The sequence below is a fragment of the Fenollaria sp. C0166D3 genome, from assembly GCF_056590255.1.
Genome location: NZ_JBWPVU010000003.1, coordinates 1 through 203027, shown reverse-complemented (window position 1 = coordinate 203027; position 203027 = coordinate 1). Strand labels below are relative to the sequence as shown.

General features: G+C 36.2%; 200 protein-coding genes, 20 tRNA genes, 1 rRNA gene, 1 other RNA gene, 2 pseudogenes, 1 riboswitch and 1 other annotated feature. Of the genes and pseudogenes, 208 read left to right on the top strand and 16 right to left on the bottom strand.

What is annotated here, in order from left to right; translation table 11 throughout:
* The 18 genes from rrf to AC1EJ0_RS03390 form a co-directional block, all read left to right on the top strand.
* Window positions 1-76 (top strand): 5S ribosomal RNA (gene rrf, locus AC1EJ0_RS03475); the annotation flags it as partial.
* Between the two features lie 6 nt (window positions 77-82).
* A tRNA-Asn gene (locus AC1EJ0_RS03470) sits at window positions 83-157 on the top strand.
* A 5-nt stretch (window positions 158-162) separates the two neighbouring features.
* A tRNA-Leu gene (locus AC1EJ0_RS03465) sits at window positions 163-251 on the top strand.
* Between the two features lie 9 nt (window positions 252-260).
* Window positions 261-336: transfer RNA gene (locus AC1EJ0_RS03460), tRNA-Met, on the top strand.
* Window positions 337-354: 18 nt separating this feature from the next.
* The gene (locus AC1EJ0_RS03455; RefSeq protein ID WP_480023105.1) at window positions 355-492 is read left to right on the top strand and encodes a hypothetical protein; all 138 of its coding nucleotides are present in this window, start codon (window positions 355-357) and stop codon (window positions 490-492) included.
* Between the two features lie 87 nt (window positions 493-579).
* A tRNA-Glu gene (locus tag AC1EJ0_RS03450) sits at window positions 580-655 on the top strand.
* Window positions 656-683: 28 nt separating this feature from the next.
* Window positions 684-759 (top strand) — tRNA-Val (locus AC1EJ0_RS03445).
* 5 nt (window positions 760-764) lie between these two features.
* A tRNA-Asp gene (locus AC1EJ0_RS03440) sits at window positions 765-842 on the top strand.
* A 32-nt stretch (window positions 843-874) separates the two neighbouring features.
* Window positions 875-950: transfer RNA gene (locus tag AC1EJ0_RS03435), tRNA-Thr, on the top strand.
* 24 nt (window positions 951-974) lie between these two features.
* Window positions 975-1059: transfer RNA gene (locus AC1EJ0_RS03430), tRNA-Tyr, on the top strand.
* A gap of 3 nt (window positions 1060-1062) precedes the next feature.
* A tRNA-Gly gene (locus AC1EJ0_RS03425) sits at window positions 1063-1137 on the top strand.
* Window positions 1138-1163: 26 nt separating this feature from the next.
* Window positions 1164-1237 (top strand) — tRNA-Gly (locus tag AC1EJ0_RS03420).
* A 10-nt stretch (window positions 1238-1247) separates the two neighbouring features.
* Window positions 1248-1324 (top strand) — tRNA-Arg (locus tag AC1EJ0_RS03415).
* A 36-nt stretch (window positions 1325-1360) separates the two neighbouring features.
* A tRNA-Arg gene (locus AC1EJ0_RS03410) sits at window positions 1361-1437 on the top strand.
* A gap of 73 nt (window positions 1438-1510) precedes the next feature.
* Window positions 1511-2287, top strand: a complete 777-nt coding sequence (locus AC1EJ0_RS03405; protein ID WP_480023106.1) for an ADP-ribosylglycohydrolase family protein — start codon at window positions 1511-1513, stop codon at window positions 2285-2287.
* Between the two features lie 154 nt (window positions 2288-2441).
* A complete protein-coding gene (locus AC1EJ0_RS03400; RefSeq protein ID WP_294794947.1) occupies window positions 2442-2681 on the top strand; it encodes an ArsR/SmtB family transcription factor in 240 nt (79 codons plus the stop codon).
* Window positions 2682-2716: 35 nt separating this feature from the next.
* A complete protein-coding gene (locus AC1EJ0_RS03395; RefSeq protein WP_480023107.1) occupies window positions 2717-3232 on the top strand; it encodes a hypothetical protein in 516 nt (171 codons plus the stop codon).
* Between the two features lie 13 nt (window positions 3233-3245).
* Window positions 3246-3728 (top strand): NUDIX hydrolase, encoded by a 483-nt coding sequence (locus AC1EJ0_RS03390; protein ID WP_480023108.1) that lies wholly within the window; start codon window positions 3246-3248, stop codon window positions 3726-3728.
* Window positions 3729-4021: 293 nt separating this feature from the next.
* Here the strand turns inward: AC1EJ0_RS03390 and AC1EJ0_RS03385 are convergent, their stop codons facing one another.
* Genes AC1EJ0_RS03385 through AC1EJ0_RS03370 form a run of 4 tightly spaced genes read right to left on the bottom strand, consistent with a single transcriptional unit; the run spans window position 4022 to window position 7046 of the window.
* Window positions 4022-4282 carry a putative Se/S carrier protein gene (locus tag AC1EJ0_RS03385; RefSeq protein ID WP_058260662.1) on the bottom strand — a complete coding sequence of 87 codons (261 nt, stop codon included), beginning with the start codon at window positions 4280-4282 and terminating at the stop codon, window positions 4022-4024.
* 4 nt (window positions 4283-4286) lie between these two features.
* Complete coding sequence (locus AC1EJ0_RS03380; RefSeq protein ID WP_058260661.1) at window positions 4287-5564, bottom strand: double-cubane-cluster-containing anaerobic reductase; 1278 nt, start codon at window positions 5562-5564, stop codon at window positions 4287-4289.
* Window positions 5557-6291, bottom strand: coding sequence for a hypothetical protein (locus tag AC1EJ0_RS03375; RefSeq protein ID WP_480023109.1), 735 nt, complete (start codon window positions 6289-6291; stop codon window positions 5557-5559). The genes AC1EJ0_RS03380 and AC1EJ0_RS03375 overlap by 8 nt, the downstream gene beginning before the upstream one ends.
* Window positions 6291-7046 carry an acyl-CoA dehydratase activase gene (locus tag AC1EJ0_RS03370; protein WP_480023110.1) on the bottom strand — a complete coding sequence of 252 codons (756 nt, stop codon included), beginning with the start codon at window positions 7044-7046 and terminating at the stop codon, window positions 6291-6293. Before AC1EJ0_RS03370 ends, AC1EJ0_RS03375 begins: the two co-directional genes overlap by 1 nt.
* A 262-nt stretch (window positions 7047-7308) precedes the next feature.
* Between AC1EJ0_RS03370 and yedE the strand changes: the two genes are divergently transcribed.
* From yedE to AC1EJ0_RS03230, 28 genes are all read left to right on the top strand, one after another.
* Complete coding sequence (gene yedE / locus AC1EJ0_RS03365; protein WP_480023111.1) at window positions 7309-8385, top strand: YedE family putative selenium transporter; 1077 nt, start codon at window positions 7309-7311, stop codon at window positions 8383-8385.
* Window positions 8375-8587 carry a sulfurtransferase TusA family protein gene (locus tag AC1EJ0_RS03360; RefSeq protein ID WP_058260657.1) on the top strand — a complete coding sequence of 71 codons (213 nt, stop codon included), beginning with the start codon at window positions 8375-8377 and terminating at the stop codon, window positions 8585-8587. The genes yedE and AC1EJ0_RS03360 overlap by 11 nt, the downstream gene beginning before the upstream one ends.
* Complete coding sequence (locus AC1EJ0_RS03355; protein WP_480023112.1) at window positions 8565-8837, top strand: putative Se/S carrier protein; 273 nt, start codon at window positions 8565-8567, stop codon at window positions 8835-8837. The genes AC1EJ0_RS03360 and AC1EJ0_RS03355 overlap by 23 nt, the downstream gene beginning before the upstream one ends.
* A gap of 86 nt (window positions 8838-8923) precedes the next feature.
* Window positions 8924-10243, top strand: a complete 1320-nt coding sequence (locus AC1EJ0_RS03350) for a CCA tRNA nucleotidyltransferase (protein ID WP_480023113.1) — start codon at window positions 8924-8926, stop codon at window positions 10241-10243.
* The gene (glmM, locus tag AC1EJ0_RS03345; RefSeq protein WP_480023114.1) at window positions 10243-11571 is read left to right on the top strand and encodes a phosphoglucosamine mutase; all 1329 of its coding nucleotides are present in this window, start codon (window positions 10243-10245) and stop codon (window positions 11569-11571) included. The genes AC1EJ0_RS03350 and glmM overlap by 1 nt, the downstream gene beginning before the upstream one ends.
* A 1-nt stretch (window position 11572) precedes the next feature.
* Window positions 11573-12619 carry a tRNA 2-thiouridine(34) synthase MnmA gene (mnmA, locus tag AC1EJ0_RS03340; RefSeq protein WP_480023115.1) on the top strand — a complete coding sequence of 349 codons (1047 nt, stop codon included), beginning with the start codon at window positions 11573-11575 and terminating at the stop codon, window positions 12617-12619.
* A gap of 2 nt (window positions 12620-12621) precedes the next feature.
* On the top strand, window positions 12622-13611 hold the full coding sequence (locus AC1EJ0_RS03335; RefSeq protein WP_480023116.1) for a GNAT family N-acetyltransferase: 990 nt from the start codon (window positions 12622-12624) through the stop codon (window positions 13609-13611).
* The gene (locus tag AC1EJ0_RS03330) at window positions 13604-14728 is read left to right on the top strand and encodes a hypothetical protein (RefSeq protein ID WP_480023117.1); all 1125 of its coding nucleotides are present in this window, start codon (window positions 13604-13606) and stop codon (window positions 14726-14728) included. The genes AC1EJ0_RS03335 and AC1EJ0_RS03330 overlap by 8 nt, the downstream gene beginning before the upstream one ends.
* A gap of 75 nt (window positions 14729-14803) precedes the next feature.
* Window positions 14804-15153: a transfer-messenger RNA gene (ssrA, locus tag AC1EJ0_RS03325) on the top strand.
* A gap of 110 nt (window positions 15154-15263) precedes the next feature.
* The gene (locus tag AC1EJ0_RS03320; protein WP_480023118.1) at window positions 15264-15992 is read left to right on the top strand and encodes a DUF4190 domain-containing protein; all 729 of its coding nucleotides are present in this window, start codon (window positions 15264-15266) and stop codon (window positions 15990-15992) included.
* Between the two features lie 181 nt (window positions 15993-16173).
* Window positions 16174-16785 carry a helix-hairpin-helix domain-containing protein gene (locus tag AC1EJ0_RS03315; protein ID WP_480023119.1) on the top strand — a complete coding sequence of 204 codons (612 nt, stop codon included), beginning with the start codon at window positions 16174-16176 and terminating at the stop codon, window positions 16783-16785.
* A 4-nt stretch (window positions 16786-16789) separates the two neighbouring features.
* Window positions 16790-17833: a selenide, water dikinase SelD gene (gene selD, locus AC1EJ0_RS03310; RefSeq protein ID WP_480023120.1), complete on the top strand. Its 1044-nt coding sequence runs from the start codon at window positions 16790-16792 to the stop codon at window positions 17831-17833.
* Between the two features lie 7 nt (window positions 17834-17840).
* Entirely contained in the window at window positions 17841-19223 is a 1383-nt protein-coding gene (selA, locus tag AC1EJ0_RS03305) for an L-seryl-tRNA(Sec) selenium transferase (RefSeq protein ID WP_480023121.1), read from the top strand.
* Window positions 19223-21136: a selenocysteine-specific translation elongation factor gene (selB, locus tag AC1EJ0_RS03300; protein ID WP_480023122.1), complete on the top strand. Its 1914-nt coding sequence runs from the start codon at window positions 19223-19225 to the stop codon at window positions 21134-21136. The genes selA and selB overlap by 1 nt, the downstream gene beginning before the upstream one ends.
* An 8-nt stretch (window positions 21137-21144) precedes the next feature.
* Complete coding sequence (locus tag AC1EJ0_RS03295; protein ID WP_058260646.1) at window positions 21145-21828, top strand: response regulator transcription factor; 684 nt, start codon at window positions 21145-21147, stop codon at window positions 21826-21828.
* A 3-nt stretch (window positions 21829-21831) separates the two neighbouring features.
* Entirely contained in the window at window positions 21832-23400 is a 1569-nt protein-coding gene (locus AC1EJ0_RS03290; protein WP_480023123.1) for a putative polysaccharide biosynthesis protein, read from the top strand.
* Window positions 23401-23537: 137 nt separating this feature from the next.
* Entirely contained in the window at window positions 23538-23831 is a 294-nt protein-coding gene (locus AC1EJ0_RS03285) for an HU family DNA-binding protein (protein ID WP_294794892.1), read from the top strand.
* 88 nt (window positions 23832-23919) lie between these two features.
* The gene (locus AC1EJ0_RS03280; protein WP_320604655.1) at window positions 23920-24159 is read left to right on the top strand and encodes an RNA-binding S4 domain-containing protein; all 240 of its coding nucleotides are present in this window, start codon (window positions 23920-23922) and stop codon (window positions 24157-24159) included.
* Between the two features lie 19 nt (window positions 24160-24178).
* The gene (locus tag AC1EJ0_RS03275) at window positions 24179-24487 is read left to right on the top strand and encodes an FtsB family cell division protein (protein WP_294794887.1); all 309 of its coding nucleotides are present in this window, start codon (window positions 24179-24181) and stop codon (window positions 24485-24487) included.
* 24 nt (window positions 24488-24511) lie between these two features.
* Window positions 24512-24994 carry a S1 RNA-binding domain-containing protein gene (locus AC1EJ0_RS03270; RefSeq protein ID WP_058260641.1) on the top strand — a complete coding sequence of 161 codons (483 nt, stop codon included), beginning with the start codon at window positions 24512-24514 and terminating at the stop codon, window positions 24992-24994.
* A gap of 89 nt (window positions 24995-25083) precedes the next feature.
* Complete coding sequence (tilS, locus tag AC1EJ0_RS03265; RefSeq protein ID WP_480023124.1) at window positions 25084-26439, top strand: tRNA lysidine(34) synthetase TilS; 1356 nt, start codon at window positions 25084-25086, stop codon at window positions 26437-26439.
* Window positions 26429-26977 carry a hypoxanthine phosphoribosyltransferase gene (hpt, locus tag AC1EJ0_RS03260; protein ID WP_480023125.1) on the top strand — a complete coding sequence of 183 codons (549 nt, stop codon included), beginning with the start codon at window positions 26429-26431 and terminating at the stop codon, window positions 26975-26977. Before tilS ends, hpt begins: the two co-directional genes overlap by 11 nt.
* Before the next feature lies 1 nt (window position 26978).
* Entirely contained in the window at window positions 26979-28790 is a 1812-nt protein-coding gene (gene ftsH, locus AC1EJ0_RS03255) for an ATP-dependent zinc metalloprotease FtsH (RefSeq protein WP_480023126.1), read from the top strand.
* Between the two features lie 386 nt (window positions 28791-29176).
* On the top strand, window positions 29177-30391 hold the full coding sequence (locus AC1EJ0_RS03250) for a DUF819 family protein (protein ID WP_480023127.1): 1215 nt from the start codon (window positions 29177-29179) through the stop codon (window positions 30389-30391).
* A gap of 154 nt (window positions 30392-30545) precedes the next feature.
* On the top strand, window positions 30546-31298 hold the full coding sequence (locus AC1EJ0_RS03245) for an ECF transporter S component (protein WP_480023128.1): 753 nt from the start codon (window positions 30546-30548) through the stop codon (window positions 31296-31298).
* Window positions 31299-31300: 2 nt separating this feature from the next.
* Window positions 31301-32077, top strand: coding sequence for a type III pantothenate kinase (locus tag AC1EJ0_RS03240; RefSeq protein WP_058260636.1), 777 nt, complete (start codon window positions 31301-31303; stop codon window positions 32075-32077).
* Window positions 32070-33050, top strand: a complete 981-nt coding sequence (dusB, locus tag AC1EJ0_RS03235) for a tRNA dihydrouridine synthase DusB (protein WP_480023129.1) — start codon at window positions 32070-32072, stop codon at window positions 33048-33050. The genes AC1EJ0_RS03240 and dusB overlap by 8 nt, the downstream gene beginning before the upstream one ends.
* 88 nt (window positions 33051-33138) lie before the next feature.
* Window positions 33139-34266, top strand: coding sequence for a phosphodiester glycosidase family protein (locus tag AC1EJ0_RS03230; RefSeq protein WP_480023130.1), 1128 nt, complete (start codon window positions 33139-33141; stop codon window positions 34264-34266).
* Window positions 34267-34364: 98 nt separating this feature from the next.
* Here AC1EJ0_RS03230 and AC1EJ0_RS03225 read toward each other — a convergent pair whose 3' ends face one another.
* Genes AC1EJ0_RS03225 through AC1EJ0_RS03215 form a run of 3 tightly spaced genes read right to left on the bottom strand, consistent with a single transcriptional unit; the run spans window position 34365 to window position 38878 of the window.
* Window positions 34365-35768 (bottom strand): ABC transporter permease, encoded by a 1404-nt coding sequence (locus tag AC1EJ0_RS03225; RefSeq protein WP_480023131.1) that lies wholly within the window; start codon window positions 35766-35768, stop codon window positions 34365-34367.
* A complete protein-coding gene (locus tag AC1EJ0_RS03220) occupies window positions 35758-38169 on the bottom strand; it encodes a COG1361 S-layer family protein (RefSeq protein ID WP_480023132.1) in 2412 nt (803 codons plus the stop codon). The genes AC1EJ0_RS03225 and AC1EJ0_RS03220 overlap by 11 nt, the downstream gene beginning before the upstream one ends.
* Window positions 38153-38878, bottom strand: a complete 726-nt coding sequence (locus tag AC1EJ0_RS03215; RefSeq protein ID WP_058260629.1) for an ABC transporter ATP-binding protein — start codon at window positions 38876-38878, stop codon at window positions 38153-38155. Before AC1EJ0_RS03215 ends, AC1EJ0_RS03220 begins: the two co-directional genes overlap by 17 nt.
* A 213-nt stretch (window positions 38879-39091) precedes the next feature.
* Here AC1EJ0_RS03215 and AC1EJ0_RS03210 point away from each other — a divergent pair, with 213 nt between their 5' ends.
* From AC1EJ0_RS03210 to AC1EJ0_RS03020, 39 genes are all read left to right on the top strand, one after another.
* Complete coding sequence (locus tag AC1EJ0_RS03210; protein ID WP_480023133.1) at window positions 39092-41110, top strand: heavy metal translocating P-type ATPase; 2019 nt, start codon at window positions 39092-39094, stop codon at window positions 41108-41110.
* Between the two features lie 121 nt (window positions 41111-41231).
* Window positions 41232-41990 carry a type I methionyl aminopeptidase gene (gene map, locus AC1EJ0_RS03205; protein ID WP_480023134.1) on the top strand — a complete coding sequence of 253 codons (759 nt, stop codon included), beginning with the start codon at window positions 41232-41234 and terminating at the stop codon, window positions 41988-41990.
* Entirely contained in the window at window positions 41991-43343 is a 1353-nt protein-coding gene (locus AC1EJ0_RS03200) for an MATE family efflux transporter (protein ID WP_480023135.1), read from the top strand.
* Entirely contained in the window at window positions 43340-43678 is a 339-nt protein-coding gene (locus AC1EJ0_RS03195) for a DUF1667 domain-containing protein (RefSeq protein ID WP_480023136.1), read from the top strand. The genes AC1EJ0_RS03200 and AC1EJ0_RS03195 overlap by 4 nt, the downstream gene beginning before the upstream one ends.
* Before the next feature lie 8 nt (window positions 43679-43686).
* The gene (locus tag AC1EJ0_RS03190) at window positions 43687-44427 is read left to right on the top strand and encodes a peptidylprolyl isomerase (protein WP_480023137.1); all 741 of its coding nucleotides are present in this window, start codon (window positions 43687-43689) and stop codon (window positions 44425-44427) included.
* Between the two features lie 10 nt (window positions 44428-44437).
* A complete protein-coding gene (gene asnS / locus AC1EJ0_RS03185; RefSeq protein ID WP_480023138.1) occupies window positions 44438-45820 on the top strand; it encodes an asparagine--tRNA ligase in 1383 nt (460 codons plus the stop codon).
* A gap of 9 nt (window positions 45821-45829) precedes the next feature.
* Window positions 45830-48241 (top strand): leucine--tRNA ligase, encoded by a 2412-nt coding sequence (leuS, locus tag AC1EJ0_RS03180; protein WP_480023139.1) that lies wholly within the window; start codon window positions 45830-45832, stop codon window positions 48239-48241.
* A gap of 89 nt (window positions 48242-48330) precedes the next feature.
* A complete protein-coding gene (locus tag AC1EJ0_RS03175) occupies window positions 48331-49359 on the top strand; it encodes a hypothetical protein (protein ID WP_480023140.1) in 1029 nt (342 codons plus the stop codon).
* A gap of 117 nt (window positions 49360-49476) precedes the next feature.
* Complete coding sequence (locus tag AC1EJ0_RS03170) at window positions 49477-49761, top strand: glutaredoxin domain-containing protein (protein WP_480023141.1); 285 nt, start codon at window positions 49477-49479, stop codon at window positions 49759-49761.
* 89 nt (window positions 49762-49850) lie between these two features.
* Window positions 49851-50528, top strand: a complete 678-nt coding sequence (locus AC1EJ0_RS03165) for a response regulator transcription factor (RefSeq protein ID WP_480023142.1) — start codon at window positions 49851-49853, stop codon at window positions 50526-50528.
* Window positions 50518-51867, top strand: a complete 1350-nt coding sequence (locus AC1EJ0_RS03160; protein WP_480023143.1) for a sensor histidine kinase — start codon at window positions 50518-50520, stop codon at window positions 51865-51867. Before AC1EJ0_RS03165 ends, AC1EJ0_RS03160 begins: the two co-directional genes overlap by 11 nt.
* A gap of 2 nt (window positions 51868-51869) precedes the next feature.
* The gene (locus AC1EJ0_RS03155; RefSeq protein ID WP_480023144.1) at window positions 51870-52277 is read left to right on the top strand and encodes a hypothetical protein; all 408 of its coding nucleotides are present in this window, start codon (window positions 51870-51872) and stop codon (window positions 52275-52277) included.
* On the top strand, window positions 52278-53117 hold the full coding sequence (locus tag AC1EJ0_RS03150; RefSeq protein WP_480023145.1) for a cobyric acid synthase: 840 nt from the start codon (window positions 52278-52280) through the stop codon (window positions 53115-53117).
* Window positions 53098-54057 (top strand): adenosylcobinamide-phosphate synthase CbiB, encoded by a 960-nt coding sequence (gene cbiB, locus AC1EJ0_RS03145; protein ID WP_480023146.1) that lies wholly within the window; start codon window positions 53098-53100, stop codon window positions 54055-54057. Before AC1EJ0_RS03150 ends, cbiB begins: the two co-directional genes overlap by 20 nt.
* Window positions 54058-54247: 190 nt before the next feature.
* A riboswitch (cobalamin riboswitch) is annotated at window positions 54248-54421 on the top strand.
* A 156-nt stretch (window positions 54422-54577) separates the two neighbouring features.
* A complete protein-coding gene (locus tag AC1EJ0_RS03140; protein WP_480023147.1) occupies window positions 54578-55954 on the top strand; it encodes a sirohydrochlorin cobaltochelatase in 1377 nt (458 codons plus the stop codon).
* Window positions 55955-55957: 3 nt separating this feature from the next.
* Window positions 55958-56974, top strand: a complete 1017-nt coding sequence (locus AC1EJ0_RS03135; RefSeq protein WP_480023148.1) for a pyridoxal phosphate-dependent aminotransferase — start codon at window positions 55958-55960, stop codon at window positions 56972-56974.
* Window positions 56971-58272 carry a cobyrinic acid a,c-diamide synthase CobB gene (locus AC1EJ0_RS03130; RefSeq protein ID WP_480023149.1) on the top strand — a complete coding sequence of 434 codons (1302 nt, stop codon included), beginning with the start codon at window positions 56971-56973 and terminating at the stop codon, window positions 58270-58272. Before AC1EJ0_RS03135 ends, AC1EJ0_RS03130 begins: the two co-directional genes overlap by 4 nt.
* Window positions 58262-58891 carry a precorrin-8X methylmutase gene (locus AC1EJ0_RS03125; RefSeq protein WP_019214611.1) on the top strand — a complete coding sequence of 210 codons (630 nt, stop codon included), beginning with the start codon at window positions 58262-58264 and terminating at the stop codon, window positions 58889-58891. The genes AC1EJ0_RS03130 and AC1EJ0_RS03125 overlap by 11 nt, the downstream gene beginning before the upstream one ends.
* Window positions 58888-59955: a cobalt-precorrin-5B (C(1))-methyltransferase CbiD gene (gene cbiD, locus AC1EJ0_RS03120; RefSeq protein ID WP_480023150.1), complete on the top strand. Its 1068-nt coding sequence runs from the start codon at window positions 58888-58890 to the stop codon at window positions 59953-59955. Before AC1EJ0_RS03125 ends, cbiD begins: the two co-directional genes overlap by 4 nt.
* Entirely contained in the window at window positions 59949-60539 is a 591-nt protein-coding gene (gene cbiE, locus AC1EJ0_RS03115; RefSeq protein ID WP_480023151.1) for a precorrin-6y C5,15-methyltransferase (decarboxylating) subunit CbiE, read from the top strand. Before cbiD ends, cbiE begins: the two co-directional genes overlap by 7 nt.
* A complete protein-coding gene (locus AC1EJ0_RS03110) occupies window positions 60526-61074 on the top strand; it encodes a bifunctional cobalt-precorrin-7 (C(5))-methyltransferase/cobalt-precorrin-6B (C(15))-methyltransferase (protein WP_480023152.1) in 549 nt (182 codons plus the stop codon). Before cbiE ends, AC1EJ0_RS03110 begins: the two co-directional genes overlap by 14 nt.
* Window positions 61067-61822, top strand: coding sequence for a precorrin-4 C(11)-methyltransferase (gene cobM, locus AC1EJ0_RS03105; RefSeq protein ID WP_480023153.1), 756 nt, complete (start codon window positions 61067-61069; stop codon window positions 61820-61822). Before AC1EJ0_RS03110 ends, cobM begins: the two co-directional genes overlap by 8 nt.
* Window positions 61815-62774, top strand: a complete 960-nt coding sequence (locus tag AC1EJ0_RS03100) for a cobalt-precorrin 5A hydrolase (protein ID WP_480023154.1) — start codon at window positions 61815-61817, stop codon at window positions 62772-62774. Before cobM ends, AC1EJ0_RS03100 begins: the two co-directional genes overlap by 8 nt.
* Window position 62775: 1 nt before the next feature.
* Complete coding sequence (gene cobJ, locus AC1EJ0_RS03095; protein WP_480023155.1) at window positions 62776-63495, top strand: precorrin-3B C(17)-methyltransferase; 720 nt, start codon at window positions 62776-62778, stop codon at window positions 63493-63495.
* Window positions 63492-64250 carry a precorrin-6A reductase gene (gene cobK / locus AC1EJ0_RS03090; RefSeq protein WP_480023156.1) on the top strand — a complete coding sequence of 253 codons (759 nt, stop codon included), beginning with the start codon at window positions 63492-63494 and terminating at the stop codon, window positions 64248-64250. The genes cobJ and cobK overlap by 4 nt, the downstream gene beginning before the upstream one ends.
* Complete coding sequence (locus AC1EJ0_RS03085) at window positions 64234-64530, top strand: cysteine-rich small domain-containing protein (protein ID WP_294795847.1); 297 nt, start codon at window positions 64234-64236, stop codon at window positions 64528-64530. Before cobK ends, AC1EJ0_RS03085 begins: the two co-directional genes overlap by 17 nt.
* Complete coding sequence (gene cobU / locus AC1EJ0_RS03080; protein ID WP_480023157.1) at window positions 64523-65056, top strand: bifunctional adenosylcobinamide kinase/adenosylcobinamide-phosphate guanylyltransferase; 534 nt, start codon at window positions 64523-64525, stop codon at window positions 65054-65056. The genes AC1EJ0_RS03085 and cobU overlap by 8 nt, the downstream gene beginning before the upstream one ends.
* Window positions 65053-65772, top strand: coding sequence for an adenosylcobinamide-GDP ribazoletransferase (gene cobS, locus AC1EJ0_RS03075; RefSeq protein ID WP_480023158.1), 720 nt, complete (start codon window positions 65053-65055; stop codon window positions 65770-65772). The genes cobU and cobS overlap by 4 nt, the downstream gene beginning before the upstream one ends.
* 8 nt (window positions 65773-65780) lie before the next feature.
* Window positions 65781-66353, top strand: coding sequence for a histidine phosphatase family protein (locus tag AC1EJ0_RS03070; RefSeq protein ID WP_480023159.1), 573 nt, complete (start codon window positions 65781-65783; stop codon window positions 66351-66353).
* Between the two features lies 1 nt (window position 66354).
* Window positions 66355-67134, top strand: a complete 780-nt coding sequence (locus AC1EJ0_RS03065) for a TraX family protein (RefSeq protein WP_480023160.1) — start codon at window positions 66355-66357, stop codon at window positions 67132-67134.
* Window positions 67134-68012, top strand: coding sequence for an S-layer homology domain-containing protein (locus AC1EJ0_RS03060; RefSeq protein WP_480023161.1), 879 nt, complete (start codon window positions 67134-67136; stop codon window positions 68010-68012). The genes AC1EJ0_RS03065 and AC1EJ0_RS03060 overlap by 1 nt, the downstream gene beginning before the upstream one ends.
* Window positions 68013-68136: 124 nt before the next feature.
* Window positions 68137-68718: a hypothetical protein gene (locus AC1EJ0_RS03055; RefSeq protein ID WP_480023162.1), complete on the top strand. Its 582-nt coding sequence runs from the start codon at window positions 68137-68139 to the stop codon at window positions 68716-68718.
* On the top strand, window positions 68718-69596 hold the full coding sequence (locus AC1EJ0_RS03050; RefSeq protein WP_480023163.1) for a DMT family transporter: 879 nt from the start codon (window positions 68718-68720) through the stop codon (window positions 69594-69596). Before AC1EJ0_RS03055 ends, AC1EJ0_RS03050 begins: the two co-directional genes overlap by 1 nt.
* A 232-nt stretch (window positions 69597-69828) precedes the next feature.
* Window positions 69829-69905, top strand: a tRNA-His gene (locus AC1EJ0_RS03045).
* A gap of 18 nt (window positions 69906-69923) precedes the next feature.
* A tRNA-Lys gene (locus AC1EJ0_RS03040) sits at window positions 69924-70000 on the top strand.
* Window positions 70001-70004: 4 nt separating this feature from the next.
* Window positions 70005-70088 (top strand) — tRNA-Leu (locus AC1EJ0_RS03035).
* A 121-nt stretch (window positions 70089-70209) separates the two neighbouring features.
* Window positions 70210-70285: transfer RNA gene (locus tag AC1EJ0_RS03030), tRNA-Arg, on the top strand.
* 292 nt (window positions 70286-70577) lie between these two features.
* The gene (thrS, locus tag AC1EJ0_RS03025) at window positions 70578-72509 is read left to right on the top strand and encodes a threonine--tRNA ligase (protein ID WP_480023164.1); all 1932 of its coding nucleotides are present in this window, start codon (window positions 70578-70580) and stop codon (window positions 72507-72509) included.
* Window positions 72510-72640: 131 nt separating this feature from the next.
* Window positions 72641-73666 (top strand): C40 family peptidase, encoded by a 1026-nt coding sequence (locus tag AC1EJ0_RS03020; protein WP_480023165.1) that lies wholly within the window; start codon window positions 72641-72643, stop codon window positions 73664-73666.
* Window positions 73667-73783: 117 nt separating this feature from the next.
* On the opposite strand, the gene AC1EJ0_RS03015 is transcribed toward AC1EJ0_RS03020, so the two are convergent.
* Complete coding sequence (locus tag AC1EJ0_RS03015) at window positions 73784-74779, bottom strand: helix-turn-helix domain-containing protein (RefSeq protein WP_480023974.1); 996 nt, start codon at window positions 74777-74779, stop codon at window positions 73784-73786.
* A 159-nt stretch (window positions 74780-74938) separates the two neighbouring features.
* On the opposite strand from AC1EJ0_RS03015, the gene AC1EJ0_RS03010 reads away from it, so the two are divergent.
* The 25 genes and pseudogenes from AC1EJ0_RS03010 (at window position 74939) to AC1EJ0_RS02890 (ending at window position 100783) form a co-directional block, all read left to right on the top strand.
* A complete protein-coding gene (locus tag AC1EJ0_RS03010) occupies window positions 74939-76693 on the top strand; it encodes an ABC transporter ATP-binding protein (protein ID WP_480023167.1) in 1755 nt (584 codons plus the stop codon).
* Entirely contained in the window at window positions 76677-78398 is a 1722-nt protein-coding gene (locus tag AC1EJ0_RS03005; RefSeq protein ID WP_480023168.1) for an ABC transporter ATP-binding protein, read from the top strand. Before AC1EJ0_RS03010 ends, AC1EJ0_RS03005 begins: the two co-directional genes overlap by 17 nt.
* 11 nt (window positions 78399-78409) lie before the next feature.
* A pseudogene (locus tag AC1EJ0_RS03000) lies at window positions 78410-78903 on the top strand (MATE family efflux transporter); the annotation flags it as partial.
* A complete protein-coding gene (locus AC1EJ0_RS02995) occupies window positions 78877-79752 on the top strand; it encodes an MATE family efflux transporter (RefSeq protein WP_480023975.1) in 876 nt (291 codons plus the stop codon). The pseudogene AC1EJ0_RS03000 and the gene AC1EJ0_RS02995, both read left to right, overlap by 27 nt.
* 60 nt (window positions 79753-79812) lie before the next feature.
* Window positions 79813-80394, top strand: a complete 582-nt coding sequence (locus tag AC1EJ0_RS02990) for an MptD family putative ECF transporter S component (protein ID WP_480023169.1) — start codon at window positions 79813-79815, stop codon at window positions 80392-80394.
* Window positions 80394-81083: an energy-coupling factor transporter transmembrane component T family protein gene (locus AC1EJ0_RS02985; protein ID WP_480023170.1), complete on the top strand. Its 690-nt coding sequence runs from the start codon at window positions 80394-80396 to the stop codon at window positions 81081-81083. Before AC1EJ0_RS02990 ends, AC1EJ0_RS02985 begins: the two co-directional genes overlap by 1 nt.
* Window positions 81077-82441 carry an ABC transporter ATP-binding protein gene (locus AC1EJ0_RS02980; RefSeq protein WP_480023171.1) on the top strand — a complete coding sequence of 455 codons (1365 nt, stop codon included), beginning with the start codon at window positions 81077-81079 and terminating at the stop codon, window positions 82439-82441. The genes AC1EJ0_RS02985 and AC1EJ0_RS02980 overlap by 7 nt, the downstream gene beginning before the upstream one ends.
* A gap of 227 nt (window positions 82442-82668) precedes the next feature.
* Window positions 82669-84420 carry a single-stranded-DNA-specific exonuclease RecJ gene (gene recJ / locus AC1EJ0_RS02975; protein ID WP_480023172.1) on the top strand — a complete coding sequence of 584 codons (1752 nt, stop codon included), beginning with the start codon at window positions 82669-82671 and terminating at the stop codon, window positions 84418-84420.
* A gap of 4 nt (window positions 84421-84424) precedes the next feature.
* On the top strand, window positions 84425-86569 hold the full coding sequence (locus AC1EJ0_RS02970; RefSeq protein WP_480023173.1) for a RelA/SpoT family protein: 2145 nt from the start codon (window positions 84425-84427) through the stop codon (window positions 86567-86569).
* 2 nt (window positions 86570-86571) lie between these two features.
* Window positions 86572-87021, top strand: coding sequence for a D-aminoacyl-tRNA deacylase (gene dtd / locus AC1EJ0_RS02965; protein WP_480023174.1), 450 nt, complete (start codon window positions 86572-86574; stop codon window positions 87019-87021).
* A complete protein-coding gene (locus AC1EJ0_RS02960; RefSeq protein WP_480023175.1) occupies window positions 87022-87651 on the top strand; it encodes an MBL fold metallo-hydrolase in 630 nt (209 codons plus the stop codon).
* A complete protein-coding gene (gene hemZ, locus AC1EJ0_RS02955) occupies window positions 87635-88897 on the top strand; it encodes a coproporphyrinogen dehydrogenase HemZ (RefSeq protein ID WP_480023176.1) in 1263 nt (420 codons plus the stop codon). The genes AC1EJ0_RS02960 and hemZ overlap by 17 nt, the downstream gene beginning before the upstream one ends.
* Before the next feature lie 19 nt (window positions 88898-88916).
* Complete coding sequence (gene aspS, locus AC1EJ0_RS02950; RefSeq protein WP_480023177.1) at window positions 88917-90710, top strand: aspartate--tRNA ligase; 1794 nt, start codon at window positions 88917-88919, stop codon at window positions 90708-90710.
* Entirely contained in the window at window positions 90688-91395 is a 708-nt protein-coding gene (locus AC1EJ0_RS02945; protein ID WP_480023178.1) for a tRNA threonylcarbamoyladenosine dehydratase, read from the top strand. The genes aspS and AC1EJ0_RS02945 overlap by 23 nt, the downstream gene beginning before the upstream one ends.
* Window positions 91382-91810, top strand: a complete 429-nt coding sequence (locus AC1EJ0_RS02940) for a SoxR reducing system RseC family protein (protein ID WP_480023179.1) — start codon at window positions 91382-91384, stop codon at window positions 91808-91810. Before AC1EJ0_RS02945 ends, AC1EJ0_RS02940 begins: the two co-directional genes overlap by 14 nt.
* 24 nt (window positions 91811-91834) lie before the next feature.
* Window positions 91835-93076 (top strand): serine hydroxymethyltransferase, encoded by a 1242-nt coding sequence (gene glyA, locus AC1EJ0_RS02935; protein ID WP_294985285.1) that lies wholly within the window; start codon window positions 91835-91837, stop codon window positions 93074-93076.
* A gap of 266 nt (window positions 93077-93342) precedes the next feature.
* Window positions 93343-94656, top strand: coding sequence for a ribosome biogenesis GTPase Der (gene der, locus AC1EJ0_RS02930; RefSeq protein WP_480023180.1), 1314 nt, complete (start codon window positions 93343-93345; stop codon window positions 94654-94656).
* Entirely contained in the window at window positions 94656-95249 is a 594-nt protein-coding gene (gene plsY / locus AC1EJ0_RS02925; RefSeq protein WP_480023181.1) for a glycerol-3-phosphate 1-O-acyltransferase PlsY, read from the top strand. The genes der and plsY overlap by 1 nt, the downstream gene beginning before the upstream one ends.
* A 9-nt stretch (window positions 95250-95258) precedes the next feature.
* The gene (locus AC1EJ0_RS02920; protein WP_480023182.1) at window positions 95259-96266 is read left to right on the top strand and encodes an NAD(P)H-dependent glycerol-3-phosphate dehydrogenase; all 1008 of its coding nucleotides are present in this window, start codon (window positions 95259-95261) and stop codon (window positions 96264-96266) included.
* On the top strand, window positions 96253-97479 hold the full coding sequence (locus tag AC1EJ0_RS02915) for a biotin/lipoyl attachment domain-containing protein (protein WP_480023183.1): 1227 nt from the start codon (window positions 96253-96255) through the stop codon (window positions 97477-97479). Before AC1EJ0_RS02920 ends, AC1EJ0_RS02915 begins: the two co-directional genes overlap by 14 nt.
* On the top strand, window positions 97479-98168 hold the full coding sequence (locus tag AC1EJ0_RS02910; protein WP_480023184.1) for a YggS family pyridoxal phosphate-dependent enzyme: 690 nt from the start codon (window positions 97479-97481) through the stop codon (window positions 98166-98168). The genes AC1EJ0_RS02915 and AC1EJ0_RS02910 overlap by 1 nt, the downstream gene beginning before the upstream one ends.
* A 10-nt stretch (window positions 98169-98178) precedes the next feature.
* Window positions 98179-98631 carry a cell division protein SepF gene (locus AC1EJ0_RS02905; RefSeq protein ID WP_294797005.1) on the top strand — a complete coding sequence of 151 codons (453 nt, stop codon included), beginning with the start codon at window positions 98179-98181 and terminating at the stop codon, window positions 98629-98631.
* Window positions 98631-99404 (top strand): YlmH family RNA-binding protein, encoded by a 774-nt coding sequence (locus tag AC1EJ0_RS02900; RefSeq protein ID WP_480023185.1) that lies wholly within the window; start codon window positions 98631-98633, stop codon window positions 99402-99404. The genes AC1EJ0_RS02905 and AC1EJ0_RS02900 overlap by 1 nt, the downstream gene beginning before the upstream one ends.
* 7 nt (window positions 99405-99411) lie before the next feature.
* The gene (lspA, locus tag AC1EJ0_RS02895) at window positions 99412-99888 is read left to right on the top strand and encodes a signal peptidase II (RefSeq protein ID WP_480023186.1); all 477 of its coding nucleotides are present in this window, start codon (window positions 99412-99414) and stop codon (window positions 99886-99888) included.
* The gene (locus tag AC1EJ0_RS02890; protein WP_480023187.1) at window positions 99869-100783 is read left to right on the top strand and encodes an RluA family pseudouridine synthase; all 915 of its coding nucleotides are present in this window, start codon (window positions 99869-99871) and stop codon (window positions 100781-100783) included. The genes lspA and AC1EJ0_RS02890 overlap by 20 nt, the downstream gene beginning before the upstream one ends.
* Here AC1EJ0_RS02890 and AC1EJ0_RS02885 read toward each other — a convergent pair.
* Window positions 100767-102479 (bottom strand): Rqc2 family fibronectin-binding protein, encoded by a 1713-nt coding sequence (locus tag AC1EJ0_RS02885; protein ID WP_480023188.1) that lies wholly within the window; start codon window positions 102477-102479, stop codon window positions 100767-100769. The two genes, AC1EJ0_RS02890 and AC1EJ0_RS02885, sit on opposite strands and share 17 nt — an antisense overlap.
* A gap of 119 nt (window positions 102480-102598) precedes the next feature.
* Here AC1EJ0_RS02885 and AC1EJ0_RS02880 point away from each other — a divergent pair, with 119 nt between their 5' ends.
* Genes AC1EJ0_RS02880 through AC1EJ0_RS02805 form a run of 16 tightly spaced genes read left to right on the top strand, consistent with a single transcriptional unit; the run spans window position 102599 to window position 117468 of the window.
* Window positions 102599-103480, top strand: coding sequence for a YicC/YloC family endoribonuclease (locus AC1EJ0_RS02880; RefSeq protein WP_480023189.1), 882 nt, complete (start codon window positions 102599-102601; stop codon window positions 103478-103480).
* 7 nt (window positions 103481-103487) lie between these two features.
* Window positions 103488-103727 (top strand): extracellular matrix/biofilm biosynthesis regulator RemA family protein, encoded by a 240-nt coding sequence (locus AC1EJ0_RS02875; RefSeq protein ID WP_480023190.1) that lies wholly within the window; start codon window positions 103488-103490, stop codon window positions 103725-103727.
* Window positions 103728-104339 carry a guanylate kinase gene (gene gmk / locus AC1EJ0_RS02870; RefSeq protein WP_294795661.1) on the top strand — a complete coding sequence of 204 codons (612 nt, stop codon included), beginning with the start codon at window positions 103728-103730 and terminating at the stop codon, window positions 104337-104339.
* The gene (rpoZ, locus tag AC1EJ0_RS02865) at window positions 104336-104521 is read left to right on the top strand and encodes a DNA-directed RNA polymerase subunit omega (RefSeq protein ID WP_058260563.1); all 186 of its coding nucleotides are present in this window, start codon (window positions 104336-104338) and stop codon (window positions 104519-104521) included. The genes gmk and rpoZ overlap by 4 nt, the downstream gene beginning before the upstream one ends.
* Window position 104522: 1 nt before the next feature.
* On the top strand, window positions 104523-105716 hold the full coding sequence (gene coaBC, locus AC1EJ0_RS02860) for a bifunctional phosphopantothenoylcysteine decarboxylase/phosphopantothenate--cysteine ligase CoaBC (RefSeq protein ID WP_480023191.1): 1194 nt from the start codon (window positions 104523-104525) through the stop codon (window positions 105714-105716).
* On the top strand, window positions 105716-108070 hold the full coding sequence (gene priA / locus AC1EJ0_RS02855; protein ID WP_480023192.1) for a replication restart helicase PriA: 2355 nt from the start codon (window positions 105716-105718) through the stop codon (window positions 108068-108070). Before coaBC ends, priA begins: the two co-directional genes overlap by 1 nt.
* 9 nt (window positions 108071-108079) lie before the next feature.
* A complete protein-coding gene (def, locus tag AC1EJ0_RS02850; RefSeq protein WP_480023193.1) occupies window positions 108080-108583 on the top strand; it encodes a peptide deformylase in 504 nt (167 codons plus the stop codon).
* A complete protein-coding gene (fmt, locus tag AC1EJ0_RS02845) occupies window positions 108583-109515 on the top strand; it encodes a methionyl-tRNA formyltransferase (RefSeq protein ID WP_480023194.1) in 933 nt (310 codons plus the stop codon). The genes def and fmt overlap by 1 nt, the downstream gene beginning before the upstream one ends.
* Window positions 109515-110228, top strand: a complete 714-nt coding sequence (locus AC1EJ0_RS02840) for a zinc metallopeptidase (RefSeq protein ID WP_480023195.1) — start codon at window positions 109515-109517, stop codon at window positions 110226-110228. The genes fmt and AC1EJ0_RS02840 overlap by 1 nt, the downstream gene beginning before the upstream one ends.
* A complete protein-coding gene (rsmB, locus tag AC1EJ0_RS02835) occupies window positions 110221-111507 on the top strand; it encodes a 16S rRNA (cytosine(967)-C(5))-methyltransferase RsmB (protein ID WP_480023196.1) in 1287 nt (428 codons plus the stop codon). The genes AC1EJ0_RS02840 and rsmB overlap by 8 nt, the downstream gene beginning before the upstream one ends.
* A 1-nt stretch (window position 111508) precedes the next feature.
* Complete coding sequence (gene rlmN, locus AC1EJ0_RS02830; protein ID WP_480023197.1) at window positions 111509-112540, top strand: dual-specificity RNA methyltransferase RlmN; 1032 nt, start codon at window positions 111509-111511, stop codon at window positions 112538-112540.
* 12 nt (window positions 112541-112552) lie between these two features.
* Window positions 112553-113284 carry a Stp1/IreP family PP2C-type Ser/Thr phosphatase gene (locus AC1EJ0_RS02825; RefSeq protein ID WP_480023198.1) on the top strand — a complete coding sequence of 244 codons (732 nt, stop codon included), beginning with the start codon at window positions 112553-112555 and terminating at the stop codon, window positions 113282-113284.
* Between the two features lie 10 nt (window positions 113285-113294).
* Complete coding sequence (pknB, locus tag AC1EJ0_RS02820; RefSeq protein ID WP_480023199.1) at window positions 113295-115322, top strand: Stk1 family PASTA domain-containing Ser/Thr kinase; 2028 nt, start codon at window positions 113295-113297, stop codon at window positions 115320-115322.
* The gene (gene rsgA / locus AC1EJ0_RS02815) at window positions 115322-116182 is read left to right on the top strand and encodes a ribosome small subunit-dependent GTPase A (RefSeq protein ID WP_480023200.1); all 861 of its coding nucleotides are present in this window, start codon (window positions 115322-115324) and stop codon (window positions 116180-116182) included. Before pknB ends, rsgA begins: the two co-directional genes overlap by 1 nt.
* A 1-nt stretch (window position 116183) precedes the next feature.
* Window positions 116184-116834: a ribulose-phosphate 3-epimerase gene (gene rpe, locus AC1EJ0_RS02810; RefSeq protein WP_294986041.1), complete on the top strand. Its 651-nt coding sequence runs from the start codon at window positions 116184-116186 to the stop codon at window positions 116832-116834.
* Window positions 116824-117468 carry a thiamine diphosphokinase gene (locus AC1EJ0_RS02805; RefSeq protein ID WP_480023201.1) on the top strand — a complete coding sequence of 215 codons (645 nt, stop codon included), beginning with the start codon at window positions 116824-116826 and terminating at the stop codon, window positions 117466-117468. The genes rpe and AC1EJ0_RS02805 overlap by 11 nt, the downstream gene beginning before the upstream one ends.
* Before the next feature lie 134 nt (window positions 117469-117602).
* Here the strand turns inward: AC1EJ0_RS02805 and rpmB are convergent, their stop codons facing one another.
* Window positions 117603-117794, bottom strand: coding sequence for a 50S ribosomal protein L28 (gene rpmB / locus AC1EJ0_RS02800; protein WP_019214672.1), 192 nt, complete (start codon window positions 117792-117794; stop codon window positions 117603-117605).
* Window positions 117795-118025: 231 nt separating this feature from the next.
* On the opposite strand from rpmB, the gene AC1EJ0_RS02795 reads away from it, so the two are divergent.
* The 6 genes from AC1EJ0_RS02795 to AC1EJ0_RS02770 are packed head-to-tail and all read left to right on the top strand — an operon-like array spanning window position 118026 to window position 123608.
* Window positions 118026-118388 (top strand): Asp23/Gls24 family envelope stress response protein, encoded by a 363-nt coding sequence (locus tag AC1EJ0_RS02795; RefSeq protein WP_058260552.1) that lies wholly within the window; start codon window positions 118026-118028, stop codon window positions 118386-118388.
* Window positions 118389-118397: 9 nt separating this feature from the next.
* Window positions 118398-120041, top strand: coding sequence for a DAK2 domain-containing protein (locus tag AC1EJ0_RS02790; protein ID WP_480023202.1), 1644 nt, complete (start codon window positions 118398-118400; stop codon window positions 120039-120041).
* Window positions 120041-122065 (top strand): ATP-dependent DNA helicase RecG, encoded by a 2025-nt coding sequence (recG, locus tag AC1EJ0_RS02785; RefSeq protein WP_480023203.1) that lies wholly within the window; start codon window positions 120041-120043, stop codon window positions 122063-122065. Before AC1EJ0_RS02790 ends, recG begins: the two co-directional genes overlap by 1 nt.
* A 10-nt stretch (window positions 122066-122075) precedes the next feature.
* Window positions 122076-122630, top strand: coding sequence for a 16S rRNA (guanine(966)-N(2))-methyltransferase RsmD (rsmD, locus tag AC1EJ0_RS02780; RefSeq protein ID WP_480023204.1), 555 nt, complete (start codon window positions 122076-122078; stop codon window positions 122628-122630).
* The gene (coaD, locus tag AC1EJ0_RS02775; protein WP_294986104.1) at window positions 122631-123110 is read left to right on the top strand and encodes a pantetheine-phosphate adenylyltransferase; all 480 of its coding nucleotides are present in this window, start codon (window positions 122631-122633) and stop codon (window positions 123108-123110) included.
* 3 nt (window positions 123111-123113) lie between these two features.
* The gene (locus AC1EJ0_RS02770) at window positions 123114-123608 is read left to right on the top strand and encodes a hypothetical protein (RefSeq protein ID WP_058260547.1); all 495 of its coding nucleotides are present in this window, start codon (window positions 123114-123116) and stop codon (window positions 123606-123608) included.
* A gap of 60 nt (window positions 123609-123668) precedes the next feature.
* On the opposite strand, the gene lpdA is transcribed toward AC1EJ0_RS02770, so the two are convergent.
* Together lpdA and AC1EJ0_RS02760 are read right to left on the bottom strand one after the other, a co-directional pair.
* Window positions 123669-125063 (bottom strand): dihydrolipoyl dehydrogenase, encoded by a 1395-nt coding sequence (gene lpdA, locus AC1EJ0_RS02765; protein ID WP_480023205.1) that lies wholly within the window; start codon window positions 125061-125063, stop codon window positions 123669-123671.
* Window positions 125064-125131: 68 nt separating this feature from the next.
* Window positions 125132-126295, bottom strand: coding sequence for a tRNA(Met) cytidine acetate ligase (locus AC1EJ0_RS02760; protein WP_480023206.1), 1164 nt, complete (start codon window positions 126293-126295; stop codon window positions 125132-125134).
* 94 nt (window positions 126296-126389) lie between these two features.
* On the opposite strand from AC1EJ0_RS02760, the gene AC1EJ0_RS02755 reads away from it, so the two are divergent.
* The 57 genes from AC1EJ0_RS02755 (at window position 126390) to AC1EJ0_RS02475 (ending at window position 177186) form a co-directional block, all read left to right on the top strand.
* Entirely contained in the window at window positions 126390-127589 is a 1200-nt protein-coding gene (locus tag AC1EJ0_RS02755) for an acetate kinase (protein WP_294986196.1), read from the top strand.
* A 116-nt stretch (window positions 127590-127705) separates the two neighbouring features.
* The gene (gene rpmF, locus AC1EJ0_RS02750; protein ID WP_019214681.1) at window positions 127706-127885 is read left to right on the top strand and encodes a 50S ribosomal protein L32; all 180 of its coding nucleotides are present in this window, start codon (window positions 127706-127708) and stop codon (window positions 127883-127885) included.
* Window positions 127886-128392: 507 nt separating this feature from the next.
* The gene (locus AC1EJ0_RS02745) at window positions 128393-128587 is read left to right on the top strand and encodes a hypothetical protein (RefSeq protein ID WP_106017934.1); all 195 of its coding nucleotides are present in this window, start codon (window positions 128393-128395) and stop codon (window positions 128585-128587) included.
* 555 nt (window positions 128588-129142) lie between these two features.
* Window positions 129143-129598: a Csac_0668 family 2Fe-2S cluster-binding (seleno)protein gene (locus tag AC1EJ0_RS02740; protein WP_480023254.1), complete on the top strand. Its 456-nt coding sequence runs from the start codon at window positions 129143-129145 to the stop codon at window positions 129596-129598.
* Window positions 129599-129742: 144 nt separating this feature from the next.
* Complete coding sequence (locus tag AC1EJ0_RS02735; RefSeq protein WP_019214686.1) at window positions 129743-130000, top strand: hypothetical protein; 258 nt, start codon at window positions 129743-129745, stop codon at window positions 129998-130000.
* Window positions 130001-130557: 557 nt separating this feature from the next.
* Window positions 130558-131532: a phosphate acyltransferase PlsX gene (gene plsX / locus AC1EJ0_RS02730; RefSeq protein WP_480023207.1), complete on the top strand. Its 975-nt coding sequence runs from the start codon at window positions 130558-130560 to the stop codon at window positions 131530-131532.
* Between the two features lie 8 nt (window positions 131533-131540).
* Window positions 131541-131771 carry an acyl carrier protein gene (locus AC1EJ0_RS02725; RefSeq protein WP_480023208.1) on the top strand — a complete coding sequence of 77 codons (231 nt, stop codon included), beginning with the start codon at window positions 131541-131543 and terminating at the stop codon, window positions 131769-131771.
* Entirely contained in the window at window positions 131771-132484 is a 714-nt protein-coding gene (locus tag AC1EJ0_RS02720) for a ribonuclease III family protein (protein WP_480023209.1), read from the top strand. The genes AC1EJ0_RS02725 and AC1EJ0_RS02720 overlap by 1 nt, the downstream gene beginning before the upstream one ends.
* Window positions 132481-133560 (top strand): elongator complex protein 3, encoded by a 1080-nt coding sequence (locus AC1EJ0_RS02715; RefSeq protein ID WP_480023210.1) that lies wholly within the window; start codon window positions 132481-132483, stop codon window positions 133558-133560. Before AC1EJ0_RS02720 ends, AC1EJ0_RS02715 begins: the two co-directional genes overlap by 4 nt.
* Complete coding sequence (gene smc, locus AC1EJ0_RS02710) at window positions 133547-137050, top strand: chromosome segregation protein SMC (RefSeq protein WP_480023211.1); 3504 nt, start codon at window positions 133547-133549, stop codon at window positions 137048-137050. The genes AC1EJ0_RS02715 and smc overlap by 14 nt, the downstream gene beginning before the upstream one ends.
* 310 nt (window positions 137051-137360) lie before the next feature.
* On the top strand, window positions 137361-138251 hold the full coding sequence (gene ftsY, locus AC1EJ0_RS02705; protein WP_480023255.1) for a signal recognition particle-docking protein FtsY: 891 nt from the start codon (window positions 137361-137363) through the stop codon (window positions 138249-138251).
* 139 nt (window positions 138252-138390) lie between these two features.
* Window positions 138391-138744 (top strand): sigma factor-like helix-turn-helix DNA-binding protein, encoded by a 354-nt coding sequence (locus tag AC1EJ0_RS02700; RefSeq protein ID WP_480023212.1) that lies wholly within the window; start codon window positions 138391-138393, stop codon window positions 138742-138744.
* 11 nt (window positions 138745-138755) lie between these two features.
* Window positions 138756-140096: a signal recognition particle protein gene (ffh, locus tag AC1EJ0_RS02695; RefSeq protein ID WP_304018019.1), complete on the top strand. Its 1341-nt coding sequence runs from the start codon at window positions 138756-138758 to the stop codon at window positions 140094-140096.
* Between the two features lie 16 nt (window positions 140097-140112).
* Window positions 140113-140415, top strand: coding sequence for a 30S ribosomal protein S16 (rpsP, locus tag AC1EJ0_RS02690; RefSeq protein WP_026880687.1), 303 nt, complete (start codon window positions 140113-140115; stop codon window positions 140413-140415).
* 15 nt (window positions 140416-140430) lie between these two features.
* A complete protein-coding gene (locus tag AC1EJ0_RS02685; RefSeq protein WP_480023213.1) occupies window positions 140431-140658 on the top strand; it encodes a KH domain-containing protein in 228 nt (75 codons plus the stop codon).
* Window positions 140659-140661: 3 nt separating this feature from the next.
* Window positions 140662-141150: a ribosome maturation factor RimM gene (gene rimM, locus AC1EJ0_RS02680; RefSeq protein ID WP_480023214.1), complete on the top strand. Its 489-nt coding sequence runs from the start codon at window positions 140662-140664 to the stop codon at window positions 141148-141150.
* The gene (gene trmD, locus AC1EJ0_RS02675; RefSeq protein ID WP_480023256.1) at window positions 141150-141878 is read left to right on the top strand and encodes a tRNA (guanosine(37)-N1)-methyltransferase TrmD; all 729 of its coding nucleotides are present in this window, start codon (window positions 141150-141152) and stop codon (window positions 141876-141878) included. Before rimM ends, trmD begins: the two co-directional genes overlap by 1 nt.
* A gap of 1 nt (window position 141879) precedes the next feature.
* Window positions 141880-142227 (top strand): 50S ribosomal protein L19, encoded by a 348-nt coding sequence (rplS, locus tag AC1EJ0_RS02670; RefSeq protein ID WP_058260531.1) that lies wholly within the window; start codon window positions 141880-141882, stop codon window positions 142225-142227.
* Window positions 142228-142334: 107 nt separating this feature from the next.
* Window positions 142335-143174 (top strand): ribosome biogenesis GTPase YlqF, encoded by an 840-nt coding sequence (ylqF, locus tag AC1EJ0_RS02665; RefSeq protein WP_480023215.1) that lies wholly within the window; start codon window positions 142335-142337, stop codon window positions 143172-143174.
* Complete coding sequence (locus tag AC1EJ0_RS02660; RefSeq protein ID WP_480023216.1) at window positions 143167-143793, top strand: ribonuclease HII; 627 nt, start codon at window positions 143167-143169, stop codon at window positions 143791-143793. Before ylqF ends, AC1EJ0_RS02660 begins: the two co-directional genes overlap by 8 nt.
* The gene (locus AC1EJ0_RS02655) at window positions 143783-144160 is read left to right on the top strand and encodes a YraN family protein (RefSeq protein ID WP_480023217.1); all 378 of its coding nucleotides are present in this window, start codon (window positions 143783-143785) and stop codon (window positions 144158-144160) included. The genes AC1EJ0_RS02660 and AC1EJ0_RS02655 overlap by 11 nt, the downstream gene beginning before the upstream one ends.
* Before the next feature lie 2 nt (window positions 144161-144162).
* Entirely contained in the window at window positions 144163-145689 is a 1527-nt protein-coding gene (locus AC1EJ0_RS02650) for a YifB family Mg chelatase-like AAA ATPase (protein ID WP_480023218.1), read from the top strand.
* Window position 145690: 1 nt separating this feature from the next.
* Window positions 145691-146773, top strand: coding sequence for a DNA-processing protein DprA (gene dprA, locus AC1EJ0_RS02645; protein ID WP_480023219.1), 1083 nt, complete (start codon window positions 145691-145693; stop codon window positions 146771-146773).
* Window positions 146774-146779: 6 nt separating this feature from the next.
* The gene (gene topA / locus AC1EJ0_RS02640; protein WP_480023220.1) at window positions 146780-148855 is read left to right on the top strand and encodes a type I DNA topoisomerase; all 2076 of its coding nucleotides are present in this window, start codon (window positions 146780-146782) and stop codon (window positions 148853-148855) included.
* 54 nt (window positions 148856-148909) lie between these two features.
* Window positions 148910-148975 (top strand) — a sequence feature (ribosomal protein L21 leader region).
* 11 nt (window positions 148976-148986) lie between these two features.
* Window positions 148987-149298, top strand: coding sequence for a 50S ribosomal protein L21 (gene rplU, locus AC1EJ0_RS02635; protein WP_058260524.1), 312 nt, complete (start codon window positions 148987-148989; stop codon window positions 149296-149298).
* A gap of 2 nt (window positions 149299-149300) precedes the next feature.
* The gene (locus AC1EJ0_RS02630; protein ID WP_480023221.1) at window positions 149301-149663 is read left to right on the top strand and encodes a ribosomal-processing cysteine protease Prp; all 363 of its coding nucleotides are present in this window, start codon (window positions 149301-149303) and stop codon (window positions 149661-149663) included.
* Window positions 149657-149947, top strand: a complete 291-nt coding sequence (gene rpmA / locus AC1EJ0_RS02625; protein ID WP_019214708.1) for a 50S ribosomal protein L27 — start codon at window positions 149657-149659, stop codon at window positions 149945-149947. Before AC1EJ0_RS02630 ends, rpmA begins: the two co-directional genes overlap by 7 nt.
* Window positions 149948-150004: 57 nt before the next feature.
* The gene (obgE, locus tag AC1EJ0_RS02620; RefSeq protein WP_480023257.1) at window positions 150005-151264 is read left to right on the top strand and encodes a GTPase ObgE; all 1260 of its coding nucleotides are present in this window, start codon (window positions 150005-150007) and stop codon (window positions 151262-151264) included.
* A gap of 8 nt (window positions 151265-151272) precedes the next feature.
* Window positions 151273-151566: a YhbY family RNA-binding protein gene (locus tag AC1EJ0_RS02615; RefSeq protein WP_480023222.1), complete on the top strand. Its 294-nt coding sequence runs from the start codon at window positions 151273-151275 to the stop codon at window positions 151564-151566.
* Window positions 151556-152146, top strand: a complete 591-nt coding sequence (gene nadD, locus AC1EJ0_RS02610) for a nicotinate (nicotinamide) nucleotide adenylyltransferase (protein WP_480023223.1) — start codon at window positions 151556-151558, stop codon at window positions 152144-152146. The genes AC1EJ0_RS02615 and nadD overlap by 11 nt, the downstream gene beginning before the upstream one ends.
* Entirely contained in the window at window positions 152139-152714 is a 576-nt protein-coding gene (gene yqeK / locus AC1EJ0_RS02605; RefSeq protein ID WP_480023224.1) for a bis(5'-nucleosyl)-tetraphosphatase (symmetrical) YqeK, read from the top strand. Before nadD ends, yqeK begins: the two co-directional genes overlap by 8 nt.
* 3 nt (window positions 152715-152717) lie before the next feature.
* On the top strand, window positions 152718-153059 hold the full coding sequence (rsfS, locus tag AC1EJ0_RS02600; RefSeq protein WP_480023225.1) for a ribosome silencing factor: 342 nt from the start codon (window positions 152718-152720) through the stop codon (window positions 153057-153059).
* A gap of 2 nt (window positions 153060-153061) precedes the next feature.
* Window positions 153062-153442: a RidA family protein gene (locus tag AC1EJ0_RS02595; RefSeq protein WP_019214714.1), complete on the top strand. Its 381-nt coding sequence runs from the start codon at window positions 153062-153064 to the stop codon at window positions 153440-153442.
* A 9-nt stretch (window positions 153443-153451) separates the two neighbouring features.
* Window positions 153452-154405 (top strand): L-threonine 3-dehydrogenase, encoded by a 954-nt coding sequence (locus tag AC1EJ0_RS02590; protein ID WP_294796422.1) that lies wholly within the window; start codon window positions 153452-153454, stop codon window positions 154403-154405.
* A gap of 387 nt (window positions 154406-154792) precedes the next feature.
* Complete coding sequence (gene nifS, locus AC1EJ0_RS02585; protein WP_480023258.1) at window positions 154793-155980, top strand: cysteine desulfurase NifS; 1188 nt, start codon at window positions 154793-154795, stop codon at window positions 155978-155980.
* The gene (gene nifU / locus AC1EJ0_RS02580; protein ID WP_480023226.1) at window positions 155980-156429 is read left to right on the top strand and encodes a Fe-S cluster assembly scaffold protein NifU; all 450 of its coding nucleotides are present in this window, start codon (window positions 155980-155982) and stop codon (window positions 156427-156429) included. Before nifS ends, nifU begins: the two co-directional genes overlap by 1 nt.
* Window positions 156430-156433: 4 nt before the next feature.
* The gene (locus AC1EJ0_RS02575) at window positions 156434-157642 is read left to right on the top strand and encodes an AI-2E family transporter (RefSeq protein WP_480023227.1); all 1209 of its coding nucleotides are present in this window, start codon (window positions 156434-156436) and stop codon (window positions 157640-157642) included.
* A gap of 10 nt (window positions 157643-157652) precedes the next feature.
* Entirely contained in the window at window positions 157653-160286 is a 2634-nt protein-coding gene (alaS, locus tag AC1EJ0_RS02570) for an alanine--tRNA ligase (RefSeq protein WP_480023228.1), read from the top strand.
* A 70-nt stretch (window positions 160287-160356) separates the two neighbouring features.
* Window positions 160357-160608, top strand: a complete 252-nt coding sequence (locus AC1EJ0_RS02565; RefSeq protein ID WP_019214720.1) for an IreB family regulatory phosphoprotein — start codon at window positions 160357-160359, stop codon at window positions 160606-160608.
* A 41-nt stretch (window positions 160609-160649) separates the two neighbouring features.
* On the top strand, window positions 160650-161081 hold the full coding sequence (gene ruvX, locus AC1EJ0_RS02560; protein ID WP_320605666.1) for a Holliday junction resolvase RuvX: 432 nt from the start codon (window positions 160650-160652) through the stop codon (window positions 161079-161081).
* The gene (locus AC1EJ0_RS02555) at window positions 161071-161313 is read left to right on the top strand and encodes a DUF1292 domain-containing protein (RefSeq protein WP_294985592.1); all 243 of its coding nucleotides are present in this window, start codon (window positions 161071-161073) and stop codon (window positions 161311-161313) included. Before ruvX ends, AC1EJ0_RS02555 begins: the two co-directional genes overlap by 11 nt.
* A gap of 12 nt (window positions 161314-161325) precedes the next feature.
* Complete coding sequence (locus tag AC1EJ0_RS02550) at window positions 161326-162987, top strand: ribonuclease J (RefSeq protein WP_480023229.1); 1662 nt, start codon at window positions 161326-161328, stop codon at window positions 162985-162987.
* 24 nt (window positions 162988-163011) lie between these two features.
* Window positions 163012-165636, top strand: coding sequence for a valine--tRNA ligase (locus tag AC1EJ0_RS02545; RefSeq protein ID WP_480023230.1), 2625 nt, complete (start codon window positions 163012-163014; stop codon window positions 165634-165636).
* Between the two features lie 7 nt (window positions 165637-165643).
* Entirely contained in the window at window positions 165644-166615 is a 972-nt protein-coding gene (locus tag AC1EJ0_RS02540) for a CPBP family intramembrane glutamic endopeptidase (RefSeq protein ID WP_480023231.1), read from the top strand.
* A 92-nt stretch (window positions 166616-166707) separates the two neighbouring features.
* Window positions 166708-166783: transfer RNA gene (locus AC1EJ0_RS02535), tRNA-Phe, on the top strand.
* A gap of 3 nt (window positions 166784-166786) precedes the next feature.
* Window positions 166787-166861, top strand: a tRNA-Gly gene (locus AC1EJ0_RS02530).
* Between the two features lie 7 nt (window positions 166862-166868).
* Window positions 166869-166942: transfer RNA gene (locus AC1EJ0_RS02525), tRNA-Cys, on the top strand.
* Between the two features lie 81 nt (window positions 166943-167023).
* A complete protein-coding gene (locus AC1EJ0_RS02520; protein ID WP_480023232.1) occupies window positions 167024-167722 on the top strand; it encodes a DUF6873 family GME fold protein in 699 nt (232 codons plus the stop codon).
* Window position 167723: 1 nt separating this feature from the next.
* Window positions 167724-169025: a histidine--tRNA ligase gene (hisS, locus tag AC1EJ0_RS02515; protein ID WP_480023233.1), complete on the top strand. Its 1302-nt coding sequence runs from the start codon at window positions 167724-167726 to the stop codon at window positions 169023-169025.
* Between the two features lie 101 nt (window positions 169026-169126).
* The gene (locus AC1EJ0_RS02510) at window positions 169127-170131 is read left to right on the top strand and encodes a stalk domain-containing protein (protein ID WP_294795504.1); all 1005 of its coding nucleotides are present in this window, start codon (window positions 169127-169129) and stop codon (window positions 170129-170131) included.
* A 14-nt stretch (window positions 170132-170145) separates the two neighbouring features.
* Window positions 170146-170625 carry a 5-(carboxyamino)imidazole ribonucleotide mutase gene (gene purE / locus AC1EJ0_RS02505; protein WP_294795502.1) on the top strand — a complete coding sequence of 160 codons (480 nt, stop codon included), beginning with the start codon at window positions 170146-170148 and terminating at the stop codon, window positions 170623-170625.
* A gap of 8 nt (window positions 170626-170633) precedes the next feature.
* The gene (gene purM, locus AC1EJ0_RS02500) at window positions 170634-171674 is read left to right on the top strand and encodes a phosphoribosylformylglycinamidine cyclo-ligase (RefSeq protein ID WP_480023234.1); all 1041 of its coding nucleotides are present in this window, start codon (window positions 170634-170636) and stop codon (window positions 171672-171674) included.
* Window positions 171656-172270 (top strand): phosphoribosylglycinamide formyltransferase, encoded by a 615-nt coding sequence (gene purN / locus AC1EJ0_RS02495; RefSeq protein WP_480023235.1) that lies wholly within the window; start codon window positions 171656-171658, stop codon window positions 172268-172270. The genes purM and purN overlap by 19 nt, the downstream gene beginning before the upstream one ends.
* Window positions 172251-173786 carry a bifunctional phosphoribosylaminoimidazolecarboxamide formyltransferase/IMP cyclohydrolase gene (purH, locus tag AC1EJ0_RS02490; protein WP_480023236.1) on the top strand — a complete coding sequence of 512 codons (1536 nt, stop codon included), beginning with the start codon at window positions 172251-172253 and terminating at the stop codon, window positions 173784-173786. Before purN ends, purH begins: the two co-directional genes overlap by 20 nt.
* Window positions 173787-173798: 12 nt before the next feature.
* On the top strand, window positions 173799-175097 hold the full coding sequence (locus AC1EJ0_RS02485) for an NCS2 family permease (RefSeq protein ID WP_480023237.1): 1299 nt from the start codon (window positions 173799-173801) through the stop codon (window positions 175095-175097).
* 92 nt (window positions 175098-175189) lie between these two features.
* Window positions 175190-176860, top strand: a complete 1671-nt coding sequence (locus tag AC1EJ0_RS02480) for a formate--tetrahydrofolate ligase (RefSeq protein ID WP_480023238.1) — start codon at window positions 175190-175192, stop codon at window positions 176858-176860.
* 26 nt (window positions 176861-176886) lie between these two features.
* Entirely contained in the window at window positions 176887-177186 is a 300-nt protein-coding gene (locus AC1EJ0_RS02475) for a YerC/YecD family TrpR-related protein (RefSeq protein WP_058260498.1), read from the top strand.
* Window positions 177187-177281: 95 nt separating this feature from the next.
* On the opposite strand, the gene AC1EJ0_RS02470 is transcribed toward AC1EJ0_RS02475, so the two are convergent.
* The 4 genes from AC1EJ0_RS02470 to AC1EJ0_RS02455 all read right to left on the bottom strand — a co-directional run bounded on the left by AC1EJ0_RS02470 (window position 177282) and on the right by AC1EJ0_RS02455 (window position 181010).
* A tRNA-Leu gene (locus AC1EJ0_RS02470) sits at window positions 177282-177368 on the bottom strand.
* Between the two features lie 145 nt (window positions 177369-177513).
* A complete protein-coding gene (gene sdaAA, locus AC1EJ0_RS02465; protein ID WP_304017575.1) occupies window positions 177514-178386 on the bottom strand; it encodes an L-serine ammonia-lyase, iron-sulfur-dependent, subunit alpha in 873 nt (290 codons plus the stop codon).
* Window position 178387: 1 nt separating this feature from the next.
* Window positions 178388-179062: an L-serine ammonia-lyase, iron-sulfur-dependent subunit beta gene (sdaAB, locus tag AC1EJ0_RS02460; protein WP_294795483.1), complete on the bottom strand. Its 675-nt coding sequence runs from the start codon at window positions 179060-179062 to the stop codon at window positions 178388-178390.
* Window positions 179049-181010: a hypothetical protein gene (locus tag AC1EJ0_RS02455; protein ID WP_480023239.1), complete on the bottom strand. Its 1962-nt coding sequence runs from the start codon at window positions 181008-181010 to the stop codon at window positions 179049-179051. The genes sdaAB and AC1EJ0_RS02455 overlap by 14 nt, the downstream gene beginning before the upstream one ends.
* A gap of 119 nt (window positions 181011-181129) precedes the next feature.
* Between AC1EJ0_RS02455 and AC1EJ0_RS02450 the strand changes: the two genes are divergently transcribed.
* The 19 genes and pseudogenes from AC1EJ0_RS02450 (at window position 181130) to AC1EJ0_RS02360 (ending at window position 202764) form a co-directional block, all read left to right on the top strand.
* The gene (locus AC1EJ0_RS02450) at window positions 181130-182050 is read left to right on the top strand and encodes a hypothetical protein (protein ID WP_480023240.1); all 921 of its coding nucleotides are present in this window, start codon (window positions 181130-181132) and stop codon (window positions 182048-182050) included.
* Window positions 182040-183077, top strand: a complete 1038-nt coding sequence (locus AC1EJ0_RS02445) for a metallophosphoesterase family protein (RefSeq protein ID WP_480023241.1) — start codon at window positions 182040-182042, stop codon at window positions 183075-183077. The genes AC1EJ0_RS02450 and AC1EJ0_RS02445 overlap by 11 nt, the downstream gene beginning before the upstream one ends.
* Window positions 183067-185001 carry an ATP-binding protein gene (locus AC1EJ0_RS02440; protein ID WP_480023242.1) on the top strand — a complete coding sequence of 645 codons (1935 nt, stop codon included), beginning with the start codon at window positions 183067-183069 and terminating at the stop codon, window positions 184999-185001. The genes AC1EJ0_RS02445 and AC1EJ0_RS02440 overlap by 11 nt, the downstream gene beginning before the upstream one ends.
* 10 nt (window positions 185002-185011) lie before the next feature.
* Window positions 185012-185701: a metallophosphoesterase gene (locus tag AC1EJ0_RS02435; RefSeq protein WP_058260491.1), complete on the top strand. Its 690-nt coding sequence runs from the start codon at window positions 185012-185014 to the stop codon at window positions 185699-185701.
* A 1-nt stretch (window position 185702) separates the two neighbouring features.
* The gene (nagB, locus tag AC1EJ0_RS02430; protein ID WP_480023243.1) at window positions 185703-186434 is read left to right on the top strand and encodes a glucosamine-6-phosphate deaminase; all 732 of its coding nucleotides are present in this window, start codon (window positions 185703-185705) and stop codon (window positions 186432-186434) included.
* Window positions 186434-186973, top strand: coding sequence for a CYTH domain-containing protein (locus tag AC1EJ0_RS02425; RefSeq protein WP_480023244.1), 540 nt, complete (start codon window positions 186434-186436; stop codon window positions 186971-186973). Before nagB ends, AC1EJ0_RS02425 begins: the two co-directional genes overlap by 1 nt.
* Window positions 186970-187488, top strand: a complete 519-nt coding sequence (locus AC1EJ0_RS02420) for a hypothetical protein (RefSeq protein ID WP_480023245.1) — start codon at window positions 186970-186972, stop codon at window positions 187486-187488. Before AC1EJ0_RS02425 ends, AC1EJ0_RS02420 begins: the two co-directional genes overlap by 4 nt.
* Window positions 187489-187497: 9 nt before the next feature.
* A complete protein-coding gene (locus AC1EJ0_RS02415) occupies window positions 187498-188757 on the top strand; it encodes an amidohydrolase (protein ID WP_480023246.1) in 1260 nt (419 codons plus the stop codon).
* Window positions 188758-188768: 11 nt separating this feature from the next.
* Window positions 188769-189629 carry a KPN_02809 family neutral zinc metallopeptidase gene (gene ypfJ / locus AC1EJ0_RS02410; protein WP_480023247.1) on the top strand — a complete coding sequence of 287 codons (861 nt, stop codon included), beginning with the start codon at window positions 188769-188771 and terminating at the stop codon, window positions 189627-189629.
* 22 nt (window positions 189630-189651) lie between these two features.
* Window positions 189652-190644, top strand: a complete 993-nt coding sequence (gene trpS, locus AC1EJ0_RS02405; protein ID WP_480023248.1) for a tryptophan--tRNA ligase — start codon at window positions 189652-189654, stop codon at window positions 190642-190644.
* Window positions 190645-190654: 10 nt separating this feature from the next.
* Window positions 190655-191893, top strand: a pseudogene (gene purD / locus AC1EJ0_RS02400) (phosphoribosylamine--glycine ligase); the annotation flags it as partial.
* Window positions 191882-195589: a phosphoribosylformylglycinamidine synthase gene (locus AC1EJ0_RS02395; protein WP_480023259.1), complete on the top strand. Its 3708-nt coding sequence runs from the start codon at window positions 191882-191884 to the stop codon at window positions 195587-195589. The pseudogene purD and the gene AC1EJ0_RS02395, both read left to right, overlap by 12 nt.
* 72 nt (window positions 195590-195661) lie before the next feature.
* Window positions 195662-196108 carry a kinase/pyrophosphorylase gene (locus tag AC1EJ0_RS02390; protein ID WP_058260483.1) on the top strand — a complete coding sequence of 149 codons (447 nt, stop codon included), beginning with the start codon at window positions 195662-195664 and terminating at the stop codon, window positions 196106-196108.
* A 15-nt stretch (window positions 196109-196123) separates the two neighbouring features.
* On the top strand, window positions 196124-198757 hold the full coding sequence (ppdK, locus tag AC1EJ0_RS02385; protein ID WP_480023260.1) for a pyruvate, phosphate dikinase: 2634 nt from the start codon (window positions 196124-196126) through the stop codon (window positions 198755-198757).
* A 200-nt stretch (window positions 198758-198957) separates the two neighbouring features.
* Window positions 198958-199455 carry a methylated-DNA--[protein]-cysteine S-methyltransferase gene (locus AC1EJ0_RS02380; RefSeq protein WP_480023249.1) on the top strand — a complete coding sequence of 166 codons (498 nt, stop codon included), beginning with the start codon at window positions 198958-198960 and terminating at the stop codon, window positions 199453-199455.
* Between the two features lie 82 nt (window positions 199456-199537).
* Window positions 199538-200755 carry a peptidase T gene (pepT, locus tag AC1EJ0_RS02375; protein WP_480023250.1) on the top strand — a complete coding sequence of 406 codons (1218 nt, stop codon included), beginning with the start codon at window positions 199538-199540 and terminating at the stop codon, window positions 200753-200755.
* Window positions 200752-201267, top strand: coding sequence for a macro domain-containing protein (locus AC1EJ0_RS02370; RefSeq protein WP_480023251.1), 516 nt, complete (start codon window positions 200752-200754; stop codon window positions 201265-201267). Before pepT ends, AC1EJ0_RS02370 begins: the two co-directional genes overlap by 4 nt.
* Window positions 201268-201409: 142 nt before the next feature.
* Complete coding sequence (locus tag AC1EJ0_RS02365; RefSeq protein ID WP_480023252.1) at window positions 201410-202129, top strand: hypothetical protein; 720 nt, start codon at window positions 201410-201412, stop codon at window positions 202127-202129.
* Between the two features lie 11 nt (window positions 202130-202140).
* On the top strand, window positions 202141-202764 hold the full coding sequence (locus tag AC1EJ0_RS02360) for a CBS domain-containing protein (protein WP_320604460.1): 624 nt from the start codon (window positions 202141-202143) through the stop codon (window positions 202762-202764).
* Window positions 202765-203027: the final 263 nt, after the last annotated feature.

The following is a 203027-nucleotide window of genomic DNA, read 5'->3' as shown; positions in this document are numbered from 1 at the left end:
GAACACGGAAGTTAAGGCTCTTAACGCTGAAGGTACTTGGTTGGAGACGACCTGGGATAATAGGTAGCCGCCACTTAAATAAGCTTGTGTAGCTCAATGGCAGAGCAACCGGCTGTTAACCGGTAGGTTGTAAGTTCGAGTCTTACCACAAGCGCCAAATGAGCCGGGGTGGCGGAACAGGCAGACGCACAGGACTTAAAATCCTGCGACCCTTAAAGGTCGTATCGGTTCGATTCCGATCCTCGGCACCAAAAAGACATCGCGGGATGGAGCAGCTGGCAGCTCGTCGGGCTCATAACCCGAAGGTCGCAGGTTCAAATCCTGCTCCCGCAACCATAACGATTACGGGGATAGATGAGATCCTTAAATAGATATCAAAAAGACGGTTCAGCAGACTGTTTCAAGCCAAACGAACTTCACTTTGTTCGTTCATTTGGGAAACAGGTTGCACTTGACCTACTAGAGTTCGCCCTAGCGTGCTCACTAAGTTAGGTCAATGAAATCCTGCTCCCGCAACCATAATTATTTATATAATTTAGTTGCCTTAAAAATTAATATATGCTATAATACATACAATATGGCCCTATGGTCAAGCGGTTCAAGACACCGCCCTTTCACGGCGGTTACCCGGGTTCGAATCCCGGTAGGGTCACCATTTTTATTTAATAAAAAACATTATGCATGGACGATTAGCTCAGCTGGGAGAGCATCTGCCTTACAAGCAGGGGGTCATAGGTTCGAGCCCTATATCGTCCACCATGCATGGCCCGGTAGTTCAGTTGGTTTAGAATGCTAGCCTGTCACGCTAGAGGTCGTGGGTTCGAGCCCCATCCGGGTCGCCAGTAAAAGATTAGGCGATAAATATTGCCTAAGTGCCGGCATAGCTCAATTGGTAGAGCAACTGACTTGTAATCAGTAGGTTAGGGGTTCAAGTCCTCCTGCCGGCTCCAAATCTTTTATTAATATTGCCTTATGGAAGAGTACCCAAGTGGCTAAAGGGGGCGGACTGTAAATCCGTTAGCTAAGCTTTCAGTGGTTCAAATCCACTCTCTTCCACCATATGCGGAAATGGCTCAGTGGTAGAGCATCGCCTTGCCAAGGCGAGGGTCGCGAGTTCGAATCTCGTTTTCCGCTCCATATTCTTTTTTAATACCGCAAAATTTGCGGGTGTAGCTCAGTGGTAGAGCCCCAGCCTTCCAAGCTGGTTGCGAGGGTCCGATTCCCTTCACCCGCTCCATACGTTACATGCGACTATAGCTCAGCTGGATAGAGCAACGGACTTCTAATCCGTGTGCCGGGGGTTCGACTCCTCCTAGTCGCGCCATAGCAGCAAAAATTAATATTCTTTTGCTGCTTTTTTGCATCATTAGCTCAGCTGGATAGAGTGTCTGGCTACGAACCAGAAGGTCGGGGGTTCGACTCCCTCATGATGCGCCAGCCTAGGACTAAGTATTTTCAATTACTTGGTCCTTTTTCGTATACAAATCACTATGAATATGGAGGGAGATTCATGTCAAAATTAAAATCAGCTATATTTGGTTTTGCGATTGGAGATGCTTTAGGCGTGCCATACGAGTTCAAAGAAAGACACACATATAATTGCACAGATATGATTGGCCACGGCACATGGAATCAAGAGGCAGGCACATGGTCTGACGATACATCGCTAACACTAGCCACAGCAAAGTCAATTAAGGACAGGGGATTCATTGATTTAAAAGAGATACGTAAGAATTTTGAAGCGTGGTTATATGAAGACAAATTCACTGCAAATGGTGAAGTATTTGATGTAGGAGGCACAACGCGCGGAGCTATTGAGCTTGGACATGGTTTGGACGGCTTTCATGACAATGGTAATGGATCAATTATGAGGATACTTCCACTAGCATTTACAGATGCATCAGATGAAGATATTGCCAATGTTTCAGCTATAACACACGCCCATGAGATATCAAAAAATGCTTGCATAGAATATATTCATATAGCAAGAAAATTAATAAATGGCAAAAAATATATTGATGATAGCATAAAATATGTTGATGAAAGCGAGATTAAATCAGGTGGTTTTGTACTTGACACTCTAAAAGCGTCACTATGGTGTATATTAAATACAGATAATTATAAGGATGCAGTTTTAAAAGCAGTTAATCTTGGAAGCGATACAGATACGACAGCTGCAGTCACAGGAGGCCTTGCTGGAATTATTTATGGCATTGAAGCCATTCCAAAAAAGTGGTTAGAAAAGCTTAAGAATAAAGAATTAATTGAAGAATGTTTGTTTGAATAAATTAGATTATGCTACTAAGTATTATACTTAGTAGCTTTTTTATTTTCCAAGGATAATTATAGATAAAATAAATATAACTTAACGTTAAAAAATACTTGACTGTTGAATTAATTTATGCTATTTTATATCTAAAGATGGTAAGTATGATGTGAAAATGAAAGAGGTTCACATATTAAGCACACTAAAAGAGATTAATTTAGTAAGTAATCCTGCAAGATTGAAAATAATTATAATGCTTGGCATTACAGCAAAGACGGCACAAGATCTGTTAGATGCTTTAGGAGTTAGCGGCTTAAAAATACATTATCATTTAAGGCTTTTTGAAGAGAATGGAATTATTGAGTTTGTTTATACTGACTTAATAAATGGAATAACGCAAAAATACTATAACTAACAGAAGAAATTAAAATTATGATAGGAGGCAATAAAATGGGATTGTTTAATTTATTTGGTGGGGAAAAAACAGTTGAGTTAGATAATGTAAAAAGCAATGAAAACAAAAATCGCATGAGAGAAATTTTTGATAAGCAAGTAGATAATGGTTCGGAATATAAAATAGTTTATGCTTATTCAGAAGATATTAGTGGTGCGAATTTCGTAGTGCTTCGTACCGTTTCCTATAAATACAGAAGTTTTATACTTGGCTATAAGGAAGATGATTTAAGTTTAGTTTTTCTTGAAGTAAGCCCTGATTTAAATCAGGTCGGAGAAGCACTTTTGTATAAACCACAAGATGTAAAGAAAACCAATTTTACAAAGATGGTAGGTGCATATTATTTACAGTATGGAAGTTCGTTCAAGAAAGAATTTTTCAACTTTTTTGTTCCTGAGACTATTGACGATATAGTTAACCATGATTGGTATGATGAAGATACTTTTATTTACATTGACCAAAGAGAAGTACATGGCAGCTGGGTAGATTTTTGGAATAAATTTTGTAAATAAACGATAATTTATTATGAAATTAAAACAAGCTTACACTGTTATATATATCAAGGACAAGATTACTAATAAGTTTTTGTTCTTATACAGAAATAAAAAGAAGAACGATATTAATCATGGCAAGTACATTGGCGTGGGTGGAAAGATTGAGTCGGGCGAGTCAAAGGATGAGTGCATTGTGCGCGAGGTCTATGAAGAGACAAATCTTAGTCTTAATACATTCTATTACATGGGCGAGGTTCGCTACATTGACATAGGTTCTGGCACTTATGAAACTATGTATGTATATTACAGCGATGATTATGCTGGTGTGGTTAAAGAATGTTCTGAAGGCACTCTTAAGTTTATGAGCGAGGAGGAATTCTACGAAAGTCCACATTGGGAAGTGGAAAAGATATTTCTTGATTACGCTCTAAAAAATAAACCATTCAAATCTGTTGACTATTATTACTTAAATGGTATAAATTTTAAAACGATATTACTGAATAAAGAGGTATAGCTTATATTAAGGGGTGGAGAAACTTATGTTGATTTTGAAAATATTATTATTTATCTTAGGTACAGTCTTTTCTACATTCGGATATCTTATTTATTTTAGAAAGAAATATTCTTTGATAAATTCTTTTAACTTAGATGTTGTATATAAAAGAAAAGATTCTTCTTATGCTAAAAAACTAGGCCTGATAGAATTTGTTCTTGGTTTAGGCTTAATAATGCTCGCTATAATTTTAACAATTATTAGATAGGTATAACAAAAATCAAGGGATAGACCACTGGTCTATCCCTTTGATATTAGCAAAATCTCATTCTATTTGGATCATCTCTTACGATGTCTTCCCAGAATCTATCTATCTTTATAGAATTTTTCTCAGCGAGCATCGCTATCTTTTCTCTATCTTTAGCTTCGTATATAATGCATAAACCACAGCAATGGTCTGCATTTCTCGGTGTTGGTGCTATGGTTACTTCAAAGCCATTATCTTTAAGTAGATAGTATAATTTTGTAGCCGAAGCTGAATCGCCTAAAAGAATGTAGTTTCTTAGCTCTTTCATTAAATTAGTCAAGCATTTCTAAGAAAGCGCCGATTCTTGTCTTTAATTGTTCTGCGTCTTCGTCTGTGTAGTCTGTTTCTATACCCATAACTGGTATACCTAGCTTGTTAAGTTCTTTTTCTACGAAGTAGCCTTCTGTGTCATATAGGTTACAGAACTTAAGGTTAAGGTCGATAACGCCATCTGCCTTGTATTCTTTAGCAAGTCTTACTATGTCGTCGATTCTTGCTGTGTTTGGTGTGAAGCAAGCGCAGTTTATGCTGCCAAGGTATCTTTGTGCAAGATTATGAACCATAGTATCCATATCTGCACCCGCATCTTCTTCAACAAGTTTGTAGCTGTAACGAATTCCTGTACACATTTCTTCGCAGACAACAGCTGCTCCAAGTGATTCGATGATTTGGTGCATCTTCCAGTTTGGAATAGAAAGTGGAGTACCTGTAAGAAGTATTCTCTTTGCACCTGGTTTGTAAACTGAAACTTTGTTCTTAACTCTTTCTTCAAGTTCGTCACAAAGCTTGTTAATCATTTCTGTAGTTCTTTCTGGATCGTCATAGAAAGCAACTTGTGTGATTACTAGAACATCTCTACCACTTATTGGAATTAGATCGTTCTTTCTAAATTCGTTAAGTCTCTTCAAAGCTCTTCTCTTGTTGTTAACAATATGTATAGCTTTTCTTAGTCCTTCTTCAGTAATTTCATTGCCTGTAAGCTCTTCGATTCTCTTCATGTAGCGTTTAATTTCAGCTTCCCATTTTTCGAAGTCTTCGTCTCTCTTCATTTGAGGTATGTCCATGATAAACATTGGTGCATCTTCAGCAAGTATTTCCCAAGCTTTTTTCTTGCCGTCACAAGTAGTTTCACCAACGAATAGGTCAGCTATTCTGAAGAATGGGCAAGTTCTGTCAAATCTTGCTCCTAGTGAAGCTTTGATTAGTGGGCAAGTTGCTGTAGGAAGCTTCTTTTCTCCGCCTGGCACCCAGAATTGAGATCCACTGCAAAGACCTGTAACTATTGCTCCAGCAGCTATAGGCACTTCGTCTGGTACGTGTATACAGAAAGTACCAACTACCTTGCCACCATTCTTTTGGTGTTCGATTAATTCAGCTGGTCTAATACCGTGGATATCGCCAACTACCATGTTCCAGTAGTCCATACCCTTTGGTCTGTTTTCTTGGCTTAGGAATACGTCTCCAAAAGCTCCTGGTAAAACTTCACATAGCATATCGTGTTTTTCAACGTCCATGCCTAGATTAGTCCACATTTCATGATTCTTATCCATTTTTTCCTCCTTTTAATATGCAGCCCCTTGGAGCTAGGTCAATGTTTTTGTAGCTCTCAGATATAGGGCCTTTGAGTTCATCCAGAATTATTTCTGGACAGGCGACATTAATACATTTATTCATTTTAATATTAATGTTGTTTTGATTATCTTCTAAAACCCTTTCGAGAATTTTTACTCTTTTCTCAGGTTCAGCCACATAACGAATGTAGTATTTAACAATATTATACTCATATGGCTCAAGCTTTTTTTCTATTGCCAATAGTAGCTCATCGATTTTAGAAAATATTTTTTTCATTTGCTTGTATTTTTTCTCATCAAAATTAAAGCCGTAGACAGACTTTATTACGCCGTCAATATCAGTTCCTGCAATATCCCCACTATATTCATAGATATATTTGTCGCAACTAGCACTAAAGACTTCAGTGAATTTTTTGCAAATATCCTCAATCAAAAAGATTTTGGAAGAATAGATTAGTGGGCACTTCTTTGTTGTCATGTAAATGGTCGTCGCGCTGATCATATCGCAAGTGTTGTACTCACCATAAGCTAAAATCTCTGTGTCAGTCGATTCGATTGGGTAGGGAACTAATCCATAGCTCATTAAAAATGCCTCGTCGATGTCTTTAGCAAAGTAGCCTATGACGTTATTCTCACTCATTTTAAATGTGACAGCATCGACATAAGCCTTACGCCTTAATTCTTTAAAGAATTCTACGTCTATCATTATTTTGCAAGCAGTGCAGCACCTATGGCTCCAGCAAATCTTGCATCTGGATGTGTTTTTACAGGTGCACCAAGTTTTTCGCTTAAAAGTTCAACTGTAAATTCTGAGTCGCAGAAACCACCAGTTAAGAAGTAATTATCTGATGCATTTTTTCTTGTTGCTAGTGCAGCGACTTTCTTAACTATCGAGTCAACAACACCTCTTGCGATGTCTTCACGAGGAGTGCCTTTACCCATAAGCGAGATTACTTCTGATTCAGCAAATACTGTACATACAGATGATATGTTTACAGATTGGCCTCTCTTAGCGTACTCAAACATTTCTTCTAATGAAAGTCCAAGCCTATTGGCCATAACTTCCAAGAACTTTCCAGTACCTGCAGAGCACTTGTCATTCATAATAAAGTCCATTACATTTGAGTTTTGCACAAGCATAACCTTAGTATCTTGTCCACCTATGTCAACAACAGTCATGTCTTCAGGATTTAAAAAGTGAGCGCCTTTAGCATGACAAGTGATTTCAGTAACAGTTTTGTCCGCATAAGGCACACTGATTCTTCCGTAGCCAGTCGCGGTGATCTTCACATCATCTTCGCCGTAGCCTAGTGATTTGATCCAATTTTTAATCTCTTCACCAGTTTCTTTACTGTTCCAGCCACTTGGCATGATCTTTTCGTGCAATACTTTTTCCTTGTTTTCATCTAGGATAACAGCCTTTGAAGCAGTTGATCCTATATCAATTCCTATGTAATGCATAATCCACCTCTCTTAAATTTTACCATAGTATTAGTATTAATTAAATTATATATCATAAAGAATTCACATTCAATAAGTATAGAATAATTTTATATATATGGGCCTCATTATAAATATTTTAAATAGTAGCTAGACCATAATCATGCTCATATAGAAAAATCTTAATAATTATATCTTATAATAAAGGCTGGAACTATAAAATTTTTTAATACATCGAAAAATAGCCTTTTCTTGTGATATACTCATATAAAGGAGGGATATTATGAAGAAAAAACAAAATTTGACTATCTTCATAGGAGGCGCTATTATTGGTATAATTGGAGCTTTACTTATGCACTTTGGCAACCCAGCTAACATGGGTATCTGTGTTGCATGCTTTTTTAGAGACATAGCAGGCGCACTGGGACTACACTCTGCAGGAGTTGTTCAATATATAAGACCTGAAATCATCGGTTTTATTTTAGGTGCTTTCATCATTTCTATGGCTAAGGGCGAATTCAGAGCCAAGGGCGGATCAAACCCAGCACTTCGCTTCGTTTACGGCTTCGTGATGATGATAGGCGCTTTAGTATTCTTAGGCTGCCCACTTAGAATGCTTCTAAGAATCGGCGCTGGAGACATGAACGCTGTAGTAGGTTTATTAGGCTTTATCGCAGGTATTGGAGTTGGTATTGTATTTATTAAGAAAGGTTACTCTTTAGGCAGAAACCATGATCAATCAAAATTATCTGGACTTATTATGCCAATATTTGCAGTTGTATTACTTATCTTAGCACTAGCAAAACCAGCATTCATCCACTTCTCAACAGAAGGACCTGGATCAATGCATGCGCCATTCATAATTTCATTAGTAGCAGGTTTAATCGTTGGTGGCATTTTACAAAGAACAAGACTTTGTACAGCAGCAGGATTTAGAGATGCAATACTAATCAAGGACTATCACTTCCTATATGGTATACTTGGTATAGTACTAGCAAACTTAGTTCTAAACCTTTGCCTAGGTCAATTTAATTTTGGCTTCGAAGCTCAACCAGTAGCTCACTCAGAACACTTATGGAACTTCTTATCCATGGGCTTAGTTGGTTTAACAGCTGTATTACTTGGTGGCTGCCCAATCAGACAAACAATACTTGCTTCACAAGGCGATACAGACGCATTCATGACAGTTATCGGTCTTATATGCGGAGCAGCTGCATCACACAACTTTGGCTTAGCTTCATCAGGTAAGGGAACAACTGCTAATGGTAGAGTTGCAGTTATCATCGGATTTGTATTCGTTATAATCGCAGCATACTTCATCATAGCTGAAAGAAAGAAAGGAGCTCACAATGGCAAATAATATTATTGATGCAAGAGGACTTTCTTGTCCAGAACCAGTTATTTTAGCTAAAAACGAAGCAGACAAAGGCACAAAGGACTTTACAGTTCTAGTTGACATAGAAGTTGCTAAAGAAAATGTTACAAGATATCTTGAAAATGCTGGCTACACTGTAGCAGTTAAAGAAGACGGAGAAGACTTTGAGCTTAAAGCAACAAAATAACGTTGTCATAGTAACATTCTATTCGATATCGTCGTGCCTTATGCTAAATAATAAACTCAAAGAGCTCGGCATCGAATCACTCATCATACCGACACCAAGAGATCTTTCTTCATCCTGTGGCAATAGCTTAGCCACTTCGATCAAGAACAGAGAAGTACTTGACAAGGTCATCGATGACTTTGATTATGAGGTCGATAGAGTAGAGGATTATTATTTATACGAAAGCGATAAGTTAAAAGAAATATTATAATGGATTAACAGCTACATCATGTGGCTGTTTTTCTTTTAGATATTTTTGATTTTTTCTTGTGAATGTGATATAATCTATTGTATATTATGAAAAATTTAGATTACGCGATTGATATCTTGAAAAGATTAGGTGGTTCCTCATACATTGTTGGAGGTGCTGTGAGGGACTATTTGCTATGCAAGGATGTCTACGACATAGATATATGCACGGCGAAGAGGCCTGATGAGATAATAAATCTTTTAAGTGATTATGAGCTAGATACTAAATTTATGAAATATGGCTCTGTCAAGATTAAGGGCGAGAATGCAATCGAGATAACTACATTTAGGCGTGAGGATGACTACGCTGATGGCAGGCACCCGAGCACTTTAAGTTTTACGAGCGATGTCAAAGAAGACCTTATTAGGCGCGACTTCACCATAAACACTATGTTAATGGATGAGAGTAAAAATATTTATGATTTTCTGGACGCAAAAAAAGATCTTGATGCGAAAATTTTAAGAACTGTTATTGATCCGTATGAAAGTTTTGCAAAGGACTACTTAAGAATACTGCGTTTAGTGCGCTTTGCGTCGAAGCTTGGCTTTGAGATAGAAGATGAGACTTTTAAGGCTGCGAAAAAATATGCACCTTATGTAAAAACTCTTTCAAAGGACAAATTTCGTGAAGAGTTCAACAAGATTTTGCTCCTTGACAATGCACATTACGCTTTTATACTTATGCACGAGCTGGGCATTTTGAAGGCAGTCCTTCCTGAGCTTGACAATGAATTTGACTACGACCAGAACAATCCTTATCATAGCTATGATTTATTTACTCATACGATGAAGGCGGTTGAAGCGACTGAAAAAGATTTGCCAACGCGTCTTGCAGCTTTATTTCATGACGTGGCAAAACCATTAACCCGTTCTGAAGATAGGAATGTCTCGCACTATTACGATCACGACAAAGTCGGCGCCGAGATGGCAGTAGATATTTTAAAAGTCTTTAATTATGACAAGAAGACCATAAACCTAGTTCATGACCTCATTTTAAAGCACATGAAGCAGGACCCGAACTTTGGGATAAAAGCTGTGAGAAGGCTTTATAATTACTATGGCAAGGAGAACATTTATCGCTACCTTGATTTAATTAGGGCAGATAGTATTGCTACGAGACCGGGCCGCGAGCTTGATAATATCACAAAATTTGAGACTTACATAAAAGAGATAGAAGACAGTCTTGACAAAAGCGGCGAGCTGAAACTTGCTGTTAGCGGCGACGATTTGATTGCCATGGGCTATGCGCCAGGCAAAAAATTTGCGCACGCACTTGGAAAAATTAAAGAAATGGTGAGTTTGGGCGAGCTTGAGAACGACAGAGAAACTTTGCTCCCGCTTCTTAAGGAATATATGGAGGAAGAATAATGAAGAAATTATTTGGCACAGACGGCGTCAGGGGCGTCGCTGGCGAGTTTTTAACTAGTGAATTTTCATACAAATTAGGCAAATATATAGCGGACTACTTTATTGGCGGTGAGGGCAAAAAAGTTTTTATAGCGAGCGACACAAGAGAGTCTAAGGACATGATAAAGCTATCACTTGCAGCAGCCATCACATCTATGGGACTTGATGTATATGATTTAAACGTAACATCGACGCCAGAAGCAAGCTACATAATTAGCAAGAATGATTCTTTATTCGGCATCGTTGTCTCAGCATCGCATAACCCTTATGAATACAACGGCATAAAGGTTTTTAACAAGGACGGCTACAAGCTAGCAGATGAAGTAGAAGAAGCGATTGAAACGAATATGCTAAATGACAAAGATCTAAAAAAGCCAGAGCGCTTCGGCAATTACATCACTGATGAGATTGATAAAACTGAGTATATAAGCTATTTACGCTCACTTATGAAGGACTACAGCGGCCTTAAAATTGTTTGCGACATGTCTAATGGAGCAAATTACGTGACTGCAAAAGAAGTTTTAAATGAATCAGGCGCTGAAATGATATACATTCATGACGAGCCAAATGGCAGAAACATAAATTTAAACTGCGGTTCAACTCACCTGGAATCGCTTATAGAAACTGTTAAAGACAGTAAGGCAGATATAGGCATAGCCTTTGACGGCGATGCAGATAGATTATTAGTAGTTGATAACGAAGGCAAGATTATGGACGGAGACCATATATTAGCAGCGCTTGTGACATATTTGAAAAAGCATGATAAGCTTAAGAAGAATAAACTTGTTGCGACTATCATGTCAAACATTGGCCTTAAGAAGTACCTTGATACTATTGGCGTAGAGCTTGATGTGACTAGCGTTGGCGATAGATATGTTCTAGCTGAACTAATCAAGGACGATTTATCGCTTGGCGGCGAACAATCGGGCCACATAATACTAAAGGATTATCAAAATACTGGCGATGGCCTTTTAAGCGCGATATTTTTAATCAATGCCATGACCGAGCTTAAAAAGACAGCTGCTGAATTAAACGGACTTATGAAGACATATCCACAAGTACTTTTAAACGCAAAAGTTACTAACGAGATAAAAAATAAAGTTTTAGATATAAAAAGCGTTAAAAACGCTATAGATGATTTAACTAAGAACAACCCCGACATGAGGGTAGTCATCAGACCATCAGGCACTGAGCCGCTTCTAAGGGTCATGCTTGAGGGCGAAGATGAAGATGAATTAAAAAAATTAGCAAAAGATTTAGTTGATTTGATAGAAAGAGAGACGAAATAGTTTGAAGAGAGTTTTAATAGCTTTATCGGGCGGGGTAGATAGCTCCGTCAGCGCATATTTACTAAAAGAGGCTGGTTACGATGTAGTAGCCATCACATTTAATTTATGCGACGATATTATTAAAGACAATTACACAAAGATGATAGAGGATGCAAAGAGAGTATCTGACTACCTTGGCATAGAGCATCACGTGGTTGATTACAAGGAAGACTTCAAAGAGAAGGTAATTGAGCCATTCATCCGTGAGTACGAGCTTGGCCACACGCCAAACCCTTGCATCTTCTGCAATAAAAACATCAAGTTCAAAAGATTTCACGATGAGATGAAGAACTTCGATGCTGACTTTATTGCGACTGGTCACTATGTTGAAAAATATGAGGCAAATGGCATTCACTATCTTCAAAAATCTACAAACATTAGAAAAGATCAAAGCTATTTCCTATACAATATTAAGCAAGAACAGCTGAGAGACGCGATATTCCCAGTTGGAGCTATGGATAAGGATAAAACTAGGGCCATAGCGAAGGAAGCGGGCATACCTGTATACAATAAAAAGGATTCGCAAGAGATTTGCTTTATTGCAAATGATGATTATAAGGCTTTTTTAAATAAATATTCTAAAAATATTAGCAAGAAGGGCCTAATTAAAGATAAGAACGGCAAAGTTTTAGGCGAGCACGATGGCATTAGAAACTACACTATAGGCCAAAGACGCGGACTAAATGTTGCCTTAGGTCAAAGAGCTTTTGTGACTAAGATAGATCCAGTTAATAACGAAATCATTCTTGGACCAGAAGAGGATTTATTTAAAAAGACTGCTGTAATTAAAGATGTGAACTGGATTTCAATTGATGAAATCGCTGAAGACAAGGTATATACAGCAAAAGTTAGATATAGATCAAATGATGAAAAAGCAAAAGTAAAGAAGAATGACGGCGGTACTTACACAGTTACTTTTGAAGAGCCGCAAAGAGCGATAACTCTTTCACAGAGCCTCGTTGTATACGATGGCAGAACTGTAGTAGGCGGCGGCGTTATAGTGGATTAATCATGTTTTATGTAGATAAAATAATTAAGGGCTCATCAAGTGAAAAGACCCTTAAAGAATTTTTATTAGAAAAAGAAGTTATCTATGAAGATCTTGATGCGAGCTACATTATAAGAGATGCAGGAGAAATAATCGCGACAGTATCAGTAAAGAAAAATTTAATTAAATTCTTCTACATCGATGATAAATATCAAGGCGAGGGACTAGCGATAGAGCTTATTAATAGTGCGCTTGAAGAAATCATTGCCAAAGGATATAGAAGTTACTTTGTCTTTACTAAGGCAAAGAATGAAAATATTTTCACTTCACTATCTATGGATGTTATTGAAAAGACTGATGATGTTGTTCTCTTAGAAGGCGGTTTCTTCAAGTACAAGGACTGGATAGAGACTATCAAGAAAGATCTTGATAAAGATGAGTACAATGCCATAGTCATGAATGCAAATCCACTCACACTTGGTCATGAGTACCTAGTAGATAAAGCCTTGGAAGAAGATAGGGACTTAATCATCTTCGTTTTGGAAGAGGATGCCTCATACTTTAGTACTAGGGATAGATATGAGATAGTTAAAAAGCATTATCAAGATAATGATAGGGTTCATGTCTATAAATCAGGCCCCTACATCATATCTAGAGCGACCTTCCCAACATATTTTTTGAAGAAGGATACAGATAAGCTTAAGGTGTATACAGAGCTTGATGCAAAGATATTCGCAAAGCGCATTGCAAAGGATTTGAATATCAAAAAGAGGTACTTCGGCACAGAGCCTATTGACAAAGTTACTGAAAAATACAATGAAATGATGAAGAAAATACTTTCTGAATATGGTATTGAATGTGAATTTATAGAGAGAAAGACTATAGATGGCGAAGTTATTAGCGCATCGAAGGTCAGAGAGTGCTACGAAAATGATTTTTCGGCTTGTAAAAAATATTTAAGCTCGGATGTCTATGAGCTTTTAGAAATAAAAAGGAGTGGTAACAATGATTAGCGTAAAAGAAGTTACTGACAAAAAAACATTAAAGGAATTTGCATATTTTATCTATGACTTATATGAAGGGGACAAAAACTTTGTTCCACCAATTAGAAAAGAATATTTAAAATATTTACAAGGAGTGGATAACGACCTAAACAACGCAGGACCAAATACAAAGTTTATCTGCTATGATGGGGATAAAGTAGTTGGAAGACTTTTGGTCGGAATCAACGAAATTGTCAACGATTACCACGGTTTTAAAGAAGGTTACATCTCACAATTTGAGTGTGAAAATAATTATGAATACGCTGAGAAACTTCTTGATGCAGCAGTAGAATACCTTAGGGCGCACGGCATGAATAAGGTAAAAGGACCAGTTTCACTACCAGGCGGCGAGGACAACAGAGGCTTTATAGTCGATAACTTCGAGGATCAACCATACATAATGAACACATACAACAAGAGCTACTACAATGATTTCTTCGTGAAATATGGCTTCGAAAAGTACTTTGATTGCTACGCATATAAAGACAAAATTAAAAATGCTAATATTGAAAGATTCGAAAAACTTGTTCCATATGCAATGAAGAAGTTCAATTTTAGAGTGGACAATATTGATTTTAGTAGACTTGACAGCGATGCAGCAGATATTATGCATGTAATTGAAAAAGCTATGCCTAAAGAATGGGATGACTTCGCTCCACTTGATGAAGAAGAGATCAGAAAGGTAGTTAAGCAGCTAAAACCATATGCCGATCCAGAGCTTATATTTATCGCAAGAGACAACGAAACAAACGAGCCTATCGGTTTTAACATAACTCTACCAGACTACAACCAAGCCATCAAAAAGATGAAAGGAAGACTACTTCCATTTGGCTTTATAAAGTTTTTGTATCACAAGAGAAAGATTGATAGAATTAGATTTTTCGTTTTATTCGTAGTGCCTGAGTATCAAAAGAAGGGTGTTACAAGCGTTATGTACCTAAAGACATACATCAACGCAATCAAGAAAGGCTATACAGAGCTTGAAGGATCAACAATTTGGGAATACAACAAAGATATGATGAACGACGTTGAAAGCTTTGGTGCAAAGATCAACATAACTTATAGAATTTATCAAATGGATATATAGTTTAGGGTGCCTTGCGCACCTTAAATTATTATCAAAGTTATATTTAGAGAGATTTTGGGTAAAAATTAATAGTACGGGGATGAATTTTGGTTTCGACGGGGATTTGGAATTTAGAATAGCGAGCCGGGTCGATGGATACGTCACATCTGTCAAAAAAATATAAACGCAGAAAACAATAATTTTGCATACGCTGCCTAGTTAGGCGGCTCTCAATATAGAGTTTTCTCGTTCGGCTTTATATTGGGTCAACTTAGACGAGAAAATCTTTTAGCCAAGCTTAAAAGCTAAAAGATTATTTCAAAGCTAGCTAAGACTTTATTTTGCTTTTTAAATTGGTCTTAGTGAAGTTTGATAAAAAGCTGCGCTCGGAGAAGTTCTTTAGGAAGGGTTTTCGGACAGGGGTTCGACTCCCCTCATCTCCACCACATTGCTTATAGACTTAGTCTATAGGCTTTTTTTATGTGGTTTTTATAAAATAGTATTGATTTTTTTTTATGTTATGATTTAATAAAGTAATAAAAAAGGAGTGAATGTAGTGGCAATTGCATCTTTGATTTTAGGCATAATATGCTTATTAGTATCTTTTTCAATTTTTAAAGATATGTCGTTAATTTGTGGGGTTATAGGAATAGTATTAGGTATTATTGCTATTGTAAAGAAGAAAGGTAAAGTGCTAGCTATTATAGCTATTGTTTTATCCATAATTGGACTAATTGTTTTATTTTCAGATGGAGGAAAAGACAATTCCGGCACAATTACAAAAGTAGAAAATCAGTCAGAAAGCAGTTCTACATCGTCAGAAAATGAAACATCAAGCTCTGATAACAATACAGAGTCTGATGCAGAGACAGTTATGGGCATTGGTGATACTTGGACTGTAGAAAATCAATGGAAATTAACTATTAATTCTGTAAAAAGTACAGATGAAAGAAATGAATTTTCAGACAAAAAACCTGAACAAGTTGTAATAGTAACATATAGTTATGAGAACTTAGGATATAAGAGTGATTTTTCTGATGGACTATTCTTTGGTTTAGATCCTGGTTTAGATGTAACAGTAGTTGATGAAAAAGGAGAAGTAGCTGAAAGTTACCCAGGGGATGTAGCTAAGTATCCACAAGAAACTCCTGAAGGAGCTAAATGTAGCGAAGCACAATCAATTATAGGACTAGCTAATAAGAGTGAATATATAACAATGACAATAAACAAATACGATGGAGATGGCAATTCTCAATCAGTTAAATGTAAATTAAAAGTGGATTAGTTATTAAGAGATAAAGTATATTTATAAAGTCTAATTTGTTCATACAAGTTAGACTTTTATTTTATTTAAACAATTTACTATAAGAATAAGCAATTGCAAGCATCATAAAGCTTTATGAATAAAAGTTCATAAAGTTGTTTCATTTTTATCAAATTTATGGTATAATATATCTGGTGATTCTATGGACATCGATAAAATCAAAAAGGGACTAAAGATATTTCTTATAGTCATACTGATAATAGTATTTATAAATATAATGAATAAAGACTTCTTTAATCAAAGCGATGGCGAGGTCAAGGTCGATAGAGCTTTTGACACTGGGTCCAAGGACTCTTTGAGCGAGGCTGATGCTGAAGAGGGCTACATCTACACTCACATCACTGGCGAGATTAAAAAGCCTGGTGTATACAAGATGAAGGCTGGCACTCGTATGGACGACCTTGTTAAAGAGGCGGGCGGTCTTACTGAGGACGCTGACATCGACTTAATCAATCTATCTGAAAAGCTAGTTGATGAGGAAAGAATCATTGTTCCTGCTAAGGGTGCATCTAATAATACAGACGAAACAAGTCATGCGGCAAGCGCTGTTCAAACGAAAAAGATCAATATCAACACGGCTGATCTAAATGAGCTCACATCAATACCGAGCGTTGGTGAAAAGACTGCGCAAAAGATTATTGATTATAGAGAGAAAAAGAAGTTTAAAAAGATTGAAGATATCATGAACATAGAAGGAATCGGAGAGAATAAGTTTAAGAATATGAAAGATTACATAAGCGTAAACGGAAGGTGATTGTATGAGTAATGATATAAATGTAAAATTAACAAGTTTCGCTAAAACATCGGGTTGAGCGGCTAAGGTTAAACCGGAGGTTTTAGATCAAATATTAAAAGGACTAGAAAAAAATTCGCCAGATCCAGACCTATTAGTAGGCTTGGAAACAAGCGATGACGCAGCTGTTTACAAGGTTAGCGAGGACAGAGCCATCATAGAAACTTTGGACTTTTTTACGCCAATAGTTGACGATCCATATACATTTGGGCAAATAGCAGCAGCAAACTCACTTTCAGACGTCTATGCCATGGGCGGAGAGCCGATACTTGCGATGAATATCTCGTGCTTCCCAAACTGTTTGTCACCAAATGTATTAAAGCTAATATTAAAGGGCGGCTTTGACAAGGTTAAGGAGGCAGGTGCCTTGCTAATAGGCGGACACACTGTTCAAGACGATGAGCTTAAGTACGGCATGAGCGTTACTGGTTTTGTTCATCCTGACAAAGTTTTGAGAAATACTGGCGTTAAAGAGGGCGACGTCCTAATATTAACTAAGCCACTTGGACTAGGCATCATAAACACAGCTGTTAAGGGCGATATATGCGATAAGGACTCCTTAGATGAAGCAGTTTTAGTAATGAAAACGCTTAATAAGAAGGCGAAGGACGCTATGGAAGGCCTTGATGTACACGCATGTACTGATATAACAGGCTTTGGACTTATGGGTCACGTATACGAAATGCTTAGAAATACTGATGTTACAGTTGAACTATATACAGAGAAATTACCTGTACTAAAGGGAGCACTTGATTATGCGATGATGGGCCTTGTGCCAGCAGGTGCTTACGATAACAGAGTTTTTGTTGGTGATAACTTTAGGATAGATACTGATATCAAAAGAGAGATGGAAGACCTATTATTTGACCCACAAACTTCTGGAGGACTGTTGATATCGCTATCAGAAGAGGATGCGAAGACTTATATGGAAAGGATAGACCTTCCATTTGATGTAAATATTATTGCAAAGGCAAAAAAATTTGACGATAAATATATTTTAATTAAGTAGGTGTGATATGAATTTATTTAGAATGATTCCAGGCGTTGATCAAGTTATGGAAAATGAAGAGATTAAGAAATTATTTGAGCTTCACGATGCAAAACTGATCAACGATACTATAAGAACTATCTTAGATGAGATGAGAGACGAAATTAAGAATGGTCTTGATGAGGACGGACTTAGAGAGAGACTTAAAAATATTGACAAGGCTGTCGCACAAAGGCTAGCTGATGAGCTTAATTATAGCCTTAGACCAGTTATAAATGCGACAGGTGTCATCATCCATACTAATCTTGGCAGATCAAAACTGCCAAAATCGGCTCAAGAAAATATTATGAGGCTATTATCAAGCTACTCAAACCTTGAGTATGACTTAGACAGAGGCGAAAGAGGACTAAGATACACTCATATAGAAGAAAAGCTTAAAAAGATTACTGGAGCAGAGGCGGCTCTTGTCGTAAATAACAATGCTGCAGCTGTTATGCTTGTACTTGATACACTTAGTAAGAACAAGGAAGTAATCACTTCAAGAGGCGAACTTATCGAGATAGGCGGATCATTTAGAATACCTGACGTTTGCGAGAGAAGTTTGGCGACGCTTAGGGAGGTCGGAACAACAAATAAGACTCACCTAAGAGATTATGAAAACGCTATAAATGAAGAGACAGGCGCAATACTAAAGGTTCACACATCAAATTACAAAATTTTAGGCTTTACTGAAAGCGTTAGCGCAAGTGAAATTGCGACTATAAAAGGCGATTTGCCTCTAATTGAGGACCTTGGCTCAGGTGTTTTAATCAATCTTGAGGACTATGGTCTTGAGCACGAACCAACTGTTATGGAATCAGTTGCAAGTGGTGTCGATGTAGTTACTTTTAGTGGTGACAAGCTTTTAGGCGGACCACAAGCGGGCATTATAGTAGGCAAGGAAAAATACATCAGCCAAATCAAAAAGAATCAATTACTTAGAGCGCTACGTGTGGACAAGATGACTATAGCAGCTCTTGAAACAATACTAAACTATTATATTGACAAGAACAAAACATTTGAGATACCGACTATAAAGATGATTACTGAGTCTTTCGAATCAATTGAGAAGAGAGCAGAAAAACTATTCTCAATTCTTGAAGGTATGGCTGGAGCTGAACTAAATATAGTTGAAACAGCCTCCGAAGTAGGCGGCGGCTCACTTCCAAACCAATTTATCAAGTCAAAGGCAATTGAAATTGATCCAAAAAATATATCAGCTGCAAAGCTTGAAGAAGGGCTTAGAAAGCTTGAAGTACCGATCATTACTAGGATATACAAGGACAAGATCTTGCTTGATTTAAGGACTATTGACGAAGAAGAATACGAAATTATTGCGAATGAACTTAAGGGGATTTTAGGAGAGAGATAGTGAAACATTTAATACTTGGAACTGCGGGTCACGTTGACCACGGGAAAACTTCTTTAATACGCGCCCTGACTGGCAGACAAACTGACAGGTTAAAGGAAGAGCAAAAGAGGGGGATATCGATAGAGCTTGGCTTTACTTACTTTGATCTAGAAAAGGATTTAAGAGTAGGTATCGTTGACGTGCCTGGTCATGAGAAATTTATTAAAAACATGGTTCAAGGCGTTAGCGGTATGGACCTTGTTATGCTTGTCATTGCGGCCGATGAAGGCGTTATGCCTCAAACCATCGAGCACTTAAACATACTTACTATGCTTGGCGTTGAGCACGGCTTTGTTGCTTTAACTAAGACTGATTTAGTCGATGAAGAGTGGATAGAGCTTGTCACATCAGACATAAGAGACAGTCTTAAAGGCACTTTTCTTGAAAATTCTGAAATAGTTAGGGTTTCTAACAAGACTTTAGAAGGCATTGATGATATTAAAAATATATTGAGGAAGCACGCCGATAGCTTTGAAAAAGAAGAAAAGAACGATACACCAAGGCTGCCTATTGACAGGGTCTTCGTTATATCAGGCTTTGGTACCATAGTTACAGGCACGCTTATGGACGGGAAACTATCTTTACAAGATGAGATTGAGATATATCCAGAGAGAATAAAGACTAAGATCAGATCCATTCAAGTGCACCAAGAGTCACAAGATGTGGCTTACGCTTCACAAAGATGCGCTCTAAACATCCCTGGCGTTAAGAAAGAAGATATACATAGGGGCAGCGTTATAAGTCTTCCTGATGCACTTAAGAACACTAATCTAATTGACGTAAAAATCGAGTGCATTAAGGATCAAGAGAGAGCTATAAAGAATGGATCAAGAGTCTTCTTATACTTAGGCACTGAAGAGATACTTGCAAGGGTCGTGCTATTAGATAGAGACGTACTTAATCCGGGCGAAGAAGGCTATGCGCAATTGATTCTTGAGAGCGAAACAGTTTGCAAGAGGATGGATAGATTCATTTTAAGATTCTACTCACCTATGTCAACTATAGCGGGCGGCGTGATACTTGAAACTAATCCAAAGAAGAAAAAGCGTTTCGACGAAGAAGCCGTTGAAGAGTTTAAGATAAATGAAAAGGGCTCAGATACTGATGTTCTAAACAATCTTATCTACACAAGACAAGATGATTTCTTAAATAAAAAAGAAATCGCTAAATTATTAAGTAAGTCTGAGGACTTAGTTGACAAAGAGCTAAAGGAACTTGTAGATGATGGAGCCATCGCTATATATGAATTAAAGAACGGCATCTATCCTGTATCATTAAGATATATACACAATGTGAATGAAGAACTAATAGTTCACTTAAATAAATACTACGAAAAATATCCACTTAGGAGAGGAATTTTCAAAGAAGAGATTAAAAATAGATTCTTTAAGAAGCTTAATAACAATCAAAAGCTATATGAAAGCCTTCTTAAGCTAATACTTGACGAAGGAAGTTTAGAGCTAAATGGCGAGTTAGTCTCAATCAAGGGCTACGCACCAAGCTTGTCGGATGAAGACAAAAAGTCCATGAATATGGTTTTGAATATGATAGAAGAAGCAAAATACGACGGTATTACAAAAGATGCAATACAAGATAAACTCAAGATCAATTCAGAATTTTTAAATGAAGCACTACAAGATTTACAAGCTAGCAAGAGCATCTACAGACTTCAAGATGACTTTATAAGTTACAAAGCCTTCTTAAATGCAAGAGAAGAGCTAATTAAGTATTTAAATAAGAATCAAGAGATAAGTCTAGCAGAGTACAGGGACCTTATCTCGTCAAATAGAAAGATATCGCTTGCTTTGCTTGAAGATTTTGACAAGGCCAATTTAACTAAGAGGCTTGGCGATAAGAGAGTATTAAAAAGGTAGGAGTATATATGCAAAAGATTTTATTAATAGATAGTGATGAAACCTTTGTTCAGGGTCTCAAATACAGTCTAGAACAAGATGAGTATCTTATAGATACAGCATATAGCGCTGAAGAGGCACAAAAGCTTCTTAAGCCAAATGAGTACAATTTAATAATTATGGAGATAGACTTGCCAGACAAGAGCGGTCTCAATCTATGCCAAGACATCAGAAGGGACTCAAACGTCGCCATAATCATATCGACAAATAATAAGGAAGAGATTAAAAAGATACTTGCGCTTGAATATGGTGCAGACGACTTTTTAGTTAAGCCTTACAATATTCTTGAGCTTAAAGCGAGGATGAAGTCCTTGTTTAGAAGAGTTCAAGGCGCAAATGACGATTCGAAGAACAATATACTTGAGTTTAATCACTTCACCATAAACACCATTGGCAGAAAACTTTTTAAAGATGGAGTAGAAATTTCACTAACAGGCAAGGAATTTGATTTACTCTATATACTTGCTTCAAATAAAGAAGTTGTTTTCTCGAGAAAGGACCTATTGGAAAAGGTTTGGGGCTATCAATTCTACGGCGATGAAAGGACTGTTGACGTTCACATAAGAAGGCTTAGAAACAAGATAGAAGAAAGCAGCAAGAGACCAAAATTTTTAAAGACTAAATGGGGGGTAGGCTACTACTTCGTAGATTAATATATGGAAAAGAAAAAAACAAATAAATTTTTTAAGAATACCTTTATTCTTGTTATAGCGGGCATCTTAGTTAAGATCATAGGCGCTGTATATAGAATACCTATAACAAACATCATCATGGATACAGGGATTGGCTACTATCAAGCGGCTTATCCTGTGTATCAAATACTCTTAACTATATCAACAGCGGGCCTACCGATAGCGGTCGCCAAGCTTGTTTCAGAGAATTATGCCCTAGGAAGAGTAAAGGCAGCACATAAAGTATTCAGAGAGTCGACAAAGCTTATGTTCATACTGGGCATAGCGAGTGCGCTCTTTGTTTACGTTTTCAGCCACCAAATAGTTGGCTTTTTGCAAAATGAAAACAGCTGGTACTCCTTAGTCGCACTTATACCAGCCCTTATATTTGCACCTTTAATGTCATCATTTAGAGGCTTTTATCAAGGCAAAGACAATATGGTGCCAACAGCCATTTCACAAGTTATAGAGCAGCTGTTTAAACTAATCTTTGGGCTAATGCTTACAAAGTACGCCCTAAAGATGTATGGCGTAGCCGTTGCAGCAGGTGCAGCACAATCAGGCGGTTCAATCGGAGCCTTCTTTGGCTTTTTATTTTTGCTTATAGTATTTTTATTTAATTATAAATCATATAAGGGAGAAGAAAGACTTGATGAGAGCGGCTTTATCTATGACGATAAAGAAGTAATAAGAGACATCTTAACCATAGCAGTTCCCATCACCATAGGCGCGTCGATCAATCCACTTATGGACTTTATCGATACAAAGCTAGTCTTTATGAGATTAACAGACATAGGCTACACTATGGCAGAGGCGAACGATATGTTTGGCTGGCTAAAGGGTATGGCGACAACACTTATTAACATGCCTCAAGCTATATCCATAGCCTTGTCAATGAGTATAGTACCACTAGTTTCTGCTTACATGGTTAAAAATGACCATGAAAAAATGCATCAAACGATATATAGTGGACTTAAGTTCACTTGCCTTTTTGCCTTTCCATGTGCGTTAGGCTTTATTGCACTAAGTAAACCAATCATATCCTTAATATACTACAATAACTCGCCTGAGGCCATAAACGGCACAGCTGAGCTACTTAGCATACTATCAATAAGCCTTATCTGCTTATGCATGATACAGATACTTACGGCCATACTTCAAGCGGTAGGAAGCCCAGAAAAGCCAGTTAAGAACCTTGTAATCGGTTCACTCGTTAAAATTGTTTTAACATATATACTAACAGGTATCAGCTACTTTAATGTAAAAGGTGCAGCAATAAGTACAGACGTCGCATTTTTAGTAGCTATGGTGTTAAACTACATCGATCTAGAAAAGATAGTTGATAAAAAATATAATTTATTATCATACGCGATAAAAGTTTTAGCTATAAGCATAATTATGGCTGTCTCGGTTAAGATAGTATATGAACTTTTAAGCATGAGATTTTCACTTTTGATATCGACATCGCTATCGATTTCGTTTGGAATTATAGTTTATGCAGGTCTTGCACTTTTGTTAAAATTGGTAAAAATAGAAGATTTTATCACAAAATAGCAAAAAAATCGCTATTTTTTCAATAAAATTAGAAAAAAATGCAAAAAAACCTTGATTTTTAGCGAAAATAGGTTATAATATAAGTATAGAAGAGCCGCAAATGGCTTTTCAAAGCACTTTTAAAAGGAGGATTTATTATGAACAAATCTCAATTAGTTGCAGCTATGGCTGAAAAAACTGAAATGACTAAAAAGGACGTTGAAGCTTGTCTAAACGCTTTTACAGGTGTTGTTACTGAAACACTTAAAAAGGGTGAAAAGGTTCAACTAGTAGGCTTTGGTACTTTCGAAGTAAAGGACAGAAAAGCTAGAGAAGGAAGAAACCCTAGAGATCCTAAGCAAAAAATTAAGATTCCTGCATCAAAAGCACCTGTTTTCAAAGCTGGTAAGACTTTAAAAGAAACAGTTAACACTAAAGGAAAAAGAAAATAAGCTAGACCCTAAGGGAAGTTTATTTTAGCAGAATAAGTAAAAAGTCAGGCTATGCCTGACTTTCTACGATGTACATAAGGGTGATTTCATGAGACTTGATAAGTTTTTAAAACTATCGAGAATTATTAAGAGAAGAACAGTAGCTAATGATGCTGCGAAGAGCGGCAAGATACTTATAAATTCAAAAGTAGCTAAGCCTGGCGACGAATTAAAAGTAGGCGACGTTATAACGACAACGTTTAACGATGATCACAGAAGCTATGAGGTTTTATCCTTGATGGAGAGTCCAAACAAGGATCAAGCTAAGCTGATGTATAAAGAGCTATGATTTGTAAGGAGTGATGATTATGAAAAAAACTAAAAAAGGTGGTATTACAGCATTTAAGTTAGGCGTTATATCCTTATTATTAATTGTGTCAATCCACTTATATAATCAAGTAGTAACTTACAATAAATTAGTGAAAGAAGATAAGGCAAAGCAAGAGGAGATTGCAGAACTTAAGGACGAAATATCAGACGTAAAGGTATTGCTTTCTAAGTCTAAAACTCAAGAATTTATTGAACTAATAGCTAGAGATGAATTAGGCATGATTAAGCCTAAAGAAATAAAAGTTGTTGACAAAGTCGACACAGATATATTTAAGGAAAACAAATAATAATTAAGGAGGATTTTGTTTTTTATGACGCTTTCAGTTGGAGACATCGTGAGTGGAAAAGTTGTTAATATTACTAATTTCGGTGCTTTTATCGAAATAGAAGGTGGGCAAAATGGTCTTGTACATATCTCGGAGATATCAAATGATTACGTGGAAAACGTTTCAGATGTTTTAGAGAAGGGACAAGAGGTTAAAGCCAAAGTTTTGTCAAATGAGAACGGAAAGCTAAGTTTGTCAATTAAGCAAACTCTTCCAAAAAAAGAATTTGTTAAGCAAAGAGATTTTAATAATAAAAAAGATTTCTCAAAGCCAAGAAAAGATTTTTCTAAGCCACAAGCTAGAAAGGTCTACACTTGGGAAGGAGAAAAGACAGAGTCTCAAGATTTAAGCTTCGAAGATAAGATTTCAAGATTTTTAAAAGAAAGTACTGAGAAGATGGATCAAATGAAGTTTAAAGAAAACAGAAGGAGCAGCTATCACTCAAAGAAGGGTAATTACGATAGATAGCTTCTTAAGCAATATGAATTTAGCAAGGTTGAACAATTTGTTCAGCCTTTAATTTTACTTTATATATTTTTTCTAAGGGCGAGGTTATTATGAATAGTTTAGAAAAGTTCAAAAATTTCATCGAAGAAAATAATTTAATCGATAAGGGCGATACCATAGTCAGCGCTGTATCAGGCGGCTCTGACTCTGTTTTTATGCTTGAAATGCTTTTAGCAATCAAAAGTGATTACGAGCTGAATATCATTGTCTGTCACGTTAATCATGGCCTTAGAGGCGCTGAAGCACAAAGAGACGAAGACTTTGTAAAGAATCTCGCTAAGAAGCATGACCTTATATATGAAGTAGAGCACATCGACATGGCAGGCTATGCCAAGGAGCACTCACTTACTTGTGAAGAGGCGGGCCGCAAGCTAAGATACCTTTTCTTCGAAGAGGTCAAAGAAAAGCACAAGGCAGATAAGGTTGCCATAGCTCACAATGAAAACGATGTAGCCGAGACCATATTCCTGAATATATTTAGAGGGACTGGTCTTGATGGACTTGAATCGATTCCATTAAGAAGGGACTTTTACGTAAGGCCAATACTTTGCTTTGAAAAGACAGAGATACTTGATTTTTTAAAGGAAAATAATATCCAATATGTCGATGACTCGACGAACTTCACTAACGATTACAAAAGGAACATGATTCGTAACGAGATTATTCCATTTATCAAGAAGAATTTTAATGAGAATATCGTTTCGTCTATGTCGAGGCTCGCGTCCATTGCAAAAGAGAATAATATTTATCTCGAAGATATTATTAACGATAAGTACATTAACATTGTTAAGTCTAATACCATTGATAGAGAGAGCTTTAATGAGCTTGGTCACTACGAAAAGACTCTTGTCTTAAGAAAATTTTTAAGAGAGAATTTAAATTATTTAAACAATATTAGCAAAGACAATATCGAGGACATGATTAATTTAATTAATCTCGATTCGGGTAAAAAATATGATATAGATGGCAAGCATTATCTTGTGAATGATTTTGACAAAACTATATTCAAAAAGCTTGATATTAATGAGCTTTCAGAAGAAATATCGCTTGACTTTAAATTGGATAAAGTATACAATATTTATGGCAGTAAATTTAAATTTGTATTAAGTGATAAAATACTTAGCAAAAAGTACCTAGATTACGATTTATTGACGGGTAAGCTTAGTCTTAGAAATAGACGCAGTGGCGATAGGTTTAACCCCTTCGGCATGAAGGGTTCTAAGAAGATTAAGGACTACTTTGTTGATAAAAAAGTGTCTTCGGACGATAGAAGTAAAGTTTTGTTTCTGATGAATGGTGACGAGATAGCCTACGTTGTGGGCTACGACATCGCTGATAAATATAGAGCAAGTAGCAAAACTAAAAACTATCTTAACGTTATAATGGAGGGTAATGATGGCTTATAGAATTAAAGAAATAATGTTCACAGAAGAAGAAATTCAAGCAAAAGTTTTAGAACTAGCAAAACAATTGACTGAGAATTACAAAGGCAAGAGCCCAATCTTCGTTGGTATACTAAAGGGATCCTTTGTATTTATGGGCGATTTAATAAAAAACGTTGATAATCACGAGCTTAGAGTAGACTTTATGAGAGCGTCAAGCTACGGAAACAAGACTAAATCAGATGGCAAGGTAAACATAAAGCTAGATATGGAGTTTGATCCAAAAGGCGAAGACATACTGATTATCGAAGATATCATCGACTCAGGATTTACTCTAAAGTGTCTTCACGAGTACCTTTTAAATAAGGGAGCAAAATCAGTTAAGATAGTTACACTACTTAACAAGAGCGAAAGAAGAGTCGTAGATATAAAAGTTGACTACGTTGGCTTTGAAATACCTGATAAGTTCATAATCGGCTACGGCCTTGATTATAACGAGCACTTAAGGAATCTGCCATATATTGGAGTTTTAGACGAAACTTGTTTAGATGAGGAGGAATAAATTGAGAAGATCTTCAATGAGAAATATAATTGTTTATGCATTTATATTGATACTTGTCTTCGTGTCACTGAGATTTTTCTCGGGCAGCTTTTTTGAAGAGGACAGGGCTAATGTCAATACCTTCATAAACGATATTAAAGATGGAAAAGTAAAGAGAATTAGCCAAGAAGGCTACGGATTTAAATATACAAAGAACGATGGCAAGAGCGATTACGTAGAGGTAGACCCGAATGTATGGAAGTCTATCTACGATGATTATGTAAAAGACAGAGTTATATCTGACAAGCTTCAATACGACGTTACTATGCCTAAGGATAACTCGATGATGATAAACATACTAATGATGCTTGGATCAATGATATTCTTCATCTTTATCATGAGAGCCTTGGTCTCACCAAGAGGTCAAGATGGAACGAGCCCTCAAAACTTTGGCAGATCCAGAGCAAGAGAGTCCAAAACTGTCAATGGTAAAGTCGTTAAATTTGCGGACGTTGCAGGCCTTGTCGAAGAAAAAGAAGAGCTATTTGAAATAGTTGACTTCTTAAAAAATCCTATGAAGTATATTAAACTTGGCGCGAGAATACCAAAAGGCGTTTTGCTAGTTGGTGAGCCAGGTACAGGTAAAACATATCTATCTAAGGCCGTTGCTGGCGAAGCAGGCGTGCCATTCTACACTATAAGTGGTTCAGACTTTGTGGAAATGTTTGTCGGCGTTGGTGCTTCAAGAGTTAGAGATTTATTCCAAACAGCGAAGAAGAATGCTCCATGCATAGTCTTTATCGATGAAATCGATGCTGTTGGTAGACAAAGAGGCGCAGGCCTTGGCGGCGGTAACGACGAAAGAGAGCAAACACTTAATCAACTCCTTGTAGAGATGGACGGCTTCTCGCAAAACGAAGGCATCATCGTTATGGCGGCAACTAATAGACCTGACATACTTGATAAAGCCTTATTAAGACCAGGTAGATTCGATAGAAATATCTACGTTTCACTTCCTGACGTAAAGGCGAGAAAGGCAATACTTGAAGTTCACGCAAAGAACAAAAAGATAGATGAAGATGTCGATTTAGAAAATATTGCTAAGAAAACAGTAGGCTTCTCACCAGCAGATTTAGAGAATCTTCTAAATGAAGCGGCTCTATTAACAGCTAGAGAAAATCTTGATAAGATACCTATGAGACTTGTTCAAGAGGCGTCAATCAAGGTAGTCGCAGGACCAGAAAAGAAATCACAAACAGTCATAGAAAAAGAAAGACAGATAGTTGCCTACCACGAAGCAGGCCACGCAATAGTTAGTCACTACACAGACGAGCTATATCCAGTTAACATGATAACTATAGTTCCTAGAGGCAGGGCAGGCGGCTTCACAGAATATCTTCCAAAAGAAGACTTTAATTACACAACTAAGTCCATGATGGAGAATATGCTTAAGTCCTTACTTGGTGGTAGAATTGCCGAAGAGATTATCTTTAAAGATATATCTACAGGCGCATCAAACGACATCGAAAGAGCTACAGATCTTGCGAAAAACATGGTTACTGTCTACGGTATGAGCGAAAAGCTTGGACCAGTTTGCTATGACAATGAAGGCGAAAACGTTTTCATCGGCAGGGACTATGGCAGAACAAAAGTTTATTCAGAAGAAGTTCAATACGCCATAGATCAAGAGATCAAAGACTTTATCTTAAAAGCAAAAGAAGAAGCGACTCAAATACTTTTAGAGCATAAAGATAAGCTTGAAAAATTAGCACAAACACTTCTTGAAAAAGAAACAATCAATAGACAAGAATTTTTAGCAGTTCTTGGTGAATAGTATATAGAGCACTTGCTTAGGCAGGTGCTTTTTTATATTGCCAATAGCTTTGCTAAGCAAGTTTCTAGCAGATGGTATATGACGAGCAGATGGCATACGACGGGCAGATGGCATATGACGAGCGGGTGACATATGACGAGCAGATGGCATATGACGAGCGGGTGACATATGACGAGCAGATGGCATACGACGGGCTAATGACATCTGTCGCGCGAATGCACTATGGTGTGCAAAAGCATTAGTATGGGCTACTCACTATTGATTAATTTACAAAATACTCAATAAAGAATAAGAAAAATTTATACAAATGAGCATTTATACTTGAAAAAATATTTATCTAGTGATATAATTATTATTGTAATAGTTTACTATAAAGGAGTGATTTTATGTTTTTAGCAAGTTTTATTTCGCCTGAGAATACTTGGGCTCTATGGACAGTTTTAGCCTGCTCAGCAGCTCTAGCTATATTCCTAGAACAAAAGTACAAATGGGCAAACAAGGTAACAGGTTGTATCCTAGCGTTAACTATCACTATGATACTATCAAACGTGAACCTAATCCCAGCTGGTGCACCAGTTTATGATGCGGTATGGGACTATGTAGTACCTCTAGCAGTACCTATGCTATTATTCAAAGCAAATATCAAGAAGATTGCTAAAGAATCAGGAAGAGTATTCATTATTTACCTACTAAGTTCATTAGGAACTATACTTGGTTCTTTCGCAGCATTTTATATTTTAAGAGGGGCTATATCAGATATTGGCAATATTATCCCTATGTTCACAGGAACATACACAGGCGGTAGCGTTAACTTCGTAGCTATGGCTGACAACTATGCAGTTGATCAATCAATTACAAGTGCGGCACTAGTTGCAGATAACCTACTTATGGCTTTATACTTCTTCGTGCTTATAGCTCTACCAGGTATGACATTCATACAAAAAGCTTACAAACATCCATACATCGATGAACTTGAAAAGAACTCTGATCTTAAAGACAGCAGCAAGACTATGGCAGCTCAATATTGGGGAGCAAAGGATATATCGTTACTTGATATAGCAACAGTAGTTGCAAGTGCCTTCCTAATTGTTACTGTATCTGACTTTATTGCTTCATTCTTAAGATCAGTTATACCTACAAGCAACTTTGTATTGCAATTATTTAACGGTCTATTAGGTAACAAATACCTAATCATGACAACTATCACTATGATACTTGCATCAGTATTTAGCGGCTTCTTCGAAAAGATTAACGGCAGCCAAGAAATCGGTACTTTCTTAATCTATTTATTCTTCGCTGTAATCGGAGCACCAGCTTCATTAAAGTTAATCATCGAACAATCTCCACTACTATTAGCACTAGCAGCTATCATAGTATTCACAAACTTAATCATATCACTACTATTTGGCAAGATATTCAAATTCTCAATCGAAGAAGTTATCATTGCTTCAAACGCAAACGTTGGTGGACCAACAACAGCAGCAGCTATGGCTGTATCTAAGGGCTGGCAAGCACTTATCGTTCCAGCACTATTAGTTGGTACACTTGGTTACGTATTAGGTAACTGGTACGGTATTTTAGTAGGAACAATACTACAATAAAAAGAATTAATTAGTAAACTATATTATTACAGAGTAAGCAGTCATTATATTGGCTGCTTATTTTTTTAATCATTGCAATGGCGATGGCTTTTGTGCTATAATATTTATCGTAAAACAAACGGTATCCTTAGCGAACCGGAATGGAGGTAATTTTATGAACATGAGCAAGAACTCAAAAAGAGTTGCGTACACAGCTATATACATAGCTATCGTACTACTATTCGCATTTACGCCGATAGGCTTCGTGCCAGTTGGCCTAACTAATGCAACGACACTACATATACCAGTCATCTTGGCGGGTATACTAGAAGGTCCACTTATTGGGGCCATAGTCGGATTTGTTTTTGGCATAACAAGCATAATCAATGCTATCATCAAGCCAAATCCTATATCCCTAGTATTTTTAAACCCGATTATAGCGGTTGTGCCAAGAGTTTTGATAGGACTACTATCGGGTCTTGTATTTAAATTTATGAGTAAAAGAGATGAAAAAACTAACAAAGCAATCACTCTAACAGTCTTTACACTGATCTTCATCTACTACTTAAGATGGGTCATCCTATATGTCGGAAGTCCCGAGATCAAGACCATAATCAAAGTTGTTAACGCAGTATTTTTGCTGCTTACACTTATGATACTTGCCTTTATTATCAAAGGCTCGAAAAAGTACAGACTTGACATAGTCGTGCCGACTTTCGTTGGAACGCTTGTAAACACTGGACTTGTACTTTCATTTATGTATTTAATCTATGGCACGTTTATAGAGGGAGCGCTGGGACTAGATTCTGGTGCTTCGAAGGGCTATATACTAGCGATTGCAACAACAAACGCAATTCCTGAACTCATTATAGCCATAGTAGCGGTGACTGTTATTGCTTCAAGAGTACTAACAATTGAGAGGAGATAATTATGCTATTAGCAATGGATGTCGGCAATACTAACATAGTTTTAGGCTTGTTCGACGATAATAATATGAAAGAAAGCTTTAGGCTATCGACTGATAAGGATAAAACTTTGGATGAATACGGTATCATCTTTCATGACTTTTTAGATTTTGCAAAAGTTGACGCGAAAGATATAAATGCTGCCATCATCTCATCGGTGGTGCCGCCTGTGACAGGACCACTGATTGATGCAATCAAAAAATATTTTGGGGTCGACGCAGAGCTTGTCGGCAAAAACCTTAAGACAAAGATCAACATCGTTATGGACAATCCAAAGGAGGTTGGCTCGGACAATATAGTAAACTCAGTAGCCGTTAGAGCCATCACAAATAAGCCCGCTATAGTTATAGACTTAGGTACAGCAAACACTTATCACTACTTAAATGAAAAAGGTGATTACTTAGGCGGCATAATTACGCCAGGCTTTAAGATATCGATGGACGCTCTATCTGAGAGAACATCAAAGCTTCCACGCGTTGAGCTTGAAATGCCAGAGCACGTTCTTGGCAAAAACACTGTTGAGAGCATCAAAAGCGGCATTATGAACTCAAAGATTGGGGAGATGGACTATATCATAAAGAAGATTTTACAAGAGATAGGAAAGACTAAAGACGAGGTCCTAATCGTTGCAACAGGCGGACTTGCTGAAAAAGTCGCAGTTCATAGCGAATATGTTAATCTTATCGAGCCAAATCTAACATTATTAGGCCTTTACGAAATATACAAGATGAATCATGCTTAAAATATCGAATTTTGAGATAAAAAATTCACTAGTCTTGGCGCCGATGGCAGGCTTTACTGACTATGCTTTTAGGCACATAGCCTGTGAGCTAGGCGCTGGTATGACAGTCTCCGAGATGGTTAACGTCAAGGGCCTTGTTCATGACGACAAAAAGACCTTGGATCTAACAAAGAGGATAAAGGACGAAGCCATCTACGCGGTTCAAATCTTTGGAAGCGATGAGGATGACTATAAAAGAGCGATTGAAGATCACTTAAACGCTATGGACATCGATATCATAGACATTAACATGGGTTGTCCTATGCCGAAGATTACGAAGAATGGCGATGGCAGTGCGCTTTTAAAAGATACAGAAAAAGTATATAGCGTAGTAAAAGCTGCGAAGAGCGTTTCAGAGAGGCCCATCACCGTAAAGATACGCATCGGCTGGGACGATGAGCACCTAAATGGAGTCGAAAACGCTAAGGCGATAGAAGAGGCGGGAGCGGATGCAATCACTGTTCACGGAAGGACTAGAGAGGCCTTCTACACAGGTAAGGCAAATTGGGACTACATCAAAAAGATTGTAGATGCAGTCGATATACCCGTCATTGCTAATGGTGATGTGGCGAGCCTTGATGATTATAAAAAAATACTTGAAGTGACAGGGGCAGAGGGCGTTGCTATAGGCAGAGGGGCGCTTGCAAATCCATTCTTATTTAAAGAGATAGCTAGCTACTTAAAAGGCGAAGAGTATATTTCGGAAGAATACCAAAAGATAGACGTTGCACTAAGGCACATGGACCTAGATCTAGAACTATATCCAAAGGAGCTATTAAAAAACAATATGAAGAAGCAGCTCTTACAGTACATCAAAGGCTTAAGAAACGCAGCTAAGGTGAAGAATGCCATCTGTGAGAGCAAAGACTTTGATGAGATATATGAAATTTTGCTAAAGTATAGGGAAAATTTAAAGAATAATAATGAATATTAGATATGCCAAGAGAAATCTTGGCTTTTCTCTTGCAATTTTTTTGCCTTTCTTATATAATAGAATAAAGTAAACGAAGAGAGGTAATATTATGAAGAAGAAAATATTGGCGCTAGTCATGGCCATAATGATGTTTGCAAGTCAAGTAAATCTACTAGCTAAAACTGAAGTAAAGCAAGTGAAGCTTAGAAACAGAAGCTGCAATGTAATTACTGTTACAGCTGATGATACTACTGCTTTTAAGGTGGTTAAGCCAAATATGAAGCAAGTTGGCGTAACGAATTTTAAAAACTTTATTGCGTCATACAAGCCAAGAGCTGCGATAAACGCAAACTATTTTGAAGCGTACAAGGGCGGCTATTACCCATATGGCACGCAAATGACTGAGGGCAAGATGATCAACATGTCTGGTGATCACGCGTCTCTACTTGTTTTTGACAAGAATAAATTCAAGATAGTACAAGGCTTTCTTCGTTACAATGGATATCTTGACGGACTTAGGGAGAATGATTGGACTATACCAAATAAGGCAAATACTTTTGAAATTTGGAATGTCAATGGCAATCTAACAAGCGAAAAAGGCGCTTACGTATATAATTCATACAGAAATGTAGCTACTAAGTTTGGCGGCGGCACTGTTATAGAAGTTGTTGATAATAAAGTAAGTAAAGTATATAAATCATCTGAAAACATGGTTTTACCAAAGAATGGCTACATAATTTACTATGGCAAAGAGGCTTGTGACGATAAATATATTTCTGATAGATTTCAAGAGGGAAGAACTGTTGAACTTGAATTAGTTTTGTCAAAGAAGACTAAAGACGGCTTTGTGACTGAAACTGATTTTGATTACAATGGCGAAAAGATTCCATATACAAAGGTAAGTGAGATAATATCGGCAGGACCTTTACTAATAGAAAACTCAAAGAGCGTATACGAAACTTATGTTAAGGGCATGGAAGCAAAGATGACGACTGGCGCAGGCGCAAGAACTTTGATAGGCATAAATAAGTCAAATCAATTAGTCATGGTGACTACTTCGGGCACCATGGCACAAGTCACAGGTATAATGCAAGACCTTGGCTGCACTGACGCCTTTAACCTTGATGGCGGCGCATCGAGCGCTATGTATGCGAATGGCAAGTACTATAGAAATGCAGGCAGAGCGCTTAACACAGTATTTTTAGTACAAGATGTTAAGGCAGAGAAGAAGAAATAGATTATAAAGATAAATATTGGCGATGGATGAGTCCATCGCCATTTTGTGCGAAAAAGAGTGGGCAGATTTAATTTGCTCACTCTTTTGCCTTTATCTATTTAGTTTTGTCTCATCGCTTCAAGTGCACTTAGCTTAGTTGCTTTCTTAGCAGGGAAGTAACCTGACACTATACCTATAAGTGCTGAGAACACTAAGGACGCTAGTGCTAGCCAAGCTGGTATGATTGACATCTTTAGCTGAGTCGGATCAAAGTCTGGCGAGTAGCCGCCTCCAGACATATTGGCAGCGAAGCCATATTTCACGCCCAAGTAGTTAATGAGGGCGCTTATCGCGAAGCTGAGGACTATACCGATGAGGCCGCCAAGTAGACCGATGAAAGCTGATTCAGTAAGGAACATCTTTTTAATATCGGAGACGCTCGCGCCTATAACTTTCATAACGCCAATCTCTTTAGTTCTTTCATATATACTCATGACCATGGTATTCGAGATACCGATGGCTGCAACAAGTAAGGATACGGCGCCGATACCGCCAAGTATCAGTCTTTGTGTTTTAGATGAGTTATTGATTTCGACTAGGATATCGTTTAGCGAGTGCGGCTTAAGGCCCATAGCTTCGATTTGCTCTTGAACCTTTTGAACATTGTCAACGCTATCGACTTTTACCTTGATGTTATTGTATTTGTTTTCCTTATCTTCACGTCCGCCAAACATATAGTCATTGTAGCCGTTTTGCCTATTACCAGCTTGTAATTTTTTGGCATCCTTTTTCATCTTTCTAAGATAATCTATCGGCATAACGATATAATAATTATTTTCGTAGTCGTCATCTCTAAATACGCCGACTGCTTCAATTTGATATTTTTGCTTAGGCTTGTTAGCCTCATTGCTATTACCTTCTGGGTCGTATCCACCAGCTTGATTAAGCGTTAAAAACATCTTCGTTGTAAGAGGGTCTCTTTCTTCTTGCTGCGAGGCTCCCATACGAGGCCTTTGCGGGTTGCTTAGCCATCTAAGCACGTCTCGGCCCATGACTACTTGATTCACATCGCCTTCTTGAAGCATTCTACCGCTGTCAAGCTTTATATCTAACTTCGCGTATTCAACTGGGTCAACGCCCACGATGCTCGCGTAGCCTTGTAGGTTCTTGACGTTGATCTGTGCTTCGAACTGCTCAGTGGCAAGAACTGCTTCTACATGCGGAATCTTTTTTAGCTTTTCAACAGTTGCGTCGTCAAGCTTAGCCACCTTGTCAGTTTTTTTCTTCTTGCCATCTTCCTCATCCATGCCACCATATCTATTGGCAGGGTAGATGTCGATCTGCGTCAAGGAGCCGGCTGATGCAAGCTGCTTCTTAGTCGAGTCCGTCATACCGAAGCCTAAGGATATCATCATGATGATGGATATGGAGCCAATAACTACACCTAATACTGTTAAGAATGTTCTTAATTTACGACGATTAAGATTTCTCAAACTCATCAATATTAGATCTTTAGTCTTCATCTATCTTCAAATCCTTTTCTTTATTTTTATTTTTAATCTTTTTAAATATTACAAAGCCGATTGCTCCTAATAAGACTAGAGCAGTTGGTATATAAAATAGCGGATTCTTATACCATGGCACGTCTACAGCCATATTGCCGTCTGGCATCGGCATGCCATCTGGTCCAAGCTCTGGGTCCATAGGTGGAGCTTCATCAACAGTGATGTTTATGTCTTCAATTTGTTCTTTGACTTCACCAGTTGAGTCCTCATATGTGAATTTTAATTGAGCTTTTACTTCACCTGGTTCGTTCGGCATGATTGAGCCTTCGTAAATGTCTTGTCCACCGGAGTTGAAGTTACCAATATAGTATGTGCCGTTATTAATAGTGGCGTTATCAGCTGTTAAAGTCACCTTGAAGTTATATAGAGTAACTTTACCTGTGTTGTAGAAGTTTGCTGTGATAGGGATATTGTCACCAACAAAGGCATTTGTTTGATAATTTATTGGGTCTATGTCAAGTTTTGATTCTTGATAAACTGGCACGCCAATATTTTCACTTGATTTGTACTCGTTATTTTCGTCGTCTTCATATTCAAAATTAGCTGTGATAGTATATGTCTTTGCTGTAGCGTCTGGCACAACAAACATTTTGATAGTTTTTTCAACTTTGCCATTTGGAGCTATCCTACCAATGTAGAAGGTATTTGAGCTATCAACTGGAGTGAAGACTGATGAGCCTGATGTGTTTGAGTTACTATCTGTAGTGTCTTGACTAGTTAGATCTATCTTAATGTTTTTTACTGCTTTTTTCGCGTTTGTATTATAGAATGATAGATTCATTTCGAACTCATTTCCAGCAAGTGGAAGCTTTGGAGTGAATTCGTATCTGTCTATAATTAATTTAGGTGTTGATTTTTTCGCGTCTTTACCATCGCCAATGCTTTCTGGATTGTTTAGGAAGACGCCGACGATTTGTTCAACAGTTTTTGGTTCTTTATTTTCAGTAAAATCATCAAGATATTCTATCTTAATATTGATAGGGTAGTTCTTAGTCGAGCCGCCCTTTGTTGTAAAGAACTTGTAGCTAACTGTTTCTTCTTCGCCAGGAGCTAGGTCTCTTACAAGTATGTCGGAGACTGTTCTTGATACAACGCCTGATGGATCGTCGCTCTTAGCGCTTGCTCTAATCCTCTTAGCAACTGATTGACCTTGATTTCTTATCTTAAAGCTTACATCGAATGTTTTGTTAACGCCAAGTGTTGCTGCTGGGAATTTTAGGTCTTGTATAATTAATTGTGAGTCTTGAGAAGCATCTCCACCTATATTAATAAAGGCAGATGTTTCTTCTTTGATTGGCTCTTTATTAAATTCACTTTCATAGCTTAGTGAAGTTTTTATTTCATAGGAACCAAATTTAGCAGTCTTGCCTACGTTCATCTCATAGTAAACGTATGTTTTTTTACCTGGTTCGATTGCTTTAACTTTTTGAGTAGTAGTGCCGCCTCTAACAGATAGACCTGCTTCAGCAAGGCCAAAGATGTTTAATTCAACGTTCTTTGCTAAAACATCGGAAATATTTTCGATTTCATAGCCAAAGGCTACATATGAGCCTGGTACAATATTTGCTTCAGGAAGAACGTCAACTCTGTTTATTTTTAGTTGAGCCTTGTTTTGACTGCCGCCGTTTACTCTTACATAAGCTTCTCCATATACTTTTACTGTTTCACCATCAATTCTTGCTTTTCCTGTGACAGACACTTTATAAGTGCCTGCTTCAGCGCTTTGAGGTATTCTAACTCTAAGTTCTACGTCGCTACGGCCACCATAAGTGTTTGTGATGTAGCAGTTATTAGGGCTGTCACTTGTTGCTCTTAGTCCATAAAAGCTAAGTCCAAAGAATGGTCTTTCAGTTTCAAAGTAAATAGATGCTTCTTCGCCAGGATTTAATTCAGTTGTTGATCTTGAAATTAGATTAATTTCTTCATCTTTGCCTGGAGTATCTCTCTTAACAACATTGACTCTAACATTTGTTGAGCCACTTACATATTTTTCTTCGGTACCACTTTTATATTTACCTCTAACAGAAAGTTTATAAGTACCTTGTTCAGCAGCAGTTGGTATTTTTATAGTTACAGTTACATAACCTTTTCCACCTATAGTATTAACAACGTAGCAGTTGTTAGGACTGTCAGTACTAGCGGAAATATCGGTTATTGTATTTTTATCATTTCCCGGTAATCTGAATGTAATATCTTCTTCATCACCTTGTCTAAGCTCCTTTGCTCCACCAGTAACTAAAGTTTCATCCTCGATTGGTTTAACTGTTTCTTTTTCTTCAGGTTTACCAGCATAAATATTCACACTCAAGCTGCTTATCATCATTACAGCTATTAATAATATGCTAAATATCTTCTTCACTTAATTCTGCCTCCTTTTTATTTCTGTTCACTTCGTCCTTCTCGATTAGACCGTCACGCACGTGAACGATTCTGTCTGAGTAGACGGCTGTTTCTAAGTCATGAGTTACTATGATAAGCGTCTGTTTATCCTTCTTCGTCATAGTAGTCATCAGTTCCATAATCTCGACACTAGTCTTAGTATCAAGGTTACCTGTTGGTTCGTCCGCAAAGACTATCTTCGGTTTATTTACAAAAGCTCTCGCTATACTTACTCTTTGCTGCTGACCACCACTCATCTCACTTGGTTTGTGCTTCATTCTATCCTTCAAACCAACCTTCTCTAGTAGATACGCGCTACGCTCATCTCTTTCTTTCTTAGGTATGCCTTTAAATATCAAACCCAATCCAACATTTTCAAGTGCTGTTAGGGTAGGGATGAGGTTATACGATTGAAACACGAAGCCTACATTGAGTTGCCTAAACTTAGTTAGGTCATCCTCGTTAAGATTCTCTATGTGTATACCGCCGACAACTATCTCCCCAGACGTTGGCTTTTCAAGTCCAGCCATCATATTTAAAAGAGTAGATTTACCTGAACCAGATGGTCCAACAATGCATATCGCTTGCTCCTTATATAGAGTTAGGTCAATGCCTTTAAGTACAAGAAGACTTTCTTTACCGATCTTAAATGCTTTCTTTAAATTTTTCAGTTCGATAATTTCTTGCATGTTTCCTCCTTTACTACATATCTTGATTATAACATATAGCGCGTCTTAAATGTATACAAAACTGTTAAAAGAATTAAAAAATTTTAAAAAAACTCTTGCATTTTGAATATATATGTGCTATATTAGTATTGATATATAAATATATGTTTATGTGTATATACATATGAACGTAGCATTTATATAAATTTAAAAGACATAGATTAGGAGGCAGCAATGGAAAAATTATTTTTAAATGGACTTACTTGCGCTAATTGCGCACAAAAGATAGAGCGCTTTGCAAATGATCATGCATCGGTCGAAAGCGCAAGTCTAGACTTTATAAATACTACTCTTAGTATTGAAATGAAAGACGGAGCAGATAGCGAGGCAGCTTTAAGAGAGATTACTAAATACATTAATGACTTAGAGCCAGACGTCTTAGTTACACGCGGTGAAGAAGAGAGCGAAGAAGAAGAGGAAGAGGGCTTTTCAAAAGTCTTTTTACTAAGGATAGCAGTATCGCTACTTGCCTTAGCAGCGTTTTTATTCATAGACAGCCCATACAAGATGGTCTTCTTCGCCATAGCATACATCGTCATCTCATACGACATCATCATCAACGGCGTTAAAGGCGCTTTTCATGGTGTACTTGCTGAAGAGTTTTTAATGAGTGTCGCTACCATAGGCGCCATATTCATAGGCGAGTATCTAGAAGCAGTTTTGGTATCACTTTTATATCAAATCGGAGAAATAATTAGTGACATAGCAGTTGATAAGTCAAAAGACAAGATTAAGGAGCTTATAGTTAAGTCACCAGTTTTTGCAACAGTTTTGGATAATGGCAAAGAAATTCAATCTGAACCAGCAGACGTTGCTATTGGCTCTAAGATAATAGTTCGTGAAGGCGAGTCCATCGCCATAGACGGCACTGTTATTGAAGGAAGCGCAAAGGTTGATAACGCTCACATAAGCGGCGAGTCAGAACCAGTTTATGTTGATATCAATAGTGAGGTTTACTCAGGCGCTATAGTTAAGGAAGGCTACTTAATTATTGAGACTACTAAACTTGCGAAGAACTCAACAGCAGCTAGAATACAAGAGCTTGTTAGAAGCTCACAAAGTGACAAGGCTAATCTTGAGACAGGCGTTTCGAGATTTGCTAGGATCTATACACCTATCGTCGTTGTTATCGCGGCAATGATTGCATTATTAGCACCATTACTAAATATAATGCCGCTTAAGGAAGCTCTTCACACATGCTTCGCCTTTCTTATAGTATCGTGCCCATGCGCAATCATTATTTCAGTGCCATTAGCATATTTCTCTGGTATAGGCAAGATGAGCAAGAACGGTATTCTTTTCAAAGGAACAAAATTCTTAGATCAATTTAGAAATATAAAGACATTCTGTTTTGACAAGACTGGTACACTAACTAGCGGCAAGTTTAAGCTAGTTCGCGTCGAAGCCATTGGCATGGATGAGAAAGAGGCTCTGCACTTAGCAAGACTTGCTGAGTATCATTCAAAGCATCCTATAGCAAGCGCTATACTTGACGATAGAGAGGCTATAAATAAAGAAGAGATAATTTCTTACACAAGCCTTAAGAATGGCGTTGCAGCTGAAACAAAATTTGGCAGCGTTAAGGTTATTACGAGCGAAAAAGAAAGTGAATACAAAGTTCTTGACACTTATCTTGATGATAAGCTAATCGCGCATCTATATATAGAAGATGAGATAAAGGACGAGACAAAGAATCTTGTTCGCGAATTAAAAGAAAGAAATGTTAAGCCAGTTATGCTTACAGGCGATACGAAGATATATGCTGAGAAGGTCGCTCGCGATTTAGGCATTGATTCATTTGAGGCAGAACTGCTTCCTGAAGACAAGATAAAATTCTTCGAGAAAGAGCAAAATAAGGACGGCCTCGTAGCCTTTGTTGGTGACGGTATCAATGACTCACCAGTTATTAAGAGGGCGGACATTGGCCTAAGCATGGGCGCACTTGGCTCTGATGCAGCCATCGAAGCGTCGGACATAGTTATCATGGATGATAAGATTGAAAAGATAGTAAACATCTTTGACACATCGCAGTTCGTTAACAAGATTATAATTGAAAACTTAATCTTCACTGGCTTTGTCAAGGCGGCCATCATCATACTAGCTTTATTCATACAATTACCTCTATGGGTAGCGGTCTTTGGTGATGTAGGCGTAACACTATTATCAGTAATAAACACTTTAAGAATCAGATAATTTAATAAGAGCTTTACAAGAAGTTCACAGTTAATAGATATATTGTCTATATGCTGTGAACTTCTTGACATATTGGGATAAAATATATATAATAATAGAATAGACTTAAAAGGAGTATTATATGATATATTTAAAGACAAAAGATCAAATTAATAAGATGATTGACGCTGGCAAGATACTTATTAGCGTTCATCATGCACTAAGAGATAAGGTTAAAGAGGGCGTTACGACTATGGAGTTAAACGACTTTGTTGATGACTTCATAGTGAGTCAAGGCGCTTACCCTGAGCAAAAAGGTTATCAAGGCTTTCCTTACGCTATATGCGCATCAGTTAATGACGAGATATGCCACGGCTTTCCAAGTAAGGATGTAATTCTTAAAGATGGTGACATCATCTCCATCGACATGGTTGTCAATTACAAAGGCTGGATGGCGGACTCTTGCTGGTCATACGCTGTAGGAAAACTTTCTGATGAGGATCAAAAGCTATTTGACCATACAAGAGAGGCTATGTACAAAGCTATAAGCATTGTTGATGAAAATGTCAGGATTGGCGAGATAGGTAAGTGCATCGAAGCATTTACAAGACCTAAGGGATATTCTATAGTAAAAGAATTTATTGGCCACGGCATCGGCAAGAACATGCACGAAGATCCACAAGTTTTTCACTACAATGCTGGCGTAAAAGGACCAAGAATTGTTAAGGGCATGGCCTTTACGATAGAGCCAATGATTTGCATGGGCTCAGCAGCGATGAAGCTTGATAAGAATGGCTGGACTGCTAGAACAAAGGACGGCAGCAAATGCGTTCAATTCGAGCACACCTTAGCATTGACTGATAACGGCGTGATTATAACGACCGATCAAGGAGATGTGTAGATGACAGAGACTAGAGACTTAACACAAGGAGAGATATCGCCGATACTGTTTAAGCTAGCGATTCCCTTGATGGGGACATCTTTACTACAGATGTCATACCAAATCACGGATATGTTTTGGCTCGGCAAAGTCGGTACACAAGCTGTTGCAGCTGTCGGCATAGTCGGTCAGTACCTTTGGCTAATAAGTTCACTGATCATACTTTGCCAGGTAGGTCTATCCGTCGGCGTTTCACAAAGCTTTGGTAAATCGGATTTAGAAAATACAAAGAATTATATTGGTGGTGGCTTTAGACTAGGATTTTTAATCGCCATGACAATCACAGCCATATTTATAATATTTCATAATGAGCTAATCGGCCTATACTCATTCAAAGAAGGCGATGCGGCGGTTCAACAATTAGCAAGTGAATACATGGTGGCGATTGCTTTTGGACTAGTATTTATGTTCTTAAACCCATTATTTGCTTCGACATTCAATAGCATGGGTAACAGCAAGACTCCATTTATAATTAGCTCCATAGGTTTACTTATAAACATGGTCTTGGACCCAGTTTTCATCTTCGTTTTTCACATGGGAGCGATGGGTACAGCGATTGCATCTGTTATAGCGACTTTAGTAATCTTCCTTATATATATCTACATAGGCTTTAAGAATGATCTGATCTATGTAAGAGTAAATTATCTAAAGAAAGTGCCATCAGAAATAACTATGCATATACTTAAACTTGGCGTACCAATGACGCTTATGGAAGCGTGTCATGCATCAGTATCTATGGTCTTAACAGGCTACTTAACAAAGCTTGGCGCCTATGCAGTTTCAGCCATGTCGATAGGCTCGCAAATTGAGTCAATATCTTGGATGACGGCAAACGGTTTTTCTGTTGCTAACACTGCTTTTACTGGACAAAACTATGGCAAAGGCACTTATGATAGGATAGTTCTTGGCTTTAAAAAGTCCATGCGAATCATGGCGACACTAGGAACGGCTACATCACTATTACTTATAGTATTTGCTCAGCCGATATTTGCAGCGTTCTTACCAGACGACCCAGTTGCGATGCAGGCAGGAGCCGACTACTTAAGAATACTTGGATATTCACAATTATTCATGGTTATAGAGATAGGTGTAACAGGATTTTTCAATGGCATAGGCAGAACGAAGGAGCCATCTTATTCAGGCGTAGTTCTAAATTTAATGCGTATACCATTTGCAATGGTATTTATGAAATTCTATGGCCTGAATGGCGTATGGATAGCTATATCACTATCGTCAATATTAAAAGGTGTAGTTGCTTATGTTTGGTTTAAGATTATACTTAAAAAAGAGATAGAACCGAAGGTGATAGCATGATAGTACAATGCGTCTGCTGCCCAGTTTGCTGCAGAATAAAAATCAATGGTGAAGAAATTTCTGGCAATCGTTGCGGAAGAGGATATAATTACGCAAAAAGCCTTCTTGAAGAAGAGGATGACTACGTTTATGGCAAGATTAGGATAGATAGTCAGATGGTTTCGGGTTTACCTGTAAAGACTGATAAGAAGGTCAAGAAAATTTATCATCAAGCAATATTAAAAGAAATATTTGACTTGCGCGCGAAAGCACCTATAAACGTAGGCGACATAATTAAGGAAAATATTTTAGACTTGGATGTAAATATAGTGAGTCAAAAAAGAATACTTAAGTAGGAGGAATTATGAAAAAGATAATTTTATTATTACTAACGATGGCTATGTGCCTGAGCTTAACAGCATGTAGCAAAAATAATGACAATGGCGGTGAGAGTGAAATGAAAAAAGAAAGAAGCGAAAGCGAAGTAACTACAGACGATGCAGAACTTGTTCAACTACAAAACCCAAAAGCAGGAGACAAGCTTGCGACTATCAAGACTAATAAGGGCGATATCAAGGTAAAACTATTCCCTGAAGTAGCTCCAAAGGCAGTTGAGAACTTTACTAAACATGCTGAAGATAAATACTATGACAATTTAATTTTCCATAGAGTTATAAATGGCTTTATGATACAAGGCGGCGACCCAAATGGTAACGGCACTGGCGGAGAAAGTATCTGGGGCGATGCATTTGAAGATGAATTTGATATAAACACAAGAAACTTCAGAGGCGCTCTATGCATGGCAAACGCTGGTCCTAATACTAACGGATCACAATTCTTCATAGTACAAGGCCAAGCTGTTCAAGATGACATCATTAAGCAAATGGAAGAAGCTGGCGAAGAAAAGGGATATCCAAAGGCTGTTGTTGACGCTTATAAAAAGATAGGCGGCGCATTCTGGCTTGATTACAAGCACACAGTTTTTGGCGAAGTTTATGAGGGCATGGACGTTGTTGACGAGATTGCAAAATCACAAGTTAATGAAAACGACAAACCTCTTGAAGACGTTGTAATTGAAACGATTACAGTAGAAGATTATAAATAGGAGTGAGAGTATGGATATTAGAGAACTTTATAAGAGCTACAAGGAGCTTGACGGCAAGACTGTTGAGGTTCAAGCTTGGATAAAAAATTTAAGAGCACAAAAAGAATTCGGCTTCATTGAAATTAATGACGGATCCTTCTTTAATAGTGTTCAAGTCGTTTATGATAACACACTAGAAAACTTTGAAAGAGTATCAAAGCTATATCTAAGTGCGTCAATCAGAGTAAAGGGCAAGCTAGTTCTTACACCAAACAATAAACAAGCGTTTGAGATCAAGGCAGAAGAGATTGAAGTCTTAGGCGACTCGACAGCTGATTATCCACTACAAAATAAGCGTCACTCAATGGAATTCTTAAGAAGCATAGCTCATTTAAGACCAAGAGCTAACCTTTTTAGAGCAGCTTATAGAATTAGATCACTAGCAGCCTTTGCTATACACAAATTTTTCAACGAACAAGACTTCGTTTACGTACACACACCAATACTTACAGCATCAGACGCTGAAGGCGCAGGCGAAATGTTCCAAGTAACTACACTTGACATTGACAATCCACCAAGAACAGAAGATGGCTCTGTTGACTACAGCCAAGACTTCTTTGACAAGCCAACTCACCTAACAGTATCAGGTCAACTTGAGGGCGAAACATTTGCCATGGCTTTCTCAAAAATATATACATTTGGACCAACATTTAGAGCAGAAAACTCCAATACAACTAGACACGCAGCAGAATTTTGGATGATAGAGCCTGAAATGGCGTTCATGGATAACAATCAAAACATGGATGTAGCTGAAGCGATGCTTAAGTACGTAATTAACTATGTTATGGAAAATGCTAAGGAAGAAATAGAATTCTGTAATCAATTCGTTGACAAGGGTCTAATCGATAGATTAAATCACGTTAGAAACTCAGATTTCGAAAGAGTTACTTATACTAGAGCTATAGAAATACTAAAAGAACATGAAGAAAAATTTGATGTTAAAGTAGAGTGGGGCATGGACCTACAAACAGAACACGAAAGATATTTAACTGAACAAATATTCAAAAAACCAATCTTCGTAACTGATTATCCAAAGGACATCAAGGCCTTCTACATGAAGCTCAACCCAGACAATAAGACAGTTGCTGCTATGGACTGCTTAGTTCCTGGCATTGGCGAAATTGTCGGCGGTTCACAAAGGGAAGAAGACTACGATAAGCTTGAAAAGAGAATTAATGAATTAGGTCTTGATATGGATTCATATACTTGGTATATGGACCTTAGAAAATATGGCTCAGTAGTTCACTCTGGCTATGGTCTTGGCTTTGAAAGACTTATCATGTATATAACAGGTATTGAAAATATCAGAGACGTCCTACCATTCCCAAGAACAGTTCATCACTGTGAATTTTAGGAGGGCGCTATGAAAGAATATAATCATAAAGATGTCGAAGGCAAATGGCAAAAGATTTGGGCAGACAATAAAGCGTTTCACGCAGAAAATGATTCGGACAAGCCAAAATACTTTTTGATGGTAGAGTTCCCATACCCATCAGGAGAGGGCCTACACGTTGGTCACCCAAGGAGTTACACAGCGCTTGATATAGTTGCTAGAAAGAGAAGACTTGAAGGATACAACGTTTTGTATCCAATGGGCTGGGACGCATTTGGCCTACCAACAGAAAATTATGCCATCAAGCACAAAATGAATCCAAAGGATGTTACTAAGAGAAATGTTGCTCACTTCAAACATCAATTGACATCACTAGGTCTTTCATTTGACTGGGACAGAGAGATTAATACAACTGATCCAGAATATTATAAGTGGACTCAATGGATATTTATACAATTATTCAAAAAGGGTCTTGCTTATAAAAAGGAAATGAACATTAACTGGTGCCCAAGCTGTAAGATTGGTCTTGCAAACGAAGAAGTTATTCAAGGCCACTGCGAAAGATGCGGACATACAGTTGAACACAGAGTTAAAACACAATGGATGCTTGCTATAACTAAGTATGCTGACAGACTTATCGATGACCTTGACACAGTTGATTTCATCGATAGAGTTAAGACGCAACAAGTTAACTGGATAGGCAGAAGCCACGGTATGGAGCTTGATTTTGATATAGATGAAGTGGATGACAAGCTAAAAGTTTATACAACTAGACCAGATACCATCTTTGGTGTATCATACATGGTTATCTCACCAGAGCATCCGCTTATAGAAAAGTATAAAGACAAGATCAAAAATATTGACGAAGTTCATGAATATCAAAATAAGGCAAAATTAAAATCTGATTTTGAAAGAACAGAGCTTGTTAAAGAAAAGACAGGCGTTAGAATTGATGGTCTAACAGCCATTAACCCTGCTAATGGAGAAAAAATTTCCATCTACGTATCGGACTATGTTTTAATGACTTATGGCACAGGCGCCATCATGGCAGTACCTGGTCATGACCAAAGGGATTATGACTTTGCAAAAGCCTTTGGCGAAGAGATAAAAGAAGTTATCTCTGGTGGCGACATTAGTAAAGAAGCTTATACTGATACACAAAAAGGCACTTTAGTTAACTCAGACTTTTTAAATGGTCTATCAGTTGACGAAGCAAAGAAAAAGATTATTAAATATTTTGAAGATAAAAAAGTAGGCGTTGTTAAGACAAACTACAAGCTAAGAGACTGGGTATTCTCAAGACAAAGATATTGGGGAGAACCTATACCTATGGTATACTGCGAAAAATGCGGTTGGGTGCCACTTAATGAAGAGGATCTACCACTTACACTTCCAGACGTTGAAGCCTATGAACCAACTGATACAGGTGAGTCGCCTCTAGCTAAGATCGATAGCTTTGTTAACACAACTTGCCCTCATTGCGGCGGACCTGCTAAGAGAGAGACAGACACTATGCCTAACTGGGCAGGATCAAGCTGGTACTTCTTAAGATATACTGATCCAAAGTGCAGCACTGCACCAGCATCCATGGACGCGCTTAAGTACTGGATGCCAGTTGATTGGTACAATGGAGGTATGGAGCACACTACACTTCACTTACTTTACTCAAGATTTTGGAATAAATTCTTATATGATATAGGCGTAGTGCCAACAAGCGAACCATATCAAAAGAGAACATCACATGGCATGCTACTTGCTCAAGACGGAGAAAAGATGAGTAAGTCAAGAGGCAACGTAATAAATACAGATGACATAGTTGAACAATATGGCGCAGACACACTAAGAGTTTTTGAAATGTTTATGGGCGACTACGAAAAAGTTGCTATGTGGTCAGAGACAGGTATACAAGGCTCAAGAAAGTTCCTTGAAAGAGTTTATCGCTTGATGGAAATAGTGAACGACGACGAAAACTATTCTAAAGACTTAGAACAAGATTTTCACATCACTATTAAGAAAGTTTCAGAAGACTTCGAAAACTTAAAATTCAATACAGCAGTTGCTAAACTTATGGAGCTACTTAACAAAATTACTTCAAAGGGCAGCATCACAAGAAAAGAGCTTAAGACATATATCACACTTCTTTATCCAATCGCGCCACACATCACTGAAGAAATCAATGAGATGGTTGGCTTTGATACAGAGCTTTATAAATCAACTTGGCCAAGCTTTGATGAAGAAAAAACTATAATCAAAACTATAGAGATACCAGTTCAATTCAACGGCAAGGTTAGATACACTGTTGAGATTGATAGAGATGCCTCTGAAGACGAAGTAAAAGAAAAAGTTTATGCGCACGAACTTTTTGAAAAGTCAAAGCAAGGCAAGAACATCGTTAAAGAAATTTACGTTAAGAACAAAATATTTACAGTAGTAATAAAATAGTTTATAAAGAAAGATCTATATGGTCTTTCTTTTTTTGCGCAAATATTTCTAAATGTGATATAATTATCTTAAGTAAGGAGGCGTTCAATATGAAAAAGAAAACAATAATACTTATAATCATATTGGCAGTAATCTTTTTTATTAGATTTGGAGTACTTAGCTTTCCCTATACGCGTGATGTGAAAGCCTTTGTTTATAGAGATGGCAAGTGGAGCGAATCAACTTTGCATATGGATTTATATTATAATCACAAATTCTTTGCCGCTGATGAATTCACTGGAAGCATTTACCTTGATGACGTCGATATAATGAAGTATTGGAAGGATTATTCAAGAATTAGCTCATCAGCTAAGAGTGGCGCCTGGAATGTTAAAGATCTTGTATACAATGTCAAGAACAGCTTTGTTGATGGTGAGTATCAAAACTCAGTCTTTAGCAAAAACTATGTAAATAGCATAGGAAAAATTTATTATAAAGACTTCCTTAAGTCCATAGTGATAACTGTTAATGATTATAAGCTTGAAAGGGAAGATGGCATTAACTATGTCGATACAAGTGAGATGAAGCCTATCATAATTACAGCGGGCAATGTGAGCTTGGATGACATTAAGAAGATTAAAGAGAACGATATAGTTTTGGATAACGTGGATAGAGATGCGATTGATGATATTAGCATAGAAAATAATATTGAGATGCCTATATTTAAAATTGAATTGACAAGGTGGAATGAAGGCAAAGAATATGCACTTGAAAAGGAATATAAAGACTTTGATTGGAAAGCACCAAGCTCATTCGTCTCTGATGAAGCCTTTAATAAAACTTTTGATGAAGTAGCTGATGAAGAGTACATCAAAGAAAAGATTGCAGAGCTTGAAAACTTTAAATCTGGCTTTATTAATGAAGTTAAACTTAATAAAAAGTCTGCGCACAAAGAAGATGATATGATACTTACTGATGTCACTTATGATATTGAAGATGGCAAATTATATTCTGCACTTCTTATGAATAGAGGAGATAGTGACAAGGGCTATGGTGTTCAAAGCGTTTACACCATAAAGATAGATGGAGACGGCAAGCAAGAATTTATTTCAGATAAGCTCGGTATATTTAGTAATTAATATTGATATGAAGAAAGATCTATTAACTTAGCTCTTTCTTTTTTCTTGACAAAAACTGCCATTACCATTACAATTAAGATAAGACGAAGAGAAAAATTAAAGTAAAGGAGAAATGAAATGAGTAAAGTACAAAAGAAGATAGTTTTCGGTAGCTCTATGTGTCCAGACTGCGGACCGTTTAAAGAAGTGATGGACGAGTCGGGCGTACGCTTCTTGTACCTTGACATAACAGAAAATCTTGCGAGCATGAAAAAATTCTTAAAGGCAAGAGACACAATGAGTGAATTTGACGAAGCAAAGAGCGCTGGCAATATCGGCATACCAGCTCTTATACTTGGTGACAACGAAAGAGCCATCTTGGATATAGATGAGCTTAAGGAATACCTAGACAGTTTAAAATAATTATATGGGCCTTGTTAATGCAAGGCTCTACTTGCATATAAAGCGTTTAAAAAGATTATTATCGGGTAAAAATTGATAGAGGTGATGATATGGGTGCTATACTTATAGCTGATGATGATGAAAATATAAGAAACGTACTTAAGGAGTACTCCGTCATTAATGGCTATGACGTGATCGAGGCGGTTGACGGCATCGACGCTCTTAACAAAGTTAATAATAATGATATAGACCTTATCATCTTAGATATAATGATGCCAAAGCTAGATGGTTTCTCAGCTTACAAGAGAATTAAGGAAGTAAAGGACGTACCAGTTCTTGTTCTTAGCGCAAAAGGCGAGGAGTATGACAAGCTTTATGGCTTCGAGATAGGTATTGATGATTACGTTGTTAAGCCATTTAGCCCACGTGAAGTTATGGCGAGGGTCAAGGCGATACTTGCAAGACACGTGAGCAATGTAAAGACAAATGTTTATCACAATGGCAGCTTGAAAATAGATTTTGATGCGAGAGAAGCTTTTATCAATGACAAAAAAATTGATTTAACACCAAAGGAGTATGAGCTACTTGCTTATCTAGCTCAAAACGAAGGCATAGCTCTATCGCGTGAGACTATACTTGAAAATGTTTGGGGCTACGATTTCTTCGGGGACAATAGAACTGTCGACACTCACATCAAGATGCTTAGAAACTCTCTTGACTCTGAGAAGGAGATAATCAGTACGGTTCGCGGCTATGGATACAAGCTGGAGAAAAAGGATGAAGAATAAATCATTATTCACAAAGTTAATCAGCTACTTTTTGATATTCACAATACTGATACTATCAACAATGTGGCTATTTAACATAGTTTTCTTCAAAGAGATATACACGCAAAAGAAGAGGGAGCTCATTCAAAACACTGAAAAAGAAATTTCTTCTTATTCAGGAACTGATCTCGTCTCGTATTTAAATAGCGTTGCGGCTAAAACTAGACTCGGCATAATTATTTTTGATGAGCATGGCTTAGTTTTGTACCCAAATTATCTAATTGAGCTTGATAAGGAAGACCTTGATTTTGTTAAAAGCAATGAAGATAGCGTTGACTATATCAAAAAGCATGACGATAGAGAGTATCTTGTATTTTTAAAGAGATACGAAACAGTTAATGCAAAACTATATATGAAGCTCATTGATAATCTCGATGAAGATGGCTCGGTAAAGAAGATGCTAAAGGAAGAACTTTTATACATAAGTCTCGTTGCAATAGTTTTAGCTCTTGCTCTTTCGTATTTTTTGGCAAAGAAACTTACTAAGCCAATCAAGAATCTTTCGGAAGCGTCCAAATTTTTGGGAACAAAGAGCTTTTCCTTAGATGAAGAGGGCGGCTACGAAGAGATTGAAGAGCTAAAGAAGAGCCTTGAGAGCGCAAATGCAGATTTAAAGAGGACCATGGACTTTCGCGAGAATATCATTGCTAACGTATCGCATGACTTCAAGACGCCTCTAAGCGTGATTAAGTCATATGCTGAGATGATTAAGGACATAACTGGTGACAATAAAGAAAAGCGTGAAGATAATCTTGACACCATCATCACAGAGGCAGATAGATTAAACAGCATGATTAACGAGATGCTTGAAGCGTCAAAGAACGCGAGCGCCCTTGGCGAATTAAACTTAGAAAGACTTTCGCTCGAAGCAATTTCCAAAGAGATTATAGATAAATTAAATACTGCTGAAAATAGAGAGAGAATTAAATTAGACGTAAGTGGCTCTACCATGGTCATGGCCGATGAGAAGAAGATTAGGAGCGTTATATACAATTACTTATCGAATGCAATAAATTACTCGCCAGATGATGAAGATGTTCTTGTAAGAATCACTGAGGAGGCAAATGGCGTTAGATACGAGGTTATTGACCATGGCACGGGCATAAAGGAAGAGGACATCAAGAGGGTTTGGGACCGCTACTACATCTCGAGCGCGAACCATGAGCTCAAAAAGTATGCGACAGGACTCGGCCTATACATCGCGCGCGAAGTGCTTTTGCTTCATAAGGCAGAGTTTGGCGTAGAGAGCAGTTACGGAAAAGGATCAAATTTTTATTTTGTATTAAAAAAGGGAGTGTAAATATGAATTTTGATTTTTTAAAAGACATGAACATTGGTAATTTCAATAAGGATGAAGCCATGAACAAGATTGGTGACATCGGTGAAGCCATCAAAACAAATACTGATTTGGCAAAGTATCAAGACCTAATCAATGACTTTTTGGACCTTGTTAAAGATTATTACAATGGTCATTATAAAGGCATTGAAAAGAAAAATATGCTATTTATCATCTCAGGACTACTAATAGTTTTGTATCCAAATTCATACAAGCAAAATGCATTTTTCATTATAGCGTCTAAAATATTTGGCGTGTCAATACTAATTAAGTCTATAAGCGAAGAAGTGGCTAAATATAGAGAGTGGAAGAAGAATTTAATTGCAATAGAAACTGATTTAGGCACTATCGAATACAATGATGAGGAATTTTAAATGGCAAAGATAATGATATATGGAACGACATCGTCTGCAGGCAAGTCGACGATAGCGACTGCTATGTGCCGCTACTACAGAGACAAGGGCTACAAGGTATGTCCGTTTAAATCACAAAACATGTCGAGAAACTCATTTAAGCTACAAGACGGAAAGCTGATTAGTAACGCACAAGCAATACAAGCCTACGCTGCTGGCATAGAGGCGGACGAGTACATGAACCCGATACTTCTAGTGCCATCGTCAGATACAGGTAGCGACGTCTATGTGCTTGGCAAATTATATAAGCACATGAATACAAAGGAGTACTACTCGATTAAGAAAGAACTAAAAGCTAAGGTTAAAGAAGTTTTTGAAGAGCTTGAAAAAAAATATGATGTCATGATTATAGAAGGAGCCGGCTCACCAGCTGAGATAAATTTACTTGAGGATGATTTCGTTAATACTGGCATGGCTGAACTTGCTGATAGTAACGCAATTATAGTCGCAGATATAGATAAGGGCGGCGTCTTTGCTTCAATCTACGGCACATACATGATACTTGACGAAAAAGATAGATCAAGAATAAAGGGCTACATCATCAACAAGTTTAGGGGCGATGCGAGCCTACTTGATGAAGGCATAAAAAAACTTCACGAGCTAACAGGTCTTGACTGTCTTGGCATAGTGCCATATACAAAGCTTGAGATAGCGGACGAGGACTCGCTTCACGATTATGAAAAGGCCGTCAACGCTCACATGGCAGAGCACGACGCGATGAATAATGAGATCGATAGACTAGCTGATGTCTTCGCAAAATCCATCGATATAGATAAGTTAAATGCAATACTTGGCTTATAAACTCATCGCCATACTAATAGGTGTGGCGCTTGATTTGATCTTAGGGGACCCATATAACTTTTTTCATCCAGTTAAAGTCATGGGTAATGTCATTAGCTTTGAAGAAAAATTAATTCGAAGGACAGGGGCAAGAGGCGGCTTTTTGAAAGTACTTGGCTTAGTAGCAGTACTCTTCAACATGAGCCTTGCCTTTTTATTCGGATACTTGGCAATAATATTATTTAAGATCAATAAATATTTGTATCTAATCTACACTTCATACATGGTCTACGTCTGCCTAGCCGCACGCTCACTTCACTTCGAGGCAGATATGGTCGTAAAAGAGCTAGGCCATTCGCTAGAGAGAGGCCGTAAGAGGCTCTCCTACATAGTTGGCCGTGACACAAGCGAATTAAGTGAAGAAGAGATACTTAAAGCGACTATTGAAACAGTCGCTGAAAATACTTCAGATGGCGTTATCGCGCCGCTTATCTATATCGCGATATATACACCACTTGGACTGGTTTATAAATTCATTAATACCATGGACTCGATGTGGGGCTACAAGAATGAAAAATATGGTGATCTTGGTTTTTTCGCAGCAAAGATAGATGACCTGGTCAATCTAGTGCCAGCAAGATTAAGCGCGATTCTAATACTAATCACGAACATCTTTAATAAAAACATTGCCTACGCGTGTCGAACGTTTTTTAAGTATAGATATGCACACGCAAGTCCAAATAGCGCCTTCCTTGAAGCTCCTATAGCGGGCCTCTTAAAAATTCGTTTAGGCGGACCACATAAATATTTTTCTAAGATAGTCGATAAACCATATATTGGCGACTTAGATGGCGAAGTGAATACAAATGGCGTCTACTTCACCATAAGGGCGATGTATAAGGCACTAGCCTTATTAGTCATAGTAATCGCAGCTATATATTTAAAATTAATATTAAAATAAAAAAATGCACTTATGTCAAAACAATCGTTTTACATCTGTGCATTTTTTTGTAAGCTAAATTTTTAGGAAATTATTTTTTGAAAAGTATGTTGATATTATATAGCACTCAAATGCCTTTGTCCGTGTTTTGAATCACGAAAAAGAAAATTAATAAATATTTTTTAATTCACTTGAAAAATATTTACATATATGATATCATATAGATGTAATTTTTGAATGTTTGATAAGGGAACTTGGTGTAAGTCCAAGACAGCCCCCGCTACTGTAAATAGTGACGAGTCTAAGTATGCCACTGGGAAACTGGGAAGGTTTAGACAAGGTTGAGCTATAAGTCAGGATATCTTAAGAACGTTCGTATAAAGTTACTTCTTCGGTGGGAAGGAAAAACTTACTCAATATGTATGTTTTATATCCTTGAAACCCCTATTCAAGGATTTTTTTATTCCAAAAACCGGCGAGAGAAAAGGGCGCGCTTCTCCTATTTTTCCTTTTCTCTCGAGTACATATTATGGAGGGTCATATGAAAAAGGCAATATTATTAAGTTTCTTTGGCACAACAAGGCTTAGGGAACACGAAAGAGTTATTGACAAATTTGTTAATGGCTTTAAAAATGAATTTAAGGACTGCGATGTAAAAGTATGCTTCACTTCAAGGATAGTTAAGAGGATACTTGAAAAGAAGGGCATGTCTTTTGATGATGAGTGCGAAGCTATTAAGAAGCTTAAAGAGGCTGGATACAAGGACATAAGAGTCGTTTCGACAAACATCATTCCAGGAAAAGAGTATAAGAAGCTTAAAGATGTTTCTAACAGGCTTACTACTCCATTTATCAGCAATAGCAAGGATATAGCTAAGCTTATTGATGGCATGACAGCCCAAAAATTAAATGAAGGCGAAGAATTTATCTATGTTGGTCATGGCACTTATCATGTTGCCGATAGGATATATGAAGACATTGACGAAGCATTCAGAGCGCACAATGATAAGTATCACATGATGAGCATTGAGGGCGAGCTTGATCTTGAAAGCGTAATTAAAAATTTAGCTAAAGATACAAAAACTTTATATCTAAGGCCATTCATGTTAGTTTCAGGCGTTCACATGCTTGAAGATATTGCTCCTGACGATGAAGACTCAATCAAGACAAGACTAGAAAAGCTTGGTTATGAAGTAAAACTTATTGATAAAGGTCTTGGCGAAGAGGAGTATATATTAAATGACTGTATAGAAAAAGTTAAGGCGATGGAAGAGCCGCTACTAAACATAGTTGGCGTAGGACCTGGCGATGAAGACTTATTAACTGTCAAGGCTATACTTACTTTAAAGAATACCAATGCTGTCTTTGTTCTTGATAACAGAGGCCGTAATCTTGCTCTTGACACAGTTATGAGCTACATTGGTGACAAGCCAATCATCAAGATGCCTTTTGATATGAAAAGTGCTAACGAAGCTTTATATAATGATTTAAAAGTTAAACTAGAAGAGGCTTTAGCTGAGTATAGAGACGTAAGTTTCGTAACTATAGGCGATGCGGCAGTTTTTTCGACACCTATGAATCTAACAAAGATACTTGATAAGAAGATAAATATAAATTTAGTAAATGGCATGCCATCCTTTGTTGCACTGACTGCCATGAACCTTGAGCCGCTTATTGAAAAGGGCGAGAGCCTTGTGATAAGCGACAATACAGAGCTTGTTGAAGCGGCAAAACCAGACAGAGCTGTTATACTTAAGGGAACACTTAATAAAGAAGCCGTTTTAAAGCTTAAAGATACTTACGAAGCAGAATATTTTAAGAGAATATCGATGCCAAACGAAATGTATCTAACAGATGAGGAAGAAATACGCAAGGATAACGACTATATCTCGTTATTTTACTTAAAGAAAAGGAAGTAAATTATGCACGGAGCCAATTTTTATGATTATGACAAAAAACTCATAGATTTCAGCTCTAACATTAACGTATTTAATATGAACGAAAGACTTTTCTCCTTTATCAGAGATGACTTTGACCATGTTAATGTTTATCCCGACATTAAGGCAAGAGAAGCGATAGATAATGTAGCCACTTACTTGGCTTGTGATGCGTCTAATATTATCCTGGGCAATGGGTCTATAGAGATAATTGACAAGGCGATACACAGGGCAGGTCGAGTGGTTATTTTTGACCCATCGTTCTATGAGTACGAGCTTAGAGCTAGTGTTTACAAAAAAGAATTGATTAGAATAAATTATAAGGATTTTAAAATTGATTTTGACGAATTAAACGTCTTGAAGAAGGGCGACCTACTAATCCTCACTAACCCAAATAATCCTAATGGCAGATTGCTTAAGAAGGAAGAGCTAATTAAGGCACAAGAAATTTGTAAAGAGTATGGAGCGACACTTTTACTTGACGAGGCCTTTATTGAGTTTACTCTGCATGATTATGACAGCATAAAATTATTTAAGGGTGAGGACGTGATTATTGTAAGAGCTATGACTAAAACCTTTGCTTTGCCAGGGGTGCGCTTTGGCTTTGCCTATGCGCCAAAGGATTTTAAGGACTACTACGATGAATTGAGCCTTGCTTGGTCAACAGGCTTTATACAAAATGAAGCAGCAAAACTATTAGCAGATAGTGAAGAATATTTAAGCGAAACAAAAAAATATTATCATGATGAACGAGCTAGATTAAAAAATTTATACAAAGCTTTTGATAATTTTGAGATGATAAATAGCGATGCCAATTTCTATTTACTTAAATTAAAAAAATATAGTGGCGAAGAAATGTATAAGATTATGCTAGAAAAGGGTATACTTCTAAGAAGGATGCAAGGCTACAAGAACATTGAAAATAATTATGTGCGCCTTGCAATAAGGACTCGCGAAGAGAATGATTATTTACTTGAAAAATTAAGGGAGATAGAGAAGTGAAAGGCATATGTATAGCCGCAATGAACTCAAATAGCGGCAAGACAACTATAAGTTTAGCTTTGGCAAGACTGCTTGCGAATAAAAATAATAAGGTAAAGTACCTTAAGAGTGGACCAGATTTTATCGATTCAAGGCTCGGCTCTTTTGCATCTAAAGGGGACTATGGTAATGTCGACATCTTTATGCAAAAGAGTGGCGCGACTGAAGTAGGAGCAAGTGATGCAGACTACTGCGTACTAGAAGGCGTTATGGGTTACCTTGACGGCATATATAATACGATGGAGGCATCTACTTATGCCAATGCAAAGGCTTTGGGACTTAAAACAATTTTAGTACTTACTCCAAAGGGAGAGATGTTTTCACTTATTGCAAAGCTAAAAGGTTTTATGGACTACGCTGATAATATTGTTGGCGTCATATTTAATAAAACGCACGCAAAATTATATGCTATATATAAGGAGCTAGTAGAAAAAGAACTTGGCTTGGAAGTATTTGGCAATATCGAAATGGACGAGGACTTTGTTATAGAGGACAAGGACCTTGGACTAGAACTGCCAAGCGATATCAAGGCCTTTGATGAGAAGCTCGATAGGATAGCCGCAAAATTGGAAAAGTCAATTGATTTTGAAAAACTTCTTTCATATTTCGAAGTGGCAAAGACAGAAGCAAAAAAAGATTTTCCAAAGTCAATGGCTACTGTAGCGATAGCCTATGACAAGGCATTTAATTTCTACTACAAAGAGAATATTGATTTTCTTGAAAAATATTTTACTGTGAAGTACTTTTCGGTACTAGAGGAGGAAGAAGTGCCTGAGGCTGATTTACTCTACATTGGCGGCGGCAACTTAAAAGATTATTTAGAGATAATCGAAAAATCAAAATCATTAGAAAGCATAAAGAAATATTATGAAGACGGAGGAAAAATATTTACTGAAGGAGAAGCGACATATTTCTTGGCAGAAAGCTTTAACGAGCACAAGATGCTTAGTCTAATAAAAGGTAAGGCCGTGAGCGAAAAAAGGCTTCATAACTTTGGCTACGCTTATTTAAAAGCGCTTAGAAAGAATTTTTTATTTGATCAAGACAAAATTTTTCATTCACAAGAATTTCATAAGAGCAGCCTAAGTGATAACGAATTTAATTTATTTAAGGTAGAAAAACCATATAGAGAGGACACTTGGACTAGCTCTTTTGCGGGCGATAACATCGTTGCGATTGAGCAAAACATTTCCTTTGTTCAAGATGAAGAATATTTTTATAAAAAGATAGATAGTTTAAGAGGTGAAAATGATGTATAATTACGACAACAACCCCATGAATATTGAAAACACAAGTATGGACATAATCGATAAGGAGCTTGAAGGTACTAAGTTTACTGATACAGAAAAGCTTATAGTGAAGAGAATGATTCACTCGACAGGCGATTTTGATTACAAAAACATAATTGATATAAGAAATAATTTTCTTGATGAAGCGCTTGATGCACTGAAGAATGGTGCCAAGATTTATACTGATACGAGGATGACTATGGCTGGCGTGAATGAAACTAGCTTAAAGAAGCTTAATTGCGAGATCATCAATCACATAAAGGATGACGACGTAAGGGAGCTTGCTAAAGAAAAAGGCACAACAAGAAGCTACCAAGCGATAGAGAAGACTATAGGAGAAGACATCGCCATATACTCAGTAGGAAACGCGCCAACCGCTCTATATAGAATTATAGAACTGATTAAAGAAGAAAAAATTCATCCAAAGGCAGTTATTGGTGTGCCAGTAGGCTTTGTAGGTGCGGCTGAATCAAAGGAAGCGCTTAGAGAAGTAGGCATAGCACAAATCTCGACAGTTGGCAACAAAGGCGGATCAAACGTAGCAGCATCAATAATTAACGCGCTTTTATATATTTTATACAGAAAATGAATAAATACGATATAGTTGATGGCAAAAGCCTTAGATATGGCTACACAACAGGCACATGCGCGGCTGTTGCAACACATGCAGCTCTTATAAATTTACTTGACGCACCAGTAAGTGAATACGATATTGATTTGCCTTGCAATGAAACAATAAACGTCGCTATTAACTCTAATGAAAAGGAGGGTGGCTACGCCATAAGCTCAGTTGTAAAGGATGCTGGTGACGACCCAGACCAAACCAATGGCATAGAGATCTTTTCAAAAGTTTCTTTAAGGGACGATGGCAAGGTCATTATCAAAGGCGGCGAAGGCGTTGGCATTTACACAAATGATTCAATCTTCGGCAAGAAGGGCGAGTACGCCATAAACAAGGTGCCAAGAGAGATGATTACTAAAGAGGTCGAGCTCTTAACTGACAAAGGCGCTGACGTTACTATATTTACGCCCATGGGTGTTGAAATCGGTAAGAAGACCTTCAATCCAAACATTGGTATAGAGGGCGGCATCTCAATAATCGGCTCGACTGGACTAGTTAAGCCTATGAGCGAAGATGCTCTTCTTAAAACTATAAATTTAGAGATAAAAACGCTTTATCTTGATAAAGGTTCGAGAGAAATCGTTCTTACGCCAGGTAGTCACGGACTTAAAGAGGCGAATAGCATTGGTATAAAAGAAAATGTTGTTTTAACGAGCAACTACATCGGTGACTCGCTTAAGATGGCGTATGAAATTGGTTTTAGAAAGATTACGCTCGTGGGTCACATAGGTAAATTTGCAAAGCTTTCAATCGGTGTATTTAACACGCACTCAAAGAACGCCGACACACGTATGGAGGCCTTTGTATATTACCTTGCGATGCTAAATAAGCCTTATGAAGTGATTAAGGAAGTGGATGCCTTTATTACAGCAGAAAAGTGCTACAATTACCTTTATGACGCTGGATACAAGGACGTTTTATGCGCTATGGAAGAGGGATGTGCGAAACGTGTAAAAACTTATCTAAAAGATGATTCGCTTGAAGCCAGCGTAAAAGTGTATTCGTTTGAAAAAGGAGTATTAGATTGTTAATAGTTGTTGGAGTAGGACCAGGTAAAAGTGAATATATGAGCGTTAGAGCCTATAAAGCTATAAAAAATGCTAATAAGGTCTATGCGTTTAAAAGGGTCAAGGAAGAGCTTGAAGATGAATTCAGTCATATAAATGAAATTTCTGTAAAAGACTTAAAAGATATTAAAGAAGGCGTTTTATTATTATCAGGCGACCCATCATTTTATGGCGCGGTTGATTACTTGAAGCGAGAGGGCATTGCCATTGACGAGGTGATCCCGTCTATAACAGCTTTTCAGTACTTAATGAGCAAGGTGCAAGTGAATTGGAACGAGGCAAAAACTTATTCATTACACGGCAGAGAGCTTGACGAAGGCTTCAAGACCATTGTCATGAATAATGACAAGGTAGTGGTTCTTTGTGATAAGGATAATAATCCAAAGGCTATAAAAAAATACTTGGACGAAAAAAATATTAAGAGAAAATACATCGTCGGCACAAATTTATCGCAAAGTGGCGAAATAATTAAGACTTATGATGCGGACGATGAGATTGATATAGAAAATAGTTTATCGGTGGTGATTATTATAAATGAAGTGGTTTAAGGACGAGGACTTCATCAGAGGCGAGGTGCCAATGACGAAGTTCATAAAGAGAAACGCAATAGTGAGCTTACTAGACGTGAGCGAAGACGACAAAGTTTTAGAGATAGGTACGGGCACGGGCAGCGTGACTTGTCAAATGGCCACGATTTGTAAAGAGGTCATTACTATAGAAAGAGATGACGAGGCCATAAGCGTAGCGAAGAAAAATTTTGAAAAATTTGGCCTTGATAATATTAAGCTCATCAAGGGAAAGGCGCCTGAGGGCATGGATGGAGCTGACTTTAACAAGGTTTACATCGGCGGCTCAGGAAAAAATTTAGAGAGCATTATGGATAAGCTTGATGAAAAAAATAATTTTACTGTCATCGCGAGCTTCATTATTTTTGACAATGCTTATGAGTTTAAAGATTTACTAAAAAAGAAAAATTATAAAAACATTGATACATACATGATAAATGTGTCTAAGGCGGAGAAGCTTGAGATGATGATAGCTGAAAATCCGGTGATTATTGTGAGAGGTGAAAAGAATGATTAGTTTTGTAGGCGCAGGTCCTGGGGACAGTGACTTAATTACAGTTAAGGGACTAAAATTATTAAATGCAGCGGACGTAATTATATATGCTGGCTCTTTAGTATCGAAGGATATACTATCTGGTATAAAAGAGGGAGCAAAGGTATTTGACTCAGCTAAAATGACTTTAGAAGAGGTTATAGAAGAGTTTATCAAGGCAGAGGAAGCTGGCTTAAACACTGTTAGACTACATACTGGCGACCCAAGCATATATGGCGCGATAAAGGAGCAAATAGATACGCTTGACTTACTTGGCTACAAATACGAAGTAATTCCGGGCGTTACAAGCGCAACAGCTGCTTGCGCAAGGATAGCTAAGGAATTTACTTTACCTGAAGTTAGTCAAACTCTCATCATCACTCGTATGGAGGGAAGGACTAAGGTGCCTGAGACTGAAAAGCTAGCTGAGCTTGCTAAGCACAAGACATCTATGGCAATTTATCTTTCGGCTTCACTTACAGAAAAGGTTCAAGAGGCTCTACTAGAAGGCTACGAAGATCCAAATACGCCAGTAGTCATCGCTTATAAGGCGACTTGGGCTGATGAAAAAATTATTTATACCAATATTGCAAATCTTGTTAAAGATGCTAAAGAAAACAATATTACAAAGCATGCTTTAATACTTGTTGGCAAATTTATTAACGCGCGTTACGAAAGAAGCAAGCTTTATGACCCAAGCTTCTCGACTGAGTATAGAAAAGCAAATGAATAAGATCATCATCACCTACACTGAAGCTGGCCTTGCTATAGCTAAGACTATAGCAGCTGGCTTTGATGTAGAAATTTTTTATAAGGATAAAAACGTCGACAAGGTCTTGGAGGATAGATGGTCTTCGCTTGATACAATCATATTCATAAGTGCAACGGGCATAGCGGTTCGTAAGATTGCTCCTTTAATCAAAGATAAGTACACAGACCCAGCAGTACTTGTGATTGACGACAAGGCAAAGCACGTTATATCGCTTCTTTCTGGTCACATAGGCGGGGCAAATGAACTTGCTATTGATATTGCTAAGACCATAAACGCCGAGCCAGTCATTACTACAGCCTCAGACAATAGAGGCTTAGAAGCGCTTGATATTTATTTAAGAGATAATGATTTTGCTTATAACTCAAGAGAGGCGCTTACCATAATTATGGGGGCCATAGTTAATAATAAAAAGATTTATCTAAAGTCAGATGAATTTAACTTTAAATATGATAATTTCACAAATAATAAAAGTGAAGCAGACTACGCCATAATCCAAGGTGAAGGCTATATTATAAATGACGAGGAAAATACTCTTTCCATAATAAAGAAAAAATACAATATGGGCATAGGCCTAAGACGAGGAACGGCCACTGACGTTTTGGAGAAAGCGTTTCATGAAGTACTTAAGGAGATGGACATAAATCCAAAGGCGATTAAGCGCTTTGGCTCAATCGATATAAAGAAGGACGAAGAGGCTCTTCTTGAGCTTTGCAAAAAATACGATAGAGAGCTAATTTTTTATACTGCAGATGAACTTAACGAGGTAGATGTCACAGAAAAATCAGACTTCGTCAAGAAGATCACAGGCGCTTACTCAGTTAGCGAGGCAGCGGCGAAACTGCTTGGCGGCAAAATTATTTTATCAAAAAAGATTATCGATTCAATAACATTTTCAATTACAGAGGAGATATAAAATGAATAAATTATATGTTGTGGGCATAGGACCCGGATCAAAAGAGAATATGACTTTTAAGGCGGTAGACGCGATTAAAGAAGCGGATACAATTGTTGCTTATACAAAGTATCTTGCTTATGTAGAAGACTTTATAGATGGCAAGGAGATCATCAAAACTGGCATGACAGGCGAAAAAGAAAGATGTCAGCTCGCTATCGATGAGTACAATAAGGGCAAGACTGTTGCCATCATCTCAACAGGGGACTCAGGTCTATATGGCATGGCGGGCCTTGTTTATGAAATAGATCCAAGTATAAGCATCGAGGTAGTTCCTGGTGTGAGCGCTGCTTTTTCGTCAGCGAGCGTTGTTGGCGCGCCACTAATGCATGACACAGCTCTAATTAGTTTATCGGACCTACTTACTGATTGGGATCTTATTCTTAAGAGGGTAAGGAACTGCGCCGATGCGGATATGGTCATCGCTCTATACAATCCAAAGAGCAAGAAGAGAGTGGACCACTTAAAAGAAGCACTCGATATAATTAGGGAGTATAGAGACGGCTCTACACCTATTGCCATGGTTAAAAATGCTCTAAGAGAAGGCATGGACTATAGGATAAGTACTCTTGATGATGTTGATTATGATTTTTGCGAGATGAACACAACTGTCATCATTGGCAATAGCCAAAGCTACATTAAGAATGGCAAGTTCATTACGCCTAGAGGATACAAGCTATGATACTGATCATAGGCGGCACAAGCGAAGGCGAAGAGATATACGAAAGACTTAAAGGTAAGTACGATTTATTTCTTTCGGTCGCGACTGAGAGCGGAAAAAAACTTTATGCGTCAAAGGATTTAATCATGGGCAGGATGAATAAGGATGGCTTTAAAGATTTTATTCAAAAAAACGATATCGACATGATTATAGACGCTTCACATCCATTTGCAGTTGAAGTAACTAAGAACGCTTCAGAGGCAGCTAAGGAGATGAATATAAGTTATCTTCGTTATGCGAGAAGCGTTTTGGACTACGAAGAAAAAGATAATATAGTTAGAGTGCCATCGTATGAGGCGGCTTTTAAGTATATTGACTCGCTCAAGGATAGAGAGGAGAACTTTTTATTCACAACTGGTTCGAACAGGATAAAAGATTTTGAAAAAGTAAGGGGCAAGAATAGATTTATCTATAGAGTACTACCAAGCGCTGAGAGCATAAAGGTTTGCGACGATAATCATATAGAGATGAAAAACATCGTTGCTCAGATGGGTCCATTCACCCTTGAAGAGAACATTGCTTTGATTAAGAGATACGATATAAAATATTTGGTGAGCAAAGAAAGCGGCAAGGTCGGCGGAACTGACGCTAAACTCGATGCTTGTTTACAAACAAATATTATTTGTGTTATAATTACAAGGGAAGAAGAAAATGCTTTACATAGCATTGATGAAGTAATTAATTATGTGGAGGCTAATTATGGAAGATTCTTATAGATTTTTTAATAACAAGAAATGCGCTTACATGCCATGTCATAAAGTTGATAACACTGAGGATTTCAACTGCTTGTTCTGTTACTGCCCTCTTTATCTAATGGAAGAGTGCGGAGGCAATTACAAGATGACAGCAGGCATTAAGGACTGCTCAAACTGCTTGATACCTCATAGACCAAAGGGTTATGACTACATCGTAAATAAGTTTAGAGAGTACAATCAAAAAAAGGCAGACGAATACATTAAAAATCTTGAAAAAGAAATGAACAAGGACAATGATTAAGCTTGTACTAGGCGGAGCGAGAAGCGGCAAGAGTGAGTTTGCTGAAGATATCTACAAGGGTATAGACGATGTAACTTACATAGCTACTGCTAAAGCCATTGACAAAGAATTTGCAAATAGAATTGCTCTTCACAAGGCAAGACGCAATGCTAAGTGGACTACTATAGAAGCTTATAAGGATTTTGCTAGCATAGAGATGAAGACTAAGTACTATTTTCTTGATGACGTGACAAATATGCTTACGAATATACTTTTTGATCACTTAGGAGCTAGGGATATAGATGATGAAGATGTATCTTTAGTAGAAAAGCTTGTGATAGACGAAGTGGCTACGCTATTTACAAGGGTAAAAGAGATGGATGCCGATATCGTCATAGTCTCATCAGAACTAGGCGCTGGTCTTGTGCCTGAAGCAAAACTATCGAGGCTATTTAGAGATATGCATGGCAAAGTCAATCAATACATCGCGAAGAATGCGGACGAGGTTTACTACGTCATCGCGTCGATTGGAGTGAAGATAAAGTGAAGGGACTAATACTAGCACTGCAATTCATGACGAGGGTGCCGATCAATATAGGCGTTGACTTTAATAAGAAAAATATAGGAGCAATGCTTTGCTTTTTTCCTTTTATTGGCCTGATTATAGGACTATTTACCTTTGTTCCGACAATATTCTTACGCGATAAAATATCCATGGACCTAGTGGCTCTCTTAAACATCATTTTTTATCTACTCATAACAGGCGCTTTGCACATGGACGGCCTATCTGACACGGCTGACGCATTTTTATCAAACAGAAGCAAGGACAGGATGAAGGCCATAATGAAGGATTCTACAGTTGGTACCTTTGGTGTAATTAGCATAGTCATTATACTTGCGGCAAAATTTTTTGCTTTTAAAGATATTGCAGTTCAAGGTTTTAAATGGGACTACATATTTATATATATTTACTCAAAGACCATTGCGATGAATGCGTTTATCTACTTTAGGAGCGCGGACAGCAGCACTTTGTTCAAGACATTTAAGGAGAGCAGAAATACGTATCTTATCAACTTCATGAACTTAGTTGTGATATGCGCAAGCATCATATTTGATTATCAAGTCTTAGTGTATTTACTTATCGAAGCAACAGTATTTGTGCTTTTGTATTTAATTTCACTTAAGAAGATAGATGGCGCGACAGGAGATACTATAGGCGCATCAGTAGAATTAGCAGAAACAATAAGTTTATTTGTAAAATAGGGGGCAAAATGAAATTTTATTTAATAAGGCATGGGGAGTCTGAAGACAATTTAAATATGATAACGTCAAGCGTCGATACGAAGCTATCGGCTAATGGCAAGGCTCAAGTAAAGACTTTAAGAGACGAGTACGCTGACATTAGTGACAAAAAAGTCATTGTATCAAACTTACTTAGAGCGCAAGAGACGGCTGAGCTACTTGGCGTTAAGTCATATGAAGTAGATGAGAGAGTTAGGGAGATAGATTTAGGCGACTTTCAAGGACATTCTTTCGAAGAGCTCGAAAGAATATATCCAGAAGAGACAAAGAAGCGCTTTGAAGAGCCATTCACATTTAAATTCCCTGGCGGCGAATCATTTACTGATTTAAGGGAGCGCACGAAAGAGTTTTACGAGGAAAAGGTCGAACTTGGTGAGGACATAGTTGTCATCTCACACGAAGGCTTTATCAGAACTATGCTTTCGATAGCGGTTGACAAAGTAGAAGCTTATTACAATTTTAAGATAGAAAACGCTAGGATATGTGAAATTGAAGTTATAGATGGCTTTCCTATCATCAATAAAATAAATTTTGGAGTATAAAATGGATATACAATCAAATCTATTAGAAAAGAAAAAACCTTGGGGACTTAATCAAACACAGCTTAAGTTTATCGCAATACTGTCAATGCTTGTTGACCACTTAGTTTACGGCATATTTGAAGTAGGCTTGTATCAAAATATAATTAGCGCATCAAACATCACCATTGGCGGCTCTTACGTAACAAGCGCGATGATGGAAAAATTAGAGTTTTTTGGCAGGATAGTCATCGGCAGGATTGCCTTTCCATTATTCTGTTTCTTTATAGTACAGGGCTTTATGCATACAAGAAACAGAATGAAGTACGCGCTAAGACTACTCATCTTTGCATTTATATCAGAAGTGCCATTTGACCTAGTGAGTTCAAACACAGTCTTTGATCCAAACTATCAAAACGTATTCTATACTTTATTTTTAGGCTTGGCAGCACTTATCATCATAGAAAAGTTTGCCAATCAGCCGCTAATAAGAATAATTGGCACTATCGCTTGTATATTCGCAGCGAAGTACTTAAGGACTGACTATGACATGTTTGGCGTTATGCTAATTATACTTATGTACTTTGTGAGATTTAATAAGTTCCAAAACTTAATGGTCGGCATGTCAACACGCTACTTCTATGGCTTTTACTATCAAATGACAGCCTTCGCACTAATGTACTTATACAACGGAGAAAGGGGGAAGGGTCTTAAATACTTCTTCTATGCATTCTATCCAGTTCACTTACTATTGATTTACTTCTTGAGAATGTATATAGCAAGTAACCCTATAGCAATATTTTAATGAGAAAGACGATACTTATAATTCTAGCAGCCATGCTAATTTCTTTAGTTTCACCTAAGTTAATGGCAGAGGATGCTAGCAAAACTATAAACATAAAAGCAGCAAAATTTGAAGATAATAAAATCGAGATCGAAGTCGATAGCACTGAGCCTTATCTAAGTTTAGAGCTTGACTACAAGAAAGACAAAGGCAAATGGCTTAGCGAAGACTTTGACAATCTCATCACTCTAAATTATAACGAAAAAACTCGCAAGTACGAGCACAAATTTAAAGATGATATAAAGTTTTCAGAAAGCTTTGAGATTAGGCTTAGACCTATAGTAAACGCGGTTAAGGGAGATTTTTCAAATGTGATTGTATTCAAGCACACGCTTAACGCAAAGAACTATGATGCATGGGCGGTTGACTTCATACACAAGGCAGATAGTCTTGGACTAGTAACTGAGTCCATGAGAGAGGACATGAAGGCGGCTACTAGCAGACTAGAATTTGTTGAGGCGCTAATCAAGGCCATAGAGTATAAGAAGACCATCAAAGACTATGAGAATGAAGTAGTGAGCGATACGTCGTCCATTGCCGTGAAGAAGGCATATAAATTAAAGCTACTGACATACAACGAGGCGAAAACATTTGGTCCAGACAGAAAGATTACGAGGGAAGAAGTAGCCGTGATTTTGGATAAGCTTACGAACGTGATTAAGTTTGAGGATAAGTTTGAGAATAAACTTACTTATAATGACGCGAGCGAATGGGCTCTTGCTTCAATCGATAGCGTTGTTAAGAAGGGTCTGCTTCTTGGCGATAACAAGCAAAGATTTAATCCAAAGAAGAACATGACTAGACAAGAAGTACTAGTAACAGTACTTAGATTAATTTAACTATATAGCGACTGCTGAGCAATGGCTCGGCAGTTTTTTATAGCAGCTATAGCTTATATCACGTGTTGACAATTGCAATCATCAAGTGTATAATATTTATTGATATCAATTTATGGAGGTTATTATGAAAAAGATACTAATTGCACTACTACTAGCACTTTCACTATTAAGCGTGGCTTGCTCAGCACCTGCTAACAAAGATGCTGAAAAGAAAACTGAAACTGCTAGCACAGAAAAAACTGAAGAAAAAGATACGGCTGACGATAAGAAAGCTGAAGAAGAAACACCAGAAGAAAGTGGCGATATGAAGGATAAAGTTAATATCAAGTACTTTGATGACTTTAAAGATGGCGAGCTACTTGCTATAGCAAACATCACTAATAACAACGATAAAGAAGATTTATTCGCTGCATACAATGTAAAAGAACTACTTCTTAGTGAAAATGACGATGCAAAAGAATATTTAATCATACCTAAGGAAGACAAGACTGATTTAATAATCAAGGAAAAGGACTCTGAGGGAGATGGCGAATCATTTACATTAGGTAAGAAGTTTGGACTTAAGCTAGCTATATCAGATGCGGATCTTGAAAAATTTGTTTTCACTATTAAGAATGGTGACAATACTAAGGACTTCAGCATGAAGCTTAAAGAAGACGGCAGCCTAGACTTAGATAAAGAAATAATGGAGGTTGTATTTAAATAATGAAAGATAAAACCAAGGGTATATTATGTATGATAGCTTCTGCATTAGCATTTTCACTAATGCAGATAGCTGTTAAACTTACATCAGAAGGTGTAAGCATATTTTTACAAGTTGTTTTTAGAAATTTCTTATTGTCAATATTTAGCATTGTAATGCTTAAAAAACATGGAGAAAGTCTAGTTCCTGTAAAAGAACATAGAGTTGCTCTATTTTTTAGAGGCTTTTTAGGTTTATTCGGTGCAGTTATGTATTTTTATGCGACAAAGAATTTGCCAACAGCAAATGCAGCTATTTTACAAAAGAGTTCACCTTTCTTTGTAATGATATTTGCGGCGATATTCTTAAATGAAAAATTAACAAGATTTCATATCATGTCTCTAGTCGTTGCTTTTATTGGAGCCTACTTAGTAACAAATCCATCGGGTAATTACAATCTAATTCCAGCACTATCAGGCATATTCTCAGCAATTTTCGCAGCAGGAGCATATACTATAATAGGCTCGCTTGGAAAAACTGAGAACCCATATAGAATTATGCTTGCTTTTGGTGCAGTTACATGTGCTTGCTTAATTGTACCACTAGTACTAACATATAAGAACCCACTTCCAATTGATTGGTTATGGTTAGTTCTAATAGGCGTGTTTGGAGGCTTAGGTCAATATTTATTAACAATTGCATATCTATATGCACCAGCGGGCGAGGTAAGTATATATAACTACACATCAGTTATTTTCTCAGCGATACTTGGCTTTATAATTTTTAGAGACAAGATTGAACCTATAGAATATATAGGCATAGTTTTAATTTTAATGTCAGCGCTAATACTATTCTTATATAATCAAAAAAACCTAGGACGTTTTGAAATTAAAAAAAAGTAAAGAATTTTTAAAAAAACTATTGACAAAGAGACGTAATAGATGTATAATTAACGAGTGCTTGATGAGATTAGGCACTTACTAAGACCTAAATAAAAGAAATTAAAGAAAAGTTAAGAAAATTTTAAAAAAGTCTTGACAAGCTTTCTTTTATTTGTTATAATGGCAAAGTAGTTGTTAAGAGAGCTAACTACTTTGGCCGAAGATAGTAAGTGATCTTAATTCCAGAGATATGGTGGGTATAGCCTAGTTGGTTAGGGCGCCAGATTGTGGCTCTGGAGGTCATGAGTTCGAATCTCATTATCCACCCCATAATTTTTTTAAAAATTTGGTCCATTAGCTCAGCCGGCCAGAGCACCTGACTTTTAATCAGGGTGTCCCGCGTTCGAGTCGCGGATGGATCACCAATATGCGGGAGTGGCGGAATTGGCAGACGCGCTAGACTTAGGATCTAGTGTCAACGACGTGGGGGTTCAAGTCCTCTTTCCCGCACCAAAAGAAGTGTTCGCACTTCTTTTTTTTATACATAAATTCTTTTACTAATCCATTGAAATAATCATCGCAAAACCATTACTATAAACAAGGCTATTAACATAAAGATGATTAATAACTATTTGCATCTATAGCTCAGTGGATAGAGCGGCCGACTCCGGATCGGCAGGCCAAAGGTTCGACTCCTTTTAGATGCGCCAAAAAATTCTTGACAAAGCAAAGTCTTTGTGATAGTATATAATAAATTAATATTTAAAGATAATGAGAGGAAGAGTAGTATACTTAAGCTTATCAAGAGAGGGAATGCTGGCTGTGATTTTCCTATAAGCACTTATATGAAGACTAACCTTGAATCGGATCCGAAAGGAATCACGGAGTGGAGCACGTTATAGCTCTAGAAAGAAGTAATTAGGGTGGAACCACGGTCTCATCGTCCCTTGAGGGATGGTGGGCTTTTTTTATTTCACCATGAAGATATTATAGGAGGTAAAAATGTCAAAGATTATTGTAACACTACCTGATGGCTCAAGTAGAGAGTATGAAAAAGGAATAAAGCTTTATGATGTGTGTAAGGACATATCAGAAGTATTATTAAGAGATGTTTTAGGAGCAGTTGTCAATGGTACAACTATGGGTCTACAAGAGATACTTGAAGAAGATAGTAAAGTAAAATTCGTTAAGTTTGAAGACAAGGAAGGCAAGGCTATATTCTGGCATACATCAGCCCATCTTATGGCTTACGCAATACAAAGATTATATAAGGACGTTAAGTTCGCTATAGGTCCATCAATTGATGATGGTTTCTACTATGACTTCGATACAGAACATAGATTTGTTCCTGAAGATTTTGAAAAGATAGAAAAAGAAATGTCTAGCATAGTTAAAGAAGGCGGCGTTCTTGAAAGATATGAAATGCCTAGAAATGAAGCGATTGAGCACTTCAAGAAACTTGGCGAAAAATATAAGGTTGAATTAATCGAAGACCTTCCAGAGGATGCTCACATATCATTTTATAAATTAGGTGACTTCGTTGACCTATGCAAAGGACCTCACCTTTATGACATCTCAAAGATTAAAGCTTTTAAACTACTTTCAATTGCAGGCGCTTATTGGAGAGGCGACGAGCACAATGAAATGCTTCAAAGAATTTATGCTGTATCCTTCCCTAAGAAGAAGATGCTTGATGAGCATTTAGCAAGACTTGAAGAAGCAAAGCTTAGAGACCACAGAAAGATTGGCAAAGAGATGGATCTATTCAGCATGCATGACGAAGGACCAGGATTCCCATTCTTCCATCCAAACGGAATGGTTGTTAGAAACGAGCTTTTATCATGGTGGAGAGACGTTTTAGCTAAGAATGGTTATGGCGAAATTTTAACACCTATCATCTTAAATGAAGACCTATGGCACAGAAGCGGTCACTGGGATCACTATAAAGAAAATATGTATTTTACTAAGATAGATGATCAAGATTATGCAATCAAGCCAATGAACTGCCCAGGCTCAACTATAGTTTACGCAAACAGCCAACACTCATACAAAGAGCTTCCAATAAGACTTTCTGAGTTTGGTCAAGTACACAGACACGAACTTTCTGGTACATTACATGGACTATTCAGAGTAAGAACATTTACTCAAGACGATGCTCACGTATATTGCTTGCCATCACAAGTTGAAGACGAAGTATTTAAGATGATAGACCTAGCTGACTACTTATACAGCACTTTCGATTTTAAATACACAGTTGAGCTATCAACAAGACCAGATGACTTCATGGGCGAGATAGAAACTTGGGATATAGCTGAAGCGGCGCTTAAGTCAGCACTTGAAAAGAGAGGCATTGAATACACTATCAACGAAGGTGACGGCGCTTTCTATGGACCAAAGATTGACTTCCACTTAGAGGACGCTATCGGCAGAACTTGGCAATGCGGAACTATACAACTAGATTTCCAAATGCCAATTAACTTCGATTTAACATATATCGATGAAAACGGCGAAAAGAAGAGACCAGTTATGCTTCACAGAGCTTTATTTGGCTCATTAGAAAGATTCTTAGGAGCGCTTATCGAAAAATTTATCGGCAAGTTCCCACTATGGCTTGCGCCAGTTCAAGTGAAGATATTATCAATATCAGAAAAGTTCAATGACTACGCAAAATCAGTTTACGACGAGCTAAAAGCAAATGGATATAGAGCCGTTCTTGACGACAGAAATGAAAAGATTGGCAAGAAGATAAGAGAAGCACAAGTAGAAAAAGTTGAGTACATGCTAATAATAGGTGAAGAAGAAGCAAGTACAAAGACAGTTACTATTAGACATAGGGATCTGGGCGACCAAGGGAAAGTGTCACTAGAAGACTTTATGGCTAGAATCAGAAAAGAAATTGATAATAAAGAAATAATTAAGAAAGAAGAAAAATAACATACTACTAAAGTATGAAAATTAAGAAAAAATAGAATAATTTATTTAAGAATCAAGGGAATTTTTATAAAACCCTTGATTTTTTTTCTGATTTAGTATAAAATAACTATTACCTAAGGGAGGTAATGCAAATGAAGAATTCAAATCACAGATCATGCGTCTTGCTAGTTTCTTTATTCCTAATATCACTGATCGGATTTAAAGACTACGGCGTTATGGTTAAACCTTTCGTTAGCAAAGACAATGTAAAATTTGACGATAAAGAAATTGTTAACATAATAAATGAAGATAAAGACTCATATACAGTTAGTAAAAGCGGCAAGGCTGTTAAGCTTGCGAAGGATGCACTTATTGTGACACAAAAAGATACTAATAAGTATAGAGTAGTTTCATTCACAGGCATATCAGCTTCACAAGGCGTAGCTCCTTTTGATTACTTAATGCCTGGAGAAATTGTCGAGCTTCTACATACTGGTACAGATGGATCTATATTTTCAGATTCAAAGATGAGAGTTGGTTTTGTAGAAATTAAAGACTTGGAAAATATTAAAGAAACGACTACTACAGAAGCATACTCAAAGGTAAACAAGACACTTAAGTCTGGAGATAAAACACTTGCACTAAAGAAGAATGATAAGGTTAATATACTTAGCTATGATGGTAAGACATACACATTAAGTGATGGCACTAACACATTCCTAGCACATAAGAATGACATTTCCTTAAGTGAAATAAAAGAAGAAGCAGAAAGCGTAGATAGATCAGCTTACGCTGGACGCAAAGATGTTATGGGCCTTGTAGAATTTGCCAAAGCGCAAATAGGCAAGCCATACGTATACGCAACAGCTGGTCCAGACAGCTTTGACTGTTCGGGCTTAGTTTACTATTGCTATAAGAACGTTTTAAACATAAATGTTTCAAGATCATCATCAGCACTTGTTTCATGTGGAGTGCCTGTTGAAAAAGAAAACCTATTACCAGGCGATATACTTTTATTCAACACTTACGGCAAAGGCATATCACACGCAGGTCTATATATAGGCGACGGTAAGATGGTTCACGCATCAAGCGGAAAGATGATGAGCGTTGTAATATCCGATATTAATTTTGGATACTACTTAGATAAGTTTGTTGCAGCAAGAAGAGTAATTAAATAGTTTATATTGAGCTCCTATTTTGGAGCTCTTTTTCATGTCAATGACGCAATGTCTTTGCAAGTATTTCATTTAAAAGGCCTAGATTTAATCTAGGCCTTTTCTCTTTTATAAAATACTTTATTTGTCACAGTGATCACATCTTAAACTATCATGATTATAACTTGTATTTCGCACCTCACTAGGAAGTTTTCCCTTATATCTTTTGTAATAAATTGAAAATTTGCTTGCAGATGTGTATCCAACAGATTCTGCTATCTCTTTTATAGGCAGCCCTGTGTTTAGTAGAAGTGTTTCAGCCACATTCATTCTTTTTCTCTGAGTATACTCTGTAATACTTTGACCATATTTCTCTTTGAATAGATTTTTTAGTTTAGTTCCACTCATTTTAGATATTTTTTCAAGAGTACCTTGATTTACATTCGTTGCGAAATGATCTTCTAAAAATCTAGCGACATCTTCAAGCGCTTTATCATCATCAATTTCAATTTTATACTTTTTTCTATTTAGGTAGGTATCTATTACAATGCTTACCCATTCATTTGCTTTAGCTTTAAAGAAAAAATCAGCGGCGGGGGCATCCATCTTACAATTTAATATTTCCATCGCTACTTTTTCTAAGGATTTTGTAAGAATTATTTGATTCGGTTGAAGTAAAGCTGAATAAAATAATTCTGGATTAATGTTAATAGATGCTAGATGTTTTTCTATTAGCTCTTTTTTAAAACCAATGGAAACAGCAAGATAACAACAATTCTCATGCAATAAAAAAACAAAATCATCTCGTATATTATCAAAATCAAAAGTACATAATGAGTTTGCTGTAAGTGTTTGATATGGATTAAATTTTTCTCCATTTGCGCTAACTATGTAGCTTGTGTAAATTGATATATAGTCTGCCATGCTATAGGTACTATTTTGAATTACTTCTTCTTTAATATAAAAATCATGTATATCGATAATGAAGCCTTCTCCTTCATAAAACCAATACAGGCCTTCTGCATAAGTTAAGTTATCTTTATTCCAACAAAAAGTGTGGCCTGCACTTGAGTACTTCTTATTGTTTTTACATTCATCCACTTTCATATAATCTTTTACAAAATCATAATATCTCATAATACACCTATCCTTTTTAGACAATATTCCTAATAGACTTAGTTAGCCGCGGCTATTGCATTACTAATTATACCTGATGTATAATAAAAAAGCAAGGATAATATTTGCTAGCAAAGAAAATTTTATCTAAAAGGAATATCAAAGAAGGGAGATAATATTATGAAGATTTACAAAAAACTATTTGCTTATGTACAGGATAAAAAATATCTTGGGGCTTTGGCTATAGTTTTTTCTGCTATATCTGCTGTGCTTACGGTATATGGATTTTATTTAATCTACAAATTTCTGGATAATTTAATAATTAATTCAGATTTATCTGGTGCAGAGAGCATAGCGTTAAAATCTGTCATCACACTAACAAGTGGGGCAATATTTTATTTTGTTTCAGGAACGTTTTCACACATCTTGGGATTTAGGCTTGAAACAAATTTAAGAAAAAGAGGGATAGACGGCTTAGAGAAAGCAAGTTTTAGGTTCTTTGACTTAAATCCATCTGGTCAAATAAGAAAGATCATAGATGACAACGCCGCGCAAACTCATGCAGTTGTAGCTCACATGATACCCGATAGCTCTCAGGCAATAGTTACACCTATACTAGTACTAGCACTCGGCTTTATAGTAAGTATAAGAGTTGGTATCACTTTACTTGCTCTTACAATAATCGGAGGCTTAATTTTGGGGGCAATGATGGGCGAGCAAAAATTTATGCAGATATACCAAGAAGCCTTATCTAAACTAAGCGCTGAAACTGTTGAATACGTAAGAGGAATGCAAGTTGTAAAGATATTTAGAGCAAATGTTGAGTCATTTAAAAGTTTTTATAAGGCTATAAAAGATTACTCAAAATACGCTTATGATTATTCACTATCTTGTAAAAAGCCGTATGTTTGGTATCAGTGGTTATTTTTTGGACTGATTGCAATTTTAATTATTCCTATAGTTTATTTTATGACTAGCTTAGGCAGCGCCAAGGTGATTTTACTTGAGCTAATCATGATTTTATTTTTATCAGGAGTTCTCTTTGTTTCATTTATGAGGATGATGTGGTACGCTATGTATATTTCTCAAGGCAATTATGCAGTAGATACTTTAGAGGCACTTTACAATGATATGCAAAAAGACAAATTAGTGCATGGCAATGTCAATAATTTTAAAAACTATAATATTGAATTTGACAATGTAAGCTTTGCTTATAACGATAAAGCCGTCATTGAAAATTTATCCTTTAAATTAGAAGAAGGAAAGTCCTATGCATTAGTCGGTTCATCTGGATCAGGTAAATCAACAGTAGCAAAACTTATATCAGGCTTTTACAATGTTAATAAAGGATTGATAAAGATAGGCGGCATAGCAATAAGTGAATACTCTGACGAAGCCTTAATTAAAGCCATTTCCTTTGTTTTTCAAGATTCAAAATTATTCAAGAAAAGTATTTATGATAACGTCGCTTTGGCTAATAAAGAAGCGACGAGAGATGACGTTATGAAAGCTTTAAAATTAGCAGGATGCGATTTGATACTAGACAAATTCCCAGAAAGAGAAAATACTATCATAGGTTCAAAAGGAGTTTATTTATCTGGTGGAGAAAAACAGAGAATTGCAATTGCTAGAGCAATTTTAAAGGATTCCAAAATTATTATTATGGATGAAGCATCGGCGTCTATTGACCCAGATAACGAGTTTGAATTGCAAAAAGCTTTTAAAAATCTGATGAAGGATAAAACAGTTATCATGATTGCACACAGACTATCTACAATTAAAGACCTTGATGAAGTTATTGTAATGGATAGTGGAAAAATTATAGAAAGAGGTTCTGACAAAGAATTAATGTCAAGTGATACAAAATATAAGAGATTGCAAGAAATGTTTAACAGTGCGAATGAATGGAGGGTTTCAAATGAAGGAGTTTTATAAAAAAAGATTTGCTCTTACAGATAAAGGAGCGAGAAATTTAAGTAAAGCAACACTGGCTTCATTTTTCGTTTATTGTATAAACATGCTTCCTGCTATATTACTAATGATTTTTGCACAAGAAGTTTTGGAAAATATTGGTGAAAGCAAGGGCTTTTATATAGTATTCTCAGTTTTGACCTTGATAGCAATGTATATTTTGCTTTCTATCGAATACGATAAATTATATAGCACAACATATCAAGAAAGTGCAGACTTAAGAATTAGAACAGCGGAAAATTTATCAAAACTACCTCTATCATACTTTTCTAAACATGATATTTCAGACCTAGCGCAAACAATCATGGCTGACATTGAAGGAATAGAGCATGCAATGAGCCACTCAATACCAAAAGTCGGCGGCATGGTACTTTTCTTCCCACTAATATCCATCATGATGCTAGTGAGCAATGTCAAGATGGGTTTAGCTGTAATTATACCAACGGTTCTAAGCTTTATATTTATACCGCTATCTAAAAAACATTCAGTTAAGGGAGAGAAAGAATATTATAAGGTCTTAAGAGAAAACTCAGAAAGCTTTCAAGAAAATATTGAGATGCAAATGGAGATCAAAGCCTATGGCTTATCAGAGGAAATGAAAGATAAGCTATATGAAAAAATGGATAAAAGTGAAAAAGTACACTTAAAAGCAGAAATTGCAAACATCTTAATAATGTCCATATCTTCAATATTTAGCTTTATTTCCCTTGCTGTTGTAATATTCGTTGGCGTAAATCTAATTATTAATAAAGAAATAAGCTCTCTCTACCTTGTAGGTTATTTACTAGCGGCTATGAAGATAAAGGATGCTCTTGATGCATCTAAAAAGGGCATGATGGAGATATTTTATTTATCGCCTAAAATTGAAAGATTAAAAGAAATTCAAAATCAAGAATTACAAGAGGGCGAAGACTATAATTTAAAAAAATTTGATATTGATCTAAAAGATGTTGAATTTGCTTATAACAAAGACGCAAAAGTTTTAAATGGAGTAAGCTTTAAAGCTAAGCAGGGAGAGGTCACTGCCTTAGTAGGCGCAAGCGGCTGCGGTAAAACAACCATCTTGAAACTTATATCAAGACTTTATGATTACGACGAGGGACAAATCTTAATCGATGGCAAAGATATAAAAGAAATATCAACAGAATCACTTTTTGACAAGGTATCAATAGTTTTCCAAGATGTGGTTCTCTTTAATCAAAGCGTCATGGAAAATATTAGGCTTGGAAAGCAAGAAGCAAGCGACGAAGAAGTTAAAAGAGCAGCAAAACTTGCGAATTGCACAGATTTTATAGAAAAAATGGATAAGGGTTTCGATACAGTTATCGGTGAGAACGGAGCTGAGCTATCAGGGGGAGAAAGACAAAGGCTATCAATAGCCAGAGCCTTCTTAAAAGATGCACCTATACTAATATTAGATGAGATAGCAGCAAGTCTTGATGTTGACAACGAGAAAAAAATTCAAGAGTCTTTAAATAATTTAATTAAAGATAAAACTGTTGTCATCATTTCACACAGAATGAAATCCGTAGAAAATGCGGATAAGATAGTAGTTCTTGAAAACGGAAGAGTAGAGAGTGAAGGCAAACATGATGAGCTTTTACAAAAATCAAAAGTTTACAAGAATTTAATAGAAAAAACAAAAATGGCAGAAGAATTTATTTATTGAGGCGATTAAAAATGAAACAAAACATGAAAAAACAGTTGTTAACCAAGAAGCCATTGTCTTTAATGTTTCAATTATCTATACCAGCAGTAATTGGGATGGTAGTTATAGGCCTATATCCACTTATGGATGGAATATTTGCTGGACAAATAATTGGTGAGAATGCTATGGCGGCTTGCTCAATAGCTATGCCACTTACATTTTTTAATAATGGGATTGCAACGCTTATAGGGATAGGTTCGGCATCCATTTTATCAAGAGCCATGGGAAAAGGTGATAATGATACTATAGACAAACTTATGGGAAATCTTATCTATTGGGTTATCTTTTTTCAACGATTATAACAATAGGAGGAATACTTCTAGGACCATATTTTTTAGATTTAGTTGGAGCAACAGGAGAAATAAAGGCATTAGGAATAAGATATTTAAGAGTAATATTTATAGGTTCAATATTTGTAAACTTTACCCAGTCAGCTAATATGGTAATGCGTGGTGAAGGTCTTATGAAAAGAGCAATGACTATTATGGGACTTGGTGCCTTTATCAATATAGCTCTTGATCCAATACTAATGAAATTAATGGGTGATTATGCCATTGAGGGAGCAGCTATAGCCACTGTAACAGCACAAATAATTCAAGCTGTCATTACTCTTTATTATTTTAAGAATAAAAGTGAAAATGTAAAAATAGGGAAAATAAAAAAAGAAAAAGATATATCAAAGGAAATGTTTGGAGTAGGAGTATCAGCTATGATCATGCAAGTATTTTTCATGGTTCAACAAACATTACTTTATAAACAAGCTTTTAAATATGGTGGAGATCCAAACGCAATATTAATGTCAGCAACTTTGAGATTTTATGGGTTTTCATTTATACCAATTTGGGGAATGAGTCAGGGGTTACAGCCGATTATTGGCACAAACTTTGGAGCAAAACAATACGATAGAGTAAAGGAAACTATGAAGATATTTTCTATAGGAGGAACAGTACTTGCAGCAATTTTTTGGTTACCAGCACAAGTATTTTCAAAACAGTTACTTGGTTTATTTAAAGTAAGTCAGGATATAATTTCAAGCGGAGTTAATAATTTCAGAATATTCTATTCAGTATTTATTCTTTATGGAATTATGATTATGACAATAACTTTTTTCCAAGCGATTGGGGATGGGAAAAAAGCTGGAATGATTGTAATGCTAAGGCAGTTAATACTACTTGTTCCAGCCTTACTTATATTGCCAAGAATATTTGGAGCAGGGGCTGTTTGGTGGGCAGAACCAGTTGTGGATTTTACTATGATAATGGTAGGTTTAGCAATGCAAGCCAAGGCTCTTTCAAATATGAATGTAAAAAATTAAAAATAAAATAAAGAGAAAAAACAAAAATGGCAGAAGAATTTATTTATTAGGAGGTTTAAAATGGATAATAAAAAATTAAAAGTAAAAGATTTAGTAAGTATCGGTGTTTTTGCCGTAATTTACTACGTGTTGATGTTTGTCACTGGCATGATGGGTATGATTCCAATATTGTTTTTAATAATTCCAACAGTATTGGGCATAATTGCAGGAACTGTAGTTATGTTATTTATGGCTAAAGTTCAAAAACCATGGGCATTATTTATATTCGGCATGATATCACCACTTGTGCAGTTCGCTTTTGGAGCTACTTATGTATTGCCATTGTTTTCATTGATTGTAATGATAATAGCTGAGTTAATTAGAAAGATTGGTAATTATAATTCATTTAAATACAATATGCTTTCTTATGCAGTATTTAGCACATGGATTTGTGGAGACTTAATGCAAATGCTTTTAGCTAAAGAAAAATATATTGAAATGTGTAAGATGTATGGGGATGATTATGCAGCAACCTTAGAAAAACTAATAACTTATCCTCACATGGCTTTAGTAGCCTTAGGTGCTTTCCTAGGAGGAATAATTGGAGCATATATAGGAAAGGCTATATTGAAAAAACACTTTGAAAAAGCAGGCATTGTATAATGCCTAACTTTTCTTCAAATGCTCCCTTTAATCCAAACCCCATTAGTAAGATATTAGTTGTATTCATCACGGGTCTAACTGTTCTGAATAGCATAAATATCCGTTTTGAGTTAGCGATTGTTTTTCTTATTGGCATTTTATTTTATTTAAATGGATACAAAAAAACACTATTTAAATGGCTAATTTTATGCACAGTGCTATATTCTTTACCTAACATTGCGCTGCTATCTAAATTAAATCCCATACTTAAAATGTTTTTAAGTCTACCTCTAGCGATTAGAATGTTCTTTTTACCATTTATGGCGGCAAGCTTCATGATAAAGACCTCTGATGTAGGTGCAATAATTTCATCGATGGATAAGCTTAAAATTTCAAAAAATCTATCCATACCTATTGCGGTTATGTTTAGGTTCTTTCCATCTTTTAAAGAAGAGAAGAAAAACATTAAGATGGCTATGAAGGTAAGAGGTATAAATTTTAAAAATCCAATCAAATATCTTGAATACGTTTCAGTGCCGCTACTAATTATATCTTCAAACATTGCAGATGACATTGCTAAAGCGGCAGAAACAAAGGCAATAGAAAATCCAATTGCCAAGACCAGATATATCAGTGTAAAGATACAGTTAATTGACTTTGTCTATGTTTTAGTAATTGCTGGACTTATTGTGGGAGGCTTAATATGGTAGAAATAAAAAATTTAAGCCTTGATTATGGCAAAGAACATATAATAGATGATATATCACTATCCATAGCCGAGGGAGAGTGTGTGTTATTTACAGGAAAAAGCGGAAGCGGTAAGTCATCTTTAATAAATTCTATCAACGGACTAGCTGTAAGGTATGACAACGCAAAGACAAAGGGCGAAATAATTATTGATGGCAAAAATATAAAAGATTTGGAACTTTATCAAATCTCAATGCTTGTCTCAACTGTTTTTCAAAATCCTAAGACATATTTCTTTAATGTTAATACGACATTAGAATTATTATTTTATTTGGAAAATATTGGTCTTGCAAGGGAAGAGATGGACAAGCGTTTAAGTGATATGCTTGAAATATTTCAGATAAAAAATCTTTTGAACAGAAATATATTTAATCTATCCGGCGGTGAAAAACAAATACTTTGCATTGCCGCTTCTTATATAGCAGGCACAAAGATAATAGTTATGGATGAGCCATCATCAAATTTGGATATTAAAAGCATAGATGTTTTGACAAAGATGCTAAAGATACTAAAAGAAAAGGGCATAAGCATAATTGTAGCTGAGCATAGAATTTATTATTTGATGGACATAGTTGACCGTGTATTTTTAATAGATAAAGGCAAAATTAAAAAAACTTATACTAGAAGTGAATTTTTAAAGCTAGACAAAAATGATTTGAATGCTTTAAGCTTAAGAGATAAAGAATTAAGTAAATTAGAAGTTCCGTATTTAAAAGGCGGTGGAGAGTATCAGATAAAAAATCTTAGCTATAAATTTACTGATGATGAATGTTTAAGCTTAAAAGATATTTCGTTCAAGCTTGGTAAAATATATGGCATAATAGGATCTAATGGACAAGGAAAGTCAACTCTCTTAAGATGTTTAATTGGTCTTGAGAAAAAATCAAAAGAAGAAATTTATTTTAAAGGCGAGAAATTATCTAAAAAAGAAAGACTGAAAAACTCTTCACTTGTTATGCAAGACGTAAATCATCAATTATTTACAGATGAAGTATTCAAAGAGCTTAGTTTAGGTGTAAAGATTTTTGATGAAGAAAAGGCAAAAATCATTTTAAAAGATTTAGGCCTGGACGAATTTATTGAAAGACACCCAATGAGTTTATCAGGAGGACAAAAGCAAAGACTTGCAATCGCATCTGTTATGTGCAAAGACTCAACTTTCGTTTATTATGACGAACCAACTAGTGGCATGGATTATTCCAATATGATAAAAATATCTGAACTGATTAAAAAATATAAATCTATGGATAAAATAATTTTTATCGTTTCACATGACATAGAATTTTTAAATGAAGTAGCTGATGAAGTTTATGAATTATAAAAAAGTCAATATAAAAATTTAACACTGCAATCTTTTTAGAATGGTCTAGATTATATCTAGGCCTTTTCTTTTTATCACAGAATTGAGTACTTATTTATCACGGACTAATATTCAAAACTTTAAGATTTTGTATATTACTTTTTTATATTGATTTACTTTATAAAAAATGCTTTTAATATTAAGCAATTTATGATATAATAACTTAATATAGATAATGGGGTTATTGTATGCAAAAATGGTTTTTGAAAAACAGAAATGCTGAGAATTATTCAGCGGTTAAGAGCATAGTAAAGGATGATCTACTAGCAAAAGTTCTTTGTAATAGAGGCGTTGTCGATGCTGATGAAGTCATTGACTACTTAAACGATGATTACACAAAGATTTACAGAACTGATGGCCTTCCAGATATGGATGTGGCGCGCGAAATTATTAAGGACGCTATAGATAATCACAAGAAGATTAGAGTCGTTGGTGACTATGATTCGGACGGCATCATGTCTACTACGCTTTTACTTAGAAGTCTTAAGTCCTTCGGGGCAGAGGCTAGTTTTGAAGTGCCTGACAGAAAGGCGGATGGCTACGGCATCAATAAGCGTATAGTTGATGGCTGCATTAAAGATGATGTAGCAGTCATAATCACTTGTGACAATGGTGTATCAGCCTTTGAAGCAGTGAAATATGCTAAGGATAATGGCATCAAAGTCATTGTTACCGACCACCATTTACCTAAAATTGAAGATGGCAAAGAGATTTCTGTTGAAGCAGATGCAATAATTGACCCAAAAGTTGAAAAATCATCCTATCCATTCAAGGAGATATGCGGTGCCTTTGTCGCTTTTAAATTAATTACATATATTAGCAAAGACTACGACTTTAATCCTGATTTAATTGATGAAATTATTCAGTATGCAGCTTTTGCGACTATAACAGACATCATGCCGCTACTTGATGAAAACCGTGACCTTGTAAAGAGAGGTCTAGAGCTAATGAACTCAAGACCAGCCAAGGTATTCTATCACTTGAAGAACGAGTTAAAAGTTGATAAAGAGATAAATGTTTTTCATATTGGCTTTATTTTGGGACCATCTGTCAACGCAATAGGCAGGTTAAGTAATGCAAACCATGCAATTGCGGCCTTTGAGTCTTGTGATGACGATAGTATAATTGCCATTTGCAAGGAATTATACGCTCTTAATCAAGAGAGAAAAGATTTGACAGAGCTTGGCTACGATGTGGCAATAAAAGAGATAGAAGCGGATGAGGCTTTTGAGGACAAGGACATAATCATAGTTAAATCCAAAGATATAGAAAGAAGCGTCGCGGGTATTGTCGCTGGAAGGCTTAAGGAAAGGTACTACAAACCAGCCATAGCCTTATACGAAGAAGATGGCGTCCTATATGGCTCGGCAAGATCAATCGAAGAATACAATATCTTCGATGAGCTAAACAAGGCGAAGGAGCTTTTAAATAGCTTTGGCGGACATAAACTGGCGGCGGGCTTAGAGCTTAAGCTTGATAATTATGACGATTTTGTCAGATTTTTAAATGAAAATTCGACTCTGACAGACGAAGATAAGATAGAAAAGATATATATCGATGCCTTTTATCCAATTGATTTTCAAAAATTTTCGACTTATGACACAATTGAAAAGTTAAAACCATTTGGAGAGAAGAACCCTGCTGTACTATTTGCAGATAAAGATCTTGTTTTAAAGGACATAAGCGTTTTTGGACAGAATCGCAGCGTAATAAAGCTAAAATTCAGAACTAAGCTTGATAATATAATGATGGCTATACTATTCTACAAGGAAGATGAACTTAAAAAAGACTACGAAGATCAGTTTAACTCTGATATATACAAGGATTTAGCAAGTGGCAAGGAGATAATTATGGACATTTGCTACAATCTTAGGATTAATGAGTACATGAATAATAAGAATCTTGAAATAAATATTAAGCACTTTAGATTTAGGAGGTGAGCTTATGATAGAAGATTTAATTAAAATTATTGAAAAATACATGACCGAAGATGAAGTTGCCTTTGTTATGAAGGCTTATGAATACGCTAAGGCGATGCATAAGGATCAAAAGAGAAAGTCTGGCGAGCCTTATATAATGCACCCTGTCAATGTCGCTATCATACTCGCTGACCTAGATATGGACGTCGAGACCATCATAGCGGCGCTTCTTCATGACGTGGTTGAGGATACGCCTGCGACTTATGATGATGTAAAGAACATGTTCTCAGAGGACATTGCAAATATTGTCGATGGCGTAACTAAATTAAATAAATTAAATTACAAGAGCTCTGAAGATTTTCAAGCGGAAAACCTTAGAAAGATGATTCTTGCTATGAATAATGATATCAGAGTCATAATTGTAAAACTTGCAGATAGACTACATAATCTTCGTACGCTTGAGTATATGAACGAAGAAAAGCAAAAGCAAAAGGCTAAGGAAACTATAGAGATATATGCGCCACTTGCTGGCAGGCTCGGAATTTTCAAGATTAAGTGGGAGCTTGAAGATTTATCTTTAAGGTATCTTGATCCAGAAGGCTACTACGACTTGGTTGAAAAGATCAACAAGAAGAGGAGCGAGCGCGAGAAAGAGATCAATGAGATTATAAAGGCTATATCAACTGAGCTTGATAAGCAAGAGCTTCACTACGATATAAGCGGTAGACCGAAGAATTTCTACAGCATATACAAGAAGATGAATGGCAAGAACAAGAGCTTTGAGAGTATATATGATTTAATTGCCGTGAGGATACTTGTCGACACGGTTAAGGACTGCTACGCTGTTTTAGGTATAGTGCACTCCATGTGGAAGCCACTTCCAGGCAGATTCAAAGACTACATAGCTATGCCTAAGCCAAACATGTATCAATCCTTGCACACAACTGTTATTTCTGACACTGGTGAGATATTCGAGATACAGATTAGGACTTATGAAATGCATGAAGTGGCTGAATACGGTATTGCTGCGCATTGGAAATATAAGGGCGGCAAGGCTCAAGGCAAGGACGTTGATAACAAGCTTGACTGGTTAAGGCAATTACTTGAGTGGCAAAAAGACTTAAAGGATCCAAAAGAGTTTATTGATACGTTAAAGATAGACTTTTTCGATGACGAGGTCTTTGTTTTTACGCCTAATGGTGATGTTGTCGACCTTCCAGAAGGTTCGACTCCGGTCGACTTTGCCTATAGGGTACACACAGGCGTTGGTAACACTTGTGTTGGAGCCAAAGTTGACTCAAGGATAGTCCCACTAAACTATAAGCTTAAGAATGGTAATATAGTTGAGATTATCACGCAAAAATCAGCTTCTGGTCCAAGTAGAGACTGGTTAAAATTTGTAAAGAGCCCAAGAGCTAAACAAAAGATTAAACAATGGTTCAAGTCTAAAGAAAAAGACATCAGCATAGAGAAGGGCAAGGAGCTATTTGACAGAGAGGCGAAAAAGCTTGGTCTTGATACAAATATTCTTGATAATGAAAAGATTTATAATAAATTAGCAAAAGAGCTTTCACTTAACTCTATTAGTGATTTGTTTGCATCAATTGGCTATGGCAATTTTAAAGAAAAACTAGTTATTAATAAGATTTTAAATATTAAAAATGCTATAGAAAATATTGGTCTTACAAAGAACGAGGACGATTACCTAAAGAGCTCTTCATCGAAGAAAGATGCTACAGGCGTTAAGATCGATGGCCTTGAAGGCATGAAGATAAAGTTTGCCAAGTGCTGTAACCCAGTGCCTGGCGATGAAATCATCGGTTTTGTTACTAGAGGCTATGGTGTTTCTATACACAGGAAGGACTGCACAAACATTGCCAATTTCTTAGACTCAGACAGATGCCTTGAGGCAGAATGGGATGCCGCATCGAGTGAAAAGTTCCTTGCAAACGTTACAATTAGAGCGGTTGACAGGACAGGAATACTTTCAGAGATAACTGCTATGGCGAAAGAAGCAAATGTTGGTATACAATCACTTAGCGCGAAGAGCAATACCATCAGCGATATATTCATATACTTAACATTTGAAGTATTGGGAAAGGATGAGCTTGACAAGATGATACAAAAGCTTAAGACTATAAACGGCGTTTTGGATGTGTACAGGTCATAGATATGAGAGCAGTTGTACAAAGAGTAGAAGCAACTCGTTTAGAAGTTGATGAAAAATTAATTAGCAAGATTAATGGCGGCCTTTTGGTCTACATCGCTGTTGAGGACGACGATACAGAGGCAGATCTTGATTATATCTTCAAAAAGGTGACTAATCTAAGGATATTTTCTGACGAAGATGACAAGATGAATCTATCTGTTCAAGACATAGGCGGCGAGATACTTCTTGTTTCGCAGTTCACCTTATATGGTGACGCGAGAAAGGGCAATAGACCAAACTTTATGAAGAGCGCCAAGGCTGAAAAGGCTGAGAGCTATTACGAAATATTTAAAGAAAAGCTAAAGGCGAGTGGAATAAAATATCAATCGGGCGTTTTTGGAGCGGATATGCATATACACGCACATCTATCTGGACCGGTTACTATATTATTAGATTCAAAGAAGGAGTTTTAGATGAATATTTTTAAGAAAAATGTTGGGGTTTATGGATCAAATTCATATATCATCAGTAACGATGCTGGCGACGCTATTATCATAGACGTTGGCGGCAGTGCAGATGATTTATATGCTTACATCAAAGAGCATAATTTAAATCTAAAGGCAATACTATTGACACATGGTCACTTTGATCACGTTCTGGGCGTAAACGCTTTAAGAAAATTAACGGGGGCACCATCTTATATATCTAAAGATGATTTAGAGATGACGCAAAAAACTGATTTTATGCTAAATGACAAGATGAGGAATTATATCGACGAGCCCATCAACATAGATCATACTATTGATGAAGAAGGCACTTTGAAATTTGGCGATATCGAAGTTAATGTGATTAAGACACCAGGCCATACAAAGGGCGGCCTGACATATCAAATTGAGGACGGCTTATTTGTTGGCGACACTATATTCTTCCACTCTGTTGGTAGAAGCGACCTTTATGGTGGCAATGAAGCTGAACTAATTGACTCTGTTAATAGAGTTTTGGCTTTAGAAGGTAATTACACAATATATCCAGGTCACAGCATGAACACATCATCTGATGAAGAAAGGGCAAATAATCCTTACGTAAATGCTAAGAGAAGCTAGTATAAAGAGGATAAAGGAGCTCTTTTGGGAGTTTCAAAACATCAAGTCAGGTGTTGCTTATGAGATTTTGGATGATGGTGTGAAATTCTCTATAGATGGCAAAGAGAGGACGCTGACGGGTTTTAATGCACTTACAAATAACGAGATGAAATCTCTTATATATAAGGAGTTCTTAAAGGAAGGCCTAAGTCTTCCTTGGGGTATACTTACTGGGATTAAGCCCTTGAAGCTATATGCCAAGGCAGATGATAAAGAGGCCTTTAAAGAAAAATTTTTTATCTCAGATGAAAAGTTTGAGCTAATGGAGAGAACTTTTATAAATCAGCATCTTAACTTTGAGCCAAAATACAGCTTGTATATACACATACCATTCTGTAAGGGGATTTGTTCCTACTGTTCATTTTACACAAACGATATTACAAAGAAGGCTTATGATTTTAATAAGTACATTGACGCCGTGATAGATGAGATGAAATTTGAGAGTAAAAGAAGAGATATATCGGAGCCGGACAGCATATACATAGGTGGCGGGACGCCATCTGCAATTGATAAGGCTAATACCCAAAGGCTTTTAAAATACATTAATGAGAATTATAAATTTAAAGAGCTGACCTTTGAATGCGGCAGAGCCGATACTATGGATAAGGAGCTACTTGATATACTTGATAAATATGGTGTAAGTAGGATCTGCATCAATCCGCAAACTATGAATGAAGAGACGCTCAAAAGAGTTCACAGAAATGCTGGCCTTGATGAGCTTTATAAGGTTTATGAACTTGCTAGAGAATATGATTTTGATATCAATATGGATCTTATCATTGGTCTTGAAGGTGAAAGCAAAGATGATTACATTAACTCGGTTAAAAAGCTTATAGCTATGAGGCCTGAGTCGATTACCATACACAATTTAGCTCTAAAAAGAAGGGCAGTTCTAGCTCAAAATGACTTTAAGCTCGAAAATATTGATTTATCTAAAGAAATTTATGCCAGGCTTTATGAGGCGGGCTACGAGCCTTACTACATGTACAGGCAGAAGATGACTAACTCAAATCTTGAAAACGTTGCTTTTTCATTAAGGGGCAAGGCGTCTATTTACAATGTGATTTCGATGAATGATTTGACAAGCATATACGCTTTTGGCGCTGGAGCCGTATCAAAATACATTGACAAGGACAATTTAGAGCGCAAATTTAATTACAAAGACATTGATTTGTATATAAAAAACGTTTATAATAAAGATATATAGTATTATTGGGAGGATATTTATGGAAACAATGGGAAACTTACGCAGGAGTGACTACTGCGGGGAACTAAGGATGAAGGACATAGAAAGGGAAGTTGTACTAATGGGTTGGGTGCAAACTCAAAGAAACTTAGGACAACTTATCTTTGTTGATATAAGAGACATCAGTGGTATATCACAAGTTGTTTTTGATGAGACCATAACTAAGGATGTCTTCGAAAAGGCCAAGGGACTTAAAGGCGAATACGTTATAGCCGTTAGAGGCAAAGTTAGAGAGAGATCTCAAAAGAACCCTCATATCCCAACTGGCGATATCGAAATTTTAGCCGAAGAGCTTAAAATACTTGATACAGCTCAAACTCCACCTATTTACGTAAAAGACGATGACAATGTAGGTGAGCAAATGAGACTAAAATACAGATTCTTAGACCTAAGAAAGCCATTCATGCAAAAGACTCTTATGACAAGAGCAAAAATTTATAAAGCTTTCAGAGACTTTTTAAATGACAACAGATTTATAGAGATAGAAACACCTATACTTGGCAAATCAACTCCAGAAGGAGCTAGAGACTATATCGTTCCAAGTAGAGTTAACCCTGGAAAGTTCTTTGCCTTACCACAATCTCCGCAATTGTTTAAGCAATTACTAATGGTTTCAGGCATGGATAGATACTACCAAATCACTAAGTGCTTCAGAGACGAAGACCTTAGAGCCAATAGACAACCAGAGTTTACTCAAGTCGATATTGAAATGAGCTTTGTTGATGAAGACGACGTTATGTCAATCAATGAAAAGCTTATAGCACATATATTTAAAGAAATTCTTGACATAGATATCAAGCTTCCTTTAAGAAGAATGCCATTTGATGAAGCGATGGATAAGTATGGCGTGGATAAACCGGACTTAAGATTTGGCTTCTTGATTCATGACGTGAGCAGCATATTTAAAAACAGCGGATTTAAGGTATTTAAAGATACTGTTGACGCTGGTAATATGGTTAACGCAATCAATGTTGATGGCTACCAAGATAAATTCACTAGAAAAGATATTACTAAGCTAGAAGACTTCGCAAAGACATTCGGAGCAAAGGGACTTGCTTGGGTTAAGTATGTAGATAATGAATTTACTGGTCCTATAGCAAAATTCTTTACTGATGAAGAAAAAGAAGCTCTTATTAAAGAGATGGATATAAAGAACAACGACCTAATTTTATTCGTAGCAGATAAAAAATCCATTGTTAAGAAGACACTTGGTAACTTAAGAAATGAAATAGCAAAAGAATTAAATTTAAATGATCCAGATAAGTTTGAACTACTTTGGATCACAGACTTCCCATTATTTGAATACAGTGAAGAAGAAGGCAGATACATGGCTATGCACCATCCATTCACACATCCTAAGATTGAGGACATACCATATATCGAAGAAAGAAAAGATACTGTTAAGGCAAAAGCATATGACATCGTTATCAACGGCGAAGAAATTGGCGGAGGAAGTATAAGAATTAATAACTCTGATCTACAAGAAAAGATGTTCAAGGCACTTGGCTTTACTAAGGAAAGAGCTGAAGAACAATTTGGTTTCTTCATCGAGGCCTTCAAGTACGGTGCTCCACCTCATGGAGGCATTGCTTATGGCCTAGATAGATTCGTTCAATTACTTACAAAGCATGACAATATCAAAGACGTTATCGCCTTCCCTAAGACGCAATCAGCAACAGACTTATTAACAGGCGCGCCAAGTGAAGTTGATGACAAGCAATTGCATGAAGTATCAATAAAGGTTGATATAAATGAAGCCCAAAAGAACGATTAGGACGAGAGTTGTATTAGGAGACGAAGTTTACAATAGCTTTAAAGATGTAAATGTCTTAATAGTGGGCATAGGCGGCGTTGGCTCTTTTACTTTAGAATCCTTAGTTCGCTTTGGTATAGAGCATATAACTATAGTTGATTACGATACGGTAAGTGAATCCAATATCAATAGGCAGATATTAGCCCTTGAAGATACCATTGGCAAGAAAAAAGTCGATGTCATGAGAGAAAGACTTCTTAAGATAAATGACGAACTCGATATAAGATGCATTGACAAGATTTATTCGAAAGAGATAAATGATGAGATTTTCGATAGAGACTACGATTATGTAGTTGACGCCATTGACATGCTGAAAAATAAAATTGAGCTGATCGAAACTTGTATAGAAAAAGACATAAAGATTATCAGCGCCATGGGCTGCGGCAACAAGCTCGATCCGACTAAGCTTGAGATATCAACACTTGATAAGACGAGCGTCTGCCCATTAGCAAGAAAGTTAAGACAAAAGATAGATAAAAAAGCACAGAAGAAGATAAATGTAGTTTATTCAAAAGAACTACCCATAGAGAAAAAATTAAAGGATGATGATAAGGTGGTGACAGGGTCGATATCCTTTGTAACAGCTACAGGCGGCTTATTAATCGCGTCTAAGCTTGTTAACGACCTATTAGATGGAAGAAAATGAAAGCATAGGTAGAATTATTAAGATAGAGGCTGGCGAAATGCTAATCTCTATGAAGAGGGACTCAGCTTGCGGCTCATGCGAATCGTGTGCTGCTGGATGTGAAGCAAAAGAGCACATAATTAAAGCAAAGCCAAGAGCAAATTACAATGTAGGCGATTTAGTATCTATAAAAGTCGATTCAAGAAAGATGTTAAGAGGGGTAATGATGGTTTATTTAGTGCCACTACTAGCATTTTTGATAGGAATTTTTGCTTCAAACTATATTTTTAATAAATTAAGCTTTAAAGTTCCTGATTTTTATAGTATAATAATAGGTGTAGTCCTACTATTAATATCTTTAGTCATAGTTAAGTCATATGACAAAAGATATTCTAACGAGGACAATGATTTATTAATCATAAATAAGCTAAATTAATTTAATTAAAGGGAGGAAATTAACATGGATTTTGACAATCTAAAAAAGACAGACAAAGAGATTTTTGATGTCATCGAAAAGGAACACGATAGACAACAAGATCACTTTGAAATGATAGCATCTGAAAACTATGTTTCAAAAGCTGTTATGGAAGCAATGGGAAGTGAATTAACTAACAAATACGCTGAAGGATATCCAGGAAAAAGATACTACGGCGGATGCGAAGTAGTTGACATCGCTGAAAACATTGCTAGAGATAGACTATGTAAGTTATTTAACGCAGAACACGCAAACGTTCAACCACACTCAGGAGCTAATGCCAATATCGGTGTTTACTTCTCAATATTAAAACCTGGCGACAAAGTATTAGGTATGAACCTTAACGAAGGTGGTCACTTAACACACGGTTCACCAGTTAACATCTCAGGATCATTCTTTGACTTTGCTGCTTATGGCGTTGACTCAAAGACAGAAGTTATCAATTATGATACAGTTAGAGAAATAGCTCTAAAAGAAAAACCAAAGCTAATAGTAGCTGGTGCAAGTGCTTATCCAAGAATCATCGATTTCAAGAAATTCAGAGAAATAGCTGATGAAGTAGGCGCTATGCTAATGGTAGACATGGCACACATCGCTGGTCTAGTAGCTACAGGCTTCCATCCATCTCCAGTACCTTATGCAGATTTCGTTACAACAACAACTCATAAGACACTAAGAGGACCTAGAGGAGGAGCTATACTTTGTAGAGAAGAAAACGCTAAGAAGCTTGACAAAGCTATCTTCCCAGGAATCCAAGGTGGACCACTAATGCACGTTATAGCTGCAAAAGCAGTTGCATTTGGTGAAGCACTAAAACCAGAATTTAAAGATTATTGCAAGCAAATCTGTGACAACGCTCAAGTACTTGCTAAAGAACTTGATAAATATGGATTCAGATTAATTTCAGGCGGTACAGATAACCACCTAATCCTAATCGATATCAAGAAGAAAGGCTTCACTGGTAAAGAAGCTGAAGCAATGCTTGGTGAAATAGGTATTGCAGTTAACAAAAACACTATACCTAACGAAACTGAATCTCCATTCGTTACAAGCGGTATCAGAATTGGTACTCCAGCTTTAACAACTAGAGGATTCAAAGAAGACGAAATGAGAGAAGTTGCTGAAATCTTCAGAGATACATTTGATACATCAATCGACAGAAAACAAATCAGACAAAGAGTATCAGACATCTGCAAGAGATTCCCAATGTACGAAGGTATATTCTAAAAAACGAATAAAGATTATATTAGAAGCGAAAGATATCTTTCGCTTCTTTTTTATGCGCGATAATGGCATAGGAAGCATATTGATCTAAGCATAAATCATAAAATAGAAAAGTCGTTTTACGCTTAAAACGATATAGCTAAATCGATATTAATCTAAATTGTATAAGCAATTCTATATTAATGAGAAAATATATCTCTTAATAGATATTAAAGTGTTGAAAACTGCCTGCCTTTGTGTTATAATAATTAAGATAAGGAGGTGTCTGTATGAATAGAGCTGTAGTTAGTATAGTCGGCAAACCAAACGTTGGTAAATCAACTTTATTTAATAAGATTGTGGGTAGAAGAATATCTATCACTGAAGACACACCTGGTGTAACGAGAGACAGGATATACGCTGAAGCAAGCTGGCAACAACACGTTTTTGATATCATCGACACTGGTGGGCTTGATCCCTTTGATGATGATAAGATCATGTCAAACATTCGTAAGCAAGCGAACATCGCCATCGAAGCGTCTGATGTGATACTCTTTGTAGTTGATGGAAAAAATCCTGCCACTGCACTTGACCATGAGATTGCAAATATATTAAGAAAATCAAATAAAAAGGTTATTTTAGTCGCAAACAAGACTGAGGGCAAGATAAAAGATGAGTTTTACAGTGTTTATGAACTTGCTTTAGGCGAACCGATATCAATATCTGCTGAGCAAGGCCTCGGTATAGGGGACCTTCTTGATGAGATTGTAAAGAACTTCCCTGAAGACAGAGACTTTGAAGAGAAAGAAAATTTATTAAAGGTCGCTTTTATCGGAAAGCCAAATGTTGGCAAATCATCCTTAACAAATAGAATCTTAGGCGAAGAGAGAGTTATAGTAACTGATATCGCTGGAACTACAAGGGATGCGATTGACTCATACATCAATATAAAAGGACAAGAATTCATGTTCATTGACACAGCAGGGCTTAGAAAGAAGTCTAGAGTTGATTCTTCTGTTGAAGCGTACTCGCAAGTTAGAACGCTTTCAAGTGTTGATAGAGCTGATGTCTGCGTATTTTTAATAGACGGGATTGAAGGCTTTACTGAGCAGGACTCAAAAGTAGTTGGCTACGCTCACAATCAAGGCAAGGCCATAATCATCTGCGTAAATAAATGGGATATAGTAGAAAAAGATTCGAAGACTATGAAAACATTTACTGACAGCCTTAGAAATAATCTGCCGTTCTTATCATATGCGCCAATATTATTTATTTCGGCACTAACTGGTAAGAGGGTAGATGAGCTTATTGACAAGATTATGGAAATAAATGAATCATATAGCCATAGGCTTTCAACTGGTTTATTAAATGACATAATCGCAAACGCGACACTAATCAATCAGCCGCCATCAGACAAAGGTAAGAGGCTTAAGATACTTTACGCAACACAGTCAGGCACTAGGCCACCAGAGTTTACCATATTTGTCAATGATAAGGAGCTAACACATTTTTCATATACAAGATTTTTGGAAAATCAAATAAGAAATGTTTATCCTTTCGAGGGAACATCCATAATCATAAACTATAAGAACAGGAGCGAGTAATGAAGGTCGTAATATTATTTCTTCTTTCTTACTTGATCGGCTCGGTCTCAAACTCTTATATCTTAGGCAAAGTATTTAAGATGAAGGACATTAGAGACTATGGAAGCAACAATGCTGGCGCTACTAACGCGTTTAGAGTCTTAGGAGCAAAGCTTGGTATAATCACGCTGCTCTTAGACGTATTAAAGGGCGTTTTAGCTGTGTATCTAGCTAGATACTTTGAAGTGGATTATGCTCAGTACATCGCTTTACTAGGCGCGGTCCTTGGCCACGATTTCCCATTCTACTTGAATTTTAACGCAGGCAAAGGCGTTTCAACAACTGTAGGCGGAATAATTGCCATAGACTATAAGCTCGGAGCAGCGATTATAGTTTTAATGTTTATTATAGTTTTGATCACAAAATACGTTTCATTAGCGTCTTTACTTATGTTCATAGGCTTCTTTGTATGCACATGGCTTAAGTTTAAAGAGATAAATTTAGCTGTAATTCTTAGCTTTGCAATTGCCGCTCTTGGCATAATAAGGCATGCTAAGAACATTCAAAGACTAGCAAAAGGAGAAGAAAATAAATTTTATATATTTAAAAAGTGAGGCAGAGTTTTGAAAATTTCAATTATAGGTGGAGGTAGCTTTGGTTCAGCCTTAGCTATACATCTAGCAAAGAGTCAAGAAGAATTAAGTCTATACATTAGAAATAAGGATTCTTACAACTTAATAAAAGAAACTCGTATGAATAAAAAATATTTGAAGGAAGTCAAAATTCCTGAGAATATAGTTTTGCTTAACGATATAGAAGAAGCGGTTAAAGACGCTGATATCGTTGTGCTTGCGGTACCAAGTCAGGAGCTTAGAAATGTTTTAAAGACTATTGAAGCTTATATTAATGAGGATAAGATCTTTGTTAATGTTAGTAAAGGTATTGAGATAGCTACACTTAAGACTATGAGCGAAGTCTTCTATGAATTCAATCCAAAGGGAAGATTTGTTTCATTATCTGGTCCATCACATGCAGAGGAAGTTGCTGTCGGCATACCGACAACCATAGTCAGCGCTTCAAAATCTGTATCTGATGCAGAATTAATTCAAGATGTATTTTCAAGCGATAATTTAAGAGTATACGTTAACGATGACCTTTTAGGCGTTGAACTTGCTGGAGCAACTAAAAACATTATTGCTTTAGGAAGTGGTATATGTGAGGGAAGAGGCTACGGTGACAACACTAAGGCGGCACTTATCACAAGAGGTATACATGAAATAACTAAGCTTGGACTTGCGCTTGGCGCTAAGGCATCGACTTTCTATGGACTTGCTGGTATTGGTGACTTGGTCGTTACTTGCACTAGTAAGCACTCGAGGAACAAAACTTGTGGCGTATATATTGGCGAGGGCCAATCTGTAGAAGGTGCCATTGACAAAGTTGGTATGGTTGTAGAAGGCATAAAGACTACTAAATCGACTTACATGCTTAAAGAAAAATACTCTGTTGAGATGCCTATAGTTGATATGATGTATAAACTTTTATACGAAGACTATCCTCTAGACAGCGTTGTAGCTGAACTTATGGGTAGACCGCTTAAGCACGAGATGGAAAAGTATGAAGATAGATAAGAAGAACGGCAAAGGCTTCTCAAGTTTTTTAGGAGCGCTAGTTGCTTTTATATTTATAATCATAGCTTTTAACACCATAATCACATCCTTCTTTAAAAAGGATATCAAGACTGAGACGCCTGTTGAAGAAGTTTTTTATAATTCGGTTGCGATGAACTCAGCACTTATTAAGACTGAAGAAGTTTATCAAGCGGGTAGAAATTCTTATTTCACGACACAAGCTAAAGAAGGCGAAAAGGTAAAAAGAGGTCTTGAAAACTTAAGTGTAACAAAGAGCGCTAACGATCTTATCGATAAAAAGATTGATGCAATAAATAAAAGGCTAAAGGATCTTGATTATGACACTTCTGGCGAAGAGAGCTTTGACCAAAAGGCTATGAATAAAAAGATTAAGGCTTTACAGATAAGCATAAATCAAAAGAGATACGAAGATCTTTCTCAAATTTTAAATAGCAGTGAAGATGAAGAGGATAAATACTACGAAAGTATTAAAAACTACTCCATTGACAAGCTTTTAGAGATGAAGGACGAGCTAAACGAAAGCAAGAGAAGCGAGGCTCCAGCCGTAAAAGTGTCGATGTCGGGTATAGTTAGCTACTTTATCGATGGACTTGAAGATAAGTATACAAATGAAAATTTTGATGCCTTATTCGAGAAGGATTTGATTGAAGATAGCAAGAGCTACAGCCTAAACCAAGGCAAGAGCAATGACAATTTCAAGATACTTGATAATTTCTCTATGAATATACTTGCTTTTTCAGATGATAAAAAGCTTGAAGATGTCAATGTGAACGACGTAGTACTGATTGAGTGGGACTTAACAGGAACAAAGACTTATGCGAGGGTACTTAAGAAAGAAAAAACTGGAGATACTTATAAATTTCTATTAAACATAAGAGAGAGAATATCCGAGCTTTATAAAGATAGATTCTCAAAGATGGAAATCATTTTTGATGAGTATAAGACATTTAAACTACCAAAGAGCGCTTTAGTTGATAAAGGAAGCGAAAAAGGGGTATATATAAAGGACATAGATAATACTATAAGATACAAAAGAGTGCTCTTAGTTGGCAGCGACCGTGACAATATCTACGTTATGAGGACTGACGATAACGGTCTTATGAAGTATAAGAAGCTAAAGTTTAAGAGCATAAAATATTATGACGAAGTTGTGGTATTTCCATCTACTGTAAAGGAGGGCGACATACTATAATGAGTGTAGGAGAAAATTTAATAGATCTTTTAGAATCTATTGACAAAGAGATTGATCTTGCAGGTAGAAAGAAAGATGAAGTAAAGCTCTTGGCAGTAACAAAAACTGTCGATGTAGAGAGGATCAAAGAGATAAAAGAATTTGGCCTAAAAGAGATTGGAGAGAACAAAGTTCAAGAGATAGAAGAAAAGTATGACGCTTTAAAGGACGACTTCGACTTTCATATGATAGGTAGCCTTCAAAAGAACAAGATTAACAAGCTTCTAGGCAAGATAAAGCTGATTCATTCACTTGATAGCTTGAGTCTTATCGAAGCGCTTGACAAAAGGCTAGCAAATAATAATATGGAGCTAGATGGCTTATTGCAAGTAAATATCTCGAAGGAAGAGTCAAAGAGCGGCTTTTACAAGGATGAAGTAGAACAGGCCCTAGAACAGATGCACGAGTACAAGAACTTACATATCGTGGGCTTCATGACGATGGCGCCATTCACAGAGGATGAGGCTGTTGTTAGAAACACATTCAGAGGCCTTTACGAGCTAAAGGAAAAGCTGGCGGCAAAGAATTTTGACAATGTTGACTTAAAGTATCTATCCATGGGTATGACACATGATTATAAAATAGCAATACAAGAAGGATCAAATATATTGAGGATTGGCTCAAAGATATTTGGCGAAAGAAATTATTAGGAGGTTTATTATGGCTTTTATGGACAAAGTAAAGTATTTCTTAGGCTTTGGCGATGACGACGAATACGATGAGGAATACTATGACGAAGAAGAGGATGAAGTAGTGGAAGAAGAACCACAAAGAGAATCATCTTTCTTCTCAAAGAAGAAGGAAAAGGAAAATATTGTTCCTATTCAAAGAAAGACTGGAGCAATGATTATCACAGTACAAGAACCACTTGGCTATGACGAAGCACCACTTATTATCGATGACTTAAGATTAGGTAAGGCAGTTGTTGTAAACTTCGAACAACTTGAAGCAAGTGTAAAGAGACAAATTTTTGACTTCATCAATGGCGGTATCTATGCTATTGACGGAAGCATTCAAAAAGTGACAAGAGACATCTTTGTTTTAGCACCAAAGAACATCGCTATAGACGGTATTAAAGACGAACTTAAAAACAGAGGCATGTTTCCATTTTAATGAATAAGTCAAAGAATTTAGATCATATAAGTACTGAGAACAAAGAGATTGCAAGAAGGGTTATAGATCTTTGTGAGATAGTGTCAAGGACTAAGTCCACTGAGTGCACAGACTTCTACAACCCTTTTGAAGTGAAAGAACTCACTTCGCTTATCAATACTTATGATACTATAAGATTTAGCCTTATTGGGAATGAAGATTCTGAAAGTAAGGCTATTTTAATTTATCCTGAATACATGGACGAGGTAAATCCGGCTGACTATGTAAGTCTAGTTAAGATAGATAAAAAAGATTATGACATCGCTCACAAAGCCGTTTTAGGTTCACTTCTTTCGCTAGGCATCAAGAGGGAAAAGCTCGGCGACATCATAATAAATGACGAAGCTATATACTTTTACATCAGAAACGAGATTTTGGATTACGTTTTACTTAATCTTGAGAAGATAAAAAACTATGGCGTCGAGCTTGAAGTAATAGATTTAGCTACGCCTATATCAAGAGATGTGAATTATGAAGAAAAGCTCGTTACATGCGCATCAGCAAGACTTGATTTAGTTTTATCAAACGTATATAATCTATCTCGTAATGACGCGAAAAACGCCATCGAGGCAGGCCTTGTTAAAGTAAATTACAAAGTCACATACAAGATTAGCGAGACGCTTGAAGTTGGCGACATGGTATCGATGCGCAGACGCGGAAGATTCATAGTCGGTGACTACTTAGGTCTAAGCAAAAAGGATAAACTCAAACTTATTATAAAAATTATAAAGTAGGTGTTACATGATTTATTTTTTAATAGTCGTACTAGCAGTAGCCTTGGATCAAGTCACTAAGTACTTTGCCAAGCTTCACTTAGAGGGCGAAGCTGCATACGAAATAATTCCAAACTTTTTTTCTTTTGATTACGTTGAGAATAGAGGAGCCGCCTTTGGCATTATGCAAGGCAGACACATTTTCTTCTTCATCGTAACTTTCATTGCAATAGCGATAATTTTATACATCTTCATAACAGAGTACGATACGCTTATGGGATATGAAAAAGTATTTTTGTCATTTTTCTTAGCAGGCATCTTAGGTAATTTCATCGATAGAGCCTTTAGAGGCTACGTTATTGACTTTATTTCATTTAAGTTTGGCTCGTATCAATACCCTTGCTTTAACCTTGCTGATAGCTACATGTGCGTTATCATTGTTCTATTTATCGGCTACTACATCTATAGAAAGATTAAAGATAAAAATGCAAGCAAAAGAAATTAAGCTTAATAGCGAAGATGCTGGTCAAAGATTAGATGTATTTTTGGCAAACTTTGATAATAGCAAAACGAGATCTATGTATAAAAAGCTTATTGAAGAGGGATACGTATCTGTCAATGGTAGCGCTGTAAAAGCGTCTTACAAGTTAAATGCAGGTGACATCATAGAGATAAGAGAGAAAGAGTCGAAACGCTTTGAAAAAATCGATATGGACATAAATGTCTTATATGAAGATAATGACATAGCTGTTATCGACAAACCAAGGGGACTTATAGTTCATCCTACAAATGATGAGGAGATAAGTCTTGTAAATTTCTTGCTATATAGATTTGCTTCACTAAGCGATATTGACGAGACAAGGCCGGGCATCATCCACAGGCTCGACAAAGACACGAGCGGTCTTCTTATAATAGCGAAGAATAATGAAGCGCATGAAAAGATGAAGGATCTCTTCAAGTCGAGAGAGATATACAAAGAGTACATCACCATCTGCGTGGGTAATTTTGATGATGAAGTGACTCTAGTTGATAAGGGCATAATGCGCGACCCGATTAAGAAGATCAAGATGTGTGCTTCAGATGAAGGCAAAAGGGCAATCTCCGAAATCCATTTACTTAAACAAAATGATGATTATGCTTATTTAAAGGTAGTTATCAAGACGGGAAGAACGCATCAGATAAGAGTGCATCTTGCTTATCTAAACCATCCTGTTCTTGGTGATAGGACTTATGGCTATCGTGGCAAAATAAAAATGGACGGACAAGTCTTACATTGCAGAAAAGTAAGTTTCATCCATCCAATTACAAATAATTTAATAGAAATAGAAAGTGAAGTGCCAGCTTATTTTAAAGAGGCACTAATCAAAACGAATTTATATAAAGCTAAAGATCTACAGTGATGGTTTTAAAGTTCACATAGTTAACGAGGCCGGTCTTGCCACTTGGATGTTTCTTAACATTCTTCCTCGTAGTGAAGTCAACATCAACCTTGTTAGAGTCTTTGGCTTTTGAGTTTTTTGCGGCAATTTCAGCTGCGAAGAGCAAGAGCTCGTCACTTGGGTAGCCATCTGACTTGATTACAACGTGCGAGCCAGGAAAGCCCTTGACGTGCATCCACACATCGTTTTTGTCAGCGACCTTGAAAGTGATGTACTCGTTTTGCAGATTGTTCTTGCCATAATACACTTTACTCGTATCGTCATAATCAATAGAATGTATGGCGATTTTTTTTGGCTTATTTTTTATTTTTTTATCCTTTTTAATGTATTTATTCTTAATAAGCTCAAAGTATATCTCGTCAAGGTTCTTTACATCGTCAGTTCTATCGATAGCGTCCATCACAAGCTCAAGATAATTTATCTCGTCCTCAGTATTTTCGATTTGCTTTTCTAAAACTATCTCTCTTTGCTTCATCTTTTGATATCTCTTGTAATATCTTTGCGCATTTTGCACAGCAGATAGCTTTTGATCAAGAGGTACTGTGATCTCATTCATATTGTCATAGAAGTTCTCAAGCTTTATCTCTTTAAGTCCCTTATTTATTTTGTGTATATTTGAAGAGATAAGGTCGGCGTAGACCTTGTAAGCCTCTCTATTGGCACTTTCAAGCATCTCTTCTTTTTGCTTTTGTAATTTATTTCTCGCTCTCTTAAGGTTAGCGCTTACAGTGCGCCTCATGTTTTGCGAACGCTGCGATATTCTGTCCTTTTGGTCCTTTTCATAATAGTACTTATCAAGAAGCTCACTTATACTTTCAAAATTTTCTTTCTCGAGCGAGGCATATTGATTTAGGCTAATGGCGTTGTAGGCGCTCTTTCTTTCGCTTAGCTTATAAATATTGAAGCTATAATTATTTTCTCTCACTTCATCAAATGTGGATATGAATGATGAGACAAGCCTATTCGCAGCGCTATCATCAAGATTTTTTACTAAGTTCTTCTCGTCAATAGCTGCATCAAAAAGTATTTTGTTTGCAATTTCAGTACTTAAACCAAGGAAGGATCTCATAAGAAAGTCTCTAATCTCAAGCTCTGCATTATCCATCATCATCACTTTAAGCCTTTCTTCATCAACGCTAATAGGTGAGACTCTATCAAAGACAGGCGGCCTTTCATATATAAGACCTGGTTCTATCTCTCTCTTGCTTGACATTATAGTCGAAACTCTTTTTATTGCATCAATAATCTTGTGATCTTCGTTACAAAGAATTATGTTTGAGTACTTGCCCATGATTTCAACAACAAGATAGTAAAGAGCTTCTTCGTGAAATTCGTTGTAGCCTTTAAAGACGAACTGAGCAGCTCTATCGAAGCCAAATTGCTCGACTTTAACAAGCTTCGAGCCAGATAGATTCTTTCTTAGTATCATTGAGAAGAGTGGCGCTTCAGTTGGATTTTCTTTACTGACCTTGCTCACATAGAAGCGCGGGTTATTGCTCGAGGCACTTACTAAGACCTTGAAAGAAGTATCTTTGCTCCTCATATTGATCATTATCTCATCTTTTTCAGTTTGATATATCTTATCGACCCTCGATCCGATGTAATTACTATTGAACTCATCAGCCAAGGCTCTTGTTACTATTCCGTCAAATGACATCTAATCACTCCTTACTTATATTATATACAAAGATAGTCTATTTAAATATGAAGAATTTGTCATATTCTATATATATTTTTATAAATAAATGGTATAATATAAACATAAGGAGTGAGACTATGTTAAAGAGTATGACCTCATATGGTTCTAGTGAATACGTTTGTGAAAAGTATAAGATAAAATTTGAACTAAAGTCTGTGAACAACAGATACTTTGATTTAAACCTAAGAAGCCCACGCTCGCTTATCGAGTACGAGGACAAGATTAGGCTTGCGATTAAAAAGAGAATATCAAGGGCAAAGATAGATTGCTTCCTAACAGTGGTATTCTTAGAGGATGACCCTAACGATGTGGAAGTGGATTTAGTATTTTTAAGAAAGTATATGAAGGCTCTTAGCTTAATTAAGGAAGAGCTTGGCCTTGATGACGAGATTAAACTTGAAGACATTATTAATCAGCAAGAGATAATAAGCGTAGTGAAGAACAATTATGAAAATGATGAGTTTTTAGATATAATGCTTGAAACGCTTGAGAAGGCGCTTGATAACTTTGACGATATGAGAATAAGAGAAGGAGAAAACCTTAAACGCGACATATTAAACAATCTCACTGCAATTGAAGAGAATGTAGATAAAATCAAGGAAATATATATCAATTACACTGATGAATACAAAGAAGACTTTATGAAGAAGTACAATGAACTTATTGAAGACAAGAGCATCATTGATGAAAAGAGGCTTGAGTTTGAACTTGCACTATTAATTGACAAATACGCCATCGACGAAGAGATAGTTAGGATGTATAGCCACATATCTCAATTCAAGTCCATGCTTAATTCTGATGAGGCCATTGGCAAGAAGATGGATTTTTTAATTCAAGAGATGAACAGAGAGTCAAATACTATATTAAGTAAGACTAAAAACATTGATATCTCTAAAATAGGTGTCGAACAAAAGAACCTTATCGAAAAGATTAGAGAGCAAATACAAAATATAGAGTAGGTGAAGTATGGAGTACATTAACGTAGGATTTGGTAATTTAATCAATAAACATAGGGTCATAGCTGTTGTAGGACCAGAGTCAGCTCCTATAAAGAGACTAATTATGGAAAATCGTGATACAATCAGACTCGTAGACGCGACTTGCGGCAAGAAGACTAGAAGCGTTATCATTATGGATAACGGGTCCATAGTTCTTTCAACGCTAGCGACTTCAACTATTAGCGAAAGATTGAATGGAGGTAATTAAATGAAAAGAGGGTTTTTGATAGTTCTTTCTGGGCCTTCTGGTTGCGGCAAAGGTACTGTTGCTGACGAACTGTTTAGACGCAACGACGATATAGTCTTTTCAGTCTCGGCGACAACTAGAGAAGCTCGTCCAGGCGAAGTAGATGGCAAGAGCTACTTCTTCTTAAGCGAAGAAGAGTTTCTAAAGAAAGTCGAAAACGATGAGTTCTTGGAATACGCTAGTGTTCACGGCCATTACTATGGTACGCCAAAAGATTTTATCACTAAAAAGATAGAAGAGGGCGAGATAGTACTGCTTGACATTGATGTTCAAGGCGCGCTTCAAATCAAAAAGAAGATGAAGGAAGTAGTTTTCATATTTCTAGTACCGCCATCGATGTCGGAGCTAAAGAGAAGGCTGGTTGGCAGAGCAACTGAGAGCGAAAAGGACTTAGAGCTAAGAATTGCTAACGGCTTTAAGGAGATAAACTTCGTTGAAGAATATGATTTCTTCGTAGTGAACGATTACTTAGAGGATGCCGTTAGAGATATCGAGGCCATAATCAAAGCGGAACAACATAGAGCGAAGAGATTCAAATATATAAAAGATAGAGTATTGGGGGAAAACAAATGATTTATATTAAAAATAAAGAAGATTTAGAAACATTATCGAGATATGCCTTAGTTATGATACTTTCAAAGAGAGCTAGGCAAATAGTTGATGGAGCAGAAGCAAAGGTTGACACTGAGTCACACAATCCAGTATCCATCGCTATGGATGAATATCTTGAAGACAAGATAGAATACGATATATAAAATGAAGAAAAACATTGTAGTATGTGTCACTGGCGGCATAGCAGCTTACAAAGCGGCAGATCTTGTATCGAGGCTTTCAAAAGTACACAATGTAAGAGTACTTATGACGAGGGATGCGCTTCAATTTGTTGGCAGCGAAACGTTTAAGATACTTTCAAAAAATGAAGTTTATACAGATGTCTTTACTGACGAAGATAAGCCTATGCACATAGAGATAGCTAAGTGGGCAGACATCTTTGTTGTGGCGCCTGCATCAGCAAATACTATAGCTAAGCTTGCTCATGGCATATGTGATGATATGGTGAGTCTAGCAATTTTAGCTAGCAAGGCAAAAAAACTTGTGGTGCCAGCCATGAACACAGTTATGCTTGAAAATGAAGCTACACAAGAAAATATTAAAACGCTTAAAGATAGGGGCGTAGACATACTTGAGTCAGATTGCGGTCTACTTGCTTGTGGCGACATAGGTAAGGGTAAGATGCCAGACCCAGAAAGAATAATTGATCGCATCGATTATTTACTTGCTAATAAAGACCTTAAGAAGTACAAGATACTTGTCACAGCTGGTCATACAGTTGAAGCGATAGACCCTGTTAGATACATCTCAAATCGTTCGACTGGTAAGATGGGCTATCACATTGCAAAAAAGGCTTACAATAGAGGAGCCAATGTCACTTTAATCATAGGACCAAATGACCTTGATATAAAAGATCCATTCAATATAGTTAATGTTGTCTCATCAAAGGATATGTATGAAGCGGTTAATAAGGAGTTTGTGGACGCAGATGCTTTGATTATGGCGGCTGCACCAGCTGACTTTACTCCAGCGAATTACAGTCCTGAAAAGATAAAAAAAGAAGTGGACGATAGTCATGATATTAAGATAAAAAAGACGGATGATATAATTAAGTCGCTTAAGGATAAAAAGGAGGGTAAAGTCGTTATTGGCTTTGCGGCTGAATCAGAAAACGTTATTGAGAACGCAAAGAAAAAGCTAGTTTCTAAAGGAGCTGACATGATAGTTGCCAACGACATAACACTAAAGGGCTCAGGCTTTAAGAGCGACGAGAACAAAGTAAGTTTTGTCTATAAAAATAAAAATGCTACATCATTCGATTTAATGAAGAAGAGTGAATTAGCAGATATCATTCTTGATAATCTAGCTGAATTACTTAAAGATAGAAAGAAAAATTAATGTTTGTTCAAGTTGTTATTGATACAAAATCGAGAGTTTTAGATAGAGTTTTTACTTATAAGACAGATGAAGCCATTAGCGTTGGTACAAGAGTTTTAGTTCCCTTTGGTAGGTCGAATAAGCCTAGCATCGCTGTGGTTTTAAACACTTGTGATGAAGTAGACATTGACGAAGCAAAGATCAAGTCCATAATCAAAGTGCTTGATGACAAAGCCATCATCGACGAGAAGATGATTGAACTAGCTCTATGGCTTAGAAACAGATACATCTCGACTTATAACGACGCGCTTAGACTTGTATTTCCGCCAGGGGGCATCAAGGAGCTAGAGCTTTTTTACTATGCCAATGACGATGTCTATGGTCTTGAAAAAGATAAGGCTTATACAAAGGATGATTTGCTTAAAATTATGACGCTTAATGATTTTACTAAGCTTATTAAAGACAATATCATTAGTGAAAAGTATAAGATTAAGCAAAAAGTTAAGGAGCACTACGAAAAATACATTAGCCTCGTGACTTACGACGAGGGCGTTAGTGAAAAGCAAAGAGCCGTACTTGATTATCTAAGGGACAACGATGGCAGCGCTTTGGAGAAAAATATAATCACTAGCCTTAATATATCGTCTTCACCAATCAAAACCCTTTTGAAAAAGGGTTTAGTGAGAGAAGATTTTATTCAAGAGTCGAGGAAGAGGGCTTACGATGTAGATTCTTATGAAAAGATCAAGCTAAATAAAGAGCAAGAAAAGGTTTATAAGCGCATGGAGCGCTCGCTCGAACATGATTTAGGTGAAAAGTTTTTACTAAGAGGCGTGACTGGCTCGGGCAAGACAGAAATTTACTTACATCTTGTTGAAAAATGTCTTCAAATGGGTAAAGATGCTATAGTACTAGTACCCGAAATAAGTCTTACACCACAAACGATTAGGCGCTTTATTGGACGCTTTCAAAGAAAGGTTCACGTGCTTCACTCAAAGCTTAGTCTATCCGAGCGCTTTGACGAGTATAACGATATAAAATCGACTTCACCAAGCATAGTCATAGGAGCGAGGTCAGCAATATTTGCTCCGTGCAGAAACTTAGGACTCATAATCATTGACGAAGAGCACGATCAAAGCTACATATCAGATATGAATCCAAAGTACCAAACAGATGAAGTAGCTTATTATAGAAGCATGAGCGAGGGGGCAACGCTACTCTTAGCAAGCGCTACACCATCGATATCGTCTTATTATAATGCTAAGCATGGCATATATGAGCTCTTAGAGCTTGATAAGAAAGCAAAGGGACAAAAGGAAGCTGATATAGAGCTAGTCAATATGATAGATGAGATTCAAAGAGGAAACATAAGTCAGATATCATCGAGATTTTTCGAAGTTATTGATGAAAATCTTAAGGCTAAGAAGCAAAGCATAGTCTTTTTAAATAGACGCGGCTACAACAAGGAGATATTTTGTAAGAGCTGCGGATACACCTTTACTTGCGATAACTGCGACGTGAGCATGACCTATCATAAGGGTATAAACAAGCTTAAGTGTCACTACTGCGGTCTTGTGAAGAACATTCCAAAGACATGTCCAAGATGCGGCGCTGAGGCCCTAAGCTTCGCCGGCTATGGTATAGAGAAGGTTGAGGAGCTATTAAGAAAGACTTTTCCAGAAGCAAAAATACTTAGAGCAGACAGCGACACGATCAAAACTGAGGATGACTACATCAATTTATACAAGAAAATGAATTCGGGAGCAGTCGATATACTCATTGGCACTCAGATGATTAGTAAGGGACTTGACTTTAAGAATGTTGATGCGGCGATCATTGTATCAATCGATGCTAATCTAAACTTCCCGAGCTATTCTGCGAGCGAAGACACATATAATTTAATCACTCAAGTGGCTGGTAGAGCTGGCCGTGATGAAAAAGGCAGAGTGCTTCTACAAAGCTACGCTGTTGACAATGAGACCATTAGCTATGCGATGAAGGGCAATTATGAGGCTTTCTATAGAAATGAAATTGCTTTAAGACAAGAGTTTCTCTATCCGCCATTCATCAATATGATATACATCGTCGGCACTAGCCTTGACAAAAATATTGTCCAAGCTGAGATGGAATACTTAAGAAGAGATATCGAGAGCTATTTAAATAAAAATGATATCAGATGCAATGTATCAAAGCTAATGCAATGCGCGATTGAAAAGATCAACGCAAGCTACAGATATCAAATTATATTGAAGTACACAAACACTTATTCGAAAGAGATAAAAGATTATATTCGCTTCATTTTATACAGAAGCAAATTTGCAAAGAACAAAAAAGTAAATTATAACATTTATATAAATCCAAGAAATTTTTTATAGGAGGTAAAGATGGCACTTAGAAATATTAGACACGACGAAGATGAAATTCTTAGAAAACAATCTAAGCTAGTTAAAGTTTTTGACGATAGACTAAAAGAGCTAGCAGATGACATGATAGAGACTATGAATCACGCGGAAGGCGTTGGTCTTGCTGCAGTACAAGTAGGTATACTTAAGCAAATGATAGTCATAGACATAGGCGAAGGACCTATGGTTTTTGTAAATCCAGATATAATTGAAACAGAAGGCAGCTGCGACGATTACGAAGGCTGTCTATCGGTTCCGGGCTACTCTGGTGTGGTTGAAAGACCTGAAAAGCTTAAGATGAAGTACCAAGACCTTGAAGGCAAGGAACATGAACTTGAAACTGAAGGCTTTTTGACTAGAGTAATATGCCACGAGACAGATCATTTGAAAGGCATTTTATACACTGACAAAGCTAAAGAAATGTATACAAATGATGAGCTTAAGGCAAAATTAGATAAAGAACAAAAGATGAAAGAGGCTAAGTAATGAAAGTCATTTACATGGGAACGCCATTATTCAGTTTGGCTCCCTTAAAGGCTTTAAAAGACCATGGCTTTGAGATAGCTATGCTTATTACGCAGCCGGATAGAAGACGCGGTAGAAAGATGCAAATCACTTACTCAGAGCTAAAGACTTATGCGCTTGAAAATGACATAGAAGTCTTTCAGCCAGAGGATGTCAATAGCAGTGAATCCATTGCCAAGATTAAAGATACTGAGGCTGATGTCATAGTCGTAGCCTCATATGGACAAATAATCAAAGAAGAGATACTTTATATGAAGAAATATCATGCGATAAATATACACGCATCACTCTTACCAAAATACAGAGGAGCGGCGCCTGTTCAAGCTGCCATCATTAATGAAGACGAAGTAACAGGCATAACTCTTATGAAGATGGCAAAGGGACTTGACACAGGAAACATACTAATGACAAGAGAGATAGCTATAGCTGATGATGACACGGCAGATACACTTACTATGAAGCTATCTAATTTAGGTGCTGAGATGATAGTGGAGTACTTAAGTGGTCTTGATGCACTTGACGAAGGCACTCCTCAAGATGATGCAAAGAGCTCTTATGTAAAGATGATTAAAAAGGAAGACGCTTTTATTGATTTTAGTGAAAGCGCTTCTAAGATTGAACACATAATTAGGGCGATGCAGCCGTGGCCAGTTGCCTTCACTACTTATAAGGGCAATAATATGAAGATATTTAAGGCTGACATTGTCAAAGCTAGTAGTGATGCTGATGCAGGTACTATATTAAATGTCAATGAAGAAGGCATCTTAGTTAAGTGCAAGGACGATGCTATAATCATAAGTGAAGTGCAAATGCCAAATAAGAAGAGAATGAAGGTTTCTGATTATATAAGAGGAAACAAAATTGAAATAGGTGAAAGGTTAGGGGATAAATAATGATAAACTTTTTAATATTTGCGGGAAGATATCATAATTATGTAAGTTCATACTTCATCTATATAATTCCAGCGATGCTCTTAAGCTTATACGCTCAATTCAAGATACAAGCAGTATATAGAGAATACATGGGTAGACTTAGCTCACTTGGTAGAAGCGGGGCTGAAGTAGCTAGAGCCATACTTGATAAGAATGGCTTAAGAAATGTAAATATCAAGGAAGTGCCGGGCACTTTAAGTGACTTTTACGATCCAAGAGACAAGAGTCTTTCTTTGTCAAGAGATATATCAGATGGCACATCCATCGCTTCAGTTGCTGTTGCTGCCCACGAGGTAGGACACGCTATTCAAGATAAGGAAAGCTATCCAATGCTAAACTTAAGAAGCCTTATGGCACCAGCTGTAAGCATTTCAAGTAATTTAGCAATGTACTTGATACTTGGAGGTTTATTTTTTAACTTTATGAAGCTATTCGATATAGGTATAATATTATATGGCATCATAGTTTTATTCACACTAGTAACTCTACCAGTTGAGTTTAACGCATCTAGAAGGGCTTTGAACGAAATTAGTGCTATGCCGGGCGTTAACGAAGAAACTATATATGGTTCGAAGAAAGTTTTAAAGGCAGCAGCTCTAACATATGTTGCAGCAGCCTTTGCAGCTATAAGTGAAATATTAAGACTACTTTCTATGAGGAGAAGAGATGATTAAAAATAACGACAGATACACAAGCTTTTTGATTTTGAAAGATATATTCGCAAGCGGTGCCTACTCAAACATTAGTCTAAGAACTGAACTTAATAAGCTTGATAAAGATATTTCAAAGTCTTTCGTAACAAAGCTTGTTTATGGCGTTGTAGAGAGAAAGAAATACCTTGATTATATCATCTCAAAGCTATCTTCAACAAAGCTAGAGAAGATTGACATAGAGATACTCATAATTATGGAGATGGCTCTATATCAAATCATATACATGGACAAGGTGCCTGATAGCGCTGCGGTTAATGAGGCAGTAAATCTAACAAAGAAAGTTAATAAGAGACTTTCAGGCTTTGTCAATGCAAATCTAAGAAACTTTTTAAGAAATAAAGATGATTTAATTAAAATCGATATAGCTGACGAAGATAAGATGCTGGCTGTAAAATATTCACTTAATGAAGAGTTTTTGGATTTACTTAATAGTGATTACGATAAAGAGACTGTAATTGATTTTTTAGATAGATCCATGGACGAAAGACTACTTAACCTAAGAGTGAATACAAAGAAGACCAGCAAAAAATCTATCGGAGCTGTTCTTGAGAAATTTGATATTAAATACGAAGAAAGCGATATATCTATTGACAGCCTCATCGTATATGACAAGGTAAATGATGTGATAAAAAGCTTATATAAACAAGGCTATGTTTCATTTCAAGACGCGACAAGCGCGAGCCTTCAAGATTATATTGAGCTTAATAAGGGAGACAAGGTCCTTGACCTATGCGCAGCGCCTGGTGGCAAGTCCATGCATATGGCAGAGAAGCTTGAAAGCAGCACAATAACGAGCTGCGATATATATGAGCACAAGATAAAACTCTTAGAGAGCGAGGCCCATAGACTTGGACTTGACAATATTGATTTTCAAATCAATGATGCTATGAAATTAAATAAAGAATTTCTTAACAAATTTGATAAGGTTTTGATAGACGTACCATGCTCAGGAAGTGGTATAATATCTAGGAAGCCTGAAATAAAATATCAAATCAATATAAAGGAGCTTAAGGAGCTTAATGATAAGCAGTGTAAGATACTAAGTATATCCAAAGACTACGTTAAGCGTGGCGGCTTGCTTATCTACAGCACATGCAGTATACTTAAGCTAGAAAACGAAATGATGCTAAAGAGATTTTTAGAAGAAAATAACGATTTTACTTTGGAAAAATATATTAAGCACATGCCAAGTGAAAAGATTAACGACGGCTTTTTCATTTCATATCTAAGGAAGGATTAATTTGACGAAGATTATTAACAATATGTATATATCAGAGCTTGAAGAGTATTTCTTAGAGCTTGGTGAGAAAAAGTTTAGAGCGAAACAGCTCTTCGAGGCTATTCACAAGCAAAAGATAAAGAATATCGAAGATATAAGTACATTCTCACAGGATTTAAAAGAAAAACTTATTACTAGCTCTGAGATATATGGCGTAAAAAAAGTTTTGGAATTAAAATCAAAACTTGATGATACAAAGAAATACCTTTTTGAGCTACACGATGGCAATGTAATTGAAAGCGTCTTAATGAAGTACAAGTATGGCTACACTGTCTGTATATCAACACAGGTCGGCTGCAAGATGGGCTGCGCCTTTTGTGCATCGACTAAGAAAGGCTTTATAAGAAATCTTTATGCTTGTGAAATGCTTGATGAGATATATGAAATAGAGAGACTAAATGATATAAATGTATCAAACGTGGTACTAATGGGTAGCGGCGAGGCGCTTGATAATTTTGATGAGCTTATAAGATTTATTGAGCTAATAAGTGCCAAGGAAGGTAAGAATCTATCGAAGAGGAACATCACCGTTTCAACTTGCGGTCTTGCTGATAAGATACTAAAGCTCGCTGAATATGATTATCCAATCACACTAACTATATCATTACATAATGCGGACGAAGAAGAGAGAAAGAAGATTATGCCGATTACAAAGAGCTATCCCTTTGATAAGCTTGTACCTGCGCTTAAAGAGTATCAGGCCAAGATCAATAAGAGGATATCCTTTGAATACGTTTTAATCGACGGACTTAATGACTCTTATCAATCTGCTTTAGATATAAAAAATTTATTAAAAGATATTAAGTCACACATCAATTTAATTCCGCTTAATAAGATTAAAGAGTACGACGAAGAGCCAAGCACTTCAGAAAACATAATGAAGTTTAAAAAATATTTAGAAGATTTTGGCTTTAATGTAACCGTTAGGCGCGAGTTAGGAGCGGATATAAACGCTTCGTGTGGACAGCTTAGAAATAATTATCTTGAACAATAGGAGGTGGTCAATGTGAATATTGGTTATGTATCAGATAAGGGTAAAACGAGAACAAATAATGAAGATAACTTTTTTATATATGATGATAATCCATTCCCTTTCTTTGTAATCGCTGATGGGGTTGGTGGACATAAGGCAGGTGAACTAGCTAGTAAGATGGCTGTTGACACCATTGCCGATGTCTTAAAGAACAAAAATGATGTGGTCTGTATAGACGATGTCGAAGACGCTATAAGAACAAGTATAGTTAGCGCGAACAATTCCATTTACAAATATTCAAAGTTTAATAAAGAGTGTGAGGGCATGGGCACGACGATATTGGTCTGCGCCTATTACAAAAACACTTGCCTCATAGCTCATGTAGGTGACTCAAGAGCCTACCTAATCAGAGAGCATGAGATAGCCCAGTTAACAGAGGACCACACCTTTGGCAACGAGCTAATTAAAAGGGCAGGAAGCAAAATTTTTAATGTTAAAAATATAGATAACAAAAACGCTTTGACCAGAGCTTTGGGAACAGAGAAAACTGTTGTCATTGACACATATAAGTTCATTCACAGGAAGGACGACATAGTACTTTTATGTACAGATGGACTTAACAAAGAGGTCGAAGATAACTCGATACTTGCAATAGTAGAGAAGAACAAGAGTATCTCAATGCAAAAGGTAGCTGAAGAGCTTAAGGATAGAGCTATACTTATGGGCGGAAGAGATAATGTTACTATAATAACTATAAAGGCTTAGAGGTGATAAAATGGATAAGATGATAGGAAAACTTTTATCGGATAGATATGAAATCTTAGAAAAAATTGGCGATGGAGGCATGGCAACTGTCTACAAAGCCAGATGTAGAGTTTTAGATAGATATGTTGCTATAAAAATTTTAAGACCTGAATATGCTAATGACGAAGAATTTATAAAGAAGTTTAATAGAGAGTCAAAGGCGGCTGCATCATTATCGAGCCAAAACATAGTGGGCATATATGATGTAGGCACGGACACTATTGAGGACGAGACTATCTATTACATCGTTATGGAGTATATAGATGGAACTACATTAAAGGATATAATTGATAGCAAGGGCAAACTTTCTGAAGATGATGCGATTGATTACTCAATTCAAATCCTTAGGGCTTTGAAAGACGCCCATGATCATAATGTTGTTCACAGAGACATAAAGCCACATAACATAATGATTACAAAGCAAGGCGCAGTCAAGGTAACAGACTTTGGTATAGCAAGAGCATCGACATCAACTACAGTTACTACAACATCTGATGTACTCGGCTCGGTCCATTATATATCACCTGAACAAGCTAGAGGCGGCTACACTGATAATAAGACGGATATATATTCATTTGGTATAGTTTTATACGAGATGCTAACAGGTAAAAAACCTTATGACGGGGACAATCCTATATCAGTAGCTATGAAGCAAATACAAGATGACATCGTTCCGCCGTCTGAGTATCTGCCAAATATGAACAAGAATCTTGAAAAGATCATACTTAAGTGTACAAGAAAGAAGCAAAGTGAAAGGTATCAAAGCGTTGATGACATCTTGGCGGACTTTTTATACTTAGATGATGATGTAAGCTTTAATTATGACAAGCAAAATGACAATTGGAATGATGAAACTGTTGTTTTAAAACAAGAGGATATAATTCGTGAAGAAAGAAACGAAAAGACTAAGAGAAATAGGGAGGAAAATATTTCTGAAATGAGACAATCAAACAGAAATCGCCGTAAAAAGAAAAAAGAAAATGGTTTAGCTGGCGTTTTCTTAGGAATAATAACAGCTCTACTACTTGTAGCTGGACTATTCTTTGGATACAATTACTTAAAAGGCGCACTTAGCGGTGGCGGCTCAGACGAAGTAGCAGTACCAAATCTTGTAGGCGAAGACTTAGATACAGCAAAATCAAAACTTGAAGCCTTAGGACTTACTTATGAAGTAGTAGCTAAAGAAAAAACTGATGGCAAGGCAAATATTGTAACAAAACAAGATCCAGAAGCAGATTTTAAAGTTAAAAAAGATTTTAAAGTGTCTCTAACTATATCTGAATCAGAAGATAGCGTTGAAGTACCAAATATAGTTGGCGAAACAATACTAGATGCAGAAAGCATTCTGTATCAATATGGCTTAAAGCTAGCCGAACCAAGCTATGAAGAAGACAAAGAGCATGAAGAAGGCATCATAATTAGGCAAGAACCGGGGGAAGGTTCTCAAGCTGAAAAGAATAGTCTAATAAAGGTTGTTGTAAGCAAGGGTAACTCTGATGAAGTTGAAGTTCCTGACTTTATAGGAAGAAACAAAGATGAAGTTATAAAAGAGCTTACAGATTTAGGACTTAAATACAAAATAACAAGCAAAGACAGTGAAGACTTTGATAAAGACATCGTTACAGATCAATCAATAACATCAGGCTCAACTGTTCAAAAAGATGAGGTTATCGACCTTGTAGTATCTAAAGGCAAGATTGAAAAGCCGGCAGAAGAAGAAACACCTGAAAATAATGAAACAAATGAAAAACCAAAAGAAGAAGACAAGCCAAAAGAAAAGGCCGCAGTCGTTATAGACATCGTTCTTCAAGCGGATCCAGACCTTGATCAAACACACTTCACTATAATTAAAAACTCTAACGGAGTAAAAGAAACTGTTTACGATCAAATGGTTAGCAAGGAAGATGGCCAAGTGAGATTCAAGTACAATGCTAAAGAAGGAGACACATTCGATATTTACAAGAACGACACTTATATAACTACAAAGCAAGCGAACTAATGAAGGGTAAAATAATTAAATCCATTTCCGGCGTTTTCTATATAGAGAGCATGGGCGAGGTCTATGAAGCAAAGCAGCTTGGAAGCTTTAAGAAGCTTAAGATGAAGCCACTTGTTGGTGACATTGCAAACTTTGTAGAAAAAGATGGCTCCTGCCTTATAGAGAGCATTGAGGAGAGAAAAAATGAGCTAATAAGGCCAAACGTAGCTAACGTAGATAATTTACTCATAGTCATGACTATAAGTACTCCAAGCATAAATTTACTTTTGCTTGACAAATTCTTAGTCATGGCTGAGTACAATCATATTAGGCCTATAATCATAATAAACAAAAAAGATATCAAGCTTGATGAACTTATATATAATATGTATAAGAGCATCGGCTACGATGTCTTCGAGACGAGTATATATGATGATGAATCCATTCACATGGTATTAGACGAGATAAAGGGTCAAACCTCGGTTCTATCAGGTCCATCTGGTGTGGGCAAGTCGTCAATAATGAACTATCTCAATAAAAACAAGCTAATTAAGACCCAAGAGATATCGACGAAGCTCAATAAGGGCAAGCAAACAACAAGGTCAGTGCAGCTCTACTCAATAGATGAAGATACGAACATCATTGATACGCCTGGCTTTACATCGCTTGAGCTTGACTTTTTGCAAGAGGAAGATGAGCTAAAAAATTATATAAAAGAATTTAATAAGTATAAGAACAAATGCAGGTTTGCGTCGTGCGCGCACATCAATGAACCTGATTGTGAGATAAAAAGACAAGTAGAAGAAGAAAATATATCGCGCATTAGGTATAAAAACTATCTACTAATGTATGAAGAGATAAAAGCAAAGAGGAGGTATTGACTTGAGAGAGATAGCACCATCATTATTGTCGGCAAACTTTTATAATTTGCAAGACGATTTAGAAAGACTAAAGAAGGCAGATATTAAGTACTTGCATCTTGATGTTATGGATGGAAATTTTGTTCCGAACATATCCTTTGGTCTGCCAATCATTAAATCAGTTAGAAAGAACACAGATTTCATTCTTGACTGCCACTTAATGATAGAAAAGCCTGAAAGATATTTGGAAGACTTTAAAAATGCCGGAGCAGACATATTAACCGTGCATCAAGAGGCGACTATACACTTACAAAGAACGCTTGCCGAAATCAGAAGACTTGGCATGAAGGCCGGTGTGTCGCTAAACCCATCGACAAGTGAAGAAACGCTTAAGTACATCATGGACGATATTGATCTAATATTAATTATGTCAGTTAATCCAGGTTTTGGTGGCCAATCATACATCGAAGCAGTTAATGAGAAGATCAAAAGAGTGAGAAAGATGATTGACGAAAGCGGCAGAGACATTATATTAGAGGTCGATGGCGGCGTCAACAAAGATAATATTAAGAGCTTAGAAGCTTTAGGAGTAGATTTATTTGTTGCGGGATCAGCAGCATTTAAAAATTCAGAGATAGAAAAGAATTTAGGAGAGTTGAGAGATGAAAAATAAAGTAGCAATAGTATTAAACGGACCAATTGATAGTTTTTTAACAGGAGATATTAAGAATTACGCCATGGTCATAGCAGTCGATGGCGGCTTAAATCACTTAGTTAAGTATAATATGGAAGCAGACCTATTCATAGGTGATTGTGATAGTGTTAATGAAGATGCACTAATCTACATGGAGACAAGTGATATCGATAGGATAGAATATGACGTAGAAAAGGACAAGACAGACTTCGAACTTGCCTTGGAATATGTAAAAGAAAAGTGCAAGATAAAGAAGATTGATGTTTTCTGTGCTTTAGGCGGAAAAGCGGATCACACTATGACGGTACTAAATAATGTCTTAGCGTATAGCAAGGACCTTGACATAACTGTCTTCGGTGGCCAACAAGCAGCAAAAGTACTTAACGAAGGCGATAAGCTTAGAGTATTGAATAGATATGATGTAGTATCCTTCTCAATGGTACCTGTTGATGAAGATGTAACTGTTTCAATCGAGTCAGCAAAGTGGGAGCTTGATCATAAAACAGTTAAGAAAGAAAGTTCATTACTAATGAGCAACAAGGCAATGGGCGAGTATGCACTAGTTACTGCACATAAGAACAGAGCCTTTGTCTTCACAACATTGTTTTTATAAAATCGATTTAGCTTAAATACAAAGAAGGCCTGTGCATTATGCATAGGCCTTTATATATACATGTGAAAGAAGCAGAGGACATCCTCTGCTTCTTCTATGTATGAGCAAAAAAAATTGCAGTTAGTCTGCAATTTTTATTCGGCTCTTTGTACCTTACCTGATCTAAGGCATCTAGTACAAACATTTATTCTTTTTACAGTTCCGTTAACGTTTGCTCTAACTCTTCTTAAGTTTGGCTTCCAAGTTCTTCTTGAGTGTCTTAAAGAGTGAGATACTTTATTACCGGCAATCTTTCCTTTACCACATATATCGCAAACTTTTCCCATTTTCTTACCTCCTCTCAAGCTTTAACTACTTAATTATAGCAAAGTTAATCATAAAAATCAAGCTTTTTTTATAAAAAATAGATTTTTTTTAAAGAAAATGTCAAAAAAACATAAAATTTCCATATATATCTTTCAAAATAAGCAATTTAATGGTATAATATAAGTAATTATGGATACAAATAAGCAAAGCAGAAGAGAAAATAAATTTATTAAGTGAATGGAGGGAGATTTATGCCTTGTCAATATACTAATGATTTAGGAACTATTAACATTGCTGACAATGTTATCGCCAAGATAGCAGGTCTATCTGCTATGGAAAGCTATGGCATAGTAGGTATGAGTGCAATCGATGCAAAAGATGGTTTTTACAAATTACTTAACATGGAGAATCTAGCTAAGGGAGTAAAGGTAGTAACAGACGGAAGCCACTTAGACATATCTTTATATGTAGTGTTGGAGTTTGGAGTTAAAATTTCAGTTGTTTGCGATAACATTATAGAAAAAGTAAAATACAATGTTGAAAGACAAACAGCTATGTCTGTTAAAAATGTCAACGTTTTTGTCCAAGGACTAAGAATGAATGACAAAAAGTAGGAGGTAAATGTGAGTACTAATAAAATTGACGCAATTGTTTTAAAGAAAGCATTGATTGGAGCTCTAAACTCACTTGGTGAAAACAAGGAAGTGGTTGACGCTCTAAATGTATTTCCTGTTCCAGATGGAGATACAGGTACTAACATGCTTCTAACAATGAAGTCAGCAGTTACAAATGCAGTTAAAGAAGAAAATAAAACTGTAAAAGAAATATCAAGTGCTTTGAGCAAGGGCGCTCTTCTTGGAGCAAGAGGAAACTCTGGTGTAATCTTATCTCAACTTCTTAGAGGTTTCAAAGAAGCTGTAGAAGATAAGGAATACATTGACATCGAAGCATTGATGGAAGCCTTTGTTAAAGCAAGTGAAGTTGCTTATAAGGCTGTTATGAGACCAACAGAAGGAACTATACTAACAGTATCAAAGGATTTAGCAAGTTTTGCAAGTAAAAACTATAGAAATTACACAGAACTTTCTAAATTTGCAGATGATTCACTTATTGCTTTAGAAGAATCATTAAACAGAACTCCAGAGCTTTTAAGCGTATTAAAAGAAGCTGGTGTAGTTGATGCTGGAGGTAAGGGTCTTTACTGTATTTTAAAAGGCGCAATAGAAGGCGCTAGAACTGAAAATCTAGAAATTACAGTTCAAGATATAAATAAGACTAAACAAACAGCTAATAGAAAAGAAATATCTACAGACAATATCAAATATGGTTATTGTACTGAATTTATTATTACTGGAGATACAAGCAAGGCCGAAGAGTTTAAGAAGACTATCTCAAAGATAGGTGACTCAATGGTTGTTGTTGCTCTTGATGATATAATCAAGTGCCATATACACTCAAACAACCCAGGTCAAGTTATTGAAGAAGCGTTAAAACTTGGTTACTTAAAGGACATCAAGATTGACAATATGCGTCTTCAACACAATGAGATACTATTTAGCGAAGAAGAGTATAAAAATACTAAAAAAGAAGACGATAAGCCAAAAGAACACAAGAAATATGGTTTTATAGCCGTAAGTTCAGGAGAAGGCTTTACAAAGATATTTAAAGATCTAAAAGTTGATGAAGTTGTTACTGGTGGCCAAACTATGAACCCATCTACAGAAGATTTTATGGAAGCCATTGATAAGATCAATGCAGACGATATATTTATCTTCCCTAACAACAAAAACATCATCATGGCAGCTAAGCAAACTATTGATCTTAGCGATAAGAATATCCATGTAGTTGAGACTAGAAATATGCCAGAAGCTATCACAGCTATGATTACATTTGATGAAGATATGAGTGCAGATGAAATTCTTGACAATATGAACGAAGCCATCAGCGAAGTAAAAACTGGTGAAGTTACTTTTGCCGTAAGAGACACTACTATCGATGGTAAAGAGATAAAGAAGGGTAACTATCTTGCTATTAGCTCATCAAAGATACTTGCAAGCTCAGCTGATCTAAATGAAACAACTATGGCTATGATAGATGAACTTATTGATGAGGACACATCTTTAGTTACTCTATATCTAGGCGAAGATGCTGAAAAAGCTCTAGCTGATGACTTAATTGAAAAACTTGAAGAGAAATATCCGGATGTCGACTTTGAAGCAATCGAGTCTAAACAAGCTTTATACTACTATATAATTTCATTGGAATAATGAAGCTAAGAGAGGTCAAGGGAGTAGGAAGCAAAACTGAAGAGTATCTAAATAGGCTTGGTTTATACACTGCAGAAGATGCACTGTTTAACAGGCCTAGAAGGTATGAGGACAGAAAGAATCTTAGGACTATCTCTGATGATAGTCTAACCGAAGCGGCTCTGTTTAAGGTAAAAGTCATTTCTTCGCCTATAATGAGGCAGAGAAATATGATGATGTTTGACGTTTGTGACGAGAAGAATAACGCAAAAGTTTTCTTCTTTGGCATGAATTTTTACAGAAATATCTTTAAGCCGGGCAAAACATTCTACTTCTTTGGCAAATTAAGTAAAAATAAATTTGGATACAGCTTTTCTAATCCTGAATTTTACAATAGTTTAAAGACAGACAGACTTGGCTACATCGGCCCAATATACAATCTTGTAAAAGGTTTATATAATTCAAAACTGGTCTCAATAGTAAGCGAGCTACTAAATACAAAAGGCTTAGTAAAAGAGATAATTCCAGAAGTTTTGATACGTGATTATAATCTATATGGTATAGATGAAGCACTTAAAGAACTGCATTTTCCAACGTCTCATGAGACTTTGGAGAAGGCGAGAAGGACTTTAGCTTTTAGAGAGATATTTACCGTTGAATATGGTTTTAAGGTCTTAAGAAAAGAAGTTCAGGATGAAAACTATGTAAAGTTCGAGCACTTTGATGAAGAAGATGACTTTATTAATGGACTTGGCTTTGAGCTAACGCCTGATCAAAAGACTGTCATAGACGAGATCAATGCTGATATGCAAGCTAATAAGAGGATGAATAGACTAGTTCAAGGAGATGTTGGTAGCGGTAAGACCATAGTCGCTGTATATGCTATGTATAAGGCGCATCTCAATGGTTACCAAGCTGCAATGATGGCACCAACTGAGATACTTGCTAAGCAGCACTACGAGAGCCTTATAGATATTTTTAAGGATGAAGATATAAATGTGGCGCTGCTATCGTCATCAATATCAAATAAAGAAAAGAATGAGATTTATGAGGGACTAGAGAGCGGAGAAATAGACATAGTTGTCGGTACTCACTCCATAATCCAAGATAAAGTCAATTTTAATAAGCTTGGACTCGTTATCACAGACGAACAGCACAGATTTGGCGTTAAGCAAAGGGCGAATTTAACGAATAAATCGATATATGCAGACACTCTTGTAATGAGTGCAACGCCGATACCAAGGACCATGTCATTAATTTTCTACGGCGACCTTGATATATCAACTATCAAGACCATGCCGCCAGGAAGGAAAAAAGTCGAGACATACGCTGTGCCTTACTCTTACAAGGAAAGAATTTTTAATTTTATAGAAAAAGAACTAAAAAAATCAAAGCAGGTCTATGTGGTTACGCCTCTGATTGAGGAGAGCGACTCGCTTGACTTGGCAAACGCAAATGATGTATATTTAGAATTGAAGGAGCATTTCAAAGATTATAATGTGGCTCTCCTTCATGGAAAGACATCAAACGAAGAGAAGAACAAGATTATGTCAGCTTATGAAGATAACGAAGTGCAGATACTTGTTTCAACTACTGTCATAGAGGTCGGCGTAAACGTTCCTAATGCTAATCTAATGATTATACTAAACGCAGAAAGGTTCGGCTTATCTACGCTTCACCAATTAAGAGGCAGGGTAGGAAGAAGCTCAGATCAAGCGTATTGCGTCCTTGTTTATGACAAGCTAAACGATATTAGCTATGAGAGATTAAAATTGATGCAAGAGACAGGCGACGGCTTTGAAATATCGAAGAAAGACTTGATACTAAGAGGACCAGGAGACTTTTTCGGAACAAAGCAGCACGGCTCTATTGATTTTAAATTCTTTGATTTTGATAAAGATACCGAGATGATTAATGATATTAACAAAGAGGTTTTATCAATACTCAGAGGCGACATTGATTACGAAAAAGACAGATACGAAGCCTTATTAAATAATATGGACTCTGTTTTTTATGATAGCAAACAAGATATCATCTTAAATTAAGAGGCAAGCTATGAGAGTTATATCAGGCGAATTCAAATCAAGAAAATTAATAGCACCAAAAGGCCTCAAGACGAGACCTACTTTGGATAATATAAAAGAAACAATATTTAATATCATATCGCCAATAAGGCTTAACGCATCCGTCTTAGACCTATTTAGCGGCACAGGACAGATAGGCATTGAGTTTTATTCAAGAGGCGCGAAGGACGTCTACTTAGTAGATTCATCGCGCGAGGCCATAAGCGTTATAAATAAAAATTTAGAAAGCTTAAAGCTTAATGACGAGATAAAGCTTATGAAGATGGATGCCATAAGAGCCTTAAAAGGGCCTCTTAAGGAGAAAAAATTTGATTATATCTTCTTAGATCCGCCATATAAGAGTCATGAGCTTCTAAATGAAGTACTTAAGCTAATTATCTCTCTTGATTTACTTGATGAGAAGGGCAGTATAATCATAGAAGAAAACAAAGACTATGATTTATCTGAGGCCATTAGCACGGATGATTTTGATATTGATACAAGAACAATTGGCGATAAGAAAATATTTTTTATAAAGAGGTGTTAAATGAAAGCTATATATCCCGGTAGTTTTGATCCTATAACCAATGGGCACATTGATATCATCAACAGATCTAAGGATATGTTCGATGAGTTAATCATAGGCATAACTACTAATGTACAGAAAAAACACTTATTTACTATAGATGAGAGAAAAAAGATGATAGAGGAAATCTTCAAAGACGAAAAGAAGATTAAGGTAAAGACTTTTGATGGTCTTCTTACTTCATTTTGTGAAGAAGAGGGTACCAACTACGTAATAAGAGGTTTAAGAGCCGTTTCTGACTATGAATACGAACTTCAAATGGCGATGGCGAATAAATCACTTAATAGCGACTTAGAAACTATATTCTTAGTTGCGTCACATAAGTTCAACTTCCTTAGCTCTTCAATTGTGAAAGAGATTGCCTACTATCATGGAGATATATCGGCCTTAGTGCCAGAAAATGTTGAAATAGCATTGAAAAAGAAATACGAAAGGGGTTAAAAAATGGATGTATTAGGTCTTATTGATGAGATTGAGGACATTGTTGAAACAGCGGGTTCTCTTCCTCTAACAAGTAAGGTTTTAGTTCAAAAAGAAGAATTACTAGACATTATAAGCGAGTTAAGAATAAAACTTCCAGATGAAATAAAACAAGCTGCATGGATCAAAGAAGAAAGAGAAAGAATTATAAGCGAAGCAAATAAAGATGCAGAACAAATTATTAAAGAAACAAGATTAAAACTTGAAGAACTTGTAAGCAAAGAAGAAGTTTTAAAAGAAGCTAATGAAAGAGCAAAAGACATTATGAATAAAGCACAAATTGCTTCAACAAACCTAAAGCGCTCTTCGCTTGAATACTCAGACAAGCTTCTAATGAACGCACAAGAAAACTTAAAAGACATGATTACTACTTTGAATGAAAACAGAACAGAGCTTAGAAAGATGTCAGCTTCTGTTAGCCAAGAAAATCACGTAGCACAAGAAAAAGAAGAAAAGTAAAAAAATAAATGCGAAAGTACATAATTACCTTCGCATTTATTTTTTTTATTTGTTTTATAATTATTTTGCCATTGGCGAGTTTGTTGACTTGCCTTCAAGCGATTCAATTGCGTCCTTAAATACTTCGGCAATAGTTGGGTGAGCATATATCATATTTGATAAGTCTTCAACACTTAGACCATTGGCCATAGCTATAACAGCGTAGTGGATTAATAGGTCAGCGTCCTTACCGATGATGTGGCAGCCTAAAATCTTCTTGTGATCCTTTGTTGATAGTATCTTTATAAAGCCTTTAGTTCCACCAACTGCAAGTGCCTTGCCATTTGCTTGGTACATGGACTTTGCTTTATCATACTCAATGCCTTCTTTTTCAAGTTCTTGTTCAGTCTTACCAACTTGAGCAAGTTCTGGAACTGTGTATAATACAGCTGGAACTATTGATAGATCAGTTTTTGGCTCAAGTCCAGATAATTGTTCAACTACGTGGAAGCCTTGAGCTGTAGCAAAGTGAGCTAATTGAGTGTTTTTGTATATAACGTCCCCTATAGCGTAGATATTGTCGTTTGATGTCTTTAAGTTTTCATCAACTAAAACGCCGCCGTCCTTTGTTTCAACTTTAGCTGCTTCAGTGTTAAGACCATCAGTATTGCTTGCTCTTCCTAAAGCAACTAATACATATTCAGCTTCATACTCTTTAGTAGTTTCTTTGCCTACCATTTGCGTAGTTACTTTAAGCATATCGCCAGCTTGCTCTATCTTTTTAGAGTGTTGTTTTGTAGCGAACTTTAGATTTGGATTTTTTAATATTGATTGTAATCTCTTTTGTATTTCAATATCTGCTGTCTTAAACATATTGTTACCGATAACAGTTACTTCAGTACCAAAGCTTGCGTAGATAGTAGCAAATTCAAGGCCTATAACGCCTGTACCTATAACTATCATTGACTTTGGTATCTCTTTTAAACTTAGTAGAGTAGTTGAGTTTAAAACCTTTGGCAAATCACAGCCTTCAAGTGGCTTGATGTCCTTTGATCCAGTAGCTATGATGCACTTATCAAAAGTAACGTTTTCTTCACCGCCATCATTTAAAACTACTTTTACTTCATTTTCGCTAACGAAGGAAGCAGTACCTTTTAAAAGCTTGATATTGTCATATGTTGAGATTAAATATTCGATTCCATCTCTAAGTTTACCCATTACATCTTGTTTTCTTTGGTAAATCTTTTCAGTATCAAGACCATATCCATCAACTTTCACGCCAAATTCTTCAGCGTTTTGAACTTCGCTATAGAAATCAGCTATCTTAACCATAGTCTTAGTAGGTATGCAGCCAATGTTTAAGCAAGTACCACCAAGTAAGTTCTTTTCAACAAGAACAACATCATTTCCTAGTTGAGCAGCTCTGAAAGCGGCTTCGTATCCGCCAGGACCTGCGCCGATAATTAGTAATTTCATATATGTCCTCCTTTATATTATTTATTTTATTCCTAACATTTTAATTATATCATATAATTTGCTATTTCTTAAGAGTTTTTTTCTATACTTTGTAAATTAATCTTGTAAGCATCTTTTACATCCATGCCCTTCATCAGATAATAAATTTTATCATTGTTTACCAAGATCTCAAGGTCTAGCTTGCTTTCTTTACTTAAATTATCAAGATCTTTGTACTTGCTAATGATATTTACATCGCTATGTTTTTTTATCTCTTTTAAAACTTTTTTTCCTATATCATTAGCGCATAAAGGAATTATAAAATCATATTCATTATCTCTTGAAACACTATCTTTATAAATGTTTAATAGCATTACTAATAAAAATCTATTGATCTTGCTCTTTGAAAAGTTTTTTCTTGAGACCATATCCATAAATTCATTATAGCTCTTCGCCTCATAGATGTATTTTTTAATATAGTTTACAGCATCTTCATCATATTCAAAATACATTTTAAAATTATTTTCTCTTATAAATGTGGCCTTGATATAGGAAAAATATTTTTCTAAGTCAATAATTTTTTCTTGTGGCAGTGCTGGGACTAAATCACTCACATCTTCACCCTTATATATAAGAGAGCGTATATGGCTCGCACTTGCCATGCCACCCTCATCGCACTCATCATTATAGCCGGGGCCATGTCTTTGCACGGCGAATGGCTTCATCGCGCTCTTCGTTTCGTCAAGAGCACTTATATACTTATAAGCAAGTATATTGTTTGATTTATTCATTATATCCGTCTTAGTAAGCTCATTAAAGCTTAAAGCGTAAGCCCTTGAGAATGAAAGACCACTCGTCAAATGCTTTTTAATTAGCTCATCAAATTGCTTTTCATTTGCCTTCATCGTTTCATGTGCCTTTCTAAAAGCCTCTATACCATCTTCGCTGCCAAAGCTTAGGTAGTCAATTACGTTTAGCTTATTTAGTATGTTCACAGCATTTTTTGCAAATATATCTGCAGGTGCTATAGAAGAGAAGACAGGCAGCTCAAGGACGAGGTCACAGCCATATTCACAGGCAATCTTAGCTCTTTCATATTTAGTAAAAGCGCTAGGAAGACCTCTTTGAACAAAATTGCCACTCATCAAAGCTACCACTGCATCGGCGCCTAGAGCTTCTTTTGTTTTATGAATATGGTAGATGTGGCCATTGTGAAATGGATTGTACTCAGAAATGATTCCGACTATTTTCAACTTTTTCCCTTCTTTCTTAAAAAACACTTGAAATTTTCTACAATTTATTATATCATATATGTGTATGATTTGTTAAATATTTAGGGAGGTAAAAATGAAAATATTAGTAATTAATTGCGGATCATCATCATTAAAGTATCAATTAATGAACATGGATGACGAAAGCGTAATCTGTAAAGGTTTAGTAGAAAGAATCGGTATTGAAGGCTCTAAGCTAACTCACAAGGTTGAAGGAAGAGAAAACTTTGTAGTTGAAGAAGCTATGAAGGACCACAAGGCAGCTATGAAGCACGTATTTGACGCACTTGTTGACAAAGAACACGGCGTTGTTGCTTCACTTGATGAAATCGACGGTATCGGTCACAGAGTACTACATGGTGGAGACAAATTAACTGACTCAACACTTGTTACTGAAGACGTTAAGAAGACTATCGAAAAGTTCATCTGCTTCGGACCACTTCATAACCCAGCAAACCTTATGGGTATAGAAGCTTGCGAAGAGCTTGTAAAGGGTAAACCAAACGTTGTTGTTATGGATACGGCCTTCCATCAAACAATGCCAGCTAAGAACTTCATGTACGCTATTGACTATGATCTATATGAAAAGTATAGACTTAGAAAATACGGTTTCCACGGAACTTCTCATAAATATATAGCACATAGAATGGCTGAAATACTTAATAAAGATTTATCAGAACTAAACATAATCAACTGCCACTTAGGCAATGGATCAAGTTTAGCTTGCATTAAGAATGGTAAAGTTTACGATACATCCATGGGTGTTACACCGCTTGAAGGCCTTGTAATGGGTACAAGATCAGGCGATATCGACCCAACTGTTGTTACATTCCTATGTGAAAATGAAAATATTACTCCACATGAAGCTAATCAATGGTTAAATAAAAAATCGGGTGTACTAGGAGTTTCTAAGCTAAGCTCGGACTTTAGAGACCTTGAAGAAGCAAGAGACAAGGGTAACGAAAAAGCAGGACTTGCACTTGATATGTTCACAAACAGAGTTAAGAAGTACATCGGTGCTTACATGGCTCAAATGCCAGAGCTTGACGCCATCGTTATGACTGGTGGTATTGGTGAAAACTCTGACACAATGAGAAGAGAAATTCTTCACGGACTAGAACACCTAGGCATTGAACTAGATGACAAGAAGAACGACGGCACTAGAGGAAAAGAAGTAGACATCGCTAAAGATGGCGCTAAGATTAAGATCTACATCTGCCCAACAAACGAAGAATTAATGATAGCAAGAGACACAAAGGAAATTATTTCAAAATAATTTAAAATAAGATAGAAAAAGTCTTGACAAAAGAGATAAAAAACAGTATAATTGTAATGTTATAAATGCGAATTAGTAAAGAAATACATTTACTGTAAGTTAAGGAGGTGTTTTTAATGGCAGTACCTAAAGGACGTACATCAAAACAAAGACGTAACAAGAGAAGAGCTTCATCTTATACATTAAGAAAAGCAACTTTCGTTGAATGTCCTCAATGTCATGAAATGAAAAGACCACACAGAGTATGCATGAGCTGTGGTTATTACAATGGTGAAAAGGTTTTAGATGTTGAATAAAAAATACTCAGGTTAATTCCTGAGTTTTTTTATTTTTTATTGTACCTACTAGGTTCAAAGGAGCTTGGAGCAGTTTCAAGTGGGACAATGAAAAAACTAGGACTATCTCAATAAATACTAACGCAAGCACAAGTATTAAATTGACTTTTAAACTGATGTATGCTATAATTTAAGGCAAGATTTAATGCAAGTTGATGGTTGATCATTTTTGATAGGATGTGCAGTTGTCGCTTGTATTGCACTTTTTGGTCTAGGAGTATATAATGGATATAAAGATACTAAGGATCAAAAAAATAAACCGTTATAGATTGGAGGTGACTTTTTTATGAAATTTTTAGGAAAATCAATGGATTCTTATCCTAGATATTATAAAATAGTAGGTATTCTTATACTCATGTTTCTTTTATATAAGTTTGGGTATTTAATTGGCAAGTTTGTTGCAAATATCAATTTATAAACTGTGTACTGATTATTTTTAAAGCTCAGCATATTTGTAAAGGAGAATAAATGAAAACAGAAATACTTAGAGTTTTTAAAATTGTATTGCTATTTATTTCATTATTTGTGATTAATATTATATTCTTTAAAATTATTTCACTTTTAGGGTTTAGTATTATTATGACAGATTTAAGCTATTTGGTGCCTCCGTTATTTGCAACAATTGTATTGTTATTAATTAATAAATATAAAAAAACTAAGTAATTATTTAATTTGTATTGTTTTTTAGATTAATTATATATAAATACTGAAAATACAAATAACTACATGCATTTAACGGAAATTATTATAAATAATTAAATTTTTAATTTTAATAATTTATGGAGTTATCTAATCAAATAAATAGTCTGACTCAGGCTAATGCCTGAGTTTTTTTATTTTTATGGTGTTCCTACTAGGTTCAAAGGAGCTTGGAGCAGTTTCAAGTGGGACAATGAAAAAACTAGGACTATCTCAATAAATACTAACGCAAGCACAAGTATAAAATAGGATAAATTGACTTATCAGCCTATTTATGATATAATATATCTTAACAATAAAACGGATAAGGGGTAATAATATGGCAATTTCTTATAAACCATTATGGCACTTATTGGTAGAAAGAGAAATGAACAAAGAAGACTTAAAAAGAGCTGCAAGCTGTAGTTCCATTGAAAGAGGTATTAGATATCCTGATTAACTATAGAAATAATATTTATTTAGACAGGAGGAAATAAAGTGAGTCAAGAAAATAAGATAAATCAATCTTGCTGAGGTTCAATACAAAAAACCACTGGTACAGTGGAAGAAAAAGCAAATTGCCCCAAATGTCACAAAATAGGAGAAAAGGTTAAGAATATAACTGTAAAGCATATGGTATCAGAAAACCTTATGGGAAAGGTTGTAGATGAAGAAACTTACTATTTATGTATGAATGAAGATTGTGATGTCGTGTATTATAACTTAAACAATGAAAGAGTTTTTTATAAGGAAGATGTAAAAGTTCCTATATGGTTTAAAAAGGATGCAAATCCCAAATATATATGCTATTGCAACCAAGTTACAGAGCAACAAATTATAAACGCTGTTTTAGATGATGGTGCAAAGAATATTAAAGATATTATTAGACTTACAGGGGCAATGAAAAATGCAAAGTGCGAAATTAACAATCCTTTGGGTAAATGCTGTAGTCCTTTTATTCAAGAAACCATCAATAAGGCATTAAAAAGCAAATAATAGTTTGCGACACATAATTTATAAAGTACGTCACAACAGTAATAAAATTAAAAATAATAAAAAACTATAGAATTAAAATTTTAACGGTTCAGATGCAAAAGTCTGGGCCGCTTTTTTATTTTTCCCGGAAAGGAGGTCGCCTATATGGTAAATGATGAAGTTAATAATAAGGCTATAAATATTGAGATAAAAGTGGCTCAGTATTCAGCAAAGGCTATTTTAAAAGCTATGAAAAAGATTATAGAAGATGCCAATGAAAAAAGTCAACAACTTGCAGATTATATTAGTGAAAAAAGAAAAACCAATTCAAGGAAACTTAAGGATATGGTAAAGAAAGGTCATCTGGAAAATATTGATAAGCAAATCGAAAATAAATTCAATGCTTTTAAGGATTACGCATAAAGGCGTAAAATAAATTGGGGGTTTGTTAGAGATAAAGATACAAGACTTTATATTAACAATACAAACTACACAAAAGAAATGAATAATGAAAATTGGAAAAGGTTGGAAGATTTACTTTAATGCGTTGTTAGATGACAAGAAATTTAATAATGAAACTTTTAAAGAGATAGCATAAATGTTATCTCTTTTTTATTACAAGAAATAAGGTATATATAGGAGATAGAAATTAAAAACGCTATCGTCTTTTTTATATTAAATACGGGTAAAAATATTAACAAGAAATTTGTAACGTTTTGATTTTTCAATCGTCTAACTATTAGAAAGCAAGAAAGGGTGTGATTTTATGGACTATGATTACGAAATAATATATAAAGAATATTTTTCTAAAGTATATTTATATGTTTTGACCATTAGTCATGATGAACATATAGCTGAAGAAATCACACAAGAAACTTTTTTTAAAGTAAAATAACTACGTATCTCATCTCATTCATAAAAAACTTGATTTAATAGGCAAAATAATGTATAATAATTATGGATTTAGAACGGAGGAAATTATGAAGTTATTAATTGATACACAAGGCGGCGACAATGCACCTAAAGCTATGCTCATGGCTGTGCAAAAAGCAAAGGCAGAGGACAGCTCTTTAGATTTTGTTTTGTTCGGCGATAGAAAAGAGATTGAAGAGCATCTTGGAGCTGATGCAGCGAATTATGAGATAGTTCAAACTGAAGACATTATAACAAATGAGGACGAGGCGGCTCTATCCATAAGAAAGAAAAATAAAGCATCCATAGTCCTAGCATCAAAGTACTTAGTTGAAAATGATGATGCAGATGCCTTTATATCATCTGGATCAACTGGCGCGCTTCTTGCGGCAGCTATGCTTATAGTAAAGAGGATAGACGGCTTTAAAAGAGCGAGCATACCAACATTCTTACCGGGAATAAAGGGACCAACACTACTTTTGGATTCAGGGGCCAATGTTGACTGCGAGCCAGAATTTATTTATGAATTTGCAAAACTTGGATCAAAGTACGTTGAAAAGCTACTTGGCATAGAAAGACCGAAGATTGCTTTGGTATCTAACGGCGCTGAAGCTAAAAAGGGTAATGAGCTAACTAAGAAGGCTCATGAAATACTTAAAAATTCAGAACTTAATTTTATTGGCAATATCGAAGCCAATGAAGTGCTTACAACTGATGCAGACATCATCGTTCAAGACGGTTTCGTAGGCAATGTAATACTAAAGGAGCTTGAAGGAGCTAGCAAAGTCTTTGTGGGAAGCATAAAGAACTTTATTATGAAGGATGAGAAATATTTTTCCTCTGATGAAATGAAGATGTCATTTTTAAAGGATGTCATGTCTCTTATGGGACTTACTAAGTACGGCGGATCACCTGTCTTAGGTGTAAATAAAGCAATAATCAAAGCACATGGCAATAGTGATGAGAAGGCATTTTACCTAGCTATAAGAAATACTGTTGACTTTGTGAATTCAGGAGTTATAGAATATTTAAAGGAAAATTAGGAGGAGCTATGTTAGAAGAAAAAATTAAAGAAATAATTGCTAAGCAATTTAAAGTAGATCTTAAAGATTTAAAGGACGAAACAAGATTTAAAGAAGATTTAAAGGCAGATTCCATCGCCATAGTTGAATTAATTATGAATTTAGAAGACGAATTAAATGTAAGCCTTGATGATGACAAGGTTACAAGTGTTAAAACAGTTGGAGAGGCAATCGCACTAGCCATAGAAGCTGCAAAATAATGAAGAATTCTGATATATCCGATGCTCGCGAAAAGCTCAAAAGCTTGCAGGCGATTATCGGATATAATTTTAATGATGAAAATTTGCTCTTCACTAGCTTAGTTCATAGGAGTGCTAGGGAAGCAGAACTTTTAACTGTGCCATATGATGCTCAGAGTCTTGAGTTTTTAGGCGACAAAGTACTTTCATATGTTTTGGCAAAGTATTTATTCACTAAGTACATAGACAAGGACGAAGGCGCTCTATCAGAGCTTATTGCTATGCTTGGCAAAGCTTCATACCAAAATATGGTTGCTAAAAATCTTCATTTGGATGAGTACATCTATATGGAAGCAAATTTAAGATTAAATCTTGATAAGACTTCGATACTCTCTGATCACTTAGAAGCCTTGATAGCTGCCATATACTTAGATTCAGACATCGATGCAGCTGAAAAGTTTATACTGGATAAATATTTAAAAGATGCACATCTTGTTCTAGATACGAAGAATGACTTTATAAATTATAAGAGCATTTTAATTGAATATGCTCAAAAACACGATTTAGAATTAGTGTATACACTTTTGAATGAATATGGTCCAGATAATGAAAAAAGTTTTGAGTATGCTGTCGAACTTGATGGTTATAGGGCGATTGCTATAGCTAAGAGAAAGAAGGCTGCTCAGCAATTAGCATCTAAAGAACTTGCGATTGAATTGAAATTGATAAAATGAAAAAAAACTATATAATACCAATTTTTATACCGCATCTAGGCTGCCCAAACGATTGCATTTTCTGCAATCAAAAGAAGATAGCAAAGGATTACGATGCGCAAAAAGAAGAAAATATAAAAAAGGATATAGAAAAGTATTTGGCGCTATATGAAGGAAAAAGTGATATAGAGCTTGCTTTTTATGGAGGCAGCTTCACTGCGCTTGATTACCCACTTATGCTTAGCTACTTAAAGCTTGCAAATACATACATAGAGCGTGGCCTCATTGACAGCATAAGGATATCGACAAGGCCGGACGCTATAAGCGAAGAAATTCTTGACGAGCTGGAAAAGTATAATGTAAAAACCATTGAGCTAGGCGCGCAGTCAATGAATGACGCTGTTTTAGATGCACTTAGGAGAGGTCATAAGGCTGCTGACACCATTCGCAGCGCTAAAATGATTAAGAAGAGAGGCTTTACTCTTGGCTTTCAAATGATGACGGGCCTATATAAGTCAAGTAAAGAGATGGATATAGCTACAACTGAAGCGATAGCTGCGCTTGAGCCGGACTTTGTAAGGATATATCCAACTCTTGTAATAAAGGACACAGAGCTTGTAGATAGACTTAAAGACGGCTCGTATAAGCCCTTAGATGTAGACGAGGCAGTTGATACGCTTAAGAGCTTAGTTATCATTTTTGAAGCAAAAGACATTGAGATAATTAGGATAGGTCTTCAAACTACTGATAATATTCAGCTAGGTAAGGACGTAGTGGCAGGGCCATTCCACCCGGCGATACGCTCATTAACATACGAGGCAATCTATCTAGAGATCATAGAAGAATTTATTGAGCTTAATAAAATCACAAATGATTTTACCATAGCTTCTTCAAAAAAAGTCGCTTCATACTTGAGTGGCTCTAGAAAAACAAATAGAAAGAAAATTTATCAAAAATATAAAATAAATTACGAGATAAAAGGCATCTTTGATGAGGACGATAGGCTTATGTTTTACAATGGAAGCCCGCAAAGTTACTCATTTAAGATTCTTTTAAAGAATAAGTACGAAAGGGGCAAATATTTTGCGTTTAAATAAATTAATATTGAAGGGCTTTAAATCCTTCGCAAATAAAACTGAGATAGTCTTTACCCCTGGAGTTACAACGATTGTAGGGCCTAATGGCAGCGGTAAGAGTAATATATCTGACGCTGTTAGATGGGTTTTAGGCGAGCAAAGCAATAAATCACTTAGAGCAAATAAGGCAAGTGACGTTATCTTCCAAGGAACTGAGGAGAAAAAAGCACTTGGCTACGCTCAAGTAAGTATAGTGTTTTCAAACGACGATAACGCTCTACCTGTTGAATACCAAGAGGTTGAAGTCACAAGACGCATGTATCGCTCAGGCGAGAGCGAATTTTTTATAAACAATAAAAAGGCCAGAATGAAGGACGTTAGAGAGCTTTTCCTAGACACAGGCGTTGGCAAGGACGGCTACTCCATCATTGGCCAAGGAAGGATAGACGAGATACTATCAAACAAGCCAGAGGACAGAAGAGCCATCTTTGAAGAGGCATCAGGCGTTAGTAAGTATAGATACAAAAAGGAAGAATCTTTAAGGAAGCTTGATAAGACTGAGGCGAATTTACTTAGAATAAAAGATATTCTTTATGAAATAGAACAAAATGAAGCGAGACTTAAGGGCGAATCGGAAAAAGCCAGAGAGTATAAGGGCCTTATGGAAGAGTACAAAAAGGTAGACGTATCTATTTCATACAATGCTTATGAAAAGATAGAGAAGAATTTACTCAAATTTACAGCGGATAAAGAAAGGCTCATCGATGATTTAAAATTAAGTGAAATAAAGAATAAAGAAGTTGAAGAGAGCGCTGCGCCACTACAAGCTGAACTTAAGAAGTATGAAGCACTTATCGATGAGATTAAAGAGCAAAGAAATAAAGACCTTAGGGACTTTGATATCAATAGGCAAAAGCTTGAGATAAACAAAGAAAAACTTAAATCAATAGAAGATAAAGTTCTTGATAACAAATTAAAAGAGAAAGAGCACGAAAATAAATTACTAGAATCAGAAGAAAAGATAAAAACATTATCTCTTGTGAAAAAATCAAGCGAAGAAACTTTATTAAAGATAGCTAAGGACCTTGAAGCACTTAAAAATGAAAATGCATCTTATGATAGAACTAGCTACGATGACGCTATGAATATGGGCCTAGCGCTTGATAAAGAACTTGAGGCGCTAAGACTAAGTATAGAAAACAAGAATAATAATAAAGCTACTCAAAACGAAAAGCTTAAGGATATAGAAAAAAAGATAAGCGATAAAGAAAATGAATTAAATAAGCAAAATGATGAATTCGATAAAGCAAATAGCAATCTTAATGATTTAAATAAGACGTTTAGTGAAAAGGAAGAGCTTTATAAGAAAGCAAAAGATGAGATCACAGCAAAAGTTGATGAATTAGCAAAGTCAAAGGACGCTTACTTTGCTTTAGAAAATGACATTAGAGTTTTAGAAAAAAGTTATGAGATGCACAAGAATCTCGAGGAAAACCTCGATGGCTACTACAGAAGCGTTAAAGAGATAGCTAAGGCTGCGAAGAAAAATTATTTCAAATCTGAATCGAGACTAGTGGTCGACATCTTTAACTGCGATGAAAAGCACTCACTTGCTATAGAATCAGCACTGCAATCGAATTTACAAGCCATAGTCATAGATAGAGACGACTATGCCAAAGAGTACATCGACTTTTTGAAGAAGAATAACTATGGTAGAGCGACTTTCTATCCACTTAATAGATATATTTCTAGATCAAACGAAAACTATAATATTAATGACAAAGATGCCATTGGTTTTGCGAGTGAGCTAATTACTTATGATAAAAAATATGACAATCTATTCAAGAGCCTGCTTCAAAGAACAGTTGTAACGACTACTTTTGATGCTGCACTTAGAATATCTAAAGTCCACAAGCAATATAGATACGTTAGTTTAGATGGACAAATAATAAATTCATCTGGATCAATAGTGGGCGGTAGCCAAGTAAAATCATCATTTATCTCGCGTAAACACATGCTTACTAAGCTAATGGAAGAGATAAATGAGAAGAGAAAATCATTAGAAGCAGCTAAAGCGGCGCTTATAAATAAGGAAGAAGAGATTAAGAATGAAAAGACATCTTATGACAAACTAAATGAAGAAATCATTGCAATAAACGAAAAGATAAATGCGGCTAAAAAAGAAATCAATTCACTTGAGATAAACATAGCTTTTGCACAAAGAGATATAAGTGAGGCAAAAACTCAAAGAGAAGAGCTTACGAAATCACTTGAAGCACTTGAAGAAGAGATAGCTCAAGGCACTAAGGACTTAGAAGAGCTTAAGAATAAAAAGCTTGAGCATGAGAAGACGATAGAAGCTGAAAAAGAACTTATCAAAGGCTTTGAAGAAGAAAAAGATAGACGAAACGAAAAGCTTCTTCAAATAAGCGTTGAAAAATCTACTTTAGAAGCAAAGCTTGAAAGAACTGAGGAAGACATTGCTATATCACAAGAGTATATAGCTAAGTCACAAGAGATTAAAGATGGCCTTGCAAGCGATTTTAAGGAGCTTAGCCAAAATAAAGAAGCACTTGAAAATGAAAATGCTAGCATCATGGACTTCTTAAAGAAAAATGAAGAGCTTGAACAAGAATACATTGATAAGATCAATCAAAAGACAGATGAAAAGGAAAAAGTTTTATCTAAGATCTTTGATTTGCAAAATGAGATAAAGACTTGTCAAGAAGGCATAATAGCCATCAAGGACGAGATTAATAAGAATGAGGTCCTACTTGCTCGTAACGAAGTAATGAAAGATAATATAAAAGAAAAGTTATCGAACGATTACTTCATTAACGTTGAAAATATTGACAAGGATAGTCTTGTTAAGGCAAGCTCAAAAGACTTAAAAGAGCTACAAGAAAAGATTGATGCCCTTGGCGATGTATCACTATCATCTATAAAAGAGTATGAAGACACATTGACAAGATTAGAGTTCTTAAGAAAGCAATATGACGATATGCAAGAGTCTAAAGAGGACTTACTAAATATAATCGACGATATCGACGAAACTATCAAGATAAAGTTTAAAGATAACTTCAATATTATTCAAGGGTATTTCTCAGAGATATTCCAAAACTTATTTGGTGGCGGCGAAGCGAAGATATATATAAGCGACGAAAGCGATATACTTAACTCAGGTATTGAGATAGAGGCGCGTCCACCAGGAAAGAGCATGCAATCACTAAGTCTACTATCAGGAGGAGAGAAGACTTTAACAGCGATAGCTTTATTATTTGCGGTACTAAAGTCAAAACCATCGCCATTCTGTATACTTGATGAGATAGACGCGGCTCTTGATGATGCCAACATCAGTAAGTACACAGCTTACCTTGATAGGATTAAGGACGAAACACAATTTATACTTATCACACATAGAAAGGTAACTATGGAGATATCGGACGCTATATACGGCATTACTATGAAAGAAAAGGGCATAAGCTCGATACTTTCGATGAAATTAACTTAAGAGGTGAAATATGTTTAATTGGTTTAAAAAGAAAAATAAAGATGAAGAGCAAAAAGAAGTTCAAGAACAAAAAGTAGATTTAGCAGCAGAAGAGCCAGATCAAAGGCCTTTGAATGAAGAAGTAAATTTAGATGAAGAAGCAAAAACAAATGCAGAAGCAAAAACGAATGACGAAGCAAAATCAAATGCAGAAGCAAAAACGATTGACGAAGTAAAATCAAATGCAGAAGTAAAAACGAATGACGAAGCAAAAGTGAATGAAGAAGCGCCAAAAGAAGCCAAAGAAGAAAAATCATCTTTCTTCAAGAGAATGTTCTCAGGCCTTGAAAAGACAAGACAAAATCTAAATTATAAGCTTCAAACAGTCTTTAAAGGCACAGACATTGACGATGACTTTTACGACGAGCTAGAAGAAGTTCTAGTCACATCAGACATTGGCGTTGAAACTGTTATGAACATTATCGACAATCTAAAAGAAAGACTTGTTAGAGAAAATATTTTAGAGAGAAAAGATGCTCTTCCTATATTAAAGGATGAGATCAAGAACATAATGAATGACAATATTACATCGAGAGATTTGAAGCTTGAGCCATCTCCAGCCATACTTCTAGTTGTTGGTGTCAATGGCGTTGGCAAGACGACTACCATAGGCAAACTTAGCTACCAATTCAGACAAGAGGGCAAAAGCGTTTTGATTGCCGCTGCCGATACATTTAGAGCGGCTGCCATTGAACAGCTTAAAGAATGGGCCAATAGAGCAAACGTTGACATCATCGCTCATGAAGAATCAGCTGACCCAGCAAGCGTTGTCTTTGATGCGATCATGGCGGCTAAAGCAAGAAAGACTGATATACTTATCTGCGACACAGCAGGTAGACTTCATAACAAACAAAACTTAATGAATGAGCTTAACAAGATTAAAAGAGTTATCGATAGAGAATTTCCTAACGCAGTTAAAGAAAATTTATTGGTTCTCGATGCGACTACTGGTCAAAACGCCATCATACAAGCGAAGTCCTTTAAGGAGACGAGCGACATAACAGGTGTTTGCGTTACTAAACTAGACGGCACTGCTAAGGGCGGCGTCATCATTGCACTTGAGAGCGAATTACATTTACCAGTTAAGATTATAGGTGTCGGTGAAAAGATAGAGGACCTTCAAGCCTTTAACGTCGATGACTTCGTTGAAGCATTATTTTAAAAATATTTAAATAATTTTAAAAAAAGTATTGACAAAAGTCAATCTATATAGTATTATATTAACTGTCAAGTAAATAGCTTGACAGTTTTTTATGTGATAACACTAAGAACGACACGAGTTTTATAAGGAAAAAGATAAAATGAAAGTACTAGATGATTATATATATATCGGAAGACTCTTAGACTTCTACGGAAGCCTATTAACAGAGAGCGAGTCGAAGTCGGTTGATTACTATTACAACGAAGACTACTCACTTACTGAGATAGCTGAGCTTCTTTCAATATCAAGACAAGCGGTGAGCCTTAACATTAAAAGAGCTATAGACAAGTTAAAGTCTTACGAGGCAGCACTTAAGCTTATAGAGAAGTTTGATAATAGAAAAGAGGCCAAGGATAGATTAGAAATTATCTTCAATGGCATTAACAGCTGTGACGATATAGATGAAATTAAAGGAAGAATTAAAGAAGCTGAAGAGATTATAAACGAGATCTAAAAGGAGCAATAATGATATTTGAGAGCTTATCAGAAAAACTACAAAAAACATTAGACGGCTTAAGAGGCAAGGGCAGACTTAGTGAAAAGGATGTCGATGCGGCACTTAGAGAAGTAAAGCTAGCTCTTCTTGAAGCGGATGTTAATTATAAGGTAGTTAAGAATTTTATAAATACATTAAAAGAAAGAGCCATAGGCACTGAAGTTATGGAGAGTTTAACTCCTGGTCAACAAGTTATTAAGATTGTTAATGAAGAATTAATTAATCTTATGGGCAAGACTAAAGAGGGCCTAAACCTTAGCAAGAACCCAAGCATCATCTTGATGTGCGGTCTTCAAGGTGCAGGTAAGACAACTACTACAGGTAAACTTGCTGTAAACCTAAGAAAGAAAGGCAGAAGACCACTATTAGTTGCCTGCGACGTCTATAGACCAGCAGCGATTAAACAGCTAGAAGTTGTTGGAAAGTCAATTGACGTGCCAGTATTTTCAATGGGCGACAAGATAAAGCCTATTGACATAGCTAAGAGCGCTATAGAGCACGCTAAGAAGAATGGTAACGACGTAGTTATTGTCGATACAGCGGGACGTCTACACATAGACGAAGTACTGATGGATGAGCTAAAAGGTTTAAAAGAAAACTTGGAGCCATCAGAAATACTTCTTGTACTTGACTCAATGACTGGACAAGACGCAGTAAACGTGGCAAAAGCCTTTGATGATGCACTTGGCATAACAGGAGTAATATTAACAAAGCTAGACGGTGACGCTAGAGGCGGTGCGGCACTTTCAATTAGAGCCGTAACTGACAAACCAATCAAATACGTTGGTATGGGCGAAAAGATGGATGAGCTTGAAGAGTTTCATCCAGACAGAATAGTTTCTAAGATACTTGGTATGGGCGACGTGCTTACTCTTATTGAGAAGGCGCAAAGCAATATTGACCAAAAGAAAGCTATGGAGCTTGAGAAAAAATTAAGGGAAGAAACATTTACCCTTGATGATTTCTTAGATCAAATCGCTCAGATGAGAAACTTAGGACCTATAGAAAATCTAATGCAGATGATACCAGGAATGAATTCAAAAGCCTTAAAGGGCATAAATATAAGTGACAAAGATATAGGCAGAGTTGAAGCCATCATCAGAAGTATGACTATGAAAGAGAGAGTAAGTCCAAACATAATCAATGCTTCAAGAAAGAAGAGAATTGCAGAAGGAAGCGGAACAACAACAAATGATGTTAACAAGCTTTTAAAGCAATTTGAAGACACTAAGAAGATGATGAAGCGCTTCGGCAAGATGGAGAAGTCTATGAAAAGAAAAGGAAATTTCAATTTTCCATTTAATATATAAATTTTAAGGAGGTGAGATTGTGGTAAAAATTCGTTTAAAAAGAATGGGATCAAAAAAGAATCCATTTTACAGAATTGTTGTAGCTGATTCAAGAAGAGCTAGAGATGGCAAGTTTATTGAACAACTTGGTTATTATGACCCATTAACTGAGCCAAAGACAATAAAATTCGATCAAGAAAAGGCTGAACAATGGATAGCAAACGGAGCTAAGGCAAGTGAAACAGTTCAAAGATTATTCAAATCTCAAGGATATGATATAACAGCAAAGACTGCTAAGAAAGCTGAAGCAACAGAAGAAACAGAAGCTGTAGAAGCTTAGGATGTGGGGGTTAATATGAAAGAATTAGTTGAATTTTTAGCAAAATCTATTGTTGATAACAAAGATGATGTTAAAGTTACAGTTAATGAATCAGCAAATGAGATCAACATTGATCTATACGTAAATTCAGACGATATAGGCAGAGTTATCGGTAAAGGCGGTAAGGTTGTTAAAGCAATCAGACTTATAGCCGGAGCTACTCTTAAAGATTCAAGAAGAATTAATTTAGAAATAAAGGAATAAATCTTGGACCTTATAAAGATAGCAAAGATTGTCTCAGCGCATGGCTTAAATGGAGAGGTAAAAATCTTTCCGTACACAGATGATTTAAATGGTTTCAAAGAATATAAGCAAATCTATATCGATGGTGAAGAGCTTGAGATTGTAAGTCAAAAGATAGCTTCAAAATTTATTGTACTTAAGTTAAAAGGCTTTGATTATATAGACGATGTCAAAAGGCTTATTGATAAGGATGTTTTTATTGACAAGGCTCAGATGCCTTCGCTAGATGAGGGTGAGTACTATATACATGAGCTTATAGCCATGGAAGTTTATAGCGAAGCTGACGAGCTTATTGGCACTGTTAAAGATGTCATGGAAACGAGCGCAAATCACGTGCTTGTTGTGGATCATGACGGCAAGGAAGCACTTATTCCTTTTGTTAAAGCCTTTATCAAAGAACTTGACTTGAAGCATAGAAAGATAAAAGTCAAACTCATAGAAGGTATCTTATGATAAAGTTTAACGTCTTAACGCTGTTCCCCGAGATGTTTACAGCACTTACTGATTTTAGTATAATCAAAAGGGCTATAGATAATGAGCTTATAGAGATCAATCTTATTAATTTTAGAGACTACTCTAAGGACAAGCACAATAAAGTTGATGACTACCCCTATGGTGGCGGAAGCGGTATGCTTTTAAGAGCGGATGTTCTTAAGGACTGCTTAGAAGATATTAAGCCAAAAAAGCTTATCTATCTTTCACCGAAGGGCAAATTATTTAATCAAGACTTGGCTAAAGAGTATGCAAAACTTGACGAGATAACAATTCTTTGTGGGCATTATGAAGGTTTAGATGAGAGAATCATCCAAAACTATGTCGATGAAGAGCTTTCTATCGGGGATTATGTATTGACCGGTGGAGAACTACCCGCTATGGTAATCATAGATACCGTATCGAGGTTAGTTGATTCAGTAATAAAAGAAGATTCGTATTCAGACGAAACTCACATGTCAAATTTTTTAGAGTATCCTCAGTACACCAGACCATATGATCTGGATGGGGATAAGGTTCCAGATGTACTGCTTAGTGGAAACCATCAAGATGTCGATGACTTTAGACTCATTGAGTCATTTAAGGCAACTGTTAAAAACAGGATAGACTTACTTGATTTTGCTAAGCTAGATAAAAAGGAAATGAAAAATTTGAGAGAAATATTAAATAAACTAAAGAAGGAGGACTAAGATGGACTATATTAAGATGCTTGAAGCACAACAATTAAAAGACAACATTCCTCAATTTCATGTAGGTGACACTGTTCAAGTTCACTATAAAGTTGTAGAAGGTACACGTGAAAGGATCCAAGTGTACGAAGGTACTGTAATTAAGAGACAAAACGGCGGAGCTAAAGAAACATTTACAGTAAGAAGATTGTCATATGGTATTGGTGTTGAAAGAACATTCTTACTTCACTCTCCAAGAATCGACAAGATCGTTCTTGTTAGAAAAGGTAGAGTTAGAAGAGCTAAACTTTACTACTTAAGAGACAGAGTAGGTAAAGCTGCTAAAGTTAGAGAAAAACAATCGTTTTAATTGATGTAAAGACATTCTATTAAGAGAGTGTCTTTTTTCTTTGCGATATTTATTTACATTGACTGTCTTTTGTGATAATATAGAAGATAGTTAGGAAGGTGTATGCTATGAATATAAATTGGTACCCTGGACATATGAAGAAGACTAGAGAGTCTTTAATTGAAATGTCAAAGTTAGTCGATATAGTTATCGAGTTAATAGATGCGAGAGCACCTATGTCGAGCACGAACCCCATAATCAAAGAAATAACGGCTAATAAAGCCAAGATCATATTATTAAATAAAGCGGACTTAGCAGATGAGAGAGTCAACAAGAAATGGATAGCTCATTATAAGGATGCAAAGTGCATTGAGTTCAACGCGAAAGACAAATCGAACGTGAAAAAGATTATTGACTTATCGCGCAAAGAGGTCGACAAGTATCACAAAGAGCACAAACAAAGAGAACACTTCGGACCTATCAAGGCCATGGTTGTCGGCATACCAAATGTTGGCAAGTCTACTTTTATTAACTTAATGAACAATAAAAAGAGCCTTAAGACAGGCAACAAACCAGGTGTAACTAAGAAGAACCAATGGATTAAGGTCGATAATGACTTTATGCTTCTTGATACACCAGGCGTTTTGTGGCCAAAGTTTGAGAGTCAAGAGATAGGTATGAACCTTGCCTTCATCGGCTCAATCAAAGATGAGATACTTAACAAAGACGACATCGCCATCGCTCTAATTAAATTCCTTAAGACTAATTATAGCGGTGCGCTTAACGCAAGATACAAGGTCAATGAAGACGCTACAGAGCTTGAAATTCTTGAAGAGATAGCAAAGAACAGAGGCTTTATACTTAAAGGCAATGAGCTTGATGTATACAAGGCGATAAATATACTTGTAGATGAATTCAGAAACGGACTTTTAGGCAGAATTTCACTCGAGGAGCCGCTAGATGAATAAAGATTATGAAGATAAACTTTTTGATGAAGGCCACAAGATTATAGTCGGTATAGACGAGGTAGGTAGAGGGCCCTTCTTTGGAGATGTACTTGCCTGCGCCATAGCTTTTGAAAAGGACTTCTTCATGGAAGAGGTCAACGACTCGAAAAAGCTAAGTCAAAAGAAAAGAGAAAAGATTTTTAAAGAGCTAGTTAAAAACGCCATCGGCATAGGAATTGGCAAGGCAAGTCCTGAGGAGATCGACGAAATAAATATTAAAGAGGCAACTCATCTAGCTATGCAAAGGGCAGTAGAAGACTTTCATGATGATATGAACAATAAGCTAAGACCTGATATAATCTTGATTGACGCGGAAAAGATTGACATAGACATAGAGCAAAGAGCCATTGTTCATGGCGATGCTACTGTATTTACTATAGCTGCGGCAAGTATAGTTGCAAAGGTACTTAGAGACGCTGATATTACTTATTTAGCGCAAAATTATCCAGACTATGACCTTGAGAATAACAAGGGCTATGGTACTAAAAAGCATAGAGAGGCTATATTAAAATATGGTCCAACACCGCTACATAGAAAAACTTTTTTAAGAAAGCTTTTGGGTAATTACGATGCAAAATAGTTTTAATAGGAAAGACAATAGAAAAAAGGGAAGATTTGGCGAAGAAGAAGCTAAGGAATACCTTCAAAACGAAGGCTACTTCATACTTGACCAAAACTATCAGGTAAGAGATGGCGAGATTGACATCATAGCTAGAGACGATGAGTACCTAATTTTTGTTGAAGTCAAGGCCAGAAACAAGATGGACTACGGTAGGCCCATGGAGGCAGTTACAAAAGCCAAGCAAAAGAAGATAATCAAAACGGCTGAGTACTATCTGTATGAACATCAAAACTTAAACTATCAGCCAAGATTTGATGTGATTGAAGTGAATTTTTCTACGAATAAGATTAAGCATATTAAAAACGCATTTTGGATAGGAGATTAAAGATGTATTCTAAAGTAAATACTTGTGTTTTACAAGGTTTGAACGCAAGGATAATTAACGTTGAGAGCGACTTATCAAGTGGCTTACCACAATTTAATATCGTTGGACTTGCTGATACTGCGATAAAAGAGTCTAAGGAAAGAGTTAGAACAGCTGTAAAGAACTCGGATATAGAGTTTCCAATCAAGAGGATAACCATCAATTTAGCGCCAGCAAATGAAAAGAAGGAAGGCTCTCAGATGGACCTTGCTATCGCCGTGGGTATTTTGCTTGCCAATGGCGATATTGACAATCAAGATACTTCGGATATGGTCATCATAGGCGAGCTTGCTCTTGATGGCACAGTTAACTCTGTTCAAGGCGCACTACCTATGCTTATATCGATGCGCGACCTTAATGTGAAGAAATGCATAGTTCCTGATGCGAACAAAAAAGAGTGTGCTATAGTTGAAGATATAGAGATAATTCCTGTAAAAAACTTAAGGGAAGTAGTTGATTACCTTAACGGCCAAATTAAGATAGAGCCATATAAAAATGAGGAAGAAGAGATTATAAACACAGTTGATGACAGCGTAGATTTCTCAGATATGAAGGGCCAAGAAGGCCTTAAGAGAGCCATGGAGATAGCTGCAGCTGGTGGACACAACATGCTCATCATAGGCCCACCAGGCTCAGGCAAGACCATGGCCGCAAGAAGGCTTGCTACAATACTACCTGATCTTACTTTTGAAGAAGCGATAGAGATTACAAAGATATATAGTATTTCAGGCTTATTAAAGGACGAAGGCCTAGTAAAGAGGAGACCGTTCAGATCGCCTCATCACACATCATCAGATGTTGCCTTGATAGGCGGAGGAAGAATACCAAAGCCAGGCGAAGTTTCACTTGCGCATCACGGAGTCTTGTTCCTAGACGAATTGCCAGAATTTCCTAGAAAAGTTTTGGAAGTATTGAGACAGCCAATTGAAGATGGCGAAGTAACAGTTTCACGTGTTAACGCAACTTTAAAGTATCCATCCAAGTTTATGTTTGTAGCGTCTATGAATCCATGTCCATGTGGCTACTTTGGCGACGAGACTCACCAATGCACTTGTACTCAAAGTCAAATTGACAGGTACTTAGGTAAAATCTCAAGCCCATTGTTAGATAGAATCGACATACATATCGAGGTAAAGCCGGTTAAGTACGATGAATTAAGTTCAAAGACTGAATGCGAATCGTCTGAAACTATTCGTGAAAGGGTCAATAGGGCAAGAAAGAGACAGCTTGAAAGATATAAAAAAGAAGGAATCATTTCAAACTCAGAGCTTACAAACAAAATGATTAAGAAATATGTCAAACTTGATGACAAGGCTCAAGAGATTATGGAATTTGCTTTCAAAAAATTTAATTTCAGTGCAAGAAGCTATAATAAGATACTTAAACTTGCGAGAACTATTGCCGATTTGGCTGATAGTGACTTAGTTTTAGAAAAGCATGTACTTGAAGCAATTCAATATAGAACCCTAGATAAGAAATACTGGAGATAAGATGGATAATAGAGATATACTTTTGTATTTAAACAGCATATTCGCTGAAAGAGCTGCTGTATTTAGCTTATTTGATTTAAATATCGAGCTAAATGATATTATGAATATGGATAAGGTTTCATTAAAAAAGCTAAATCTATTTCCTGATGCAATTATAAATAAGATTGTAAATGATGATAAAGAGGCAATTGTTTATAAAATTAAGGAAAAGCTTGACAAGATTGACGCTGAGTTCATGACTTTTCTTGATGAGGATTTTCCGAGCAGACTGCTTTTTATAGACGATCCACCATATTTACTCTTTTACAAGGGAAAGATTATTGATGACGATGAAAACTCTGTTGCCATAGTTGGCGCGAGAAAGTCCTCAAGCTATGGCCAGCTCGCGTGCAAGGAGATTGCCCGTGATCTATCTATGAAGAAGATTTGTATTATATCAGGTCTTGCGCTTGGCATTGACTCAATCGCGCATCAAACAGCTCTTGAGAATGATAACAGAACCATAGCCGTTATTGGCAATGGCATTGACCAGATATACCCAAGGCGCAACGAAAGACTCTACGCAGAGATAGCGGATCACGGAGCAGTTATATCGGAGTTTCCTCTTGGCGAGCAGCCGCTAAGATATAATTTTCCTGTGAGAAATAGAATTATAAGCGCTTTATCTAAATTAGTTATAGTAGTTGAGGCGCAAAAGAGGAGCGGCTCACTAATTACAGCTAGACTTGCTCTTGAACAAGGAAGAGATGTTTATGCAGTGCCAGGAAACATCTTCTCGGCCAATAGTGAGGGCTGCAACACGCTCATTAGGGATGGAGCAGGTATATACACAAACATCGATGACCTGATTGAAACTAGTAGTCTGGTGGATAATTCCATAGCTATGGCAGAAGAAAATTTAGATTTAAGTGATGACGAAAGAAAAGTTTATGATATAATAAAGAACGGCGATGTAAATTATGAGATAATACTCGCAAAAGCGGGCCTTGATAGCGCGTCTTTATCGGCTCTACTGACAATACTTGAGCTAAAGGGCGTCATAACGAGTCAAGGACAAAGAACATACTATGCGAACAGAAGGTGATGAAAGATGGATTTAATTATAGTTGAGTCCCCAACGAAGGCGAAGACCATATCTAGGTTTTTGCCAAAGACTTATAAGATAGTTGCTTCGAAGGGACATTTAAGAGACCTGCCAAAGAGTAGGTTTGCGATTGATGTTGAAAATAATTTTGAACCAGAATATATTAATATAAGAGGAAAAGGACCTATTATCAATGAGCTTAAGGATTTAGCTAAAAAAGCTGATAGAGTTTATCTCGCAACCGACCCCGATAGAGAGGGTGAGGCAATTAGCTTTCACCTAGCTTATATTTTAGATATAGATCCAAAGGAGCTTGACAGAATTGAGTTTCATGAAATAACTAAAAATGCTGTAACTAAGGCAATAAGCGAGCCTCGCGGCATTGATATGGACTTAGTAGACGCTCAGCAAGCAAGAAGAGTGCTTGATAGGATAGTTGGTTACAAGATAAGCCCAATATTATGGAAGAAGATTAGATCTGGTCTATCAGCAGGTAGAGTGCAATCGAGTGCGCTTAAACTTATTGTTGATAGAAAAAGAGAGATAGATGCCTTTGTTCCTGAAGAGTATTGGAACTTAAAGGCTTTGTATAAGCATGGCAGTGAAGAGTACGAAGCAAAGTTCGTCGGAACAAGTGATGGTAAGGGCAAAGTGAATAAACTTGATGTTCATAACGTAAAAGAGAAGAACGCCATAGTTAAAGAGATTAAGGCATCTGATCATATTTGTGAAAGCATCAAAAAATCTGTTTCATCAAGAATGCCTAGTCCGCCATATACAACGAGTACGCTTCAACAAGATGCATCGAGGATATTAAATTTCTCCTCATCAAAGACTATGAAAGTGGCTCAAAGCCTCTACGAAGGTATTAATATTGGCAGGGGTTCACAAACAGGTCTCATCACCTACATGAGAACTGACTCGACAAGGCTTTCTGATGAAGCTTGTAGCGCCGCTCAAAGCTATATTCTTAGTCAATATGGCAAGGAATATCACAAGAAGAATAATTATGCGCAAAAGAAGTCAAAGAACGCTCAAGACGCGCACGAAGCGATTAGACCAGTTAATATAAACATAAATCCAAGTCAAATATCAAAGTACTTGTCGCAAGACGAGCTTAAGCTTTATAGATTGATTTGGCAAAGATTTTTAATGACACAAATGGCGAGCGCTAAGTTTGATACTTTGACTATAGATTTTGCGTCTGGTAAATATATATTTAGATCAAACTACAAGAGCTTAAAGTTTGATGGTTTCTTAAAAGTATCTTCTTATGAAAAGTTTGATGAGAAGAAAGATGTCAAGCTTAAGGCAAAAGACAAAGTTGATCTAGAAAAGATAGAAGGCGAAAAGAAATTCACTCAGCCTAAGAGCTACTACACAGAAGCAACTTTGATTAAGGCGCTTGAAGAGCTAGGCATAGGTAGACCAAGTACTTACTCGCCAACTATATCGACACTAATCAATCGTAATTATATAGAGATAGAAAAGAAGATGTTTATACCGACTGAGCTTGGTGTATCAGTTACTAAGCTTATGGAAGAGAACTTCAACTCCATAGTCGATGCAAAGTTCACGGCTTATCTAGAGAGCAAACTTGATGATATTGCAGTTGGCAAGGTCGAGTGGAAGGATGTAATAGCGGACTTTTACGAAGACTTTATTAAGGACGTAGAAAGAGCTGAGAAAGAAGCAAAGGATTATGAGCTTAAAGATGAAGTAAGTGACGTTAAATGCAAGCTATGCGGAAAGCCTATGCTTGTTAAGAGATCAAGATATGGCAAGTTCCTTGGTTGCTCAGGCTTCCCTGAGTGTAAGTACACTGAGCCAATCGTTGAAAAGACGGGAGCTATGTGCCCTAAGTGCGGTCACGATATAATTAAGAAGAAGTCAAAGACAGGCAGAATTTTTTACGGCTGCTCTAACTATCCAAACTGTGACTTCGCTACTTTTGATGAGGTTTATTCAAAGCCATGTCCTAAGTGTGGCAAGTACAGAACAATTAAGAGAAAGAGCAAAGAAAACATCATTACTTGTCCAAATTGTGGCTTCGAAGAAGTGATTGATAAGAAAAAAAGCTAAAATATCAAATATTATTCAAAAAAAGCTTGACATTTTCATCATTTCTGATATAATAGTTAGGTAAACCGCTCAGAATTGGTTTTAAGTTGATCACCAATGATGGCGAGACTAAGTTAGAGGAGGTATTAGACTTGTACGCAATTGTAGAAACAGGTGGAAAGCAATACATGGTTAAAGAAAACGATGTAATCCACGTAGAAAAGTTAGAAGCTAACGAAGGCGACGAAATTAGCTTAGACACTGTACTTTTCGTCTCTAATGATGGGGATAATAAAGTAGGTAAACCTTATGTAGATGGTGCTAAGGTTACTTGCAAAGTTTTGAAACAAGGTAAATCTAAAAAGATTGTTGTATTCAAATACAAACCTAAAAAGAACGAAAGAAAGAAAAAAGGTCATAGACAACCATTTACAAGATTAGAAGTAACTAAGATCGAAGCTTAGTTATGACTACAGTAAATTTTTTCAAAAAGGATGACAAGATACTAGGATTTGAATTTGATGGACATGCAAATTACGCACATGAAGATGGCATAGTTTGCGCAAGTCTCTCAGCTCTTTCTATATCAACAGTCAATTCTTTAGAAGAAATAGCAGGATTAAATGAAAACGAAGAATACTTCGTGGAAATTTATGAAGATGATGATAAAGACGAGGTTAAATTAAGTTTTAAGTATAGGACAGATGATTCTGAAAAGGACTACATAAGTCAGATACTACTTAAGTCTTTATTACTAAGCGTTAAAAATATATATAAGGAACACTCCGATAGAGTGGCTTTGTATGTGAAGGAGGTAAAGAAATGTTAAAAATTAATTTACAATTATTCTCCTCTAAAAAGGGACTTGGTTCTTCAAAAAACGGTAGAGACAGTAAGCCAAAAATGCTTGGAACAAAGCGTGGAGACGGACAATTCGTTCTATCAGGTAATATTCTTGTAAGACAAAGAGGAACAAAGATTCATCCCGGTAATAATGTCGGTAGAGGAAAAGACGATACACTTTTTGCTATGATTGATGGCGTTGTTAAATTCGAAAGAAAAGACAAGAAAAGAAAACAAGTAAGTGTATATCCAAAAGAAGTTTTAGCATAGTTTTAAGGAACCGGTACACGGTTCCTTTTTTATTAAGGTGGTGATAATGTGTTAGACATGGTAGTATTAGAATTAAAAGCTGGTAAGGGCGGAGACGGCATGGTTGGCTGGAGAAGAGAAAAGTTTGAACCTGCTGGAGGACCTTATGGCGGCGATGGAGGCAAGGGTGCATCCATCATTTTAAGAGCTGACTCAAATATGAGAACGCTAATAGATTTTAAACATAAAAGAATATTTAAAGCTGATAATGGTGAAAACGGCAAAAACAAATTGCAATATGGTAAAGATGGTGAGGACTTAGTCCTTAGAGTTCCTGTTGGTACACTTGTTAAGGAATATAATTCAAAGGGACTTATTATGGACTTAAAAAATGATGGCGACGAAGTCATCATAGCCAAAGGTGGCCGTGGCGGCAGAGGCAATGCAAAGTTCAAAAACTCTGTAAGGCAGGCACCAACATTTGCAGAGCCTGGTAAAAAAGGTGAAGAGATAAAAGTAATACTTGAGTTAAAGCTTATAGCAGACGTTGGCTTCATAGGCTACCCAAACGTAGGTAAATCGTCGCTTTTATCGGTGATATCAAGAGCAAAACCAAAGATTGCTAACTATCACTTCACGACACTTGAGCCAAACCTGGGAGTAGTCACAACAAAGGATAATAACAGCTTTGTTGCTGCCGATATACCGGGTCTTATCGAGGGAGCACACGAAGGTCTTGGACTTGGTCATAGCTTCTTAAAGCATATAGAAAGGACCAATGTACTTGCTCACGTTGTTGATGCATCAAGATCTGAAAGAGAAAACCCGATTGAAGATTTTAAAAAGATAAACGAAGAATTATTTTCTTATAATGAAAAATTAAAAGATAAAAAGCAATTAGTCGTATTAAATAAGGCGGACTTAGTTTATGAAAAAGAAGAGCTAGAAAAGCTTCAAAACGAGTTCAAAGAGATGGGCTACGATAGCGTTATTACAAGTAGCGCTAGCCTTGAAGGCGTTGAGATGCTTAAGTATAAGCTTTATGACATCATCAAGGATATGCCAAGAAATGTTAACGAAACATTCGATGACGAAGTATACATCAAAGAAGATACAGATATCCCAGTTCATGTATATAAATCAAATGGCATTTACTTCGTTGAAGGAACTAAGGTCGAAAACGTTTTAGCAGGCGTTTATGCTGACAATATAGACTCACTAAGATATTTCCAAAGATTCCTTGAAAAAGAAGGCATCATGGATGAGCTTAGAGAGCTTGGACTAGAAGACTCAGATACAGTCGATGTATGCGGCTTCGAGTTTGATTATTATAGATAGGTGATATTATGACAGGAAAAGAAAGAGCAAAGTTAAAATCAATCGCACAAAATTTAAAAGCTACATTTCAAATAGGCAAGGAAGATATCTCGGCTGAATTTATCAATCAAATCGATGATTATTTAGAAAAGAATGAAATTGTTAAGATCAGAGTTTTAAATAATTCATCAGAAGATGTAAAAGAAACACAAGCCTTTCTTATGGAAGAGCTTAACTGTGAGTTCGTTCAACAAATTGGCTCGATATTTGTAATTTATAGAGAGTCACTAAAGAGACCGAGACTTTTGCAAGATGAAAAATAAGATACTTATTTTTGGCGGCACATTTAATCCCATTCACAATGGGCACTTGATATTGGCTGAGCACTGCATCAATGAAGAGGGCTTTGATAAGGTAGTTTTTATACCGACTATGAATCCATATTATAAGGATACACTCGATTTTGATACAAGGCTAAAAATGCTAAAGATGGCAATAAAGGATAATGATAAATTTGCCTACTCAAGCATAGAAAATAAATATAATTTAGAAGGAAAACTTTATTTAATCCTTGAAAAAATTTCAGAGCTAAGTGATGACGATATCACCATACTTATAGGTTCAGATAGTCTTATGAATCTTGATTGGTGGTACAAGATAGACGAGATACTTAAAAATTATAAAATTCTTGTACTAAAAAGAGATGATGAGGACGAGGCCATAAGCATAAAGATAGCTGAGTACAAAGAAAAGTACGGCGCCGATATAAAAGTTTTAAACAATAAAAGAGTAGAGATATCATCAAGCATGATACGTGAGATGATAGAGAACGGCAAATCGATCAAGTATCTTGTCAGGGATGATGTAGAAAAGTTTATAAGGGATGAGAAGCTATATGTATGATATTGAAAAGTTTAAAGAAAAACTAAAAAGCGAAGTAAAACAGTCAAGGTATGAGCACTCTTTATCAGTTATGAATTTTTCAGTAGAGCTTGCAAAATACTATGGTGTAGACGAAGAAAAGGCAAGGGTCGCAGGACTTTTACACGACTGTGCAAAATATAAAGATACAGATAAGATATTGCAAAAGGCAAAAGAATTTGATATAATAATTGATGGTGACTTAAATCACACTATAAAAGTGCTTCATGCTTTACTCGGCTACTATATAGCAAGAGATGAGTATGGCATAGAGGATGAAGAAGTGCTTTTAGCTATAAAAAATCACGCACTTGGTAGAGAAAATATGAGTGATTTAGAGAAGATTGTGTTTTACGCAGATTTTGCAGAGCCTTTAAGAACTTATTCCATGGCTGAAAAGCTTAGAGCGTTTAAGTATGATGGCCTTACAAAAGCAGCGTATGAAGCAGTGAACTACAACCTATCTTATTTACTTGAAGAAGGCTTATACGTTCACCCACAATCATTAAAAACAAGAAATTCATTATTATTGGAGTTGAAAGGAGAATAATTTTTGGAAATTAAAGAAAAGTTAGAAATAATTCAAAATGCAATTGAAGCGAAGAAGGGCTTTGACATAGATAGTATATTTATAGGAGATAGAAGCTCTATTGCTGATTATTTTGTAATCTGTTCAGCCAATAATAAATCACAAGCTGAGTCAATTATGGACGAGGTTGATGAAAAACTTGCCATACAAGGCGTATTGCCAAGACGTGTTGAAGGCAAAGCAACAAGTAATTGGATAATCATGGATTATGAAGACGTAATCGTTCACATATTCTTAAGCGATGATAGAGAATACTATAATCTTGAAAGATTATGGAAAAATTTAGAAACAGAAAGTGAGGAATAAGAATGAGTCTAAAAACTGTAGACACTAAAAAAGCACCAGGTGCTGTAGGACCATATTCACAAGCGATAGCTTTTGAAAGATTTTGTTTCACATCAGGCCAACTACCTATCAATCCTGAAACAGGAGAGTTAATTTCTGATGATATTGAAAAAGCTACTGAACAATCCATTAAAAATGTAGAAGCAATTTTAAATGAAGCTGGCTTCACATTAGAAGACGTAGTTAAGACAACTATCTTTGTAAAAGATATGAAAGATTTTTCAAAAGTTAATGGCGTTTACGAAAAATACTTCTCAAGTCATAAACCTGCAAGATCTTGCGTAGAGGTTTCAACTCTACCAAAGAATGGGCTTATTGAAATAGAAGCAATTGCATACAAATAGGAGGAAGAAATGAGAAAAGTATTAGTTACTGGAGCTTTAGGACAAATTGGTTCTGAACTTGTAAAGAGATTTAGAAAAGAATACGGCGACAGCAATGTTGTTGTATCAGACGTTAGAGAATTGCCTGAAAGAAAAGACATAATCGATGCAGGTCCATTCGAATTAATTGACGTTACAGATGGTAAGAGAATTAAAGAAGTTGCCGATAAATATCAAGTAAACACTATAGTTCACTTAGCAGCACTTCTATCAGCAGTTGGCGAAAAGGTACCACAAAAGTGCTGGCAAATCAACATGGGCGGCTTATACAATGTATTGGAAGTTGCTAGAGAAAACGAATGCCAAGTATTTACACCAAGCTCAATCGCTTGTTTTGGACCAGAAACACCAAAGGATAAAACACCTCAAACAACATTACAAAGACCAACATCTATGTACGGTGTAACTAAAGTAGCTGGAGAAAACCTTTGCGACTACTATCACTTAAGATTTGGCGTTGACACAAGAGGAGTTAGATTCCCTGGTATCATCTCATACGATACACTACCAGGTGGAGGAACAACTGACTACGCTGTTGATATCTATTATGACGCAATTAAAAAAGGTTCTTACGAATGCTTCATCAAAGAAGGTACATACATGGACATGATGTATATGCCAGACGCACTAGATGCAGTTCTTCAACTTATTGAAGCTGACGGATCAAAACTAATACACAGAAACGCATTCAACATCGCTGCAATGAGCTTCGAACCAGAAGAAATTAAAAGGTCAATACAAAAATTCATGCCAGAATTTACTATGACATACAATGTTGACCCAGTTAGACAAGCAATTGCAGATTCATGGCCAAACTCATTAGATGACAGCTGTGCAAGAGAAGAATGGGGCTGGAAGCCTAAATACGATCTTGACACAATGAGTAAAGACATGCTTGAAAAGCTAAGAGAAAAATTAAAATAGTTTAATCAATATTATTATACGAAGCAGAGTGAGAAATCACTCTGTTTTTTGTTTAGCAAATGGAGTAGTTTGGGTATAATGTATATGTATGATGAATGAAACACGCTCATTGTACTTGGCTTAGAACGAATATAGCAAGATGCTAGATATAAATATATTATTATATGTGATTTAAGTATAATAAATATTAATACTAGAGAAAATCATTTGCATGGACTTGACAAAAGCTATTAGATATATTATAATATAAATACAATTGAATACAAACATATACATATTAGAAGCCAATCATATTACATAGATAATTTTATTATCACAAAGATTATACATATTAGATAAAATAGAGATATTTTATCTTTTTATGATTATATATAAAGGGGGATTATGATGGGCTTTATTTATTTGGATAACGCTGCAACAACAAGAGTTAGAAAAGAAGTTATAGATGCGATGCTACCATACTATGATGAGAAGTATTTTAATGCATCAAGTCTTTATTCGCTTGCAACTGAAGTGAAAAAAGATGTGGTAGAAGCAAGGGAGAAGATAGCATCATACTTTAACTGCAAGGCAGATGAGATATATTTTACAAGCTGTGGCTCAGAATCAGACAACTGGGCTTTAAAGGGAACTGCATTTAAGTACGAGGACAAGGGTAAACACATAATTACGACTGCAATTGAGCACCCAGCTATACTTAATACATGCAAGTTCTTGGAAAAAGAAGGTTTTGAGGTAACATATTTAAGCGTTGATGAAGATGGATTCATTGACCTTAATGAACTTGAAAATGCTATGAGAGACGATACTATCTTAGTTAGTATAATGTTTGCTAATAACGAGATAGGAACTATACAGCCGATCAAAGAAGCAGCTGCTATAGCTCACAAACATAACGCACTATTCCATACAGACGCTGTTCAAGCAGTTGGTAACGTTAGGATAGATGTAGAAGACCTTGGCATTGACATGATGAGTTTATCGGGCCATAAGCTATACGGACCAAAGGGTATAGGCGCTTTATACATTAGAAAAGGCGTGAATATCGACAATTTAATTCATGGCGGTGGACAAGAAAGAAAGAGAAGAGCAGGAACTGAAAATACTGCTGAAATTATCGGTCTTGCTAAAGCTATAGAATTATTATATGACAATTTTGATAAGCATAACTCTCATTTAAGAGATAAAAGAGATAGACTAGTTAAAGAAATTATGGAAAAAATTCCATATACACTATATAACGGTAGTAAAGATCCAGAAAGAAGACTACCAGGAAATGCTTCATTCTGCTTCAAGTACGTTGAAGGCGAAGCGCTTCTACTAATGCTTGACGCTATGGGCATAGCTGGTTCAACAGGTTCTGCATGTGCATCTGGTTCATTAGATCCATCACATGTACTACTTGCAATAGGCTTACCACACGAAATTGCTCACGGATCTTTAAGATTAACATTCTCAGAAGAAATTACAGATGAAGATGTAGACTATGTTGTAGATAGCCTAGTAAAGATTATTGAAAGATTAAGACAAATGTCACCTCTATATGATGAGGCAATTGCGAAAGGAGAAATATAATGTTATATTCTGAAAAAGTTATGGATCACTTTATGCATCCAAGAAATGTAGGAGAGATGGAAAACCCAAGCGGTGTTGGCGAAGTTGGTAACGCAAAATGCGGCGACATCATGAGGATGTACCTAAAGATAGATGAAAACGATATAATTACAGATGTTAAGTTTAAGACTTACGGCTGTGGTACTGCTATTGCGTCATCATCTATGGCTACAGAACTTATCAAAGGTAAGTCCATAAACGACGCTATAAATTTATCAAATAAGGAAGTAGCTGAAAACTTAGATGGACTACCACCAATCAAGATGCACTGCTCAGTACTTGCTGAAGAAGCTATCAAGGCAGCTCTTTATGACTATCAAGAAAAAACTGGTCATAAGGTAAAAGGTCTTGAAAATTACGAACCACCAAAAGATGATTTACATGATCATGATCATGTAGAACTAGACTAAGAAGATGGGTTTTTTAGCAAATACTATTAACGAGAACATAATTAATTTGATAAATCAAGGAGGAGCCTTAAATGGTATCCTCCTTGGTTTGCAGATAATTATATTAGCTTTAGGCATATATTATCTCGTTAATATCGGTAATAAACACCTCGATGAGGGCGAGAGACTTATATTCTCTAAGACTGTAATAATTAAGTTTATAATAACAGTTTTAGCGATATTATTCTTCATATACATATACAAAAACTTTCTTATGGTAAGGACGATCACGCTATCTATACTAGTCGCGGCAATGCTTGCGTACTTTTTAAATCCTATGGTTAAAAGTGTGCGTAAGAGACTTAAGATATCGGATAATCTTGCGATTTTGACTGTTTTTTTAATAGTTATTCTTATATTTTTAATCTTAGGTTTCACTGTTTTTCCTAAGACTATTTCTGATATTAAAAATCTTATAATTAAATTCCCAGAATATTACAAGCAAACGCTTGAATCAATTAACGATTTCTTTAATCAATATGAGCTTTTTAAAGGTATAAATCTTGATAATGAACTTATAATTGATAATATCTCGAAAATATACAAAAAACAAACAGCTAATGCGGGAAATTTACTAGTTAATTCTGCAAAGAATGTTATGAGCTTTGTATTTTCACTTGTCTTGACACCAATATTTGCCTTTTACTTCTTGAAGGATAAAGACAAAATTAAGGAAAAGTTCAAAGCTATGATACCAGAGGCGAGAAAAGAAAGGCTAATAAGGCTATTCTCAAATATTCACAATGATATGACTAAGTATGTCATAGGCAAGATTAAGATGGCGATATTCGTAGGTTTTGCAACATTTATTATGCTTCTAGCCTTGGGAGTAGAATTCTCCTTTGTTATAGGTATAATCACATGCGTTGCTGATATAGTGCCGTATGTTGGACCGCTTATGGGACTAATACCAGCCTTTGTCTTTGCTTTTATAGACAGCCCAATCAAAGCGCTTTGGATCTTCATTCTATATATATTAATTCAATGGGTTGAAAACAATATCGTGGGTCCGAAGATATTATCAAAAGAAACGGGCTTCCATCCAATAGTAGTTTTGTTCCTACTTATACTAGGAGCGGCGCTATTTGGATTTTTAGGTATGATACTGTCGGTACCTATTGCACTTGTCATCAAAACAGTGTATAATGAATATGTTGTAAATAAAAATAATTAGAGGTGTATACATGAAACATTTATCTTTGGACGAAATAAGAGATGAATATTTAAATTTCTTTAAAAATCAAGGTCACTTAGCTGAAAAAAGTTTTTCGCTAATACCAAAGGATGATAAATCATTATTATTAATAGGTGCGGGCATGGCACCACTTAAGAAGTTCTTTACAGGCGAGTTAAGTGCTCCATCTAAGAGGATGACTACTTGCCAAAAGTGTATCAGAACTGGCGATATTGACAATGTTGGTAAGACTGATAGACACGGAACTTTCTTTGAAATGCTAGGAAACTTCTCTTTTGGAGACTACTTCAAAAAAGAAGCAATTCATTGGGCGTGGACTTTACTTACAGAAGTTTTTGAAATAGAGCCTGAAAAGCTATGGATCACAGTATTCAAGGATGACGACGAAGCCTTTGACCTATGGGTTAAGGAAGGTCAAGATCCAAAGAGATTAGTAAGACTTGGCAAAGAAGATAACTTCTGGGAGCTTGAAACTGGTCCATCGGGTCCATGTACTGAGATTTTCTACGATAGAGGAGAAAGCTACGGTACTTTAAAAGACTTTAATGATGGCGTAGATAATGAAAGACTAATAGAAGTTTGGAACCTTGTATTTACTCAATTTGATAGAAAATCAAAAGACGAGTACGAGCCACTAAGCCACCCTAATATAGATACTGGCATGGGACTTGAAAGAATGGCATGCGTTATGCAAGGCGTTCACTCAATCTTCGATATAAAAGAAATCAGAAGCATTATTGAAGAGGTAGAAAGATTATCTAATAAAAAGTATAAAACAAATGAAAAAGATGATATATCTATAAGAATAATCGCTGACCACGTAAGAAGCATGACTTTCATGGTTTCAGACGGCATCATACCATCAAACGAATCAAGAGGTTATGTACTTAGAAAAATTATCAGACGTGCAATTAGACATGGCAAGCTACTTGGCATAGATAGACCATTCTTAGCTGATCTTGTAGAAAAAGTTATAGATGGCTGGTCATATCACTATACAGAACTTGCTCAAAACAGAGAGACTATAATCAAGATTATAAGCGCTGAAGAAGCTAAGTTCGAAGAAACAATCAATCAAGGTATGAACATCTTAAACTCATATATTGACGAAATTAAAAAAGAAGGCAAAACTAGCCTATCTGGAGAAAAAGCTTTCATTTTGTATGATACTTATGGCTTCCCATTCGATATAACTAAGGAAATTCTTGAAGAAAATGGAATTTCTGTAGATGAAGAAGAGTTTAACAAGAACATGCAAGAGCAAAAGCTTAGAGCAAAGGAAAATGCTCATGTTGAAGACTCTGGATGGAACAGTGATTTAAATCTAGACATTTATGAAAATTATAAGAATGAGTTTATTGGCTACGAACTCAATGTAAATGAAGATGCCAAGGTAAATGCTATAGTTGTAGATAAAAACTTAGTCGATTCAATTAAGGAAGGCGACAAAGCCATAGTTATACTTGATAAAACACCATTCTATGGTCAATCAGGTGGACAAGTTGGCGACGTAGGCTCACTTAAAAATGATAAGGCTATCTTAAAGGTAATTGACACAAAGAAGACTAAGACAGGTCTTGTGCTTCATGAAGTTGAAGTAGAGTCTGGAGAATTAAAAACTGGCGACAAGCTAGATGCTGAGATTGACTACAAGCTTAGACAAGATACGCGCAAGAACCACACAGCAACTCACTTACTTCACAAGGCACTAAAGATGGTTCTAGGCACTCACGTTAATCAAGCAGGTTCCTTAGTTAGTCCAACTAGACTTAGATTTGACTTCACTCACTTCCAAGCAATGACAGCTGATGAAATTAAACAAGTAGAAAATATTGTTAATGAAAGCATTTTTGATGCTATAGACGTAAATACATCGGTAGTTAGCTTAGAAGAGTCTAAAAAGATGGGTGCAACAGGTCTATTTGAAGATAAATACGGAGACTTAGTAAGAGTAGTTAAAGTTGGCGACTTCTCAATGGAGCTATGCGGCGGTACTCACGTTAAAAATACTTCCGAAGTAGGACTATTTAAGATAGTTCAAGAAACTGGTATAGCTGCAGGCGTTAGAAGAATCGAAGCTCTAACAGGCAGAAATACTTACAAATACCTAAATGATAATGAAGCTGAACTAGATAAGCTTAGTGAAACATTCAAAACTAATAAAGAAGACCTTATCAATAAGGCTGAACAAACAATTAGCGACTTAAAAGATAGAGAAAAAGAAATAAAAGATTTAAAGAACAAAATACAAAATGCAGAGCTTAAAAACCTTGACAGCGAAGTTAAAAATATTAATGGCGTTAACTATATCATCAGCGTGATTGAAGCTGACAATATGAACGAATTAAGACAAGCAGGCGATAAGCTTAAGGACAAAGTCAAATCAGGTATAGTTATGGTAGCTGCAGACATAAACGGAAAGACTTCATTTATCATAACACTTACAAAAGATATTGTAAGTAAAGTTGTTACAGCAAATATCTTGATGAAGAACATTGCGCCACTACTAGATGCTAAGGGCGGCGGAAGAGATGACATGGCTCAAGCAGGCGGCGGCAACTCAGATAAGCTTAAAGATTTTGAATTAAGAGCAGAAGAAAAACTTAAAGAGATTTTAAGCTAATTATAATAAGAAATAAATTATTATTGAAGACATAAGTTTTTTATGATATACTATATTTAGAGGTGATAGCATGGATAAGAAATTTGATGAGACAATGAAATTTAATATTCAAAAGGAAACAGTTCAATCACCAAAAGAAATATTAAATAAGGTTTGTGAGGCTCTAGAAGCTAAGGGATACAACCCCATCAACCAAATCATAGGTTACATTTTATCAGGCGATCCAACATATATAACAAGCTACAACGATGCAAGATCGATGATTATACAAATGGAAAGAGATGAGCTTTTGGAGGCAATACTCGTTGATTATTTGAAATGATTAATAGGGGCTTATAACCCCTATTATTTTTAGGTGAAATTATGGAAAGAATTTTAGCTTTAGACGTTGGCGATAAAACGGTAGGACTTGCAATTTCAGATGAATTACAAATTATAGTCACAACGCTAAACACTATATTTAGAACTTCAAAATTAGAAGATAGAGACAAGTTAAAAGAAATTATTGATCAGTACGGCGTAAAGACTTTGGTTGTTGGCCTTCCTAAGAATATGGATGGAAGCCTTGGACCACAAGCAAAAAAAGTAAAGAAGTACATGGATTTTATGAAGAAAAATCTTGATGACATAGAAGTTGTCTATGTTGATGAGAGACTGACAACAGTAAGTGCGACAAGAGTTTTAATTGATACGAATGTGCGTAGAGAAAACAGAAAAAAGTATGTTGACTCAATCGCGGCAAATTATATTTTAAGAACATATTTAGATATGCAAAGGGGAAAAAATGGAGAATAAAATACTGCTTCATGACGATGATGGTAATGAGATAGAACTTATCGTCGAAGCTACTTTTGAGATTGATACTGACAAGTATGTAGTAATGTATGAAAGCGAAGAGGACGAAGATTACTATATAATGAAGTATAGTGAAGATAATGAAGGGAATTTAGTATTCACAGGCTTAGACGACGAGGAGCTAAGAGAAGCTCAAGAAGCCTTTGAAGAATTAGATAAAACAAATAAATAAAAGGAGGAGACGATGTTAAAGAGTAACAAACTAAGGATCATCCCGCTGGGTGGTCTGAATGAGATCGGAAAGAATATTACTCTTATTGAATGTGATAACGATATAGTTATATGCGATTGCGGTATGACATTTCCAGAGGACGAGATGCTGGGCGTGGATATCGTAATTCCAGATATCACATATTTAGAAAAAAATAAGGAGAGAATTAAAGGTATAGTCCTAACGCATGGTCACGAGGACCACATAGGAGCTATACCATATGTCTTAAAGAAGATAAATGTACCTATTTACGGTACTAGACTAACTTTAGGACTCTTAGAAAATAAGTTAAAGGAACACAACTTAAAACCTAAAATGCATGTGGTAAACTTTAACGATAAGGTTAGATTAGGGAAAATTGTTGTCGAATTCATTAGACAATGCCATAGTATTCCTGACTCAGCAGCACTAGCATTTCACACACCTGCAGGCGTTATAGTTCACACAGGTGACTTTAAAATTGACTTTACGCCAATTATGGGCGGAGTGAACGATTTAAACAGGTTTGCTGAGCTAGGAGATAAAGGTGTGCTTTGCCTATTGGCAGAGAGTACAAACGTTGAAAGAAAAGGCTACACTCTAAGTGAAAGAGTAGTCGGAGAGACATTTAGAACTATTTTCCACGAATATACTGAGAATAGAATCATAGTTGCGACATTTGCATCAAATATGCAAAGAATTCAGCAAATTATAGAAGCGGCTGAAAAACACGGCAGAAAAATAGTTTTATCAGGCAGGTCCATGATAAATAACGTTAAAGTCGCTAAGGATTTAGGCTACTTAAGAGTTAAAGACTCAAGTATAATTGATATAAATAAGATGAATAAGTATGATGACAGAGAGCTTTGCATAATAACAACAGGTTCACAAGGCGAGCCAATGAGTGCACTTACAAGGATTGCCTATAATGAGCACAGAAAAATTCAGCTTACACCAAATGATTTAATTATACTTTCAGCTCACCCAATACCAGGCAATGAAAATGCTGTATCAAAGGTAATTAACAAGCTTATAGAGCTAGATGCAAAAGTTATATACGAATCACTTGGCGAGATACACGTTTCAGGTCACGCTTGTCAAGAAGAGCTTAAGCTAATACATTCACTACTTAAGCCAAGATATTTTATACCAGTTCATGGTGAACAAAGACATCTTAAATTACATGCGCAACTCGCTGAGAGCATGGGCATGAACCCTAAGAACATCTTCATCATGAATAACGGTGACGTGCTTGAACTTGATAAGAGAAAGGCTGAAATCGTTGATGAAGTTACTTCAGGCAATGTCTTGGTCGATGGTCTTGGTGTCGGCGACGTTGGTAATATCGTTTTAAGAGATAGAAAGCACTTATCTGAAGACGGTTTGATCATAGTCGTATTGACATTAAGTAAAGAAGACGGATCAACTATAGCTGGACCGGACATCATATCCAGAGGCTTTGTCTATGTTAGAGAAGCTGATGATCTTATGGAAGAAGCAAAGAAAAAAGTTGTTTTAGCCATAGAAGATTGCCAAAGAAGAAACATTAAAGACTGGTCAAGCATTAAAAATGCTATCAGAGACAGTTTGAAGAAGTATATATATCAAACTATGAAAAGAAATCCTATGATACTTCCAGTAATCATGGAGGTATAATATAAACTTTACTCAGGAGGAATTATGAAAAATTTAGAGAAATCATATAATCCAGCAGAATTTGAAGATAATATTTATAAATTTTGGATGGACAATGAGTATTTTAAGCCAAGTACTGACGATAGTAAAGAATCATTTACCATCATCATGCCGCCACCAAATGTAACAGGTAACCTTCACCTTGGTCACGCGCTTAATGGCACTATACAAGATATTGTTATCAGATACAAGAGAATGCAAGGCTACAACGCACTTTGGCTACCTGGAACTGACCACGCGTCCATTTCAACAGAAGCAAAAGTAGTTGAAAAGCTTAGAGAAGAAGGCGTTAAGAAGAGCGACTTAACAAGGGAAGAGTTCCTAGAAGAAGCTTGGGACTGGACTCACAAGTACGGCGGCAACATCAAAGAGCAGCTAAAGAAGCTTGGTTCATCTTGTGATTGGTCACGCGATAGCTTTACGCTTGATGAGCACTTAACAAAGGCCGTTTACGAAGTATTTGAAAGATTATACAAAAAAGATTATATTTATAGAGGAATGAGGATAGTTAACTGGTGCCCACACTGTCATACAGCTATATCCGATACAGAAGTTATTCACGAGCCACAAGAGGGAAAGATGTGGTACATAAAGTACCCATACTCAGACAAGACTGGCTTTGTAACTATTGCAACAACTAGACCTGAAACACTTTTAGGGGACTTAGCAGTAGCTGTTAATCCAGACGATGAAAGATATACTGACTTAGTTGGCAAAACACTTGACTTGCCTCTAACAGACAGACAAATACCAGTTATCGCCGATGAATACGTTGATTCATCCTTTGGTACTGGCTGCGTGAAGATTACGCCATCACACGACCCTAACGACTTTGAAGTAGGTGCTAGACACGATCTTGGTCAACTTATCGTCATAGACGAAGATGCTAAGATGAATGAAAATGCTTACGCTTACAAGGGTCTTGACAGATACGAAGCTAGAGAGAGAATCATCAAAGACCTTGATGAACAAGGCCTATTGGTTAAGGTAGAAAAACATGAAAACTCTGTTGGTCACTGCGAAAGATGCAATACCATTATCGAGCCGTTAGCTTCACTTCAATGGTTCGTTAAGATGGAAGATATGGCTAAAAAAGCCCTTGAAGCATATAGAGAAAACAAAGTAAACATCATTCCAGAAAGATTTGGAAAGATATATGAAAATTGGCTTGAAAACATCAGAGACTGGTGTATTTCACGTCAACTATGGTGGGGACACAGAATTCCTGTTTATTACTGTGAAGATTGTGGCGAGTATATAGTGAGCAAGGAAAGACCAGAAAAGTGCGATAAGTGCGGATCAACTCATCTAAAACAAGATGAAGACACACTTGACACATGGTTCTCATCAGCTCTTTGGCCATTCTCAACACTTGGCTGGCCAGACACAGACTCAGATGATTACAAGAGATTCTTCCCGACAGATTTACTAGTAACAGGCTATGACATAATTTTCTTCTGGGTAAGTAGAATGATATTCTCATCCCTTGAACAAACAGGCGAAGTACCATTCAAAGACGTGTTATTAACAGGTCTTATCAGAGACGTACAAGGCAGAAAGATGAGTAAATCACTAGGTAACGGCATAGACCCACTACAAGTAATTAGTGAATATGGCGCCGATGCACTTAGATACTCGTTAATTACAAATAATGCTCCTGGTAATGATATTAAATATAGCGTTAAAAAAGTTGAACCACAAAGAAATTTTGCTAATAAATTGTGGAACGCATCAAGATTTGTTCTTATGAACCTTGATGATAGATATGACTATAGTCTTGACTACGACAAATTAGAAAGAGAAGACAAGTGGATCATATCAAGACTAAAAACTGTTGTAGACGAAATCAATAATAACCTTGATAAGTACGAGATAGGCATAGCAGCTGCAAAAGTACAAGACTTTATCTGGGAAGACTTCTGCGACTGGTATATAGAACTTGTTAAGACAAGATTATACGATAGAGACAATATAAACGCGCAAAACGTTATTTTATATATCTTGGAAAATATTTTAAAGATACTTCATCCATTTATGCCATTTATCACAGAAGAGATTTGGAGCTACTTACCAAATAGAAAGACTCCACTAATTATCAGCGATTGGCCAAAGGATATAAAGTACTATGAAGAAGAGCTAAATGATTTAGAACTAATTAAGAGTGCTATCAAGGCCATTAGAAAGATGAAGACAGATATGAACATCGAGCCATCAAAGCACTTCTCGATGCTAGTTTATCCAAACGACGAAGCAGCAGGAAAGCTTTATACTGACAGTGCTAACTACTTCAAAGACCTTGAGCATATAGACAAGATCACTATACTTGACAATAAAGACGCCATCAATAAAGATTTTACATCGATAATGATGACAAATGCAGAACTATTCTTCCCATTAAATGAGTTAATAGATTTCGAAAAAGAAAAACAAAGACTTATGGAAGAAAAAGAAAAGCTAGATTTTGAAGTTGAAAGACTTGAGAAAAAACTATCAAATGAAAAATTCGTTAGCAAGGCACCAAAGGATGTTGTTGACAAAGAAAGAGAAAAGCTAGATAATTATAAGGAGCTATTAGATAAGACATTAACAAGATTAGAAGAATTAAAGTAGGTGGGATATGTATAAAGAAAATAGATTAAACAAAACTGGCATAGACATAAACAAAGCTTCATGGCTTTACACACTGCTTTTTATTGCATACATCTTCCTAGGCTCAATGCTTCAAACAATAGACCTTTACCTAGGTTTATTCGCAGGAGAAGTACTGATACTACTAGTTCCAGTCCTTGTTTATGTAAAGCAAAAGAAAGTTAATTTCAAAAGATACTTTAGACTAAATAAAATCACTGGAAAAGAAGCGCTTATATCAGTTCTACTAACACTTTTAGTTTATCCACTAGTTGGAATAAGTTCAACACTTTTAATCAAGTTCTATAGCCTATTTGGCGAGGTAAGAGTGCCTCAAATCAATGTCAAATCAGGCGGACTAATGAGCATATACAGCGTTTTGATTATAGGGGTGCTTCCAGCCATTTGCGAAGAATTCTTCGTAAGAGGCCTACTAAGCGCACCAGCTAAGAGAGCAAAGGGAAGAAAATTCACATACTTTTACACAGCACTATTATTTATGCTAATGCATGTGAATCCATACAACATAGTAGCACCATTCATATTAGGCTATGTATTTTCAGTATTAAATGAAAAAACAAATTCGCTTTACTCGTCAATGCTTGGACACTTCACATTTAACACTTGCTCAGTTATACTTAGCATCTTCCAAAAGGATATTGCTGAGGGCGCAGTAAACGATATGAAGATGATTACACTAGGCGAGGCCGATTTAGATATAGGCCTATTACAAGGCGTCTTTATGGTGCTCATAGCTATAGTCATAATCTTTGTGCTATATAGAGTTTTATCAAAGATGAAGACAAAAGAAGTGATAGAAGAGACAGATTGCACATTGGACGTAGAAGAGCCAAAGAAATTCTCATACTTGCCACTTGCCTTTAATATACTAGTTTGGCTAATCATGGCAGGAGCAACACTACTTATGTCTTTAGGCATTATAAAGAACATGGCTTTATAATATTTATAAAATATTAAATAAATATAAAAAAAGCCTTGACAATTAAATAAATTTATAGTATCATAGACTAGTCAGTATGAACTGACTAGTGTGCCCAGATAGCTCAGTCGGTAGAGCAGTAGACTGAAAATCTACGTGTGGCTGGTTCGATCCCGGCTCTGGGCACCATTTGCGGAAATGGCTCAGTGGTAGAGCATCGCCTTGCCAAGGCGAGGGTCGCGAGTTCGAATCTCGTTTTCCGCTCCATTTTTTTGGCGGCATAGCCAAGTGGTAAGGCACAGGTCTGCAAAACCTTGACCACCAGTTCAAATCTGGTTGCCGCCTCCACAAACTTGAAGCGTGTTTGAAGCACGCTTCTTTTTTTGCGTCTAAAATGCTTTTTGTGATATAATTAACTCAGGTGATGAAATGATTGCTATAGTCGACAAGGCTTACTACGATATTCTTCGTGATAAGCTTAGTGAATTTAATATAAAGGCTTTTCCATCGTTTGAGAGCAAAATTTTGAAAGGCGCGGTCGAGACGCATCCTGATATGTCGCTTTTTAAGTACGATGAGGAGACTTTAATTGCAAGCCACGAGTCTTTTGAGTATTATAGTGAGATCTTTAAGGCTACTAAGATAAATGTGATTAATGCAAATGAAGATCCTCATGAAAAGTATCCAGGCGATGTGAAGTTTAATGCGCTTCGTGTGGGCACGCACTTGATTTGCAAGAAAGATGCATGTGCTGATACCATAATGAATCGTTTTGATGAGGGCAAGACCATAAACTCATCTCAAGGCTATGTGAAATGCTCTGTGATTGACATAGGAAGCGAATATTTTGTGATGGACGACAAATATTTGCATGAAATAATAAAGAATCTTGGCTACAAGTCCAGACTTCTAGATAAAGGTCTTGTAAAGATTAAGGACTATGACTATGGCTTTATAGGCGGCGCGAGTGGCTATGCGCGTGATGAGATATTTTTAACGGGTCATATCAGGGACGAGGCAAATAGTATTCGCCTTGAAGAATTTGCACGAGAAATCAATAAAGAATTGATTTATTTAACGGAATATGATATATTTGATGTAGGAACTTTGATGATAATGGAGGATTAATATGCTAGTAAAACCATCGATATTGCCGGGTACTATGGAACTTTTACCTCATGAGCAATTGATTTTTAATAAGATGAAGGACATAATTAGAGAAACTTATGAACTATTCTCTTTTTTACCTATAGATACGCCTGCTTTGGAGAAGACTGAGATACTTCTTGCTAAAGGCGGCGGTGAAACCGAAAAGCAAATTTATAATATTGCAAATACCTCGACTGATACGTCTTTGCGCTTTGACTTGACTGTGCCTCTTGCAAGATACGTGAGTATGCACGAGCATGAACTTAAGTTTCCGTTCAAGAGGTATCAAATTGCCAAGGTTTATAGAGGTGAGAGGAACCAAAAGGGTAGATACAGAGAGTTTTACCAATGTGACTGCGACATCATAGGTGATGAAAAGCTTTCGAAGTTCTACGATGCAGAGCTTGTTAAGATCATCAGCATTATATTTAAAAAGTTTGGTTTTGATAGATTCACTATAATGATTAACAATAGAAACATTATGAATGGTTTCTTAAAGAGTAAAGGCGTTGAAGATACTGTAGAGGCTGTTCGAGCCCTTGATAAGTACGACAAGATTGGCAGAGAAAGTCTTGAAGAGCTGCTTCTTAATCAAGGTATAAAGGCTGATGCTGTTAAAGAGATTATTGCTCTTATTGAGTTTGAAGGAAGTAATGAAGAAACTATCAAGTACTTGGAAGGACTTGGCATAGATAACGAAACTTTCTTAAAAGGTCTTGCCGAGATGAAAGAAGTTTTAGAGAATATCAAATTATTTAATGTTGATGAAAGTAATTATAAATTCACTCTTAAATTACAAAGAGGACTTGATTACTACACATCAACTGTAATTGAAACTGTTCTTGATGACTACAAGGAGCTTGGTAGCGTCGCTGGAGGCGGAAGCTACGAAAACCTTACTCAGTTCTACTCAAAAAGAGAGCTTCCTGGCGTTGGCATATCCATCGGCTTAACAAGATTGTTCTTCCAATTGAGTGAAAAGAACATACTTCCTAAATTTGATAGCGAAGAAAAATCATTCTTAGTCGCTCCACTTGATATAGATATGAGCTACGCCATAAGCGTGTTAAATGAATTACACGAGCTAGGCGTGAACTCAGAAGTCCTTTACTCCAAGATGAAGATGAAGAAGATATTTGATTTTGCCGAAAGCTATAGCTTTGACTACATCATCTTCCTAGGACAAGAGGAGCTTGATAATAAGAAATTATCAGTAAGAGACCTTAAGAGCAAAGAGAATTTGACTTTGAGCATAGACGAATTGAAAACTTTAATAAAATAAATCTATCCCTATACGCATATGTATAGGGATTTTTTACATTTGTTAAAGTACTACTTGAATGTAGCTTGTCTTTTGTGGTATAATAATTTAGAGGTGGTATGATGAAAAAGCTTTTATTAATACTTTTATCTGCTCTAATGTTTTTGATGAGTTTTACTTCTTATGCAAAAAACATTGAAGAATCAAAAATAAATAAAATATCAGGCCTTGTTAACTCAGACTTAGAAGATAAAGTTCTTGAAGTAGAAGGCAAGAAAGACTCAACAAAGGCTTTATTCATACCGGCAAGAGAGGTATTTACAAAGCTAAACTTCGACATCTATTGGAACGGCGAGGACAAGTCTTGCTATTTCAAAAAAGGTATCAAGAACATAAAGGTAAAGCTTGGTTCGAAGATCTATACAACATCAAATAAGAACAGAATTGAGCTTGACTATGCACCTATGCTTATAGATATGAAGATGTATCTACCTATAGACGTTCTATATTATCTGCTTGACTACGATACATTTATCGTCGCTGACACTATATATATAAGAAACGCCATAGATGGCATAAAGACTGGTATAGTGAACGAAGCGAAGTATAGTCTTGCTTATCCAGTATTTTTCAGTACTGAAGACGTTAAGAGAGCTTATAGAAATAATATTAACGAGCAAATCAAGAAATTTGTTGACGAGCAAGTTGAAAAGGCAAAGAACGATGCTAAGCTTAAGAAAATGTATTTCACATACGATATAGCTAGATCGGATGATAGCTTGGTATCATTATGTTTCTACATCAATAGCGTCTACAATGATGATAGTACTTCGAGCAAATTCTATACAAAGACCTTCAATTTTAATAGCGCTGAAGAGATTAGCTTCGAAGACTTAATCAAGAAAGAACAAAATGTTAGAGAAACGATACTTGAGGATTTAACTAAGACTGAAGAAGAAAAGAACAGCATTAGAAATAATATCAAAAATTATTATATCGTGGATAATTCCATAATCTTGTATTATTACAAGGATGAGGTAGGCAGTTCCAATATAGGATCTCACTACGTTAGAAGCGAGGACCTAAAATTTTATATAAATGAGGAATATTTAAAATATTTTAATTAAAGGAGTGTTATTATATGAAAGTTGCATTAGTAATGGGCAGCATCTCTGATAAAGAGGTTGTTGAAAAATCACAAAAGGTACTTGATGATTTTGGGGTTGAGTATGAGACAAGAGTTATCTCAGCTCACAGAACACCAGAAGTAGCATTTGATTTTGCTAAAAACGCAAAAGCCAATGGTATCGAGGCAATCATAACATTTGCAGGTAAGGCTGCACACTTAGGAGGAGTCATAGCAGGACTTAGTACTCTACCAGTTATAGGAGTTCCGGTAAAGAGCTCTTTAATGGATGGACTTGATTCACTTCTTTCAATAGTTCAAATGCCTAAGGGCGTTCCAGTAGCTACAGTTGCTGTTAATGGCGCTGAAAATGCTGCAATACTAGCTGTACAAATCTTAGCTATCAAATACGATGAACTTGCTAAGAAGCTTGAAGACTACAAGGTACAAATGAGAGATGACATCGTTAAGATCGATGCAGAGCTTAATAAGTAGGTAGAGCTATGGGATTAACATATAAAGACGCAGGTGTAGATAAGACTAAGGGTTATGAAGAGGTAAAACTTATCAAAAACCTAATCAAATCTACAAACAGAGACGGAGTATTAAACGATATAGGAAACTTTTCCGGTTTATTTAAATTAGACTTAAATAAGTACGATAAACCAGTATTAGTAAGCGGTACAGATGGCGTTGGAACTAAGCTTAAGCTAGCATTTATCCTAGATAAGCACGACACCATCGGTATAGATGCTGTGGCAATGTGTGTCAATGACATCATTTGCCAAGGCGCTGAACCATTATTCTTCCTAGACTACATCGCTTCATCAAAGCTTATCCCTGAAAAGATGGCTGAGATAGTATCAGGTGTTGCTGAGGGATGCAAGATGAGCCACGCTGCGCTTATAGGCGGAGAAACAGCTGAGATGCCAGGCTTCTACGCAGAAGGCGAGTATGATATAGCAGGTTTTGCTGTTGGCGTAGTTAATGAAGACAAGATTATAGATGGCTCAAAGATTGAAGATGGTGACGTTATCATTGGTCTAAGATCAAGCGGCGTTCACTCGAATGGTTTTTCGCTAGTAAGAAAAATTATTTTTGATAATGATAAAGTTGATGTAAACAAAAAGTACGAGGGTCTTGATGATACTTTACTAAATGTTTTACTTACACCAACAAGAATTTATTACGATCCAATGATGGATATCATCGAACACATTGATGTTAAGGCGATTTCGCATATAACAGGCGGCGGCTTCTACGAAAACATTCCTAGAATGATTAAAGACGGCTACACAGCTGTTATTGATCTAAAAGATTATGAAATACCAGCAATATTTAAATATCTTATGAACTGGGCAGACGTACACATTGAAGAGATGTTCGGCACATTCAATATGGGCATAGGAATGGTATTTGCAGTATCTAAGGACGATTTAGCAAAAACTGAAGAGCTTCTTAATAAGCACGGCGAAGACTATTTTATCTTAGGTCATATAGAAGAAAAAGAAACTAAGGAAAAGATATGTCTAAATTTAAAATAGCCGTTCTAGCATCTGGTTCTGGCACTAATTTTCAAGCCATAATCGATGCAGTTAAAGAAAAGAGGCTTGATGCTGAGATAGTTTGCCTTATAAGTGATAGAAAAGCAGCCTATGCATTAGAAAGAGCCAAGGACAATGGTATTGACTACTACTACTTTAGTATTAAAAAATATGCTGATAGCGATGAATTTAATCACGCTATATTGGAAGTTTTAGATAAGTACGAGCCAGATTTAATCGTGCTTGCAGGATACTTAAAGATTCTATCGCATGAATTTATAGAAAAGTATAGAGGCAAAATCATCAACATACATCCTTCACTAATACCAAAGCACTGCGGCGATGGTTTTTGGGGCATTAAGGTTCATGAGAGCGTTATAAAATCAGGGGACGAATACTCTGGCGCGACTGTGCACTTCGTTGATGAAGGTACTGATACAGGCAAGATAATTATACAAAGAAAAATCAAGCTGGATGAAGACGAAACGGCAGAATCTTTGCAGAAGAAGATTTTAAATGAGATAGAGCACAAAATTTTGATTGAAGCGATAGATAAAATTATAGGAGGCAAAATTGATGAAAAAAGCATTGATTAGTGTTTATGACAAAACAGGCATAGTTGAATTTGCAAAAGAACTAGAAAATCTAGGCTACGGCATAATTTCAACTGGTGGAACATATAAAAAACTCATAGACGCTGGCTTAAAAGTAGAAGAAGTTACTGAAGTAACTAATTTTCCAGAATGTTTAGATGGCAGGGTAAAGACACTTAACCCGTATATCCACTGTGGTATTCTTTATAGAAGAGATCTTGAAGAAGATAAAGAATTTGTCAAAAAGATGGATATATCAGACATCGACATCATAGTTAACAATCTATATCCATTCGAAGAATATGTTAATGATCCAAGTAAAACACATGAAGAGATTATCGAAAAGATAGATATAGGTGGACCATCTATGATAAGAGCCGCTGCTAAAAACTATAAGTTTGTAACAGTTATCATGGACCCAAGTGATTTTGATTTAGTTCTTAATGAGCTAAAAGAAAATAAAGAGACATCTCTTAAGACAAGAGAGTATTTAGCTGGAAAGATATTTAATTACACAGCTTATTACGATTCACTAATCGCTGGGTACTTCAATAAAAAACAAGAAATTGAATTTCCTGAGTACTATACAAAGGGCTACAAGAAGATCAGCTCACTTAGATATGGTGAAAACCCTCATCAAAACGCAGCTTTCTATAAGGAATCAAAAGTTGAAGAAGGTTCTTTAGTATCAGCTAAGCAATTACATGGCAAGGAATTATCATTTAACAATATTAACGATGCCAATGGCGCACTTGAAACACTAAAGATGTTTACAGAAAGACCTACAATAGTTGCAGTTAAGCACACTAATCCATGTGGAGTTGGTTCAGCAGATACTATTGCAGAAGCATTTAGAAAGGCTCGTGACTGCGATGATCAATCAATCTTTGGCGGCATCATAGCATCCAATAGAGAGATAGACGCCGAAACAGCTGAAGAGATGAGAGACATATTCCTAGAAGTAATCATGGCTCCATCATATTCAGAAGAAGCTTTTAAGATACTAACAGATAAGAAGAAAAACAGAAGAATATTAACAATAGATAATATTACTAATAACGAATACACATCGAAAGACATGAAGAAAGTTCTATCTGGAATGATACTTCAAGACAGAGACACAGAACTTTTCGAAGATTTTGAATGCGTTACAGATAGAAAACCAACTGAAAAAGAAATAGAAGACCTTAAATTTGGCTGGAAAGTTGTTAAGAACTGCAAGTCAAACGCAACATTACTTGCAAAAGACTCAGCTACAGTCGGCATAGGTCTAGGCAGCGTCAATAGATTCTTCACAGTAGAAAGATCAGTTAAGATGGCAGGAGACAAAGCAAAAGGAGCAGTGCTTGCATCAGATGCTTTCTTCCCATTCACAGACTCAGTTGAATTACTAGCTAAACAAGGCGTTACAGCCATCATTCAACCGGGCGGATCAGTAGCTGATGAAGACGTTATAAAGTGCTGCAACGAACACAATATAGCAATGATATTCACTCATATGAGACATTTTAGACATTAGGAGGTAAAAGAAATGGAGAAGTTTTTTGAACTAAAAAAACATGGCACTAACACAAAAACTGAAATAATTGCCGGCATTACTACATTTATGACTATGGCATACATCCTAGTAGTAAACCCAATTATTTTAAGCTCAACAGGCATGGATCAAAACGCAGTATTTACAGCAACAGCATTATCAGCTGCAATTGCTACCTTAATCATGGCGTTATACGCTAAGTATCCATTTGCCTTAGCACCAGGCATGGGACTAAACGCATATTTCGCTTATTCAGTAGTAGCTAATCAAGGACTTTCTTGGGAATTTGCTCTAACTGCAGTATTGATAGAAGGTATTATATTTATCGCTCTATCATTATTTAAGGGAAGAGAAGTAATTTTCGATGCTATACCATTAACATTAAAGAAAGCAGTTTCAGTAGGTATAGGTTTATTCATATCATTAATAGGTCTATCAGGATCAGGCATTATAGTTCATCCTGAAGGAACAATTCTAGGACTTGGAAATATCACAGAAGGCACAGCACTACTAGCACTTATCGGATTAGTAATAACATTTATACTAGTAATTAGAAAAGTTAAAGGCGCATTATTATTAGGAATCATAATTACAACAATTATAGGCATCCCAATGGGTATAACAACAATACCAGAAGGATTCAAAATATTCTCACTACCACCATCAGTTGAACCGATAGCATTCAAATTTGATTTTTCACAAGTATTCTCAACACAAATGTTTATGGCAGTACTAACATTCTTATTCGTAGATATGTTCGATACAGTTGGTACACTAGCAGGTGTTGCATCAAAATCAAATATGCTTGATAAAGATGGTAAACTTCCTAGAGTTAGCAAGGCTTTCTTCGCTGACTCAATAGGTACAGTAGTTGGCTCAATGCTAGGTACATCAACAGTAACAACATTTGTTGAATCATCAGCAGGTGTAGCTGAAGGCGGAAGAACTGGTTTAACATCATTAACAACAGCAGTTATGTTCTTACTAGCACTATTCATAGCACCAATATTTACACTAGTACCAGCAGCAGCAACAGCACCAGCACTTATCACAGTTGGTATGTTTATGATGGAACCTATCATGGACATAGACTTTAGAGATTACACAGAAGCAATCCCAGCATTCTTAACAATAGCTATGATGCCATTTGCATATAGCATTGCTGAAGGTATCTTCTTCGGTATGATCAGCTACACTTTATTAAAAACAGTTGCTGGCAAAACAAAAGAAGTTTCTCCACTTATGTGGGTGCTTTCAATACTATTTGTATTAAGATATATATTTATAGTATAAATTAGTTTATTAAACTATTAAATGTGGTATATATAATACTGTAGAGTATAAAATTAAATCTACGTTTCATATAAAGTTATAAGGAGGTACAAATGAAAACAGACGTACAAATTGCTCAAGAAGCAAAAATGAAAGACATAACAGAAATTGCAGCTAATTTAAATATTAATGATGAGGACTTAATACAATATGGTCACTACAAAGCTAAGGTAGACCTAAGAGTTTTTGATAAGTTAAAAGATAAAAAAGATGGTAAACTAATCTTAGTTACAGCTATCAACCCAACACCAGCAGGTGAAGGTAAGACAACTGTTAACATCGGTTTATCTATGGCTTTAAATAAATTAGGCAAAAAAGCTATCTCAGCTCTAAGAGAACCATCATTAGGACCATCATTTGGAGTTAAGGGTGGAGCAGCAGGTGGTGGCTACGCGCAAGTAGTACCTATGGCTGATATCAACCTACACTTCACAGGAGACTTCCACGCAATAACATCAGCAAATAACTTAATCTCAGCTATGCTTGACAACCACATCCACCAAGGAAATGAACAAGGCATCGACGCTAGAAGAGTTGTTTGGAAGAGATGTGTTGACTTAAACGACAGAGCTTTAAGAAACGTAATAGTTGGTCTAGGTGGAAAACCTAATGGTTACCCTAGAGAAGACGGTTTCGACATAACAGTAGCTTCAGAAATCATGGCTATACTATGTCTATCAACTAGTCTTGAAAACTTCAAAGAAAGAGTATCAAGAGTTATAATCGCTTACAGACGTGACGGATCACCAGTTTACGTTAAGGACATAAACGCACAAGGCGCAGTAACATTATTAATGAAAGATGCTATCATGCCAAACCTTGTTCAAACACTTGAAAATACTCCAGCACTTATCCACGGCGGACCATTTGCTAATATCGCTCACGGATGTAACTCGATCATGGCAACTAAACTTGGTATGAAACTAGCTGATTACACAGTTACTGAAGCAGGTTTCGGCGCTGACCTTGGTGCAGAAAAGTTCCTAGATATCAAATGTAGATTTGGCGAACTAAAACCATCAGCAGCAGTTATCGTTGCAACAATCAGAGCTCTAAAACATCACGGTGGAGCTAATAAGGAAGATTACGATAAAGAAGATTTACAAGCACTTGAAAAAGGCTTTGCAAACCTTGAAAAACACATAGAAAACATCAAGAAATTTGGTTTACCACCAGTTGTAGCAATCAATAGATTCCCAAGTGATACTGAAAATGAAATTAAGTTCATGGAAGAAAAACTTGCTGCAATGGGTGTTGAATGCGCATTAACTGAAGTATTTACAAAGGGTGGCGACGGCGCACTTGAACTTGCTAAGAAAGTAGTTAAAGTATGCGACGAAGACAAAGCTGACTTCAAACCACTATATGATGTAAATCTATCAATCAAAGAAAAATTAGAAATCATCGCTAAAGAAGTATACGGAGCTGACGGAGTAGAATTTACTGTACCAGCAACTAAGAACATCAAAAACCTAGAAAAATTAGGTTTAGACAAGATGCCTATCTGCGTTGCTAAGACACAATATTCATTATCAGACAACCCAGACTTACTTGCAAGACCTGAAGGCTTCCACATAGTAGTAAGAGAAGTAAAAGTATCAAACGGTGCTGGCTTCTTGATAGCACTTACTGGCAGCATAATGACTATGCCAGGCTTACCAAAAGTACCAGCAGCTGACAAGATTGACATACTACCATCAGGTGAGATAGTAGGATTATTCTAAAAAGAAATATATAGGGAGGAATGGAAATGGCTTACAGTTCAAAATTAAAAAGCGAACAAACTGATGGCTTCTTCGAAGCAATCTTATCGCTAGAAACAATGGAAGAATGCTACAGATTCTTTGAAGACATCTGTACTATCAAAGAAATTCAAGCAATAGCTCAAAGACTTGAAGTAGCAAAACAACTTAAGGAAAACAAAACTTACAACGAAATCGAAGTAGCAACAGGCGCTTCAACAGCAACTATATCAAGAATCAACAGATCACTTAACTATGGTGCTGATGGTTATAAGTTAATATTCAAAAAATTAGGCATTGAAGACTAATATAAGTGAGGCTCCTTGATTGGAGCCTTATTTATTTCTTCTGTATAGAAAAAAAGCAAGTAGTGTTAAACTACTTGCTTTTATAATGACTTATATGGTGCCGAAGGCGGGGGTCGAACCCGCACGGTATTGCTACCGCAGGATTTTGAGTCCTGTACGTCTGCCAATTCCATCACTTCGGCTTACCAATATATATTAACATACTTTTTACAAAATTGCAAGATAAATTTTACTTAATTAATCTTTAAAAAAGTTATAATCAATCTAAAACCTATAAGCAATATAAAAGAGCTCCCGCTAGCGAGAGCTCATCTTATATCAACAAAACTATTTATCTAAAAATTCTTCATATAATCTTTGTGCTGTTTCTGTTCCAGCTATACCGCCTATGGCTGTTTCTTTTAATGAAACTGGTAATTCCTTACCAACATTACCCATAGCTCCGACTGTTTCATCGAAAGGTATTAGCGCTTCAACGCCAGCTAGTGTTAAGTCTGCTGATATGATTGCGTTAACAACGCCAGATGCATTTCTTAGATTGCAAGGGTACTCGACAAGACCACAAACTGGGTCGCATATAAGTCCCATGATGTTCTTAAGAGCAAAGCTTGCTGCAGTGAATATATCGTCTATACTTCCGCCTCTAAGCTCTATGATGGCTGCGGCAGCCATTGCAGCGGCAGCACCGCATTCTGCTTGACATCCGCCTTCAGCGCCTGATATAGTTGCGTTAACTGCAATTATTTCGCCAACTGCTGAAGCAGTAAGTAATGCGTTGAATATTTCTTCATCACTGTAATCAAATTCATCTTGCATAGTAACAAGCGTTGCAGGAAGTATACCTGAGGCGCCTGCTGTAGGTGCAGCAACTATCCTACCCATAGAAGCATTTACTTCTGATGTAGAAAGTGCTCTTGCCATGGCTTTTGTTATAAGTGAGCCTGAAATTGATTTAGAATTCATAGAGTAATCATTAACTTTAAATGCATTTTTACCAGTCATTCCACTCATTGAAGTGATGGGCTCTGTAAGACCAGCGTTTGCTGACTTTTTCATTATTTCATATGTTTTTCTAAGGTAATCATATATTTCATCCTTAGTCATATCACTTGCTTCCATCTCTTGATCGAGTTGCAATTCATATATAGTTTTATTTTGTTCTTTGCATGCATCCATCATGCTTTTTGCACTTGTATACATATTAATTATCCTCCTTAACAGGGTTTAAATACTTAACGAATAAGAAGTCATCTATCCTTCCAATGTCTTTTATGGTAGCATCATCAAAGTCAGAGTCAAGCTCGCATATAAGTGTAGCGACTTTACCAGTTCTGTCTACATGCATATCGGCGATATTCATTCCTGATATTGCAAATGTAGCAGTTATTCTTGATAGTATTCCTTTCTTATCAATGTACTTAGCTACTAAAGTAGGTTTTTCGCCAGAGAATTCAACGTCAGCGCCATTGATATCTTTTATAAGTATACTACCTCCGCCTATAGAGCTGCCTTGAACGTAGAAATCATCTTGATCATCGTAGTGAAAGACCATCTTAACAGTATTTGGATGAACGTAGCCAAGGTCTGATTTGATAAATTCGTACTCAAGTCCTCTTTCATCAGCAATTTCAAATGAGTTTTTGATCTCTTCGCTATCAGGGAAGAAGTCCATAACCCCAGCTAGTAGTGCTTTATCAGTGCCGTGGCCCATGTATGTTTCTCTAAAAGAGCCGTGTAAGTAAAAAGATACTTTATTGAAACCCTTTGGTGCTAGCTTCATTGCTATCCTACCAAGTCTTGCAGCTCCTGCAGTGTGTGAGCTTGATGGGCCTATCATTATTGGTCCTAAAATAGATTTTAAATTATAGTTTTCCATTTTTTCTCCTCTTTTTCTTCTTTAATGTATTTAATAAGAAGGCCACAACCAAGGCTGAAAATATATATGACATGATTATGTAGCTTGTTTTGATTATCAGTGGTGTGCTTTCTTTCTTTTCGACTGAATCATTTGTGTCAAGCATCTTTGAGTTATTGCTTGACTTTATGCTAATGTGATCTTCACTTACTTCACATTTAAAATAGTTTTGAAATAATTTACTTAAATCTTCCAGTGGAATCATAAGCGAGTCGTTATAAGTAATTACTTCCTTTGTAAGATGAACTTTTTCGGCGCCTAGGCTTGCATCACTAGTACCGAGCTCGACGTTTATAAGATTGCCTATAGTATACTTACCATTAGCTTCATTATTATAAACAAGGTTTAGCGGCTCTATTAGTTCTTCTAAGCTTATATACTTGATGCCATCAATGATGTAGGCGTGTTCAAGAGCAGTGCTTTTTGAGACCTCTGTTTCATAAGTGATGTCAAATTTTTTGACATCGTCATTTCTTTCTAAATTATTAATGATGAAGGCTCTAGCTCCATTTTGATTGTATTGATTATGGTTGAAGGTCACTATGCCATTGTGAACAAGGTATTTCACGCCCAAACTTGGCTTAACGTTCTGAATATTTGAGTTAATACCGATATTTTTTGAATTGATAGTTAAGAACGATGCATTTTGACCCACTTCAATGGTTGATGCGTTCATATATCTATCCAAATTAAGTACCTTGTACGGCAGATACGTTAGTTTTCTCGCTATCTCTATACTGTCGATGCCTAAGCCATTGGCCTGTCTAATGTACTCTAAAAATGAATTTACATTGACAGGGTAGAGCCTTGTCGATGTATTTGCAAGATTTGGGTTGCCTGCTATAAGCGAGTACTTTGACCTTATCATTATGCTTATGTCCGAGTCGTTAAGCGCGTCGTGAATGATAACGTCTTCCTTAGTATTGATTATGTCTTTGTACTGATGAATTTGGTAGAAGTTATTTGAGCTCGCAAGCTGAAGCTTTGACGTGTTGTTATTATATTTTTTAACAATATCAATATTGTCCTTAAAGTTTGTCAGAACAATGTATTTGAACGGGTTAAATGTGTAGTAAAGATTCTCGTTCTCTTCGTTATGCTTGTCAATCAAAGAATTTATAGCATTGATCTTATCCGGACCTCCAAAGTCATTCATATCACATAAGACAAAGTTATTCTTGCTGTCTTTGATAATATCAGAAATTTGATTTATCGTTTGAATGATGTTCTCATGCTTAAGCTTACTAAGCTTGATATAGTAGACAAAGTTATCGTCGTCAATCGCTTTGATTGTATTGATTAATAGATTAAGGTCATTTGCTTCTTCGATTGAAATTTTAACGCCAGCAGATTTTGCTTCCTTTTCCTTTAATATAGCCTCAACTATTTGCTTGATGGCCGCGTCGTCATACTTCATCTCATTTTCTTTAATTACAGCGTTTTTAATACTTTCAGAATCCGTAATCGATAAGTAGTCAATAGTTGATAAGGAGCTCTCAACGCTCTTGGACCAAGCATCAATATCGGCAGTTGTAGTTCTAACGCTCTTACCAATACCGTCAGCAGTTTTAAGTAAGTCAATCTCCCTGGAAACATTGGTGCTGTCCATATCGATGAACTCGCGAAGTAGCATAGCTCCTTCGCCATCTATCACTCTATTGGCCTTGACATCACCCTTGGTAATCTGTTTAATCTTGCCACCGCTGATGGCGATGTTATACTTATATAAAATTTCGTTTCTCGCTGGGTTAACTATATTAACATTTTTAATTGCAAGATCATAATTAAAAGCAAAGCTAGCCGTCTTATTAGGATCTTCCTCTTGATTTGTTACTTCACTCGCATATACATTGACATTTGTCAATAGTATACAAACGAGCAATAAAAAAGAGAATAATTTTTTTGACAAATTAATCACCTCTGATATATTATATACTAAATAATAGTATAAATAAAGCTTTTTTTACAATTTATGAAGAAATATTTTCGAATATGTTGTATAATATAAATAGAAGAGGAGGCAGAGAGATGATTTTATTATTAAACACTGATTTGATTAGATATAAAGCCTTGGGCTTAGATAAGCTTTACCTTGCATCTAAGAACTCAGCTGAGATACTTAATGATTCGTTCTATGGTTCAAACTTTCTTGCAAGTGAAATCTTTCACAGCTTAAAAGAAGATTATAAAGTGCTTTCATACGCGGGCGGCTATACAGCTATGAAGTATAGAAACTACCTAGAGAGCTACCTAGCTGATTACTATTTAATTACTATTAAGGATGAGGCGAGAGCAGTGATTGATATTAGAGAAAATACAAGAACTACTAGAATCATCGAGAACGCTCCTCGTATAACTAGAGATGATGAACTTAACTTTGTCGATAGATTTGATGACATCGTCTACGATACAAGAGTTACACTACTTATGGAGGACTTTGACAACAATATTAGTCCGGACTTTTATCAAGGCCTTATAGACGTTTCCAATAGATACATGAAAAAACTATTCGTATCTGCCTCAAAGAGCACGATGAAATTATGTATCGATTCAAACGTCTTCGCCATGTCCATGGATTATAAAGACCTAAGCGACATACTTAATCTTAGACTAAGTACTCTTGATGACATAATTAGCGTCGTTAAGTTTATGGCCATCGACAAGGACAGAATTATTCTTATTAAATTTAATGACAATTTGATTATATTTACAAAGGATTGCTACTACTTATTTGATTACGAGAAGAAGCCTTATATTAAGATTGACAAGAACATGGCGCTTCTTGGCCTTGCCATAGGCTTTGAGAGGAAGTACGACTTAGAGACTTCGCTTAAGATAGCAAGTAGCTTTTCCATCTTTAATAAAAAAGACAGCGAGAATTTTGATTTTTCACTTATAAAAAAGATTATGTCTGAAAGTGATTTAATTAGGTATAGCTATGTTTATTAATAAATTTATTCACGCAGCAGACCTGCATCTAGGCTTTAAATATAAAAGTAAAACGCTTGGCGTTAGGTCTGAGGATAGAAAAAATGAGCTTTTCATAACGTTTGAAAGGCTTATTAATTATGCCAACGAGAATAAAATTGATTTGATTGTCCTTAGCGGCGACCTATTTGAAAGGGACGTGCTTACTTATACAGAGACAAAGCACATGATGAGCATTATCGATAGCTACTACGGAAACATCGTTCTTTCATGCGGCAATCATGATTATTATACAGATGATTATCTATTTAATAATTTCACAGATAATCTCCATGTCTTTAAAACTAATACACTTGAACGCATGGATATAGCTGATAATGTTTCCATATATGGTGCTTCATGGCTTAATAGCCTTGAGAATGGTTTTGCTCTCCAAAAAGTAAATCTTGATAAAGATAGATTTAATATCGCGAGCCTTCATGGCGACCTAGCTGATGGCAAGTACAAGATTGATATAGAGTCTCTTCTAGCATCGGGCTTTGACTACATCGCCTTGGGTCATATACATAAAAAAGGGAAAGTGGCTGAGAAGGCCTACTATCCTGGTTCACTTGAGCCGCTTGACTTTGGTGAGCTTGGAGAACATGGTTTTTATGAGGTCGATACACTTAGCGGCAGCGTAAAATTTATTCCATTTGCCCTAAGGGAATTTATTATAAAAGAAATAATTATAAACGAAGAAGATGAATTCGAAGATATAATTAATAAATTTGAAGAGCTTAATGATAAGGATAAGAATTTCTATAGAATTATCTTAAAGGGAAGCATTAATAAGGATTTGAATATCAATAGATTCATTAGCTTAGTTAAAGATAAATTTTATTACTTAGAGGTATTTAATAACTTAGAAGAAAGTTTAAGTATCTCAACTGATATTTACGAAAAAATTCTTGCAAAGTCAGAAAACTATCCAGATGAAATAAGGCAAGACGCGATAAATATCGCGCTTAAGGCAATGCAAAGTAGGGAGCACTACTATGAAGATTAAGAGCCTCGATTTAATTAATTTTGGCAAATTTAATAATTATCACCTTGACTTTGACGACTCATTCAACCTTATCTATGGGCTTAATGAGAGCGGTAAGTCTACTATACATGCCTTTATCTCTTTTATGCTCTTTGGCGTGAACAAGGCGAATACTAAGAGGAAGATCAAGATAAAGGACTATCTCAGCTACAAGCCTATAAACAAAAATGAGTACAGTGGCAGGATGATTTTTGATAAAGATGGTTTTACTTATGAAATATACAGAGATTTTTTAAATGATACTTACTTTGTCAGCAAAAACGGCCTTGATATCACTGACGAGATTAAGAGAGAAAACTCTATTAGTAATAAATCTATTGGCGAAATCATTTTAGGCCTTTCACGCAATGTCTTTAATGCAAGCACTTACATTAGCCAATCAAAAGACATATACTTTGATGACTTTGACGATATTAAAGAGCTTTTACTTAAGCTTAAGACGAATGATGAAGGCGAATATAATTTAAGTGAAGCGAAGAACAGTATTGATGACGAAATTGCAAGTATAGGCACAGAGAATGCCAAGACTAAGGAGCTATACAGTCTTAAGAAGGAGATAGCAAGTCTAGATAGGGATATAGCTGGAGTAGAGGCATCGCTTGAAGACACTATGTCCATGCTTAATAAAAAAGACGAGCTAAATAAAAAGAAAGAAAATTTGATTTTAAAGAAGAAAGACTTTTTAGCAGAGTACAATAAGGCGAAAGAATATTATAAAAAGGAAAATTTATTAAAGATAGAAGAGCTTAAAGAAAAGAAGAAGGATTTTTTAAATAAGAATAAAAATATTACTAGTGATGACTACGAAGCCTTTAATGAGCTTAAAAAGAGATTTGAAGCAAATAATTATAGCGAGGCTAGAAGACGTAGCTTAAGAAGCTTTTCGTACATTTTTGCCTTGCTTAGCATTTTTGCCCTTATTTATTATTTTATCAAGGTAAGTAGAATTGCTTTATATACTAGCTTTGCCATGGCTATAGTTTTTCTTATATCATTCATTTTTACTAAGTCTAAGACGAGGGATGAGGCTAGTAAAAAGCTTATAGATGATAAAAATGCCATCCTAGATAAATATAATATAGCAAGTGATGAGGACTTCATAAGCGAATATACTAATGAGAGGTCAAGTGAGATGAGTCAAAACTATTTGCATAGCTTTGATGAGTTTCTAAAGACATACAGCGAAAAGAACTTTGACGAGCTTAGTGAAGAGAAGGTCCTTGACTACTTAGCAAAAACAGATGAGGCGGCCTATGATAAGTACAAGGGCTACTCTATAAGCATGGCTGAGGATGAAATCACTAAAATCGATTTAGAGCTAAATTCACTTGAGACAAAACTTAATTATAACGACAGACTTATAGAGAGGGCATACGAACTTGGCCTAAGACGTGACGCGCTCGATGCGAGATTTGCGGAGCTAGAAAGAAGGAGAAAGGCTTTAAGCGCTGCTAGTGAAATCATCTCTAGCCTTATTACTGAGATTAATACTAGCTATATGCCGAAGATTATTGCCGCGGCAAATAAATACTTAGAAATGTTTTCTGATAATAAATATAATTTCTTCTTGCTTGATGAAAGCTTTACCATAATGCTAAGAGACAAAAGAACTAGCCTTGTATATGAGGAGGAAAAGCTTAGTAGGCAGGTTTTATCAATGTCCTACCTTAGTTTAAGGCTTGCACTAGTCGAGGTACTGGACATCGATTTAGCACTTATCTTTGACGAGAACCTTGCCTTTTTTGATGAAGAGCGTATGGCAGCTGCGCTAAAAATATTTACTTCATTGGCAAAAGAAAAGCAAGTATTATTATTTACGAGCAGTAAAGTCGAAAAAAGTGTTCTCTCAGAGCTTAATCTGTGTTATAATTATATACAGTTATAGAGGTGAAAAAATGATTTATGCTATAGGCGACTTACATTTAGATTCGACAGACTTAAAACCTATGGGCGTCTTTGGAGGTAACTGGCAAGATCACGACAAGAAGATTAAGACGAGCTGGCTAGAGAAGGTTAAGGACGACGATTTGGTCTTATTGCCTGGTGATATATCATGGGCGATGAGGTTCAGTGAAGCTATAGATGATTTAAAATTCATAGACGAATTGCCAGGCAAGAAACTTATTAGCAAGGGCAATCATGATTATTGGTGGACAAGCATATCCAAGATGAATGGCTTTGGTTTTAAATCCATTTACTTCATGCAAAATGACTCATACACGTATAAGGACTATGCTATCTGCGCAACAAGAGGCTGGATGCAAGAGGACAATGACAAGTATGACGAAGAAAATGACAAAAAGATAACAGCTAGAGAGCTAATTAGACTATCGTTATCGCTTGAAAAGGCTGATAAGGATAAGAAGATTATAGTTATGCTTCACTACCCGCCATTTAACATGGACTTAAAAGCTAATCAATTCCATGAGCTTATGAAAGAGCATGGTGTATATAAATGTGTTTATGGTCACTTGCACGCAGCTGGCCATAGATTTAGAAGAGAAGGCTTGATTGATGGTATAGATTATTCATTGGTCTCAAGCGATTACTTAAATTTTAAACTTAAATTAATAGAGAGGTGTTAGTATGAAGGTTATAGTTTGCAAAGATTATGACGAGATGAGCAAGGAAGCAGCTCAAATATTTATTAAACAAATTCAAGAAAAGCATGACAGTGTATTAGGTTTGGCGACAGGATCAAGCCCTATTGGCATGTATAAAGAGCTTATCAAGGCTAATAATGATGGCACTATTGATTTTAAGGACGTAATTACATTTAACCTTGATGAATACGTTGGCTTAAGTAAGGACCATCCTGCAAGTTATTATTACTTTATGAATGAGAATTTATTTAATCATATTAACATAGATAAGAAAAATACACATATACCACACGCTGAGGGAGCTGACTTAGAAAAGGCGGCTAAGGAGTACGAAGAAAGCCTTTCTCATTATGAGATCGATTTACAAGTGCTTGGCGTTGGCAAAAACGGCCACATAGGCTTTAATGAGCCAGGCGACGATTTAAGCTCGGTAACATATGTGCAAGAGCTATCTGAGTCAACAAGGGTCGCTAACTCAAGATTCTTTGACGATATTGATGACGTGCCAAAATTTGCCATCACTATGGGGGTTGGCTCTATATTTAAAGCAAAGAAGATAGTTTTAATCGCAAGCGGTACTCAAAAGAGCTTCGCGATAGATTATCTATTAAATTCTAAAAAGATATCATCTAAAGTACCGGTATCACTACTAAATTTACATCCAGACGTTACCGTAATCATAGATGAAAAATTAGCAAGTCTAGTTATAAAATAATGATAGAGAGAGAAAAAGAAGTAAAAGTTTTTAATCTTGACTTAGACGCGCTTAAAGAGGAGCTTCTATCGAAGGGAGCAGAGCACTTAGGTGAAGAGAAGCAAGTGAATTATATATTGAAATGCGATATAGACGCTAAGACAAATTTATTAAAATCTCTATTAAGACTTAGAGAAGTGGATAAAGATGGCAAGAAGACTTTTTACTTGACATATAAGATAAGAGGAAAGGACAGCGGCGGGCTACGTAACTCAAAAGAGGTTACGAGTGAAGTTAAAGATAAGGATGCAATACTAGAAATTTTCGAAATGCTTGGAATTATTCCTGAAAAAGTTGATTATAAGGAGAGAGATTCATATCTATATAAGGACGCTCGCTTTGATTTTGATGAATATGACAAAGAAACCTTTGACAGGCCTTATCTTGAAATTGAAGTAAAAAGCGATGAAAAACTTGAAGAGCTGATAAAAGAATTTAATATAGAGAGAAAAAATATTACAACGAAAAATATAAATGAACTAAGGAAAGATCAAAGATGAAATTTATTAAAGATAATGCTATAGATATAATTTTAGCTTTTATACTGATAGCTTTGAGTCTAGCGATGAACTTTGCTTTAATAAAGCTAGACAAAGGCTTTAATGAGTACTTAGCAATACTGCTATTTACTTACATAGCTGTATTTACGCTAGATATAAAGTTTTCTATACCAAGCGTAATTTTGATATTTATACTAAATTTATTATATAGAAAGAGCTTAAACGCAGATATAAGAACGCTTATGCTAGCAATTGAAGTAATGTTTGGTTTTGCTATAGGTTATATAAGTCATAAGAAGTTTAATATATCATATATATTCTCGCTTTTTATTTCGATACTTATATCGAAGATGCTTAGCTATATAATTGCGCTTTTAATTGCAAATGCTGCGAATATATACAATATAGGCAGAATCATAAAAGTTAATCTAGTAGCATCACTACTAAGCATAACAGCATGCCTAGTCATAGTGCCGCTAGTAGTTTATACAAAAGAGAATTTCACATATCTATAGGAGGTTAAGATGATAGTAATTAAAAATGTTAAGTATATTGACGTAGATAAATCAGTCGTTAATGGCCCATGTGATGTATTAATCGATGGCAATAGAGTTAAGAAAATTGTTGATAAGATTGATGAAGCAGGCGCCTATACTATTGATGGCAGTGATAAACTACTTATGCCAGGACTATTTAACACGCATAACCACATAGCTATGAGCGTATTTAGGAATTACGCTGATGATATGGAGCTAATGGATTGGCTGCAAAATAAAATTTGGCCACTTGAGTCGAAACTTACAGATGAAGATATTTATTGGGCAAGTCTATTAACATTTATAGAGCTAGTTAAGACTGGTACAACAGCCTTTAATGATATGTATATGTTCTGTGAAAGGGTTTTTGATGCAGCTAGTGAAGTGGGTATGAGAGGCCTTATTGCTAGAGGCATGACAAATGATGCCTTTAATAAAGAGAGAGAAGCTAATATACGTGATATGTATGAAAAATACCATCAAAAGGATGGTCTGTTAAGGCTAGCCATCGCGCCTCACGCTATATACACAACTGGACTTGATTACTTAAAGAGCTGCATAGACCTTGCAAAAGAGCTAGACTTAATCATTCATACGCATGCGAATGAAACTTTAACTGAAGTAAACAATTCATATAAAGAGTATAAGAAGAGTCCTATAAAAATATTTAAGGAGCTCGGCATGTTTGATCAAAAGACAATACTGGCGCACTGCGTTCATCTATCTGAAGAAGATATGGACATCATAGCAAAAAGTAATGCACTAGTAAGTTTAAATGTATCATCAAATATGAAGCTAGCAAGCGGCATACCAGATATAAAGAATATGTTTGTGCGCGGTGATAAGCTAGCTATAGGTACTGACGGAGCTAGTTCAAATAATATGCAAAACATGTTTACTGAGATGAGAGCGGTATCACTTGCGGCTAAGGCTCGTTCACTTGATCCAAAGGTGATGAGTGCGGGAGAAGTACTTAAGCTCGCGACTATTAATCCATATAAATATATCTTTGATGAAGATGTAAATATAAGCGAAGGATCACTAGCAGATTTAATTCTAATTGATTTAGATAATACAAATTTAAAACCACAAAACAATTTGATTAGCGCTATGGTTTACTCAATGAATGGAAGTGAAGTTGATACGACTATAATCAACGGTAAGATAATTATGGAAAATAAAAAGATTAAAGGCGTTGATGAAGACTTAGTTGCAAGAAAAGTTGAAGAAATTATTAAAAATATTTAGGGGATGATGAAATGAAGTGGAGAGGTAGACAAGGATCGTCAAACGTAAACGATAGAAGAGGCGAGTCAGGCGGAGGCGGCATGCCAAACTTTGGCGGCTTCAAGATGGGCACTGGAGGCATGATACTGCTTTTAGTACTATACTTAGTTTTTGGTAGAGGCCTAATAGGCGGACCAAGCGGTCCTGGCGCAGGCATACAAAACGGCCAAGGTACACCAATTACAAGCGAAAGAGAAGAAGAGTACAAACAATTTATCTCGGTCGTCTTAAAGGACACTGAAGATGTTTGGCATGAAATATTTGAAGAAAATGGTTTAGAATATGAAGAACCACAATTAAATCTATTTACAGGCAGCATAAATTCTGGCTGCGGCTTTGCATCAGAACAAATGGGTCCTTTCTATTGTTCAGTGGATAAGGACATCTACATCGATTTGTCTTTCTTTGATCAGCTTAAGAATGAGTTTGGAGCAAAGGGTGACTTTGCCATGGCCTATGTATTAGCACATGAAGTTGGTCATCACGTACAAAAACAATTAGGTATTTTAGACAAAGTTCATTCATTACAAGGAAAGGTATCTGAAAAAGAATATAATAAATACTCTGTTATGCTTGAATTACAAGCAGACTACTTCGCAGGAGTATTCGCAAAGCATATACAAGATAGAGACATCTTAGAAGAAGGGGACTTTGAAGAAGCAATGAATGCCGCATCAAAGATAGGCGACGATACACTTCAAGAAAAGTATCAAGGAAGAGTAGTTCCAGATAGCTTTACACATGGAACGAGCGAACAAAGGATGGAGTGGTTCAAGAAAGGCTTTGAAAAAGGCACAATTCAAGACGGAGACACATTTAGTGGCGATATTTAGTAAGTAATAAAGGAGATATACAATGGATAAGAAAACAGCATTTAGCGCTATACAGCCCTCAGGTGATTTAACCATAGGTAATTACCTAGGAGCTTTAAAGAATTTAGCTAAACTACAAGATGATTACAATTGTTTATATGCAGTTGCTGACCTTCATAGCATCACAGTACCAAAGGTGCCTAAGGAATTAAGGAAGAAGACCTATGAGATATTTGCGATGATGTTAGTGAGTGGTGTTGATCCAGAAAAGAGCGTTTTATTCGTTCAATCACACGTACCAGAACACGCTATGCTAGGCTGGATACTTGATACAATTGCCTATATTGGTCAGCTTAACAGAATGACTCAATATAAAGACAAGTCCAAGAAGTCTCCAGAAAACTGTAACGCAGGTCTATTAACATATCCAGTACTAATGGCGGGTGACATACTTTTATATCAAACAGATTTAGTACCTGTAGGCGAAGACCAAACTCAGCACATGGAGTTAGCAAGAGACTTAGCAATCAGATTCAATAGCAAGTACTCAGACACATTTAAAGTGCCTGAAGCATACATTGCTAAGACAGGAAAGAGAATCATGTCACTACAAGATCCAAGTAAAAAGATGAGTAAGTCAGACGAAGATCAAAACAGCTTCATCTATATTATGGACAGCAAAGACAGAATTTACTCAAAGATTAGAAAGGCTGTTACAGATAGCGAGCCAAACTTTGCTTATGACCCAAATAGAGCCGGTTTATACAATCTTATAAATATATACAGTTCATTCACTGGCATCAGTCCTGATGATATAGTCAAGAAGTATGATTCGCTTGGATATAAAGAGTTCAAAGAAGATTTAGCAGACATCATATATGAAGATTTAAAAGACTTTCAATATAATTACAATGAAGTTATTCAAGATAAAGAAGGATTAGAAAAGCTTATGGCAGAAGGTAGAGATAAAGCGAGATACCTTGCTAATAAGACTCTAAGAAAAGTAATGAAAAAAGTTGGCTTTGTACAAATATAAGGAGTTAGCTATGAAGATATTAATTATAGGTAGTGGCGGTCGTGAGTACGCCATCGCTTCAAAAATTAAAGCACAAGACAGCTCAGTAGAGATTGTTTTTGCACCTGGTAATGGCAAGACTGAGAGCGAATTCAAAAATATTGACATAAAAGTTATGGATTTTGACAAGTTAATTGCTTATGCTAAAGATAATGCTGTTGATTTCACTATAGTCGGACCAGAAGATCCACTATGCTACGGCATTGTCGATAAGTTCGAGGCAGAGGGACTTAAGATATTCGGACCAAAGAAGGAAGCAGCCATATTCGAAAAGAGCAAGGCATTTTCAAAGAAGTTCATGGAGAAGTATCACATAGATACAGCTAAGTACCTTGAGACTGATAGCATTGATGAAGCAAAGAAATATGCTAGCAAACTACTTAATGAATCAAAGGTAAATAAAGTAGTACTTAAGTATGATGGGCTTGCTCAAGGCAAGGGAGTTATCATAGCTTCAAGCGAGAAAGGAATAGATGAAGCGCTTAATGAGCTACTCCTAGATAAAAAATTTGGTGATGATAAGATTATAGTCGAAGAATATATAGATGGCTTCGAAACATCTGTTCATGTACTTATATCAAATGGAGAGTATATAATGCTACCAAGCGCTAAGGACCATAAAAAGGTTTTTGAAGGCGAAACTGGTGAAAACACTGGCGGCATGGGCTCATACTCACCAAACCTTATGGCACTACCATATTTAAAGGACATAGAAGAAGAGCTTGTAAAGCCATTCATAAAAGGTCTTGAAGCTGAAGGCATTGACTATAGAGGGATTTTATTCGCAGGCCTTATGATAAATTCAGACGGAATAAAAGTTTTAGAGTTTAACACAAGGTTCGGCGATCCTGAAACTGAAGTTATCTTAGAAAGAATTGACTCATCTTTATTGGATGCGCTTATCAAGACAAGTGAAGCAAAGCTTGATGAATATAAATTAGAAGTAAATGATAAAAAGATAGTTAACGTCGTATTAGCATCTGGTGGCTATCCAGCAAAGTACGACAAAGGATATGAGATAAAAGGCTTAGATAAATTATCACCAGAAGTAAAAATTAATTACGCAGGTGTTAAGGCTGATGGCGCAAAGCTACTTACTAATGGCGGAAGAGTGTTAAATATACTTTCTAAAGCCGATACATTTGAAGAAGCATATAAGAAAGTTTATGATGAGATCCAAAAGATTTCATTTGATAAAATGCATTATAGGAGGGATATTGGTCCAGTGGTTAAGAGAGTTTATGTTTGTAAAAAAGATGAATTTGATGCGGAGTCAAACGGTTTAACGCAAGAGATTAAAGAATTTCTTAAGATAAATATCGACTCAATCAAAGTTTATAACAGATACGATATTGAATTACTTTCTGATGAAGAAATTAATAAGATATCGAATACCATTTTATGCGAAAAACCGGTAGATAATATTTATTTAGCGGACGATGCTTTAGAAATGGAAAAGAATTTGAAGAATGCCTTTGTTGTTAGGTACAAAAAGGGCCAATTCGATCAAAGGGAACAAGGCTTAAAGGATACAATCAAGGTTACTCTTGGCAAGGATGAAGTTTTAGCAAGATGTGAAAAAGTTTATGAGATCAAAGGCGATGTAAGCGAAGAAGACATTAAGAAGATTAAGAAACATCTTATAAATACAGTTGACCAAGCAGAAGGCGTATTGATTGGTATACCAACAACACTTAAGGAAAGCGTTGATACTAAGATTGAGTCTATAGTTTATGACGGCTTTATTAAACTTGATGACGAAGGACTAAAGGACTTCCATGATAAGGAAGCACTTGCTATGTCTACAGAAGACTTAAAAGTTTTCCAAGACTACTTTATAAAAGAAGATAGAGATCCAAGCCAAACAGAGCTTAAGTTAATCGACACATATTGGTCAGACCACTGTAGACACACTACATTTAATACACAATTAACAAATATCAACTTCGAAGGCGAAAGTGAATTTATCGAAGTAATTAGAAATACACTTAATGAATACTTAAAGGCGAGAAAACAATTCTCAAAGAAAGATCTTACACTTATGGACCTAGCAACTATAGTTACTAAGAAGCTTAGAAGCTTAGGCAAGCTAAATGACTTAGAAGTAAGTGAAGAGATAAATGCTTGCTCAGTTAAGATTAAGGTTAGCATAGACGGAAGACTTAGGGACTACCTACTAATGTTTAAGAACGAAACACATAACCACCCAACTGAGATAGAGCCATTTGGCGGCGCTCAAACATGCCTTGGTGGAGCTATAAGAGACCCACTATCAGGAAGAAGCTATGTTTACCAAGCTATGAGAATAACAGGAGCTGCAGATCCAAGAGAAGCTATTGAAGATACACTTGAAGGAAAGCTTCCTCAAAGAAAGATAGTTTTAGACGCAGCTAGAGGATACTCTTCATATGGCAATCAAATCGGTCTTGCAACAGGCTATGTTGACGAAGTTTACCATCCAGGCTACAAAGCAAAGAGGATGGAAGTAGGTGCAGTTATTGCTGCAGCACCTATGGAAAATGTATATAGAGGCGTACCTGCTAATGGCGATATAATCATTTTACTTGGTGGTAAGACTGGTAGAGACGGCATTGGCGGAGCAACAGGAAGCTCTAAGATACAAACAGACAAATCAGTTGAAGACTCAGCTGCTGAAGTACAAAAGGGTAATGCACCAACAGAGAGAAAGATACAAAGGCTATTTAGAATACCTGAATTAGCTAAAATGATAAAGAGATGTAATGACTTTGGCGCAGGCGGAGTCAGCGTTGCTATAGGTGAATTAGCAGATTCACTACTAATACATTTAGATAAGGTACCACTAAAGTATCAAGGACTAAGCCCTATGGAGATAGCTATATCAGAATCACAAGAGAGAATGGCTGTAGTTATCGCTAAAGAAAATTATGAAAAGTTTAAAGAATATGCAAACTCTGAAAATCTTGAAGCAACAATAGTTGCTGAAGTTACTGATTCTGAAAGACTTATCATGATGTACAATGACATAGAAGTATGTAATTTAAAGAGAGAGTTCTTAAACTCAACTGGTGCACCAAGAAAACAAGACGTTATCTTTAAGCCAGAAGAAGTAGAACTATTTAACGAAGATTTGGCAGATGACTTCACTGTAGAACTAAAGAAGAGATTAGAAGACATCAATGTCGCTTCTAAAAAATCACTTATAGAAAGATTTGACTCATCAGTTGGTAGAGGCAGTATAGTTCAACCACTAGGCGGCAAGAACCAATTATCACCAGAACAAGCTATGATAGCTAGAATACCAACAACACAAGGCGAATCATCAACAGCGAGCATAATGACATATGGCTTTGATCCATATCTATCAGAAAAGAGTCCATTCTTCGGAGCTTACTATGCAGTAGTTGAATCACTTGCGAAAATTGCTTCACATGGAGCAAGCCCATTCAAAGCAAGATTAACATTCCAAGAGTACTTTGAAAAATTAAATGACGACCCATATAAGTGGTCAAAACCATTCGAGGCATTGCTTGGCGCGTTTAAGATCTGTAATGACTTACAAATCCCATCAATTGGTGGAAAGGATTCAATGAGTGGAACATTTAATGATTTAAACGTACCGCCAACATTGATTTCATTTGCAGTAACATCTATGAACATAGAAGACGTCGTAACACCTGAGCTTAAGGGCAATATGAAGCTTGGTTTAATAAGAACAACTATTAACGATGACAATACACTTGATTTAAATGAATTTAAGAAGAATAGCGTTGAGCTTGTTAGCCTTATCTCAAGAAAGAAAGTTAGAAGTGCAATTGCAATCAATAGAGATACAACACTTCCTCTTCTTATGAAGATGGCCTTTGGTAATGATATTGGCTTTAACATCAACATGGACGCTGACATCATGTTCAAGGAGCTTTATGGTTCATATATCGTTGAATACACTGAAGACCTTCCAGGCATTGAATACCTTGGTACAACTAATACAGATGCAAGCATCATTATCAATGGTAGACGCCTTGACCTTGAAGAATATAAAGAAGCTTATGAAAAACCACTACTAGAAATATTTGGCGAAGAAAATAGAGTAGCTAAGAGTGAAAATAAATTTACTGAAAAAGAATTTAGAGCTAAATCAAAGAAGCCAGTTGATGAAGTTAAGGTTATAATACCAGTATTCCCAGGAACAAACTCTGAATTTGATTCAAAATATGCTTTTGAAAAAGAAGGCGCTAAAGTTGATGTATTTGTATTTAACAACTTAGATAACGAACACATTGACAAGTCAATCGATGATCTAGCAAAGAAAATTAAAGAAAGTCAAATTTTATTTATACCAGGTGGCTTCTCATTATCTGACGAACCAGACGGATCAGGTAAATTCATTGCCAATGTATTAAGAAATCCAAAGGTAAAAGAAGCAGTAGAGTATCTTCTTGAAGAAAATGATGGCTTGATACTAGGTATTTGTAACGGCTTCCAAGCTTTAATCAAGACAGGTCTACTACCATATGGAAAGATTAAAGACATTGACGAAGACGACCCAACATTAACATATAACAATATATCTAGACACATTGCAAGAATCGTTAAGACTAAAGCTCTAACAACATCATCACCATGGCTTAAGTACATCGATAAGGACAAGACTTATAGAGTACCTATCTCACATGGCGAAGGAAGATTATTAATCAACAAGGAGCTTTATGAAAAACTTAGCGATAACGCTCAATTAGCTTTTGAATATATAGACAACCCGAATGGATCAAACTTTGATATCGAGTCAATGCTATCACCAGATGGAAAGATACTTGGTAAGATGGCTCACTCAGAAAGAGTTGAAACAGATACATTTAAGAACGTTGCTGACATTGAAATACAAAACTTATTCAAGGCAGGCGTAGAATTTTTTAAGAAAGATTAATAAAAGTATTAATATATTGTAAATTATTGAATAATACTTTTCGTTGTGGTATAATTTAGGTGGTGATTTTCTATGGATGTAAATAAATCTTTTGCTTATGCAATTGACAATGATGACGGCAAAACATTTGACAATATATCAAGTGCAGATGTTATTATCTTAGGACCATCGAGGTCAGGTAAGACACCTCTTTGTTATTATCTTGCTTCTTTAGGATTAAACGCGATAAATATACCACTTGTACCAGAGGTCGACCAATTTGATGTGATTAAGGACTTAGACAAGTCAAAAATGATTGGCCTAATACAAGATGAGGAGTATTTATCCAAGATAAGGAAGGAAAGAGACAAAGACCTAGGCATAACAGGTGTATCTAATTACTCATCGCTTGAGAGAGTATTTTATGAAAATGAATACGCTCGCGAGATCTATAGTAAATTAGGCATATTTGTTATATCTATGTATGGAAAATCTATAGAAGAAGTATCTAGCACTATAGTTAGATATCTTCAAAATTAAATAAGCAATAGGAGGATACAGATGGAAAAGTATGTTTATAGCTTTAAAGAAGGCAATAAAGATATGAGGGATTTGTTAGGAGGCAAGGGAGCTAACTTAGCTGAAATGACTAATTTAGGCCTACCAGTACCTAACGGATTTACAATTACAACTGAAGCGTGCAACAGGTTTTACGAAGAAAATGAAGAACTATGGCAAGATTTAAAGGAAGAAATTAGAAAGGGTATTGCAAATGTTGAAAAGATCACTAATAAGGGCTTTTCAGACAAAGAAAATCCGCTACTATTCTCAGTAAGAAGTGGAGCGAAGATATCAATGCCAGGCATGATGGATACTATATTAAATCTTGGTTTAAACGATGTGACAGTTGAAGGACTTGCAAAGAAGACTAATAACGAAAGATTTGCCTATGACAGTTACAGAAGATTCATTCAAATGTTTTCAGATGTTGCCATGGGTATCCCAAAAGCTGAATTTGAAAAAGTATTAAATAAACAAAAAGAAAAAAGAAATATTGAAAACGATATTGACTTAAATACAGACGACTTAAAAGAAATTGTTAAAGAATATAAGACTATTTACAAAAAATACATTGGAGAAGACTTCCCACAAGATCCAAATGTACAACTATTTAACGCAGTTAAAGCCGTATTCATGTCTTGGAACACACCAAGAGCTAAGACATACAGAAAGCTAAATGAAATTTCTGATACACTTGGCACAGCTGTTAACGTTCAAGAGATGGTATTTGGTAACATGGGCATGAACTCTGGTACTGGTGTTGCTTTCACAAGAAACCCAGCTACAGGTGAAAACGTTTTATTCGGTGAATTCTTAATCGATGCTCAAGGTGAAGACGTTGTTGCAGGCGTTAGAACACCAGAACCTATTGCTAGACTTGAAAATGAATTGCCAAGCGTTTATAAAGAGTTCAAAGAAACTGTTGAAAAGCTAGAAAAACATTATAAAGATATGCAAGATATTGAATTTACAGTTGAAAATGGCAAGCTTTTCATGCTTCAATGTAGAAATGGTAAGAGAACCACAAAGGCTGCTATAAACATAGCTGTTGATCAAGTTAATGAAGGTTTAATAAGCAAAGAAGAAGCAATCTTAAGAATCGAACCAAAATCAATTGATCAAATTCTTCACCCAACATTTGAAGAAAAAGATGTTTTAAGCAAAACTGAAATCACAAAAGGCCTTCCAGCATCACCAGGAGCTGCATCAGGCGTTGTAGTATTCTCACCAGATAAGGTTGTTGAATATCATAAGAATAACGTTAAGACTATATTAGTAAGAGAAGAAACATCTCCAGAGGATATAGATGGTATGGTATATGCTGAAGGCATACTAACAGCTAGAGGCGGTATGACATCACACGCTGCTGTAGTTGCTAGAGGTATGGGTAAGTGCTGTGTTGCAGGCTGCTCTGAACTAAGAGTTGATGAAGATGATAAAGTTATAAGATACAATAGCGGCGAAATCAAAGAAGGAGACACTATCTCTATAGACGGTACAACAGGTTATGTATACCTAGGAGAAATCAAAAAGGTTACTCCTGAACTAAGCGGTAATTTTGCTAAGTTTATGGAATGGGCTGATGAATTTAGAACTCTAGAAGTAAAAGCAAATGCAGATAACCCAAGAGATGCAAAGCAAGCACTTGACTTTGGTGCACAAGGCATAGGCCTTTGCAGAACAGAACACATGTTCTTCGATGACAAGAGAATCTTCCAAGTTAGAAAGATGATACTTTCTAAAACACTTGAAGAAAGAGAAAAAGCACTTGAAAAACTTCTTCCTTATCAAAGAGGCGACTTCGAAGGCATATTCAAGGTCATGGAAGATAAAGGCGTAGTAATAAGATTACTTGACCCACCTCTACATGAGTTCCTTCCAAAGACTGAAGAAGATATCGAAAGCCTAGCTAAAGATATGGGTATTACAACTCAAGTCATTGAAGACAGAATCGAAGATATGAAAGAGTTTAACCCAATGCTTGGTCACAGAGGATGTAGACTATGTGTGACATGGCCAGAAATCTATAGAATGCAAGTTAGAGCCATCATGGAAGCAGCTATAAACGTAAGCGAAGAAATCAAGAAAGATATCAAACCTATGATTATGATTCCATTGATAGGCGAGTTAAAAGAACTTGTATTTGTTAAAGAAGAATTAGTAGAAGAAATAAATAAAGTATTCGAAGAAAAGAACAAGAAGCTTGATTACGAAATCGGTACTATGGTTGAAGTGCCAAGAGCAGCACTACTTGCTGACGAAATCGCAAAAGAAGCAGAATTCTTCAGCTTTGGTACAAACGATATGACTCAAATGACTTGGGGCTATTCAAGAGATGACTATGGTAAGTTTGTTAACGCATACCTTGATCATGGTATCTACGAAAGAAGTCCATTCGACTCATTAGATACAGAAGGCGTAGGTAAATTACTTGATATGGGAACTAAGCTTGGTAGACAAACAAGACCTGATATACACGTAGGTATATGTGGTGAACACGGTGGAGATCCTAGATCAATCGAGTTCTGCGACGCAATCGGACTTGACTACGTAAGCTGCTCACCATATAGAGTGCCAATCGCAAGACTAGCAGCAGCTCAAGCAAGCATCAAGAGAAAAAATAAATAATTAAGAATAATAATTTACGATAAGGCGGGTTAATACTCGCCTTATTTTATGCCTATAAGTATATTTACACTTAAGTAGCAAGGTATAATTAAGATACTATTTACTTTTGCAAATAAAATTAATAAATTTATCTAGTTTTCATTATTAGATATTGACAGGGCATATATAATGTAATATAATTGTACTCAGGAGATGATTAGATGATAACGAACTATTTCGATAAAAATAAAACATATTACATACATCACTTTGAAACACCTCTTGGCGAGATGACTGCAGCTGCTGAAGAGGATGCGCTCGTATACTTACGCTTTGGCCATCAAGGCATATATGGTAGCAAAAAAGAGAAGAACGAGATTATAGATAGAACCGTTAAACAGCTTGATGAGTACTTTAAAGGCGAGAGAAAAGACTTCGATATACCTATAAGAGTGAAGGCAAAAGACTTCCAAGAGAGAGCTTTGAAAGAGATCAAAAACATAGGATATGGAGAAAGATGTACATATGGCGACATTGCACTTAAGCTTGGCAAGAAAACATATTCGCGTGGCGTTGGCGCAACATGCAGAGGCAACACTATAGTTATAATTATACCTTGCCATAGAGTCGTTATGATGAATGAAGCTGGTTATTATAATTATTCGGACGGTAACGATATAAAGAAGGCGCTTCTTGAATTAGAAGAAAAGTACAAATAATAATATTTAAAGATACAATAACAGGCATTTTGCTTGTTATTTTTTTGCTTAAATGGGTAAGAATCAATAAAGGAGTGATTTTATGAAAGATATCTTAGTAGATCGTTTTATTAAATACGCAAAGATTGATACTAAATCAGATGAGGAGTCTCCAAATTGCCCAAGCAGTCCGAAGATTATGGACTTTGCAAAGAAATTAAGAGATGAACTTATTGAATTAGGCTTGGAAGATGTTGAATTAGATGAGCACGCTTATCTATACGCTACACTTCCAGCAAACACAGATGAAGAGAAGGACGTACTAGGCCTTATAGCGCACATGGATACTTCACCTGATATGAGCGGGGAGAATGTTAAGCCAAGAATCGTTGAAAAATACGATGGTAAAGACATAGTTCTTAATGAAGAAGAAAACATTATCTTAAGCCCAAATGACTTCCCAGAGCTAAATGATTATGTAGGCGACGACCTAATAGTAACTGATGGAACTACATTACTTGGCGCTGACGACAAGGCAGGTGTTGCTGAAATCGTTACAGCTATGGAATACTTCATCAAAAATCCAGATATAAAGCACGGCAAGATTAGAATTGCTTTTACACCAGATGAAGAAATTGGTAGAGGAGCAGACCTTTTTGACGTTAAGAAATTTGGAGCAGACTATGCCTTCACTATTGACGGCGGACCACTTGGAGAAATCGAGTACGAAAACTTCAACGCAGCATCTGCTAAGATTACTATAAAGGGCAGAAACGTTCATCCAGGTTCAGCAAAGAACAAGATGATAAACTCACAATTAGTGGCTATGGAGTATAACGCCATGCTTCCGGTTAATGAAAGACCAGAGTATACAGAAGGCTACGAAGGCTTTATACTATTAACAAGTATAAAAGGCACAGTAGAAGAAACACAAATGCACTACATCATCAGAGACTTTACTAAAGAAGGCTTTGCATCAAAGAAGTGCTTAATGAAAGACGCTCAAGACTACATCAACTATAAATATAATGAAGCCATGGAACTAGACATTAAAGACTCTTATTACAATATGTATGAAAAGATAGAGCCAAGACTAGAAATAGTTGAACTAGCTAAAAAAGCCATGGTAAACGCAGGCGTTGAGCCGATGGTTACACAAGTTAGAGGCGGAACCGATGGAGCAAGACTTTCATTTATGGGTCTTCCTTGTCCAAACATCTTCACAGGCGGTATGAACTACCACGGAAGATATGAGTATGCTTCAATACAATCAATGGAAAAGGCTTTTAAAACAGTAGTTGAACTAGTTAAGCTTGTATGATAATTAATTCTTGCGAAGTACAAGCCATTTATAAAGATATATTTGATCTAGATGTAGAATGCATAGTGAATCCCGCAAATAACTCCTTATTAGGAGGAGGCGGCCTGGATGGTCTTATACATCAAAACGATGGTGAAGAGCTTTTAGATGAGACAGTGAAGCTAGCTGGCACATACACAAGCGGAGCCAAGATCACAAAGACTCACAATCTTAAAAACGCTTACATCATACATGTAGTTGGCCCCATGGACTCAAATAAGAAAAAGTATCAGCTCTTAGAAAAGACATACTTTAATCTTTTGAGTCTTGCTGATGAATATAATATCAAGAGCATAGCCATACCAGCAATTTCATGCGGAGCCTTTGCTATGGACATTAAAGAAGCGAGCAAAATTGCCATTAACGCAATAAAGTCATATCTACAAAATAATGACTCCACTATTGAAAAAATTTATATTTGCCTTAATAATTATAAATTTTTTGAAGAATATCAAAATTTATTAAATAAGTAGAAGAAAATAAAAAGTTTTTAATCAAGTACACATCAAGCCTATGTTAATTGTTAAATTTTCGACATAACTTAATTATTTTTTCTTAATATATTTTCACTCGAAAATGTAGTATAATTGAAATAAGATTAATGGAGGTAAGAAAATGCAAGTTGAGATTTCTAAATCTCATATCTGTGTTGGATTAAAACGCAATTTTCTTTATAGAGGTGACATAGATTCGCTTAAGTCCCTAATGAGCTTCTACGATATAAACATGGGCATGCAAAATATATTTCCAAAGTATGTTTCAATGGGTATACTAAGAAATAAAATTGCAAAAGCCATAGCCTACAGATCAGATGCTCACTGCATATCCAGATCATTGTCCTTGCAAATACATGAAGACATCAATAGATTGGAGCTCTACATCTACCTAGATGGATATATCCAAGGCTTCAACAACGCTAAGTTAGCAAACGCTTTAGAAAAAGAAGCGCTTAAGTTTTACAAGAGCAGCGATTTGGCAAATAAAAAGTATTTGTTTCAATTCAAGAACGTAAACAGAGACGTAAGGAATTTTAAGAAGAGACTAAGAAGTGAATTAATAAAAGAAGAGAAAAAGAGAGGAAAAGTTCTAGCTACTGTCTATGAGTTCTCAAACAAAGTGATTAAAGACAAAACTTATTCCTTGAATAAATATGTAGATAGGCAATTAGAGCTTGACAGAGATGGTATCAATCCTGCAAGCATCATGATTCCTAAAGAAGATTTAAAGATAATTTATAAAGAAACATTTAAATTTATTTTAAATACATGTACCAATTTGTATATAGATGCATATTGGAACGGATTAAATGAAAGAGTTTTAAAAAGATACAGATAGGGGGTAGTATTATGTACGTAAGGAACTATATGATTCCAAAGGAAAAACTTACAACAGTAAAATCAAGCGAAACTATAGCTGAAGCTATCAAAAAGTTTGAAGAAGGAGACTTTTTGAGTTTGCCAGTTGTTGATGGTGACAAGCTAATCGGTATTTTACACAAAGAAACAATATTTAGAACTTATTATGAATGGTCTTGCACAGACAAAGATAAGTTTTTACAAAAATTAGTTTCTGATTTTAATGAACAAAGATACGAAAAGATATCTATCACATCAAATATCGAGCAAGCATCATATGCGCTTGGAAAGCTATCTATACCATTTTTAGCTGTTTTTGATGAACAAGATAATTTTGCTGGTATACTAACACACAAGGCTATATTTGATGCTTTCAGTGAAGTATTCGGCATTAACAAAGGCAAGAGAATAGTTGTTCACATATTTGATATGCCAGGACAAATCTCAAGACTTGCTGGAATTATAAGAGATCAAAACATCAATATCTTAAGTATGGTTGTAACAAGTGCTAAGGTTATGGGACTACTTAAAGTAATCTTAAGAGTTGAAGTTGAAGATGATACAAACATTACAAAAGTATTATCTGAAGCTGGCTTAAGAGTTGGTGAATGGTAAAATAAATTAAATATCATTGAAGCCGCCTTATTAGGTGGCTTTTTTAATTGCTTAGTGGGGCCTCTCTTGCTAAGCTTTTTTAATTGCTTAGTGGGGCCTCTCTTGCTAAGCATTTTTTATTGAGATGGGTGCGAGGAGAAACGATTTTCGTCTTTATCAAAATGGGCGCCACATAAAAACGCATCAATGTTATGTGGTATAACATATGTTACAAAAACAAATAAAAAAAGAGAGGTATTCTGATATAATAGGTTTGACAACAA

Bases quoted from the DNA above. Each gene is read 5' to 3' on its own strand.
- AC1EJ0_RS03210 (WP_480023133.1), top strand. From the start codon at position 39,092: ATGGAAAAATTATTTTTAAATGGACTTACTTGCGCTAATTGCGCACAA.
- AC1EJ0_RS03225 (WP_480023131.1), bottom strand. From the start codon at position 35,768: ATGAAGACTAAAGATCTAATATTGATGAGTTTGAGAAATCTTAATCGT.
- rplS (WP_058260531.1), top strand. From the start codon at position 141,880: ATGGACTATATTAAGATGCTTGAAGCACAACAATTAAAAGACAACATT.
- AC1EJ0_RS03135 (WP_480023148.1), top strand. From the start codon at position 55,958: ATGCACGGAGCCAATTTTTATGATTATGACAAAAAACTCATAGATTTC.
- AC1EJ0_RS02805 (WP_480023201.1), top strand. From the start codon at position 116,824: ATGAAAAATAAAGTAGCAATAGTATTAAACGGACCAATTGATAGTTTT.
- cobM (WP_480023153.1), top strand. From the start codon at position 61,067: ATGATTAGTTTTGTAGGCGCAGGTCCTGGGGACAGTGACTTAATTACA.
- AC1EJ0_RS03280 (WP_320604655.1), top strand. From the start codon at position 23,920: ATGAGACTTGATAAGTTTTTAAAACTATCGAGAATTATTAAGAGAAGA.
- AC1EJ0_RS03065 (WP_480023160.1), top strand. From the start codon at position 66,355: ATGGATATACAATCAAATCTATTAGAAAAGAAAAAACCTTGGGGACTT.
- asnS (WP_480023138.1), top strand. From the start codon at position 44,438: ATGGATATTAGAGAACTTTATAAGAGCTACAAGGAGCTTGACGGCAAG.
- hpt (WP_480023125.1), top strand. From the start codon at position 26,429: ATGGCTTATAGAATTAAAGAAATAATGTTCACAGAAGAAGAAATTCAA.
- AC1EJ0_RS02890 (WP_480023187.1), top strand. From the start codon at position 99,869: ATGCAAGCAAAAGAAATTAAGCTTAATAGCGAAGATGCTGGTCAAAGA.
- AC1EJ0_RS03360 (WP_058260657.1), top strand. From the start codon at position 8,375: ATGGCAAATAATATTATTGATGCAAGAGGACTTTCTTGTCCAGAACCA.
- AC1EJ0_RS02885 (WP_480023188.1), bottom strand. From the start codon at position 102,479: ATGTCATTTGACGGAATAGTAACAAGAGCCTTGGCTGATGAGTTCAAT.
- AC1EJ0_RS02590 (WP_294796422.1), top strand. From the start codon at position 153,452: ATGAGAAAAGTATTAGTTACTGGAGCTTTAGGACAAATTGGTTCTGAA.
- AC1EJ0_RS03175 (WP_480023140.1), top strand. From the start codon at position 48,331: ATGAAAAAGAAAACAATAATACTTATAATCATATTGGCAGTAATCTTT.
- glmM (WP_480023114.1), top strand. From the start codon at position 10,243: ATGAAGAAATTATTTGGCACAGACGGCGTCAGGGGCGTCGCTGGCGAG.
- obgE (WP_480023257.1), top strand. From the start codon at position 150,005: ATGGTAGTATTAGAATTAAAAGCTGGTAAGGGCGGAGACGGCATGGTT.
- cobK (WP_480023156.1), top strand. From the start codon at position 63,492: ATGATACTGATCATAGGCGGCACAAGCGAAGGCGAAGAGATATACGAA.
- AC1EJ0_RS02720 (WP_480023209.1), top strand. From the start codon at position 131,771: ATGAAGAATTCTGATATATCCGATGCTCGCGAAAAGCTCAAAAGCTTG.
- AC1EJ0_RS03270 (WP_058260641.1), top strand. From the start codon at position 24,512: ATGACGCTTTCAGTTGGAGACATCGTGAGTGGAAAAGTTGTTAATATT.
- AC1EJ0_RS02910 (WP_480023184.1), top strand. From the start codon at position 97,479: ATGAGTGTAGGAGAAAATTTAATAGATCTTTTAGAATCTATTGACAAA.
- AC1EJ0_RS03060 (WP_480023161.1), top strand. From the start codon at position 67,134: ATGAGAAAGACGATACTTATAATTCTAGCAGCCATGCTAATTTCTTTA.
- AC1EJ0_RS02995 (WP_480023975.1), top strand. From the start codon at position 78,877: ATGGTAATGCGTGGTGAAGGTCTTATGAAAAGAGCAATGACTATTATG.
- der (WP_480023180.1), top strand. From the start codon at position 93,343: ATGAATAGAGCTGTAGTTAGTATAGTCGGCAAACCAAACGTTGGTAAA.
- AC1EJ0_RS02440 (WP_480023242.1), top strand. From the start codon at position 183,067: ATGAAGATTAAGAGCCTCGATTTAATTAATTTTGGCAAATTTAATAAT.
- AC1EJ0_RS03215 (WP_058260629.1), bottom strand. From the start codon at position 38,878: ATGCAAGAAATTATCGAACTGAAAAATTTAAAGAAAGCATTTAAGATC.
- tilS (WP_480023124.1), top strand. From the start codon at position 25,084: ATGAATAGTTTAGAAAAGTTCAAAAATTTCATCGAAGAAAATAATTTA.
- AC1EJ0_RS02540 (WP_480023231.1), top strand. From the start codon at position 165,644: ATGTATAAAGAAAATAGATTAAACAAAACTGGCATAGACATAAACAAA.
- lpdA (WP_480023205.1), bottom strand. From the start codon at position 125,063: ATGAAATTACTAATTATCGGCGCAGGTCCTGGCGGATACGAAGCCGCT.
- AC1EJ0_RS02725 (WP_480023208.1), top strand. From the start codon at position 131,541: ATGTTAGAAGAAAAAATTAAAGAAATAATTGCTAAGCAATTTAAAGTA.
- AC1EJ0_RS03070 (WP_480023159.1), top strand. From the start codon at position 65,781: ATGAAATTTTATTTAATAAGGCATGGGGAGTCTGAAGACAATTTAAAT.
- purE (WP_294795502.1), top strand. From the start codon at position 170,146: ATGAAAGTTGCATTAGTAATGGGCAGCATCTCTGATAAAGAGGTTGTT.
- dusB (WP_480023129.1), top strand. From the start codon at position 32,070: ATGCTTAAAATATCGAATTTTGAGATAAAAAATTCACTAGTCTTGGCG.
- AC1EJ0_RS03165 (WP_480023142.1), top strand. From the start codon at position 49,851: ATGGGTGCTATACTTATAGCTGATGATGATGAAAATATAAGAAACGTA.
- AC1EJ0_RS03400 (WP_294794947.1), top strand. From the start codon at position 2,442: ATGAAAGAGGTTCACATATTAAGCACACTAAAAGAGATTAATTTAGTA.
- AC1EJ0_RS03250 (WP_480023127.1), top strand. From the start codon at position 29,177: ATGTTTTTAGCAAGTTTTATTTCGCCTGAGAATACTTGGGCTCTATGG.
- rsmD (WP_480023204.1), top strand. From the start codon at position 122,076: ATGAGAGTTATATCAGGCGAATTCAAATCAAGAAAATTAATAGCACCA.
- ruvX (WP_320605666.1), top strand. From the start codon at position 160,650: ATGGAAAGAATTTTAGCTTTAGACGTTGGCGATAAAACGGTAGGACTT.
- AC1EJ0_RS03190 (WP_480023137.1), top strand. From the start codon at position 43,687: ATGAAAAAGATAATTTTATTATTACTAACGATGGCTATGTGCCTGAGC.
- AC1EJ0_RS02565 (WP_019214720.1), top strand. From the start codon at position 160,357: ATGGATAAGAAATTTGATGAGACAATGAAATTTAATATTCAAAAGGAA.
- AC1EJ0_RS03245 (WP_480023128.1), top strand. From the start codon at position 30,546: ATGAACATGAGCAAGAACTCAAAAAGAGTTGCGTACACAGCTATATAC.
- AC1EJ0_RS02420 (WP_480023245.1), top strand. From the start codon at position 186,970: ATGAAATTTATTAAAGATAATGCTATAGATATAATTTTAGCTTTTATA.
- def (WP_480023193.1), top strand. From the start codon at position 108,080: ATGGCACTTAGAAATATTAGACACGACGAAGATGAAATTCTTAGAAAA.
- AC1EJ0_RS02735 (WP_019214686.1), top strand. From the start codon at position 129,743: ATGGTAAATGATGAAGTTAATAATAAGGCTATAAATATTGAGATAAAA.
- AC1EJ0_RS02550 (WP_480023229.1), top strand. From the start codon at position 161,326: ATGTTAAAGAGTAACAAACTAAGGATCATCCCGCTGGGTGGTCTGAAT.
- AC1EJ0_RS02360 (WP_320604460.1), top strand. From the start codon at position 202,141: ATGTACGTAAGGAACTATATGATTCCAAAGGAAAAACTTACAACAGTA.
- AC1EJ0_RS02390 (WP_058260483.1), top strand. From the start codon at position 195,662: ATGGATGTAAATAAATCTTTTGCTTATGCAATTGACAATGATGACGGC.
- AC1EJ0_RS02985 (WP_480023170.1), top strand. From the start codon at position 80,394: ATGCCTAACTTTTCTTCAAATGCTCCCTTTAATCCAAACCCCATTAGT.
- AC1EJ0_RS02795 (WP_058260552.1), top strand. From the start codon at position 118,026: ATGCCTTGTCAATATACTAATGATTTAGGAACTATTAACATTGCTGAC.
- AC1EJ0_RS03380 (WP_058260661.1), bottom strand. From the start codon at position 5,564: ATGGATAAGAATCATGAAATGTGGACTAATCTAGGCATGGACGTTGAA.
- AC1EJ0_RS02940 (WP_480023179.1), top strand. From the start codon at position 91,382: ATGGAAGAAAATGAAAGCATAGGTAGAATTATTAAGATAGAGGCTGGC.
- AC1EJ0_RS03125 (WP_019214611.1), top strand. From the start codon at position 58,262: ATGATGTATAATTACGACAACAACCCCATGAATATTGAAAACACAAGT.
- pepT (WP_480023250.1), top strand. From the start codon at position 199,538: ATGAAAGATATCTTAGTAGATCGTTTTATTAAATACGCAAAGATTGAT.
- AC1EJ0_RS03290 (WP_480023123.1), top strand. From the start codon at position 21,832: ATGGAAAAGAAAAAAACAAATAAATTTTTTAAGAATACCTTTATTCTT.
- AC1EJ0_RS02370 (WP_480023251.1), top strand. From the start codon at position 200,752: ATGATAATTAATTCTTGCGAAGTACAAGCCATTTATAAAGATATATTT.
- AC1EJ0_RS02650 (WP_480023218.1), top strand. From the start codon at position 144,163: ATGTATTCTAAAGTAAATACTTGTGTTTTACAAGGTTTGAACGCAAGG.
- AC1EJ0_RS03200 (WP_480023135.1), top strand. From the start codon at position 41,991: ATGACAGAGACTAGAGACTTAACACAAGGAGAGATATCGCCGATACTG.
- rsmB (WP_480023196.1), top strand. From the start codon at position 110,221: ATGATTAAAAATAACGACAGATACACAAGCTTTTTGATTTTGAAAGAT.
- AC1EJ0_RS03375 (WP_480023109.1), bottom strand. From the start codon at position 6,291: ATGATAGACGTAGAATTCTTTAAAGAATTAAGGCGTAAGGCTTATGTC.
- AC1EJ0_RS02520 (WP_480023232.1), top strand. From the start codon at position 167,024: ATGATTGCTATAGTCGACAAGGCTTACTACGATATTCTTCGTGATAAG.
- hisS (WP_480023233.1), top strand. From the start codon at position 167,724: ATGCTAGTAAAACCATCGATATTGCCGGGTACTATGGAACTTTTACCT.
- gmk (WP_294795661.1), top strand. From the start codon at position 103,728: ATGAAAAGAGGGTTTTTGATAGTTCTTTCTGGGCCTTCTGGTTGCGGC.
- AC1EJ0_RS02970 (WP_480023173.1), top strand. From the start codon at position 84,425: ATGATAGAAGATTTAATTAAAATTATTGAAAAATACATGACCGAAGAT.
- AC1EJ0_RS02990 (WP_480023169.1), top strand. From the start codon at position 79,813: ATGGATAATAAAAAATTAAAAGTAAAAGATTTAGTAAGTATCGGTGTT.
- rpmF (WP_019214681.1), top strand. From the start codon at position 127,706: ATGGCAGTACCTAAAGGACGTACATCAAAACAAAGACGTAACAAGAGA.
- AC1EJ0_RS03015 (WP_480023974.1), bottom strand. From the start codon at position 74,779: ATGAGATATTATGATTTTGTAAAAGATTATATGAAAGTGGATGAATGT.
- thrS (WP_480023164.1), top strand. From the start codon at position 70,578: ATGTCAAAGATTATTGTAACACTACCTGATGGCTCAAGTAGAGAGTAT.
- AC1EJ0_RS02415 (WP_480023246.1), top strand. From the start codon at position 187,498: ATGATAGTAATTAAAAATGTTAAGTATATTGACGTAGATAAATCAGTC.
- purM (WP_480023234.1), top strand. From the start codon at position 170,634: ATGGGATTAACATATAAAGACGCAGGTGTAGATAAGACTAAGGGTTAT.
- AC1EJ0_RS02715 (WP_480023210.1), top strand. From the start codon at position 132,481: ATGAAAAAAAACTATATAATACCAATTTTTATACCGCATCTAGGCTGC.
- purN (WP_480023235.1), top strand. From the start codon at position 171,656: ATGTCTAAATTTAAAATAGCCGTTCTAGCATCTGGTTCTGGCACTAAT.
- rsgA (WP_480023200.1), top strand. From the start codon at position 115,322: ATGAAGGGTAAAATAATTAAATCCATTTCCGGCGTTTTCTATATAGAG.
- AC1EJ0_RS02755 (WP_294986196.1), top strand. From the start codon at position 126,390: ATGAAAATATTAGTAATTAATTGCGGATCATCATCATTAAAGTATCAA.
- AC1EJ0_RS02655 (WP_480023217.1), top strand. From the start codon at position 143,783: ATGCAAAATAGTTTTAATAGGAAAGACAATAGAAAAAAGGGAAGATTT.
- pknB (WP_480023199.1), top strand. From the start codon at position 113,295: ATGGATAAGATGATAGGAAAACTTTTATCGGATAGATATGAAATCTTA.
- AC1EJ0_RS02545 (WP_480023230.1), top strand. From the start codon at position 163,012: ATGAAAAATTTAGAGAAATCATATAATCCAGCAGAATTTGAAGATAAT.
- nagB (WP_480023243.1), top strand. From the start codon at position 185,703: ATGAAGGTTATAGTTTGCAAAGATTATGACGAGATGAGCAAGGAAGCA.
- AC1EJ0_RS03230 (WP_480023130.1), top strand. From the start codon at position 33,139: ATGAAGAAGAAAATATTGGCGCTAGTCATGGCCATAATGATGTTTGCA.
- trpS (WP_480023248.1), top strand. From the start codon at position 189,652: ATGGATAAGAAAACAGCATTTAGCGCTATACAGCCCTCAGGTGATTTA.
- nifU (WP_480023226.1), top strand. From the start codon at position 155,980: ATGTTATATTCTGAAAAAGTTATGGATCACTTTATGCATCCAAGAAAT.
- AC1EJ0_RS02485 (WP_480023237.1), top strand. From the start codon at position 173,799: ATGGAGAAGTTTTTTGAACTAAAAAAACATGGCACTAACACAAAAACT.
- AC1EJ0_RS03275 (WP_294794887.1), top strand. From the start codon at position 24,179: ATGAAAAAAACTAAAAAAGGTGGTATTACAGCATTTAAGTTAGGCGTT.
- AC1EJ0_RS03330 (WP_480023117.1), top strand. From the start codon at position 13,604: ATGATTAGCGTAAAAGAAGTTACTGACAAAAAAACATTAAAGGAATTT.
- dprA (WP_480023219.1), top strand. From the start codon at position 145,691: ATGGATAATAGAGATATACTTTTGTATTTAAACAGCATATTCGCTGAA.
- AC1EJ0_RS02915 (WP_480023183.1), top strand. From the start codon at position 96,253: ATGAAGATAGATAAGAAGAACGGCAAAGGCTTCTCAAGTTTTTTAGGA.
- AC1EJ0_RS02365 (WP_480023252.1), top strand. From the start codon at position 201,410: ATGCAAGTTGAGATTTCTAAATCTCATATCTGTGTTGGATTAAAACGC.
- ftsY (WP_480023255.1), top strand. From the start codon at position 137,361: ATGTTCTCAGGCCTTGAAAAGACAAGACAAAATCTAAATTATAAGCTT.
- recG (WP_480023203.1), top strand. From the start codon at position 120,041: ATGAAGCTAAGAGAGGTCAAGGGAGTAGGAAGCAAAACTGAAGAGTAT.
- topA (WP_480023220.1), top strand. From the start codon at position 146,780: ATGGATTTAATTATAGTTGAGTCCCCAACGAAGGCGAAGACCATATCT.
- plsY (WP_480023181.1), top strand. From the start codon at position 94,656: ATGAAGGTCGTAATATTATTTCTTCTTTCTTACTTGATCGGCTCGGTC.
- AC1EJ0_RS03055 (WP_480023162.1), top strand. From the start codon at position 68,137: ATGAAAAAGATACTAATTGCACTACTACTAGCACTTTCACTATTAAGC.
- yqeK (WP_480023224.1), top strand. From the start codon at position 152,139: ATGTATGATATTGAAAAGTTTAAAGAAAAACTAAAAAGCGAAGTAAAA.
- AC1EJ0_RS02475 (WP_058260498.1), top strand. From the start codon at position 176,887: ATGGCTTACAGTTCAAAATTAAAAAGCGAACAAACTGATGGCTTCTTC.
- AC1EJ0_RS03005 (WP_480023168.1), top strand. From the start codon at position 76,677: ATGAAGGAGTTTTATAAAAAAAGATTTGCTCTTACAGATAAAGGAGCG.
- AC1EJ0_RS03240 (WP_058260636.1), top strand. From the start codon at position 31,301: ATGCTATTAGCAATGGATGTCGGCAATACTAACATAGTTTTAGGCTTG.
- ylqF (WP_480023215.1), top strand. From the start codon at position 142,335: ATGAATATAAATTGGTACCCTGGACATATGAAGAAGACTAGAGAGTCT.
- AC1EJ0_RS02450 (WP_480023240.1), top strand. From the start codon at position 181,130: ATGATTTTATTATTAAACACTGATTTGATTAGATATAAAGCCTTGGGC.
- AC1EJ0_RS03405 (WP_480023106.1), top strand. From the start codon at position 1,511: ATGTCAAAATTAAAATCAGCTATATTTGGTTTTGCGATTGGAGATGCT.
- glyA (WP_294985285.1), top strand. From the start codon at position 91,835: ATGGATTTTGACAATCTAAAAAAGACAGACAAAGAGATTTTTGATGTC.
- lspA (WP_480023186.1), top strand. From the start codon at position 99,412: ATGATTTATTTTTTAATAGTCGTACTAGCAGTAGCCTTGGATCAAGTC.
- AC1EJ0_RS03085 (WP_294795847.1), top strand. From the start codon at position 64,234: ATGGAAGATTCTTATAGATTTTTTAATAACAAGAAATGCGCTTACATG.
- coaD (WP_294986104.1), top strand. From the start codon at position 122,631: ATGAAAGCTATATATCCCGGTAGTTTTGATCCTATAACCAATGGGCAC.
- aspS (WP_480023177.1), top strand. From the start codon at position 88,917: ATGGAAACAATGGGAAACTTACGCAGGAGTGACTACTGCGGGGAACTA.
- AC1EJ0_RS03020 (WP_480023165.1), top strand. From the start codon at position 72,641: ATGAAGAATTCAAATCACAGATCATGCGTCTTGCTAGTTTCTTTATTC.
- AC1EJ0_RS03010 (WP_480023167.1), top strand. From the start codon at position 74,939: ATGAAGATTTACAAAAAACTATTTGCTTATGTACAGGATAAAAAATAT.
- AC1EJ0_RS02905 (WP_294797005.1), top strand. From the start codon at position 98,179: ATGGCTTTTATGGACAAAGTAAAGTATTTCTTAGGCTTTGGCGATGAC.
- recJ (WP_480023172.1), top strand. From the start codon at position 82,669: ATGCAAAAATGGTTTTTGAAAAACAGAAATGCTGAGAATTATTCAGCG.
- cobU (WP_480023157.1), top strand. From the start codon at position 64,523: ATGATTAAGCTTGTACTAGGCGGAGCGAGAAGCGGCAAGAGTGAGTTT.
- fmt (WP_480023194.1), top strand. From the start codon at position 108,583: ATGAAAGTCATTTACATGGGAACGCCATTATTCAGTTTGGCTCCCTTA.
- AC1EJ0_RS02425 (WP_480023244.1), top strand. From the start codon at position 186,434: ATGATAGAGAGAGAAAAAGAAGTAAAAGTTTTTAATCTTGACTTAGAC.
- AC1EJ0_RS02435 (WP_058260491.1), top strand. From the start codon at position 185,012: ATGATTTATGCTATAGGCGACTTACATTTAGATTCGACAGACTTAAAA.
- AC1EJ0_RS02445 (WP_480023241.1), top strand. From the start codon at position 182,040: ATGTTTATTAATAAATTTATTCACGCAGCAGACCTGCATCTAGGCTTT.
- nadD (WP_480023223.1), top strand. From the start codon at position 151,556: ATGAAAAATAAGATACTTATTTTTGGCGGCACATTTAATCCCATTCAC.
- AC1EJ0_RS02380 (WP_480023249.1), top strand. From the start codon at position 198,958: ATGATAACGAACTATTTCGATAAAAATAAAACATATTACATACATCAC.
- AC1EJ0_RS02900 (WP_480023185.1), top strand. From the start codon at position 98,631: ATGAATAAGTCAAAGAATTTAGATCATATAAGTACTGAGAACAAAGAG.
- yedE (WP_480023111.1), top strand. From the start codon at position 7,309: ATGAAGAAAAAACAAAATTTGACTATCTTCATAGGAGGCGCTATTATT.
- AC1EJ0_RS03390 (WP_480023108.1), top strand. From the start codon at position 3,246: ATGAAATTAAAACAAGCTTACACTGTTATATATATCAAGGACAAGATT.
- AC1EJ0_RS03335 (WP_480023116.1), top strand. From the start codon at position 12,622: ATGTTTTATGTAGATAAAATAATTAAGGGCTCATCAAGTGAAAAGACC.
- AC1EJ0_RS02480 (WP_480023238.1), top strand. From the start codon at position 175,190: ATGAAAACAGACGTACAAATTGCTCAAGAAGCAAAAATGAAAGACATA.
- nifS (WP_480023258.1), top strand. From the start codon at position 154,793: ATGGGCTTTATTTATTTGGATAACGCTGCAACAACAAGAGTTAGAAAA.
- AC1EJ0_RS03195 (WP_480023136.1), top strand. From the start codon at position 43,340: ATGATAGTACAATGCGTCTGCTGCCCAGTTTGCTGCAGAATAAAAATC.
- cbiD (WP_480023150.1), top strand. From the start codon at position 58,888: ATGAATAAATACGATATAGTTGATGGCAAAAGCCTTAGATATGGCTAC.
- AC1EJ0_RS03170 (WP_480023141.1), top strand. From the start codon at position 49,477: ATGAGTAAAGTACAAAAGAAGATAGTTTTCGGTAGCTCTATGTGTCCA.
- ypfJ (WP_480023247.1), top strand. From the start codon at position 188,769: ATGAAGTGGAGAGGTAGACAAGGATCGTCAAACGTAAACGATAGAAGA.
- AC1EJ0_RS02945 (WP_480023178.1), top strand. From the start codon at position 90,688: ATGAAGCCCAAAAGAACGATTAGGACGAGAGTTGTATTAGGAGACGAA.
- AC1EJ0_RS02395 (WP_480023259.1), top strand. From the start codon at position 191,882: ATGCATTATAGGAGGGATATTGGTCCAGTGGTTAAGAGAGTTTATGTT.
- AC1EJ0_RS02980 (WP_480023171.1), top strand. From the start codon at position 81,077: ATGGTAGAAATAAAAAATTTAAGCCTTGATTATGGCAAAGAACATATA.
- AC1EJ0_RS03385 (WP_058260662.1), bottom strand. From the start codon at position 4,282: ATGAAAGAGCTAAGAAACTACATTCTTTTAGGCGATTCAGCTTCGGCT.
- AC1EJ0_RS03370 (WP_480023110.1), bottom strand. From the start codon at position 7,046: ATGCATTACATAGGAATTGATATAGGATCAACTGCTTCAAAGGCTGTT.
- AC1EJ0_RS03050 (WP_480023163.1), top strand. From the start codon at position 68,718: ATGAAAGATAAAACCAAGGGTATATTATGTATGATAGCTTCTGCATTA.
- AC1EJ0_RS03155 (WP_480023144.1), top strand. From the start codon at position 51,870: ATGAATTTTGATTTTTTAAAAGACATGAACATTGGTAATTTCAATAAG.
- rpmA (WP_019214708.1), top strand. From the start codon at position 149,657: ATGTTAAAAATTAATTTACAATTATTCTCCTCTAAAAAGGGACTTGGT.
- plsX (WP_480023207.1), top strand. From the start codon at position 130,558: ATGAAGTTATTAATTGATACACAAGGCGGCGACAATGCACCTAAAGCT.
- AC1EJ0_RS03160 (WP_480023143.1), top strand. From the start codon at position 50,518: ATGAAGAATAAATCATTATTCACAAAGTTAATCAGCTACTTTTTGATA.
- AC1EJ0_RS02595 (WP_019214714.1), top strand. From the start codon at position 153,062: ATGAGTCTAAAAACTGTAGACACTAAAAAAGCACCAGGTGCTGTAGGA.
- AC1EJ0_RS02685 (WP_480023213.1), top strand. From the start codon at position 140,431: ATGAAAGAATTAGTTGAATTTTTAGCAAAATCTATTGTTGATAACAAA.
- AC1EJ0_RS02660 (WP_480023216.1), top strand. From the start codon at position 143,167: ATGAATAAAGATTATGAAGATAAACTTTTTGATGAAGGCCACAAGATT.
- dtd (WP_480023174.1), top strand. From the start codon at position 86,572: ATGAGAGCAGTTGTACAAAGAGTAGAAGCAACTCGTTTAGAAGTTGAT.
- sdaAA (WP_304017575.1), bottom strand. From the start codon at position 178,386: ATGTATACAAGTGCAAAAAGCATGATGGATGCATGCAAAGAACAAAAT.
- AC1EJ0_RS03315 (WP_480023119.1), top strand. From the start codon at position 16,174: ATGGACATCGATAAAATCAAAAAGGGACTAAAGATATTTCTTATAGTC.
- AC1EJ0_RS02630 (WP_480023221.1), top strand. From the start codon at position 149,301: ATGACTACAGTAAATTTTTTCAAAAAGGATGACAAGATACTAGGATTT.
- AC1EJ0_RS03140 (WP_480023147.1), top strand. From the start codon at position 54,578: ATGAAAAAGGCAATATTATTAAGTTTCTTTGGCACAACAAGGCTTAGG.
- sdaAB (WP_294795483.1), bottom strand. From the start codon at position 179,062: ATGGAAAACTATAATTTAAAATCTATTTTAGGACCAATAATGATAGGC.
- AC1EJ0_RS03100 (WP_480023154.1), top strand. From the start codon at position 61,815: ATGAATAAGATCATCATCACCTACACTGAAGCTGGCCTTGCTATAGCT.
- AC1EJ0_RS02700 (WP_480023212.1), top strand. From the start codon at position 138,391: ATGAAAGTACTAGATGATTATATATATATCGGAAGACTCTTAGACTTC.
- AC1EJ0_RS03295 (WP_058260646.1), top strand. From the start codon at position 21,145: ATGCAAAAGATTTTATTAATAGATAGTGATGAAACCTTTGTTCAGGGT.
- AC1EJ0_RS02770 (WP_058260547.1), top strand. From the start codon at position 123,114: ATGGATGTATTAGGTCTTATTGATGAGATTGAGGACATTGTTGAAACA.
- coaBC (WP_480023191.1), top strand. From the start codon at position 104,523: ATGAAGAAAAACATTGTAGTATGTGTCACTGGCGGCATAGCAGCTTAC.
- rpoZ (WP_058260563.1), top strand. From the start codon at position 104,336: ATGATTTATATTAAAAATAAAGAAGATTTAGAAACATTATCGAGATAT.
- AC1EJ0_RS02960 (WP_480023175.1), top strand. From the start codon at position 87,022: ATGAATATTTTTAAGAAAAATGTTGGGGTTTATGGATCAAATTCATAT.
- AC1EJ0_RS02840 (WP_480023195.1), top strand. From the start codon at position 109,515: ATGATAAACTTTTTAATATTTGCGGGAAGATATCATAATTATGTAAGT.
- priA (WP_480023192.1), top strand. From the start codon at position 105,716: ATGTTTGTTCAAGTTGTTATTGATACAAAATCGAGAGTTTTAGATAGA.
- AC1EJ0_RS02875 (WP_480023190.1), top strand. From the start codon at position 103,488: ATGGAGTACATTAACGTAGGATTTGGTAATTTAATCAATAAACATAGG.
- cobJ (WP_480023155.1), top strand. From the start codon at position 62,776: ATGAATAAATTATATGTTGTGGGCATAGGACCCGGATCAAAAGAGAAT.
- alaS (WP_480023228.1), top strand. From the start codon at position 157,653: ATGAAACATTTATCTTTGGACGAAATAAGAGATGAATATTTAAATTTC.
- AC1EJ0_RS03395 (WP_480023107.1), top strand. From the start codon at position 2,717: ATGGGATTGTTTAATTTATTTGGTGGGGAAAAAACAGTTGAGTTAGAT.
- AC1EJ0_RS02555 (WP_294985592.1), top strand. From the start codon at position 161,071: ATGGAGAATAAAATACTGCTTCATGACGATGATGGTAATGAGATAGAA.
- AC1EJ0_RS02510 (WP_294795504.1), top strand. From the start codon at position 169,127: ATGAAAAAGCTTTTATTAATACTTTTATCTGCTCTAATGTTTTTGATG.
- AC1EJ0_RS02575 (WP_480023227.1), top strand. From the start codon at position 156,434: ATGGGTTTTTTAGCAAATACTATTAACGAGAACATAATTAATTTGATA.
- cbiB (WP_480023146.1), top strand. From the start codon at position 53,098: ATGCAATACTTGGCTTATAAACTCATCGCCATACTAATAGGTGTGGCG.
- map (WP_480023134.1), top strand. From the start codon at position 41,232: ATGATATATTTAAAGACAAAAGATCAAATTAATAAGATGATTGACGCT.
- purH (WP_480023236.1), top strand. From the start codon at position 172,251: ATGAAAAAAGCATTGATTAGTGTTTATGACAAAACAGGCATAGTTGAA.
- selA (WP_480023121.1), top strand. From the start codon at position 17,841: ATGAATTTATTTAGAATGATTCCAGGCGTTGATCAAGTTATGGAAAAT.
- leuS (WP_480023139.1), top strand. From the start codon at position 45,830: ATGAAAGAATATAATCATAAAGATGTCGAAGGCAAATGGCAAAAGATT.
- rpmB (WP_019214672.1), bottom strand. From the start codon at position 117,794: ATGGGAAAAGTTTGCGATATATGTGGTAAAGGAAAGATTGCCGGTAAT.
- AC1EJ0_RS02615 (WP_480023222.1), top strand. From the start codon at position 151,273: ATGACAGGAAAAGAAAGAGCAAAGTTAAAATCAATCGCACAAAATTTA.
- AC1EJ0_RS03455 (WP_480023105.1), top strand. From the start codon at position 355: ATGAGATCCTTAAATAGATATCAAAAAGACGGTTCAGCAGACTGTTTC.
- AC1EJ0_RS03285 (WP_294794892.1), top strand. From the start codon at position 23,538: ATGAACAAATCTCAATTAGTTGCAGCTATGGCTGAAAAAACTGAAATG.
- AC1EJ0_RS02880 (WP_480023189.1), top strand. From the start codon at position 102,599: ATGTTAAAGAGTATGACCTCATATGGTTCTAGTGAATACGTTTGTGAA.
- hemZ (WP_480023176.1), top strand. From the start codon at position 87,635: ATGCTAAGAGAAGCTAGTATAAAGAGGATAAAGGAGCTCTTTTGGGAG.
- AC1EJ0_RS02745 (WP_106017934.1), top strand. From the start codon at position 128,393: ATGAAAACAGAAATACTTAGAGTTTTTAAAATTGTATTGCTATTTATT.
- AC1EJ0_RS03110 (WP_480023152.1), top strand. From the start codon at position 60,526: ATGAAGTGGTTTAAGGACGAGGACTTCATCAGAGGCGAGGTGCCAATG.
- ffh (WP_304018019.1), top strand. From the start codon at position 138,756: ATGATATTTGAGAGCTTATCAGAAAAACTACAAAAAACATTAGACGGC.
- AC1EJ0_RS03150 (WP_480023145.1), top strand. From the start codon at position 52,278: ATGGCAAAGATAATGATATATGGAACGACATCGTCTGCAGGCAAGTCG.
- AC1EJ0_RS03350 (WP_480023113.1), top strand. From the start codon at position 8,924: ATGAAAAATTTAGATTACGCGATTGATATCTTGAAAAGATTAGGTGGT.